Annotated in this window: 156 protein-coding genes, 1 tRNA gene, 1 other RNA gene and 1 riboswitch (1 of these 159 cut by a window edge); of the genes, 72 read left to right on the top strand and 86 right to left on the bottom strand. The window is 53.8% G+C overall.

The window, feature by feature from the left end; genetic code table 11:
* Window positions 1–142 precede the first annotated feature (142 nt).
* The 3 genes from NYR02_RS10300 to NYR02_RS10290 form a co-directional block, all read right to left on the bottom strand.
* The gene (locus NYR02_RS10300) at window positions 143–1,324 is read right to left on the bottom strand and encodes an acetyl-CoA C-acetyltransferase (protein ID WP_260976271.1); all 1,182 of its coding nucleotides are present in this window, start codon (window positions 1,322–1,324) and stop codon (window positions 143–145) included.
* A 274-nt stretch (window positions 1,325–1,598) separates the two neighbouring features.
* Window positions 1,599–2,147, bottom strand: coding sequence for a MarR family winged helix-turn-helix transcriptional regulator (locus tag NYR02_RS10295; protein ID WP_338055942.1), 549 nt, complete (start codon window positions 2,145–2,147; stop codon window positions 1,599–1,601).
* The gene (locus NYR02_RS10290) at window positions 2,147–2,569 is read right to left on the bottom strand and encodes a chemotaxis protein CheW (protein ID WP_260976270.1); all 423 of its coding nucleotides are present in this window, start codon (window positions 2,567–2,569) and stop codon (window positions 2,147–2,149) included. Before NYR02_RS10290 ends, NYR02_RS10295 begins: the two co-directional genes overlap by 1 nt.
* A 157-nt stretch (window positions 2,570–2,726) precedes the next feature.
* Here NYR02_RS10290 and ectA point away from each other — a divergent pair, with 157 nt between their 5' ends.
* The 6 genes from ectA to NYR02_RS10260 all read left to right on the top strand — a co-directional run bounded on the left by ectA (window position 2,727) and on the right by NYR02_RS10260 (window position 8,754).
* Entirely contained in the window at window positions 2,727–3,269 is a 543-nt protein-coding gene (gene ectA / locus NYR02_RS10285) for a diaminobutyrate acetyltransferase (RefSeq protein WP_260976269.1), read from the top strand.
* Between the two features lie 8 nt (window positions 3,270–3,277).
* Window positions 3,278–4,543: a diaminobutyrate--2-oxoglutarate transaminase gene (gene ectB / locus NYR02_RS10280; protein WP_260976268.1), complete on the top strand. Its 1,266-nt coding sequence runs from the start codon at window positions 3,278–3,280 to the stop codon at window positions 4,541–4,543.
* A 79-nt stretch (window positions 4,544–4,622) separates the two neighbouring features.
* Window positions 4,623–5,021 carry an ectoine synthase gene (locus NYR02_RS10275; protein WP_260976267.1) on the top strand — a complete coding sequence of 133 codons (399 nt, stop codon included), beginning with the start codon at window positions 4,623–4,625 and terminating at the stop codon, window positions 5,019–5,021.
* 23 nt (window positions 5,022–5,044) lie between these two features.
* Complete coding sequence (locus tag NYR02_RS10270) at window positions 5,045–6,496, top strand: aspartate kinase (RefSeq protein WP_260976266.1); 1,452 nt, start codon at window positions 5,045–5,047, stop codon at window positions 6,494–6,496.
* Window positions 6,472–7,419 carry a TPR end-of-group domain-containing protein gene (locus NYR02_RS10265; protein ID WP_260976265.1) on the top strand — a complete coding sequence of 316 codons (948 nt, stop codon included), beginning with the start codon at window positions 6,472–6,474 and terminating at the stop codon, window positions 7,417–7,419. Before NYR02_RS10270 ends, NYR02_RS10265 begins: the two co-directional genes overlap by 25 nt.
* A gap of 420 nt (window positions 7,420–7,839) precedes the next feature.
* Window positions 7,840–8,754 carry a patatin-like phospholipase family protein gene (locus tag NYR02_RS10260; protein WP_260976264.1) on the top strand — a complete coding sequence of 305 codons (915 nt, stop codon included), beginning with the start codon at window positions 7,840–7,842 and terminating at the stop codon, window positions 8,752–8,754.
* Between the two features lie 4 nt (window positions 8,755–8,758).
* Here the strand turns inward: NYR02_RS10260 and hemW are convergent, their stop codons facing one another.
* The 7 genes from hemW to NYR02_RS10225 form a co-directional block, all read right to left on the bottom strand.
* Window positions 8,759–9,901, bottom strand: coding sequence for a radical SAM family heme chaperone HemW (gene hemW / locus NYR02_RS10255; RefSeq protein WP_260976263.1), 1,143 nt, complete (start codon window positions 9,899–9,901; stop codon window positions 8,759–8,761).
* A 22-nt stretch (window positions 9,902–9,923) separates the two neighbouring features.
* Window positions 9,924–10,268: a hypothetical protein gene (locus NYR02_RS10250; RefSeq protein ID WP_260976262.1), complete on the bottom strand. Its 345-nt coding sequence runs from the start codon at window positions 10,266–10,268 to the stop codon at window positions 9,924–9,926.
* Between the two features lie 91 nt (window positions 10,269–10,359).
* A complete protein-coding gene (rdgB, locus tag NYR02_RS10245) occupies window positions 10,360–10,974 on the bottom strand; it encodes an RdgB/HAM1 family non-canonical purine NTP pyrophosphatase (RefSeq protein WP_260976261.1) in 615 nt (204 codons plus the stop codon).
* Window positions 10,971–11,447: a DUF4426 domain-containing protein gene (locus tag NYR02_RS10240; protein ID WP_260976260.1), complete on the bottom strand. Its 477-nt coding sequence runs from the start codon at window positions 11,445–11,447 to the stop codon at window positions 10,971–10,973. Before NYR02_RS10240 ends, rdgB begins: the two co-directional genes overlap by 4 nt.
* A gap of 2 nt (window positions 11,448–11,449) precedes the next feature.
* The gene (metW, locus tag NYR02_RS10235; protein WP_260976259.1) at window positions 11,450–12,052 is read right to left on the bottom strand and encodes a methionine biosynthesis protein MetW; all 603 of its coding nucleotides are present in this window, start codon (window positions 12,050–12,052) and stop codon (window positions 11,450–11,452) included.
* Window positions 12,049–13,221, bottom strand: coding sequence for a homoserine O-succinyltransferase MetX (gene metX, locus NYR02_RS10230; RefSeq protein ID WP_260976258.1), 1,173 nt, complete (start codon window positions 13,219–13,221; stop codon window positions 12,049–12,051). Before metX ends, metW begins: the two co-directional genes overlap by 4 nt.
* Before the next feature lie 104 nt (window positions 13,222–13,325).
* Entirely contained in the window at window positions 13,326–14,957 is a 1,632-nt protein-coding gene (locus NYR02_RS10225; protein WP_260976257.1) for an ATP-binding cassette domain-containing protein, read from the bottom strand.
* Window positions 14,958–15,104: 147 nt separating this feature from the next.
* Here NYR02_RS10225 and NYR02_RS10220 point away from each other — a divergent pair, with 147 nt between their 5' ends.
* The 3 genes from NYR02_RS10220 to NYR02_RS10210 are packed head-to-tail and all read left to right on the top strand — an operon-like array spanning window position 15,105 to window position 18,156.
* The gene (locus NYR02_RS10220) at window positions 15,105–15,308 is read left to right on the top strand and encodes a hypothetical protein (protein ID WP_260976256.1); all 204 of its coding nucleotides are present in this window, start codon (window positions 15,105–15,107) and stop codon (window positions 15,306–15,308) included.
* A 32-nt stretch (window positions 15,309–15,340) separates the two neighbouring features.
* Window positions 15,341–16,579: a DUF917 domain-containing protein gene (locus NYR02_RS10215; protein WP_260976255.1), complete on the top strand. Its 1,239-nt coding sequence runs from the start codon at window positions 15,341–15,343 to the stop codon at window positions 16,577–16,579.
* The gene (locus NYR02_RS10210; protein WP_260976254.1) at window positions 16,576–18,156 is read left to right on the top strand and encodes a PAS domain-containing sensor histidine kinase; all 1,581 of its coding nucleotides are present in this window, start codon (window positions 16,576–16,578) and stop codon (window positions 18,154–18,156) included. The genes NYR02_RS10215 and NYR02_RS10210 overlap by 4 nt, the downstream gene beginning before the upstream one ends.
* Window positions 18,157–18,253: 97 nt before the next feature.
* Here NYR02_RS10210 and NYR02_RS10205 read toward each other — a convergent pair whose 3' ends face one another.
* The 4 genes from NYR02_RS10205 to NYR02_RS10190 all read right to left on the bottom strand — a co-directional run bounded on the left by NYR02_RS10205 (window position 18,254) and on the right by NYR02_RS10190 (window position 23,879).
* Window positions 18,254–19,474 carry a polyhydroxyalkanoate depolymerase gene (locus NYR02_RS10205; protein ID WP_260976253.1) on the bottom strand — a complete coding sequence of 407 codons (1,221 nt, stop codon included), beginning with the start codon at window positions 19,472–19,474 and terminating at the stop codon, window positions 18,254–18,256.
* A 436-nt stretch (window positions 19,475–19,910) separates the two neighbouring features.
* Window positions 19,911–21,326: a di-heme oxidoredictase family protein gene (locus tag NYR02_RS10200; protein ID WP_260976252.1), complete on the bottom strand. Its 1,416-nt coding sequence runs from the start codon at window positions 21,324–21,326 to the stop codon at window positions 19,911–19,913.
* Window positions 21,242–22,765, bottom strand: a complete 1,524-nt coding sequence (locus tag NYR02_RS10195; protein WP_260976251.1) for an RCC1 domain-containing protein — start codon at window positions 22,763–22,765, stop codon at window positions 21,242–21,244. The genes NYR02_RS10200 and NYR02_RS10195 overlap by 85 nt, the downstream gene beginning before the upstream one ends.
* Window positions 22,766–22,856: 91 nt before the next feature.
* Window positions 22,857–23,879, bottom strand: a complete 1,023-nt coding sequence (locus NYR02_RS10190; RefSeq protein ID WP_260976250.1) for an AraC family transcriptional regulator — start codon at window positions 23,877–23,879, stop codon at window positions 22,857–22,859.
* Window positions 23,880–24,024: 145 nt separating this feature from the next.
* Between NYR02_RS10190 and NYR02_RS10185 the strand changes: the two genes are divergently transcribed.
* Together NYR02_RS10185 and NYR02_RS10180 are read left to right on the top strand one after the other, a co-directional pair.
* Window positions 24,025–24,378, top strand: coding sequence for an Mpo1-like protein (locus NYR02_RS10185; RefSeq protein WP_260976249.1), 354 nt, complete (start codon window positions 24,025–24,027; stop codon window positions 24,376–24,378).
* Between the two features lie 226 nt (window positions 24,379–24,604).
* Window positions 24,605–26,233: an acyl-CoA synthetase gene (locus NYR02_RS10180; protein WP_260976248.1), complete on the top strand. Its 1,629-nt coding sequence runs from the start codon at window positions 24,605–24,607 to the stop codon at window positions 26,231–26,233.
* Window positions 26,234–26,307: 74 nt separating this feature from the next.
* Here NYR02_RS10180 and NYR02_RS10175 read toward each other — a convergent pair whose 3' ends face one another.
* The 6 genes from NYR02_RS10175 to NYR02_RS10150 all read right to left on the bottom strand — a co-directional run bounded on the left by NYR02_RS10175 (window position 26,308) and on the right by NYR02_RS10150 (window position 31,983).
* On the bottom strand, window positions 26,308–26,886 hold the full coding sequence (locus NYR02_RS10175) for a hypothetical protein (protein ID WP_260976247.1): 579 nt from the start codon (window positions 26,884–26,886) through the stop codon (window positions 26,308–26,310).
* Between the two features lie 145 nt (window positions 26,887–27,031).
* On the bottom strand, window positions 27,032–27,547 hold the full coding sequence (locus NYR02_RS10170; RefSeq protein WP_260976246.1) for a dihydrofolate reductase: 516 nt from the start codon (window positions 27,545–27,547) through the stop codon (window positions 27,032–27,034).
* 89 nt (window positions 27,548–27,636) lie between these two features.
* Window positions 27,637–29,328, bottom strand: coding sequence for a putative bifunctional diguanylate cyclase/phosphodiesterase (locus NYR02_RS10165; RefSeq protein WP_260976245.1), 1,692 nt, complete (start codon window positions 29,326–29,328; stop codon window positions 27,637–27,639).
* 165 nt (window positions 29,329–29,493) lie between these two features.
* Window positions 29,494–30,288 (bottom strand): thymidylate synthase, encoded by a 795-nt coding sequence (thyA, locus tag NYR02_RS10160; protein ID WP_260976244.1) that lies wholly within the window; start codon window positions 30,286–30,288, stop codon window positions 29,494–29,496.
* Window positions 30,285–31,094, bottom strand: a complete 810-nt coding sequence (gene lgt, locus NYR02_RS10155) for a prolipoprotein diacylglyceryl transferase (protein WP_260976243.1) — start codon at window positions 31,092–31,094, stop codon at window positions 30,285–30,287. The genes thyA and lgt overlap by 4 nt, the downstream gene beginning before the upstream one ends.
* Before the next feature lie 100 nt (window positions 31,095–31,194).
* A complete protein-coding gene (locus NYR02_RS10150; RefSeq protein WP_338055941.1) occupies window positions 31,195–31,983 on the bottom strand; it encodes a sulfite exporter TauE/SafE family protein in 789 nt (262 codons plus the stop codon).
* A 112-nt stretch (window positions 31,984–32,095) separates the two neighbouring features.
* Here NYR02_RS10150 and NYR02_RS10145 point away from each other — a divergent pair, with 112 nt between their 5' ends.
* The 3 genes from NYR02_RS10145 to mepK all read left to right on the top strand — a co-directional run bounded on the left by NYR02_RS10145 (window position 32,096) and on the right by mepK (window position 35,627).
* A complete protein-coding gene (locus tag NYR02_RS10145) occupies window positions 32,096–32,863 on the top strand; it encodes an NRDE family protein (RefSeq protein ID WP_260976242.1) in 768 nt (255 codons plus the stop codon).
* 241 nt (window positions 32,864–33,104) lie between these two features.
* On the top strand, window positions 33,105–34,886 hold the full coding sequence (locus NYR02_RS10140; protein WP_260976241.1) for a L,D-transpeptidase family protein: 1,782 nt from the start codon (window positions 33,105–33,107) through the stop codon (window positions 34,884–34,886).
* A 192-nt stretch (window positions 34,887–35,078) separates the two neighbouring features.
* A complete protein-coding gene (mepK, locus tag NYR02_RS10135) occupies window positions 35,079–35,627 on the top strand; it encodes a peptidoglycan L,D-endopeptidase MepK (protein WP_260976240.1) in 549 nt (182 codons plus the stop codon).
* 29 nt (window positions 35,628–35,656) lie between these two features.
* Here mepK and ptsP read toward each other — a convergent pair whose 3' ends face one another.
* Both ptsP and rppH read right to left on the bottom strand, forming a co-directional pair.
* The gene (gene ptsP / locus NYR02_RS10130) at window positions 35,657–37,936 is read right to left on the bottom strand and encodes a phosphoenolpyruvate--protein phosphotransferase (protein ID WP_260976239.1); all 2,280 of its coding nucleotides are present in this window, start codon (window positions 37,934–37,936) and stop codon (window positions 35,657–35,659) included.
* 6 nt (window positions 37,937–37,942) lie between these two features.
* Complete coding sequence (gene rppH, locus NYR02_RS10125) at window positions 37,943–38,434, bottom strand: RNA pyrophosphohydrolase (protein WP_260976238.1); 492 nt, start codon at window positions 38,432–38,434, stop codon at window positions 37,943–37,945.
* 319 nt (window positions 38,435–38,753) lie between these two features.
* Here rppH and NYR02_RS10120 point away from each other — a divergent pair, with 319 nt between their 5' ends.
* Window positions 38,754–39,416, top strand: a complete 663-nt coding sequence (locus NYR02_RS10120) for a histidinol-phosphatase (RefSeq protein WP_260976237.1) — start codon at window positions 38,754–38,756, stop codon at window positions 39,414–39,416.
* A gap of 4 nt (window positions 39,417–39,420) precedes the next feature.
* On the top strand, window positions 39,421–40,680 hold the full coding sequence (locus tag NYR02_RS10115; RefSeq protein ID WP_260976236.1) for an imelysin family protein: 1,260 nt from the start codon (window positions 39,421–39,423) through the stop codon (window positions 40,678–40,680).
* 76 nt (window positions 40,681–40,756) lie between these two features.
* Here NYR02_RS10115 and NYR02_RS10110 read toward each other — a convergent pair whose 3' ends face one another.
* Window positions 40,757–41,953, bottom strand: coding sequence for a class I SAM-dependent rRNA methyltransferase (locus tag NYR02_RS10110; protein WP_260976235.1), 1,197 nt, complete (start codon window positions 41,951–41,953; stop codon window positions 40,757–40,759).
* A gap of 115 nt (window positions 41,954–42,068) precedes the next feature.
* Here NYR02_RS10110 and NYR02_RS10105 point away from each other — a divergent pair, with 115 nt between their 5' ends.
* The gene (locus NYR02_RS10105; protein WP_260976234.1) at window positions 42,069–42,947 is read left to right on the top strand and encodes an HDOD domain-containing protein; all 879 of its coding nucleotides are present in this window, start codon (window positions 42,069–42,071) and stop codon (window positions 42,945–42,947) included.
* A 78-nt stretch (window positions 42,948–43,025) separates the two neighbouring features.
* On the opposite strand, the gene NYR02_RS10100 is transcribed toward NYR02_RS10105, so the two are convergent.
* Together NYR02_RS10100 and uvrD are read right to left on the bottom strand one after the other, a co-directional pair.
* Window positions 43,026–44,117 (bottom strand): TRAP transporter substrate-binding protein, encoded by a 1,092-nt coding sequence (locus NYR02_RS10100; RefSeq protein WP_260976283.1) that lies wholly within the window; start codon window positions 44,115–44,117, stop codon window positions 43,026–43,028.
* Between the two features lie 47 nt (window positions 44,118–44,164).
* Window positions 44,165–46,366: a DNA helicase II gene (gene uvrD / locus NYR02_RS10095; RefSeq protein ID WP_260976233.1), complete on the bottom strand. Its 2,202-nt coding sequence runs from the start codon at window positions 46,364–46,366 to the stop codon at window positions 44,165–44,167.
* Window positions 46,367–46,553: 187 nt separating this feature from the next.
* On the opposite strand from uvrD, the gene NYR02_RS10090 reads away from it, so the two are divergent.
* Window positions 46,554–47,408 (top strand): SIS domain-containing protein, encoded by an 855-nt coding sequence (locus tag NYR02_RS10090; RefSeq protein WP_260976232.1) that lies wholly within the window; start codon window positions 46,554–46,556, stop codon window positions 47,406–47,408.
* A 293-nt stretch (window positions 47,409–47,701) separates the two neighbouring features.
* On the top strand, window positions 47,702–47,869 hold the full coding sequence (locus NYR02_RS10085; protein ID WP_260976231.1) for a PA3496 family putative envelope integrity protein: 168 nt from the start codon (window positions 47,702–47,704) through the stop codon (window positions 47,867–47,869).
* 156 nt (window positions 47,870–48,025) lie between these two features.
* On the opposite strand, the gene NYR02_RS10080 is transcribed toward NYR02_RS10085, so the two are convergent.
* The 3 genes from NYR02_RS10080 to NYR02_RS10070 form a co-directional block, all read right to left on the bottom strand.
* The gene (locus NYR02_RS10080; RefSeq protein ID WP_260976230.1) at window positions 48,026–49,294 is read right to left on the bottom strand and encodes an ammonium transporter; all 1,269 of its coding nucleotides are present in this window, start codon (window positions 49,292–49,294) and stop codon (window positions 48,026–48,028) included.
* Between the two features lie 45 nt (window positions 49,295–49,339).
* A complete protein-coding gene (glnK, locus tag NYR02_RS10075) occupies window positions 49,340–49,678 on the bottom strand; it encodes a P-II family nitrogen regulator (protein ID WP_145467055.1) in 339 nt (112 codons plus the stop codon).
* Between the two features lie 78 nt (window positions 49,679–49,756).
* Entirely contained in the window at window positions 49,757–50,449 is a 693-nt protein-coding gene (locus NYR02_RS10070; RefSeq protein WP_260976229.1) for a TorF family putative porin, read from the bottom strand.
* 392 nt (window positions 50,450–50,841) lie between these two features.
* Here NYR02_RS10070 and NYR02_RS10065 point away from each other — a divergent pair, with 392 nt between their 5' ends.
* Window positions 50,842–51,090, top strand: coding sequence for an accessory factor UbiK family protein (locus tag NYR02_RS10065; RefSeq protein WP_260976228.1), 249 nt, complete (start codon window positions 50,842–50,844; stop codon window positions 51,088–51,090).
* Between the two features lie 85 nt (window positions 51,091–51,175).
* Here NYR02_RS10065 and urtE read toward each other — a convergent pair whose 3' ends face one another.
* From urtE to NYR02_RS10020, 9 genes are all read right to left on the bottom strand, one after another.
* A complete protein-coding gene (gene urtE / locus NYR02_RS10060; RefSeq protein WP_260976227.1) occupies window positions 51,176–51,874 on the bottom strand; it encodes an urea ABC transporter ATP-binding subunit UrtE in 699 nt (232 codons plus the stop codon).
* A 20-nt stretch (window positions 51,875–51,894) separates the two neighbouring features.
* A complete protein-coding gene (gene urtD / locus NYR02_RS10055; RefSeq protein WP_260976226.1) occupies window positions 51,895–52,674 on the bottom strand; it encodes an urea ABC transporter ATP-binding protein UrtD in 780 nt (259 codons plus the stop codon).
* Window positions 52,671–53,882 (bottom strand): urea ABC transporter permease subunit UrtC, encoded by a 1,212-nt coding sequence (gene urtC, locus NYR02_RS10050; RefSeq protein ID WP_260976225.1) that lies wholly within the window; start codon window positions 53,880–53,882, stop codon window positions 52,671–52,673. The genes urtD and urtC overlap by 4 nt, the downstream gene beginning before the upstream one ends.
* 11 nt (window positions 53,883–53,893) lie before the next feature.
* Window positions 53,894–55,582, bottom strand: a complete 1,689-nt coding sequence (urtB, locus tag NYR02_RS10045; protein ID WP_260976224.1) for an urea ABC transporter permease subunit UrtB — start codon at window positions 55,580–55,582, stop codon at window positions 53,894–53,896.
* Window positions 55,583–55,659: 77 nt separating this feature from the next.
* Window positions 55,660–56,916 carry an urea ABC transporter substrate-binding protein gene (gene urtA, locus NYR02_RS10040; RefSeq protein WP_260976282.1) on the bottom strand — a complete coding sequence of 419 codons (1,257 nt, stop codon included), beginning with the start codon at window positions 56,914–56,916 and terminating at the stop codon, window positions 55,660–55,662.
* 294 nt (window positions 56,917–57,210) lie between these two features.
* Window positions 57,211–57,939: a GntR family transcriptional regulator gene (locus NYR02_RS10035; RefSeq protein WP_260976223.1), complete on the bottom strand. Its 729-nt coding sequence runs from the start codon at window positions 57,937–57,939 to the stop codon at window positions 57,211–57,213.
* 2 nt (window positions 57,940–57,941) lie between these two features.
* On the bottom strand, window positions 57,942–59,804 hold the full coding sequence (gene atzF, locus NYR02_RS10030; protein ID WP_260976222.1) for an allophanate hydrolase: 1,863 nt from the start codon (window positions 59,802–59,804) through the stop codon (window positions 57,942–57,944).
* Between the two features lie 247 nt (window positions 59,805–60,051).
* Window positions 60,052–60,579, bottom strand: a complete 528-nt coding sequence (locus NYR02_RS10025; RefSeq protein ID WP_260976221.1) for a DUF1569 domain-containing protein — start codon at window positions 60,577–60,579, stop codon at window positions 60,052–60,054.
* 37 nt (window positions 60,580–60,616) lie between these two features.
* Complete coding sequence (locus tag NYR02_RS10020; RefSeq protein WP_260976220.1) at window positions 60,617–62,362, bottom strand: putative bifunctional diguanylate cyclase/phosphodiesterase; 1,746 nt, start codon at window positions 62,360–62,362, stop codon at window positions 60,617–60,619.
* Between NYR02_RS10020 and NYR02_RS10015 the strand changes: the two genes are divergently transcribed.
* The 7 genes from NYR02_RS10015 (at window position 62,333) to NYR02_RS09985 (ending at window position 69,322) form a co-directional block, all read left to right on the top strand.
* Entirely contained in the window at window positions 62,333–62,467 is a 135-nt protein-coding gene (locus NYR02_RS10015; RefSeq protein WP_260976219.1) for a hypothetical protein, read from the top strand. The genes NYR02_RS10020 and NYR02_RS10015 overlap by 30 nt on opposite strands.
* Window positions 62,468–62,681: 214 nt before the next feature.
* Window positions 62,682–64,379, top strand: a complete 1,698-nt coding sequence (locus tag NYR02_RS10010) for a sensor domain-containing diguanylate cyclase (RefSeq protein WP_260976218.1) — start codon at window positions 62,682–62,684, stop codon at window positions 64,377–64,379.
* A 126-nt stretch (window positions 64,380–64,505) separates the two neighbouring features.
* Window positions 64,506–65,729 (top strand): acyl-CoA dehydrogenase family protein, encoded by a 1,224-nt coding sequence (locus tag NYR02_RS10005; RefSeq protein WP_260976217.1) that lies wholly within the window; start codon window positions 64,506–64,508, stop codon window positions 65,727–65,729.
* 134 nt (window positions 65,730–65,863) lie between these two features.
* A complete protein-coding gene (locus NYR02_RS10000) occupies window positions 65,864–66,700 on the top strand; it encodes an SDR family oxidoreductase (protein ID WP_260976216.1) in 837 nt (278 codons plus the stop codon).
* A 1-nt stretch (window position 66,701) separates the two neighbouring features.
* Complete coding sequence (locus NYR02_RS09995; protein WP_260976215.1) at window positions 66,702–67,811, top strand: phosphotransferase family protein; 1,110 nt, start codon at window positions 66,702–66,704, stop codon at window positions 67,809–67,811.
* Window positions 67,811–68,503, top strand: a complete 693-nt coding sequence (locus NYR02_RS09990) for a histidine phosphatase family protein (protein ID WP_260976214.1) — start codon at window positions 67,811–67,813, stop codon at window positions 68,501–68,503. Before NYR02_RS09995 ends, NYR02_RS09990 begins: the two co-directional genes overlap by 1 nt.
* 33 nt (window positions 68,504–68,536) lie before the next feature.
* Window positions 68,537–69,322 (top strand): SDR family oxidoreductase, encoded by a 786-nt coding sequence (locus NYR02_RS09985; protein WP_260976213.1) that lies wholly within the window; start codon window positions 68,537–68,539, stop codon window positions 69,320–69,322.
* A gap of 108 nt (window positions 69,323–69,430) precedes the next feature.
* Here NYR02_RS09985 and gdhA read toward each other — a convergent pair whose 3' ends face one another.
* The 5 genes from gdhA to NYR02_RS09960 form a co-directional block, all read right to left on the bottom strand.
* Window positions 69,431–70,774, bottom strand: coding sequence for an NADP-specific glutamate dehydrogenase (gene gdhA, locus NYR02_RS09980; RefSeq protein WP_260976212.1), 1,344 nt, complete (start codon window positions 70,772–70,774; stop codon window positions 69,431–69,433).
* 444 nt (window positions 70,775–71,218) lie between these two features.
* On the bottom strand, window positions 71,219–73,213 hold the full coding sequence (locus NYR02_RS09975; RefSeq protein ID WP_260976211.1) for a GMC family oxidoreductase: 1,995 nt from the start codon (window positions 73,211–73,213) through the stop codon (window positions 71,219–71,221).
* Window positions 73,214–73,225: 12 nt separating this feature from the next.
* Entirely contained in the window at window positions 73,226–73,720 is a 495-nt protein-coding gene (locus NYR02_RS09970) for a hypothetical protein (RefSeq protein ID WP_260976210.1), read from the bottom strand.
* 12 nt (window positions 73,721–73,732) lie between these two features.
* Complete coding sequence (locus NYR02_RS09965) at window positions 73,733–75,049, bottom strand: hypothetical protein (RefSeq protein ID WP_260976209.1); 1,317 nt, start codon at window positions 75,047–75,049, stop codon at window positions 73,733–73,735.
* A gap of 167 nt (window positions 75,050–75,216) precedes the next feature.
* Window positions 75,217–76,143 (bottom strand): DUF2608 domain-containing protein, encoded by a 927-nt coding sequence (locus tag NYR02_RS09960; protein WP_260976208.1) that lies wholly within the window; start codon window positions 76,141–76,143, stop codon window positions 75,217–75,219.
* 288 nt (window positions 76,144–76,431) lie between these two features.
* On the opposite strand from NYR02_RS09960, the gene NYR02_RS09955 reads away from it, so the two are divergent.
* Window positions 76,432–77,493, top strand: coding sequence for an SMP-30/gluconolactonase/LRE family protein (locus NYR02_RS09955; protein ID WP_260976207.1), 1,062 nt, complete (start codon window positions 76,432–76,434; stop codon window positions 77,491–77,493).
* 164 nt (window positions 77,494–77,657) lie between these two features.
* Here NYR02_RS09955 and NYR02_RS09950 read toward each other — a convergent pair whose 3' ends face one another.
* Both NYR02_RS09950 and polA read right to left on the bottom strand, forming a co-directional pair.
* Window positions 77,658–78,164 carry an REP-associated tyrosine transposase gene (locus NYR02_RS09950; RefSeq protein WP_260976206.1) on the bottom strand — a complete coding sequence of 169 codons (507 nt, stop codon included), beginning with the start codon at window positions 78,162–78,164 and terminating at the stop codon, window positions 77,658–77,660.
* A gap of 250 nt (window positions 78,165–78,414) precedes the next feature.
* Window positions 78,415–81,204, bottom strand: coding sequence for a DNA polymerase I (gene polA, locus NYR02_RS09945; protein ID WP_260976205.1), 2,790 nt, complete (start codon window positions 81,202–81,204; stop codon window positions 78,415–78,417).
* An 86-nt stretch (window positions 81,205–81,290) separates the two neighbouring features.
* On the opposite strand from polA, the gene NYR02_RS09940 reads away from it, so the two are divergent.
* Complete coding sequence (locus NYR02_RS09940) at window positions 81,291–81,575, top strand: DUF2782 domain-containing protein (protein ID WP_260976204.1); 285 nt, start codon at window positions 81,291–81,293, stop codon at window positions 81,573–81,575.
* A gap of 139 nt (window positions 81,576–81,714) precedes the next feature.
* Window positions 81,715–82,674 carry a homoserine kinase gene (locus NYR02_RS09935; protein WP_260976203.1) on the top strand — a complete coding sequence of 320 codons (960 nt, stop codon included), beginning with the start codon at window positions 81,715–81,717 and terminating at the stop codon, window positions 82,672–82,674.
* Here NYR02_RS09935 and NYR02_RS09930 read toward each other — a convergent pair.
* The 6 genes from NYR02_RS09930 to NYR02_RS09905 all read right to left on the bottom strand — a co-directional run bounded on the left by NYR02_RS09930 (window position 82,671) and on the right by NYR02_RS09905 (window position 90,821).
* Window positions 82,671–84,677 (bottom strand): hypothetical protein, encoded by a 2,007-nt coding sequence (locus NYR02_RS09930; RefSeq protein ID WP_260976202.1) that lies wholly within the window; start codon window positions 84,675–84,677, stop codon window positions 82,671–82,673. The genes NYR02_RS09935 and NYR02_RS09930 overlap by 4 nt on opposite strands.
* Window positions 84,678–84,751: 74 nt before the next feature.
* The gene (locus NYR02_RS09925) at window positions 84,752–85,609 is read right to left on the bottom strand and encodes a choline/ethanolamine kinase family protein (protein WP_260976201.1); all 858 of its coding nucleotides are present in this window, start codon (window positions 85,607–85,609) and stop codon (window positions 84,752–84,754) included.
* Between the two features lie 19 nt (window positions 85,610–85,628).
* Window positions 85,629–86,330: a nicotinamide riboside transporter PnuC gene (pnuC, locus tag NYR02_RS09920; RefSeq protein ID WP_260976200.1), complete on the bottom strand. Its 702-nt coding sequence runs from the start codon at window positions 86,328–86,330 to the stop codon at window positions 85,629–85,631.
* 57 nt (window positions 86,331–86,387) lie between these two features.
* Window positions 86,388–86,654 (bottom strand): YkoF family thiamine/hydroxymethylpyrimidine-binding protein, encoded by a 267-nt coding sequence (locus NYR02_RS09915; RefSeq protein ID WP_145467106.1) that lies wholly within the window; start codon window positions 86,652–86,654, stop codon window positions 86,388–86,390.
* Window positions 86,655–86,702: 48 nt separating this feature from the next.
* The gene (locus tag NYR02_RS09910) at window positions 86,703–88,868 is read right to left on the bottom strand and encodes a TonB-dependent receptor (protein WP_260976199.1); all 2,166 of its coding nucleotides are present in this window, start codon (window positions 88,866–88,868) and stop codon (window positions 86,703–86,705) included.
* A gap of 101 nt (window positions 88,869–88,969) precedes the next feature.
* A riboswitch (TPP riboswitch) is annotated at window positions 88,970–89,097 on the bottom strand.
* Between the two features lie 77 nt (window positions 89,098–89,174).
* Window positions 89,175–90,821, bottom strand: coding sequence for a hypothetical protein (locus NYR02_RS09905; protein ID WP_260976198.1), 1,647 nt, complete (start codon window positions 90,819–90,821; stop codon window positions 89,175–89,177).
* 262 nt (window positions 90,822–91,083) lie between these two features.
* Between NYR02_RS09905 and htpX the strand changes: the two genes are divergently transcribed.
* Complete coding sequence (htpX, locus tag NYR02_RS09900) at window positions 91,084–91,971, top strand: protease HtpX (RefSeq protein ID WP_260976197.1); 888 nt, start codon at window positions 91,084–91,086, stop codon at window positions 91,969–91,971.
* Window positions 91,972–92,039: 68 nt separating this feature from the next.
* Here htpX and NYR02_RS09895 read toward each other — a convergent pair whose 3' ends face one another.
* From NYR02_RS09895 to NYR02_RS09880, 4 genes are read right to left on the bottom strand one after another with little or no spacing between them, the layout of a single operon-like run.
* Window positions 92,040–93,248 carry a UbiH/UbiF/VisC/COQ6 family ubiquinone biosynthesis hydroxylase gene (locus tag NYR02_RS09895; RefSeq protein ID WP_260976196.1) on the bottom strand — a complete coding sequence of 403 codons (1,209 nt, stop codon included), beginning with the start codon at window positions 93,246–93,248 and terminating at the stop codon, window positions 92,040–92,042.
* On the bottom strand, window positions 93,245–94,498 hold the full coding sequence (ubiH, locus tag NYR02_RS09890; RefSeq protein WP_260976195.1) for a 2-octaprenyl-6-methoxyphenyl hydroxylase: 1,254 nt from the start codon (window positions 94,496–94,498) through the stop codon (window positions 93,245–93,247). Before ubiH ends, NYR02_RS09895 begins: the two co-directional genes overlap by 4 nt.
* Before the next feature lie 8 nt (window positions 94,499–94,506).
* Entirely contained in the window at window positions 94,507–95,820 is a 1,314-nt protein-coding gene (gene pepP / locus NYR02_RS09885) for a Xaa-Pro aminopeptidase (protein WP_260976281.1), read from the bottom strand.
* Window positions 95,821–95,844: 24 nt separating this feature from the next.
* Window positions 95,845–96,396 carry a UPF0149 family protein gene (locus tag NYR02_RS09880; RefSeq protein WP_260976194.1) on the bottom strand — a complete coding sequence of 184 codons (552 nt, stop codon included), beginning with the start codon at window positions 96,394–96,396 and terminating at the stop codon, window positions 95,845–95,847.
* 157 nt (window positions 96,397–96,553) lie between these two features.
* On the opposite strand from NYR02_RS09880, the gene NYR02_RS09875 reads away from it, so the two are divergent.
* The 4 genes from NYR02_RS09875 (at window position 96,554) to NYR02_RS09860 (ending at window position 97,944) form a co-directional block, all read left to right on the top strand.
* Complete coding sequence (locus tag NYR02_RS09875; protein WP_260976193.1) at window positions 96,554–96,775, top strand: TIGR02449 family protein; 222 nt, start codon at window positions 96,554–96,556, stop codon at window positions 96,773–96,775.
* Complete coding sequence (locus NYR02_RS09870; RefSeq protein ID WP_260976192.1) at window positions 96,768–97,082, top strand: cell division protein ZapA; 315 nt, start codon at window positions 96,768–96,770, stop codon at window positions 97,080–97,082. Before NYR02_RS09875 ends, NYR02_RS09870 begins: the two co-directional genes overlap by 8 nt.
* A 65-nt stretch (window positions 97,083–97,147) precedes the next feature.
* Window positions 97,148–97,326, top strand: a non-coding RNA gene (gene ssrS / locus NYR02_RS09865) — 6S RNA.
* 24 nt (window positions 97,327–97,350) lie between these two features.
* Window positions 97,351–97,944 (top strand): 5-formyltetrahydrofolate cyclo-ligase, encoded by a 594-nt coding sequence (locus tag NYR02_RS09860; RefSeq protein ID WP_260976191.1) that lies wholly within the window; start codon window positions 97,351–97,353, stop codon window positions 97,942–97,944.
* Window positions 97,945–97,960: 16 nt separating this feature from the next.
* Here the strand turns inward: NYR02_RS09860 and NYR02_RS09855 are convergent, their stop codons facing one another.
* Window positions 97,961–98,086, bottom strand: a complete 126-nt coding sequence (locus tag NYR02_RS09855; RefSeq protein ID WP_255449004.1) for a hypothetical protein — start codon at window positions 98,084–98,086, stop codon at window positions 97,961–97,963.
* A gap of 145 nt (window positions 98,087–98,231) precedes the next feature.
* Between NYR02_RS09855 and NYR02_RS09850 the strand changes: the two genes are divergently transcribed.
* Entirely contained in the window at window positions 98,232–98,711 is a 480-nt protein-coding gene (locus tag NYR02_RS09850) for an EVE domain-containing protein (protein WP_260976190.1), read from the top strand.
* Window positions 98,704–98,982 (top strand): CDGSH iron-sulfur domain-containing protein, encoded by a 279-nt coding sequence (locus NYR02_RS09845; protein ID WP_230332151.1) that lies wholly within the window; start codon window positions 98,704–98,706, stop codon window positions 98,980–98,982. Before NYR02_RS09850 ends, NYR02_RS09845 begins: the two co-directional genes overlap by 8 nt.
* 1 nt (window position 98,983) lies before the next feature.
* On the opposite strand, the gene NYR02_RS09840 is transcribed toward NYR02_RS09845, so the two are convergent.
* The 3 genes from NYR02_RS09840 to glnA all read right to left on the bottom strand — a co-directional run bounded on the left by NYR02_RS09840 (window position 98,984) and on the right by glnA (window position 102,103).
* Window positions 98,984–99,430 (bottom strand): ester cyclase, encoded by a 447-nt coding sequence (locus tag NYR02_RS09840; protein ID WP_260976189.1) that lies wholly within the window; start codon window positions 99,428–99,430, stop codon window positions 98,984–98,986.
* 125 nt (window positions 99,431–99,555) lie between these two features.
* Window positions 99,556–100,527, bottom strand: coding sequence for an alpha/beta hydrolase (locus NYR02_RS09835; RefSeq protein ID WP_260976188.1), 972 nt, complete (start codon window positions 100,525–100,527; stop codon window positions 99,556–99,558).
* Between the two features lie 169 nt (window positions 100,528–100,696).
* Window positions 100,697–102,103 (bottom strand): glutamate--ammonia ligase, encoded by a 1,407-nt coding sequence (gene glnA / locus NYR02_RS09830; RefSeq protein WP_260976187.1) that lies wholly within the window; start codon window positions 102,101–102,103, stop codon window positions 100,697–100,699.
* A 428-nt stretch (window positions 102,104–102,531) separates the two neighbouring features.
* Here glnA and typA point away from each other — a divergent pair, with 428 nt between their 5' ends.
* Window positions 102,532–104,343, top strand: a complete 1,812-nt coding sequence (gene typA, locus NYR02_RS09825; protein WP_260976186.1) for a translational GTPase TypA — start codon at window positions 102,532–102,534, stop codon at window positions 104,341–104,343.
* A gap of 126 nt (window positions 104,344–104,469) precedes the next feature.
* Window positions 104,470–105,264: a type 2 periplasmic-binding domain-containing protein gene (locus NYR02_RS09820; RefSeq protein WP_260976185.1), complete on the top strand. Its 795-nt coding sequence runs from the start codon at window positions 104,470–104,472 to the stop codon at window positions 105,262–105,264.
* 74 nt (window positions 105,265–105,338) lie between these two features.
* Here NYR02_RS09820 and NYR02_RS09815 read toward each other — a convergent pair whose 3' ends face one another.
* From NYR02_RS09815 to NYR02_RS09800, 4 genes are all read right to left on the bottom strand, one after another.
* Window positions 105,339–106,601: a malic enzyme-like NAD(P)-binding protein gene (locus tag NYR02_RS09815; protein WP_260976184.1), complete on the bottom strand. Its 1,263-nt coding sequence runs from the start codon at window positions 106,599–106,601 to the stop codon at window positions 105,339–105,341.
* Between the two features lie 147 nt (window positions 106,602–106,748).
* Window positions 106,749–108,080 carry a sensor histidine kinase gene (locus NYR02_RS09810; protein WP_260976183.1) on the bottom strand — a complete coding sequence of 444 codons (1,332 nt, stop codon included), beginning with the start codon at window positions 108,078–108,080 and terminating at the stop codon, window positions 106,749–106,751.
* A 26-nt stretch (window positions 108,081–108,106) separates the two neighbouring features.
* On the bottom strand, window positions 108,107–108,805 hold the full coding sequence (locus NYR02_RS09805; protein ID WP_260976182.1) for a response regulator: 699 nt from the start codon (window positions 108,803–108,805) through the stop codon (window positions 108,107–108,109).
* Window positions 108,806–108,896: 91 nt separating this feature from the next.
* Window positions 108,897–109,913 (bottom strand): AI-2E family transporter, encoded by a 1,017-nt coding sequence (locus NYR02_RS09800; RefSeq protein ID WP_260976181.1) that lies wholly within the window; start codon window positions 109,911–109,913, stop codon window positions 108,897–108,899.
* Between the two features lie 134 nt (window positions 109,914–110,047).
* Between NYR02_RS09800 and NYR02_RS09795 the strand changes: the two genes are divergently transcribed.
* From NYR02_RS09795 to NYR02_RS09780, 4 genes are all read left to right on the top strand, one after another.
* Window positions 110,048–110,132, top strand: a tRNA-Leu gene (locus NYR02_RS09795).
* Between the two features lie 19 nt (window positions 110,133–110,151).
* Window positions 110,152–110,490: a CidA/LrgA family protein gene (locus NYR02_RS09790; RefSeq protein WP_260976180.1), complete on the top strand. Its 339-nt coding sequence runs from the start codon at window positions 110,152–110,154 to the stop codon at window positions 110,488–110,490.
* Entirely contained in the window at window positions 110,487–111,170 is a 684-nt protein-coding gene (locus NYR02_RS09785; protein ID WP_260976179.1) for an LrgB family protein, read from the top strand. The genes NYR02_RS09790 and NYR02_RS09785 overlap by 4 nt, the downstream gene beginning before the upstream one ends.
* Before the next feature lie 44 nt (window positions 111,171–111,214).
* Window positions 111,215–113,659 (top strand): PAS domain-containing hybrid sensor histidine kinase/response regulator, encoded by a 2,445-nt coding sequence (locus NYR02_RS09780; RefSeq protein ID WP_260976178.1) that lies wholly within the window; start codon window positions 111,215–111,217, stop codon window positions 113,657–113,659.
* A gap of 25 nt (window positions 113,660–113,684) precedes the next feature.
* Here NYR02_RS09780 and nudE read toward each other — a convergent pair whose 3' ends face one another.
* Window positions 113,685–114,251 carry an ADP compounds hydrolase NudE gene (nudE, locus tag NYR02_RS09775; RefSeq protein WP_260976177.1) on the bottom strand — a complete coding sequence of 189 codons (567 nt, stop codon included), beginning with the start codon at window positions 114,249–114,251 and terminating at the stop codon, window positions 113,685–113,687.
* Between the two features lie 44 nt (window positions 114,252–114,295).
* Here nudE and yrfG point away from each other — a divergent pair, with 44 nt between their 5' ends.
* From yrfG to gshA, 7 genes are all read left to right on the top strand, one after another.
* The gene (yrfG, locus tag NYR02_RS09770) at window positions 114,296–114,952 is read left to right on the top strand and encodes a GMP/IMP nucleotidase (protein ID WP_260976176.1); all 657 of its coding nucleotides are present in this window, start codon (window positions 114,296–114,298) and stop codon (window positions 114,950–114,952) included.
* A 3-nt stretch (window positions 114,953–114,955) separates the two neighbouring features.
* Window positions 114,956–115,354, top strand: coding sequence for a ribosome-associated heat shock protein Hsp15 (gene hslR / locus NYR02_RS09765; protein WP_260976175.1), 399 nt, complete (start codon window positions 114,956–114,958; stop codon window positions 115,352–115,354).
* Between the two features lies 1 nt (window position 115,355).
* Window positions 115,356–116,213 (top strand): Hsp33 family molecular chaperone HslO, encoded by an 858-nt coding sequence (gene hslO, locus NYR02_RS09760; protein ID WP_260976174.1) that lies wholly within the window; start codon window positions 115,356–115,358, stop codon window positions 116,211–116,213.
* Window positions 116,214–116,432: 219 nt separating this feature from the next.
* Window positions 116,433–117,971: a phosphoenolpyruvate carboxykinase gene (locus tag NYR02_RS09755; RefSeq protein WP_260976173.1), complete on the top strand. Its 1,539-nt coding sequence runs from the start codon at window positions 116,433–116,435 to the stop codon at window positions 117,969–117,971.
* A 144-nt stretch (window positions 117,972–118,115) separates the two neighbouring features.
* Window positions 118,116–119,483 (top strand): Fic family protein, encoded by a 1,368-nt coding sequence (locus NYR02_RS09750; protein ID WP_260976172.1) that lies wholly within the window; start codon window positions 118,116–118,118, stop codon window positions 119,481–119,483.
* 126 nt (window positions 119,484–119,609) lie between these two features.
* Window positions 119,610–121,949 carry a Tex family protein gene (locus NYR02_RS09745; RefSeq protein ID WP_260976171.1) on the top strand — a complete coding sequence of 780 codons (2,340 nt, stop codon included), beginning with the start codon at window positions 119,610–119,612 and terminating at the stop codon, window positions 121,947–121,949.
* Window positions 121,950–122,083: 134 nt separating this feature from the next.
* Window positions 122,084–123,652, top strand: coding sequence for a glutamate--cysteine ligase (gene gshA, locus NYR02_RS09740; protein ID WP_260976170.1), 1,569 nt, complete (start codon window positions 122,084–122,086; stop codon window positions 123,650–123,652).
* Between the two features lie 93 nt (window positions 123,653–123,745).
* On the opposite strand, the gene NYR02_RS09735 is transcribed toward gshA, so the two are convergent.
* Window positions 123,746–124,177, bottom strand: a complete 432-nt coding sequence (locus NYR02_RS09735; RefSeq protein WP_260976169.1) for a flagellar basal body-associated FliL family protein — start codon at window positions 124,175–124,177, stop codon at window positions 123,746–123,748.
* Between the two features lie 137 nt (window positions 124,178–124,314).
* On the opposite strand from NYR02_RS09735, the gene NYR02_RS09730 reads away from it, so the two are divergent.
* From NYR02_RS09730 to NYR02_RS09720, 3 genes are all read left to right on the top strand, one after another.
* Window positions 124,315–124,845 carry a disulfide bond formation protein B gene (locus tag NYR02_RS09730; protein ID WP_260976168.1) on the top strand — a complete coding sequence of 177 codons (531 nt, stop codon included), beginning with the start codon at window positions 124,315–124,317 and terminating at the stop codon, window positions 124,843–124,845.
* A gap of 170 nt (window positions 124,846–125,015) precedes the next feature.
* Window positions 125,016–125,489 carry a sigma D regulator gene (gene rsd, locus NYR02_RS09725; protein ID WP_260976167.1) on the top strand — a complete coding sequence of 158 codons (474 nt, stop codon included), beginning with the start codon at window positions 125,016–125,018 and terminating at the stop codon, window positions 125,487–125,489.
* A gap of 97 nt (window positions 125,490–125,586) precedes the next feature.
* Window positions 125,587–126,555, top strand: coding sequence for a WD40 repeat domain-containing protein (locus NYR02_RS09720; protein ID WP_260976166.1), 969 nt, complete (start codon window positions 125,587–125,589; stop codon window positions 126,553–126,555).
* Window positions 126,556–126,596: 41 nt separating this feature from the next.
* Here the strand turns inward: NYR02_RS09720 and NYR02_RS09715 are convergent, their stop codons facing one another.
* Window positions 126,597–127,031 carry a DUF4124 domain-containing protein gene (locus tag NYR02_RS09715; protein ID WP_260976165.1) on the bottom strand — a complete coding sequence of 145 codons (435 nt, stop codon included), beginning with the start codon at window positions 127,029–127,031 and terminating at the stop codon, window positions 126,597–126,599.
* A 154-nt stretch (window positions 127,032–127,185) separates the two neighbouring features.
* Between NYR02_RS09715 and NYR02_RS09710 the strand changes: the two genes are divergently transcribed.
* Both NYR02_RS09710 and NYR02_RS09705 read left to right on the top strand, forming a co-directional pair.
* Window positions 127,186–127,935, top strand: a complete 750-nt coding sequence (locus NYR02_RS09710) for a nucleotide-binding protein (RefSeq protein ID WP_260976164.1) — start codon at window positions 127,186–127,188, stop codon at window positions 127,933–127,935.
* Window positions 127,936–128,012: 77 nt separating this feature from the next.
* The gene (locus NYR02_RS09705) at window positions 128,013–129,101 is read left to right on the top strand and encodes a hypothetical protein (protein ID WP_260976163.1); all 1,089 of its coding nucleotides are present in this window, start codon (window positions 128,013–128,015) and stop codon (window positions 129,099–129,101) included.
* 26 nt (window positions 129,102–129,127) lie between these two features.
* Here NYR02_RS09705 and NYR02_RS09700 read toward each other — a convergent pair whose 3' ends face one another.
* A complete protein-coding gene (locus tag NYR02_RS09700; protein ID WP_260976162.1) occupies window positions 129,128–129,646 on the bottom strand; it encodes a TIGR02444 family protein in 519 nt (172 codons plus the stop codon).
* A 26-nt stretch (window positions 129,647–129,672) separates the two neighbouring features.
* On the opposite strand from NYR02_RS09700, the gene NYR02_RS09695 reads away from it, so the two are divergent.
* On the top strand, window positions 129,673–131,577 hold the full coding sequence (locus NYR02_RS09695) for an ATP-binding cassette domain-containing protein (RefSeq protein WP_260976161.1): 1,905 nt from the start codon (window positions 129,673–129,675) through the stop codon (window positions 131,575–131,577).
* A gap of 82 nt (window positions 131,578–131,659) precedes the next feature.
* Here NYR02_RS09695 and NYR02_RS09690 read toward each other — a convergent pair whose 3' ends face one another.
* The 5 genes from NYR02_RS09690 to NYR02_RS09670 all read right to left on the bottom strand — a co-directional run bounded on the left by NYR02_RS09690 (window position 131,660) and on the right by NYR02_RS09670 (window position 138,527).
* The gene (locus NYR02_RS09690; RefSeq protein WP_260976160.1) at window positions 131,660–134,158 is read right to left on the bottom strand and encodes a heavy metal translocating P-type ATPase; all 2,499 of its coding nucleotides are present in this window, start codon (window positions 134,156–134,158) and stop codon (window positions 131,660–131,662) included.
* Window positions 134,159–134,406: 248 nt separating this feature from the next.
* Window positions 134,407–136,305 (bottom strand): hypothetical protein, encoded by a 1,899-nt coding sequence (locus NYR02_RS09685; RefSeq protein ID WP_260976159.1) that lies wholly within the window; start codon window positions 136,303–136,305, stop codon window positions 134,407–134,409.
* 335 nt (window positions 136,306–136,640) lie between these two features.
* On the bottom strand, window positions 136,641–137,168 hold the full coding sequence (locus NYR02_RS09680) for a hypothetical protein (protein ID WP_260976158.1): 528 nt from the start codon (window positions 137,166–137,168) through the stop codon (window positions 136,641–136,643).
* A gap of 144 nt (window positions 137,169–137,312) precedes the next feature.
* A complete protein-coding gene (gene cueR, locus NYR02_RS09675; RefSeq protein ID WP_260976157.1) occupies window positions 137,313–137,726 on the bottom strand; it encodes a Cu(I)-responsive transcriptional regulator in 414 nt (137 codons plus the stop codon).
* A 114-nt stretch (window positions 137,727–137,840) separates the two neighbouring features.
* A complete protein-coding gene (locus tag NYR02_RS09670) occupies window positions 137,841–138,527 on the bottom strand; it encodes a hypothetical protein (RefSeq protein ID WP_260976156.1) in 687 nt (228 codons plus the stop codon).
* Between the two features lie 379 nt (window positions 138,528–138,906).
* Here NYR02_RS09670 and NYR02_RS09665 point away from each other — a divergent pair, with 379 nt between their 5' ends.
* From NYR02_RS09665 to NYR02_RS09650, 4 genes are all read left to right on the top strand, one after another.
* On the top strand, window positions 138,907–140,529 hold the full coding sequence (locus tag NYR02_RS09665) for a hypothetical protein (RefSeq protein ID WP_260976155.1): 1,623 nt from the start codon (window positions 138,907–138,909) through the stop codon (window positions 140,527–140,529).
* Between the two features lie 167 nt (window positions 140,530–140,696).
* Window positions 140,697–141,164 (top strand): hypothetical protein, encoded by a 468-nt coding sequence (locus tag NYR02_RS09660; RefSeq protein WP_260976154.1) that lies wholly within the window; start codon window positions 140,697–140,699, stop codon window positions 141,162–141,164.
* A gap of 166 nt (window positions 141,165–141,330) precedes the next feature.
* A complete protein-coding gene (locus NYR02_RS09655) occupies window positions 141,331–144,255 on the top strand; it encodes an MHYT domain-containing protein (protein ID WP_260976153.1) in 2,925 nt (974 codons plus the stop codon).
* Window positions 144,248–145,240, top strand: coding sequence for an HD-GYP domain-containing protein (locus tag NYR02_RS09650; RefSeq protein WP_260976152.1), 993 nt, complete (start codon window positions 144,248–144,250; stop codon window positions 145,238–145,240). The genes NYR02_RS09655 and NYR02_RS09650 overlap by 8 nt, the downstream gene beginning before the upstream one ends.
* Window positions 145,241–145,299: 59 nt before the next feature.
* Here NYR02_RS09650 and NYR02_RS09645 read toward each other — a convergent pair whose 3' ends face one another.
* The 3 genes from NYR02_RS09645 to NYR02_RS09635 form a co-directional block, all read right to left on the bottom strand.
* Window positions 145,300–145,593 (bottom strand): PA4642 family protein, encoded by a 294-nt coding sequence (locus tag NYR02_RS09645; protein ID WP_260976151.1) that lies wholly within the window; start codon window positions 145,591–145,593, stop codon window positions 145,300–145,302.
* Window positions 145,594–145,690: 97 nt separating this feature from the next.
* Window positions 145,691–146,416: a tRNA (guanosine(46)-N7)-methyltransferase TrmB gene (gene trmB, locus NYR02_RS09640; protein ID WP_260976150.1), complete on the bottom strand. Its 726-nt coding sequence runs from the start codon at window positions 146,414–146,416 to the stop codon at window positions 145,691–145,693.
* 18 nt (window positions 146,417–146,434) lie between these two features.
* Entirely contained in the window at window positions 146,435–146,827 is a 393-nt protein-coding gene (locus NYR02_RS09635; protein WP_260976149.1) for a DUF423 domain-containing protein, read from the bottom strand.
* Window positions 146,828–146,904: 77 nt separating this feature from the next.
* Here NYR02_RS09635 and ubiD point away from each other — a divergent pair, with 77 nt between their 5' ends.
* Genes ubiD through NYR02_RS09620 form a run of 3 tightly spaced genes read left to right on the top strand, consistent with a single transcriptional unit; the run spans window position 146,905 to window position 150,316 of the window.
* Complete coding sequence (gene ubiD, locus NYR02_RS09630) at window positions 146,905–148,401, top strand: 4-hydroxy-3-polyprenylbenzoate decarboxylase (protein WP_260976280.1); 1,497 nt, start codon at window positions 146,905–146,907, stop codon at window positions 148,399–148,401.
* Window positions 148,398–149,438 (top strand): 2Fe-2S iron-sulfur cluster-binding protein, encoded by a 1,041-nt coding sequence (locus tag NYR02_RS09625; protein ID WP_260976148.1) that lies wholly within the window; start codon window positions 148,398–148,400, stop codon window positions 149,436–149,438. Before ubiD ends, NYR02_RS09625 begins: the two co-directional genes overlap by 4 nt.
* A 50-nt stretch (window positions 149,439–149,488) precedes the next feature.
* Entirely contained in the window at window positions 149,489–150,316 is an 828-nt protein-coding gene (locus NYR02_RS09620) for a mechanosensitive ion channel family protein (RefSeq protein WP_260976147.1), read from the top strand.
* A 21-nt stretch (window positions 150,317–150,337) separates the two neighbouring features.
* Here the strand turns inward: NYR02_RS09620 and NYR02_RS09615 are convergent, their stop codons facing one another.
* Window positions 150,338–151,246 carry a LysR family transcriptional regulator gene (locus NYR02_RS09615; protein WP_260976146.1) on the bottom strand — a complete coding sequence of 303 codons (909 nt, stop codon included), beginning with the start codon at window positions 151,244–151,246 and terminating at the stop codon, window positions 150,338–150,340.
* 107 nt (window positions 151,247–151,353) lie between these two features.
* On the opposite strand from NYR02_RS09615, the gene NYR02_RS09610 reads away from it, so the two are divergent.
* Both NYR02_RS09610 and NYR02_RS09605 read left to right on the top strand, forming a co-directional pair.
* Window positions 151,354–152,211 carry an MBL fold metallo-hydrolase gene (locus NYR02_RS09610; RefSeq protein WP_260976145.1) on the top strand — a complete coding sequence of 286 codons (858 nt, stop codon included), beginning with the start codon at window positions 151,354–151,356 and terminating at the stop codon, window positions 152,209–152,211.
* A 134-nt stretch (window positions 152,212–152,345) separates the two neighbouring features.
* The gene (locus NYR02_RS09605) at window positions 152,346–153,620 is read left to right on the top strand and encodes a substrate-binding protein (RefSeq protein ID WP_260976144.1); all 1,275 of its coding nucleotides are present in this window, start codon (window positions 152,346–152,348) and stop codon (window positions 153,618–153,620) included.
* A gap of 340 nt (window positions 153,621–153,960) precedes the next feature.
* On the opposite strand, the gene NYR02_RS09600 is transcribed toward NYR02_RS09605, so the two are convergent.
* The 6 genes from NYR02_RS09600 to NYR02_RS09575 form a co-directional block, all read right to left on the bottom strand.
* A complete protein-coding gene (locus tag NYR02_RS09600) occupies window positions 153,961–155,151 on the bottom strand; it encodes a heme biosynthesis HemY N-terminal domain-containing protein (RefSeq protein ID WP_260976143.1) in 1,191 nt (396 codons plus the stop codon).
* Window positions 155,148–156,305 (bottom strand): uroporphyrinogen-III C-methyltransferase, encoded by a 1,158-nt coding sequence (locus NYR02_RS09595; protein WP_260976142.1) that lies wholly within the window; start codon window positions 156,303–156,305, stop codon window positions 155,148–155,150. The genes NYR02_RS09600 and NYR02_RS09595 overlap by 4 nt, the downstream gene beginning before the upstream one ends.
* 48 nt (window positions 156,306–156,353) lie before the next feature.
* Window positions 156,354–157,118 (bottom strand): uroporphyrinogen-III synthase, encoded by a 765-nt coding sequence (locus tag NYR02_RS09590; protein WP_260976141.1) that lies wholly within the window; start codon window positions 157,116–157,118, stop codon window positions 156,354–156,356.
* Window positions 157,119–157,123: 5 nt separating this feature from the next.
* The gene (gene hemC / locus NYR02_RS09585; protein ID WP_260976140.1) at window positions 157,124–158,065 is read right to left on the bottom strand and encodes a hydroxymethylbilane synthase; all 942 of its coding nucleotides are present in this window, start codon (window positions 158,063–158,065) and stop codon (window positions 157,124–157,126) included.
* A 121-nt stretch (window positions 158,066–158,186) separates the two neighbouring features.
* The gene (locus NYR02_RS09580; RefSeq protein WP_260976139.1) at window positions 158,187–158,939 is read right to left on the bottom strand and encodes a LytR/AlgR family response regulator transcription factor; all 753 of its coding nucleotides are present in this window, start codon (window positions 158,937–158,939) and stop codon (window positions 158,187–158,189) included.
* Complete coding sequence (locus NYR02_RS09575) at window positions 158,936–160,048, bottom strand: sensor histidine kinase (protein WP_260976138.1); 1,113 nt, start codon at window positions 160,046–160,048, stop codon at window positions 158,936–158,938. Before NYR02_RS09575 ends, NYR02_RS09580 begins: the two co-directional genes overlap by 4 nt.
* A 160-nt stretch (window positions 160,049–160,208) precedes the next feature.
* Here NYR02_RS09575 and argH point away from each other — a divergent pair, with 160 nt between their 5' ends.
* Genes argH through NYR02_RS09540 form a run of 7 tightly spaced genes read left to right on the top strand, consistent with a single transcriptional unit; the run spans window position 160,209 to window position 165,866 of the window.
* Window positions 160,209–161,606, top strand: coding sequence for an argininosuccinate lyase (gene argH, locus NYR02_RS09570; RefSeq protein WP_260976137.1), 1,398 nt, complete (start codon window positions 160,209–160,211; stop codon window positions 161,604–161,606).
* Window positions 161,607–161,627: 21 nt separating this feature from the next.
* Complete coding sequence (locus NYR02_RS09565) at window positions 161,628–161,957, top strand: cupin domain-containing protein (RefSeq protein ID WP_145467231.1); 330 nt, start codon at window positions 161,628–161,630, stop codon at window positions 161,955–161,957.
* Window positions 161,957–162,712 (top strand): glycosyltransferase family 2 protein, encoded by a 756-nt coding sequence (locus tag NYR02_RS09560; RefSeq protein ID WP_260976136.1) that lies wholly within the window; start codon window positions 161,957–161,959, stop codon window positions 162,710–162,712. The genes NYR02_RS09565 and NYR02_RS09560 overlap by 1 nt, the downstream gene beginning before the upstream one ends.
* 15 nt (window positions 162,713–162,727) lie before the next feature.
* Window positions 162,728–163,366: a PI-PLC domain-containing protein gene (locus NYR02_RS09555; RefSeq protein ID WP_260976135.1), complete on the top strand. Its 639-nt coding sequence runs from the start codon at window positions 162,728–162,730 to the stop codon at window positions 163,364–163,366.
* Window positions 163,359–163,994 carry an HAD family hydrolase gene (locus NYR02_RS09550; RefSeq protein ID WP_145467237.1) on the top strand — a complete coding sequence of 212 codons (636 nt, stop codon included), beginning with the start codon at window positions 163,359–163,361 and terminating at the stop codon, window positions 163,992–163,994. Before NYR02_RS09555 ends, NYR02_RS09550 begins: the two co-directional genes overlap by 8 nt.
* Window positions 163,991–165,070: a nuclear transport factor 2 family protein gene (locus tag NYR02_RS09545; protein WP_260976134.1), complete on the top strand. Its 1,080-nt coding sequence runs from the start codon at window positions 163,991–163,993 to the stop codon at window positions 165,068–165,070. The genes NYR02_RS09550 and NYR02_RS09545 overlap by 4 nt, the downstream gene beginning before the upstream one ends.
* Window positions 165,063–165,866, top strand: a complete 804-nt coding sequence (locus NYR02_RS09540) for a hypothetical protein (protein ID WP_260976133.1) — start codon at window positions 165,063–165,065, stop codon at window positions 165,864–165,866. Before NYR02_RS09545 ends, NYR02_RS09540 begins: the two co-directional genes overlap by 8 nt.
* 85 nt (window positions 165,867–165,951) lie before the next feature.
* On the opposite strand, the gene NYR02_RS09535 is transcribed toward NYR02_RS09540, so the two are convergent.
* The 5 genes from NYR02_RS09535 to prlC form a co-directional block, all read right to left on the bottom strand.
* A complete protein-coding gene (locus NYR02_RS09535) occupies window positions 165,952–166,992 on the bottom strand; it encodes an LPP20 family lipoprotein (RefSeq protein WP_260976132.1) in 1,041 nt (346 codons plus the stop codon).
* Window positions 166,993–167,001: 9 nt separating this feature from the next.
* On the bottom strand, window positions 167,002–167,607 hold the full coding sequence (locus NYR02_RS09530; RefSeq protein ID WP_260976131.1) for a penicillin-binding protein activator LpoB: 606 nt from the start codon (window positions 167,605–167,607) through the stop codon (window positions 167,002–167,004).
* Between the two features lie 32 nt (window positions 167,608–167,639).
* Window positions 167,640–169,358 carry a COG3014 family protein gene (locus NYR02_RS09525; RefSeq protein ID WP_260976130.1) on the bottom strand — a complete coding sequence of 573 codons (1,719 nt, stop codon included), beginning with the start codon at window positions 169,356–169,358 and terminating at the stop codon, window positions 167,640–167,642.
* A gap of 332 nt (window positions 169,359–169,690) precedes the next feature.
* A complete protein-coding gene (locus tag NYR02_RS09520) occupies window positions 169,691–170,002 on the bottom strand; it encodes a YheV family putative zinc ribbon protein (RefSeq protein WP_260976129.1) in 312 nt (103 codons plus the stop codon).
* Window positions 170,002–171,408: the 3' portion of an oligopeptidase A gene (gene prlC / locus NYR02_RS09515; RefSeq protein ID WP_260976128.1), read on the bottom strand. 672 nt of this gene lie beyond the right edge of the window; the window shows 1,407 of its 2,079 coding nt (coding positions 673–2,079); its start codon lies beyond the right edge, outside the window; its stop codon occupies window positions 170,002–170,004. The genes NYR02_RS09520 and prlC overlap by 1 nt, the downstream gene beginning before the upstream one ends.

The following is a 171,408-nucleotide window of genomic DNA, read 5'->3' as shown; positions in this document are numbered from 1 at the left end:
TCGCTGGGTTCGCTTGGAGGTTGATAACATCACACTTTCCTGTTTTTGGGGTTGGAAAGTGTCAACTCTATTCAGGACGAGACAAGGTCATAAAAAAGGGCAGCACTGGCTGCCCTTTTTTACATCTGCGCGTCAGTACTGGTTAAGCGCGCTCAACCGCCAGGGCAACACCCATACCACCACCGATACAGAGTGTCGCCAGACCTTTTTTCGCATCGCGGCGAATCATCTCGTGCAGCAGCGAAACGAAGATGCGGCAGCCTGATGCACCAATCGGGTGACCCAGCGCAATCGCGCCGCCGTTCACGTTAATTTTATCCGCATCCCAACCCAGACCTTTGTTAACGGACAAAGCCTGCACAGCGAAAGCTTCGTTCGCTTCGATCAGATCCAGATCGGCCAGGTTCCAGCCAGCTTTTTGCAGACATTTTTTGGTCGCCGGGATCGGGCCGGTTCCCATGATTTTCGGATCAACACCGGCATTCGCATAAGCCTTGATGGTGGCCAGAATCGGCAGGCCCAGCGCTTCGGCTTTTTCACGACTGGCCAGCATCACGGCGGCGGCACCATCATTCAGCGAAGACGCATTACCTGCGGTGACGCTGCCGTCTTTCTTAAACGCCGGGCGCATTTCTGCCAGCTTGGCGGCGGTGGTTCCGGCACGCGGGTTTTCGTCGGTATCGAATACCTTCGGATCGCCTTTGCGCTGTGGAATGATCACTGGCGTGATTTCGTCTTTGAAAGTACCGGCCGCAATGGCAGCCAGTGCCTTTTCCTGAGACGCCGCCGCGAAGGCATCCTGTTCTTCACGGGAAATCTGATATTCATCGGCGATGTTTTCGGCGGTGATTCCCATGTGGTAATCGTTAAACGCATCCCACAAACCATCCACCACCATGGTATCGACCATGCTCCATGGCCCCATGCGCTGACCATTGCGTGAATTAGGCAACGCGTGGGGAGCGTTAGACATCGACTCCTGACCACCGGCAATCACCAAGTCGGCATCTCCGGCTTTAATCGCCTGAGCCGCCAGATGCAGCGCTTTCAGACCGGAGCCACACACTTTGTTGATGGTCATCGCCGGCGTCGTATTGGCCAGGCCGCCTTTAATTGCCGCCTGGCGCGCCGGGTTCTGACCGGCCGCCGCCGTTAATACCTGCCCCATCAGCACTTCATCAACTTCAGCCGGGTTAATACCGGTTTTTTCCAGCAATGAGCGGATTACCGTCGCACCCAGATCCACCGCCTGAACACTGGCCAGTGAGCCGGCAAATGAACCAATAGCGGTACGGGTCGCGGCAACGATTACTACGTCAGTCATAGAAATTCTCCAGAATATGAGGGCCTGCATTGAGTAGCACAGCGAGGATGACGAATTCATGAACCTCAGCCGCTAATTCAGTCCAACGGCTGGCGCTTGTCCTCTTTGTCGGGCGCGGAAAAACCGGACGCCGGGCAGGTGCAGGCGCGCCATTATACCCGAAAGAAAATACTGTGCGGCGTGACATTGGTGCAGGAGAGGAACAGGCTTTGTGCGAGCCACGCCATAAGCGTGGCAGTTTAATAGCGCAGAGGAGAGCGTCCGAAAGGGAGTTTCAGGCGTCGCGGTCGATACGATCAAGCGCCCCGACATCCAGCACCGGCGAGGCGTCGATGTGCTGCGCATCCATCATGTAAGCCACCCGCTCGAGCGAGCTGAGAATCATCGTCTGTTCCCAATCGTGCAGATCCTGATACTGCTGCACAAAGCTTTCCTGCAATGGCTTCGGGGCGTTGAGCAACACGGCATCCGCCTCCGGCGTCAGATAGACGTAAACTTTGCGCTTATCGGCACTGCCGCGTTCGCGTTTTACAAAGCCGCGCTTTTCCAGACGGTCAATAATGGTCGTAACCGTTGCCTGTGACAGGCTCACACGCTGGGCAACCTCTCCCACCGTCAATTCGGTATGTTGACGCAGCAATTGCAGAATCAGCAGCTGCGGTGCCGTCAGGCCAGCAATTTTACTCAACTGGCGTGAGTGCAGGTCGGTCGCGCGGATAATACGGCGCAGGGCAACCAGCACCTCATCGTAACGGTTCATGTCATTGTCCGGATCATTCTGATAAGACCCGATTCTAACATCGTTAGAGTTCAAAACATTCATTATCCATCGGCCTCCGGCAGCTTTCCGATCTGATCCGGATTCAGCGCAACCAACAACGAGTCACCTTGTTGATATGTCCCCAGAATCAGCCGCTGCGCCTCAGGAGGCGGCTCAATTTCGGCGCTGTCCAGCTCGATGATTTCCTGCACCTGATCAACCACAACCCCGACCACCTCATGCTCCAGCTCCAGCGTCATGATACGGCTGTCATCCGTTGCTTCCTGCGGCGCAAGCCCCAGTAACGTGCGCCCATCCAGCACCGTCACCACATCGCCACGCTGATTAATGATACCGGCGACCGTCGCTTCGGCCCCCGGAACCGGCTCCGGCTGCTGAAAATGTGACACCTCGCGCACCTGCTGAACCGGCAGGCAATAGCAGGTTTCATCCAGGCGGAATGTGAGCCATTTTTGAGCGTTCATAGAATCGCCTCATATTATTTAGAGTTGTAAATAAATTACCACGATGCTAAATTGTTTAGGGTTCTAAGTAAATGGCAGTTGCCGTAATGATTAATTCTTAGCCATCTTGAGCAAAAACTAGGCTAATTAATCGGTACGTGGCATCTGAAAGCAAAAAATGGATACTTTTTCGACAGAAACGTCAGAAAAAAACATTACAGATCAAAGCAATATCACCTTCCGGAAGCCTGTAGCAACCGACGGTCATGCCGTATTTTCTCTGGTTGAGCGCTGCAAGCCTTTAGATGTCAATTCAATGTACTGCAATCTGCTGCAGTGTTCGCACTTCGCCGACACCGCGGTTGTCGCAGAACAGAACGGCGACATGGTCGGCTTTATTTCCGGCTACCGTCTGCCCCATCAGCCTGACACCTTATTTGTCTGGCAGGTTGCGGTAGACAGCAAAGCACGCGGACAAGGGCTCGCCAGCCGCATGTTGCATGCTCTGCTCAAACGCCATCAACACGTTGTGCATCACCTGCACACCAGTATTACGCCAGGCAATGATGCCTCGTGGAATACCTTCCGTCGCCTGGCTAACAGCCTTGGCGCCCCTCTCAATACCAGCGAGCTGTTTAACCGCGAACAACACTTTGGCGGTGCTCACGACAGCGAAACGCTGGTTCATATTGGTCCCTTCATGCTTTTTGCACAGGAGTAAAAAACACCATGGATATCTATCACGAACTCGAATCCAACGTGCGTGGCTACTGCCGTTCATTTCCGGTGACATTCACCAAAGCGCAGAACGCCATCCTCACTGACAACGAAGGCAATGAATACATCGACTTCCTCGGTGGCGCCGGCACGCTGAACTACGGGCACAACAACCCCGTGTTTAAGAAAGCACTGCTGGAATACATCGAGTCGGACAGCATCACCCATGGCCTGGACATGCACACCGAAGCCAAGACCGCCTTTTTGCAAAGCTTCAACGAGCGCATTCTTAAGCCGCGTAAAATGAAGTACAAAGTGCAGTTCACTGGCCCTACCGGTACCAACGCGGTAGAAGCCGCGCTGAAAATTGCGCGTAAAAATACCGGCCGTCAGACCATTGTGTCATTCACCAATGGTTTCCACGGCGTGACTCAGGGTGCCGCTGCCGTAACCGCTAACAACTACTACAAAAGCGCCATCGGCATGCCGCTGCCAGGTGTGCAGTTTATGCCTTACGATGGCTACCTGGGCGATTTCAATACGCTGCATTATTTTGAAAAAGCGCTGCAGGATGGCTCTTCAGGTCTGGGGCATCCAGCCGCCGTGATCGTTGAATGCATTCAGGGTGAAGGTGGTCTGAACACCGCTTCAGCCGCCTGGATGCTCGGCCTGCAGGCTTTGTGTAAGCGTTACAACATGCTGCTGATTGTCGATGACATTCAGGCCGGTTGTGGCCGTAGCGGTACGTTCTTCAGCTTTGAAGAATTCGGTATCGAGCCGGACGTCATTACACTGTCCAAATCCCTCAGCGGCTACGGCCTGCCAATGGCCATTGTGCTGTTGAAAGAAAAACTCGATACCTGGAAGCCAGGCGAGCACAACGGTACCTTCCGCGGTAATAACCATGCCTTTATTACTGCCCGCATGGCGCTGGAAACTTACTGGGCTGATGACAGCTTCAGCCAGAGCGTGAAGAAAAAAGCGCAGCTGATCCGCAGCCGTCTGAAAGAAATTCAGGCCGAACACGGTGGTCAGATGAAGCACAAAGGCCGCGGTATTATGCAAGGTCTGGAGTGTGTTAACGGTCAGGTTGCCAGCCGCATTACTGAATTGGCTTTTAAACGCGGTCTCATTATTGAAACCAGCGGTTCCGACGGTCAGGTGGTAAAAATTCTGACACCACTGACCATCGAAGAAGACACACTAAAAGCTGGCCTTGGCATCCTCGCCGAGTGCATTGCCGATGTCATGGCCGAACAAATCTCCAAAGCGTCCTGAGCGCTCCCGCCTGATAAAAATCGCCTGCCGCCGGGAAACCCGGCAGGCGGTTTATTTAACCGATACTGAGTAAAGAATTATGATCGTAAGAACTCTCGAAGAGTGCGAAAACTCCACACGTAACATCAACGGTGGCAACTGGAAAAGTGTGCGCATGCTGCTGAAAGAAGACAACATGGGCTTTTCTTTCCACATCACCACCATTTTCGCCGGCACCGAAACCCCGATCTGGTACCAGAATCACCTTGAATCGGTGTACTGCATCAGTGGCGAAGGCGAAATCGAAACCACAGCCGATGGTAAGGTTTACCCGATTAAGCCCGGCACCTTGTACGTTCTTGATAAACACGACCAGCATCTGCTGCGCGGTTTCAGCGATATGCAGATGGCCTGCGTGTTTAATCCGCCATTAATCGGCAACGAAGTACACGATAAAGACGGCGTTTATGCATTGGATGCCGATCCTCTGAAAGCCTGAACTGACGCCAGAAAGGAGACACCATGACTCACCATACGGTAGAAAAAATCGGCGGCACGTCGATGAGTCGATATCAGGATGTTTTACACAATATCTGGCTGCGCCCTTACAAGCACCCAACGCTGGGCGAAACCTTATATCAGCGGGTATTCGTGGTTTCTGCTTATGCCGGTATGACCAACGGCTTGCTGGAACACAAAAAAAGCGGCGAGCCCGGTGTGTATGCCCTGTTTGCCGAAATGGACGAAAACCGTCCATGGCAGGACAAACTGCAGGAAGTGCTGAACAGTATGCTGGCCGTCAATGCCGACCTGTTTGCCGATGACACCATGATGAATAAGCGCGCGGATCAGTTTATTCAGGAACGCATTCAGGATGTGCATGAGTGCCTGGAACATCTTGAAGTGGTTTGCAGCTTTGGTCACTTCCAGCTGGATGACCATCTGCACCGCGTACGCGAAATGCTCAGTGCTCTGGGGGAAGCGCACAGTGCGTTTAATTCCGTGCAACTGCTGCGCAGCCAGGATGTCAACGCACGCTTTATTGACCTCACCAACTGGCGCTCTGACGAACAACTGAGCCTGGATGATCATATTGCCCAGGCCTTCAGTGATGTCGATCTGAGCACAGAAATGCCGATTGTCACCGGTTACACCCAGTGCCGTGAAGGCCTGATGCGTACCTTTGACCGTGGCTACAGTGAAATGACCTTCAGCAAAATTGCCACCATTACCGGTGCGCGCGAAGCCGTTATTCACAAAGAATATCACCTCAGCACCGCTGACCCGATGATGGTTGGCGATGGCAAGGTACACCCGATCGGCCAGACCAACTACGACGTTGCTGACCAGCTGGCCAACCTCGGGATGGAAGCCATTCACCCGCGTGCCGCAGCCGGACTGCGTAAACAGAATATCCTGCTGCGCATCAAAAACACATTTGAGCCAGAACACAGTGGCACTGTGATTCACAGCGACTACTGTAGTAGTACCCCTAAAGTGGAAATTATTGCCGGAACACGCAACGTCTGGGCGCTGGAGATTTTCGATCAGGATATGGTCGGCGATCCATCTTACAGCCAGCGTATGAATGATCTGGTACTGGAATCCGGAGTGCGGGTGCTGACCAAAGACTTTAACGCCAACACCGTCACCTTTTACTTAAAAGGTAACAAACGCCGGATTAACCGTTTGATGGAGCGCGTGCAACAGGCCTATCAGCAAGCCGATATCCGCGTTGAAAAACTGGCGATGGTCAGTGCAATCGGCAGTGATATGAAAATTACCGGTCTGCTGCAAAAAGCGGCTGGAGCATTATCCGATGCCGGAGTGAATATCCGCTCGGTACACCAGGCCATGCGTCAGGTGGATATAATGTTCCTTGTCAGCGACAATGACTATGCCAGTGCCGTAAAAGCACTTCATTCAAAACTGATAGAGCAATCCGATACATGGCCAGACCAGAAAACCGCCTGACCCTGACCTCTTTCCTGAAATGGATTGGTTTCTGTGCAGCCCTGGCCATGCCAGTGGCTGCACAAGCCGAAGACAGCAAAGACCAACAAACCCTGAACGACGAAAAAGCAGAGCAGACGATAGAACAGCTGCAAGCGCCGTTATACAGCGCATTTACTGAACGCTATCTGCTGGATGAAGTTAAAAATCTGCGCCAGCAGGTGGCTGATGCACGGGTCGAACTGACGGAAAAAATCGTCGATAAAGAACTGGATGTCGCCAGTAAAGCTCTGACCTACGCCACCGATACCGTTACTTATTTTTTCTACTTAATTGCCGGTGCATCGACGCTGCTGGTGTTAATTGGCTGGAATTCACTACGCGATATCAAAGAACGTGTCGGCGCCTTTGCCAATGATGAAATCCGGCGCATCACCGCCAGTTATGAAAAGCGGTTGGATAAACTGGAAGACGAATTGCATCGTAAATCGCGCCATATTGCTCAGGCGCAGGAAGAAATCGAACTCACTAACGATATCCATTCGTTATGGCTGAAAGCCTCTCAGGAAAATACTCCGCAGAGTAAAATCGCCATCTACGATCAGATTCTGCAATTACGCCCGGATGATGTAGAAGCCCTGACCTACAAAGCCGACGCGGCGTTATTACTCGGCCAGGCACAATGGGCAACCAGCCTTGCCAACCGGGCACTGGAAGTTGACCCTGAAAACAGCCACGCGCTGTATCAGCGCGCCTGTGCCCACGCTGAAAGTGGCGCAGTGGAAGAAGCCCTGCGCGACCTGCAAAGCGCCATCGACAAAGCCGACTCGCTGCGCTTACAGGCTGGTCGCGATATCAGCTTTGAAAGCCTGCTGCAGAATGAGCGTTTTCTGGAAATGGTGGTATTGCCGCCGGATGAAGATGATGACGCCAGCGTGAGTTAACATCTGCCAGTGAATGCTTACGGCTGCTTCGCAGCGTTGCCGCCAGTCAATCGAAGGCATCTCTGAATATCTGACCCTGAATATCTGCCCCTGAAAGCCTGAATCTCCAAGACGGATATTCAGGCTTTTTTGTATTCAGACCTGATCTGAAATATCAGATGCAAATCCAGTAATAACGTCCCGCCTACTGCTGTTTATTTCGCAGCACGGCAACCATACCCATGCATATTATTGTCACCAATGACACCTCACTCCACTGCTAAACAGCCTGTTCCATGGCTGAACGTTTTACCGCAGCTATCAGAGGCATAAGATATTTTCATTTCCCGCCGCTGCGCGAGCAGACGACAATCAGTGCATCTGGTGCAACACGCCAAATAGCACAATAAGCAGCACACCCCGAAACAGGCAGGAGGCACGATGACCCAATTATTTTCTGGCAGCAATCCGGCAACAGCGACCAGCGCTCTGGTGGTTGAAGGTGGTGCTATGCGTGGCATTTTTGCAGCCGGTGCGCTGGATGCCTTTATGCAGGCTGGTGTTTATCCGTTTGATTTCGCCCTTGGTGTTTCTGCCGGGGCCACCAACCTGACCGCCTATGCCACTCGTCAGCCGGGACGAAATCGCGATGTAATTACCCGCTTTGCCCGCAGCCGGGGCTTTTTCAGTCCGCTGCGCTTTATGCGTGGCGGCCATCTGACCGATGTCGACTGGCTGTGGAATTACGCCCACGATCAATTGCCGCTGCATACCCGGCAACTGTCCAAAACACTGCCGATTTATGCGGTGACCACCCGCGCCAGCGACGGCAAACCGTGCTATTTACGGGTCACGGCTAATAACATTCACGCGGTGATGGTCGCCACCTGTGCTCTGCCTTTTGTTTTCCGCAAAGCCATCGTTGTAGACGGTGAACGCTATGTGGATGGCGGCGTCGCCGATTCCATTCCGGTACGTAAAGCCTGGGAGATGGGAGCGCGTGATATTACCGTTGTGCTGTCGCGACCACTGGGTTATCGCAAAAAAGAAAAAGCCAGCGACGACGATGACAGCCTGATGCAGAAAGCACTGGAAAAAATGTTCGGTAACGACGCCGCTCTGCTGGCCGCCATGCAGCAGCGTTCAGCCGATTACAACGCCAGTCTGGATTTTATTCATAATCCCCCGGCCGGATGTCGTATTCGCGTCATCGCTCCGCCGGATGATTTTCCGGTCAGTCGACTGACAATGAATCTGGGAAAAATTGAACGGGGCTACGAACAAGGAAAAAGCGCAGGTCAGGCATGGCTTAACCAACATTTTGCTACGACGGCAGAATCCGGCCAGGTGGCTTGACGCTTTATTCCGTTAAAAAAAGCGCCAGCAGTTCATTCAGATATTGCTGGCCCTTGTCGGTTGGATAAATGCGTTTATCGACATTTAATAAGCCCAGCTTCCGGGCTTTTGCCACAGGTTCTGCCACAGCATCCAGTGTCAGGCCGGTACGGTATTCAAAGTCATCCACCAGCATGCCTTCGCGCAGGCGCAAGCCGTTCATTAAACATTCGAGGCCAATATCTTCCGGCTCAATGGTTTGCTTACCGGTCAGGAAGGTTTTATCCGGATTGAGATAGTCCCGTGGCAGGCGGGTTTTCTGCGTGCGGTAAATTACGTTGGCATCGGCCAGGGTGATTTTGCCGTGTGCTCCGGCGCCAATGCCAAGGTAATCACCAAACTGCCAGTAATTCAGATTATGTTTCGAGGCTTTACCCGGCTGGCAATGAGCCGATATTTCGTAGTGGTCGAAACCGTGCTCCGCCAGTAATGCCAGCCCGGCCTCCTGAATATCCCATAAGGCGTCGTCTTCCGGTAACTGCGGCGGACGTTTATAAAATTCGGTATTGGGTTCTATGGTCAGCTGGTACCAGGATAAATGCGTCGGCTTAAACGCCAGCGCCTGTTGCAGATCGTCCAGCGCCTGTTCGACCGTTTGCCCCGGTAAACCATGCATTAAATCCAGATTGAAATTATCAAAGCCGGCTTTTTTTGCCAGTTTAATGGCCCGCAGTGCCTGCTCGCGATCATGCACACGGCCAAGCTTCTGCAGGTGCTCGGGCTGAAAGCTCTGTATGCCAATCGATAAGCGGTTGATCCCCAGTTTACGGTAGGCAGAAAATTTTTCTGCCTCAAAGGTGCCGGGGTTGGCTTCGAGGGTAATTTCAATGTCTTTGGCAAAGGTGAGGCGCTGCTTCAGTCCTTTAAACAGTACTTCGTAGGCCCTGGCCGACAGCAGGCTGGGCGTGCCGCCGCCAAAGAAAATGCTGTGAATCTCCCGCCCCTGCACCCAGCGCAGGTCTTCATCCAGATCGGCCAGCAGTGCCTGAATATATTCCCGCTCCGGCAGATCGCCCTCAGCCTGATGCGAGTTAAAGTCGCAGTATGGGCATTTGCGGATACACCAGGGAACATGAATATACAGACTCAGCGGCGGCAGATGCAGCATGATTACTTCCTCAATTTCCGGCTCAGACTTCGGCCAGATCCAGTGCCTGCAGCAAGGTTTCTGCCTTGGCGGCCCATTCGTTATTTTCGTGTGACAGTCGCGTATTGTCTTTTTTCAGACGCTCGTTGTCTTGCTGCATTTGTAGTATTTGCGCATTCAGTTGCTCAATCTGCTGTTGCTGAGCCAGAGCTTCAGCATCGCGTTCAACCAATTGCGCAGCAGCTTCAGCCAGTTGCTGCCGGGTCTGCTGCTGTTCATTGTTCAGTTTCTGTACGTCTTCCTGCAATTGCATATTATCCAGCTGCAGGGTTTCGATGCTGCTGATGGTACGTAACACTTTCTGTTCAAGCTGGTCGAAAATATCCACACATTACTCTTTGTAAAAAATAATAAAAAAGCCCGCACCATAAGCGCGGGCCAGACTTGCGATCCCGGATCAAGCAACCCGGAAAGGAGTATCAGACGTGCCAGCGCGCCAGAAGTTGCTGAATCGCCTGACCACGGTGAGAAAGTTGATTTTTACGTTCTTTGCTCAGGCTGGCCGAGGCGCAACCTTCACCCGGTACAAAAAACAGCGGATCATAGCCAAAGCCATCATGCCCTTCAGGCGCTGTCAGAATACGGCCTTCCCAGCTGCCCTGGAATACCTGTGGCGTTGGGTCGGCGGCATGGCGCATATACACCAGTACGCACTGGAAACGGGCTGTACGCTGCGCTTCGGGCACGTCTTTCAGCGCCGCCAGCAGCTTGGCATTATTGGCACTGTCGCCCTGGCCGAAGCCATCATCCGCAGCGGCATAGCGGGCGCTGTAAATTCCGGGCGCGCCCTGCAGGGCATCGACTTCAAGACCGGAATCATCGGCCAATGCCGGCAGACCGGTGGCAGCGCAGGCATTACGTGCTTTGAGGATGGCGTTTTCAACAAAACTGAGGCCGGTTTCTTCTGCCTCAATCACATTAAGCTGAGTTTGCGGAATCAGCTCAATATTCTGCTCAGCAAAGTGGGTATCGAACAGAGCTGAGAATTCACGCAGTTTTCCGGCGTTTCCGCTGGCGAGTACTATTTTGCTCATTCTTCGTAAAATCGCTGGCTGAATTTCACATCAAAGGTACGGCTTTGGCCTTCCGGTGTTGCCTTCAGGTCGATGTTGTACATATCTTCATCGTCAAAGCGGAAGGTGGTGATGTAGTACACCGCATTGGTTTCTTTAATTTCCTGAAACTCCAGCTCACGGCTCTGACCGACCAGATTGCGGATTTTACCCGTTACATTACCGCTGACGGCAACCGGCATAACCGGCATATCGCTGCCGTCTTCGTTATGCAGAATCGACACGCTGATATAACCCAGCGCCCGTGAACGGGTAATGCCATAGGCTTCGGCCGCTTCCGGTGGCAGGAAGCTGGAGTTAAGGCCGATATAATGAACTTCGTAGTCGCCAAAGACCTGTTTTTGCTCACCACGGTCGGCGGCCAGCAGCATCGGGCTGAAGGCGGCACACAGGGTGAATAAACATGCGGTAAAAACCTGAGTCAGTGCTTTCATGATCATTTCCTTGTGATGTGATAAACGGCTATTTCACCCAGCATGGACGGCCACAGACGAATCGTCCAGTGTTCTTTATGCTGGTCATCGACCACGGTTTTATTAAGGATACGGATGCCTTTTTCGCGGCACAGCATCTCAAAATCGCGGAAGGTGCACATGTGAATATTGGGCGTGTCATACCAATTATACGGCAGGGTTTCCGACATCGGCATCCGCCCTTTCAGCAGCAGATAAAAGCGCGTACGCCAGTAACCAAAGTTCGGGAAAGTGACAATGGCTTCGTCACCGATGCGCAGCATTTCATCCAGCAACAGATCCGGGCGCTGCACAGCCTGCAACGCCTGAGTCATGATGACGGTATCAATACTGTTATCTTTAAAATTACTCAGGCCTTTATCCAGATCCTGTTCAATCACGTTCACGCCGTTGGCAATGCAGGCGGTGATTTTTTCCGGGTTAATTTCCAGGCCATAACCACGCACATTTTTATGGCGCTTAAGGTAACTCAGCAGCGAGCCTTCACCGCAGCCAAGATCGAGTATCTGACTGTCGGGTTTAACCCACTGCTGGATAATGGCCAGGTCATCGCGTAATACCGTCATGCTGTAACCTCCGCCGCATTATCCAGTGGAATACTGGCCGCCACCCGTTGCATATAGGCTTTGAAAATATCCATATAGCGCGGAATGGGTAACAGAAAAGCGTCATGACCATTGTCGGATTCAATGCAGGCATAGCTGACGTTTTTGTCGGCATGCACCAGCGCATTCACAATTTCTTCCGAACGTTCCGGCGAGAAACGCCAGTCGGTGGTAAAAGACACCACCAGATAATCGCACTGCGAGCGACTCAGGCACGTCACCAGGTCGTTATCAAAATCGGCCGCCGGATCAAAATAATCCAGTGCCTTAGTCATCAGCATGTAGGTGTTGGCATCAAAGCGGGTACTGAATTTCTCCCCCTGATAATGCAGATAACTCTCGACCTCAAATTCAGGGGCGAAGCTGTAGCTGAGTTTGCCTTTTTTCAGATCACGGCCGAATTTCTGCCGCATGGCATCGTCAGACAAATACGTCAGATGGCCAAGCATGCGCGCCTGCATCAGGCCGGATTTCGGAATGGTGTCAAACTTGTGATACCAGCCATCATGAAAGTCCGGGTCTTTGGCAATGGCCTGACGCGCAACTTCGTTAAAGGCGATGTTCTGCGCCGATAATTTCGGCGCCGAAGCAATGACCACCGCATGGCGTACGCGCTCAGGAAACTGGATCGACCAGCGTAATACCTGCATACCACCGAGCGAACCACCCACCACCGCAGCCCATTGCTGAATGCCCAGCACATCGGCCAGCCGCGCCTGGCTGTTCACCCAATCACGCACCGCCAGAATCGGAAATTCCGGGCCATACACTTCACCGCTTTCCGGATTAATACTGGTCGGGCCGGTCGAACCTGAGCAACCACCTAAGTTATTCAGTGCCACCACAAAAAAGCGGTTGGTATCGATCGCTTTACCGGGACCAATCGCGGTATCCCACCAGCCGGGCTTTTTGTCGTCCATGCTGTGGTAACCCGCCGCGTGATGATCACCACTCAGGGCGTGACAGATCAACACTGCGTTCGATTGATTGGAATTCAGGCTGCCATAGGTTTCGTACATCAGGTCGTACTGCGGCAGAACCCGGCCACTGCGCAAGGTCAGTGGCTGATCAAAATGCTGTAACTGGGGAGTGACCAGACCGACGGAGTCGTCGGGAATAACATCCGGCATGAGCGTTCGTTTCCCGCGTTGGTGAAAGCTGACAATTAAGGCGCGGAGTTTATCAGGCTTGTTGCCAGAAGACAGCAGCGGCTACTGGCAACAAGGCGTTGCACTTACAGTTTCAGCGTTTGCGTTACCCCACAGGCTGCGGCAAACCATTCATCGTGACTGACCAGAATCATCGCGCCCTGATACGCGCACAGAGCCTGCGCCAGTTGTTCGCGGCTATGCATATCCAGGTGATTATCCGGCTCATCCAGCAGCAACAGCGCACCCGGCGTTTGTTGCGTCACCATTAACAGCGCCAGCTTCATCCGTTCGCCCCCGCTTAAGACCGCCGCCGGGCGCAGGCAAATATCAGCCGACAGGCCGACGCCCGCCAGTAACGTGCGCGCAGCTGTCGCGTTTAATGACGAGAACTGCTGCAGGTTATCGAGCACGCTGAGTTCGTTTTGCAACAGGCGGCAGTGTTGATCCAGCAGCTGCACAGGCACCCGGCGCTGGATATGTTGCTGGCCCTTATCCACCGTGGCGAGCAAGGTCAGCAAGGTACTTTTACCGCTGCCATTGGCACCGCGCAGCCAGCAGCGCTCGCCCTGTTGCAGGCTGAACGTCAGGCTGGCATCCGCCGACACAGCGGCCTGAGGTACGGGCCAAGGTAGCTGTGTCACCTGCAGAGCAGTACCGCGGCGCAGGTTTTGCGCCTGCGGCAGATACCATTGCGTTGCACCGGCATCGTCCTGCAGCCACTGCTGCTGATTTTGTCTGAGCTGCGCAGTCGCCTGCTCTGACTGGCGACTGCGCAGACGACTCTGCCGCCCTTGCTGCTGTTCAGCACTTTGCCGTTGTTTATCCAGCAGCAGTTTGCTCTGGCTGCCATCGCGGCGCTCGCGCTTACCACTCTGCGCCCGGCGGGCGGCTTTCTCCTGGCTGCGCTGCGCTTCGGCCGACACCTGTTGCAGGCGCTGGCGGCTGCCTTCCAACTGTCGCTGCAGCGCGTCCTGTTCCTGCCGACGCTGCTGTATAAACTGCCCGTAATGACCGCCGTAGTGGTGCAGATGGCCGCCACGCAATTCCAGGATGTGTTCCATGGCCTGTAATAACGGACGCTCATGACTGACCAGAATCAGCAAGCCACGGAAAGCCGCTATCTGCTTCAACAGCCACTGCTGACCGGCACTGTCGAGGTGATTACCCGGTTCATCCAGCAACAGCACATCTGGTGCTGCAGCAAACAGTAATGCCAACTGCAGGCGCATCCGTTCACCACCGCTCAATGTCTGCAATGGCCGCTGCAGGCACTGCGCCAGTTGTGCTAACGATGCCTGGGGCGGCAGCTCAAAACCATGCTGCGGCAAAATCTGTTGCAGCCTGGCTGGCAGGTTCCAGTCGTCACCGATCAGCTCAAAGTCCGGGGCATACCCGCAGCCAGCTTCCACCCGCAGCAATGCCTCAAGTAACGCGGTCAGATTCAGGAAGTCCGCAACCGAGTCGTCGCGGTTAATCGGCACGTCCGTTTGCTGTTGTGGCAGCCAGCCAAGGCGACCGTAACAACGAACATCCCCCTGCGCTGGCCGCAACTGCCCTGCCAGCATTGTCAGCAGCCGTGATTTGCCGCTGCCATTACGCCCGCACAGGCCATAGCGGCCAGCCGCTAACGACAGGTGAATATCCTGCAGAATCCTGTCGCCCGCAGCGGTTTGGTCGTTCAGATGAGCACATTCAAGAAGGACAGATTGAGTCACAAAGACACTCCTGCGGCAGCAGGCGCATAGCGGGTGACACAGATTCTGTGTACAAGGAACCAAGAGGAAGCTTATGGAAAAGCCAGACAGACCCAGACCCGACATACGCGGTCCTGCTCGCCGATTAATAACCGAAGAAATGGATTAATGGCTGAAGCAGGGCGTTTAAATCATGTCGGTGCGGACTCCGCAGAAGAATTCAGACGTCGCAGATTAGAAAAAAGCGCCGTTCCTGACAAGATTATGACTGTCTTTTTCTGCCGTTTTTTCGCTTTGTTGACGCTTCTGCGTCCTTCTTATCAGGTCGATCAGGTCATTTGCCGCTATACAGCGATTTCACCTTTGGTCTAAAGTTGATGCAACTCAGGAAAAGGAAGTCCGCTATGCAGCCTATTGCCACACCGACCACGCTCAACACCGACGATCTTAAAGCACTGGTTTACGGTGCCTGTTTCCTCGCCTCCGGTGGCGGCGGCCCGATCAGCATGGCACTCGATTTTCTGCAACGCATGAGTGGTACCGTCAGCCTGTTACCGGTCACGCAACTTGAGCGCGATAAAACCGCCCTGATGGTGGTCGATCTTGGCTCTCCCGATGCGGCCGCCGAAGGCCATGGGTTTACCGCTCCGGTGAATGCGTTTAAAAGCCTCAGCGCCTATCTGGCAGAAAAAGAACACAAAACCATTGAGTACCTGTTGCCCGGTGAAATCGGCGCGGTGAATACACTCATCCCGTTTTATATCGCCTCGATGATGGACGGTAAGGTTGCAGTGATCGACGCCGACCCCTCTGGCCGCGCCGACCCGCGCCTGACCGAAACCCTGCTCGCCGCCACCAATGCACCGAGCTGCCCGGCGATGATTGCCTCCGATACCCAAAGCAGTGCCGGAGTAAAATGCAACTGGACAGCAGAACCCTTTGCCTCAACCCTGTTCCTTGACCTGACCGCTGCGGAGCTGGAAGAAAAAGCACGCGAAACCGTCAGTCAGCCGGAATACCATCAGGTGGGAGGCATGGCCTGTTATCCGCTGGATACCAACTTTCTGCAAAGCCCGGCCGCCAGGGGCTCATTGGTGTACAACTCCGTTGGGCGCGCGTTGACCGTCGGTCGCCAGATTCTCAGTTCGCCATCGGTACCGGCGTTGTCAATGCTGCTCGATCTGCTGCACATTCATAACTACATTTTTACCGAAGGTAAAATCAGCAAAATCATCAACCGCACCCACGGGGGCTTTGATGTCGGCAAAATTATTTTCAGTGCACCAACAGGTGATTACTGGGTGTATTACAAAAACGAAAGCCTGTTGGCCTGGGATGTAAAACAAGGGCGGCCACATGCTATTGCTCCGGACTGCATCAATATCATGCTTGCCAGCGCTGACGGCGAAACCCCTGCGGGTTCGCCACTGTCGACTGCCGATATCCGCGAAGGTCAGAACTGTACCCTGTGGGGAACCGCCTGTCCGGAAGCCATCCGCATCACGCCGGTGATCAGCCAGTTTATGGATGACCTGAACGATATTCTCAGCGCCTTCCCGGAAGATCACGTAGCGGTGTCCGCCTATATCCCGATTGAAGACCTGAACCTCACGCTCTGTGCCAAAGGAACTGCGGAAAAATGAGCGACGATAAACGCCCCGATAGCGGGCTGGATCTCGAAACCCATCTGTTTTACGAGATCTGGCGCAACTCGCCGGATAATATGTTTATCCTGCGGGTTGGGGAGGACGATTTTTATTTTGTAAAAACCAACCTGTCGCAGCAGTTAAGTCTGGAGCTGGTATCCGCAGCCCCAAAAGATATGGGCATCAAAGAACTGATGCCCCCTGATTTGTATGAGCAGGTCAGTGCCAATTACAAACGCTGCATGGAACGCAAAGAACCCATTCAGTATGAAGAAATAGAAGAGCTGACCAGCCACGATGGCAGTCCGCAATATTGGAGCACCACGCTTTCTCCGATTTTTGGTTCCGCCGGTGAAGTGCAATATATCTTTGGCATTTCACGTAACATCACCCGCCTGAAACAGGCCCAAAAAGCGGCCGAAGCCGCCAACGAAGTGAAAACATCTTTCCTGGCGAATATGAGCCACGAAATGCGCACGCCATTAAATGGTATTCGTGGCGCAACAGAATTATTGCGTCACAGCGACGACCCGCAGGAGAAAGAAGAACTGTGCCGGTTGATTCTGAATGCGACCGAAGCTCTTACCCGCCAGACCTCAGATATTCTCGAATATGCCCGAATCGACAGTGGTAATATCCGTCTGGAAAATGCACCGTTCTCACTGCGCGAAGCCGTTAAAGATGTGCAGAATCTGGTGCAGCATGCGGTACAGGAAAAGAACATCCGCTTCAGCGTGAATCTCGACAGCCGTATTCCTGACCAGCTGAATGGCGACGGCGGCAGACTAAAACAAATTCTGCTTAATCTGGTCAGTAATGCGGTTAAGTTTACCCACGAAGGCAGCGTATCTCTGACCATTGATCTGAGTAAGCGCCTGGGCCAGGAGCACCAGCTGCGCTTCCGCGTTGTCGATACTGGCATCGGTATTCATGCCGACGATATGAATAAATTATTCCGTCCGTTCAGCCAGGTCGACCAATCGACCACCCGCCGCTACGAAGGCAGTGGCCTGGGGCTGACTATCTGCAAAGATCTGGTGAATGCCAAAGGCGGCAGCATTGAAGTCAGCAGCGCTCCCGGCAAAGGCTCGGTGTTCGAATTTAATCTGAGTTATCCGGCATTAATGCAGGATATTCCGGTGCCGAGTCAGCTTGATCCATTGCCAAAGATACCCGACCTGAAGATTCTGCTGGTTGAGGATAACCGCACCAATCAATTAGTGACCAAAAAAATTCTGTCCCATGCCGGTATTAAGGTAACGGTTGCCGAACACGGTCAGGAGGCCCTCGACTTCTGTCAGCAGCAACGTTTTGATCTGATTTTAATGGATTGGCATATGCCGGTAATGGACGGTCTGCGCGCCACGCAATTGCTGCGTGAAATGGATGACTATCATCGCCGCATTCCTATTGTTGGTCTTACCGCCAACGCCATGGAGCAGGATCGCCAGACCTGTCTGAACGCTGGCATGGATGATGTGGTTCTGAAACCCTTAAGCGGTGAGAAACTGCTGCGTTGCATCGCCCGCTTGCATACCGGCCGGGAAGCACCGGCAACGCCAAGCACGCCCTAAGGCCTGTTAACACTAATTAAACAGGCCCTGACATTCTGCACATAAAAAAGCGGCCATAGTTATAAACAACGGCCGCTTTTTTATTATCCGCAAACCTTCAGGCGTGTTTTTTCATAAAGGCTTTTACTTTAGGGGCAATGCTTTCGCGGAATTTACGGCCATTAAAAATACCGTAATGGCCAACCCCTTCTTCTTCCAGATGTTGTTTTTTACCTTTGGCAATACCGGCACATAATTCCAGTGCACAAGACGTTTGACCGCGTCCGGTAATATCGTCCAGCTCGCCTTCAATGGTCATTAAAGCCATAGACTTAATGGCTTTAAGATCCACTTTTTCACCGCGGAATTCCAACTCTCCTTTCGGCAACTGATGTTCCAGAAAGACCCGGCGGATGGTGTCGAGATAATACTGCGCAGGCATATCCATAACAGCAAGGTACTCGTTATAAAACTGACGATGCGCTTCGGCACTGTCACCATCACCCTTCACCAGATCACTGAAAAATTTGAAGTGCTTACTGACATGGGAATCCATATTCATCGACATAAAACCCGTCAGCTGAATAAAACCCGGATAAACCAACTGGCCACGGCCTTTAAAACCCGGCGGTACACGACAAATAACGTTATCTTCAAACCACTCCAGATCACGGCCGGACGCATAGTCATTAACGTCGGTCGGATTAATGCGGACATCCACCGGCCCACCCATCAGACTCATGCTTTTCGGCAGATTCGGGTTGTTATGCATCGCCATATAGCCGGCCGCGACCAACGCTGGTACGCAGGGCTGACACACCGCCAGTACGTGGGTATCCGGACCGAGTTTTTCCATAAATTCGATTAAGTACTCGACGTAATCATCGAAACGGAAACCGCCATCGCTCATCGGTACATCACGGGCATTACGCCAATCGGTAATGTACACCTCATGGTCCGGTAAAAACTCGCGCACAGTACCGCGCAATAAAGTAGCAAAGTGGCCGGATAACGGCGCCAGCAGCAGCACCTTAGGCTGATCCAGTCCGCGTGTGCGGCGGCGGAAATGCAGCAGGTTACAGTAGGGTTTTTCAATCACAGTTTTGTATTCGATGCCGATGGTACGGCCGTCGATTTCCGTGGTGTCCAGATCCCAGTCCGGTTGCTCGTAGTAATCGGTCAGACGTTCGGTCAGCTCCATCGTGGCACGTACGGTACGAAAAAAGATGCCGTAATTCAGTGGATTCCACGGCTGATAAAACATATTGCGCGTATGGCGTGCGAGCACATGCACCGGGCGCATGGCATCCATAATCTGGGCATTCATCTTGTAGAGCATGATTCGTTCCTCCGTGACTGCCACCGGCCGGCGACAGTGAGAACATTCTGGTTGTTATAACCCTAGCCTATCAGAAAACCTTCGCCGTTATGCTGCAATGCAGATCAGCTTTTGTCCGCTTAGGAAGACGCATCGGAGTCCTTTCTGTCTGCTCAGGCCAGGTCAGGGGTTGTGCACAGGCGGTTTGTGCAATCTGTACTGGTTTTTACGCCATCGACGCGAGGAAAGATCGCGCTGACAGCTATATCTGCGGACCATTAAAAGCGTATGGCAAAAAATGAGCTGAGCTAAAAATCAACCATTAGCATGAGAAAAGCCATCACATAAAAAGCAACGACCGATAAAACAGAGAAGTGAGAGCCCGGCAGACAGCCACAGCCGGAGAGAGAAGCGGACATCATCCATAATGTCCGCTCTGAACGTCGCCGATAAAGCCTCAGATAGCGCGTAAGAAGCTGAGCAAATCAGCCCGTTGCGATTGCTCAAGCTGCTCAAATGCCTGCTTTGCCGCCAGGCCTTCGCCACCATGCCAGAGAATTGCCTGCGGCAAGGTTTGCGCCCGGCCATCGTGCAGGAAGCGGCTGACGCCATCATTTTCCAGCAAACCCAAGCCCCACAGTGGCGGCGTGCGCCATTCCTGTGGCTGCGCATTTCCTTCGCCAACACCGTCACTGAGATCTGCGCCCATATCGTGCAGCAGCAGATCGGTATAGGCATAAATTGTCTGCCCGCGCAGCGGCGCCAGCGCGGCGTCGGTGCGGGTTGTTAATGTCGGCCGGTGACAGGCCTCGCAGCCGGTTTGGGCAAACAGCTGCGCTCCACGCTCAAAGGCCGCATTATCACTGACGCGTCGTTCATACACCGCCAGCACGCTGAGGAATTCGTTGATCTGGCCCAGTGCTTCCGCGCTGACCTCAGGATTACCGCCGGACGGTTGGCTGGCACAGATATCCTGATGTTCCGTGCATGGTTCCTGTGGATTCACCACACTGGTTAATCCCATATCCTGTTGCAAAGCACCGGCACTTTGACCGCGCAGCGAACACTGCATCGCCTTCCAGCCAAAACGGCCAATGCAGTCCTGCCCTTCGCGCTGCAGGCGATGGGCGCGGCCGGAAATACCATCAGCGTTACTGTCCGATTCATCTTCATAAGCCAGAATCTGTTCCTCCGGCACCAGATTCAACAAACCAACCCCGGTAAGCTGAGGCGACAGGCGTGGCCCAAGGTGAACGCCAGCGGCCAGGGCATGCGTCGGATTGCTCAGCACAAACTGTGGTTTACCGGAGCCATCATCCTGCCAGCTGACATCGCCTTCGCCACGCCCGACGGTGGCAAACGGCTGTAGCTGGCCCCCCAGATGCGGATCAGGCTGGCCGCTGGCGTCGCCCAGACGGAACAGCAAACCGCTGCCTATCTGGCCGTCAGCCAGCAGGCTGGCGGCACGGCCATTGGCGGTGTGACACAGATCGCAGGCCCCGGCGACAAACAGCGGCCCCAGTCCATCGAGCTGCGGACGCGCGCCGGGAGCCATTTCCCAGTCAGCAACAAACAGCTCCCGACCGCGTGAAACCTGCGCTAACTCTTCCAGCGGCAAACCCGGAATAAACTGCAGAAAGCCTAATGAAGCCTGCCATTCAACCGTGGCAGCGCCACCCACCGGCAGCCAAACCTGCGCTTGTTTGTCGGCGTCAGAACCGGAGTTGTCAGAGGCGCCACAGCCAGCCAGCAGCAACAGCGTTGTTAACAGTAAATAACCAGTGCGGATCATGGCGCTGACGTCACCATCGCCGCAGATGTTGCCGCTGCAGCTGCGGGTACGGATACCAGCACCGGTACGCGGTAGCCCCACAGATTAATAAGATCACTGCCACCCAGCGATCCCTCAAAGCTCCAGCCCCAGGAGAACAACTGACCATCGCCGCGCAGACCAACGGTATGCAGCGCTCCGTTACCCAAATCCAGCGCATTATCAAATTGCAGAATCGGGCTCAGTGGCGCTTCGACATCGTCGTCCTGCTCAATACCCAGCGTACCGAGCATGTTCTGTCCCCAAGGATAGACCTTGCCATCGGCGCGCTTCACAAAACTCTGATTGCCATTAGCCCAGACCGCCTGCACATCGCTGAACCACGGCAGCAGCTGCGGGCTTGTGACCACTTCCGGCCATTGCTCGCTGACAAATAAACCCACCTGACTGCTGAAGTTCAGACCCCACGCATACACCTGACCGCTTTTACCCAGCGCCAGTACATGATCACGACCGGCAGCTACAGCAGTAATCGCTTGCGGCAGCGGAATCTGCACGGGCGTGCTGTGTACCTCGGTATCTTCGCTGGCTAAACCCAGGTTGGCGTAGTCATTGGCGCCCCACCCCCAGAGAACCCCCTGCTCATCCAGCGCATAAGAACTGCCGGACGATGCGGCGACCTGCACAATACCCGTCAGAGTTAAGCGCACCGGATAATCACGGTTAAGGGCGGAGCCATCGCCTAACTGGCCAAGATTATTGCTGCCAAACGCAGAGACTGTGCCGTCGTTATGCAGCACCAGCGAATGACCATAGCCACGTACAACAGACACCGCATCGGTGATGCCCGGTACCTGTAGCGGCGTCAGCCTGGTGCTTGTATCTGCCGTTTCCGCCGCTGCACTGCCCAGTCCGAGCTGACCATTGGCACCGTCTCCCCAACTCCAGACCGTACCATCAGCGGCCAGTGCCAATGAGGCATTCTGATTAAACGCCAGCGACACAAACGTCTTGCTGGTTGGCAGTAACACCGGCGTCAGCGGATGGGATTCATCACTGGCCAGCTTGCTGGTCATGCCCAGTCCCAGCTGGCCTTTGTTATTACGACCCCAGACATAGGTTTTGCCTTCAACAATCGCGCCGGAGTGCGCACCACCAGCCGTAACCCGCTTACCGAAATAAGCCTGATGGCTTGCACGGGTCTGGTTACCAGCCGCATCGGTTACCACAATCTGAAATGTATTAAGACCGCCGCTCAAGCGGAGTGCAGCACTGAATTGACCACTACGGCCATCGTCGTCCAGCTGCAAATCAGCACTGAAGGTTTGTTCGCCGCGGATAATCTCTACGCTGCCCAGTTTGCTGTCATCGCTGACGATGCCCGTCAATGTCAGCAGACGGCTTTGCGAGATCGCCGAATCAGCGGGAAACTGGCCACTGAGTTGTGGTGCGGTGATGTCCGGAGCATTGCTGTTGTCATCGTCCGCACCACAGCCCAGGAGAAACAGAACCGGTAAAACCGGCAGGAAAAAGCGTTGCATGACAGCCACCCGTTAATAAGAATCAATATCAAAGGCGGCGAACAATATACGAAATAATAACTATTCGCAAATATGTATTGTATTACCAACGCTATTCGAAACGATCACTCCTCGCCTGCCCCGGCGTTTGAGCGAACCAGCGCTTGAATGCCCGCTGAAAGTTGCTTTGCTCCTGATACCCCAGACGCAGGGCGATTTCCGGCAACGCCACACCCTGCTGCAATAAGCGCTGTGCCTGCTCACGCCGGACTTCTTCCAGCAGTTGTCTGAAGGTTACACCGTGGACGCGCAGACGGCGCTGCAGAGTGCTGATGCTTAAGCCCAGGCAACCGGCGACCCAGGCGCGATCCGGCTCACCCAGCAGCAGCGACTGTTCGATCCAGTAGCGCACATGGGCCAGTGCCTGCTGTTCATTCAGCTGCTGCAAGGCATGGCGCGCCGCCAGATCCTGCGCCGCCGCCTGCTGCGGATTAGCCCCGGCAACGGCAGTGGCCAGCAGTTCATGGCTGAATTCGATACTGTTCTGTGACGCGGAAAACTGCACCGGACAGCCAAAGTAGTGCTGCCAGCGCTGCGGGTGCAGCGGTGGCTGACTGCGCAGGCTGACGTTCAGCGGCCTGACCGGCTGATGGGTCAGCCAGCGCGCCATCGCCACCAGCGCTACCATGGCGGTATGTAACGACAACAGCGGCACCGGCTGGCGGGCGTGAAAACTGATACGTACACCTTGGGCAGTTTCCTGCAGCGGCAGGTCGATGGCTTCACCGATCAGGCGGTGAAAGCGCAGCAGCCGTTCCAGTGCTTCGCGCAGGTTACGGCTGGATTGCATAGCAAAGCTGATCACCGGCGCATGTTCCAGACGGATATCGCGGCCAATGGCCAGAGCCAGATCATCATCCGGACAAGCCCGCGTTATCGCACTCCACAGCGCGGTTACCCGAGTCTGCGGAATACGTCCCTGCGGCTGCTGTAGTACTCCGGCATCAATACCCGCCTGCTCACACAGGATTGTGCTGCTCAGGCCAAAACCTTCGGCACCCTGTAACAGCAGGCGCACCCAGGCACTGGATGTCGTCGCCAACGGCGCCTTGCCAATCTGTAAGGGTGATGACACAGGCATACTCCGCCTAAAAATGACTCATTATGATAATAATATGACCCGAAAAGCCAATCGACTTGTGCCGCTCTGACGTATGTTGAACAGACTCAACACATAACAATAACCACGTATAACAAGCCATCCGGCAAGGCAGGCAACCATGACCCATCCGACCTCTTCGACTCAAACCCAACAAACACCAGAGTTCAAAAGCTTTGCTGAGTTTTATCCTTACTATTTGGGTGAACATTCCAACCCGGTTTGCCGGGTACTGCACTACACCGGCAGCCTGAGCGCGCTCAGCATTCTTATCTACGCCCTGTGGAGCGGTCAGTATGCGCTGCTGCCACTGGCTCTGGTTGCTGGTTATGGCCAGGCCTGGATCGGTCATTTCTTCTTTGAGCACAATAAACCGGCGACATTTAAGTACCCGCTGTGGAGCTTCATGGGGGATTGGGTCATGTTAAAAGACTTTTTCCTCGGCCGTATCAAACAGAACATGCCGCAGCAATAATCCCTCTGGGCCGCGACGCCGCAGGGCGCATTCTGCGCTCAGCGGCGCTGCTAAGCCGTCGTGCCATACAGCCCGTAGTTCTACTTAGTCGTTTATACCTATGTCGCATTCACACCCAGAGAGTGCGGGCTTTTAATGCCTCCCTTTCTCCGGCACTGCGCTTATCGTGTACGCAACGCACAACGGTGTGTCAGGCGCCGGCCTTTACTGCTTATCCGGGGGCTGTATGCAGCACTACAACATTTATGAAATGGGTCTGGATGCTAATCCGGCCAACTACACCGCCTTATCGCCGATCAGCTATCTGCAGCGCGCGGCCTTTGTTTACCCGCAGCGCACCGCCCAGATTCATCAGGACACCACTTACACCTGGGGTGAAACCTACGAGCGCTGCGTGCGTCTGGCCTCTGGTCTGAAAGCACTGGGGATTCAACACGGTGAAACCGTTTCTTTCCTGTGCGCCAATATTCCCCCGATGTTTGAAGCGCACTTTGGTGTGCCGATGAGCGGTGCCGTGCTGAATGCCATCAACACCCGTCTTGATGCCGAAGCCGTAGCCTTTATTCTGCAGCATGCCGAAACCCGCATTCTGTTTGTTGACCGTGAATTCAGCGACGTTGCCAGCAAAGCCCTGAAATTACTGGCGGTTAAACCGCTGATCATCGCCGTTGATGACCCGTATTTCGACGGTGGCGAACTGCTGGGTGAACAAACCTACGAGCAGCTGCTGGAAAAATCTGACCCGGATTTCGCCTGGGAACTGCCGGAAAACGAATGGCAGGCCGTTACCCTGAATTATACCTCCGGCACCACAGGCAACCCGAAAGGGGTGGTGTATCACCACCGTGGCGCCTACCTGAACGCCGCCAACAACATTATTTCCTGGGATATGGGCAAGCACCCGGCGTACCTGTGGATTCTGCCGCTGTTCCACTGCAATGGCTGGTGTTTCCCATGGAGTATTGCCGCTGCGGCCGGGGTCAGTGTTTCCCTGCGTCATGTCCGTGCCGACGCCATTTATGGCGCCATTAAAGATCATAAAGTGTCGCACTTCTGCGGCGCGCCGATTGTGCTGAACATGCTCAACAATGCGCCAGCCGAAATGAAGGAAGGCATCGAACATCAGGTTAACGCCATGGTGGCCGGTGCAGCGCCTCCGGCTGCGGTGATCGAAGGTATGGAAGCCATGGGCTTTAAAGTGACCCACGTTTATGGTCTGACCGAAACCTACGGCCCTTGTGTGGTGTGTGAGTGGGACGAGGCCTGGAATGAGCGCACGCCGGGTGAACGCGCCGCGCTGAAAGCCCGCCAGGGTGTGAAGAGCCCGATGCAGCAGGATCTGATGGTTGCCGATCCGGATAACCTGCAGCCGGTGGCCCGCGATGGCGAAACCATTGGTGAGATTTTTATCCGCGGCAATATCGTGATGAAAGGCTACCTGAAAAACCCGCGCGCCAGCGAAGAGGCTTTTGCCGGTGACTGGTTCCACACCGGGGATCTGGCGGTATGGCACGAAGATGGTTATATCGAGATCAAAGACCGCTCAAAGGACATCATCATCTCCGGTGGCGAGAATATTTCCTCCATCGAAGTGGAAGATATTCTTTACCGTCACCCCGATGTAGAAGAAGCCGCAGTGGTCGCCAAGCCGGATGAAAAATGGGGCGAAACGCCTTGTGCTTTCGTTAAGCTGAAGCCGGGGGCCGAAGAAGACGCCGCAGCGATTATGGACTTCTGCCGCGCCAATATGGCGCACTTTAAAATCCCGCGTCACGTGGTGTTTGGTGACTTACCGAAAACCTCTACCGGTAAGATCCAGAAGTTTATTCTGCGCGCTCAGGCTAAAGAGTCCTGATACCCAGGATCTAACAGCAAGCGTATAAAAACGGGCCTCAGATGAGGCCCGTTTTTTATTGTGGAAATATCACCTTACTGCACGCAATTCACCGGCGACCAGACATCAAAGCTGTCTTCATCCAGCGCATCTTTTTCGCTGTAGAGAAAGCAATGATCGCCTACGCGCAGCTGCTGGGGTGCAAGACTGCCAGCCTCACCGCTTTCAATAAAATCACGCTGTGGTCGTTGCCTTTCACTGCGCACCGCATTCAGCTGACGACGCAAACGCGGATCGAAAGGTGCACTTTGTAGCGGCTGTTCGCTGATGGCGTCCATCGTCCCGGCAGGCAGGCGCAATAGCGGCGGCGAGGTCAATTGAGGTTCAGCGCTTTCTGAGGTTTCCTGCGCTTTATCCGGTACGGCAGGTGCTGCAGGGTTTTCTGTTGCCGGGTTTTCTGCTGCAGGAGTAGCGAGTTGTTCAGGCAAGTGTTGATGAGGCTTATTGTCGGGCACTGTCTGCACAGGCAAAGCAGCCTGCAGACTCAGCCGCAACACTGGCATAAGCTCTGTTGGCTGTACTGCCCGCTGTAGCGGCGCAGCCAACAGCAACAGGTGCAGCAGCAGCGATACACCTAAAGCCAGAACCAAAGGATTGTGCAGCAGATAAAACAAATGAGTGGCATCCCTTCCTTCGCCGGAACAGGCTCCGGCAGAAGGGATTAGAGGCCACTCTTAACATCAGGTTCAGTACAGCCGCTCAGCGGATCTGCCCGAAGGCCAACTCAGATACCAACTCAGATGCCAATTCAATTGCCGCTCAGGCGCGTTCGTACACCACAAAGCTGTAGTTGTACGGATTCGGGCCTTCGGCGGCGAAGTCTTCGCGGGCGACTTCCTGCCAGGCACTGCGTTCAAACTCGGGGAAGAAAGCATCGCCTTCTACCTCAGCATGGACTTCGGTCAGATACATACGATCCACCAGCGTCAGCGCCTGAGTGTAGATTTCGGCACCGCCAATAATCATCGCTTCATCCTGGCCGTTAATCAGCGCAATACTCTCTGCCAGCTCACGGGCCGCTTCGAGGGAGGCAACCACTTTCACGCTGTCATTAGCGCCCGGTGGCTGATAACCAGCCTGACGGGTAATGATGATATTGGTACGGCCCGGCAGTGGCTTGCCAATGCTTTCATAGGTTTTGCGGCCCATTACAATGGTTTTGCCCATGGTCACCTGTTTGAAATATTTCAGGTCGTTAGGCAGATACCAGGGCAGCTTGTTATCGATACCGATCACGCGGTTTTCGGCGAGGGCGACAATCAGAGAGAATTTCACAGCCAGCTTCCGTTGTGCAAAAGCGCCATCATACCACTGCGTCTAAGCTCCGTCTGGTCTCAGGGTCTGGCTTCAGGCGCAGCGTGGTATCACACGCTGCGCGTTACCAGCGCCGGAATATCGGCCGCCGGCAAGGGCCGGGCAAAGTAAAAGCCCTGATACTGGTCACAGCCAAACACCGCCAGAACATCGAGCATGGCGCTGTCTTCAACGCCTTCAGCAATCACTTTCAACCCCAGATTATGGGCCAGGTTAATGATCGAACTGGCAATGGCGGCATCGTGGGTATCGGTGACGATGTCTTGCACAAACATGCGGTCGATTTTCAGGTAATCGATTGGCAGGTCTTTCAGGTAGGCTAATGATGAATAACCGGTACCAAAATCATCAATCGCCACCGACACGCCCAGTGTGCGCAGACGGTTGAGAATCTGCACGCCATGATCAAGATTAACCATCAGCGTGCTTTCGGTAATCTCCAGTGTCAGCCTCTGAGGCGGCAACGCGCAATCGGCCAACAGCTGTTGAATACGTTCGGCCAGATCACGCTGGCGGAACTGACGCGGTGACAGGTTGACTGACAATTTGCTGTCCTCTGGCACCAGCCCCTGGCTGAGCCAGTCGGCATACTGCTGGCAGGCATTGCGTAACACCCACTCGCCGAAGCGTTCGATCAACCCGGTTTCTTCCAGCACCGGTATAAAAATGGCCGGTGAAACATCGCCCAGCACCGGGTGCTGCCAGCGCAGCAAAACCTCAACACCGGTAAAACACTGATCACTGATACTGACCTGAGGCTGGTAAACCAGGCGCAGCTCTTCACGCTCCAGAGCATGGTGCAGCGCACTTTCCAGACCGACGCGGATTTTGTCGGCCGGAGAGCTGCGATGACAAAATACATGGCTGACATTACGCCCTTCGCGCTTAGCCTGATGCAACGCCAGTTCGGCATGGCGCACCAGTTGTCCGGCGTCGTAACTGACCCGGCTGGCCAGCTCAATGCCGATGCTGACGGTCGAGAATATCTCCTCACCACCAATCGCAAATGGCCGCTGAAACGCCGTGCTGATTTTTTGTGCCACCGCCGCACTCATCTGTTCATTGTCCTGATGACCACCGGCTTCAAGTATCACCGCAAAACTGTTGCCACCCAGACGCGCCACGGTATCAGAGCGACGCAGGGTATCCCGCAAACGCTGTGCGCAGGCAATCAGCAGCAAGTCACCAAACTGATGACCATGCAATTCGTTAACAACCCGGAAGCGGTCGAGATCGACAAACAACAGGCTGACATCCAGCCCACGGCGCTGACTCTGCACCAGACAATGATCAAGACGGTCCTGAAACAGACCACGATTGGCTAACCCGGTAAGAGGATCGTGATGGGCGGCGTGCTTCTGATCAATATCGTACTGGCGACGGGCCATCGCCAGCAGCATCACATGCGACAGCAGCCCGGATTTCGCCTGATGCAGGCTCAGTATTTCCTGTACACCGGCGCTGATGAGTTTCTCTTCATCACTGAGGTGTTCCAGTAACACCAGCAGCGGTGCCTCTGGCAGCATCAGCCGCACCCGCTCAATCGCCGCTTCCAGCCAGCCATTAAAGCGTTTGCTGTACAGACACACGACACCATGTTGCGCTTCCAGCCAGGCAGCACAGATGTCATCAAGCGAGGCGGCCGGCTGCAGCGTAACGTCCGACAAATGCAGCGATGGCAGAGCATCGTCGGCACTTAACAGCAGCAAGGTCGGTAATTCGGTATGGAGTAGTGGGTTCACTATCAGCACCGGGAGTCAAAGTTGCCTTCAGTATAGACAAGCAGACTCCGCCGTCTGGTCTGACAGCCGCGATAGTGAAAAAGAATTGTTACCAACGAAGAGGCCGCCTGCTCTGCCTGCCCCAGAGCAAAGCGGAGCAAGGACGGAGCAGGAGCAGCATCGCAATCAGATCGCGACGGGCGCTTTGATATGCGGGTGAGATTCGTAACCTTCGATCACGAAGTCTTCAAACTTATAGTCAAACAGACTGTCGGGTTTACGCTGAATCACCAGCTTTGGCAGCGCCATCGGCTCGCGCGACAGTTGCAGGTCAGTCTGCTCCAGATGGTTGGCATAGAGATGCACATCACCACCGGTCCAGACAAAATCGCCCACCTGCAGATCACACTGCTGTGCCACCATATACACCAGTAAGGCATAGCTGGCGATATTGAACGGCACACCAAGGAAGATATCGGCGCTGCGCTGGTACAGCTGGCAGGAAAGTTTACCGTCAGCGACGTAGAACTGGAAAAAAGCGTGGCATGGCGGCAGGGCCATATTGTCAATTTCACCCACATTCCAGGCACTGACGATCAGGCGGCGCGAGTCCGGATTGTTTTTAATCTGGTTCACCACCTGGGTGATCTGATCAATATGACGGCCATCGGCGGTTGGCCAGCTGCGCCACTGCGAACCGTACACCGGCCCCAGATTGCCGTCTTCATCGGCCCACTCATCCCAGATAGAGACGCCGTTTTCTTTCAGATAGCGAATATTGGTGTCGCCACTCAGGAACCACAGCAACTCATGAATAATCGAGCGCAGATGCAGTTTTTTGGTGGTTACCAGCGGGAAGCCTTCACTCAGATCAAAGCGCATCTGATACCCAAAACAGCTGTACGTGCCGGTGCCGGTACGGTCTTCCTTGAAGGTGCCGTTTTCGCGAACATGGCGCATCAGATCGAGATATTGCTTCATACTTTCTGTTCTCCGGATTTCGGGCTGCGGTAGGCAATCACCAGCAGAATAACCCCTATAACAATCATCGGCAGACTGAGCAGCTGCCCGCGGCTCATCCAGCCAAATAAATCAAAACCAATATGTGCATCCGGCTCGCGGAAGAACTCGGCAATGGTACGGAACAAGCCATAACCAATCAGGAACATGGCACTGACGGCCTTCTGTGGCCGTGGCCGGGACGAATAAAACCAGAGGATAACAAACAGCAGGAACCCCTCCAACGCCGCCTGATACAACTGTGACGGATGGCGCGGCAGATCGCCGGCGCGCGGAAACACCATCGCCCAGGGCACATGAGCCGGATCCGCCACACGGCCCCATAACTCACCGCCAATAAAATTGCCGAAACGGCCAAACATCAGACCGACCGGTACCAGCGGAGCAACGAAGTCGGCCACATCAAAAAAGTTCTTTTTATATTTGTGACCAAACCACGCCAGCGCTGCCATGACACCCAGCAGCCCACCGTGAAACGACATCCCGCCTTCCCACACCCGCAGCAGCCATAACGGGTCCTGTAAGAATTGCGGAAAGTTATACAGCAGCACATAGCCGCAACGACCACCGAGAATAACCCCCATGGCACCATAAAAGATCAGATCCGACACCTGCTCCGGTGTCCAGCCGGAAGCCGGACGACGCGCACGGTAATTGGCCAGGCCCCAGGCCGAGGCAAACGCCAGCAGATACATCAGGCCATACCAATGAATTTTCAGCGGGCCAATGGCCACGGCTACCGGGTCTATATCGGGATAGGTCAGCATACGAACTTCCTTGCAACAACAATCAGACTTAAAGGCGCCTCTGAATAATTCAGAGGTGCCCAAGCAAAACACTCTATTTTTAACGCCTTATGAAATGCGCTTAAAACAACAGAAATTTAATACCAACCACAAACAGCAACAGCGCAAAGCTTTTTTTCAGCAACGCCTGATCCAGACGATGTGCCAGCTTCGCCCCCACTTTGGCAAAAGGCACGCTGGTCAGCACAATACCAAGAATGGCCGGCCAGTATAAAAAGCCGGTACTCCAGGCAGGCAGAGCCTCATGATTCCAGCCGGCCACCACATTACTCAACGCGCCCGTCAGCGCAATGGGCAAACCACAGGCAGCGGAAGTCGCCACCGCCTGACGCATAGGGATTTTCATCCAACTCAGGTACGGCACGGTAAACGTTCCGCCACCAATACCAAACCACGACGAACCAAAACCGACCACAGAACCGGCAACCATCAGGCCCCGGTTACCTGGACGCTTGCCAGCGCCTTTTGGTTCCAGCCCAAAGAACATTTTCAGTGCCAACAACAAAGCAAACACACCAATGATTTTCTGCAGCAGAGGACCCGGTACGGTGGTAATTAACGACACGCCGACCATGGTGCCCAGCACAATACCGATGCTCATCACACCCACCAGCGTCCAGTCCACGCCACCCTGACGATGATGCTCACGCACCGAGCTGAGCGAGGTAAACACGATGGTCGCCAGCGACGTAGCCACCGCCATATGCGTCAGCACCGTTTCGCTTACGCCCTGTGCGGCAAAGGTAATCACCAGCACAGGAACAATCACCATGCCGCCACCAATGCCAAACAAACCAGCCAGCAGACCGGCCACTGAGCCAACCGCCAGGAACAGCAGAAATGTCATCATAGGTGTGAAAATTCCGGTTTAAGGGGGCGGCATTATGACCTAAAGTGCGGTCAAAGTCGGCAGCGCCTGCGCAACAGATCATGCCTGCGGCAATCATTATCGGGAAATGCTTATGTGTCTGATCGTATTGAACTGGCAACCACAGAACCGTCAGTGGCTGAGCCTGAGTGCCAACCGGGATGAGTTTTATCCCCGCCCCGCCAGTGCACTGGAAGAGTGGAAAGAATATCCGGGCCTGTTTGCCGGGCGCGATCTGCAACAGGGCGGCACCTGGCTGGGCGCGACCAAAGCAGGCCGCTTTGCGGCGCTGACCAATATCCGCGCCCCCGGCGCCGGCCCGGCCGAGCCACAGTCGCGTGGTCATCTGGTACTGGATTACCTGCGCGAGCCACGCAACCCGGAAAAATATCTGCGTGCCGTACTGGAAAAAGGCGACCAGTACGCGCCGTTTAATCTGCTCTGCGGCAACCGCAACCAGCTCTGGTACGCCAGCAACTACCCCGAACCCCGCCTTGAACGGCTGGAGCCCGGCATTCACACACTGAGCAATGCCTGGCTGAATACTCCCTGGCCGAAAACCGAACTGGCACGCACACAACTTCAGCATTGGTTACAACAGCCTAAAGGCAGTGCCAGTCTCGCCGCTTTACTGGATCATTATTCACCCTTCCCGGACGATCAGCTGCCACAAACCGGCGTACCGCTGGAATGGGAGCGTCTGTTGTCGGCGCAGTTCATTAACGCTCCGGGCTACGGCACCCGCTGCTCTACCGGCATTCTGGGACTGGAAGGTCGGTTGGAGTTAAGCGAACTGAGCTGGGACAGTCATGGCCGAATTGCCGGACGGGTCACCTGGCCGGTCGATCTAGAACGCCTCTGAATCATTCAGAGGCGCCCTGTAATAAGTAGACAATTGCCCACTTTAAGAACAAAGAATCAGCCGACAGAAATCCGTTAATTACCCACCCTGTTACAAAAGAAAAACCTAAGTTGTTGTTTCTTTTGACACTCCGTTGACCAATCGAACGACCGTTTGCAGTCGCTTACAAAATTCTGCGAACGGTAGCACGATTCCCGCCACATTTTGCCAGTCTGGCGTCCATACTTCGTGCATGAACAGCATGAATACACCCAGAAAACCGCAGCGCGTCGTCGCACTCACAGGCTTTATTGCCCTGCTGTGCGTCGGACTGTTGTTTGCGGCTCTGGCAGCCAGCATCAATACCAAGCCCTATATGCCGCCCAAAGTGGCGCAAAAATATATGGAGCACTGGTTAATCGAATCCGCGCGCAATGTGGCGGGAGAAGTGCGGCTGAAACATGTACAAAGCATCGAACCTTTTTATCTGCGCCGTGATTACCAGCCGGTATGGATGAACAGCTTCGAGCTGACCGAAGCCGGACAAGAACTGTTACAGGTGCTGCGCGAAACCGCCGCCGACGACTGGCGCAATTACGGCTACGAACTGGCCACCCTTGAGCGTGAAACCAGCCGTCTGTCGAACATTCCCAAACAGGCCACAGCGGTTGAAGTACTGCTGACCGACGCTTTCATTACTTATGCCCAACAGGCTCTGAATGCCGAGCTGCTGCCTGACACCGGCGAAGGTGATCATCCATCCATCCGTAAGGTATCAGCGGCGAGCAAGCCCGGACAGTTCAGTGAAGAACAGATTATCGACCTGCTTAACGACTCTATCCGCCGCAACGAGCTGGATGCACTGGTCGAAACCCTCACGCCCTCTCATCCCGGCTACCTGCGTCTGCGTAAAGAACTGAACCGCTACCTCGCCATTGCTAACTCCGGTGGCTGGTATCCATTGCCGGATACTCTGCAACTGAAGGCCAACGAACGCCATCGTCTGGTGCCGCACCTGCGCTGGATGCTGGGGCAGTACGGTGATCTGCAAAAAGGCGCGTTATCCTGGCTGTTCAAAGATTCAGAAGAGCGTACCCGCGCCCCGGATGAAGATGAGCCCCACGACCTCAACCGTCCGGAGTTTCAATTCGACAGCACGCTGGCTGATTCCCTGCGCCACTTCCAGAAGCGTCATCATTTGCCGGAAAGCGGCGAACTGGATGCCCGCACCCTGGCCTGGCTGAATATTCCGCCTTATCAGATGGCTCAGAAAGTCGCGCTGAACATGAAGCGCTGGCGTCACCTGCCAAGGGATCTTGGCCAGCGTCATGTGATGGTCAATATGGCCGACTACAGCCTGCAATTGATGAATGGCGGCTCGGTTGAACTGGATATGAAAGTGATTATCGGCAACCTGCAGCGCCGCACGCCTGTTATGGCCCAGAAAATCAGCACCCTTGAGTTGGCGCCTACCTGGTCAGTACCCAGACGTATTGCCATTAACAGCCTGCTGCCGAAAATCCGCCGCAATCCGGGGTACCTGGATGAAAAAGGGTATCAGGTGATCGGCCGTGTTGATGGTGTGGACCAGTTTATCTCACCCCATGCCATCAACTGGAACAAAGTCACTGCCCGCAACTTCCCTTACCGTTTGGTACAGAAAGCCGGTGACGACAATGCTTTGGGTTCTATCAAATTCCTGTTTCCGAACGATAAAGACATCTACCTGCACGATACGTCACAGCCGCAACTGTTTAACCTCGATAACCGTGCCTTAAGCTCCGGCTGCGTCCGGGTCGAGAAACCCCGCCTGCTGGCCGAGAAACTGCTGCGCGGACAACAGGGCTGGAATCGTCATAATATCGATGCCGCCATCGATCAGAACCGTACCACCCGTATCCGCCTGCAGGATGATGTGCCGGTATACCTGATGTACTGGACCGCCTGGGTTGATCAGGATGGCAATTTGCAGGTGCGGGACGATATCTACAACCGCGATCTGATCGCTGGCCTGCCTCCGACAAACCCCGCCGTCAGCCTTTAATCAATCCTGTTACGAATCCCCTCCCCGCTGGCGCATATGTGCCAGCGTGTTACATCATTCTGTGTGACAAATGTAGCGTTATGTATTTTTGTCTAAGGATGCCCGTTTCTTTTGGCAGGTGTTTGGCATACTCCGCTGATATATCCATGCACAACAACGCTGAACCATCTGATGTAGCGGAGAAGATTGACCATGTTACAACGACGCAACTTTCTGAAGCAGGCCGCATGCCTTGGCGCGGCCAGTATCGCTGGCTTGGGTAGCAGCCGTGCCTTTGCTCAGGGCCAACAGGAAGAACGTACTCTGCGTTTGTACAACATCCACACCGGCGAATTCAGCAACAGTACGTTCTGGGCGAATGGCCGCTATCTGGATGATGGTGTGGAATCTCTGGATATTCTGGTGCGCGATCATCGTCGTGATCAGGTGATGGCCATGCAGCGCGAGCTGTATCAGAACATGTATCAGTTACAGCAGCTGTTTGGCAGCCATGAGCCGCTGTATGTGATTTCCGGTTATCGCGCACCGGAATCCAATGCCAGCCTGCGCTATGCCAGCTCAGGCGTCGCAGAGCACAGCCTGCACATGCAGGGACGGGCGATTGATATCCGGATTCCTGGCGTATCGCATCGCCACCTTCATCGCGCCGCGCTGGCCATGGGCAATGGTGGCGTGGGCTATTACCCGAAGAGTGGTTTTATTCATATCGACACCGGACGTACCCGGCACTGGACAGCCTGATCAGGCAAGCCGATGGGGCAGACAACCGTTCAGTTGCGCCCCGGTCCGATAATGCGGCCAAAACCGGCTTTTTCCAGCGAGAGCTGCAGCGTCGCGGTAATAACCGGTGCACTTTCTATCTTCAGCACTTCGGTCAGCAACTGGTTGGCCCACTCCAGATTAATGCCGCGAATCACCGATTTCACTTTCGGCAGATTCGTCGCATTCATGGACAGCATGTCATAGCCCATCGCCATCAGTAGCACAGCGCCCAAAGGGTTACCGGCTAATTCGCCACAAACACTGACCGGCTTGCCAATCTCGTGCGACACATCGGCGATCATTTTCAGTGCATTCAGAACCGCCGGATGGAAGGCCTGATACAGATCGGCCACGCGTGGATTGTTACGGTCTACGGCCAGCAGATACTGGGTAAGATCGTTGCTGCCAACGGAGAGAAAATCCACCCGCTGACCCAGCTCGCGGATCTGATAGACCGCGGCCGGCACCTCAATCATCACCCCGACCTGCGGCATTTCGACATCAAAGCCTTCTTCCAACACCTCCGCATGGGCGCGGTAAATCAGATGCAGGGCTTCATCCACTTCGCTGACGCTGGTAATCATCGGCAGCATAATACGCAGGTTATTCAGGCCTTCGCTGGCCTTGAGCATGGCGCGTATCTGCACCAGAAAAATTTCCGGATGATCCAGCGTAACGCGGATGCCGCGCCAGCCGAGAAAGGGGTTGGCTTCGCTGATGGGGAAATACGTCAGTGCTTTATCGCCACCAATATCCAGGGTGCGCATGGTCACCGGATTAGGCGCGAATGTATCCAGCTGCTGACGGTAAATTTTTTGCTGTTCACTCTCGCTGGGAAAGCGGTCTTTCATCATAAACGGCACTTCGGTGCGGTACAGGCCAACGCCCTCAGCACCGCGCTCCAGACTGCGGACCGCATCAGTAATCAGTCCGGTATTCACCCACAGCGGGATGCGATGCCCATCAAGGGTTTCGGCCGGTTTATCACGCAGTACCTGCAGATCTTTCTGCAGCGCCTGTTCTTCATCAAAGATGGCCTGATACTGCTCGCGCAGCTCATCGTTGGGGCTGGAGAATATCTGCCCGCGATAACCATCAACAATCAACTCCAGGCCGTGTAGCTGGGCATAAGGGACGTCGACCACCCCCATGACCGTGGGAATGCCCATGGCACGGGCCAGAATGGCCACATGCGAGTTGGACGATCCTTTCACCGACACCAAACCGCGCAGTTTGGCTGGCGGTACTTCACCCAGCATGGCGGGCGTCAGCTCTTCACTGACCAGAATCGTATTGTCCGGAAAATCATACTCCTGCGCGTGGGCATCACTGCCCTGCAGATGAGCCAGAATACGGGTACCTAAATCGATAATATCGGTGGCGCGTTCACGCAGATAAACATCTTCCATTAACTGGAAATGCCCCACGTACTGCATCACCACCTGACGCAAGGCCCCCTGAGCCCAGTTGCCATCACGGATACGGACTTTAACTTCAGCCCCCAGCGCATGGTCATCCAGCATATTCAGGTACACATCAAACAGCGCCATTTCTTCCGGGCGCAATTCGCTGCTGAGTTTTTCCCCCAATATGCGGATTTCTTCGCGGGCGGCTTCAAGGGCAAGATCGAAGCGCGCAATTTCGTCATCAACCGATTCGGCTTCTTTATCCACCACGCCACTGAGATCGGCAGCAGGAGACAGCACAAAGGCCTGACCAAGACCGACCCCAGGGGCACCGGGCGCGCCGTTAAAGCGGGTGCCTTTCTTGCGTTCGTTGGTCGCGGAAGGGATATCAAGAATATTGCCGGTCGCTTCCGCATGCGCAATAACGCCCGCCAGCTGAGCCGACATGGTGACCAGAAAGGCTTCTTCACTTTCATCAAACTGGCGGCTGTCGCGCTGCTGCACCACCATCACACCCATCAGGCGTTTGTGATGGATGATCGGTACACCGAGAAAGGACAGGAATGGATCTTCACCGGTTTCCGACAAAAAGTGGAAACGCGGATGCGTCGGGGCGTTATCAACGTTGATCGGCTCTTCACGCGAACCAACCAGGCCGACCAGTCCCTGTGAAGAACTGAGACTGACCCGGCCCACCGCTTCCTGCTTCAGACCTTCAGTGGCCATCAACACATAGCGTTTGCTTTCAGGATCGAACAGATAAACGGAGCACACTTCGGTATTCATGGCCGCACGGATACGTGCCACGACCAACTTCAGAGCCTCGCTCAGATCGGTTGCCGAGCTGACTTCCTGTACGATGCGTCTCAGAATATCAAGCATAGATCCTCAGCCAGTTTTACGTTGCAGCTTGGCGATACGCGGTGCCAGTTCCGTCATGGCACGGCGATAAACATCGCGCTTGAATGCAACGACTCCCCCCAGCGGAAACCAGTAACTGACCCAGCTCCAGCCATCAAATTCCGGCTTATCGGTAGCGCTCACGTTAATCCGTGAATCGTCGCCTACCAGTTTAAGCAGAAACCATTTCTGTTTTTGTCCGACACACACCGGCCGGCTGTCATGACGCACCATGCGGCGAGGCAAGCGATAACGCAGCCAGCCACGGGTGCAGCCAAGTACCTGCACGTCCTGTGCGCTCAGGCCAACCTCTTCCATCAGCTCCCGGTAGAGTGCTTTCTCCGGAGACTCACCTTCTTTAATTCCGCCCTGGGGGAATTGCCAGGCGTCCTGGCCTATTCGTCTGGCCCAGAGCACCTGTCCTTTGTCGTTGCAAAGGATAATACCGACATTAGGGCGGTAACCATGTTCGTCAATCACAATGCCGTCCATATCGTATCTAATGGTTCAAAACTTGCCGATTTCACCCCAAAGGTCAAGCAGTTGAAGATGAGAGAAGCTGCAACAGGCACATTTACACACGGGAATTGGATGGCTGGGCCACCTTAATTCAGGCTCTGGAGTCAGGCTGAATGATCAGGAACTTGCCACTATCCGCCCCTTGGCAGCCGGCATTGTTTAGAACCAATATGTTCAATTATTTCTTTGTTTGAAACTCAGAATTATAAGGAAAGTATGCGCTGTTGCCCTTAGAATAGCGACTAATTTTCTAACCCGCAGCGGAAAAAGGCTGACTCTCGTGGCACTGGCTATTTTCGATCTCGACCACACGCTTCTGGATGGCGACAGCGACCATGCATGGGGACAATATCTGGTCGATCAGGGGCTTGCAGACCCTGAACAACACAAACTTCGTAACGATTATTTTTACGAACAATACAAAGCTGGCACTCTGGATATTAACGAGTATCTGGCGTTTGCGCTTAAGCCTCTGACCCAGTATCCGCTGCAACATATGCTGGATACCCGTGCGGCTTTTCTTAAGGCGCGCATCATGCCGCTGATTTCACAAAAAAGCCGCGACCTTATTGCGCACCACAAACGTCTGGGCGACACCCTGCTGATTATTACGGCCACCAATGGTTTTGTGACCTATCCGATAGCCGAGTTACTCGGTATCGAGCATATTATTGCCCCGCATCCGGAGCAGGTGGATAACCGCTACACCGGCAATATTGTCGGTATACCCAGCTTCCAGCAGGGGAAAGTGGTGCGCCTGGAGGAATGGCTGCAGCAGCAAGGGTTTGAACTCGCCGGCAGCTACTTCTACAGTGACTCTCACAATGACCTGCCGCTGCTGGAAATTGTTGATCACCCGGTAGCCGTTGACCCGGATGCCAGACTGGCCGCCATCGCCGAACAAAAAGGCTGGCCCATCATCAGCCTCAGGGATCAGGAGTAAGCCTGTGAATTACGCAAAACTGGTGCTTGTCAGTGCTCTGCTGTTAGCGGGTTGCGATCAGCCGGCACAACAACAGAATAACCGCTCTGACCAGACAGCAGACACCAGTGCCGAACAGGAAAGTACTCCCGACAGCAGCGCCTTTGCTGCTCATCTGGGGCTGAGCGCTTATACCGAAATGTCGATGGCCGCGCAGAGTGCCCAGGAGCTGGACAGTCGCCTGGCGTCTTTTCTTTATCATCCCAACCCGATGAGTCTGGGCGAAGTCCGCCAGGCATGGCGCAACGCTTACAGCGCCTACCTGCAAACGCTCATCTACGCCAAACTGCCCATCAGTGACCCGCCGGACTGGCACAAGAAAGGCATTGATTATCAGCATACGCTGAGCCTGCTCGACAGCTGGCCAATTGAAGGCGGTTATATTGATCATGTTCCCGGCTATCCCTTCAGTGGCATCGTTAACGACCTGACGCTGGAACTGAACGAAGACAGCCTGCTGGCACAGCATGGTTTCTCCGATCCAAGCTATGCCAGCCTGGGCTACCACGCCTTTGAATTTATGCTGTGGGGTGCCGATGGACAGCGCTCACCGCGTGATTTCTTTCCTCAGGAAAATACCGCCCCGGTTGTCGTCGCCAGCGAAGGCAGCAGTGGCCGCGAAGCCGAAACCGGCGATGTTGTTCATCCCGAAAATGCCTCCGGCAGTGCTGATGAAGAACCGCTGGATATTGATGTACAGAACCACAACCGCCGCCGTCAGTACGTGCAGCTGCTGAGCGAACAATTACAGAAACATCTGCATCGCCTGCAACGCCGCTGGGAACCAAGCAATGGCTATTACGCCAGCCTGCTGCAACGTTCAGAACCGGAACAGGTGCTTAAAGCAACGTTCACCGCCACCCAAAAGCTGTTATCCGACGAGCTACTGGGCAAACGCCTGAGCGGCACCAGCAGCGAATTCAGCCAGACCACCTGGGCCGATACCAGTGCCATTGTCGCCGGGATACGCAACCTGTACTTCCCGCTGAGTGAAACCGAAGCCGGTACCGGCTTGCCGGCACTGCTTGGCGTGCGTCACGAAGACCTGAGCCTGGAATGGCAAAAGCAGTTACAACTGATTGATGACAGCGTTGCCAACTGGCAACAACAGGGCGTCGCCGATGCGGAAGCACGCCAGCAGTGCCGCCAGCGCATTATTGAGCTGATGTCGGTAATGCAACGCACTGCCAGCACACTGAAAATACCCATGACCAACTCAAACTGACGCGCCATCAGTCGTGCAATAAAAAAGGGAGCCTCAACAGCTCCCTTTTTTATTGCCATCAGGCCACCTGCTGCACTCAGCGGGTTGGCAGTACCCGGGCAAAAACCGCTTTCAGATAGCGGGTTTCGGCAATGGCCGGTAATACCGGGTGATCAGCACCCTGACTGCCGACATGCTGGATCATAACTTCCCGGTCCAGCTCACGTCCCATCACCCGCAGCATATCCGGCAGACGATCTTCCGCCAGATGCATAGAGCAGGAAGCCGCAACCAGCAGACCATCTTTGCTCAGTAAACGCATCGCCAGCTGGTTCAGGCGATGATAAGCCTGCTCACCCGCCTTGATATCCTTACGGCGCGGAATCAATGCCGGCGGATCCATCACCACCACATCAAAACGCTCACCGTTATCTTTCAACTGACGCAGCGCAGCAAACGCATCCCCTTCCCAGCAATGAACTTTCTCTGCCACGCCATTGAGTGATGCATTCTGCTCGACCCAATCCAGCGCCTGAGCAGAAGCATCCACACAATGCACTTCTGCCGCACCATGATTAGCCGCCTGCACACCCCAGCCGCCAACGTAGCTGAACACGTCGAGTACGCGCTTGCCTTTAACCAGACGGTTCAGCTGTGCGCGGTTTTCACGGTGGTCGTAGAACCAGCCGGTTTTCTGACCGTGAATCACCGGCGCCATAAAGCGGGTATCGTTTTCCACCAGCGGTGCGCAATCATCTTCCAGCGCGCCCTGAATCACTTCCACGTACTCCGGCAAACCTTCGACCGCGCGCAGCTTGCCGTCGTTTTTTAATACGATGCATTGCGGTTTGGCGACTTTGTTAACCGCATCAATAATGGCCTGACGACGCAGCTCCATCGCCACACTGGAAATCTGAATCACCACCACATCGCCAAACCGGTCGATCACCAGCCCTGGCAGACCATCGCTGTCACCGAACACCCAGCGGTAACAAGACTGTGGATACCAGAGCTCACGGCCACTTTGTGCAACCTGCAAACGGTGCACCATCAGCGAGACATCCAGCGTCTGCTTACTGTCGCGGCTGAACAGACGGGCGCAGATCAGTTGTTCCGGACTGACGACAGCCACGCCCAGCGCCTTGCCATTCGCGGCTTCAACCACGACCTCACTGCCAGCCGTCATGTTTTTCAGCGGCGTGATCGCAATATCCACTTCGTTGCTGTACACCCACAGGTGACCGCCTTTCAGGCGGCGTTCGGCCTTGGCTTTAAGTCGCAGTGTCGGGAGCATGATTCACCTCGGGTGGCGGTTACAAAAAGGAGCGCATTATACGCATGCTCTGACAAACTTCCCCAGCCAGCGGTGCTATTCTTGATGACATTCGTTTCCCTCCCCCGGACGTGTTATGCCTCAGCAACTTTCGGAAGAGCAGATACTGCACATTATGCAGGGGATCAAAATCCCGCCGCAGCCGCAGATTCTGGTCGATCTGCAAATGGAACAGTTCATGCCGGACCCTGATCTGGGTCGTATTTCCAAATTGATCAGTCAGGATGTTGGGCTGGCCGGCACGGTGCTTAAAGTGGTGAACTCGCCGTTTTATGGCCTTAAAAACCGCATTACGTCCGTCGCCCAGGCGGTCAGCCTGATTGGCCTGAACAGCGTGGTAAATATCATCAATGGCTTATCCATCAAGAGCCAGATGAGTGATGAAACCATCGTTAATATGAACCGTTTCTGGGACACCGCGAACGATATCTCTCAGGTAGCTACCGCAATTGCCAAACAGGTTGGTTATCCGAATCCTGACATGGCCTATCTGCTGGGATTATTTCATAACTGTGGCATCCCGTTACTGATGGCACGCTTCGATAATTATCTGCAGGTGATGGAAGCGTCTTACGCCCACCCGGAGCTGCGGGTCGTTGATGTTGAGAATCAGCAGCTCAACACTAACCATGCGGTAATTGGTTATTACACCGCAAAGTCGTGGAATCTGCCGAAACTGTTATGTGATGTGATTGCCGAGCACCACAGCGCATCGCGCTATTTTGCCACCGACAACTACAAAGACTCGGAAGGAAAAACCCTGCTCGCCATTCTTAAACTGGCTGAACATGTGTGCGGTAACTACCGCATTCTTGGCCGCCAAACGGACGACCTGGAATGGCAGAATATCGGCAGCGAAGTATTAACCTATCTGGGTTTGGGTGAATACGATATCGAGCAGATGGAAGCGAATTTTGAAGAGCTGGGAATTGGCTACCGTAACTACAAATACTAGGGCCTGTTAACACTCATTAAACAGGCCCCAGACCGGGCATCTGACGCCCGGCCTGCACCGCAACCACTGCTGTCGTATTTAATCCCGCGCGTTAATATAGGCCTGTTCGCTCACTGCATGGTAAGCCTTAACCTGATCGCGGTAATTAATGTACGAGTCATACACTTTCTGCGCTAACGGATCAGCAGCGGAAACTTCAGCCACAACCTGCTCCGACAACACCTGCAATTTGCTCAGCACATCATCAGGAAACGCGCGCACATCCACACCGTGTTTATCTTTCAGCTCAATCAATGCCGCCTGATTACGCGTGGTATATTCCGCCAGCATGTCTTCGTTAACCGCTTTGGTTGCCACACGCACAATGGCTTGCAGATCTTTCGGCAGTTTTTCAAATGCGGTTTTATTAATTACAAATTCCATCATTGAACCCGGCTCATGCCAGCCCGGATAGTAATAATGTTTGGCAACTTTATATAAACCAAACGCCAGATCGTTGTATGGGCCAACCCACTCGGTGGCGTCGATGGCACCGGTCTGCAACGAGGTGAAAATCTCACCGCCCGGCAACGTCACCGGCGTACCACCAGCACGGGCCAGCACTTCTCCGCCCAGTCCGGGGATGCGCATTTTCAGACCTTCAAGATCGGAAACGCTGTTAATTTCTTTATTAAACCAACCGCCCATCTGCACACCAGTATTACCACCCGGTAACGGCAGTAAATTAAACGGCGCGTACACTTCTTCCCATAACTGCTGGCCGCCACCGTACTGAATCCAGCCGTTCATTTCCTGCGCGGTCAGACCGAACGGTACCGAAGTAAAAAACTGTGCAGCCGGTGCTTTACCTTTCCAGTAATAAGCGCCACTGTGGCCCATTTCTGCGGTGCCCTGAGACACCGCATCAAACACCTGCAGCGCCGGAACCAGTTCACCGGCACCATACACTTTAATCTGCAGGCGTCCGGCCGACATATCATTCACCATGGTGGCGAAACGCTCAGGTGCCGTACCCAAACCCGGAAAATTCTTCGGCCATGACGTGACCAGTTTCCACTTAAATGTCTGTTGCGGCGCGGCTGCCACCGTCGTATTACCGGCATCGTTCTGACAGCCACTCAGACTGGTAAAAGCCAGTACCGACAGCAGTAAAGTTGTCAGGCGTTTCATCATCCATTTACTCCTTGTTATTGTTTCAACGTTATTTTTATCGGCGCTCAGAGCGCTTCCAGTTTGGCAAAACTGGCGACCAGCCACTTGCTGCCGGCATCATCAAAATTGACCTGAACGCGCAGGCCGCTGCCCTGCCCTTCGAATTGCAGTACGGTGCCTTCACCAAACATTTCATGATACACGCGCTGACCTAAGTCATAGGGCAGATTACCGTGGACAAAAGACGGCTGTGGCGAGCGGCTATGGCCGTTATCGCGTGCTGACAATGGCCGGCTGATGCTGTTTTTCAGGCGTACTTCGGCGATCAGCTCAGAGGGGATTTCACGGATAAAGCGCGAGGGCGTGCTGTAGTTTTCCTGACCATGTAAGCGTCGGCTTTCGGCATGGGTAATGATTAGTTTTTCCATGGCACGGGTAATACCGACATACGCCAGACGGCGTTCTTCTTCGAGACCTTCGGCTTCGTCCATCGACATTTTATGCGGGAACAGGCCCTCTTCCAGACCGGTCAAAACCACCTGCGGAAATTCCAGGCCCTTGGCCGAATGCAACGTCATTAATTGCACCGCATCTTCATATTCGTCGGCCTGACCGTCACCGGCATCCAGAGCGGCACGATCAAGAAATAACGCCAACTCATTGGCTTCCGCATCGTCATTTTCTTCGGAATTAAAGCCATCGGTGCTTTCAAACTGCCGCGCGGCGTTGATTAATTCTTCCAGGTTGTCGAGACGCGCCTGGCCTTTTTCGCCTTTTTCTTTTTTGTGATGCTCAATCAAGCCGCTCTGATTAATCATCTGATCGACAATTTCGTGCAGTTCCAGCTCGTCAATGCCGACGCTCATTTCTTCGACCAGATCGAGGAAACTCTGTACGGCTGCACTGGCACGTTTCGGCAGCATGCCATGTTGCACCGCGGCTTCCGCGGCTGACCATAACGAGCTGCCCTGATCCCGTGCATAGCTGCGCAGAATATCGACGGTTTTTTCGCCTATCGCGCGCGCCGGAACATTAATGACACGCTCAACCGAGGCATCGTCCTGGCGGTTCAGCAATAAACGCAAATACGCCAGAGCGTTTTTAATTTCCAGACGCTCATAAAAACGCTGACCACCGTAAATACGGTAAGGAATACCGGCACGCAATAACGCTTCTTCCAGGGTGCGCGATTGCGCATTGGAACGATACAGAATGGCCATTTCAGCACGCTGACGACCACTGCGCGCCCATTCATCGACACGGTCGGCAATATAACGTGCTTCATCCTGCTCATTAAAAGCGCTGTACAGCTGGATGGTTTCGCCTTCTTCACCTTCGGTGTGCAGGTTCTTACCCATACGGCCGGTGTTGTTGGCAATCACCGCATTGGCTGCATCCAGAATGGTTTTGGTCGAGCGGTAATTTTGCTCCAGCTTAATCAGTTCCGCACCGGGAAAGTCGTGCTGAAAATTGCGAATATTATCGATATTGGCACCGCGCCAGCCGTAAATAGACTGATCGTCATCGCCCACCGCCATCACCGATACCCGGTCGCCAGCCAGCATACGAATCCAGGCATACTGAATATTGTTGGTATCCTGAAACTCGTCGACCAGAATATTGCGGAAACGCTGCTGGTAATGTGCCAGTAAATCCGGATGCTGCAACCACAGCTCGTGGGCACGCAGCAGAATTTCACCGAAATCCACCAGGCCATTCTGTTGGCAGTTGTCTTCATACAACTGATACACCTGCTGCATGGTGCGCGAGAACGGATCGGCTGACGGCATCACATGCGCTGCACGGCGACCTTCATCTTTCTGCTCATTGATAAACCACTGGATCTGCTTTGGCGGGTAGCGGCTGTCATCAATATTGTTGGCTTTCATCAGGCGCTTGATCAGCCGTTGCTGATCATCGCTGTCGAGAATCTGAAAATGTTGTGGCAGCCGCGCTTCGCGCCAGTGCAGCTTTAACAACCGGTGCGCCAGACCGTGAAATGTTCCAACCCATAAACCGTTGGCCGGAATCTGCAGCAATTGCTCCAGACGGCCTTTCATTTCTTTGGCCGCCTTATTGGTAAAGGTCACCGCCATCACCGAAAATGGCGATACATTCTCTACCTGCAGCAGCCAGGCAATACGATGCACCAGAACCCGGGTTTTACCCGAGCCGGCACCGGCCAGTACCAACTGATGGCGTGAACTTGCAGCCACCGCATTGCGCTGGCCGTCGTTTAACTGATCGAGAAGTAATGATATATCCATGGCGTGCGAGTCTATCAGATGCCGGGGTAAAAATGCTGCTGTTTTATACAGTACATCGGCATCAGCAGACTGGCGGCGAACGCTACGGTGGCGGCCAGATTCCGCAGACGGCCAGTATTCCATAGGCTTCAATACAAAAAGCCCTTTATAATTCCCCGCTTACCAGCCAACACCAGGAAATCCTGTTGTGAAAAACAGCCCGATTCTGGCCGAAATCTCCGCCGCCATTCCCAGCCTGCGTAAATCCGAGGTGAAGGTGGCCGAGTATGTGTTGCGCTCACCGCAACAGGTAATGCACATGCGCATTGTCGACCTCGCGCAGGAAGCGCAGGTCAGCGAACCGACCATCGTGCGTTTTTGCCGCGGCATTGGCTGTAATGGCTTTCAGGAATTCAAAGTCCGCATCGCGCAGGAAATGGCCATCACCAATAATATTGGCCAGTTCGCGATTATCGAAGACGACAGCATTGAAGATATCTGCGACAAAATTGCCGACACCACCATTCAGCGCCTGCACCAGGTGAAAACCCAGTTGAAGAGCACACAGGTTGCCGCCGCCGCGAATGCCATCAGCAACGCGCGTCGGGTGGAGTTCTATGGTTTCGGTGCATCCGGTGCGGTTGCCATTGATGCCCAGCACAAGTTCTTCCGCCTGCAGGTTGCGACAGCAGCGTACAGCGATCCGCACATGCAGGCCATGTCAGCGGTGACACTGAGTGAACAGGACGTGGTGGTGGCCATTTCCCAGAGCGGACGCACCAAAGATCTGCTGCACTCCGTGCAATTGGCACAACAGCATGGCGCGATGGTGGTCAGCCTGGCACCCGCTAACACCGCGCTGAGTGCGGCTGCCGATTTGCCGATTGATATTAATATCGAAGAGGACACCGAGCAGTTCACTCCGATGACATCACGCATCGCCCATCTGATGGTGATCGATATGCTGGCCGTTGCCGTGACGCAACGCCGCGGGCCGGAGTTTGCTGCGCACCTGAATGCCATCAAGCGCAGTATTAAATCTCTGCGGCTGGAATCTGACTAAGCGGTCAGCTTCCAGACATCATAACCAGACAATTTACGACATAAACTAAAACTGCCGATGACTTTTTGCTCAGTACTTTGGCCATAAAATTCTCCTCTGGCCACCCTCAAAAGCAGCAACCCCACGATCTATATGGCCTCAGCACCATCATTAGTACGCTTGTGCTGCATTAACGGTATTGAACAGAATTTGGCCTGACTAACGATTACTGTCATTCTTTTGAAACCAATAAAAAGAAAAATCACAGCAGGATTTACTGTGATCAACCAGAGGGAAAGATGATGGAAGCAGCAATGAAATTCGAAGCCCACGAAGAAGTTGTCTCTTTTGATCGGGACGGCAAAGTCGTCGTTAATAAAGAATCCCAAATGTCGAAAAAACTGATGGCACGCCGCGCCATCGAAGCCCACCTGGAACGCAAACGACTGGAACACGACCTGGAAGATTTCTTAGCCGAATAAATCTGGCTTAATCGTCCGCTAAAAACGCCGCCAGCCAATGATGTATCTGTGCTGTTGTGGCGTTTTTTTATGCATGATGTTTAATACTTACACACAAAAAAGCCGGTCAGTTTCCTGACCGGCTTTTTTATTTCAGCGTTGGCTGAGTGTTACCAATTATTTATTGGTGAACTCAGGGTAGGCTTCCATACCGCACTCAGACAGATCCACGCCTTCGTACTCTTCTTCTTCAGTAACACGCAGACCCATGATCACTTTCAGCACCATCCAGGTGATGAAGGAAGCCGCGAATACCCATACGAAGATCGTTGCTGCGCCCATCAACTGGCCACCGAAGGTAGTGCCGTCTGCAGTTACCGGTACAACCAGCAGACCGTACAGACCAACTACACCGTGTACAGAGATCGCACCAACCGGGTCGTCGATTTTCATTTTATCCAGAGTCAGGATAGACAGTACAACAATCGCACCACCGATCAGACCAATGATGGTCGCTACGAAAGGCGTTGGTGTGTCAGGGCTTGCAGTGATAGCAACCAGACCAGCCAGAGCACCGTTCAGAGCCATGGTCAGATCCGCTTTGCGGAACAGGATGTAAGCCAGAACCAGAGCGCCGAGCAGACCACCAGCCGCTGCTGCGTTAGTGTTCATGAACACAACAGCTACCGCATGTGCATTACCGATATCACCCAGTTTCAGTACAGAACCACCGTTGAAGCCGAACCAACCCATCCACAGGATGAACGTGCCCAGAGTCGCCATTGGCAGGTTAGCACCAGGGATCGCACGGATTTCACCGTTAGGACCGTACTTGCCTTTACGTGCACCCAGCAGGATCACACCAGCCAGCGCTGCAGTAGCACCTGCCATGTGTACGATGCCGGAACCCGCGAAGTCTTTGAAACCAAAGTCATCACCCAGGCTGTACATACCGAATACAGAAGCACCACCCCAGGTCCACGCGCCTTCCATTGGGTAGATAACCGCAGTCATCACTACCGCGAAAGCCAGGAAAGCCCACAGCTTCATACGCTCAGCAACAGCACCGGATACGATGGACATTGCAGTCGCTACGAACACAACCTGGAAGAAGAAGTCTGAAGCGCCGGAGTAGATAGAACCACCCTGGAAGCCATCTTCACGCGCCGCGAAATCAGCCAGTACTGCAGCAGAATCCACTTCGGTGATGCCTGACAGGAAGTAACCGCCGCCGTACATAATCTGATAACCGCACACCAGATACATGGTGCAGGCAATCGCAAACAGCGCGACGTTTTTAGTCAGAATTTCAGTGGTATTTTTAGAGCGGACCAGACCCGCTTCCAGCATGGCGAAACCTGCCGCCATCCACATGACTAACGCACCGCATACCAGAAAATAAAAGGTATCCAACGCGTACTGGAGTTCGAAAATATTATTTTCCATTCTAAGCCCCCCGCATAAGGCTCTGATTCATTTAATGAGGAAGGATCAGATCGCGTCTGCGCCGGTTTCACCGGTACGGATACGAATGACTTGTTCCAGGTTGGTAACGAAGATTTTTCCGTCGCCAATCTTGCCGGTGTTCGCCGCTTTGGTGATGGCTTCGATGACTTTTTCAGTCAGGTCGTCAGCTACCGCTACGTCAATTTTTACCTTAGGCAGAAAATCCACCACGTATTCAGCACCACGATACAGTTCAGTGTGACCTTTCTGACGGCCGAAACCTTTTACTTCGGTCACTGTGATGCCCTGAACGCCAATCTCTGACAGCGCTTCACGCACATCGTCGAGTTTGAATGGCTTAACCACAGCTGTAATGAGTTTCATAGAAAACCCCTTTGTTAAACGCTACGAGTTTAGGTTTTATTAATGGCCCATGCGGGGGCACGGGCCATTGTATGCTTTTTACATAGAGATAGGCAGGCTGTAAGAAACAACCACTTTCAGGTCCTCATCAACACCGGCTTCGCCTTTGTCCAGATCAGCACTCTGGTCGATTACTTTGGACAGAGTGAACGCCAGGTTATCGTTATAGGCATAACCTACATCCAGGTGGGTGTAATCGCTGTCATCGCCATCGTCGGCTTTACCCAGCGTGAAAGAGTAGGCATCCAAGCCATAACCCAGGGTGAAGTAGCTGGAGTTATCGTCACTCTCAGCACCAATAGGCTTGTAGTAAGTGAAAGAAGCACCGGCATAACCCAAAGAGATAATTGCATCGGCATAGTCAAAGGTATTGCCACGATCATCCGGATTACCAGCTGCACCATCACCCTTTGGATATACGTAGTTCCACAGGATTACGTCATAACTGAAGTCACCCATTTCAGCGCCATAGCCCAGGTACAGATCGTATTCATTACCCCAAGAGGTATCACCGCTTGAAGTCCATACGCCTGCATAAGCGCCGGAAGCACTAACTGTCAGATCACCAGAAACAGCAGCAGCGCCATTCCCCAGATCCTGACCACGCCACAAATACATGCTGGCAACAGTTGCCGATGCAGAAACTTCAACTTCAGCCTGCGCAGTAGAAACAGCGGCCAGACCTGCAGTCATCACACCAGCCAGAGCGATTGCTTGAGACAGTTTTTTCATGGTTCTTTCCTTCATCAGTTATTCAAAGCTTTTATTAAGTAAACCGGTGAACGCACCGTTTTCTTTCTGTACTTACCTTGTACATGTCTTATAGCAGCGGCTGTGCCAACTTTTAAAAAATGCGGTTTTTCAGGGAGTTAGCGGCAACCTTTAGCAAAAAAGCCCTCGTAGCAGTTCAAAGGCGGTGCGCCGGGCCGGTTTTCAGCCCTTTTTGGTGCACTCAAGGGTAAGCATAGGCACTAATTTGATGCGTAAAGTCATGCAAGGAAATAAAACGGGGCAAAGGCCCGGATTGACATAAACAGGAAGAATGCAGTGCCCTGACGCAAGGCACGATGCTGGGGCCTGTTTGCACAGCGTGATAAACTGCCGCCTATATATAAGGAAGCCCAATGATGAACAGCGAACAAATCCGTAACCGTATCGAACAACTGCTGCAACAAAGCCCGCTGGCCGGTCTGTCAGCCGATGTGCGCTTAATGCTACAGAGCCAATTGCAGAGCCTGCTGAGCAGCGCCAATCTGATCAGCCGTGAGGAATTTGAGGTGCAGGCCGAAGCGCTGCGTCGTACCCAGGCCAAACTGGCCGAGCTGGAGGGCAAACTCAACCAGCTTGAACAGCAGCAACAGCAACAGCAGTAAAATCTGACCTAATAAAGAAAAGCCGGAGCACGCTCCGGCTTTTCTTTTAATAAAAACAGAGTAATGAACACTGAGTGTATTGCCGCTAAATCGCCAGCAGCTCTTTCGCCTGTTGCGAGCTGGCCAGCTCACTACCGGCACCGGATGCCACTACCCGACCCCGTTCGAGAATCATAAACTCATCCGCCAGTTCCGCGGCAAAATCGAGGTATTGCTCAACCAGCACAATGGCCATTTCGCCACGGTCACGCAGCAGTTTAATCACACTGCCGATGTCTTTAATAATGGACGGCTGAATGCCTTCCGTCGGTTCATCCAGAATCAGCAATTTTGGTTTCAGCAATAACGCCCGGGCAATCGCCAGCTGTTGTTGCTGTCCACCGGATAAGTCTCCGCCACGGCGTTTCAGCATTTGTTGCAGCACCGGAAATAGCGAATAGATTTCCGGGTCGATACGGCGCTGACTTTTCGGCAACGCGGAAAATGCGGTTTGTAGATTCTCTTCCACCGTCAGCTGGGCAAAAATATCCCGGCCCTGCGGCACATAGGCAATGCCTTGTCGTGCACGATCAAAAGGCGCAATACCATTCAGCGACTTACCCTGCCACTGAATATCACCACTGCTTGCGGCCAGGTGCCCGGACAACGCTTTCATTAATGTGGTTTTGCCCACACCGTTACGACCCAGCACACAGGTAACCTTGCCAACCTCGGCATTCATGCAGACGTTATACAGCGCCTGACTGGCACCATAAGAAACATCCAGTTGATTTACGTTTAGCATCCCATCATCCTCACCGCCGGTTAGCGGCCTAAATAAACTTCGATCACCTGTGGATTGGCTTTTACTGTGGCCAGTGAGCCTTCCGCCAGAACATGACCTTCGTGCAGCACGGTCACTTTGCAATCCAGCGCTTCGATAAAATCCATATCGTGTTCGACCACCATTAACGAATGCTTTTGTGCCAGGCGCTTAAACAGTTCGGCGGTTTTCATGGTTTCTTCATCGGTCATACCCGCGGCCGGTTCGTCAATCAGCAGCAGTTGTGGCTCCTGTCCCAGCAGCATGCCGATTTCCAGCCACTGCTTCTGACCATGGGATAAGCTACCGGCCAGCTCTTCACGTTTATCCGCCAGATCAATCATGTCCATAATCTCATCCAGCTTCTGTGCTTTTTCGGCGCTCAGCTTATGCAGTAACGCCTGCCAGATACCGCGCCCACCTTTCAGCGACATTTCCAGATTTTCAAACACCGTCAGGCTTTCAATCACACTCGGCTTCTGGAATTTACGTCCTACGCCCAGATTGGCGACGTCCGCTTCGTCGAAGCGGGTGAGATCGTGTTCCTTTTTATGGTGATCGGTAAACATAATGGTGCCGGTATCCGGGCGGGTTTTACCGGTAATGACATCCATCATGGTGGTTTTACCCGCACCGTTCGGCCCGATAATGGCGCGCATTTCACCCGGAGCGATCACCATGGATAACGAATTCAACGCTTTAAAACCATCAAAGCTGACACTGACACCATCCATATAAAGTACCGATGGGTTATCAATATGTTTTGGCGTTTGCAGACTCATGCTTTTTCTCCCACAGGCTTTTCTGAACCGGGCTCATCGTTAGTCACTACAGAGGATTGATCCTGCGGCGACAATAGCAACGCCTTCTGTTTTTTCAGCGGATACTTTTCTTTCAGCTGCGCCCATAAGCCCACCACCCCTTTAGGCAGATACAGCGTGGTGAGTACAAACAAACCGCCCAGCATAAACAACCAGAGTTCGGCAAACGCACCGGTAAAATAAGTTTTGGCATAGTTCACCAGCATCGCGCCAATCACTGCACCAAACAATGTGCCGCGGCCACCTACGGCTACCCAGATAATGATTTCAATCGAATTAATCGGCGCAAATTCACCCGGATTAATAATACCGACCTGAGGCACATATAACGCTCCGGCCACACCGGCCAGCATCGACGACACCACAAACACAAACAGCTTGTAATGCTCAACCCGATAACCAAGAAAACGTGCACGGGATTCCGAATCACGGATAGCCACCAACACCCGACCGAGTTTTGAAGTAACGATAAAACGGCTGATTAAATAGCCCAGCATTAACGCCAGCACCGATGCAATAAACAGCACCGCACGGGTGTTATCCGACTGCAGGCTGTAACCAAGAATATCTTTAAAGTCGGTTAAGCCATTATTGCCGCCAAACCCCATATCGTTGCGGAAGAAGGCCAGCAACAATGCATAGGTCAGTGCCTGGGTAATAATCGACAGATAGACGCCGGTTACCCGCGAGCGGAATGCCAGCGCGCCGAACACAAATGCCAGAATGCCCGGCGCCAGCAATACCATCAGCATAGAGAACCAGAACTGGTCAAAACCGAGCCAGTACCACGGCAGTTCGGTCCAGTTGAGGAATACCATAAAGTCGGGCAACTCAGGATTACCATACACACCGCGGTCACCAATCTGACGCATCAGATACATGCCCATGGCATAACCACCCAGCGCAAAAAATGCACCGTGGCCCAGGCTTAAAATACCGCAGTAGCCCCAGATTAAATCCACCGCAATCGCCAGCAGGGCGTAACACAAATACTTGCCCAGCAGTGTCATGGTGTAGGTCGATACATGGAAAAACGAGCCTTCCGGCAATAGCAGATTGCTGAGCGGAATAAAAATCGCCATCAGCACCAATACCAGCAGTAATTTCCGCCCGGCGGCATCGTTCATCAGTAAGCGGGTTAACGGGCCCAATTGTTTTGTCTGTGTCATATTCCTGCCCCTTAACCGTTATCGACTGCACGGCCTTTCAGCGCGAATAATCCACGCGGCCGCTTCTGAATAAACAGGATGATAAATACCAGCACCATAATTTTTGCCAGTACCGCACCGGCCAATGGTTCGAAAATTTTATTGGCAACACCCAATGTCATTGCGCCGACCAGCGTGCCCCATAAATTGCCGACGCCGCCAAATACCACCACCATAAAGGAGTCGATAATATACGCCTGACCCAGATTCGGTCCGACGTTGGTCAGCTGTGATAAGGCCACGCCGGCAATACCGGCAATACCCGAGCCCAAGCCGAAGGTCAGCGCATCCACCCAGCCGGTTTTAATACCCATAGAGCTGGCCATTGGCCGGTTCATAGTGACCGCGCGCATCTGCAAACCAAACAATGTGCGTTTTAATGCCAGCGCCAGCAGTGCCAATACCATCAGGCTGAAAATAATGATGTACAGGCGGTTCCAGGTCAGTTCCAGTGCCGGGTTAATCATAAAGGTACCGGCCATCCACTCAGGCGTGGCCACTTCACGGTTTAACGGGCTGAAGATCGAACGCACCGCCTGTTGCAGAATCAGGCTGATACCAAAGGTTGCTAACAGGGTTTCCAGCGGACGACCGTATAAATGGCGGATCACACCACGCTCAATCAATACACCAACCAGGCCGCTGACCAGAAAGGCGGCCGGTACAGCAACCACCAGAGATAAACCAATATGCTCCGGCATCAGCAGTTGCACCACATAGGTGGTATAGGCACCCAGCATAATCATTTCGCCGTGGGCCATATTAATAACGCCCATCACCCCGAAGGTAATGGCCAGACCAATCGCCGCCAGCAGCAATACTGCGCCCAGCGCCAGACCAAAATACAGGTTTTCGATATAGCCATTAATGCTGACCAGCTTTTCAATGTCGGTCAGTGTGGTTTTCGCCAACTGATATTCATTTTTACGTGACAGTTTTTCTTCATCACTGAAACTGCGGATAAATTCACTCAGTCCGGCACGGGCTTCCGGATAAAGCGCACCATCGAGTGCGGTTAACCCTTCAATACGTTGTTGTGTTTCACTGGATTTCAACTGCATTAAGGCACGGACGATGTGTAAAACTTTGGCAACATCCGCATCGGTTTCACGCTCAATCGCCTGATTAATAAACACCTTATCGATATCATCGCTGCTTTTCAGCAGGTTCTCCGCTGCCGCCATGCGTTGCGGTTTATGCTTCGAAGAAATCTGCGCACGGGAAATAAGACTGCGCAGCGCAACCCGCAGCGAATTATTAACGCCTATTTTTTTAATATCGCGTTTGCCCAGTCCTGGGACGGCCTGCAAGGTAAAAGCATCCTGTGCGCTGTCCGCTTCACCGGAACTGTCTACCAGTAGTATTTGTTCATTACTTTTAACGTAATAGAGACGACTGTCGAGCAGTGCCTGCAGAATGGCAATGGCCTGATCATCTTCGCTGAGCGCAATACGCTCGGCCAGTGCGGCTTTTTCTTTATAATTGGCGCTTATCAATTGTTTGCTGAGCGCCGCCAGCGAATAATCGGCCTGACCCGCACTGCCCGGAACATTGCCCGGAACATTGCCCGGAGCATTAGCCGCAGCATCATCGGCCAGCAAAAAGGGGCTGAAATTTAACAATAAGACGGAGAGAACAACACGTCTGAATAGTGTGAACATGGGAACATCCTGTTGGAGAGGAACTGCACGTCTGCGCAGCGTTATCGCAACGCCGGCAAACGTGCAGTGGGTCAGGCTTACTCGGCGGCTACTGCGCCGCCACAGGTTTTAGTGGCTGTGTTGTAGTTGCCGCAGCTGATTGGAGCCGTCCAGTCAGAGATGAGGTTTTTGCTTTCAGGCAGGAAGTCCGTCCAGGCATCCCCCGGAACAACACCCTCGGTTTGCCATACGATATCGAATTGGCCATCTTCCTGAATTTCGCCAATCAGAACCGGTTTGGACAAGTGGTGGTTTTTATTCATCACCGCCATACCGCCGGTCAGGTTAGGCACAGAAATACCGATCATGGCATCCTGTACTTTGCTGACATCGGCCGTGCCTGCTTTTTCTACCGCCTTAGTCCACATATTGAAGCCGATATAGGTCGCTTCCATCGGGTCGTTGGTTACGCGCTTATCGTCTCTGGTAAAGGTGTGCCATTGTTTGATAAAGGCATCATTCTCTTTACCGTCAGCACTCATAAAGTAATTCCAGGCGGCCAGGTGACCAACCAGAGGCTTGGTATCGAAACCAGACAGTTCTTCTTCACCTACCGAGAAGGCAACTACCGGAATGTCTTCTGCACTGACGCCCTGGTTGGCTAATTCTTTATAGAAAGGAACGTTGGCATCGCCGTTAATGGTAGAAACGACCGCGGTTTTAGTTCCGGCGCTGCCGAATTTTTTAATGTCAGAAACAATGGTCTGCCAATCGGAATGACCAAACGGTGTGTAGTTAATCATGATGTCTTTAGCGGCAACGCCCTTAGACTTCAGGTAACTTTCCAGAATTTTATTGGTGGTGCGTGGATAAACGTAGTCGGTACCGGCCAGAACCCAGCGCTTAACGCCGACATCATTCATCAGGTAATCTACCGCAGGAATGGCCTGCTGGTTAGGCGCCGCACCGGTATAGAAAACATTTTTAGAAGACTCTTCGCCTTCATACTGAACCGGGTAGAACAGCAGACCGTTCAGCTCTTCTACAACAGGTAAAACAGACTTACGGGAAACAGAAGTCCAGCAGCCGAAAATCACATCGACCTTATCTTTCTCCAGCAGCTCACGGGTTTTTTCCGCAAATAAAGGCCAGTTAGAGGCAGGGTCGACCACTACAGCTTCCAGTTGCTTACCCAGCAGACCGCCTTTTTTATTCTGCTCTTCAACCATCATCAGTACGGTGTCTTTCAGTGTGGTTTCTGAAATAGCCATAGTGCCGGACAGTGAATGCAGCACACCGACTTTAATCGTGTCGGCGGCGTTGGCCAGGCTGATGCCAGCGGCCAGAGTGGTCATCGCCAGTACCTTGGTTGCTTTTGACAGCGTATTCAATCCCAGTTTTTTCATCTTGAGTCCGTCCTTAATGTACTTTGATTTTATCCGGAGTCCGATTACTGCTGATCAGCTCCATTTATGAGTTAGCATCTCCTGTAGAGCAAAGCCTGTACCAACTTATAAATATTTGTTTTATAAGCATTTTCAGACAAAAAAAGGCCAAAGGCCGAAATAAATTGCCATTGTCATAAATTCACGCACTGTTATTGCCCAACTACTTCTGAATATTCACTGCATTGGTGCAGAGCGGATAAATCAGTTATCGGTTCTGATATTGATGTTGTAACGACTCTTGGCCGATTGAATGCGATGCAGCGTAATATGGCGCACAGTATTTTTACTGATTTCAATATGACGACTGAGAAAATCCGCAGCGTCTTCGGTCTGCCTGTTCAGCATTAAATTCAGAAGATGAGCATGCTCATCATAGGTCGCTGCGATACGTCCTTCCTGGGTAAAATCCAGCCGGCGGATAATGCGCAGACGCTCGCACACCGTGCGATGAATCGCCGCCATTTCCTGGTTGCCGCTGAGCGCCAGTAAAGCAAAATGAAAGTCTTCATCCATCTCTGCCAGCAGCGCGCTGTCATTCAGGCGCTGGTTTTCCTGACAGCACCAAAGAGTAATCAAACCGGCCAGTTGCTCTTTAATATTAATATGCCCGCACAGACGTTTTACCGCTGCGATTTCGAGCAGGGTGCGGACGTCGTATAAATCTTCAAAGTGGCGGAAATCAAAGGGCCGGACCTGCCAGCCACTGCGGAAATGCACCTGTACAAAACCATCCCGCTCCAACCGGTAAAGCGCTTCCCGAACCGGTGTTCGGCTGGCCTGCATTCGCCGGGCTATTTCGTTTTCGCTGAAACGATCACCGGGCAGTAACTGAAAATCGAATATATTGTTTTTCAATTGTTGGTAAATCCGTTCGGCCAAATTCAGTGGGCGTTTCTTTTCTTCAGCATCCGTTGGATACGGCGGATACACGCTTAATTTCCGGCCTGGGATTTCAGCTGAGCGATGTATGCGCGCCAGCCGCCAAACTCACTGATATGAGTCGCGGTGGCGACCGCTTCAGGCTCACAGATAAAGCCTTTAACCAAACGGCCATCGGCTAATTCCAACGTACCGATACCTAATGGCTGAGGAATTTCTTCAACAAAACTGCCGAAAGCGGCAGCATCCATACGCCACAGCTCGACGATAATTTCATGCCCTTTTTCGGAGCCACTATTCAGTAATGCATCATTAACGCGCACCAGGCCCGGTTTAGGTGGCACCGTATTGGCGAGGGCGTAAAGCTGGTATTTTTCTGCGCTCAGTGTTTGCTCCAGCAATACTGCATGACGGCTGGTGAGCTGATGATTCAACGGCATACCGGTTAAATGAGCGCCGACCACCGCAACCACGACAGAGTCATCCTCGCACGCACCCAATAACACCGGCGCTTGTGGTAAACGCAGCGCCGCCTGCCAGTGTGCCGCAAAAGCCGCCAGCGCCGGTTCGCTGAAAGCCGGCGCAATCACTGTGATGCCAAACGGTAATCCATCGCTGCGTAATTCAGCCGGTAAAGCGATGGCGCATAAATCGGCCAGATTGACAAAATTGGTATACGTACCCAGCTGGCTGTTAACCTTAACAGGCTCCTCTGCAACCTCTGCGAGGGTCGGAAAGCAGGGTGCGGTCGGAACAAACAGCGCATCAAAGCCCTGAAATAACTGCTGAATTTCCCGCAGCAGTTCCATGCGCCGGTACTCAGCATTAAAGGCCTGAACCGCTGTGCCGTTATTACCTCCGGCAATAATATTTTTCACCACCGGATTAATTCCGGCGGAATCCTGCTGAATAAATTCACCCACGGCAGCATAACGTTCAGCCACCCAGGGGCCCTGATACAACAACGCCGCCAACTCATACAAGGGCGAGAAATCGGTGCGGATTAATTCAAAGCCCAGACTTTCTGCTTTCGCCAGAGCCGCAGTAAAAGCAGCTTGCTGTCTATCATCACCAAACCATGGCATCTCGGCTGGCACCGCCAGACGACGAATGGTTTTTAATGGTGAAATGCCCACCCGGCGGGAATACGCATCCAGCTCATCAAACTGTGCAGCCAGTGCAAAAATACGTTCGGCATCGAGGGCGTTTAAAGCAAAAACAGACACACAATCCAGACTGCGGCAGGCCGGTACGACCCCTTGAGTGCTGAGGGCGCCTTTACTGCCTTTCAGCCCGACAATGTTATTAAAGCCAGCCGGAATCCGGCCCGAACCTGCGGTATCGGTCCCCAATGAAAAAGGTACATAACCGCGCGCAACCGCAACGGCTGAACCAGAGCTGGAACCACCGCTGATATATTCTTCATTAAATGGATTGGTCACCGCACCATAAGGTGAACGGGTGCCCACCAGCCCGGTGGCAAACTGATCGAGATTGGTTTTGCCTAATACAATGGCACCGGCGTTACGCAACAGGCGAACCACGGTTGCATCTGCCTGCGGCTCATAAGCAAATTCCGGACAGGCTGCGGTTGTCGAAAATCCGGCGACGTCGATATTGTCTTTAACCGCAAATGGAACGCCGTATAACGGCAGTGCCTGCATATCACCATCGGCGGCATCCAGTAATTGCTGCAGCTGAATTAACTGCGCGCCCAGTTGTTGCTCGCTGGCCAGCTCAATCCAAACGCTGCCGGTGTTTAAAGATCCGGCCGTACTTTCCTGCTGACGCACTTCCGCCAGTAATGCACTCAGTAATGCGCTGGCATTGCCACCGTTGCGATACGCTTTACCCCAGTCATTCAGACTCCAGCCGAATAATGATTTTCCTGATATTTCTGATGTGATGTCGCTCATAGCACTGCCAATGTGTTCAACCTTGTATACAAGTGACAGAGCGATAGACGTGCCAGTTTATAAAAACATGCCTGAAAACAGTCCGCAGCCCCGTGATTACGGGATTTCTGCAACAGATGGTCGGAAAAAACAGGAATGACAGCGGGAATATCACGCGCCTTTTGAGCGCAAAGTTAAAAAAATCATGCATCAGAACGGGGCAAAAATAATATTTCACCCCATTGTGTTTATCGCTGGATAAAAAGATTCAGGCGGGGAATATCTGCTGCAGATGATTGCGGATATGTAGCCAATGCGCGGCAGCATAAGCTGACTTATCTAACTCACCGTAGGCAAAATGAGGGGCAAGCGCGCCCTGATAAGCGTTAAAATCCTGCAGCGCAGCCAACAACATGTGCAGTGCAGCATTCTGCTCAACAGAGGCATCGGCGACCGGCATGCCGGGCAGGCCCTCTGTCAGGTTATGGCGCATAGCTCCACTGGCGCGGAATACCGCCAGCGCCGCGCTGCCGGCGGTATGTTTAAACACGGGGGAATAATGCTGCGGATAACCATCCATGGAACCGCGGATACTTTGCGCGCAGTGCTGAAAAACTTCACTGACCGACCATGAGGTACCACTGCGCAAGTGCTGACCATCCAGCGCCTGCAATTCCTCAAATAATGAAGACAGGTTGTATTCTTTCCCTGCGGCAACAGCACTGATACCAGCACCACCACCTGCCAGAACCACAGGAACAGCAACCGCTGTTTTCAGTAAAATACGTCGTTTCACGCAGACTCCGGCCAATGATTAAGAGGACCCGAGTCTGTCACAATTCTGAGGAATGCGGCAGCTCCGAGATAGCATTATGCTGTTTCAGCCATGCGATAAATTCATGCTCAGGCAATGCCCGCGACCAAAAATAGCCCTGCGCTTCATCACAACCTAACTGTCTTAACAGATTCAGCGTTGCTTCGTCTTCTACCCCCTCAGCCACGGAATGCAGTCCCAGGCTCGCCGCCATCTGAATAATGGCGCGCACCAGTGGTTCGTCACGCTGCGATACACCCAGATCGGTAATAAAGGATTTATCGATTTTCAGCCGTGAAGCATTAAAGCGGCGCAGATACCCGAGGTTGGAATAACCGGTACCAAAATCATCAATCGAAAATGATACGCCCATCTGATGAATGGCGCTCAGCTGGCGGCTGATGTCATCACCTTCGCCAATTAACATTGACTCGGTTAATTCCAGCTCCAGCGCCGATGAAGGCAACCCGGACTGGCGCAACACCTGCTGTACGCTGCGCTCCAGCGAGCCATCGCGGAACTGCACATAGGATAAATTCACCGCCACACCCACGCTGCCATGCCCTTGTTGACGCCAGCGCATACAGGCTTCGCAAGCTTCCTGTAACACCCAGTGACCAATATCGGCAATGACACCGCTGCTTTCAGCCAGCGGAATAAAATCGTCCGGCGCAATATACGAACCATCAGGCTGTGGCCAGCGGATTAATGCTTCAACACCACAAACCCGGCCGCTGCGAATATCCATTTTCGGTTGGTAAAACAGGCGGAATTGTTTGTCTTTAAGTGCCTGACGGATTTGCGTCATCAGATTGAATTTATCGATATTGGCGCGGCCCATATCGTCGTTATAAACACGGTACACGCTGCGGCCTTCATGCTTGGCCTGATACATCGCCAGATCGGCATATTTGCACAGCGTGTTAAATTCGGTGCCATGTTCAGGCGCCAGCGCAATGCCCACCGAACCGGAGATTTCGATCTGCGTCTGCATAATAAAAAACGGCGTCGTGGCGGCGGCTTTAATGTTTTGCGCGATGGTGGTCAGCTGCTCTTCCTCACCATCCAGTGCCACCATCATCAGGAATTCATCTCCGCCAAAACGACACAGTACATCCTCTGCGCGACTGATTGCCTGCAGCCGACCCGAGAGTTGCTGCAGCAATAAATCCCCCGCTGCATGGCCGAGTGAATCGTTCACCGGTTTGAAATTATCCAGATCAAGAAAAAACACCGCCAGCGGATGCTCATCACGCAAACAACGCTGATACAAACGGGTATAGGATTCTTCAGCAAAACGGCGATTGGATAACCCCGTCAGCTGATCCTGACTGGCCAGCCGGGCAATGGTTTGCTGACTGTTGCGTACCCGCTGATTCTCTTCGCGTAAGCCACGCATTAAGCGGCGCTGATCTCTCAATAACAAATACACACTAAAGCCGGTAATCAACAAAATAACATCGGTAAACACCAGATGCTTGAACTCAACGTCTGGCAAAAAGGGATGGAAGTAACCGGTAATGGTAAGCGCGGCCATCAGCGAGCAGTAACCGACAATAAACAACAACAACCCCGAAAACAGCCGCACATTGCCGAGAATAGCGGCAAAAATCAGCACGCCGGGATACCCCAGCACCGCCATATCGCGCACGCCACCGGAGTGCCAGGCCAGCACCGATAACATAGTCGTCAGCGCCCAGAGAAGAATATTGGCGGCAATACCCGGCTTCTGCTGATGAGCAAACCAGCCGGCCAGCACCAGCACGGCACAGCCAACCAGTACCGTCAGCTGCGTTTGCCCGGTGGCGACAAACGCGGCCAGCAGCAGGCCCAGCAGCGTCAGGCTGGTAATCTGCAGCAGACGCTTTGAACGCAGAGCACTGGCATCATGGCCCAGCAGTGGAATGTTGTTCTGATCCGAATAAATGGCTGCAATCCTATTACACAGTCTTACGTATCACTTTAGCCTCTGGCATCGGTTACGCTGTTTCTGTCTGCCGGAAATTTGTAACCAGTTATATCCATAACATTACCTTCGCTCTGTTAACGCCTATTCTTTATGCATTAATGAATCAGGAAGCCACATGAACCTTCGTCCCCGTTTTCTGCTGCTGACCACGATCCTGATCGCGCTGACCGGCGCTGGTCTGTGGTTACTGACTCAACAGATTGCGCTGGGGGTGATGCAGGAATGGGCGCTGCGCCACTTTGAAACCCAGGTAAAACTGGAAAAAACCCGTACCCTGCAACCCATCATCCGCGAAGTTACTCTGGCCCGGCAGTTTGCCGATTCACAGGTATTGCGCGCCTGGGCACGCGCGCCCGACGATAAGACCCTGAAAGCTCAGGCACTGGCCGAGATGGAGAATTTCCGTCATAACTTTGCCGACCAGAGCTATTTTGTCGCCCTGCGAGAATCCGGCGATTATTACCATAACAATGCCAATAACGAGTTTGCCGGTGCCGAATACCGCTACACCCTGCACGCGGATAACCCGAATGACCGCTGGTTTTACAGCATCATCGAACAGAACCGTGATATTCACCTGAATGTAAATCCGGATATTCCGCTGGGCGTCACCAAACTGTGGATTGATGTCCTGCTGCGTGACGGCGATAAAATCCTCGGCGTGGTCGGCAGCGGCCTCGACCTCACGACCTTTATCGAACAGGTCGTCAGCCAGACCGAAGCCGGCATCAGCAATCTGTTTTTTGATCATGAGGGTGCGATTCAGGTCTCGCGAGACCCCAGCCAGATTGATTTTGCCAGCATAACCAAGCAGGCCAGAGACAAAAAAACCATACAACAACTGCTGAGCGATCCACTGGAACGCGCGCAGCTGCAGGCATTGCTGCCACAGGTGATGCACAACCCCGGTGAGGTGGGCAGCCTCTACCTGACCATTGATCAGCAGCGCTATCTTGCTGGCGTCATCTACCTGCCGGAAATCGACTGGTATGAAATCACCCTGCTGGAACTGGATACACTGCTGCCACTCAGCACCTTTAACAGCATCTTTGTCGTCTCTGGCGTGTTCTTACTGCTGGCCCTGCTGCTGTTTCATCTGGCGCTTAATCGTTACATCCTGAACCCTCTGGCGCTGCTTGAGCGGGCCATCAGCCAGCTGCGTTCAGGGCAACACACCGTGCCTTTACTGCCACGTCACAGCTCCGGGGAAGTCGGACGCCTGCTGCGGCATTTTCAGGAAATGGCCGCCGCCACCCTGCTGACACGAAAGCAGTTGGAACAGAAAGTACAGGAGCGCACCGAGGCCCTCGAACGCCTGACCCAGACAGACGCTCTCACCGGCCTGCTTAACCGCCGCGGCATGACTCAGCAACTCAGCCTCGAACACCAGCGTCTGCAGCGTGAGGGAGAACCCTTTGGTCTGATCTGGCTGGATCTTGATCACTTCAAGGGCATCAACGACCGTTATGGCCACGCCAGCGGCGACCAGGCGCTGATGACCACGGCCAATATCATTACCGATGTGCTGCGCCCTTATGACCATGCAGCGCGCTGGGGTGGCGATGAGTTTCTGATTCTGATCCGTACCGATGACCAGCAACTGCTTGATCAACTGGGTGAGCGTTTGTGTCAGGCCGTCGCCGCACAGCAGGAAGTGCTCGACCAGCAACAACAGCCCATCGCCCTGACGCTCAGCGCCGGCAGCTACCTGGCGCGCAACCATGACAGTCTGGAGAGCATTCTCGCAGCCGCCGATCAGGCGCTGTATCAGGCCAAACGACATGGTCGCAATCATCATCGCAGCGCCACCTGAAGCGCCGCAGGTGCCATCTAATACATAAGCACCATAAATACCAAGCCATTCAGATTATTCAGTTCATACATACCAAAAGCCTCCGTAGACTTGCTGCATTAACCATCCATTCTACGGAGCGACCCCATGGATTTTGAGCATTCTCCCAAAGCGCAGGACTACATCAAACGCGTTAAAGAATTCATCAAAAATGAAATCGAACCGGTTGAAGAAGACTACCTGCGCGAGCTGCACAGCCTGGATAACAAATGGGTGGTGCTGCCCATCATCGAAGAGCTGAAAGCCAAAGCTAAAGCGGCCGGACTGTGGAATATGTTCCTGCCGGACGAGCACTACGGTGCCGGTCTGAGCACTCAGGAATACGCCGCCGTAGCTGAGCTAACCGGCCGCTCCTTTATTGCCCCGGAAATTTTCAACTGCAACGCGCCGGACACCGGCAATATGGAAGTGCTGGAAAAATACGGCAGCAAAGAACAGCAGGAACAATGGCTGAAGCCACTGCTGGCCGGTGAAATCCGCTCCGCCTTCTGCATGACCGAGCCCGGCGTTGCCTCCTCTGACGCCACCAACATGGAAGCCACCGCCACCGTTGAGGGTGACGAAGTGGTGCTCAACGGACGCAAATGGTGGAGCACCGGTATCGGCCACCCGAACTGCAAAGTCGGTATTTTTATGGGGCTTACCAACCCCGATGCACCACGCCATCAGCAACACTCGATGGTGTTATTCCCATTCGATGCACCAGGCGTAAAAATCGAGCGCATGCTGCCGGTGTTTGGTTTCTACGATGAGCCTTATGGCCACGGCGAAGTCAGCTTCGATAACGTCCGCGTGCCGCTGAGCAACATGATCGCCGGCCCCGGCCGTGGTTTCGAAATCGCCCAGGGTCGCCTTGGACCTGGCCGCATCCACCACTGCATGCGCCTGATTGGTATGGCCGAAAAAGCGCTGGAACTGATGTGTATCCGCGCCGCCAGCCGTACCGCATTCCACAAGCCGCTGATGAATCTGGGTGGCAACCGCGACATCATCGCCAACGCCCGTATGAACATCGAGCAGGCACGCCTGCTGGTGATGAAAGCGGCCTGGATGATCGACAAGGTCGGTGCCATGGGAGCGATGAGTGAAATCTCCCAGATCAAAGTGATTGCCCCGAGCATGGCCCAGCAGGTTATTGATGCCGCCATGCAGATGCACGGTGGTGGCGGCCTGTCCGAAGACCTGCCGCTGGCGGGTCTGTACACCGCAGCTCGCGCCCTGCGTCTGGCCGATGGCCCGGATGAAGTTCACCGTGGACTGATCGCCAAGATCGAAATGATGAAATACAAAAAGTACATGAAAGACGCCTGAGGCTGATGGGAGTGCGGTCCGGCCGCGCTCCCGGACTTATGTCACAAACGCCCCTTAACAGGCCATTAAGCACACAACACAATCAGCATCATTCCAGCGGCGACTTCAGCCGCTGTTGCATTTGAGGATACGGGATGAAAAAGGTACTGATCACCGGCGCCGCCAGCGGACTGGGCCGGGCACTGGCTCTGCGTTTTGCCAAAACAGGCGCAGACATCTGCATTGCAGATATCAACATGGGCGGTGCCGCCGAAACTCTGAACATGGTCGAACAGGCCGGAGGCAAAGGCTGGATCTGCGAACTTAACGTCACCGTACCTGAGCAGTGGGCGGTACTGGAACAGGAAGTGAAAAAGCGCTGGGGGGGCATCGACGTCGTTATCAACAATGCCGGCGTGGCAACCGGTGACCGTATCGAAGCCGGCGAATGGGCCTGGTGGGATTGGGTTATCGACATTAACCTGAAAGGCGTAGCGCTGGGCTGCCGTACCTTTACCCCAATGATGAAAGAACAGGGCAGCGGCTACTTTATTAACGTCGCCTCGCTGGCCGGTCTGATGAAAGCGCCGTCAATGGCGTCTTACAACGCCACCAAGGCCGCCGTGGTGGCCATCTCTGAAACCATGCACTTTGAGCTTAAGCCCTACGGCATTGGCACCACCGCACTGTGCCCTGGCTTCTTCCGCACCAACCTCAATCACGGCATGAAAACCTCCGACCCGGATATGCTCAAGTTTGTCGATAAAGTGTTCGCCGCATCCGCACTGGATGCCGAAGACATCGCCGACGCTGCGTACAGCGCGATGGAAAAAAAGCAGATGATCTGCAACCCGCATCCGGCTGGCCGCCGCGCGTATTTCATCAAACAATATCTGCCATTCCTGTACCGTCGCGAGATGGACAAGATGGCCATGGGCCTGAAAAAACGCGAAGATCAGCGCAAAGCCTTTAAAGAGGGAAAGGACGCCTGATATGAGTGAACAGTTTATCGATGAGGCCAAGGCACTGCGCGACAGCGATGCCTTTGATATTCAGGCCGTGCACCACTGGCTGCGGACGCAGGTACAAGCCCAGGGCAACGACTATGGCGATGAGCTGCCGCAGGTTAAGCAATTTTCCGGTGGCGCCTCCAACCTGACCTATCACCTGAAATACCCTGATCAGTACGCAAACAACGATCTGATTCTGCGTCGTCCGCCCGCCGGCCATAAAGCCGCTGGCGCGCACGATATGAAACGCGAATACAGCGTGATGGACCGTCTGAAACCGGTCTATCCGTTCGTGCCGAAAATGATCGCCTTCTGCGAAGACGACAGCGTGCTGGGCAGCGATTTTTACGTTATGGAACGCATGCGCGGCATTATTCCACGCGGTAATCTGCCACGCGGAATGAGCCTCAGCAAAGAACAGGCGCGCACGCTGTGTCTTTCGGTATTCGATAAACTGATCGACCTGCATCAGGTGGATTATCAGGCCAATGGTCTGGATGACCTGGGCAAAGGCACAGGCTATGTGCAGCGTCAGGTTGAAGGCTGGAGCGGCCGCTTTGTTAAATCCAAAACCTGGAACGTTCCCAGTTTTAATAAAACCATGGCATGGCTGAAAGCCAATATGCCAGCGGATGTAAAAACCTGCATTATCCACAACGACTACCGTATGGATAACGTCGTACTTAATCCGGATAACCCCGGCGAAATTATCGGCGTGCTGGACTGGGAAATGGCCACCCTCGGTGATCCGTTAATGGATCTTGGCGGAGCACTGGCGTATTGGGTTCAGGCCGACGATGACTTTTTAATGCGTGCCATCCGCCGCCAGCCAAGCCATTTACCCGGTATGCTGACACGGCAGGAAATTGTCGATTATTACTGCGAAAAAATGGCACTGGATGCAAAGCTGTGGCCCTTCTATGAAGTGTTCGGTTTATTCCGCCTGGCCGTCATCGTGCAGCAGATTTATTACCGCTATCACCACAAGCAGACCGATAACCCGGCCTTTAAAAACTTCTGGTTATTCGTGCATTATCTGAACTGGCGCTGCAATCGCATTATAAAAAAAGCGCGCAAGGCTGGTTTTAAATAATGGCGAGTATTTATCTGGTACGCCATGGCCAGGCTGGCTTCGGTAAGCTGAATTACGATCAGCTGTCTGACACCGGCCACCTGCAGGGCGAATTGGTCGGTAAGTCGCTGGCATTACGTGGGGTCGAAGCACACCGCGTCGTGCATGGCGCGATGCAGCGTCACCGCGAAACTATGGTGGCTGCACAAAAGCACTGGCAGACGTTTGGCAGCACAATCGAAATGCCCGGTTTTAATGAATTCGATTCCGATGACATTATTGCCTGCGCTTTTCCACAGTTTAAAAACAAAGCCGTACTCGGTGCCTGGATATTAACCCAGAGCAACAAACGCAAAGCCTTTCAGGAATTATTTGCCAAAGCGGTTGAGCGCTGGACCAGTGGTGATTTCGACGATGACTATATCGAATCCTGGAGCCACTTTACCCAGCGGGTTACCCATGCGCTGCATGAACTGATTGCCCAAAGCGAAGGTAAAAATGTGGTGGTCTTTACCTCTGGTGGGCCGATTACCGCCATTGCCCAGCATTGCCTGGATTTAAGCCACGATAAAGCCTTTGAATTGAACTGGACGCTGCTGAATGCCGGCATCAGCCAGCTGCTGTACAACAGCGGCGGAAAAATCAGCCTGGCATCGTGCAACGAACAACAGCATCTGGCTCAGGCCGGAAAACATTTTGTCACTTACCGCTGAAATTATTCGGTGATTATAAAAACGGAGCAAGCGATGAACACACAAGCCAATACCCCGGAAAACCTGTTTAATTTATCTGGTCGTATCGCCCTGGTCACCGGCGCCAGCCGCGGTATCGGTGAGAGCATTGCCAAACTGCTGGCCGCAAGCGGCGCACACGTTATTGTTTCCAGCCGTAAAATCGACGGTTGCCAGCGTGTTGCTGACGAGATTAAAGAAGCCGGTGGCAGTGCTGAAGCACTGGCTTGCCATATCGGTGAAATGGATCAGATTGAAGCCTGCTTTAAAGCCATTGAAGAGCGTCACGGCAAGCTGAATATTCTTGTAAACAATGCAGCAGCGAACCCATACTTCGGCCATGTACTCGATACCGGTCTGGACGCCTTCCAGAAAACCGTTGATGTGAATATCCGTGGCTATTTCTTTATGTCGTCTGCGGGCGCTAAATTAATGAAGAAAACCGGCGGCGGCAGCATTGTTAACGTCGCCTCGGTTAACGGTGTGATTCCGGGTGATATGCAGGGGATTTACTCCATCACCAAAGCATCCGTTATTGCCATGACCAAAACCTTCGCCAAAGAATGTGCGCAACTGGGCATTCGTGTAAACGCCCTGCTGCCAGGCCTGACCGATACCAAATTCGCCAGCACCCTGACCAGCAACGACGCCATCCTGAAAATGGCGATGATGCATATTCCAATGAAGCGCGTGGCGATGCCGGAAGAAATGGCAGGTACTGTACTGTATCTGGCCTCTGATGCTTCCAGCTACACCACCGGTGCTGCCATTAACGTCGATGGTGGTTATCTGCTGGTGTAATAAGACGTTAAGTCACGAACCCCTCGTTCCAACGCTGCGGCGTGGGAACGAGGGTTTCTGAACATGGCGATAACGGCGGCCTGTTACAGAACGCCGTTATTTTTCATATCAGATAACGCCCTGCGCCAGCATGGCATCGGCGACTTTGACAAAACCGGCGATGTTCGCACCATCGATATAACTCACCGAACCATCATCACGGCTGCCGTACTTCAGACAAGCGCGGTGAATTCCCTGCATAATTTCCAACAACCGTGCGTCGACCTCTTCGCTGCTCCAGCACAGGCGCATGGCGTTCTGGCTCATTTCCAGACCCGACGTGGCAACACCACCGGCATTACTGGCTTTACCCGGCGCAAAGAGCACAGAGTTCTGTTCAATCACCGTAATCGCTTCTGCCGTGCAGGGCATGTTTGCGCCTTCAGCAATGCACTGTACGCCATTCTTAACCAAGGCCTGAGCGTCTTCTCCGCTCAACTCATTCTGGGTTGCACAAGGCAGCGCCACATCCATGGGAATATGCCACGGCGTGCGACCCGCCATATAGGGTAGCCCTGCGGCCGTGGCGTAATCCTCCACCCGGCCGTAGCGTTCATTTTTAATCTTCATCAGCAACGCCAGTTTTTCTGCGTCGAAGCCTTCTTCGTCGTAGAGCGTACCGCTGCTGTCGGATACACAGACAACAATCGCACCCAGCTGCATGGCCTTTTCAACGGCGTACTGCGCAACATTGCCAGAACCGGAAATACCAACGCGCATTCCCTCCAGTGAGCGACCGGCATGCAACAGCATTTCCTGAGCAAAATAGACGGTGCCATAACCGGTAGCTTCCGGGCGTATTAATGAACCACCAAAACTCAAACCTTTACCGGTAAAGACACAGTCGGAACGGTTGGTTATTTTTCTCAGCATGCCGGTCATATAGCCTACTTCACGGGCACCCACACCGATATCACCCGCCGGAATATCGGTGTCGGAACCGATGTGACGGTATAGTTCGCTGATAAAGGCCTGACAGAAGCGCATGATCTCGCCCTGGCTTTTACCCTTTGGATTAAAGTCAGAGCCGCCTTTACCGGCGCCCATTGGCAAGGTAGTCAGCGCATTTTTGAACATCTGCTCAAAGGCCAGAAATTTCAGTACCGACTGATTCACCGACGGATGAAAGCGCAAACCACCTTTATAAGGTCCGATCGCAGCACTGTGCTGCACACGGTAGCCACGGTTAACCTGTACATCACCCTGATCATCCACCCAGGATACTCGGAACTGAATAATACGCTCGGCTTCGATCAGTCGTTCTAACAGGCCATGTTCGGCATAATGCGGATGACTGGAAATAAAAGGCCACAGACTCTCCATCACCTCAGCGACGGCCTGCAGATATTCCGGCTGACCAGGGTTTCGCTGAGCAACAAAGTGAAGAAAATCATCTACCGATTGGTAACGCATAACAGGTCTCACATAGCGCATTGAATGGCACACCATAAACGCGCATAGCGCCCTACACCGGTGCAAAGGTCTGCTATTTTTGCCAAACATGCGGTAAAAAGCACCCGCTTTCTTAATATTTTTAACATTAACAGAAGCTATTGGCTCAACTCAGCCTGTATTTATTGCCCAAAAGCCGTAGTGCGCCCGTCCGGGGTAACGAACCGGATAAGCTTTGTTGTTTTGCAGCATGGCTTCAGAGTGATCATTTCGCGTAAAAAGGATTCGGGGCACCTTAATCTGAACGCTTTCAGTAGGCCAAAGCGGACACTGAATTATTCAGAGGTGTCTTAGCAAAGGATCCGTAAACAGAAACCCGGCTTCTCGCCTGTCAGACTGAGCAGCAGCCGGTAAGATTGAAGGGGATGTACAAAAAACCCGCCTGCCGGAGCAGGCGGGCTCAACTCAGGCGTTCAGATCCTCCAGAATATGACCCGCCGCCTGAAAGGCCAGCGCAGCAATGGTCAAAGTCGGATTACCTGTGGCGATGGTTGGAAATACACCGCTACCCACCATATACAGGTTATTGTGATCCCAGGATTGCTGACGGGAGTTCAGTACTGAAGTTTCTTTACTGTCGCCCATCCGGTAGGTACCAACAATATGGCCTGCCCCATAAAATTTAAAATTATGGGTCGTGCCTTTATCATCCTTGTATTGAAAATTAGTGGCAGTCTGCGCCTCAGGCTTACCACTGAATACCGGTGCCCCCGGATCTTTGGTGTATTCGGTCGCGCCTACTTTAGCAAACAGTTCCGTCGTCAGTTCTTTGGCCGAGACAAACGCTTTGCGCTCGTAGTCAGAAGCCAGACGATAGGTAACATGGGGGCGCGGCAAGCCCAGATTATCTTTCAGCGTTGTTGATAATTGCACGCGGTTTTCCGGATCGGGAAGCTGCTCAATCAGATAACCCAGACGTAACTGCCGGGTGTAAACACCGTTAAGGGTATTCACCAGTTGCTTGCCAAACAGCTTGCTGAAAGCCGGCAACTGCGGATTAAAACGCAGCTCCTCACCCTGCTTATTTTTCGAATTACCATTCAGCTGGGAATTATTCTGACCGAAAACAAAATCAGCCAGCGTTGTACCCGGATCATCAGCCGCCCATTGCCAGCCTTCGTTGCCAATTTCAATACGATACGCCGAACGATCCTTACGGAATGCGCCATCACGCAAGGATTCGATACCGGATGTCGACAGCGGTCCACGGTAAGGAAAAATCGGGTCTTTTGCTAATCCCCAGCCGAGGTACATAACGTGATCCATCAGATTGCGTCCAACCTGATCGCTGCTGTTGGCCACGCCGTTTTCAAAACCCGGATTTTTATTCGACATTAATAACAGTTTTGGCGTTTCAATCGCATGGGCTGCCAGAACATAGCGTTCGGCAACAGCGGTACCTGAACCAGTAGCAATGCCATTCGGCTGATCATACGTTAGATAATCAATGCCACAGACCTGTTGTTTATCATCGAGACGGATATTACAGGCCACATGCTGATACCGGATTTCGACATTTCCGGTTTGTTCGGCCCGTGCCAGGGTTACCGTAGCATCGTACTTCGCCTGAATCGGACAGATAGGAATACAGTTAGTGTTACCGGCACACTGACGCCGCTCGTCCGGGCGTGAATTCCGGCCCTGCGGTGTTGGCGTAACATAAACCGGATTCCCTTCGTAGGTCATATCGGTTATGCCAGCGTACAGTTCATCCTGCAGGGTCTGATCAATTCCCGGCATAGGAAAATTATAATCACTGCCATAAATACCTTCCGGATTCACATAAAACTGGCGGTACAGTTTTTCCATCGCGGCTTTGTCACCGGATACGCCGATCTCTTTTGCGGCCGTTTCATAAAACGGCACCAGAGACTGATAAAAGGCATCACCACCCGGCCAGTCTTCCCCCTGTCCGTACAGGGTTTTCATTTTAAAATCTTCCGGAAAAAGGCGCAGACAGGTGCCGAGCCAGTGCCAGGTTGTTCCGCCACCCAAGCGTTCGTAGGAACTGGCAAAAGCAAAATTAGCATTCAGACTGGTGCCGTCGATGCCTTCTACCTGAGCGGGATAATCAAAATAACACTGGTCTTTTTTCTGCCAGGCGCCGACCTGCAGTACGGTATAGCGCGGAATATTTTCTCCGGCAGGATTGGGCAAACCCAGCGGATTATTCGCGCTTGAAGGTACAGCCCCCTGTGTTGCCGGCGGGTACGGTGATTCCGGTGTTTTGGCATTGGCTTTATAAAAGGTTTCCATATAACCGGAGCGGTCGGCCGGAACGGTTGGGCCGCTTTCCAGTATCAGCACTTTTTTACCGGCCAGACCGAGTTGGTACGCCACGATTGCACCGGAAATTCCAGAGCCGACAATCACCACATCGTATTTGCTTGCATTAGTCATGATCCCTTCTCCTTAATTACCGGTGAAATCGCTGAGAGCAGGTGGTTGCTCTGCCCAATAACCGTAACGGTAATTGGAATCCCCCATCGGGTGAGCCTGCATAACCTGCCATACCAGACCTGAGGTGTAAGACTCGGCAGATAAAAGAGAAGACGTTGTAAAGCCTCCGGTTTCAGTCCCTGGTTGAGCATTTACGTCTGGCCAGGCTCCCATATACCAAAGGAATATCAGTTTCTGGCAGGCGAGAACAAAGGCCGGTGAATTATTGCCATTCATTAATTGTTCACCAATTTCTTCATCGCTTTTTCCGGCGGCCTGAAGTTCGGCATATTGCTGAAGAATGGTATTTACCAATCCGGCATCGCCAGTTTCCTGAGCAATGTTTTCTGTCCAGCTTTGCAGGTACAGGGTTTTAATATTGGTGGTATCCAGTCGGGGAGCCAGAATATCTTGTGCAAAGCCAGTCAGAACCGAGCTTAGGCCAACAAATGTGTTCATAATATCCATATGCTTTCTCCTTTATTGGGCACGCTGCAGCAGGTAGGTAAAGTCAGAAAATTTGCCACTGGTCATGGTGGCATTGTTGTGACACTGAATGCAGCTGGAAGAGGTCTGCCGTACAGTCCCCTGAATATAGGTTTCCAGTGTTGTATTCGCGAGGAAGGCCGGAGCCGGTGCACCGGTAGGATCGGTTTTGCTGCCAGCATTCGTTGGCCACTGAGTGCTGATAAGCTCGTAATTAACCCACACAGAACCGGGTACCAGTTTTTCTAGCGCCGCCTGGTAACTGGCGTTCAGTTCTTTTGTTGGTTTATCCAGAGGAATTACGCGCATCACCTGAGTGGGCTGGGTATAAGCATTACCAGGGTTCCAGGGCCGTGGTGGAGGGGTATTCACCGCCGCACAATCCGTGCAATCAGGTTTGTAATAGTTGTAGTGTTTTTTATTGATTGCTTCGCCCTGAGTAGGAGCGTTATCCACATGCTCAAACGTAGACCAGATCCACTGCGGGTTACCTTTCAGCTTGGTACCGATATGAAAACCCACCAGACCAACCGTCTGTAATTTACAGGCCGCTTCTACCCCGGCATGTTCATCCGGGTTATCGTAAACATAGGCTCTGGTTGTGTGGAATTTTTCAGGATTGTCATTTTTACCAAGAACCTTCCACGAGGCTTTAAGCATAATTGAACCCACCTGAGAGTCGGTTCCGAAAGGAAAATCTGCTTCTGTAGCAAAGGCTTCCTGCCCCGATTTTGAATACAGATTTTTTTCTGCAATGTAGTTAAAAATCACATCATTGGTCAGAATCTCAAAGCGTGTGTACTGGCCATTCTGATCAACCAACGGACCAGTCTGAAACGGTTCTGCACTTTCATCCAGAACGTTATTCGGTACCTTGGCAATCTGATTCAGAACAGGTAAATCCTGATCGCCGCATACAGAGGGTGGCGGTAAATCTTTGCCCCATGGCGGCGGAGTCGCACCATTGGGCAAAAATATATCGCGGCTTTCTTTATAGGTTTGCCAGACAGTTGCGGCACCCGGCTTCTGACCAATGTTGACACTGGTATCGGCGACACCAACTGAAGCTGCCGGCCAGTTAAGTGCGATAAACGATTCCCACGAAAACACATCAAAATCGTGCTGCAGGGATTCCAGAGAAAAAGGCTCATGAAACTGAGCGTCTGCTGGTATTACCGGGCTGATCTCCGGGAGTGGAGTTATGGCAGCCTGACCGGCAGTGGCCTGTTTATTTTCGGTTGCCGTGGTGTTGCAGGCACTGAGCAGCAGAGCTGCGGGCAGTGCACTAAACAACAGCGTTGAGTTCTTCATAGCTAAGTCCTTTGCTGAAGTGTCGGTGGTCTGTTCTCTGCCTGCAGATAACTCTGCAACAGCACAGCAAAAATCAGATCAGTGATATCCGGTGAAGAGCACCGGAAAGAAGATGTATTTATTATTATTTTTAGCGGCCAGCGGGTGCTCACCTGCTGGCCGGATTTTTATTGAACCGAAGGTTTCTGCATGGTTTTGCCTAGCACTGTTTTCAGCGCCTGCCAGCGTTCATTTTCTTTTTTCTGATAGGCCGCACTCATAGGCCCGGCCGTAAGGGCCTCTTTATGCTTTTGCAGATGGGTATAGTGAATGGCTTTTACGTTGTATTGCGTGCTGTTTTTAAACGCGGCATAAACGTCTTTAACATTTTCCAGAGTGTCATCGATAAACAGGATATTGCGGATGGGGCGTTCCGTATCTGCCTTACTCAGTAAACACTGAAGCATCGCTCCTTTATTTTGTCCGGCAACGTACATAACGCCCTGCCGGTAACTTACCGGTCTTACATTACTGTCGGCACAGGGCATAAAAGGGCTGGCCAGTGATGGATGACCGTCAGACATTATTAATGTATTGGCAGCAATCAATGCCAGCAACGGTTGCGGGTCAGCAGAATTAACCTGCAGATATGTGAGCTGGTTTTCTGTCGCCGAAATATCGCCACCACCACGCGCAGTTTCTACCAGCAGACGCATACCTGAAGTGGTCAGCTTTTGAAGAACAAGCGGCAAGTCGGCTTCGGTATAATCCATAAAATTCACCGCAAACAGAGCCGAGCCAATGGCAAACAGCTCATCGTCACTGGAAGCAACGCGGTATGGAGAGGGGGTGCCAATCAGTGTCTGTTGCCAGCTGCTCCAGGCCGGGCCTCCCAGATACTGACACTTATCCGTATCTTTGCTGTCGCTGCAGGGCATCATCGTCAGCGTGTCATCATCATCCATAACCAGCAGCGTTTCCTGTGGCTTACCAAAATCGCTGATAACAGCACCGACTATGCGGAAGCTGTCTGCGCTCAGCATCTCAGCGGCGCTCCATGCCTGTGCTGGCAGCAGCGCCAGGCAAAGCATTAATGTAGAAATTCGTTTACTCATCGTCCGTCCTCCATGGATAAGCCTGCATGTGTGCCGCCTAAGGGCTTAAGGCAGTTTTCAATAAAGATCCGGTGATTTCAATTGCAATCCGATGAATCCTGCTGATACCGGAAAACAGCATGATGAAAGAAGCAACCAACTAATAAAAATGCATGAGCTGTCCGGAATTGACCAGCGCCCTTTCATCTTCCGCTAAAAAGCCCTTGTAAACGGCACAGCAAGCCCTGATAGATTGCTGCTGAAGCGGTACACTGCCCAGACCCAACTCACAAATATAAGTAAGTGGCTATGAAAAAGTTAATCATCCTGCCAGCCATTGTTCTGGTCGTCGCCGCCGCTGGCGTTGTCAGCCTTCCGTCCCCCATAGATTCAGTTGCGGTTAACGCATCCCGTCCGCTGGATTTTGCCGGGGTACTCGCACCTAACGACATGCTGCAAAGCACACAGATAACCAAGCTGCCGGCCGGCAAAGCCGGTGGCGAAGATATCGCCAAAGATAAACTCGGTTGCTTATACACAGGCACACTCGACGGCAGCATTCTGCGCAAGTGTCCATACAACTCCTGGGAAACGCTGACCAATACCGGAGGTCGGCCACTGGGGCTGCATTTTGACAGCGAGCAGAACCTGATTATTGCCGACGCAGAAAAAGGCCTGCTGAGCATGAGCCCGACAGCCCAAATAAGCGTACTGGCTGACCACTACAACAATGAAAAACTGGGCGTAGTTGATGATGTCGATATCGGCGCCGACGGCACCATTTATTTCTCCGATGCCAGTAACCGTTATGCACTGAAAGATATCGTGCTCGACATTCTTGATGGCCGCCCGTCCGGTCGCTTATTTGCGTTTAATCCACAGAATAAAAGCCTGACGTTATTGGCCGATGGTTTTGCATTTGCCAATGGCGTGGCGGTATCGGCCGATCAGAGTTATGTGCTGATTAACGAAACCTTTACCTATCAGATCAGTAAAGTCTGGTTAACCGGCCCTAAAGCCGGACAAAAAGAAATCCTGCTGGATAAATTGCCCGGCCTGCCGGATGGCATTGCCCGCGCCGCCGATGGCACTTACTGGGTTGCGATGTACGGCCTGCGGCCAAAACTGGTGGATAAATTCCACGCTAACCCATGGGTAAAAAATCAGCTGGCTAAATTGCCAAAATCATTAGCACCGGTACCCAAGCCTTATGGCCTGATTCTGCAGATTAATGCTCAGGGTGAAATATTGCAGAGCCTGCACGACCAGGCGGCAGTTGCGATTGGTGAAGTGACCTCAGTTCAGCCGGAAGATGACGGGCTGTATCTGGGGACATTGCATATGGACCGGATTGGTAAGTGGGCTTTTTAAACGTTTTTGATGGTGGGCAGTGCCCACCCTACCTTATTGAATGCCGAATATATTGTCGTGTTTGGTGGGCATTGCCCACCCTACTATATTGAATCCTGAAAATATTGCAGCTCCGTAAGGTGAGTAAGGCCAGCTCCGTAGGGTGGGCACTGCCCACTAAAAAATCATTCTCCGAAATCACCTGTTAAATTTTCACAGCTCGCCCAATCTTGAGGATATATCCCCTGTTTCACATAGCGATGAAATGATGAATATGGCCACTCAGCCGCCGCAGAACATAAGCCATGCTTAACGGGATTAATAAAAATATATTCGATATGACGAATTAAATCTTTCTCATCTCTGATCTGGTGCTCCCAGAATCTTCGTTGCCAAAGACCTGAATCTCTTTCACCGCTATAGCCTAAATGCTTGCTGGTCAGCCTTTTTATCTTTCCTATCCGGCTGGAGTAATCGCAATCACCCTCAGGTAATGTCCAGATGCAATGCATATGATCGGGCAAGAGAACCCAGGCAGCAATATCGAATGGTTGAGTTTGACGAACAGCTGAGATGCTTTCACGTAATGCCTGCCGGACATCAGGCGTGGTCAATAACGGCTTTCTTTTTGCCGTTACAATAGTGAAAAAGAATGTGCCCCCAGGGGCTATGGCTCGCCGATAATAAGACATGATCAGTTCCTTTGATCAATTTTTATGTGCGTGTGGTTGGTGGGCAGTGCCCACCCTACCTTATTGAATACCGAATACCGAATACCGAATGCCGAATACCGAATGCCGAATACCGAATGCCGAATGCCGAATGCCGAATGCCGAATGCCGAATGCCGAATGCCGAATGCCGAATGCCGAATGCCGAATGCCGAATGCCGAATATATTGTAGGGTGGGCACTGCCCACCAGACAAACCATCAGGCAAAAAATCAGTGCGCCTGCTCCCAGTTATCACCCATTCCGGCTTCCACGACTAATGGCACTTTTAATTCAGCCGCCTGTTCCATTTGCTGTTTAAGTTCTGCCGCAAAGGCTTCCGCCTGATCTTCCTTCACTTCCAGAATCAGTTCATCGTGCACCTGCATCAGCATACGTGCATCAAAACCGCTGTCAGGTAACCAGCCGGCAACGCGGATCATAGCGCGTTTGATAATGTCGGCAGCGGAACCCTGCATCGGCGCGTTAATCGCGGTGCGCTCGGCATGCTGGCGACGTGGTGCATTTTTCGCGCGGATTTCCGGCAGGTATAAACGGCGACCGAAAATGGTTTCGACAAAGCCCTGTTCTTTCGCGTGTTCACGGGTGTTATCCATATAATCGCGAACGCCCGGATAACGCTGGAAATACAGGTTCACGTAATCCTGTGCTTCGCCACGGCCGACGCCAATCTGTTTCGCTAAACCAAAGGCCGACATGCCGTAAATCAAACCAAAGTTAATGGCTTTGGCGGCACGGCGCTGGTTATCGCTGACGTTTTCTTCCGTTTCACCAAACACTTCTGCTGCGGTTGCGCGGTGAATATCGCGGCCATCGGCGAAGGCTTTAAGCAGGCTCGGGTCATCAGAAAGATGCGCCATAATGCGCAGTTCAATCTGACTGTAATCCGCAGCGACCAGTTTATAACCGGCTGGCGCAATAAAAGCCTGACGGATTTTCCGGCCTTCTTCCGAGCGGATCGGAATATTCTGCAGGTTAGGGTCGGTAGAGGATAAACGTCCGGTCGCCGCCACCGCCTGATGGTAAGAGGTATGTACGCGGCCGGATTCCGGCGCAATCATTAATGGCAGTTTATCGGTGTAGGTGCTTTTTAATTTCGCCAGACCACGATGTTCCATCAGCAGTTTGGGCAGCTCGTAACCGTCGTCGGCCAGTTCCTGCAGCACTTCTTCGGCGGTGGATGGCGCACCTTTTGGTGTTTTCTTTTTCACCGGCAGCTGCTGTTTTTCAAACAGGATTTCGCCCAGCTGTTTTGGCGAGCTTAAATTAAACACCTGACCGGCGGCATTATGGGCTTCCTGCTCCAGCTGTTGCAGGCGCTGCTCTATCTGCTGGCTCTGTTCGTGCAGTAAATCGGCATCAATTAATGCGCCGGTTTCTTCCATCGCGCAGAGGATGGGCATAACCGGCATTTCAATTTCCTCAAAGACTTTTTGCAGGCTTGGTACGGCCTGTAATTCCGGCCATAAACGCTGATGCAGACGCAGGGTAATATCAGCATCTTCGGCGGCATAAGGCCCGGCCTTATCGGTATGAATCTGATTAAAAGTCAGCTGTTTAGCGCCCTTGCCGGCAACCTCTTCAAAGCTGATATTTTTATGGCCCAGATATTTCAGCGCCAGGCTGTCCATATCGTGGCGGGTGGCGACTGAATCGAGAATATAGGATTCCAGCATGGTATCGAATTGCACACCACGCATATGAATACCGTGATTAGCCAGTACGTGCATATCGTATTTCATATGCTGGCCGACTTTTTTATGCGTCTCGCTTTCCAGTATTGGCTGCAGCTGCGCTAAAACCTCTTCACGGTTTAGCTGGGTTTTGCCTTCCGGAATACATTCCGCGTCGTGTGCCAGCGGCACATAGGCGGCCTTGCCTGCTTCCACCGCAAAGGAGACACCGACAATGCGGGCTTCTTTATAATTAAGCGAGGTGGTTTCGGTATCGAAGGCAAAGAGCTCTGCGTTTTTAAGCTTCTCCAGCCAAACATCCAGCTCTGCCTGAGTAAAAATAATATCGTACTCAGTGTCACCACTGAATGCTGCGGCCATGGCCTGTTCGGCGGCTTGCTGCTGACCGGAAACCGACCCGGCCGAGGCGGTTAATTCAAACGCCGGAACAGCATCAGCTGAATTACTCAGCTCGGCAATCCAGGCTTTAAATTCCATATTGCGGAATAATTCCAGCAACTGAGCATTATCAGCCTCGCTGCTTTTAATTTCCGGCAGACTTTGTTCCAGCTCGACATCACATTTAATGGTGGCCAGCACTTTCGATAACAGCGCCTGCTCTTTATGCTCTTCCAGACGGGCGGCCATGGTTTTCGCACCGCGGAATTCCAGCGTGGCAACTTTATCGAGGTTGTCGTAAATCGTTTCCAGACTGCCTAAGCCAGCGACTAAGCCGACAGCTGTTTTTTCACCAACTTTAGGCACACCGGGAATGTTATCAACTTTGTCGCCCATTAAAGCGAGGTAGTCGATGATGTGCTCGGGCGGTACGCCGAATTTTTCTTTAACGCCATCCACATCGAGGAAGGTGTCGGTCATGGTGTTGATTAATGACACATGGCTGTTTACCAGCTGTGCCATATCTTTATCGCCGGTGGAAATCACCACATCCTGATTATGCTCAATGGCCTGGGATGCCAGCGTGCCGATCACGTCATCCGCTTCCACACCGTCAATGATCAGCAGCGGTAAACCCATTGCGCGGATAATGTTATGAATAGGCTCAATCTGCTCACGCAGCTCGTCCGGCATCGGCGGACGATGGGCTTTGTAGTCAGCATAAATATCGTTGCGGAAAGTTTTGCCTTTGGCATCAAACACCACCACCAGCTGTGAACCGGCGTAATCTTTCTGCAGACGTTTGATCATGCTGATCACGCCCTTGATGGCATTGGTGTGCAGACCTTTGGAGTTGGTCAAAAGCGGAATCGCATGGAAGGCGCGGAACAGATAGGACGAACCATCGACGAGAATCACTGGCTTAGACATGATATTGGTCAAATCCTTGGCTGGGGTTTCGGTGGCGGGCGGCGTACAATGCCACCAGAAGATTCATTATTGAGGCGCAGTTTACCATGAAGATTCAGCAACTTCTGGCGACAATCCTGTTTGTTCCGGCTCTGCTGGCCAGCGGCAGCGCCCTTGCGGCCGAGCCTGTCGGTGAGACCGTCACCATCCGCAACGATGGCGATAATACCTATTACGAATTCCGCATTAACGGCGAAATCAGCGAAATCAAAGTCGTGCCGAAAATGGGCCCGGCCTACTACCTGATCCCTTCCGAGCAGGAAACTAACGAATTCGTACGCAAAGATAACCCGCAGATGCGCGTACCGAAATGGGTTATCTTCCGCTGGTAATAAGCTCGTATTTTAAGCCTGTCGGGCGATTAACCCCGCCAGGCATGACTGCCAGTATGGTTCCGCCTGTGGTGCCTGCGGCAATCAGGCCCGCAACACGACCAAAATCAACCAGCCTGCTGATCTCCGGATACTTCCTATGTCTGTTTATACCTCGCTGAGCCAGAGCGACACCGAAGCCTTTCTTGCACATTTTGAATTGGGTACGTTAGTTTCATATAAAGGCATCGCCGCCGGTATCGAGAACACCAACTACTTCGTTACCTGCCAGCAGCAGGGCCGGCAGAGTGAGTATGTGCTCACCCTGTTTGAGCACCATAACAACAATGAAGTGCGTGAGTTTGTACGTCTGGCGCATCATCTGGGCCAACAGGGCCTGCAGGTTCCGGCACCACTGGCAGCGCGTGATGGCGAGTGGCTGCACAGCCTGAAAGACAAACCGGCGATTATCTGTCCGCGCCTGCCCGGCGAGCATATTCATGATCCGCAACCGCAACACTGCGAAGCCATTGGCCGCGCGCTGGCGGAACTGCATCTGGCTGCCCTGCCGCTGCATAACCGCCGCAATGACAGCCGTGGTTTTGACTGGTGGGTTACGATCAGCCCGGAGCTGAGCAGCGATTTAACCCGCGAAGAACAGACGCTATTGGAAGACGAACTGCACTTTCAGACACAACAGCGCGCCCAGTGGCTGAGCCTGCCGCAGGGCTGGATTCACGGCGACCTGTTTCATGACAACGCCCTCTTCACCGCTGATGGCCAGGTTGGCGCCATTCTCGATTTATACAACGCCTGCGATGGTGCCCTGCTCTACGATCTGGCGATCATCGCCAACGACTGGTGCTGCGATATTAACGGCGAGTGGAAAGCCGGTTGTGTGGAAGCCTTATTAAACGGCTATGAAAGCGTACGGCCATTAAACGATGCAGAAAAAACCAGCTGGAATTTAGTGTTAAGAGGCGCGGCCCTGCGCTTCTGGCTGAGCCGTTTATTAACCCGCCGCATTCAGCAGCAACAGGCGGGGGAAATGGCGCTGCAGAAAGATCCGGCGGAGTTTAAGAATAAACTACTGGCACGCAGAACCGTTACAGTCAATTAGTTATCAGGTCGCACCGTCCACTGCCGTTTATTAAAAATGCTTTCCATAAGTTCTGCCTGCCCCATAGCATGCAGATGTTGCAGCCAGAAATCACTGGCCAAAGCATATTTATGCCACTCTGTCAGATCATTAATTGGAATGTTGTTTTCAACCAGATAAGACAGGCCATCTGCACGATGTTTATAGCCGTAGAAAATATCATCACGGAAATCAACAGTACCATCACCATCCTTGTCCTGAAGCAGATGCTTCGATGCTATATGACCGCTCGCCGTATAAGTGAAAGAAGACTCTGTTATCGATTCAGTTACACCATTGCCATCCTGATGCAACACTGACTGACCAAGAATTAAGTCGCCGCTGTCATTATAAATTGATGTGGTTGTGACGATTGAATCGGTTATTCCATTCCCATCACTGTCTGTCTCTGTTTTGGCGATGGTCAATTTCCCTTGATCATTGTAGATATTTTTTTTCACCTGATAATAATCGACAATTTCACGGGTTTTCCTGATTTCCTTTGACGCCAGAAACTGACCAGAATCTGAGTACTGACTGTCAATAACGCTGATTACATCAACAACTCCGTCACCTTGACTGTCGGTATTTTTTTTATACTGAGTCTGATTACCAGCATTATCGTATTGATAGTCATAAACACTCTCACCACCCAGTACATCATCGGTTCCATCAGAATAAATTTTGCGTAATATTTTCCCACTTTCATTAAAGGTAAGACTCTGCTTATGCCACCCTCCGTCATTATATTTAACCTGTTCACTATAGGACTGAAGTTTGCCAGTATCAGTACGGATAAAGTCTTTCTTTATCTGTTTTAGCATCTCCACGGTCAGCGCATTATTTTTTTCATAAACATAGCCTGATATATTTCCTCCGATATCATAATGATAACGTTCACTGATCCGGATATATTCAGAACCGCTTGCATCGTTATTAATACTCACATCGCGACGACTAAAATCACCAGAGTTATTTAAATATTGGCTAATCTGCGTTGTTTTATCTGTCACACCATCGAAATTAGTGTCGCATTTTTCGGTTGTGCGTTGAATCCCGTCATCAGAATTATAGCTGTAACTGAATTCACCCTGATTTATTGTTCCAAAAAATGCCTCAGTAATGGCTGTCAGAAAACCAGAGCTGTCGTATTTAAAGAGTTTACTTTCATATTTTTCATAGCGCTGAATTGGTCTAAAATCTGAATTATAAATCACCGAATAATCCATTCCGACAATCGATATTTCCGGAAAATGAAATTCGGAGATACGTCCATCAGAACGATATGATAACTCGGAAGAAAATGCTGAATCTCCATACACCCGGTATTTGGTTATGCGTCCCTGAGAATCATATTCGAAGATTGGTTGATTATTCAGTTTGTCTGGCATTTCGACCTCAACCTGAATACCTGCAAGACGATAGATAAAACTCAATGGTTCCGATACCGCCAGATTTCGGCGAGTCAGCCCCTTACTCTGCGCCAATTCAGCGAGTGTTAAATAGAAGAACCTATACAGATTCTGATTAAGATCAACAGGTGGCAGGCTATTACTACCCTGCCAGTTACTCAGGTCTATCCCATTGCTGGGGTTCTGATCATAATCCAGCACCATCAGCAATGCCGCTATATTTGCCATACGGTGAAAGCTGCCATCTGAATCAGAGCTCAGTGCAGCAGCAACAGCATGCTCGTTATCAGGAAGATTAGTCGCTAGAAAATCATCAAGTGTCAGTGATGATACGCTCTCGAATGAAGCAATTCTGGTTTGGCCTATTGAAAAGGTAGTGGTCTCACCTTTATTGGCACGATACTCACCTTCAGTGTTGGTATATCCTGAATAAGATGCCGACTCATAGTGCAACCCTTTGATTGGAATATAAGACGTATTGGCATCTGATTGGGATTTATCATGATCAAAAATACAGCCCGATACAGCAGCTGCGCATGTAAAAATAGGAAGCAGCGTACGTAAAAATTTCATCCATGAATCCAAGCTACAAAATTATTAATTATAAGATTACCACAGATATGATACTGATAGTGATAACGGAGCCATCACTCCGCCAGCGCCTTAAGGCCATTTAAATAAGCAATCAGCTCCCGGTCACTCCACAGCCCCTGCGCCCGGTACCAGAGTGCGGCCAGATAGCTCATCTGTGTTTTGGCAAATTCCCAGCCGCGATAATGTTTTAAACCATAGGCCTGCAGCAGTGTCTGTTCATCATCGGCGGATAAATCCACACCCTGTAATAAAGCAGCCAGATCCCATAACGGATGACCGATAGCAGCGTATTCCCAGTCTAGCAATACCAGTTTGTTATCAGCAGTCTGGATCCAGTTGGGGGCGGTCGGGTCCATATGGCACAGGCAGCGTTGATTATCGGGAGCACCGCTCAACAGACTTTGCAGCGGACCGCGCAAAGCCAGCAACTCATCAGCTGCAGCCGTCATGCGATCCATAATGGCGAACTGCGCTGTAATAATATCCCAGTAATGACCGGCTTTTTCACTGATGCTGAGCTTTGGTATTCCGGCAGGCGGGCGCAACTGATGCAGTTGCTGTAATTGCTGCGCCATGGTTAACAACAGTCGCAGATCCAGCTGCGGATTGGTTAATGGCATGCCCGGCACATAATCGCGGATCCAGTAATGGCCGCTTTCTGAGCGAAAGCGGATAACCGGGGTCAGCCCCTGATCAGCGACCAGATGATGTATTGTTAATTCAGCGGCACGATTAATATCCAGCGCTCTGGAATTCCGCCCTTCTACCCGCAACACATAATCGCCTTCTGGCAAGCGCAGCAGATAACAATGATTGGTAAGCCCACCGGGCAATGGGCTGATATTATCCAGCGTTGGCGCTTCGCTGCACAATTGCCAGTGTGGCCAGTCGTCTAAAATCTGCTGCAGCATAGGTATCGCCTTATTGTTGTTATTCGGCTACTTTCCACGCCGATGGAGTGGTCAGCACAGTATTATCATCGCGGTTTTGTTGTGCATTAAGTTGTGCCTTAAATTGTGGCAACCAGTTAAACCAGCCAATAATGACCAGCACCACGTACACTGCCATCAGTACCGCCGTTAAATACAGCTCTCGGTCGATATATAAGAAGATGGCAACACTGTCGACAACGATCCAGTAGAGCCAGTTTTCCAGTACTTTTTTTGCCACCATCCAAGTAGTAATCACCGCACCCCAGGTGGTGAATGAATCAAGGTAAGGCAATACCGCCGAGGTGTTTTCGCTGAGCAGGTAACCGCTGATACAACTCAGAACAATCACACTGCCAATCGCCAGCAGGTGTTGTTTTAATGCCCAGGACTGTATTGGTAACTCAGCAGCCGGGGCCTGTGAGTTCTCATTTTTATTATCTGCCCCTTTATTGGCGCGCCACAGCCACCAGCCATAGACCGCCATAATCAGGTAATACACATTCAGCGCCGATTCCATCAGCAGGCTGACATCCCAGAACAACCCGATAAAAATAGCCGTACTGCCAAAGGCCGCGTACCAGCACCAGATGCTCTGCTTCATGGCCAGCACTAAATAGGCAATACCCAGAATAACGGCGACCAGTTCCCAGCCGCTCATGGCCTGCGCCGCCTGTTCAATACTGTTCCAGATGTCGGTCATGCAGGAATCCTTGGTTTAAGGGCAAAGTCGGACGTCGGACGTCGGACGTCGGACGTATTATCCGTGTGGATTAAGTGCCGGATCGAGATTGGTACCGATAAATTTGCAGACAAAAATGCTCTTGCCGAACTGCTCCCAGCTCAGGCGCATTTCTTCTTTTAAGGTATCCATTACCAGATCATAGTCACCGAACACCTGTGTACTCATGGTATTGGTAACGATGGTTAAACCTTCAACCTGATTCAGACGGTCGATAAACGATTTAATCGCCGGAATATAATCATCGGCCAGAGGGTATTTGCTGATTTCTACTGATATTTCCATTTGGATCTCCAGTTAATAAGCCGGACGTCAGACGTCCGGCTGCATTTATCAGAATGAATATTTGGCTTCCAGCATCACAAGACGCGGTTCGCCCAGCTGACGATAAGCATTTTCGGCATAGCCATTACGAGGGTCGTTACCAAAACCACCAAAACCACGAACATCGGTTTCACGGTTGGTCAGGTTACGGCCGGCCAGTGCAAGATCCAACGGCCCCTGCTGATAGCTCAGGCGGGCATGCCAGAGTACCGAGGCGCGGGCTTTTTCATCGTGACTGTCAGAAAAATAGAATTCATCTTTAGCTTCACTTTCTGCGCGCAACGATAATGTATCGGTCAGCGCATAAATCAGCGCAGTAGCCAGGCTGTATTCCGGTGCATGTGCCTGAGCTCGACCATCTTTATTAAACTCGCCAGCAGCTGTTTGATAAGAATAATCGGAAAATTCGGTACGCAGAAGACCATAGCTGAATACCCAGTTCAGACGCTCACTGATGGCCCAGTCGCTTTCCAGCTCAAGACCATAGTTACGACCTTCAGCCGCGTTGGCCAGATAGTCCTGAAAGGTGATGCTGTTATCCGGTTTTTGTACCGCATATGAGCTTTTAACCTGCTGGTTCTTACGCTGAATATAAAATACAGCAAGGCGGGTTTTCAGTGCATTGTCTGCCAGAGACGACTTAAGACCCAGCTCAACCGTATTATTAAACTCAGTATCGAAAGTGCGGTTAGCTTCGGAAATATCCGGATCAGTATTCACGCCACCGGCTTTATAACCACGGGCCAGAGAGATGTAGCCCAGATGGTCAACACCCAGCAGTGTTTCCAGCGTAACTTTTCCGCCCCATAACGTTTCGTTAGTATCGCTGGCCACGTCATTTTTTGCAGCATCCAGCGTATTGGCATTATCACTGAAATCATTTTTCCAGTTTTCCGCACGTACGCCGTAAGTCAGCGTTGTGGATGGAGTAAAGGCTGTGCTTAGTTCTGCATAAGCCGATACCGAATCCACGGTCAGATCGCTCTGATACTGTCCGTTGTTATAGGTGTAATTGCGTTTCAGTGTTTCTTCCCGCTGCATCATATAGATGCCCGCTACCCAGTCGGTTGAATCAGAAAATAAACGGCCGTCGGTGCCGGATAGAAAGCGCAGGCCAATGCTGTTGCGATCAAAACTCCGCAGGTATTGATCAAAAGAGCTGTAACCATCAACAGGAGCCAAACAAGGCCCCTGAGTTGTATCGCATGGGTCTGGCTGGTACACAGGATCATCGCTCAGCCAGATATATTCACCGTACGCCCAGTCTTCGTCGTAACTGTATTCTGCTTTATTCCAGCTGCCGGTGATTTCACTTTCAAAGCGAACTGCGGAATTCAGTTCGCGGTTATACGCCAGCGCAAAAGCGTTGGTATCCTGTGTATCTTTACCAGGACGGTTCGACAATGTTGTGCGGTTATTATCAAGGCTGTAAGCATCGTAACCGTTATCGATATCGGCGTATAAATAGGTCAGATTTAATTCACTGCGCTCAGACAGTTGCCAGTGCAGTTTAGCGCGGGCGATTTTCTCGTCCTGGTTATTGGTGTCGTCACGGTTTAAAAATTCGTTGTCGATATAACCATCGGACTCAAAACCATGCATGGCAATACGCCCCTGCAGGTTATCACTCAGTGAACCGGATAACGCCGCCCCCAGACCATAGCTGCTGTAGTTGCCGGCTTTGGCACTGATATAACCTTCATTATTTTGCGTCGGGTCATTACTGCGGATATTGATCATGCCGGCCAGTGCGTTAGCACCAAAACGGGTGCCCTGCGGGCCGCGCAGAATTTCCACCTGCTGCACATCAAACAGGGTCGCGGCAGCACCTAAACCGGTCATATCGATACCGTCGATCACCAGACCCACAGATGGATTCACCGGATCAACAAACTGGCTGCGTTCGCCGATACCGCGAATCTGAAAATAGCGCCCACGGGAAGTACCGGAAGCAAAGTTCACGTTGGGAGCAAAGCTTAATATCTGGTCCAGATGCTGCGCCGAACGGGCTTCAATCTGCTCGCTGCCAACTAAGGTGACGGCTTCGGGAATCTGCTGCACATCGGTTTTACGGAAATCGGCCTGCACGGTTTGCGTGCTGAGGGTAACGTCATCAGCCGCCAAAGCCGACAGCGGGGCCAGTAAAACCAACAGGGAAAGCGGTGTTTTTTTCATTCAGGGTCATTCCTCAAAATACAAGAAAGACCCGGGTAGTGCGTAGGGGCCGGTTGCGTTTAACGCCAACCTCCCGGTTGTGATGCGAGCCGCCGCAGACTGTGCGTACTCACCCCCATTCCTACGCCGGTACTAACCGGATCAGGTTCTAGGGGTTTGCCGTTTACGCAGGTAAACCTATGGCATCTCAGGCCGGATTCAGACAATCGGGCCACCCCCTGGGACAGGGGCATCATAAGGGATTCACGCCGGGGAACCAATGGCGGCTTTAGGCTGATAGGAAATAACCACTTCTGCGCGAAAATGTCATCGCTGCCACGGCTGCGGTATGCGGCTGCCGAGCAGATCATCCAGCAACTGCTGTTGCTGTTCGCGCTCAGCCAGAATCGCGGCTTCGGTAAAGTCAGTTATGTCCTGATTTTTATCGCCTTCACTGACATCACTGTCGAGGCTGCCCAGCACATAGGTTCGCCGCCGCTCGTGCCATTCATTCTGACTTTGCTGCGAAGCATGCTGCAGGGTGAAATCTTCGTAGCGCAGGCTGGTTACCTCGGTGGCGCGGGCTTCAGTCTCGATGTACTGGTAGTTCTGCTTGCTGAAATCCACCAGCTCCAGCCAGGGCAAAGGCTCATAAAAGCTGGCCTTAAACTGATACGCCTGGGTTTGCTCTACGGCGAGGCTGCCGGCATCACCGGTTTCGCCTTTGGTATCCTGTGCGAAATTCAATCCAAAGCTGATTTTTTCATTATTCCGCTGTGCATCAGGATTGGGCTTGCTGACCTGCGCCTGAAAAGAAAAGCTGAAATCCTCCAGACCACTCAGCGCAGTCAAACCACTGCGGGCAAAACCCACGTCGATTCCGGTTGGCGTTTGCGGTGGCTGCTCCTGTTCCTGCCGCGCCAGATCCTGCGGATGCTGTTCGGGTTTATGCAACAGGGCGAAGGCATCGAGCATTAAATCCAGCTGCTGTTTATCGGCATTGCCGCGTTCACCGCTCTGTTCGATCAGCGTCAGATATTCTTTCAGACTGTCCTGCCGCTGTGCTTCCGTGCCTAACTGCGCCCAACCGGCTTTGCTCAGATCCAGCTTCAGTTTGTCTTCATGCAGCAGCACATTCAGGCTGCGCTGCTCATCATCGTTGCGGTATTCAATGCGCAGCAGATCGCTGCTCTCACCACCAGCGCCTTTAAGGTCGAGTGAAACCGCCGAGAATTGCTGCAGTTTATCCAGCCCCAGATTTTCCAGATCAAGATGGCCACTGGCCAGATAACGCCGTGCCAGTTTATCCAGTGATGAGGCCAGTTGCAGCGCTTCTTCCTGCTCTTCCTTACTCAGCGATTCATCCAGGGTAAAGCCCACCAGCCACTGATCTACTTCCAGTGCACGGCCATCGTCACTCTGACCCCAGCCGCTCTGATGGGTCAGGTTCAGGGTTAATTCCTTACCCGAATTGGTGGTCAGTTTCAGGCTGAATTTTTCTTCCTGATAACCGTATTTCAGGCTGACCTTGCCGATTTCTGTCAGCGCCGGACGGGTACCGTCATCGGCATAAGCGTAACGCCCGCTGGTACTGCTGAGCTGTGACACGCCGCGCCCCAGCAAATCGGTCAGCACAGCTCCGGGGCGAAAATCCTTAGGTATATTCAGGGAGTCGGAGGCAGAGACCAGCTGCTCCCGCCCCTCAGGGCTCACGCCATTAATTACTTCGGTATCGTTCAGTGAGCCGGCAAAACGCGTCCACGACTGATCGCTTTGCCACAGGTTGCGGTTAACCGGCTCGCGGTAAGTCGAATCTGCGACGGGCTGCGAGTGCAGTGACTGACCTTTTGCCGCCGCTCTCAGTTCGCTGCCGCCGGTACGCGCCAGCTGATCGGTCAGCAGGCCATCACTGGTCCGGCCCGGCCTGATAAACTGGAAACTGCCGACTTCGCTGATGCGTGGTGTAATTGCCATGGTCTGATCCCTGACCTGTGATGATGAGTTGTGATTTAACTGTTTATCGGCCAGTCACAGCATTAATTAAGACAACTATCATTTAAGCGCAGCACTTTTAATAACAGTGCAAAGGAATAACCGCCATAATTACCCTTCCTGACAATAATCCCGCTTGAAAACTGCGGAAAAATCACCATTCTTGCTGTCATAAATCCGTGCTCAAATCTGTTCTGTTGAGCACTCGTGGAACCACTGAGAACAACCCTTAAAGGAGTCGCACATGTTGCGCATTATTCTGTTTCTGGCCACCAACTTAGCCGTTGTTCTGGTGGCGAGCGTTACCCTGTCGCTGCTCGGTGTGGGCAGTTACCTGGAACGCAGCGGCAATGGCCTGAACCTCGGCAACCTGCTGGTGTTCTGTTTAGTGTTCGGTATGGTCGGTTCGGTGATCTCGCTGCTGCTGTCCAAGTGGATGGCGAAGCGCACAATGGGCGTACAAATCATCGATCAGCCGCAAAATGCCGGTGAACAGTGGCTGCTGAGCACAGTAAAAGAACTGGCTGACAAAGCCGGTATCGGTATGCCGGAAGTGGGTATCTTCGGTTCGGCGGCGCCTAACGCCTTTGCTACCGGCTGGAACCGCAACAATGCACTGGTCGCGGTATCGACCGGCCTGCTGCAGCGTATGGATAAAGAGCAGATCAAGGCAGTGCTGGGCCACGAAATCGGCCACGTTGCCAACGGCGATATGATTACCCTGACCCTGATTCAGGGTGTGGTGAACGCCTTTGTAATGTTCTTCGCCCGTATTATCGGTAACTTCGTCGATCGTGCGGTATTCAAGAATGAAGACGGTCCGGGCATCGCATTCTATGTGACGACCTTTATCGCCGAGATCGTACTGGGCATTCTGGCTTCGACCATCGTTGCCTGGTTCAGCCGTCGCCGTGAATTCCGTGCCGACCAGGCCGGTGCCGAGCTGGTCAGCCCGGCCGCAATGATCAGCGCGCTGGCTGCCCTGCAGCAAACCTACGACCAGCCAAGCGAACTGAACGGTGAACTGGTGGCCTTTGGTATCGGTGGCGAAGGCAAGATGTCTGCCCTGTTCTCCACTCACCCGCCGCTGGAACGTCGTATTCAGGCGCTGCGTGAGCAGTACGGCCGTTAATTCTGCCTGCAGGAAAACCAACGAAAACGAGCCTCAATTGAGGCTCGTTTTTTATCCGGCTAGCTCGATCAATCCAGTCCCATCGCTTTCATCATTACGTGCTGCTTAACCGGCAACAGTTTGTCGAACAGGCGCATCCCTTCGTTGCGTAATAAACGCAGCAATGGCTGATCAGCAGCGAACAGCTGCTTAAAGCCTTCCATCGCCGCCATGGTGCTGAGGTTGTCGGCCTGACGGCGGCGCTGATAACGGCTGAGCACCAGCTCACCACCAAGATCCAACCCTTTGCTGTGCGCTCGCAGGATTTCTTCCGCCAGGGTTTCGGCATCTTTAAAGCCCAGGTTCACACCCTGTCCGGCCAGCGGATGAATGGTATGTGCGGCATCACCGGCCAACACCACGCCTTCACACCAGTAATCCCGGGCATGACGCTGGCGCAGCGGGAAGCGGGCTTTGGCCGAGCTGGCCAGCACCTGCCCCAAACGCCCTTCAAACGCCTGAGTCAGAGCGGCGTTAAAGCCGGCTTCATCCATCGCCAGTACCGCATCGGCTTCCGCCGGCGAAGTCGACCAGACGATAGACGCCAGATGTTCATCACCCGGCAGCGGCAGTAACGCCAGCGGCCCTTCAGGGCGGAAGCGCTGCCAGGCGGTCGCCAGCAGCGGTTGTTCAAGCCGTACTGTGGCAACAATGGCGTGATGGCCATAATCCCACTCGGTGGTCGGCAGACCAGCCCACTGGCGCACCCGCGATAGTGCACCATCAGCACCAATCACCAGTCTGGCCAGCAACCTGTCATCGTTTTCCAGTACGACCGGGGTGTAACCTTCGGCGTCACGGTTATCGAGGTAGCGAACTTTCTGCGTCAGTACATCCACGCCCTGCGTTTCCTGCAGGCACTGCTGGATCGCCCACAACGTTTGCCGGTTTTCGACGATATGACCCAGACAGGGAGCATGCAGATCGGCGGCATCGAAGGTCACAGAACCTGTGCCTTCAGCATCCCAGACGTGCATGCCGGTGTAAGGACTGAGACGCTGCGGCGGAATCTTCTGCCAGGCGCCCAGACGGGTTAAGAAAGCCTGGGTTTTGGCGGTTAACGCCGACACGCGCAAATCATAATCGGCCAGTTCGCTGCCGCTGGCCGGAGCCTGTGTGCGGAACGCCGGATCAATCAGGGCAATGCGCAAAGGCTTTTGCTGTGCCCCCTGCACCAGCGCGCTGGCAATCGCCTGCCCCACCAGTCCGGCACCAACAATCACGACGTCATAGTTCATGCAGATTCTCCTGAAAGCGGCGTGGCCGGAAGCTTAGCGGCCCGTTGTCCTAAACCCATCGCATGACGGGTAAAGAGCTTGCGCGCGGTTGGCAGGGCCGACATGCTGAGCAGGCCAGCATCGCGCAGCAGCGCCATACCCGGCAGTTTTGAACCAAACAAGCGTGGCAACAGATCGCTGGCCATGATGGTGTTGCGCTGGTCAGCCTGCTGCTGTTGCTCGTAAGCCTGTAATAACGCCAGATCGCCCAGCGGCTGATTCTGCTGCCAGGCGTGGTTGAGGTATTCGGCCAGTACGGCGGCATCGCGCAGTGCGAGGTTAAAGCCTTGTCCGGCGACCGGATGCAGACTGTGCGCCGCGTTGCCGAGTAATACCAGCGAACGCCGCACCTGCTCTTTACTCTGCACCAGTGCCAGCGGGTAGCTGGCGCGTTCGCCGACACGCATTAAACGTCCCAGACGATATCCGATCTGTTGCTGCAGACGGGCAAGGAATTCGGCTTCGGGCAAGGCTTTGACCTGTTCAATCTGGTCATCGGCCAGCGTCCACACCACGGCGAAGTCTTTTTTATTCAGCGGCAGAAAAGCAATCGGGCCATCTTCACTGAAGCGCTCATACGCCCAGTGACCGTGTTCACGGTCGACCTCAACCTGAGTCACCAGCGCATGGGTGCCATAAGCGCGGCGTTCATGCTGAATACCCAGCTGCTGCGCCAACGCTGAACGCGCACCATCGGCCAGCACCAGCAGACTGGCCTGCAGTTGTTCGCCGTTATCGAAGGTCAGCAGCGCGCCGTCAGCGTTCATCTGTACGCCCTGCACCTGGGCCGGGGCTTTGATACTGACGCCCGGCTGTTCCAGTCCGCTTAAAAGGCCCTGACCAATCACGGCGTTTTCAACGATATAACCCAGGGCCTCGGCATTCTGTTCACTGGCGTGCAGCTGGGTCTGGCCAAAGCGGCCCTGATCAGAGACCTGAATATGCTCGATGGCACAGGCGCGTTCAGCCATCAGGCCCCACACACCCAGCTGACTGAGAATCTGTTGTGTACCGTACGACAACGCCGTCGCCCGGCCATCAAAGCTGGGCGGACGGCTGGCAATATCACCATCCCAGTTCAGCGCCTGACGGTCGATTAAGGTCAGGCTCATCCCGCGCGCCAGCGCCGGTTTTAACAGATGCACCAGACTGGCACCGACCATGCCGGCGCCCAGTACCACAATGTCAGACTGCGGGATGTGCTTGCTCATGCTGTTCCTCAGCCCGCCATCAGGGCTTCAATATCATCAATCTCTTTAACAACGGCAGCGGTCAGGACTTTGCAGCCGCTTTTGGTCACCACCACATCGTCTTCGATGCGGATGCCGATGCCGCGCCATTTGGCGTCCACCGTTTCATCGTCCGGCGAGATATACAGACCCGGCTCAACGGTCATCACCATGCCTTCTTCGAGAATGCGCCACTCACCACCGATGCGGTATTCGCCGACATCGTGCACATCCATACCCAGCCAGTGACCGGTTTTATGCATGTAGAACTGGCGGTATTCCTGATTCTCAATCAGCTCGTCGACATCGCCACTGAGCAGGCCGTGCTGCACCAGCCCTTCGACCAGCACCCGTACCGCCGCTTCGTGCGGCTGATTCCAGTGATTACCGGCTTTGATCTGCTCAATCGCGGCATACTGCGCATCCAGCACCAGCTGGTACATCGCCTTCTGCTCGGCGCTGAATTTACCGTTAGCCGGGAAGGTGCGGGTAATATCGGCGGCGTAGTAGTCCAGCTCACAACCGGCGTCGATCAGAATCAGGTCGCCGTCTTTAATCGCCATATTGTTGTGGGTGTAATGCAGAATGCAGGCGTTATCACCGGCCCCCACAATCGACGGATACGCCGGCCAGCGGCTGCCAGCGGCCATAAAGGTGCGCATAATCTCGGCTTCCAGCTCAAACTCGAACATGCCCGGCTTGACCATCTGCATAGCACGGGTGTGCGCTTCGGCGCTGATGTCGGCGGCCTTCTGCATAACCTTAATTTCTGCAGGGGATTTAATCAGACGCTGATCGTGTAATAAATGATCCAGCGCACTGAACTCGTGCGGCGGCGTGGCGCCGTTACGCACCTGAGTTTTGATATGGTTAACCCACTGCATCAGCTGGTTATCAAAGTTCGGGCTGACACCCAAACTGGCGTAGATGCGGTCTTTGCCTTCGATCAGGCCGGGCAGGATGTCGTCTATATCGCTGATCGGGAAAGCATCATCACAGCCCAGCACCTCAGGCGCGGCTTCCGGGCCGACGCGGCGGCCGGTCCAGATTTCCTGCTCTTTGATTTTTTCCTGACAGAACAGCACGTATTCGCCATGCTCACGGCCGGGAATCAGAACCAACACGGCATGCTCTTCAGCAAAGCCGGACAAGTAATAGAAGTCGCTGTCCTGACGGAAAGGATGCTCCACGTCGCGGTTACGCACCGTGACCGGCGCAGATGGCACAATAGCAATGCTGTTCGGGCTCATCAGCTCCATCAGCTGGCGGCGGCGTTTGGCGTATTCGCGGACATCGAGTTTCATCATCACCTCGTCAATGCGTGCAGATCAGTGCAGGGTTTTGGTTGCCGGTGCGGCTTTGTTCATACCGTAAAAGACCGTGAGCGCGGCAACACGGGCATGTTCGGCCAGTTCCAGATAGAGCATTTCGTTCTGTGGGTCTTGTGGATCGTCCAGTGACGCCTGCGAGAAGGCATCCAGATCCTGCAGCACTTCCATCACATCTTCCGGCACCTTGCCCTGAATCTGGCCGGAAGCACCAAAGCCATCGAGGAAGCCTTTGCTCCACTGTGCCAGGCATTCAACCTGCTCGTCGATATCGGCATCTTCATCGGCCGGCAACAGCACACTGAATTCCATCGACTCACCGCTCAGTCCCACCAGAACGTCATCGTAAAACGTCTGCAAAAAAGATTGCAGTGGTGCTTCAGGGGCATCTTCCAGCTCCAGATATTCCTGAGCTTCCACTAACCAGTCGGCCGGTTTAAGCCGCGCACCGGAAGCAAGATAGCCGGTCAGCCAGCCATGCAGGGCGGATGGAGTCTGGTAGCAGCGGGATTCCAGCCACAGATCAGCGGCTGCAGAAAATTCGATCGTCATAACGTCCTCAACGGGAGGGAAAGCCGTCATTCTATCATTGCTGCCGCGAAAGTATGCGCAAATGCCGGAAGCGGCGGGAATAAAGCGGCAAAGCCGCCGTCGCCGATTGACCCCGCTGGCAGCAGCCTCTTATAGTAACCCTGTTCTCACTACCACTATGATGGCAATGCAAAATCCTGAACTCCAGAGCCTGCAGCGTAAGATCGAAAAACTGCTGACCGTGCACCAGGCACTGCGCGAGCAGAATAAATCCATGCGTGCTGCCGAAGCGAGCTGGCAGGCCGAGCGTGCAAAACTGATGCAGCAGAACGAAATTGCCCGTCGCAAGGTCAATGAAATGATTACCCGTCTGCAAACGCTGGAGCGCAATAGTGGCTAACCCGTCCAAAACGCTGGAATTACAAATTCTGGATCGTGAGTACCGTATCAATTGTCCGGATGGTGCTGAAGAGAAGCTGCGTGATGCCGCGCGTTATCTCAACGAAAAAATGTCCGAAATAAAGAATGCCGGCTCCTCTGCCGGAAAAGTGCTGGGCACCGATCGCGTTGCGGTGATTGCAGCACTCAATATCGCCCACCAACTGCGCGAGCTGGAAGCCGAACACCAGCAGATGAAGCGCGATCTGGATAAGATGCACAGCGCCATCGACGAAGCATTGGAACAGAATCTGCAGCTGGAGTTGTGATTCTGTAGCGCCGCTTTCATTACAAAATCTTCATTTTTTCACGATTATCTCTGATATACTTCGCCTGCTCCCTGGGGTGTTTGCCAGTCGATAAAGTCCTGAGCCGATGTTTTTTTTATGGAAGGTTTCACTCGCTGATGTGTGCATGTCCGCCCGCCGGAAAGCCTGATTCAGTGTCTGGCCTGCCACCTTGGACCACAGGGTTCAAGGCCTTTATTTACGACAGCGGCACAGTGGGGAGCTCTTCCCATTTCTGCGTTTAATTCCGATGAATAAAACCGAACTACGCCGGCACATGCGCCGCCAGCGCCGCGCGCTTAACCGCCGCCAGCGTGAACAGGCCGCCAGGCATCTGCTGCGCGCTCTGCGTCAGTCTGCTCACTTTCAGCATTCCCGTCATATTGCCGTCTATCTCACCAACGATGGTGAAATTGATACTTCAGTCTTTATCCGCGATTTACAGCGCCGTGGCAAAACCCTCTACCTGCCGGTACTGCATCCGCTGCGCAAAGGACATCTGAGCTTTCTGCCGTTTAACCGCCAGAGCCGCATGGTGAAAAACCGTTTTGGTATCAGCGAGCCAGACTTTGCCGGCCACCGGGCCATGCCAGCACGTTTTATTCATCTGATCTGTATGCCGTTGGTTGCCTTTGATAAAGATGGCAACCGGCTGGGAATGGGCGGCGGATTTTATGACCGCACACTGGCCTTCAGCCGCCAGCCCGGAAACAAACCCCGGCTGATTGGCTGTGCCTATGAATTACAAAAGACAGCGGCACTACCCGCTGAAGACTGGGATATCCCGCTGACAGCCATTGCCACCGATGCAGGGCTGCATCGTTTTCAGGCCTACGCTGAATAATTCCGACGTGCTCTCTTCAGCGAATGCTGTTTTCCATCGTCATCAGTGACGCCGGGCGTTTGACCTCACTGGTCATACCCGTCACCGCAGCTCCCAACAGAACGATGACGCTGAGAAGGATAAGGATATCTGGCTTTTTCATTTGTTATTGTTCCTACTGTATTCCGCATAACGGATTAGAACCGGTGATCATTGGATGCTAGGCTGGCCGCATACCGCTCAGCCCCGTGCTTATTAATGGCACCTCTCGCGAGAGCAATACTCGGACCACTTTATAGTCAGAAAATATGAATCACTGGTTACTGAAATCTGAGCCGGACGTTTTTAGTTATTATCATCTTGAGGCCGCACCAGGCAGGCGCACAGTATGGGACGGCGTGCGCAATTATCAAGCGCGGAACATACTGCGGGATGAGATCCAGGTCTCAGATCTGGCGTTTTTTTACCATTCCAGCTGTAAAGAGCCTGCAATTATCGGCGTGTGCCGCGTTACCCGCACCGGACTTGCCGATCCATCACAGTTTGATCCGGCCTCCGATTATTTTGATGCAAAATCCGATGCGGCCAATCCGCGCTGGATCACCATCGAAGTCGAAGCCCTGCGCGCACTCAAACACCCCATTCCGCTGAAAGATATGCGCAAAGACAGTGCGCTGCAGGAAATGGCTCTGCTCAACCGTTCTCGCCTTTCCGTTCAGCCGGTAAGCGCTGAAGAATGGTCGCATATTCTGCATCTGGCCGCCGACGACGGACATTTCCATGAATGAAATAACGCCCCATGTGGTCACCCTGAATGCAGACCAGAGCTATCAGATTTGCCAGTGCGGACGCTGCAGCAGCGCACCCTTTGCCGCCGACAATTGCCCCCGACCGCTGAGCCTGCACAGCGATCAGAAGCAACTGGTGTGGTTGTGCAGCTGCGGACGCAGTGGGGCCATGCCCTACTGCGATGGCAGTCATAATCCGCGCAATAAAATGAGTATTCGGGAGGCGATCAGGGAAATGGCTCAGGACTTACTCAGCCACTTCCGTAAATAGCTCAGAACGCCGCAGCCACGGCATTGGGTGTCATGATTTTACGCACCTGATGAAACAGGTCTGCGGTGTCGAGCAAAGAGTTGCCCGACTGAATCATACCGTGGCGCACCTGCCAGAAGGTGGCCGCATGCAGGGCAATGACCTTATCCACAGGCTCAAAGCCCATCAGCGGGCGCACAAGCGTGCCACTGAAGGTCGATTGGGTAACCACCAGATTGCCTTCACACACCACCTCTTCAACCCCAATGGAAAAGTCTTCCATAGAGTTGCGGATAGTCTGAATCAGGGTCTCCATACCATCCAGACCCAGCGGCATATTGACCATGCTCGCATAGTAGGTGAAGTCGCGGGCAACCAGCGAACGCGCCAGATTAAAGCGCCCCTGATTCCAGGTCAGCTCAACAAAATTGTGTACCAGCTTTTTATTACTATCCAGACGCGCGTCCATGTCATTCTCCTGCAGTGCAGACATCCTTGCCTGCTGAATCACAGCCATTGGCCTTTTGCGCGATACTACGCAGCGGATAGTTATACTCTTAGGACAATTCGGGTCAATATGGCAAAAGTTGGAAATCAGACCGGGTTGGAATCGGACAGCAACCATTCCGCCAGCTGACGATAGATCTGCTCTCTGTGCTGCGGTGACTCATTCACCAGGTGGTGCTGACCACCGGGCAACATCATCAGACGCTGACGGGGAAACTTCTGCGCCAGCAGTTTCAGGTTATGACGCCAGGCGACGGTATTATCGTTATCGCCCTGCACGATGGTTACCGCCAGTTCAGAAGCGGGTAATGCTTCAATATAGGGTATCCATTGCTTCAGGGCTCCGACCCAACGCACACTGAGGTGATGTGGCTGCAACGGATCCTGCTCAGCGATAAAGCGCAGAAACTCGGTATCCGCCGAATTGGGGTTAAATTTGCGCCGTACCTGACGCAGAAACAGGCTGACAAAGGTATGCACCAAACGGCCTCTGTACCAGCCTTTCGGGCGTACCAGAGGAGCCATCAGGGTAATGCCGGCAAAGGGTGATTGCGCTTTGGTCAGCTGGCGCTTGAGCAGATAATTAATAATGATGGCGCCACCGGTACTCTGACCGAAGACATACAACGGGCCGCCAAGGCCGCCACGGGTACGCTGCAGAATCAGGCTGAACACTTCGTCGTATTCCTGGAAACTGCCGATGGATGCGCTCTCGCCGCTGGAAAGTCCGTGCCCGGGCAGATCGAACGTCACCACATTCAGCCCCTGCTGCAGGCAAAAGCCAATCAGCGAACCGTAAAGACCAACATGGTCGTAGTACCCATGAACAACGATGGCAGTACCGCGCGGGTTCTGTGGACGCCATACCTGCACAGCTATCTGGTAATCAGCCGCCTGTATCAGCCCGGCAAAGTGACGCACGCCACTCAGCTCTGGAAAGTCCAGCCGGTACATCTGCAGATAAGCATCCATTTGCGCACCAGAGGCCGGCTCACGAAACTGCCAGTCCATCGGTTTAAGGGCAGAAACCAGACCGTTCTTACTCCAGCTCAGACTCACATTCAGCACTCCGGAAAATAACACCGACATACTAGGCGCTGACAGCAACGATGCCTAGCCACCCTTGCCGTTAAAGACTAAATAAGCCGCAGCAACAGCTTAACCAGCAGAAAAACAGCAATAAAAAAAGGGCTCCGAAGAGCCCTTTTTACGATCTGGCTAAAGCGTATTACACGCTGTAGTACATATCGTATTCAACCGGGTGAGTGGTGTGCTCAACGCGGTAAACTTCTTCCATCTTCAGGTCGATGTAAGCTTCGATCATATCCTTGCTGAATACGCCGCCTGCAGTCAGGTACTCGTGGTCAGCTTTCAGGCTGTCCAGAGCCTCACGCAGAGAGCCACAAACCTGTGGAATCTTGGCTGCTTCTTCAGCTGGCAGATCGTACAGATCTTTGTCAGCTGCATCGCCAGGGTGGATCTTGTTCTTAACGCCGTCCAGACCAGCCATCAGCAGAGCTGCGAAAGCCAGGTATGGGTTAGCGATCGGGTCAGGGAAACGTGCTTCGATACGCTTGCCTTTTGGCGACGCAACGTAAGGAATACGGATAGAAGCAGAACGGTTACGGGCAGAGTAAGCCAGCATGACCGGAGCTTCGAAGCCTGGGATCAGACGCTTGTAAGAGTTAGTACCTGGGTTGGTGAACGCATTCAGGGACTTAGCGTGCTTGATCACACCACCGATGTAGAACAGAGCCGTTTCAGACAGACCGGCATAGCCGTCGCCCGCGAACTGGTTCACACCGTCTTTCCAGTAAGACATGTGTACGTGCATACCGGAACCGTTGTCACCACAGATTGGCTTAGGCATGAACGTAGCGGTTTTACCGTAAGCAGCAGCAACGTTATGAATAACGTATTTCAGCATCTGCACTTCGTCAGCTTTCTTAACCAGAGTGTTGAACTTAACACCGATTTCGTTCTGTCCGGCGTTCGCCACTTCGTGGTGATGAACTTCAACGTCCAGACCAATGGCTTCCAGTGTGTTACACATGGCAGCACGGATGTCGTGGTGGCTGTCTACTGGTGGAACCGGGAAGTAACCGCCTTTAACGCGTGGACGGTGACCCAGGTTGCCGCCTTCCATAACCGCTTCGGTGTTCCATGCAGCTTCGGAAGAGTTGATTTTGCAGAAGCTGCCGGACATGTCAGAGCCCCAGCGAACATCGTCAAACATGAAGAATTCTGGTTCTGGACCAAAGAATGCAGTGTCACCCAGACCAGTGGACTTCAGGTACTCTTCAGCACGCAGTGCTACAGAGCGAGGGTCGCGGTCGTAGCCCTGCATAGTGGCAGGCTCGATGATGTCGCAACGCAATACCAGAGTGGCGTCTTCGGTGAATGGATCCAGGAAGCTGGTGCTGTCATCCGGACGCAGGATCATGTCGGATTCGTTAATACCTTTCCAGCCAGCAATAGAAGAACCGTCGAACATCTGTCCGGTTTCGAAGAAGTCTTCGTCTACATAACGCGCAGGAATAGTAACGTGCTGCTCTTTACCCTTGAAATCGGTAAAGCGCAAATCAACCCACTTCACATCGTTTTCTTTGATTAAATTCAGAGTGTTCTCTGACATCTTACTGTCTCCAGATGCTGGTTCAACTTGATACGGGGTTTAGCCCCGGCTTGCCATGCTCAGTATTGGAGCAAGTAGTGTGCCATTTTATCTTATGGCGCAGCCCGCATAAAATCAGGGCCGCAAAACAACACTCAGGCACTCACTGCACCAAAATAAATCACAACCTGAACCAAATGCACCATTTTAGCGCGATGGCGTGAGGTGAATACGCTAGCCAGTACAAGCCTGCACATTATAGGTTCACTTGAACACCGCAGTACATGGGATTCGGCACAAAAACAGCGCTTTCATTAACAGCCTTATTATTGCTGCAGTAAATGTCGGGATAATCTGCCAAAGACGGCGAAATTGATGTCACGCTAACGGCCCGTTTCAGGTATAATCGCGCCTCATTTTTTGTACAAACTTTCACCAAGGCCATTCTTGTGATCGACAACCTCAGAAACATCGCCATCATCGCGCACGTTGACCATGGCAAAACAACGCTGGTCGACAAACTGCTCGAGCAGTCCGGCACCCTGGACCGCAAAGATCAGGGCGGCGAGCGGGTCATGGACTCCAACGACCAGGAAAAAGAGCGTGGTATTACCATTTTGGCGAAAAACACCGCCATCCGATGGAATGAATACCGCATCAACATCGTTGACACCCCAGGACACGCCGACTTCGGTGGTGAAGTGGAACGTGTTATGTCGATGGTTGACTCTGTTTGCCTGCTGGTTGACGCCGTCGACGGCCCAATGCCGCAGACTCGCTTCGTAACCCAGAAAGCATTCGAACGCGGCCTGCGTCCGATCGTAGTAATCAACAAAATCGACCGTCCGGGTGCCCGTCCTGATTGGGTTATGGACGAAATGTTCGATCTGTTCGATCGCCTTGGCGCGACCGAAGAACAGCTCGACTTCCCAGTGGTATACGCCTCTGCCCTGAACGGCATTGCTGGTCTGGATCCTGACAACATGGCGGACGATATGTCGCCTCTGTTCCAGATGATCGTTGACCACGTAACACCACCACCGGTTGACCTTGACGGTCCGTTCCAGATGCAGATCTCCGCTCTGGATTACGATAGCTATGTGGGTGTTATCGGTGTTGGCCGTATCGCCCGCGGTAAGCTGAAGCCAGGCACCGACGTACAGATCGTTTCTGCTGAAGGCAAAACCCGTAAGGGCCGCGTGCTGGAAGTTAAAGGCTTCCATGGTCTGCAGCGTGTTGCTGTCCCTGAAGCCAATGCCGGTGACATCGTCTGTATTTCCGGTATCGACGGTCTGAGCATTTCCGACACACTGTGTGATCCTTCTAAAGTAGAAGCATTACCACAACTGTCTGTTGATGAACCTACCGTGAGCATGACCTTTCAGGTGAACGATTCTCCGTTCGCTGGCCGTGAAGGTAAGTTCGTCACCAGCCGTAATATCAAAGACCGTCTGGAAAAAGAACTGATCCACAACGTGGCACTGCGCGTCGAGCCAGGTGACACCCCGGAAAAATTCAAAGTATCCGGTCGTGGTGAACTGCATCTGTCCGTTCTGATTGAAACCATGCGCCGCGAAGGCTTCGAGATGGGTATCTCCAAGCCAGAAGTTGTGCAGAAAGAAATCGACGGTGAGATTCAGGAACCTTACGAACAGGTTGTGATCGACATCGAAGAAGAACATCAGGGTTCCATCATGGAAGAGATGGGTAACCGTCGCGCCGAGATGACCAACATGGTGCCGGATGGCAAAGGCCGCGTACGCCTTGAGTTCATCATGCCGGCCCGTGGCCTGATCGGTTTCCGTGGTCTGTTTATGACCATGACTTCCGGTTCCGGCATCCTGACCAACATCTTCGACCATTACGGTCCGGTTCAGACCGGTCTGACCTCTACCCGTCACAACGGCGTACTGGTATCGATGGTTCCGGGTAAGATTCTGGGTTATGCCCTGTTCACCCTGCAGGAACGTGGCCGCTTGTTTGTGGCTCCGGGTCTGGAAGTGTACGAAGGCATGATCGTGGGTCTGCACAGCCGCGATAACGACCTGGTGGTTAACCCAACCAAAGCCAAGCAGCTGACCAACGTTCGTGCATCAGGTACCGATGAAGCCATCAACCTGACGCCGCCGGTTAAGCATACGCTGGAACAGGCTCTGGAATTTATCGAAGACGACGAACTGGTGGAAGTAACGCCAACCAGCATCCGTCTGCGTAAGAAGTTCCTGACCGAAAACGAGCGTAAACGTTCTAAAAAGAACTGATGCTCTGTCTGCCGGCTCTGTTCCAGAGCCGGCACTCTTTCCCTTCTGTTTTATCCTGCGCCCAGCGCGTGCAAATCGCCAAAATACGGTTATGCTGACCCTATCGTCGGACTGGATTGCCGCATTATGTCGTTACTTGTGCGATTATTTTCACTATCACTGCCTGCCTTTTTGCTCTGCTTTCTGGCCTCCCCAAACACGCATGCACAAACAGCAGATGCTGTACGCGTTGGCTGTGGCGACTCGATCCCCCCCTATGTGATCCGCCAGAATGATCGCGGCATTGTGCTGGATATTCTGCGCCGGGCCATGCAAACGCAGAATAAAACCATCGACGTCCGCTATGACAATAACAGCAATAATGTCACTGCCTTTAATAAAGGCGAACTGGATATCGCCTGCATAACCAGCGCCTCAGCCTCACCGGACGCGTTATTTTCCCGCCAGCCACTGATTGTCTTTCACAATGTTGCCATCAGCCTCAGCAGTCGTAAGGTTTCTCTGAGCGGGATCAGTAGCCTGGGAGATTACCGTATTGATGCTTTCAACCTGGCCAGCCGCCTGCTGCCGGGCAACTTTGCAGCGGAAGCAGCCCGCAGCCCGGCTTATCGCGAACTGGCAGAGCAGAAAAAACAGGTCGAAGCCCTGTTCCGGGGGGATACCGATGTGATCATTCTGGAGCAGACCATTTTCCGTTATTTCCTCAGCCAGCTACGCCGTAACGATCCGAATAATGCCACTTACCAACAGGCTTACCAGTATCACGACCTGTTCCCGCCAACCTACTACTACGCGGCCTTCCACAGTAAGCAGCTGCGCGACTCTTTTGATATGGGAATGGGTATTCTCATCGACAGTGGCGAGCAGGATAAAATTCTGCAGAGCTACGAACGCCTGCTGGCTGACTACCTGATTCGCTGACACTGCGGCATTGGCGTAAGCGACAGACATAAAAAAACCCGGCAGAGCCGGGTTTTTTACTATGGCAGGATATCTCAGATATCAGCCAGAGTTTTCAGCGGGTAGTTAGCCGGGAATGGCTTACGCGCAACCCCAGTATCAACCGCAGCCTGAGCAACCGCAGCCGATACAGCACCCAGCAGACGGGTATCAACGGCTTTAGGAATGATGTAGTCACGTCCGAATTCCAGCGATTCCAGACCGTAAGCATCAAGCACTTCCTGAGTAACCGGCTCTTTCGCCAGACCAGCCAGAGCTTTGGCAGCGGCCAGCTTCATTTCTTCGTTGATGCGCTTGGCGCGTACGTCCAGAGCACCACGGAAGATGAATGGGAAGCCCAGTACGTTGTTTACCTGGTTAGGGTAATCAGAACGGCCCGTTGCCATGATGGCATCCGGACGAACTTCTTTAACGATTTCCGGCATGATTTCCGGAACCGGGTTAGCACAGGCAAAGATGATTGGGTTCGGCGCCATAGTCTTGATCTGCTCGCCAGTCACCATGTTAGGACCTGACAGACCCAGGAAGATATCAGCACCGTTCAGGGCATCGTCAACCGTACGCTTGTCAGTATCAACCGCGAAGGCCTGCTTGTACTGGTTCAGGTCGGTACGGCCAGAGTGGATCACACCATTACGGTCACACATAAAGATGTTTTCTGGCTTCATGCCGGCCAGGATCAGCAGTTTGGTACAGGAGATGGCGGCAGCACCGGCACCCAGTACACACATTTTGGCGTCTTCAACTTTCTTACCAACAATTTCCAGCGCGTTCAGTGCACCGGCTACGGTTACGATCGCAGTACCGTGCTGGTCATCGTGGAATACCGGAATGTCGCACTGTTCGATCAGAGTGCGTTCGATTTCAAAACACTCAGGTGCCTTGATGTCTTCCAGGTTGATACCACCGAAAGTGATCGCGATACGACGAACAGTATCAATGAAGGCTTGCGGGCTTTCAGACTCAACTTCGATATCGATGGAGTCTACGCCGGCAAAGCGTTTGAACAGCAGGCTCTTACCTTCCATAACCGGCTTAGAAGCCAGAGGGCCCAGGTCACCCAGACCCAGAATGGCAGTACCGTCAGTGATAACAGCAACCAGGTTACCCTTACCAGTGTACTTGTAGGCGTTTTCAGGATCAGCAGCGATCTCTTTTACTGGCTCTGCCACACCCGGGCTGTAGGCCAGAGACAGATCGTGTGAAGTCTGTGCAGGCTTGGTCAGCTCGACACTGATTTTGCCCGGCTTAGGGAACTGATGGTAATCCAGAGCTGCTTGCTTGAAATCTTGTGACATAGTACTTGTCCAGTCTCTTCACTGTATTTAAAAGCCAGCTGTGCCACATCGTCCAGAACACAGGGGGCATAAGGGTCGTACTTTCTACCAAAAACCTATTGCTTTTTCCAGCTAATCCGGAGCATCTGTATTTTTAACTGAGCCAGATCAGGTTTGTGGCCGTAGCGGCAGACGCATGGTGATACGCAGACCGGGGAAACGGTTTTCGGCAAGCACGCTGCCATCATGTAATTCAACAATGCGTTTAACCAGCGCCAGTCCTATGCCATAGCCTCCGGCCGCATGATCGCGGGCTGAGTCGACCTGGGTAAACGGATCGAAAATCCGCAGCAGTTCTTCCTCCGGAACGCCCGGCCCCTGATCCTGCACCCACAATTCTGCCGACTCACCGCTTATTGCCGCACCGATCAGCAATTCCGATCCCGCCGGCGCAAAGCGGATGGCATTACGCAGCAGATTGTCAAAAGCCCGCTCCACCAGCATCCAGTCCCAGTCACACTTCAACCCGTCATCCGGCTCACGGAAGATCAATTGCAGTTCTTTTTCTTCAATTTCCACATCGGCGTTCTGCAGCCAGATCTGCAATTGCCCGCCCAGTCCAAGCCGGCTGGTCTGCAATTGTTGGCTGTCGGTCTGTTGCAGCCGGGCCAGATCAAGAATCTGACCGACCAGGCCATCAACCTGGCCGACGGCGCGTTCGATACGATCATGCTCCGCCGCCAGCACATGCTGCTGATCTTTTTTACGGGCAATGCCAAGGGCAATTTGCAGACGGGTCAGCGGCGAGCGTAACTCGTGCGATACATCGCGCAATAACTGTTGATGGCTGTGCAGCAGCCGCTGCAGAGCGTCCGCCATCTCGACCACTTCGCTGGCCAGCATGCCGATTTCGTCATGGCGATGCAGATCGCGGCGCAGACCGGACACATCAAAATTGCCCTGCGCCAGCTGACGCACGGTACGCTGTAAACGGCGGATAGGACGGGTGAGACTCCACACCAGCATAAAGCACAGCAGAGTGACCACCACTACGATGGCCAGCGGCACCAACCAGCGGTCTTCATTATTGAGTACGCTCTGCCATTCTTTGCGGGTAACCGCGATGTAGAGATACCCCTGACGCTGCAATGGGCCGATCATCAGCCAGCCGTCGTTTTGTCCCCACAGAATCTGATCGGCATCGTCAGCTTCGTCGGCAAACTCTTCCAGGTCATGGGGCAGTTGACTGATCATATCCACCGGCACCGCGACCAGATTCCAGCCCGGCCGGATCTTGCGCCATAACTTGCGGCCTTCCGCCACAATTGGCCGTTCGCGGTCCATCAGATGCACCAGATGCATGGTTTCCGGCTGAGTCGCCGGACGGAAGTAATCGTCCTCGATCCATTCGTTAGTTAGCACGGCGGCCCACATGGCGAGAAAAATCACCCCCCAGAACCAGAGGAAAATTTTAAAAAACAGCGAGCGATACCAGCGCATGCAAAGGCCTGTGATAAAGGAAGGATTTATTCCGGGCTGACCAGCATATAACCACGCGAGCGCACGGTTTTGATCCAGTCGGAATTATCGGCGCGGCGGCCAAGTTTTTTGCGCAGGTTACTGACGTGCATATCGATGGAGCGATCATAGGCCATCAGTGGACGACCCAGCGCCGCCAGCGACAGCGTGTCTTTATCGACCAATTCGCCGACGTGTTCCATCATACAGTGCAGCACACCGAATTCCGCGCCGGTCAGCGCCAGCTCAACGCCATCCAGAGTTACAATGCGGCGGGTGGTATTCAGCTGCAGTTCACCGACATTCAGCGTGGTGACTGTGCCTTTACCCGGTTGCTCGGCCGACAGATCAATACGGCGGAATAACGCTTTAATCCGCGCCACCAGCTCATGGTGGTGATAAGGCTTGGGAATATAATCATCGGCGCCATGTTCAAGGCCAAGCACCCGGTCAACGCTTTCGCCACGGGCGGTGAGCATAATCACCGGCAATGACGATTCGGTGCGCAGTTTTTTCAGCACCTCAAAGCCATTCATTTTCGGCAGCATCACATCCAGCAGCACCAGGTCGAACTCTCCGCTTAACGCCCGTTGCAGACCGGTTTCGCCATCCTGCACCGCCGTCAGGGCAAAGCCTTCCATCGACAGGTATTCCTGCAGCAGCTCACCCAGTTCGTAATCATCATCGACCAGCAGAATAGATTTCATCAACATCCTCCGTTGCGCTCAGTCTAGCGCTGCCAGCCACCCGGCTGGCAGTGTTTTTACCCTTCTTTGCTCATATGACGTAGTGAGCGCATCAATGATCCAGCAAGGTAGCAATCCAGCGTGATTGCGGCCGGGTTTCCAGCGCGATTTTCACCACCATGGTCAAAGGGATCGACAGTAACATGCCGACCGGCCCCAGAATCCAGCCCCAGAATACCAACGACAGAAAGACCACCAGCGTCGACAACCCCAGCGAGCGTCCCATCAACCGTGGCTCGACCACATTACCGAACAGTGTATTCACCAGCACATACACACCGGCGGTGAGCAACGCGGCTCCCGGGCCAATCTGAATTAAGGCAATCAGCACCGCCGGAACGGCCGCAATAATGGAACCGATATTAGGAATGTAGTTAAGCAGGAACGCGACCAGCGCCCACAGCGCCCAGTAATCTACGCCAATCAGTGCCAACAGCAGGCCGACGGTCAGACCGGTGCCAAAGCTGACCACGGTTTTAATCATCAGATACTGCTGCACCGATTCAGAGAAACGCTCAAAGTGGGCAAAGGCCTGGGTTTCTTCACCAAACGCACGTTTGACCTTGGCCGGAAAGCTGGAGGCTTCAAGCAGAATAAAAATGACCGTAAACAGAATAAGGAAGGTATTGGTGAGCACCCCGCCCAGACCGTTGAATACCGAGGCGACGGTTTTCATCACCACACCGGGGTTCACGTATTCACGGATGACATTATCCGCCACCTCAACCCCCATGCTGCGCAGCCAGGTGACGCCATGACCGGTCAGCGCCTGCAGTTTCTGCTCGTACAGCGGCATGTCTTTATAAAACGCCGTCAGCGTGCCACCGACAAACGAGGCCAGCACACTCCCCAGCAGCAGGAATCCCAGCACCAGCAACAATACGGCAAGCACACCCGGTACTTTGTGATTGGTCAGCCAGCGCAGTAAAGGCGCGCTGAGAATGGCAATAAAAACCGCCAGTAAAAACGGTACCAACATGGCAGCGGCACTTTTAATACCCGCGATCACGATCACGACCGCGGCCGCGCTGAGCAGAATATTGCTGGCCAAACGATTATCTGAAGGCATAGCCATTCCCTGTTATGCAAAAAAAGGCACCATACACGAGCGCCCCCCTCCAGTGCCAGCGGCTCCCATCGGCATCATAAAGAGGCAGCCCTTGGCAAGTGCATCCGAGTTGTATAATATCCGCGCCCTGAATCGCGGAAGTGGTGAAATTGGTAGACACACTGGATTTAGGTTCCAGCGCTTCACGGCGTGAGAGTTCGAGTCTCTCCTTCCGCACCAACTTTTCAGGAGCAGACGCATGTCCGGCCTCCTTACCCTGCTGATCTTTTTACTGCTGGGGTCTCTGTTACAAACTCTGCTGCACCTTCCTGTTCCGGCATCCATTGTTGGTATGTTGCTGTTATTGCTGGCGCTGATACTGCGCGGCAAAGCCCCGGATAATCTGCAGCGCATTACCCAGACGTTATCCCCTCTGCTGCCGTTGTTTCTGATTCCGGTCAGCGTTGGCATCATCACGCAAAAGCAACTGCTGGCCGAACACGGTGTCGAGCTGCTGATTATTCTCGCGCTCAGTCTGATTCCGGGAGCGCTGGTCAGTGCCCTGATTATGCGCAAGGGAGGTAAATCAGGCTTATGACACATCTGTTCAGCCTGCCGTTATTCTGGGCCGCGCTCACCATTGCGGCTTTTCTTGCCGGCCAGCAACTCTACCGCCGCACGGGCAACAATGCTTTTATTCCGCCGATTCTGACCGGCGTCGTGCTGGTTGTATCCTGCCTGGAATTGAGTGGTGTTTCTTATCAAACCTATATGCAGGGCGGTCACTACCTGAATCTGATGCTTGGGCCAGTGGTGGTCATGCTGGCGGTGCCGCTGTATCAGTTTATTCACACCATGCGTAAACAATGGCTGCGCATTGCCCTGGCGGTAACCCTTGGCAGTGGCACCACCATCGCCTGCGCGGTGCTGCTGGCACACTTCTGGATTGGTGATGACGCCATCACCCGCACGATCTACACCAAGTCCATTACCACGCCGGTGGCACTTGCCATCAGCGAGCAGGTCGGCGGTATCAGCGCCCTGGCATCGGCGTTTGTGATTATTACCGGAATTCTCGGCGCGTTAATGATTCCGCCGCTGTTAAAAACGCTGCGCATGGATGAGCCACAAACCCTGGGGCTGACACTGGGAATCTGCGCCCACGCCATTGGCACCAGTCGTGCTTTAGAATTAGGGCCACAGCAGTCGGCCTATGCGGCGATGGCAATGACGCTGACCGCCACATTGCACGCACTGGTATTGCCTTGGATTGTCTGACCACAAGCATCTATTGTTAAGGGACCTTCGGCAAAGGACGCACTATGGGCCGCCACATAAAATACCTCTGGATGCTGGCGCTGGCCTCAACCCTGCTTATTACGGTTGTCACCAGTCTGCTGTTGTATCTGCATGAGGTAAAACAACAGCAACATGAGCTGCAACGCCTGGCGGGCAATCTGCGTCAACAGTGGCAATTAAACCCTGATGCGCTGCCAACAGACATTGAACTCGGTTATCTGCGCAGCCAGGGGCTGGCCGTACAGACCGGCTCGCTGCAGGGGGATGAGGTTACAACACAACAGCCCCCACAACCGGGCATCAGCCGGGCGGCTTTATTGCAGGCGGCACAGGGCATCAGCGGCCTGCAACAGGCAGAAGAGCAACAACACACCTATATGCTTTATCTGCAACCACTGGGCAATGGTTCTGGCCTCGTGGTGAGCCGATCTCTCAGCCAAATCCGCCAGCACTATTTGCAGGGCTGGATTGGCGCCGCCCTGACCGATCTCGCCGTCATTATTATTCTGTTCGCCGGTTTCCATCACCTGATCCGGCCCTTACGCGATCAGCTTGATCGCCAAAGCCTGCAGCACAGCCTGAGCTGGGAAAATATGAGCGGCATTGCCGTTCGCCTCAATGCGCAGCAGCTTATTCTTGATGCCAACCCACGCTTTGCTGCCCTGTTTGCTGGCGCACGCGATCAACGCTTATCCGATATCCAGCCGGCCGCCGAACGTGCACACATTGTCCGCTACTTACAACAAGCTCTCGACAGTCAGACCGTGGTGGATTTCGAGTGCACTCTGATCGACCGTCATGGCGATGAAGGGCGCTGGGCGCTGCATGCCCAGCCCTGGCATATCAGCGGTCGCGACTACATTCTTCTGACCGGCGACGACATCAGCAAACGCCACTATATGGAAGAAAAGCTGCGCGCCGAGCAGCAACGCGTACGGGCTTACTTTGATTCCATGCAAACCCTGCTGCTGGTGTGTGACCAACAGGGCAATATTCAGCGCATCAATCAGCCGGTGCAGGCGCTGCTGGAAATGGATAAGAAACAGTTACGCAATCAACCGCTGGATTACCTGCTGCCCAAAACCCATGCCGCCAGACTGCGTCGTGACTGGCAACAATTACTCGGCAGCCATGCCGGCAGCCTGGCATCGGAATTCCCGCTGGTATCCGCCAGTGGTAAGGAATCCACCATCAGCTGGCGCCTGACCCGTATCGACAGCGGTGATCATCAGGAAGTGCTGCTCGCCGGTCTGGATATCACTGAAGCCGTCGCCAACCAGCGGGCACTGGAAGCCGCCAACGTGCGCATCCGCGAAGCACTGGAGCAGGCCGAAAGCGCTAACCGCAGTAAGTCGATTTTCCTCGCTAATATGAGCCATGAAATCCGCACGCCGATGAACGGCATTCTCGGTGCCAGCGAGCTGCTGCTCGACTCGTCCTTGTCTGAAGACCAACGCCATTATCTGGATATTATTCATAACTCGTCCCACGCCCTGCTCGACATCATTAACGACATTCTCGATCTGTCGAAAATTGAATCCGGAAATCTGGAAATCGAGCAGATTGATTTCGACCTGAACCGCCTGCTCACCGACATCTACCAACTGTTTAACGAGCCGGTACGGCGTAAAGGCTTATCGCTGGTGTACTACTACGATGCCGGCCTGCCCGCCAACTGGCGCGGCGACCCGAAACGGGTGCGACAGATCATCACCAACCTGATCAGCAATGCACTGAAGTTTACCGACAAAGGGCGTATCGAAATCCGCGTCAGCGGCCAGAAACAGGAAGACTTCCGTTATCTGCTGAACATTGAAGTGCGTGACAGCGGCATTGGTATTGCGCCCGATAAAACCGACCAGATTTTCTCCGCATTTAAACAGGCCGATACCAGCACCAGCCGCAAATACGGCGGCACCGGCTTAGGGCTGACCATCAGCCGCCATCTGGCCAACGCCATGCACGGTGATATCAGCCTCACTTCCGAAATTGGCCACGGCAGCACATTTGTTCTGCAACTGCCTCTGCATGAGGGAGCGGCACCGGAAAAAGAAATACCCAGGCCCGTGCAAAACCAGACTCTGCATGGCCGCGTATTACTGGCCGAAGACAATACCGTTAATCAGAAAATTGCAGAACGCATGCTCAGCCGCCTGGGCCTGAAGTGCAAAACCGTCGCTAACGGTGAGCAGGCCATTGCCGAAGTGCTGAGTAATGATTACGACTTGATTTTAATGGATGTGAACATGCCGGTGATGGATGGTATTACCGCTACCGAGCGCATCCGCGACCTCAGCAACCATAAAAACCATATTCCGATTATTGCGCTCACCGCCAACGCCATGCTGGAAGATAAAGAGCGCTGCCTGGCGGCTGGCATGAACGGTTTTATCAGCAAACCCATCAGGCTGGATACGCTGGGCAAAGTGATCGCGGAAATTCTGCACAGCAGCAATCCGGCCGGATGATGGATTGCTGACTCCGTATCAGTAATCAGCCCAGCACTTCACCGTCAAAACGCCCGGCCAGAAATTCCTGTGCCAGCGCCAGTGCGGCAATCGCACGGCCTTCGGTACAGTCTGCCCGGCTGTACAATTCGTGCAGATTATTCAGTTTCCACGGCACCAGTTCCAGCGGCTCCGGCTCATCACCTTCCAGCTTCGATTCATACAGATCGCGCGCCACCACCACATCAATACCGCCACTCATGTAACTGGGCGACAGGCTGAGTTTTTTCAGGTGAATAAATTCGCGCGCGCCGTAACCGATTTCTTCCTGTAACTCACGGTTGCAGGCTTCGCGCAGACTCTCGCCCAGATCGATCGCACCTTTTGGCAACGTGAGGGTGTAATCTTCAATTCCGCCCCCATATTCCCGGATCAGGGCAATCGTATCGTTATCCAGCAGCGCGACCAGCATCACTGCACCGGAGCCACCGGGCATCAGACGCTCATAGGTCCGCTCAACGCCATTGCTGAAGCGCAGCTCCAGCGACTCCACCCGGAACAGGCGGCTCTGCGCCACCAGATGACGCTGCAAAATCTGTGGTTTTTTATGCATAACAGCCCTGTTTTAATAGACATTCCGATAGCGAGTATAACCCTATGAGCCTGACCGACTGGCAACAAATTGATACCGTGCTGCTGGACATGGATGGCACGCTGCTGGATCTGCATTTTGATAATTATTTCTGGCTCGACCACCTGCCTGCGGTTTACGCCCAACAGCACGGCCTGGGTGAAGAGGAAGCCCTGGCCGAGCTGAATAAAAGCTTTATTGGTCTGCGCGGCACCCTCGACTGGTACTGCCTGGACTACTGGACCGAGCTCACCGGTCTGCCGATCGCCGAGCTCAAACGCGATGTGCAGCATAAGATCGGTTTCCGCCCGCACGTGCAGGATTTCCTCGCCCGCCTTAAGCAATTGGGCAAACGCACCGTGATCGTCACCAATGCCCACCGTGACAGCGTGAATCTGAAAATGGAGCGTACCGCTCTCGACCAGCTGGTCGACCGCGTGATCAGCTCCCACGATTACCGCGAACCGAAAGAAAGTCAGGCATTTTGGGATCACCTGCAACGTGATGAAGGCTTCGATCCGGCCCGCACCCTACTGATCGACGACAGCCAGGCTGTGCTAGAATCCGCCGCCCGCTGGGGCATCGGTTTTCTGCTGGCCATATTTCATCCCGACAGCCAGAAAGAACCCAACAGCGACAGCCACTTCCCCGGAATTCATCATTTTGATGAGCTGGATTTTTAAGCTATGACTGACAACAACGAAAAAATCCGCCTCGACAAATGGCTCTGGGCGGCACGTTTTTTTAAAACCCGCGCTCTGGCTAAGGCCGCCATTGAAGGTGGCAAAGTGCATGTCGAAGGGCAGCGCTGCAAAGTCAGCAAAACCGCCGAGCTGGGTGCCAAACTCAGCATCCGTCAGGGTTTTGAGCAAAAAGAAATCATCATTACCGCACTCTCCGGTCAGCGCCGCGGCGCTCCGGAAGCACGCCTGCTGTACGAAGAAACCCCGGAAAGCATCAAGCAGCGCATGGATGAAGGCGAACGGCGGCGCATTATGAAAGCCTCCATGCAGGTGCCCGACCACAAACCCAACAAAAAAGAGCGACGCGATATGCGCCGCTTTGAGCACAATCAGGATTACTGACATGAGCAATACCAGCCGCGACACTCTGCAGCGCTTCAGCTTTGACGATACCGACATCCGCGGTGAGATTACTCACCTGCAGGACAGCTATCGCGAAGTCCTGCGCCGCCACCAATACCCACCCCGCATCGCCGTTGCCGTGGGTGAACTGATGGCCGCCACCGCATTGCTCAGCGCCAGCCTGAAATTTGCCGGACGCCTGACCCTGCAAATGCGCCTGCCGGGGAATGTCTCGCTGCTGCAGGCCGAAACCAACGAAAAGGGTCAGCTGCGCGCCATTGCCCGCTACGATGAAAACGCCGGCGAAAGCGACCTGAGCTTTGATGATGGCCAGCTGGTCATCACCATTGAACCCGACCAGGGACAGCGTTATCAGGGCATTGTCAGCATTAATGGCGGCAATATTGCCCAGTCGCTGGAAGACTATTTCACCCAGTCTGAACAGCTCGGCAGCCACTTCTGGCTGGCCTGTGACGGCCAGAGTGCGGCCGGCCTGATGCTGCAGAAGATGCCAACGCCTGCCGGTCAGGAAACCGACGCCGATGCCTGGGAACGGGTCAGCCATCTGGCTTCGACTATCCGTAACGATGAGCTGCTGGGGCTGGATGCAGCAACGGTATTGCACCGCCTGTTCCACGAAGAACAGACCCGCGTTTATCCTGCCTCGGAGCTGAGTTTCTTCTGCACCTGCTCCAAGCCGCGCATTGCCAATGCATTGCACCAGATGGGTTACGACGAGCTCAACAGCATCATCGAAGAAAACGGCAAAATCGATATCACCTGCGAATTCTGCCAACAGAGCTACGTCTTCGACCACGCACAGGTTGAGGCGCTGTTCCCGGAACGCAACCCGCATTAACCAACCGACACCCGCCAACCCGGAAGCCCCGCAACAGGGGACTTTTCGGGACAGCGATTTCACCTCAAAAGACAGGGCTTAGCGTTTAACCAATTTTCTGGCATAATCACGCGCCTTCAACTTTGGGTTCGCCCGTGTACCCTCAGGGCGGTATAGAGAACATCAGAGTATGGCCACAAGCCGTGCGCTAATTATGAGGACCCGTTTGGGCACCGATATATGACCACTGTTTACACCGATTTATCGACACCGTTACTGGTAGAACAAGCAATCCTGCGTGGCGAAGGCCAACTGCAGGACAACGGCGCACTGGTTGTTGAGACTGGTATCCGCACTGGCCGTTCTCCGATGGACCGCTTCATCGTCGAAGAGCCGAGCAGCAAAGACGCCATCGACTGGGGCAACATTAACCGCCCATTCGACGCCGACAAGTTCGATGCTCTGTGGGAACGCGTGGAAGAATATCTGGCCCAGCACGACAGCTTCGTGTCACACGTGCACGTGGGTTCTGATCCGCAGCATTACCTGCCGGTTAAAATGACCACCCAGACTGCCTGGCAGAACCTGTTTGGCCGTAACCTGTTTATCCGTCCGGAAACTTACAACGCTTCTGATAAAGAAGAGTGGCAGATTCTGAACGTACCAGGCTTCGAATGTGTACCCGAGCGTGACGGCACCAACTCTGACGGCGCAGTTATCCTGAACTTCGCCCAGCGCAAAGTACTGCTGGCCGGTATGCGTTACGCCGGTGAAATGAAGAAAGCTATGTTCGGCGTGCAGAACTTCCTGCTGCCGGAAAAAGACGTGCTGCCAATGCACTGCTCCGCCAACGTTGGCGATGACGGCGACACTTGTCTGTTCTTCGGCCTGTCCGGTACAGGTAAAACCACCCTGTCCGCTGACCCTGAGCGTTTCCTGATTGGTGACGACGAGCACGGCTGGGGCAAAGGCACCGTATTCAACATCGAAGGCGGCTGCTACGCGAAGACCATCGATCTGTCTCAGAAAAACGAGCCGATCATCTGGAACGCCATCAAATTCGGCGCCATCGTTGAAAACGTTGTGATCGACCCGATCACCCGCGTTGCCGATTACACCGATGTATCCAAAACCGAAAACACCCGTTGTGCCTACCCACTGGAGCACGTTGAAAAACGCGTTCTGGAAAACATGGCCGGCGAACCCAAAGCGGTTATCTTCCTGACCTGCGACATGACCGGTGTACTGCCTCCTGTGTCAGTTCTGACCAAAGAACAAGCGGCTTACCACTTCCTGTCCGGTTACACCGCACTGGTTGGCTCTACCGAAATGGGCGGCAGCAAAGGTCTGAAATCGACCTTCTCTACCTGCTTCGGCGCACCGTTCTTCCCACGTCCGGCTGGCGAATACGCGGAACTGCTGATCAAGCGCGTTACCGAATTCGACTCTCAGGTTTATCTGGTTAACACCGGCTGGACTGGCGGCGCAAACGGTGCCGGCGGCCAGCGTTTCAGCATCCCGACTACCCGTGCTGTAATCTCTGCAATCCAGAACGGCAAACTGCGCGGCGTTGAAACCGAGACTGTACCTGTGTTCAACCTGCTGGTACCTAAGACTCTGGAAGGCGTCGACACCAATCTGCTGAACCCACGCAACACCTGGGCCGACGCAGAGAAGTATGACGAAGCAGCGCGCAATCTGGCCGCTCAATTCGTTGAAAACTTCAAAAAATACGATGTCTCTGATGCCATCGTAGCTGCTGGCCCGCAGCTGGATTAATTCCTGCTTAGTGCCTGCCAAAACGGGAGCTTCGGCTCCCGTTTTTGTTTTACCAATCACTATCGGCTGATTCTCTAAAAATCAGTAGATTTTATTCTCTTCTCTCATATACTAATTTCAGAAAAATTAGTATATGAGCAATTTATGAAAATCCCACAGCCGCCTCCGGATATTCATGCCTACCTTGCCAACCTGATCCCTGAGCAGATAACAGATAAGGCGAGCAAGATATTCTCTGCCGATTTTGGCCCCTATGATACTAAAGGTCGTTACCTCCACTGGGATAAGCTACGCCACCTAATTCCCCCGGAAGGGTATGATTCACAGATGTACTGGCTGGCAATTCGGCAGAGCAGAAATCATCTAAGCAAAATACTTCCTTTTAAAGACAAGCATGACAAACCATTCCGGTTCTGTATGCCAGATGGCATCGTCAGAGATTTGCTGTGGATTGAAAAGCACACCACCGGCAGTATTACGGCTGATGAAAAAATCACGGATGAAAAAACAAAACTAACCTATCTGATAAGCTCACTGATCGAAGAAGCTATCAGCTCTAGCCAGTTGGAAGGCGCGTCAACAACCCGCAGACAAGCCAAGGATATGCTGCAGAGTGGTCGGCAACCCAGAGATCATTCGGAAAAAATGATCCTGAACAACCACAAGGCTATGCAGTTTATTCGTGAATACAAAGATGAAGACCTCACGCCATCTCTAATTTTTGAACTGCATGAGCTTCTTACCTTTGAAACTCTCGGAACAGAGGATGCGCATAAAGCCGGCGTTCTCCGGGATGCCGGGGATGATATTTGTGTCTTCTCAGAAGACGATACCCTTCTACACGTACCGCCCAAAGCCACAGAGTTACAACAACGGCTGCAAGCCTTGTGTGATTTCGCCAATCAGCAGCAAACTGACGATGAAAGAAACTTTATTCCGACGGCTATAAGGGCCATCGTTGCGCACTTTATGATCGGCTATGATCACCCATTTGTGGATGGTAATGGCAGAACTGCACGGGCTATTTTCTACTGGATCATGGCCAAAGATCATTATTGGCTGATGGAATACATATCTATTTCCAGAGTGATCAAAAAAGCACCAGCAAAATATATGCAGGCTTACCTATACAGTGAGACCGATAACAATGATGTCACCTATTTTATCGTTCACCAGCTTGCCGTCATCCGTGAAGCTGTCACCGACCTGTATGACTATCTGGAACAAAAGTCCCGGCGCCTGAAGGAAACTGCCGGATTAGTACATCACTTTCAATATATGCTTAATCACAGGCAGCTTGCGTTACTGCAGCATGCCCTGAGTCACCCTGGGATGGAATACACCATAAAGAGTCATCAGCGCTCGCATGGCGTAACCTATCAAACCGCGCGTACAGATTTACTTAAGTTATCGGATGAGCTGGAATTTCTCAGGAAAGTGAAAATTGGTAAAAAGGACATTTTTATCGCTCCAGCTAACCTGGAATATATCCTCAAAAATATCGAGCTCTGATAGACCTTTACGAAACTACTAATTTTAATAAAATTAGTAGTTTCGTATTTTACTATCAAGATCACACCGTTTTTTCCTGCTCTCCGTTATACTCCGCACTCTGTTTTTATCGTGTCAGGAAGGTTTATGAGTCAGGATTCCATCGGGTTACGTATTGCTGAAGAACTGGGCATCCGCCCACAACAGGTTGCAGCCGCTGTCGCGCTGCTGGATGAAGGTGCCACCGTGCCTTTTATTTCCCGATACCGTAAAGAAGTCACCGGCTCGCTGGATGACACTCAGCTGCGTACGCTGGAAGAGCGTCTGCGTTATTTGCGCGAGATGGAAGACCGCCGCGCCTCAATCCTGAAAACCATCGAAGAGCAGGGCAAACTGAGCGATGAGCTGAAGCGCGATATTTTAAGCGCCGACACCAAAACCCGCCTCGAAGATTTGTACCTGCCTTACAAAACCAAGCGCCGCACCAAAGGCCAGATCGCCATTGAAGCCGGCCTGCAGCCACTGGCCGAAGCGCTGCTGGATAACCCAGCGCTGGACCCGGAAGCCGAAGCGGCGAATTTTCTCAACGCCGAACAGGGCGTGGCCGATACCAAAGCGGCCCTCGACGGTGCCAAGTACATTCTGATGGAGCGCTTCGCCGAAGACGCCAACCTGCTGGCCAAGCTGCGTACCTTTATGCAGCAGGAAGCCACGCTGTCGGTGCGCGTTGTTCCTGGCCAGGAAGGTGCGGGGGCCAAGTTTGCCGATTACTTCGAACATGATGAAGCCTTGAAAGGCGTGCCCAGCCACCGTGCGCTGGCCATTCTGCGTGGCCGTAACGAAGGCATTCTGAGCTTCTCGCTGGTGACCGGTGATCCCTCCGACAAACTGACACCAAGCCCGTGTGAAGGCATGATCGCCTCGCATTTTAATATCGAACAACAGGGCCGTGCCGCCGACCGCTGGCTGGCGGAAGTGGTGAAATGGACCTGGCGCATCAAACTGCTCACTCACCTCGAAACCGAGCTGATGGGCAACCTGCGCGAAAGCGCCGAAGAAGCGGCGATTAAAGTCTTTGCCGATAACCTGAAAGACCTGCTGCTGGCCGCTCCGGCTGGCCGCAAAGCCACCATGGGCCTTGATCCAGGTCTGCGTACCGGGGTGAAAGTTGCGGTGGTCGACAACACCGGTAAAGTGGTGGATCACGCCACCATTTACCCGACTCCGCCGCAGAACCGTTTGGCCGAATCGGCTGCGGTGCTGAGCGCCCTGATCGCCAAACACAATGTCGAGCTGATCTCCATCGGTAACGGTACCGGTTCTCGTGAGACCGACAAATTCGTCGCCGACATGATCAAAGCCCAACCGGCACTGAAACACGTGCAGAAAGTAATGGTGAACGAGGCCGGTGCTTCGGTTTACTCGGCGTCTGAACTGGCGGCGAAAGAATTCCCCGATCTGGATGTAACCATTCGTGGTGCGGTATCCATCGCCCGTCGTTTGCAGGACCCGCTGGCCGAGTTGGTAAAAATCGAACCGAAATCCATCGGTGTGGGCCAGTACCAGCATGATGTGAACCAGAGCCAGCTGGCCCGCTCTCTGGATGCGGTGATCGAAGACTGTGTAAACTCCGTTGGTGTTGATCTGAATACGGCCTCAGCGCCGCTGCTGACCCGTGTATCCGGTCTGAACAGCACGCTGGCGAACAACATCGTCGCCTTCCGCGATGTCAACGGTGCCTTTAACAGCCGCGCCGATCTGCTTAACGTGCCGCGCCTGGGCGGTAAGACCTTCGAACTGGCCGCCGGCTTCCTGCGCATTATGAACGGCAGCAACCCGCTCGATGCTTCAGCAGTGCACCCGGAATCGTATCCGGTGGTGGAAAAAATCGCGCACGAATTTTCCCGCGACGTTGCCAGCCTGATTGGTGACAGTGCGCTGCTGAAATCCGTGAATGCAGCCAAATTCAGCGATGAAAAAACCGGTGAAATCACCGTAAAAGACATCGTTAATGAACTGCAGAAGCCGGGCCGCGATCCACGTCCGGAATTCAAATTCGCCGAATTCAAAGAGGGTGTGGAAGAGCTCAAAGATCTGAAGCCGAATATGGTGCTCGAAGGGGTGATCACCAACGTCGCCGCCTTCGGTGCCTTCGTCGATATCGGCGTGCATCAGGATGGCCTGGTACACATTTCCGCGCTGTCCGACACCTTCGTCAAAGACCCGCGCGATGTTGTGAAAGCCGGCGATATCGTCAAGGTTAAAGTGATGGAAGTGGACGTCGCGCGTAAGCGTATCGGCCTGTCGATGCGCATGAGCGACGATGCCAATGACCGCGCCAACGAACGCACACCCGGCGAAAAACCGCAGCGTAACGGTCAACGGGCGAACGGTGCGCCAAACCGCAACAGCTTTGGTGATAAAGCTCAGGCTCAGGGCGCGATGGCCGGTGCACTGGCTGCCGCGTTTGCCAAGGCGAAAAAGTAACGACCTGCGCCCCTGAGCTCATCAGGGGTGAGCATTGCAACAATCAAACCCACCCGGTATACCGCTGGGTGGTATCGTCCACCCTCCATTTCCCCCTATAATCCGGCGATCTCCGTTTCTGCCCCGAGGCGACTTTGGCTAATTATCAACAAGCCCTGAATCTGTTCAGCGATCCACAACATCTGGCATTGCTGGCGCGTTTACAACGTGGCATCGAAAAAGAAGGCTTACGCTGCTCACCCCAGGGCATCATCAGCCAGAAACCACATCCGCAAGGGCTGGGTTCGGCACTGACCCACCCAAGCATCACCACCGATTATTCTGAAGCCCTGCTGGAATTTATTACGCCGGTTTTCGCAAGCGCTCACGAAGCTCATGCTTATCTGAATATTGCTCACCGCTTTGCCTACAAACAGCTGGACGGCGAGCTGATCTGGCCAAGCTCCATGCCCTGCATTCTGCAGGGTGAAATGAGCATTCCGATTGCCCATTACGGCAGCTCAAATATCGGCCAGCTGAAGCATGTTTACCGCCATGGTCTGTGGCACCGTTATGGCCGTACCATGCAGACCATTTCCGGTATTCACTACAATTTCTCGCTACCGGCAGAGATCTGGCCGCTGCTGCAGGCCAACGATGAACGCGGCGATCAATACAGCCCGCAGAGCTATATCTCGGCGCGTTATTTTGGCCTGATCCGTAATTTCCGCCGCTACTCCTGGCTGTTGATGTATCTGTTTGGTGCTTCTCCGGCGGTGTGCAGCACCTTTCTCGCCGGTCGTGACCATAAACTTGACCGCCTCTATGAACACACGCTGTACGCGCCTTATGCCACCTCACTGCGCATGAGTGATCTGGGCTACCAGAACAACGCGCAATCCGATCTGATGGTGTGTCACAACACCATCGACAGCTATATCAAAACGTTGAGCAAAGCGATCAGCGCGCCAGTGCAGGCCTACGATGAAATTGGTCTGCAGGATGAGCACGGTCATTACAAGCAGCTGAACACAAACCTGCTGCAGATCGAGAACGAGTATTACAGCGATATTCGTCCTAAGCGCGTCGCGCGCAATGGTGAAAAGCCGCTGCAGGCGCTGGATAAATACGGCGTTGAATACATCGAGGTGCGCTGCACCGACGTTAACCCGTTCATACCACTGGGTATTGATGTGCCACAGATGCAGTTTATGGATGTATTCCTCACCTGGTGTCTGCTGCAACCCAGCCCCGATATCGACGAAGACGAATACTGGCGCATCAAACGTAATCAGCAACACACCGTAATGGAAGGCCGTCGTCCGGGCCTGATGCTGGAGCAGAAGGATGACACCATCAGCCTGCAAAGCTGGGGCATGCAATTGCTTGATGAAATGAAAGAGCTGGCCACCATGATGGACCGTGCCAGCGGTGAAACCTTCCACGCTGACAGTCTGGGTCAGCAACGCCTGAAACTGGCCGACAGCCGCCTGACGCCATCGGCACAGGTGCTGCAACAATTGCAGGAAAAAGAGATTGAGTTTGCGGAGCTGACGCGCCAGCAAGCCGAACAACACCGCAAAACACTGAGTGAGAATCTTGGCCCTCAGGTGCACCAGCAATGGCTGCAGATGGCGCGCGATTCCATTGCCGCCCAGGAAGCGCTGGAGCAGTCGGACACTCAACCGTTTGCCGAATACTTAGCGCACTACCTGCAGCGCTGAGCGGTCAACCGCTGACATGCAAAACGGGAGGCAATGCCTCCCGTTTTTATGTCACCATCAGCCATTTTAATGTCAGCGTTTTAATGCACGATATTAATTCTGTACGACAAAATTACTGAAAAATAAATCATCGACCAACGGCGAGCCTTCAAGCTTCACCATCAGCGCCCGCACTTCGTCCAGTGCTACCTTACGCAACGACTCCCGCCCCTGGGAACTGTTCATCGTTTCAGCTTCCTGCGCACTGAGCAGCATCACCAGATTATTGCGGATATAAGGCTTATGCTGGCTTACCGCCGCCGCCGCATCATTGCCCGAGACCTTCAGAGCAATTTCGGTACGCAGATATTTCATCCGCCCGGTGCTGCCGTAATTCACCACGAAAGCCGGCTCCAGATGAAGGTATTTGGTTTCTGTGGCAATCGGCGCATCCTCTGCCCGCACAACAGAAACCGCAACCAGACTGAGCAGCACCCCCAGCATTACAATGGTTTCTGACATTAACTTCGCTGACCTGCGGAACATACCTCTACTCCTCCTGACTAATCTGCAACCCGGCAGCCTTGGCCGCCGCCCTATTGATCTTAGACCAGATCCTCCGGATTGTTGCTGTGGTAGACTGCCAGCCAACCGGGCGCGAAGCGTCAGATTGTGGAATTTTTATGCAAACATTTCTGAAATCACTGTCTTTACATCACGGCTATCTCGCCGGCTTTCTCTCTTGTGTCGCGCTCCTTGCCGCCGCGTATTACTTTGAATATGCGCTGTATCTGGAACCCTGTCCGCTGTGCATGGTGCAGCGTCTTGCCACCCTCGCCATTGGTCTCGGCTGTCTGGCCGCGTTTATCGCCCGCCAGCGTGAGAACAAACCCGCCAGTTGGACATTACGCATCGCGCTGATCTTTACCCTGCTGTCCGCAATAGGTGGCGTCTGGGTGGCGGATCATCATGTTTGGCTGCAGAACCTGCCACCGGAAGACGTTCCGGCCTGCGGCCCTGGCTTCGATTATCTGATTGAAACACTGCCACTGAGCGAGCTGATCGGTGTGATGTTGCGTGGCAACGGTAATTGCGCCGATGTCTCCTGGAGCTTCGTCGGGTTAACCATGCCGGAATGGACCCGCCTGTGGTTTATCGGTTACACCCTGGCCGCTGCATTTGCGCTGTTCCGCGTCTGGCCACGCCGTCGCTGAAGCAATCGCACATCATTTAAGGGCAAGCAGAAAGCCTTGATATAGCAAGGTATAAAAGGCAAAAAAGCTGCTTGCCTCGCCCTTTTTGCCCGGCCTATAGTGTCCACATACCGTCAGAACAATAATGCAGCGACCCGTAAAAATAATGCCGGGTCGCCAAGGAGATGAATATGCTGGAAGGCTGCAAAACTGCACAGGAACGCTGGGGCGGCGTTCACAAACTGATCGATGGCTGGCTCAACGGTCGTCAGGAACTGATCGTTTTATTCTGCAACCTGTCCGCCAGCAAGCCGCTGTCAGCAGAACAACATCTGGGGTCTGCAATCCAGCGGTTTTGCCAGAGCATGATGGACTATTGCTCCGCCGGGCATTTTGAAATTTACGAGCAACTCATCAACGAAGCCAAAGAGTATGACGACGGCGGTGTAGAGCTGGCCTCTACTCTGGTACCCAAACTGGATGCGTTGACCGGTCGCTGTGTCGATTTTAACGACACCTACGACGAACACTGCACCTTTGAACAACTGGCGCAGCTGCCACACGACTTATCCGCTATCGGCGAAATTCTGGAAGAGCGCTTTGAACTGGAAGATCAGCTGATCGCTCGCCTGCATACAGCTCACCGCGAACTCGCCACCGTATAACCCTTCTCTTTGCTCTCTGGTTCCCGCAACAGCGGGAACCACAAAATCCCGTCAGACGAACTACACTGGTACAGAATTTATCTGCAACGGGTTTGCCATGATTCAGCGACTGCAGCATGTTCGTGCCGTCTTACTATTCCCCCTGACCTTATTACTGAGTGGCTGCGACGATGCCAAAGCGCCGGCCGACGTCCGTGAAGTGTCGCGCCAGGGCGCTTACTCCATGAATTTCTCAGCCAATGGTAATGAGCTGATGGTTGGCAGTCTGCATCATGGCGGCAGCCTCTGGAGCATTAATCCGGCAGAACGACTGTTCGACTGGAATCATAAAGCGGAAGGCTACAGCAACATTACCAGCAGCGCGTTTTCCCCCGAGGGGAATTTTGTTGCCACCACCGACAACCGCACCATCGTACTCTGGGCACGCGACAGTGGCGAAGCGGTATGGTTTTGGAACTCCCCCGGAGACATTGAAGATATCGCCCTGACCAGCAACGGCAATTACGCCCTGCTGGCCATGGCCGATTACACCGCGACATTGTTCGATATTAAAAATGGTGGCATTCGCTTACGTCTTGCCCACGACGGCATCGTCTACGACGTCAGTGTCAGCGACAACAGTTTATTAGCCGCCAGCGCCAGCGATGATCTGAATGCGCGGATCTGGAATCTGGAAAACGGTAAGTTACTGCATCAGCTGAAACACAATAATCAGGTAAAAACCGCACAGCTGTCAGCCGACGGCCGCCTGCTGTTTACCTCAGCACTGAACGAAAGCGGGAAAATATGGGATGTGGCATCCGGACGTTTATTGCAACAGATTGACCGTACTCGCGGTCACTACAGCGCTGCCCGTTTTTCTGCCAACAACAGCCAATTGTTAACGGGTAACAGCTCCGGGCAAATTGAATTATGGAACACCGCCGATGGCCAGCGCAGCCATATATGGCGCGCCAGTCCACGCGACACCTGGGTCAGCAATAACGTGCTGGTTGAAGACGTTGCCTTTCATAACAATGAATGGCTGGCCGCAGGCTCCAACGGCATGTTGTATTTCCTGCGCTGAAACCTGCTGAAACCTGCTGAAACCTATTCTGACGCAGGCGCTCAGCGCGCCTGATCAATGTCTTTTTTATGCTGATCAACCAACGCCTGTACGCCCTTGGCATCGTCCAGCAATTTGGGGATATCGGCCGGATTCACCGTCATCGGCAAGCCCGGTGCATTAGCCTCCGGTTCTTGCTGGCGTTTCTTTTCTGTGGTTTCTTCTCGTGCCGCAACCTTAACACTCTGAATAACATTGGCAGCGGTATCGACTCCGACAGCCTGCGCAACGACCCCTTCCGGTACTTCGTCACCAAAATGCCAAACGCCTTTGCTGTCCTGCCATTTATAATAGGTCTGCCGCGTTTGCTCCGTTGATAACAGCTCCGGCTCAGAATCGGAAGACATCAGTGGTTTGCCATCCGGGCCTTTAATAAAATAAGGCGCAGCAACTGCCAGCCCGAGAATAAACAGCATAAAGGCTATTTTACTTTTCATTTGATCATCCTTGTGATTCATTCCACGCCCGGAGATTATAACCTATGCTACAAATGCGCAGGACAAAAAGCGCCCCGATAACACGCAGTGGCAACACAACCGATAACGAGCCCACATAACCATCGGTACCGCATAAGGAAACAGGGATATTTCAGTGACAGAAATACTAACGCCGCAAGATGGTCCGGCAGCCGCCCGGATTATCAGTCGTGCTGCTCCTGTTCGCATTATGGTTGCGAACGCCAAGGGCGGCTGTGGCAAAACCACCATGGCAACCAATCTGGCCAGCTACTTTTCCCGTCAGGGCGAAGTAACGGCACTGATTGATTATGATCCACAGGGATCATCCATGGATTGGTTACAGGCACGTGACCAACACCTGCCAAAAATCAGTGGCGTGGCAGCCTTTCAGCGTCATGCTCCCAGTGCCTCGACCCGAACCTGGAGTCTGCGCGTACCATCCGATACCAGTCGTGTGATTCTCGATACGCCCGCCGGACTTGCCGGCAATGAATTATCCGATCTGATTCAGCAGGCCGACCTTATTGTTATTCCGGTTATTCCTTCTGCCATCGATATCCGTGCCGCCACCGGTTTTATCCGCGATGTACTGTTATCGCGTGCTTATCGTATTAATCCCAAGCCTATCGCGGTTGTTGCTAATCGTGTGCGTAAAAATACATTGATTTACGCCAAGCTCGAGCGCTTCCTCAACAGCCTGCAAATTCCCTTTATCGCCGCACTGCGCGATACTCAATTTTATGTCCGTGCCAGCGAGCACGGATTAGGTCTGATCGATTTTGATCAGCAGGATTCAAAAGACGAAAAAGAGTGGCAGCCGTTGCTGCAATGGATGAGCAAAACCATTGACAACATTCGTCACCCAACCGAAAAAGAAAAATAAATTCATCTAAAATAAATAGATGATTTTAATTCATTTCGTATAATGCCCCGACGATCAAACCTGAATGAGGAATTCACATGGCCGCCCGCAAAAAAGCACCTGCAAAAAAAGCAGCTCAACCAAAAGCAAAAACTGCAGTAAAAACAGTCGCTAAAGCCGCTGTTAAGAAAGCAGTAGCAAAGAAACCTGTTGCCAAAAAAGTTGTAGCGAAAAAGCCGGTAGCAAGAAAAGCGGCGGTTAAAAAAGTCGTTGCTAAAGCAGCCGCATTGAGTGTTGCACAGCAACTGGAAAAAGATATCGCCGCTCTGCAGGCGAAACTGGCTACTGCCCGCGCCAAAGAACTGAGCGATGCAGAGAAAGCCGTTGCCAAAGCGACAACCGCGCAAGGCAAAGCCAATGAGAAGCTGGCCAAAGCCAATGCAGCGCGTAAAACCGTTGCTGAAAAAGTAAAAGTAAAGAAAACACCGGCTGGCGTTCGTCAGCTGGAAGCGGCCCGTGCCCGTGTTGAAGCCGCCAAAGCGGAAGCAGCAGCCGCCAAAGAAACCGCCGTAGCCGCCAAAGCAGCAATGGCAGCTCTGACGCTTGAAGCAAAATCACGTGCAGCACTGGACAAAGTCATCGCTGATTTTGAAAAAGCCCAGGCCAAACTGACCAGCAAAGCACCGGCCAAAAAGAAAGCCGTAGCGCGTAAGCCTGCAGTGAAAACGGCTGCTGCTGCCAAGCCAGCGGCTCCCGCCGCAGAAAAAACCGTTGCTGCCAAAAAAGCTCCGGCGAAGAAAGCCGCTGCCAAACCTGCCGCCAAGAAAACAGCTGCTGCAAAACCTGCAACCAAAGCCGCTGCTAAACCGGTAGCCGCCAAACCAGCCGTTAAGAAAGCAGCCGCAAAGCCTGCCGCTAAAAAACCAGCTGCGAAAAAGCCAGCCGCTAAACCAGCAACTCCTGTCGCCGCTGCTGCAGAAGCAGAAGTGAAAGACGTTGCCGTTGAAACGACCGCAATTGAAGCCCCGGTAGCGGCTCCGGCCGTTGAAGCGCCTGTTGTTGAAAAATCAGCCGTTGAAACTCCGGTAGCAGAAACTCCTGCCGCCGAAGCTGCGGCGACGGATGCTCCTGCAACAGAAACTCCAACTGAAGACGGCGAAAAGTCCAGCCTGTTCGGCAACGACTGATCATCTGCACTGTGCGTTGTGCGGAGTTACTCCGCCAGCAGCAACAGCTGTTGTAAAAGAGGCCTGCGGGCCTCTTTTTTTTGTGCCGCCGACACGCCATTATCAACCGCCGCCATATCCTGCAGCAGCAACAGATTTTGCTCACAGCACGGCTGTTGTTGGTCTATCAATGACTGATTTTTCAACCAATCCAGTATGCGCACGATCCCTTCCCGCTCCGCCTGTAATTCGGCCTGCAGCAATTGCTTGCGCAACGCCGCCTGCTGCGAACGCAGCGGTTCGGCATTTAAGTGTGAGCGCGCATGGCGTATTGGTAAGATCACCTGCTGACGCCAGCGGAAGTAGTCTCCGGCTTCGCTCAACGTATCTGGCAGTTCATAGTGCTGCTTACCCAGCCACAACGCTGTCAGCAGCAACAGTACATCCATATCGGCATCGTTCTGCAGGCTCAGCAACGTCTGCTGCACTCCGGGGCGTGCATAAAATGTCAGGGCAAACTCCCACAGTGGGTTATCGCCGCTTTCTGTGGCAAACTGCGCCGCCATTGCCGTCACCTTTAATTAGCCAAGTTATGATCGAATTTAATCAGGTTTCCCTGCAGCGCGGAACGCAAACTCTGCTCAAAGACTGCCAGCTGCGTATCCATGATGGGCAGAAAATGGCGTTAATCGGTCCTAACGGTGCCGGTAAATCCAGTCTGTTCGCGCTGCTGAATGGTGAACTGCAGGTGGACGGTGGTGACCTGTACATTCCGCCAAAATGGCGCATCGCCCATATGCGCCAGGAAGTGGAAGCCAGCGAGCGCAGTGCGCTGGATTACGCGATGGATGGCGATGCCATTTACCGCCGCATCGAACACGGCATCGCCAACGCCCAGAACGATAACGATCTGACCCACTGGCTGGATCAGATGGATCAGCATCAGGGCTACAGCGTGCCGGTAAAAGCCGAGCAACTGCTGCACGGTCTGGGATTCAGCAAAGAAGAATTGCAGCGTCCGGTTAAAAGCTTTTCCGGTGGCTGGCGTATCCGCCTGAATCTGGCGCAGGCGCTGATGATGCCGTCCGATTTACTGCTGCTCGACGAACCGACTAACCACCTGGATCTCGAGGCCACCATGTGGCTCGAACAGTGGCTGAATAATTATCCCGGAACCCTGTTATTTATTTCCCATGACCGCGATTTTATCGACGGTGTTGCTGACCATATTGTCCATCTGCACCAGCAGAGTCTGACGTTGTATCCCGGCAACTACAGTGCTTATGAGCGCATCCGTGCGGAAAAACTCGCACAGCAGCAAACGCTGTTTGAAAAACAACAGGTACGCGTGGCCGAGATCGAACAGTTCGTTGCCCGCTTCCGCGCCAAGGCCAGTAAGGCCAAACAGGCACAGAGCCGCTTAAAAGAATTACAGCGCATGGAGCTGATTGCGCCGGCGCATGTGGATTCGCCTTTCCGCTTTGAATTTCCGTGCTACGAAAAAATGTCGGCACCACTGCTGGCCATTGATCATGCCGCACTGGGTTATGCCGGCAAAACCATTCTGCCCGATGTGCGCCTGTCGGTTGTGCCGGGCCATCGCGTCGGCCTGCTTGGCCCTAACGGCGCGGGTAAATCAACGCTGCTGAAAACCCTGTGCAACGAAATTACCATGCTCAGCGGTGAACGCTCTGAAGGCGAACATCTGCGCATTGGTTACTACGCTCAGCACCAGCTGGAATCGCTGGATGTGAAAGCCTCCGGCGCACTGATATTGCAGCGTTTAAAACCGAAAGCGTCTGATCAGGAAATCCGTAATTTCCTCGGTGGTTTTGGTTTCCACGGCGATAAAGCGCTGGAAGTGATCGAACCCTTTTCCGGTGGCGAAAAAGCCCGCATGGCGCTGGCCTGTGTCGCCTGGATGAAGCCCAACCTGCTGATTCTGGACGAGCCGACCAACCATCTGGATATCGAAATGCGCGAAGCCTTAACGCTGGCGCTGCAGAATTTCCCCGGTGCGATTTTAATCGTCAGTCACGACCGCCACTTATTAAAAGCAACCGTCGATGAATACTGGCTGGTCGATAACGGTAAGGTGCAGGAGTTTGATGGCGACCTCGACGATTACCATCACTACCTGCAACAGCGGGACAATATTCTGGCGGGCAGCACCGACAACGCCACAGCATCTGCTGCCAGCGCTGCGGCCAACGTGCCACAGACAGATCGCAAAGAGCAGAAACGTCTGGATGCCGAAAAACGCCAGCGCCTGGCGCCTCTGCGTAAGCAACAGCAGGCAGCAGAAAAGCAGATGGAGAAATTCCAGACCCAGCTCAGCGCGGTCGAAGAAAAACTATCCGACACCGGTCTGTACGATGCCGAACGCAAAGCCGAGCTTAATCAGTTGCTGCAGGAACAGGGCAAACTGAAAAGTGCGCTGGAAGACATTGAAATGGAGTGGATGGAATTAACCGAACAGCTGGAGCAGGCGGAATAATATCCGCCTGCTTTTACCTGTTTTTTAACAGCATGCTTTTAACAACAGGCATTTAACAACAGGCATTTAACAACAGCCGGTATCAGCCAAGCACCGCTTTAAAACGCTTCAGCCGCAGCGCATTACTCAGCACAAATACGCTCGACATCGCCATTGCCCCCGCCGCCAGCATCGGCGACAGCAACACACCATAAGCCGGATACAACGCACCGGCTGCCAGTGGAATCAGCAGGGCGTTATAGGCAAATGCCCAGAACAGGTTCTGGCGGATATTGCGCAGGGTCGCCTGACTGATGGCCAGCGCGTTCGGCACCGCCCGCAGGTCGCCGTTCATCAGCACCACATCGGCCGCTTCAATGGCGATATCAGTACCCGTGCCAATGGCTAAACCAACATCCGCTTCGGCCAGAGCCGGCGCATCGTTAATACCGTCACCAACAAAAGCCAGCGCACCGTAACGGGCGCGCAACGTTTTCAGCGCTTCTACTTTGCCTTCCGGCATTACACCGGCGACCACTTCATCGATACCGAGCTGAGCAGCAATCGCCTGCGCGGTGCGTTCGTTATCACCGGTAATCATCGCCACTTTTAAGCCAAGCGCATGCAGAGCATTAATCGCTGCGGGGGTGGTGTCTTTAACAGGATCAGCCACCGCAATGACTGCCGCTAATTTGCCATCGATGGCGGCATACAGCGGGCTCTTACCGGCTGCTGCCAGTGCGGTACTTTGCGCGGCTAAAGGCCGTAATTCTGCGCTCATTAAATCCAGTCCGAGCTGCTGCATAAAACGGTCGGCACCGATTTCAACACGCTTGCCATCGACCAGTGCACGAATACCCAGACCGGGAAGCGCGATAAACTCCTGCGGCTCGCTCAGTGTCAGCGAACGCTCTCTGGCGGCGCGTACAATAGCCTCAGCCAGCGGATGTTCAGAATGCTGTTCGGCGGCGGCGACTAATGCCAGCAGATTGTCTTCCTCAAAACCCGGCTGACAGATCAGATCGGTTAATTCCGGCTGGCCTTTGGTTAACGTACCGGTTTTATCCAGCGCAACGATTTTGCTGTCACGCAGGCTCTGCAGCGCATCGCCACGACGGAACAGAATACCCAGTGCCGCGGCCCGCCCGGTGCCCACCATAATGGAGGTTGGTGTCGCCAGCCCCATGGCACAGGGGCAGGCAATAATCAGCACGGCAACGGCATTAATCAGGGCAAAACTCAGCGCCGGTTGCGGGCCGAACAGCAGCCAGACCACAAAGGTCAGTGCGGCAGTGGCCATCACCAGAGGTACAAAGATGGCGGTGACTTTATCGACCAGTGCCTGAATCGGCAGCTTCGCGCCCTGCGCCTGCTCCACCATTCGGATAATCTGTGACAGCAGGGTATCGCCACCTACTTTTGCGGCACGGAAGGTCAGCGCGCCGTTTTTATTCACCGTGCCGCCCACCAGCTCATCTCCGGGAGCTTTCGCCAGCGGTAACGGCTCACCGGTGAGCATGGATTCATCGACATAGGACTCACCTTCGAGCACCTCGCCATCGGTGGCGATACGCTCACCGGGACGCACCACCAGCACGTCACCCACCTGAATATCCGCCAGTTCAACATCCACCAGCTCTGCTCCGCGTTTGACCCGTGCAGTTTTTACCTGCAGACCCAGCAGGTGCTGAATGGCTTCGCCGGTACGGCCTTTGGCGCGCGCTTCGAGTAAGCGTCCCAGCAAAATCAGGGTGACGATCACCGCCGCCGCTTCAAAATACACATGGCGAGTACCTTGCGGCAGCCACTGTCCGGCAAAGGTCGCCACCAGCGAAAAACCCCAGGCCGATAAACTGCCCAGCGCCACCAGCGAGTTCATATCCGGAGCGCGACGCCATAGCGCCGGCAGACCTTTGCTGAGAAAACGTCGGCCGGGGCCAAACAACACCAGCGTGGTGAGCAGTAGCTGAATGCCCCAGTTCAGCGGCTGGCCCAGAGTCTCTGCCAGCCACTGCTGCATGCCCGGAATAATGTGTGCGCCCATCTCCAGCACAAACACCGGCAATGTCAGCCCTGCGGCCAGCCAGAAATCACGCTGTAACTGCTGTTGTTCCTGCTCGCGCCGGGCGTTGTCATCATCACGCTCAGCGGCCAGAGGTGCAGCATCGTAACCTGTGCTGCGGACCGCTTTGATTAACGCTGCCGCATCCAGATTACCGGCCAGTACTTCCACCGTAGCGATTTCTGCAGCCAGGTTAACCTGCGCGCTGAGCACGCCGGGCAAACCGAGCAGGGCTTTTTCGACTTTACCGACACAGGATGCGCAGCTCATGCCAATCACCGACAGCTGATACTGCTCGGTGCGGGTTTCATAGCCGCAGTTTTTAACGGTTTGCAGCAGCGCCTGTGTTTGCCCATAGGCTGCCAGAGTCACCTCGGCTTTTTCGCTGGCCAGATTCACGCTGGCGGCGCTGACACCCGGCGTCGCCAGTAAGGCCTGTTCAACGCGGCGCACACAGGAGGCGCAGCTCATGCCGATCACCGGCAATTGCAGCACGGCAGCAGCATGGTCAGGCATGGGAATAGCTGTAGATTGAGTCATCGTTCTGTCCTGTCAGGAAAGCAATGACTGCAGTGTGAACCTTGCCATGGTGGTAAGGTCAAGCGTTGCCTTTTCAAAAGCACTCTGCAGCACTCACGCGAAGCTGTGCAGAATGATTCAGAGGTACCTTAATAGTCGGGGCTAACAAAAGGCGAAGCCAGCGAGGTCTGGCGCAGCATGATCTGCTGCATATTCCCGCCAATAAAAAAGCAGACCGGTGGCCTGCTTTTTTATTGGCTAATTTAACGTCAATGCACTGCGTAAATACGCTTCCGCTTAACAGTACGCAACACCAGAGGCAGTAATAACAAGTTCAGAAACCAAAGGCTGCCGCCGGATGATCCTCCTTCTGATTTACCAGGGCTGGCTCCATCGCCACCGCCAGTTTCATCGCCGCCACTATTGTCCGTGTCGCCACCATCGCCATCATCGGTATCTCTGACGGCCGAACCATAACGATAGAATTTGACGACATCTCTATGCCAATCTTCCTGTATGCGGAAACGGTTCCCACCGACCTCCGGCATAACCAATGAATCCCCATTATCGAACCCTTCCAGCTGAAAATGCTCAAAATCCGACGTCGATATATATGCGTAGCCCATTATATTAAACCGATTTGAAGATTCAGCCTCCGGAATAAGCAGCGAGAATTTGATAAAAAAGGTTTCTCCGGCCACATTGATATTGTCCTGTTCAATGATGACACCTTCCGGCATATTCCAGCGATCAGCCAGCACGGTTTCAGTGTTTCGGGTTTGCCAGCTTTCTCCACCATCTATGGAAAGCAGAATCTCCGAAGTCTCACCGTTACTGATAAATATTACAGAATCAGTAATGATGATGTTTCCAATCTCTTCGTAGGGGTCACTCCACTCTCCAATAACCTTCCATGTCCAATCAACACCGTTTTCAGAATAGCCGTAGAGTACGTCATACCAATAGTATTCATATTCGCCGCCATAACCGTAAAGACCAACAACCTGCAACGTGCCATCGCTGTTCTGATGATAGTCCTGAATCAGAAACCCAGGCTCACGCCCTTCAGGAGGAGTACCTTCAGGAAACGGGGTTATTTCTGTCCAGCTGGATTCCCCGACAGATTTAATAAAAAACTCTGTGTTGTAACGCTCCCCTTCGGCCATATACAGCATATTGCCGTTGGTTAATGTAATATATTCGGCATAAAAATCTTCCGGCCCTTTACCCGCATAGGTCCAGCTTTGCAGATCCGTTGATGAGTAAAAGTCGCTGGTACTGAAATCGCCACTGACAGCAAGATATTCACCGACGACGGCATTATAATAAATACCCGTTAATTCCATACCGGCCTGCAGTTTTAAATCTGCACCTGCCTGCCAACTTTTCAGATCATCCGAATAATTTATATAAACCGTATCTTCTTCAGGGCCGTCGGCCTCCCCTGCTTTAATTGCGATGTACTTATTGTTCAGAAAATAGATATTGTGCGCGTCAGGAGTACCAGCGACAGGTTGCAGACCATGTTCATCCAGCCGCATCATAGCCGTACCGGAAGGGTCGCTGTCTGACTCGCTGAAAAGAAAATAATAAGCCTCTGCGTCCCGGAGTATTAGCGAGTAATAAGGACTGTATTTCCGCCTATCCAGTTCATCGGATACTGGCATCCAGTGGTCGCCCACGTATGCGTCCTGCAAGAGACGGTGTGTGGCAATATTTCTTGGGAAAGGTATGCCAAGATACTCACTTTCGTAGAACCCTAGGGTCGTAAAAGCCAACATATCAGCGACTCCCGGCTTCAGTGTAAAGCTGACGAGGACTTTTTCTCCTCTTTCATAGCTACGCGCAATATCGCTGAAACAACTCCAGTTAAACCCAGGATAGCTCCAGTTGCTGTTCATCAATGCGGCGTTATCTGTATCGATATTTAAAGCGGCTGAAAAATGGGTTGCACTTGCGGTCCCATTGATGGTTGCTTCAACGTTATCACTCCACGACACCGGCAAAGCAATACAGCTTGATACGACACTGGGTTCGGCAGAGTAAAGCCCTTCGTCACGCTGCACGGTTACCGTACCATTTTCATTCTGATAGTACGTGTACGATTCGGCATAGCTCTGACAGGCGACAACCAAAAGAGCCGCCGTAGCGATAAGCTTTAAATTCATATTTTCTCCCCGGACAATATCAACATTTGTCCTTTTTTACTTGAACCGGGAATTTGAAATGAAAGCAGCTCTTTTTTCTATCCTTCAAAAGATTGAAGTGAAGGACATTATTGTTACCGGACTCAAATAACCAGAGAGTATTCACGTTAAAGCCGGAAGGGGCTAGACCATTAGTCTGCTTTTTTACTGAATAATCTCACTTCAGAACGCTGTAGCAATAAACAGTCGCTGAATCGTATGCAGCAGCTGGTAATGCTGAATATCCGCCAGGAAAACAATAAGGATTGCCAACGATATATCTCATTTACAGCGATGTGATAATAGAAAGGCCATCGTTAATCAAGCGCACCAGACAGCAGCATCAAATTATCAGTGACGTTCTCATTTACCACTAAGCGATGCATTTCAACGGCCTGAGGATAGCGGGTTGCGAAATACTCTCCCATATTAAGACCCGTCATGGTGAACGTACGCATATCGGCAACCCCCGGCTTAAACGTAAAACTGACAACGACCTGGCCCCCGTCTTCATAGTTACGCGCAGTGTCGCTGAAACAGCTCCAGTTAAACCCAGGATAACTCCAGTTGCTGTTCATCACTGCGGCGCTGACTGTATCGGAGCTTAATCTGGCTGAAAAATCAGTTGCACTTGCCGCACCAGCGATGGTTACTTTGAGGTCATCATTCCAGGATACGGGTAAAGCAATGCAGCTTGATACAACACCGGGTTCGGCAGAGTACACTTCCTTGCTCCGTTGCACGGTGACCGTGCCGTCCTCAGCTTGATAATGGGTGTACGAGTCGGCATAGCCCTGACTGGCAGCAACAAGCAGTGTGACCGAAATGATAATCCTTAAGCTCATACGTTCTCCCTGGACAATATCAATATTTGTCCTTTTTAACCTAATCCGGAATTTGAAGCAAAAGTCGCTGTGTTTTCTATCATCCAAAAGATTGGAATGGCGACTTTTATTGTTACCGGGCTCGGCAGCCTGAAGGTGCTCAGGTTATGGAATCGCGTCTGGCGCGCAATCATCTGCCGCCAGCTGAGCGAGAATCGCACAGTGTGACTGGTCATCGCCGGAGCAGGCCGTCACCATGTCCTGCAAAGTACTGCGCATGGCATGCAGCTCCTGAATTTTATGTTCCACTTCCTGCAGATGCTGCCCGGCCAGCGCTTTCACTTCACGCGCGGAACGTTGCGGATCGGCCCATAGCGCCAGCAGCTCTCCGATTTGCGGCAGTGAAAACCCCAACAGCCGTGAGCGGCGGATAAACCTCAGCATTTCCACATCCTGTGCAGAATACTGGCGATAACCCGCCGCGGTACGCGCTACCTCGGGCAGCAGCCCACTGCTTTCATAATGGCGGATCATCTTTGCCGATACACCGGCCTGCGCGGCCGCTTCACCAATGTTCATGACGACTCCGGTTACTTAATACCGTCATCATGGTACAGAAAAAATTAAGCGGGACAGAAATAAGATGGGAAAAACCAGCGGGCAATTCCGCTGGTTTTATTCTGCCGCTGAATATCAGGGCAGCAGATCAAGCACGACCTGACCGGAAGCGCCCAGTCCGTTGCCAGTGGTCGCAGAGTAGTTATAACGCCAGACACCGGGGCCTTCTTGCGAGAACTGAACGTTCTGTTCACCCAGATTAAAATTGTTAAAAATATCATCGGTGTGACCACTCTGAGCGACATAAGCCTCCAGAGCAGGGGGTGTTACTGCTTCGGCCACAAAGAGTTTCAGATCATTTTCATGACTCAGAGCCACCATACGATGACCCCCTGACTGGTTTTCAATCACAGCACAGTGAATAGCAGAGGTACTGTCACCTTCGGTATCTGACCAGTTGAGCGAGACAGAACCCAGGCTGTCGGCATCATCGCTGACTTTATAAAAATCCAGTTCTACCGTGACATTTTCCTGATAATAAGAAACAGGGCTTAATCCCACCGTTCTGAACCCGCTGGCTTTATAAGTCAGGTGACGGGTTGTCTCAATTAAGAATTCGCGTCCGTTATCCCCATGCTCCGTCACGATCTTACCGATGGTAATGTTCATAGGGTCAAAACCACCAGCGCAGTTTGCCATTTCCCAACCACCACCGGCCTCCGCGCTTCTGTTACGGATAATCAGGCTTTCCAGACGACTTGATTCAGCAATTTTACTGATCTCGACGTTCACCATTTTTGTGCGTTCACGGCGAATATTCACAACTCCGACCCAACTTCCGGCGTAACCACTGCCGTTCAATTGTTCAGAGGCGGCAATATAAGGTGCCGGGTCAAAGCGCTCTACGCCGGAGGAATCAGAACTATCATCAGCGCCGCCACAGGCAGTCAGTAATAAGGCGGAGACAACAGCAAGAGAGAGATTTCACGATCTATTCCATTAGTTATTTATTGTTTTCACGATAATAACCAGATGTACAGATCCCGCCAAGTTTTCATGGAAAATCAATAATTTGTCCAACCTACTAGGCTGCGCATAGAACACACATTCATGAACAGCCATTTATCAATACGTTAATCATCTTAACGTTATCAACAGCCCGGCCGATACCCTGTGCATAACCCGCCAAAAGGAAACGGCCATGAAGATTGTTCAGTCGCAGGTTCAGCTCAGTGCTCAGCAAAAAGATCTGTTATTAAGCGCCCGCCTTACAGGCATGTCGGTGAGAGTCACGGCAGGTGATGGAGATAATGACGGCGGCAATCCAACGAACGGCAGCAGCGCCAGCGCCGGCATTCAGTTGTCACTGAGCACCCGCACTGAAAGCAGCCAGGCAGTGAGTCGCAGCAGCAGTGTGACCCATGCCGATGGCCGTCAGCAGCAGTCGTCTTCATCCTACCTGGCACAACAGCTGACCGAACAGACCACCCAGCTGAGTGTGATCGTCAGCGCCGTAAATACCCGGCCGGGCAGTGCAGGCCTTGGCGTACAGGTTGAGGTGCAGAGCGTGTTGCAGGTTGAACGCGAAGAGTCTCTGGCCTTTGAAGCGCTGGGTCAGGTACAGACCGAAGACGGCCGTCAGATTGATTTTATGCTGGCGCTGGATTTCAGCCGTTATACCCGCGCCGAGCAGACCAACCTGTTTCAGGGTCAGCTCAATCTGATCGACCCGCTGATGATTAATCTGAATGGCGGTGCGGTCGAGCTTTCCGACCAGAGCTTCAGTTTTGATCTGAACGCCGACGGCCAGAACGAAAGCATCGCCCGTACCGCCGCCGGTAGTGGCTATCTGGTATTCGATAAAAACAACAACGGCATCATTGATGACGGCAGCGAAATGTTCGGCCCGCAGAGTGGTAATGGTTTTGCCGACCTGGCGCAGTACGATGACGACGGCAACGGCTGGATTGACGAAAACGATGCCATCTTCAGCCAGCTCAGCCTGATGGAATTTGATGATGAAGGGCCAACCCTGCGCTCCGCCGCGGAAGCCGGCTTAGGCGCATTTTTTCTTGGTTCTGCAGCGTCAGATTACGAGCTGAAAAACGACGCCGGCCAGGTGCGCGGAGTCATTGCCCGCTCCGGTGTTGCGCTGAATGAAAACGGCGAAGCGCTGCTATTGCAGGAAGTACATCTGAATACTCCGCCCAGCTTGCCGCAGCACGCCATAACCGGTGGCAACCTCGCCCTGAACAGCGAACAGGGCAGGGTTGACCTGCAATCACCGCTGAGTTTTTTCCAGTTTGATAACGAGCTGCTGAACAGCCGCGATGAACAAACCCGGGTACAGCTGCGCTTTGAACCCGATCAGGATGCGCAACTGGTGGCCGCAGGCCCCCTGCCGGGAACAGCCGCCGCTGGTCATCATGCCAGCAACAGCACCCACAACAATAACAACAGCAACTCTGGCAGCAACCCCGCCCAGAGTCGTGCATCACACCCGGATGCGCCCCTCTACGATGATCTGCAGCCCCGCCGCATGAATATGCGCCAGTGGGCCGCCGATGCCATTAACCGCTACCACAATGAAGAGCAGCTCAAACCCAATGGCAAAGACGCACAGGTGTATGTCGATATTCCCGACCCGGTGCGGGCAACCCCGCTTAATCTGCGCAACGAAGTTGATGCCGGCAGCAAAGATATGGACAACAAACTAAAAGCCCTGCGCGCCACCATTGAAGAATTAAAACAGATGCGCGAGCAACAGCAGCAAAGTCAGAAACCGCTGGCGCTGTATCAGGCGATAGGTCATTTGCAGGGGTAAAAACCGAACTGAAAATCTGCACAAAAGCGGCGGCCTGCTACCGCCCCGGCGGACAGCCGCTGCCGCTGTTTTTCCTTTAAGGCCGCAGTGCAGAGCAAGACTGCAGCCTGCAGCGCCATGGCATACATACTGCTTTCTGACAGAACCATCAGAAAAGGAGGCAGGGTATGAACATTAACCGTACGGAGGCGTTATCCGCCATTAATAACCATCTGAATCCTAAGCAGGATAAATCGGCCAATACCGTATTTGCCGATCTGCTGCGCGCACAACAACAGGCCCAGCCTGCGACAGAACCTGTCCGTGCAGTAGCCGCATCGTCCGCAGCAGCTGCGATGCCGGCATCAGCAACGTCCGCATCCGCAGCAGAACCAGAAGCCAGTACAGAAAAAAGCGCTGCGCAGGAATTCCGCGACTATATGGCGATGAGCGATGCCGAAAAAATGCGCGCGACGGTGCTGAAAGAAATGGGGCTGACCGAAGAAGAGTTTGAGCAGCTGCCGCCGGAAGAACAGCTGGCCATTGAGCAGAAAATTGTTGAGCGGCTGAAGCAGGAAACCGGCGTCAGCGATACCGGTTTTAATACCGAAGCCATCGCTATGCTGCTGCAGGAAACCGTACCCGCACCAACCTGACACGACTTCAGCGGGCTCCACGCGGCGACAGCACTACGATTTATTACATAAATGCCCGGCAGCGGGGCCGGGCATAAACTAATGTGTTGGTATTAAAGCCGCGTATTCTCTCTGCTGAGATCCGTCAGCTCCGGAGCGAACCGCCCTCACATATCCGCAAGTGCTGATGATGATCAATCTGTCCGATTTCTTTCTGCTCGAAACCCTTTCCCCATCCATGCTGCTGGTCGGTCAGTACGATAACTGGCTGGTTCTGCTGTCCCTGCTGATCGCTATTGCTGCCTCATTTATGGCGCTGACACTGGCCGCCGCGGCACGCAATACTTCTTCTGTTGCAATACAGCGTCTGCATCTGCTGACCGGCTCCGCTGCTCTGGGCGTGGGTATCTGGGCGATGCACTTTATTGGCATGCTGGCGTTCAAACTGTGCACAACCGTCTCTTATCAGCCGGGGATAACCCTTCTGTCGGTGCTGCCCGGCGTGTTGGCGTCCTGGGTCACCCTCAGCCAGCTTGCACGTAACGGCTTCGGCTGGCCACGGCTGCTGAGCGGCGGTCTGGCCGTGGGACTGGGCATTGGCAGCATGCACTATATCGGTATGGCCGCCATGGCGCTGGGGCCGGCGTTACGTTATGACCCGGTCTACTTCGCGCTGTCACTGGTGGTGGCCATAGTACTGGCCACACTCGCACTGTGGATCAGTTACGGCCTGCGTCAGCATTTTTCGATACGTGGTAACACCGTGCGACTGCTGGCCGGTATCGTTATGGGTCTGGCCATCGCCGGTATGCATTACACCGCCATGGAAGCCGCGCGTTTTGTCGGTCAGGCCGACCCGGAGTTTATTGCCGGCAGTCAGAAACACTATGCCCTGTCGATCAGTATTGCTGCCGTTACCGTGCTGATCGGCGTACTGATCAGCGGTGTGAATGCACTGGTGCGTTACCGCGCACTGCTGGCCCGCAGTGAAGAAACCGCCAGTGAACTGCAGGCCATGTTCGACACCGCTGTCGACGGCATTATCAAGATCTCCGCCAACGGCCTGATCCTGTCAGCCAATCGTTCGGTGGCGCGTATTCTCGGCTATCACGAGCAGGAGCTGCGGGGGAATAACATCAGCATGCTGATGCCGGCGCCGCACCGCGACGGACATGATCAGTATCTGCAGAATTATCTGGGCTCCGGTCAGGCACAGATTATTGGTCAGGGACGGGAGGTGTTGGCCCGTCATAAAGATGGCCGGCAGATACCGGTCCGGCTTGCCATTGGTGAGTTCCGCCGCAGCGGCGTCACCACCTTTGTTGGCTTTATCAGCGATATCAGCGAACGCCACGCGATGGAGATTGATCTGCGCCGCGCCAAAGAGCTGGCTGAGCAGGCGGCTCAGGCGAAGAGTGAGTTTCTCGCCAATATGAGCCATGAAATCCGTACCCCAATGAACTCCATTCTGGGTTTTACTGAACTGCTGCTCGACAGTCCGCTGAACGAAGGCCAGAGCCGTAATCTCAATATTGTGCGCAGCTCTGCCCAGTCGTTACTGGCGCTGCTGAACGATGTGCTTGATACCGCCAAATTTGAGTACGGCGGCGATATTCTCGAAAGCCGCAATTTTTCACTGCGGGCCATCTGCCAGCAGCTGATCGCTACCCAAGGGCTGGCTGCCCAGCGCAAAGGCGTCGGGCTGGAACTGCATTACGAAGCCGGAACCAGCGATTTCTTTCGCGGTGATCCGTTACGCGTACAACAAGTGTTGCTGAACCTGATCAGCAACGCCGTGAAGTTTACCGAGCACGGCCAGGTCGATATCCGCGTCAGCCGCGCAGGTGATGGCGTCCGTATCAGCGTCAGCGACACCGGCATCGGCATTCCTGCCGATCGCCTGAGCAGCATCTTCGCGCCGTTCTCCCAGGCCGACTCAAGCATGACCCGGCGCTTTGGCGGTACCGGTCTCGGCACCACCATCGCCCGCCAGCTGGTTGAAATGATGGGAGGCCGCATTGAGGTCAGCAGCGTGGTGGGCGAAGGCTCCTGTTTTACGGTCTGCCTGCCACTGCCAGAAGGGGAAGACGGCGACGACGTCAGCGCTCTGCAGCCTGAAGTTAAGCTGCCGTCGTTACGGATTCTCGCCGCCGATGATGTGCCGCAGAACCTGCAGTTGCTGGAAGGTGTGCTCAGCCGTCGTGGCCACCGCCTGATCTCCGTATCCAATGGCAGCGATGCCGTTACCCTGTTTAAATCCGGCCATTTTGATCTGGTGCTGATGGATGTGCAGATGCCCACCATGGATGGCCATGAGGCCAGCCGCCTGATCCGTCAGTGGGAATACGAACAGGCGCTGGAGCCAACGCCGATCATTGCCCTGACCGCCAGCGTGCTGGAGAAAGACCGCCATCTGGCCCACGCCGCGGGTATGAATGGCTTTGCCGCCAAACCGCTGAATATCAGTGAACTCAGCCGCGAAATAGCACGGGTGCTGGGTATCAGCATCAGTCCGGATAACGGCAGCCATAACGAAACCCACGACAACGATCTGCTGATCGACTGGGAACTGGGCGCCACGCTTTGGCAAAGCCACAGCCAACATATCGGGGCCATCCGCGCCTTCCGCGCCGCAAAAACCAATCAACCACAACGACTGGCCGGGCTGCTGCATGATCCTGACGCGGCCATCGCCGAGGTGCACCGCATCAAAGGTCTGGCCGGCAACCTGTGCCTGCACCGCCTGACGGCTGCCTACGCCTGGCTGGAAGAACAGCTGCGTCAGCAACCAGCTAAGGTTTCCCCCGCCATGCTGGTTCTGATCCGCCGCCTGCTACAGGAAATCGACAACCAGCTGGCTGTGCAGCAGGAAATAGATGACACACCGCAACAGCAAACCGATATCAGCAGCGCCCAGCTGCAGGCGCTGCTGCGTCAGGTACAACAGGGCGAATTGCCCGATCAGGCACTACAGGCAGCAATGGCCGCAATGCCGGTGGATCTGGCCGTGCAGGTCGGTGATGCAGCTGCTAACTTTGATGCTGAAACCCTTGCCACCCTGCTCGAAGCGTACCTGCGCACACTGACCGGGGAGTCGGATGCCCATGACTGAACACCCTACCCTGCTGATCGTCGATGACGAGCCTGCCAACCTGCAGGTGCTGAAAAATATTCTCGCCGATCACTACCGCCTGTTATTTGCCCGTGACGGCCAGCGCGCACTGGCACTGGCGGACAGTGAACGGCCGGATCTGATTCTGCTCGACGTGATGATGCCCGAAATGTCCGGCTACGATGTCTGCCGGCAGCTGAAGGCCACACGCAGCACCGCCCATATCCCGGTCATCTTCGTCACCGCCCTGTCGCAGGTGGCTGACGAAGCTCAGGGACTGGAAGCCGGAGCCGTGGACTACCTGACCAAACCGGTCAGCCCCGCCATCGTCCGCGCCCGCGTCCGCACGCACCTGTCGCTGGTGCACACTGAAGAACTGAAGCAGACGCGCCTTTCCGTCGTGCAACGTCTCGGCCGGGCGGCGGAATACAAAGACAACGAAACCGGACGCCACGTTATCCGCATGAGCCTGTTTTCACAAATCATCGGCCGCCGTCTGGGGCTGGGCGAACAACATCTGGAAGACCTGCTGAATGCCGCCCCCATGCACGACATCGGTAAAATCGGCATCCCCGATGCAGTGCTGCTGAAGCCCGGAAAACTGGATGAAGACGAGTGGAAAATCATGCAGAGCCACGCCGCGATCGGCGCTGAAATTATTGGCGAAGACGGCTCCAACCTGCTGCGTATGGCACGCGATATTGCCCTCTGCCATCACGAAAAGTGGGACGGCAGCGGTTATCCGCAGGGACTCAGCGGCGCCGACATTCCACTGGAAGCACGCATTGTCGCCCTGGCCGATGTGTTCGACGCCTTAACCAGCGAGCGCCCCTACAAAAAAGCCTGGCCGGTCGAGCAGGCAACAGCACTGATCCGTGAACAAAGTGGCAAACACTTTGATCCGCAGCTGGTCGAGGTATTTTTCGACAGCCTGCCGGATATCCTGAAAGCGCGGTCGCAGTGGCTGGATCAGGATACCGGTTAGGCTGGAAAACACATAAAAAAAGGGACTTTTAAGCCCCGTTTTTACGTAACAAGTACGCCTTACTCAGCACCTGCTTCCCGCAGTGCCGCAGCATATTCTTCGCCTTTGCTGTGGCTGGCGATGGTTTGCAGAATGGTTACGCCTTCTGCGTTTTTCGCATTCAGGTTATGGCCTTCGGCTTTAAACAGCTCCACGTATTCGGCAAACACTTCCGGCAGCATATGACGGTAAGCGCGGATGGCGGCAACGTAATCAGCATCGCTGCCGTCATAGCTGTTGGCGCTCAGAAATTCACGCAGCTGCGCTTCTGACCACTCACCACCAAATACTTTTTCTTTATCTTTCTTCTGCATGATTTTCTCCTGAGTATTCTGCTATCCGGTTGCGCAATGACAATACGGATTGATTATTTTCGGTAAGCGTTTACGAGGCCGCTAACGCAGCTGGCGATCAGACTTTGCGGAACATTAAATCCCACACCCCATGCCCCAGCTTCTCACCACGGTTTTCAAACTTGGTCAGCGGGCGGTGCTCCGGACGCGGCACGCAATTGCCCTTACCGGCAACGTTTTCATAACCTTCAGCCACATCCATTACTTCCAGCATATGCTCCATATACGGTTCCCAGTCGGTCGCCATATGGAATACGCCACCCGGCTTTAAAATACGGCGGATGGTCTGGGCAAATTCGGCCTGCACAATGCGGCGCTTATGGTGCTTTTTCTTGTGCCACGGGTCAGGGAAAAACAGCTGCACGGTATCGATGCAGTTATCCGGCAACAGTTTCAGCACTTCGATTGCATCTTCTTTATAGCTGCGCAGGTTAGTGATGCCGGCTTCTTCCGCCAGATACAGCAACGAGCCAACACCCGGCAGATGCACTTCGACACCGATAAAATCTTTTTCCGGCGCGGCCGCCGCCATCTGCACCAGCGACTGGCCCATGCCGTAGCCGATTTCCAGCACCACATGGCCGTAACGGCCAAACACCTCAACCGGATTAATCGCGCCCTGCGCCAGTTCGAGACCCATCACCGGCCACTGCCGTTCGAGAGCGCCTTCCTGGCCTTTGGTTAAACGCCCGGCACGGATAACAAAGCTTTTGATACCGCGGCGGTAAACCGGTTTGTCGCCTTCCGCAGCCGCAGCTGCCGGATTTTCATCATGTTCGCTCACGATAACCTGCCTGAATAATTACAAAGAGTGTGAAGGGGTTTTCAGCTTAACGGCAGCCACCAGCAGCGCCGACCAGCCCAGCAGCCAGCTGACACCGCCCAGCGGCGTGATCATACCCAGCGGCCGCACACCGCTCAGCGCCAGCAGATACAGACTGCCGCTGAACAGAATCAGACCCAGCAACATCAGCCGCGCCGACCAGCTCAGCCAGCGCGATGGCTGCACCTGCAGCCACAGCGATAAGGCCAGCAGAACCACAGCATGAATCAGGTGATACTGCACCGCGGTCTGGTACACCGCCAGCATATCAGCGCTCAGTACGCCCTTCAGACCATGTGCGCCGAACGCGCCCAGTGCGACGCCGCTGAAGCCTGCAACGGCAGCCGCTGCCAGTGTATTTTTTGCCTGCATAAAAACCCCCTGCGGTTTTGGCCGGCGATTATAAAGGAGCCGGGCGGTCAGGTCATATACAGAGCATCTCTGGTATGATGCCGGCAGTTGAAAAGCCTGTGGAAGTGCCTGTGAAATACACCGACCTGCGCGACTTTATTAAATCGCTGGAAAAACGTGGCGAACTGAAACGCATCCGTTATCCGGTTGATCCGCATCTGGAAATGACCGAAATCGCCGACCGCGTATTGCGTGCCGGCGGTCCGGCGCTGCTGTTTGAAAACCCCAAAGGTTATGACATGCCGGTTCTGGCCAACCTGTTCGGCACGCCGAAACGGGTGGCGCTGGGCATGGGTGAAGAGTCGGTGGAAGCGCTGCGTGAAGTGGGCCAGCTGCTGGCGTTTTTAAAAGAACCTGAGCCACCCAAGGGCATGAAAGACGCCTGGGACAAACTGCCGATTTTCAAAAAAGTGCTGGCGATGGGGCCGAAAGAAGTACGCAAAGCACCCTGTCAGGATGTGGTACTGGAAGGTGACGACGTCGATCTGAGCAAAATTCCGGTGCAGCATTGCTGGCCCGGCGACGCTGGTCCGTTAATTACCTGGCCGCTGGTGATTACCAAAGGGCCGCATAAAGACCGCCACAATTTAGGGATTTATCGTCAGCAGGTAATTGCTAAAAACAAGGTGATCATGCGCTGGCTCAGCCATCGCGGCGGCGCGCTGGATTTTCTTGAGTGGCAGAAGGCCCATCCGGGCGAACCTTTCCCGGTAACTGTCGCGCTGGGCGCCGACCCGGCCACCATTCTCGGTGCCGTCACCCCCGTGCCGGATACCCTGAGCGAATATGCTTTTGCCGGCCTGCTGCGCGACAGCAAGACCGAGCTGGTAAAAAGTATTGGCAACGATCTGCTGGTGCCGGCCTCGGCCGAAATTGTGCTTGAAGGGGTGATTCATCCGGGCGAGATGGCACCAGAGGGGCCATTCGGTGACCACACCGGCTATTACAACGAGGTCGATGAGTTCCCGGTATTTACCGTCGAGCGCATAACCCACCGCAAAGACCCTATTTACCACAGCACCTACACCGGCCGGCCGCCGGATGAGCCGGCCATTCTCGGTGTGGCGCTGAACGAAGTCTTTGTGCCGATTCTGCAGAAGCAGTTTCCGGAAATCGTCGACTTCTATCTGCCGCCGGAAGGCTGTTCCTACCGCATGGCGGTGGTGAGCATGAAGAAACAATACCCGGGGCATGCCAAGCGCGTGATGATGGGCGTGTGGTCGTTCCTGCGCCAGTTTATGTACACCAAGTTTGTGATTGTGGTGGACGACGACGTAAACACCCGCAACTGGGAAGACGTTATCTGGGCGATCACCACACGTATGGACCCGGCGCGCGATACCACGCTGATCGAAAACACGCCGATTGATTATCTCGACTTTGCCTCGCCGGTATCGGGTCTGGGCTCGAAGATGGGTCTGGATGCCACCAACAAATGGCCGGGTGAAACCAGCCGCGAATGGGGCACGCCGATCGTGATGGATCAGGACGTGAAAAATAAGGTCGATGAGATCTGGGATCAACTGGGGTTATGACGCTCCATACCGTCACCTTCCGGCCATCCGGGGCGCGCATCCGCTGTGCCCCGGATCAGACCATCGCCGAGGCCGCGCTGCAGCAGGGCGTGATCGTGCCGGTCAGCTGCGAAAACGCGATCTGCCAGATCTGCCAGGGCGAAAGGCTTTCCGGAGCGCTCAGCTTTCGCAACTCTCTGGGTCAGACCATACTTGAGCAAGACAATCAGGTATTATGCTGTGTCGCCCAACCCCAGACCGATGTTGAGATTTATATGGCCGATGTTTACGCCCCCAACCACAAGCCACAGGTCAGCCTGGCCTGTCAGATTCCTGCCGTGGAACTGCTGGGCGATGATATCTGGCGCATAGAATTACTCACCCCGGCGGGCAAGAGCGCCGATTTCTGGCCCGGCCAGTACCTGCTGCTGCATGTACGTGATGAACAGGGCAATGAAGAACAGGTGCCGTTCTCCATCGCCTGTGCACCGGGCAGCATGAACAATACCGATCCGCGTAAGATAGAACTGCACATCGCCAACAGCAGCGACAACGCCCTGCGCATTATTAACTTCCTGCGCGACGCCGTCGTAGCGCGCGTCACTCTGCCGGCGGGCGATTGCTTTATCAGCAAACTTTTTATTCAGCAGCACAAAGATCAGCCACTGGTCATGGTGGCGGCCGGCAGTGGTTTCTCACAGATTAAAGCCCTGATCGAAGGCGCGCTGGCGCTGAATCCACAGCAGGAAATTCACCTGTATTGGTCCAATCGTGGAGCCGAAGGCTTCTATCTGGCTGACCTGCCCCTGCACTGGGCACAACAGTATGCGAACTTTCATTATCACCCAATCATCGAACAGCACAGCGAAGGCTGGCATGGCCGCGCCGGTTGGATTTATCAGGTGATTCACGAAGACTTTGCCGATCTGAGCCAGGTACAGATGTTCGCCTGCGGCTCGCCCAACATGGTGTACGGCACCCTCGATCAGCTGGCACCGCTGGGCCTGACCCAAACCAACATGCACTCCGATGTCTTTGCCTACGCTCCGCGCAGCTGAATACTCAGATACCCGAATACACTCTTACCCCTATAAAATCAGGAGCCTCTATGAACTGGACCTTCACCATTAATCCGCAGCAATTGTGGGAAACTTATGTTTTGCCCTGGGGCACGCAGATTGTTCTGGCCCTGCTGATTTTTATTGTCGGCCGCATACTGGCACGCGCCGCCAGCCACGGTGCAACCAAAGCACTTGAGCGGGCACGCCTCGACCCGATTCTGGTTAACTTTATCAGCACCCTGCTCAACACCACGCTGGTATTGCTGGTCATTGTCTTTGCCCTGTCGCAACTCGGCCTCGATACCACCTCACTGGTTGCTCTGGTCGGTGCCGCCGGTCTGGCTGTTGGTCTGGCGCTGAAGGATTCGCTGTCGCACTTTGCTGCCGGGGTAATGCTGATCGTGTTCCGGCCTTTCAAACTGGGTGATTATGTTGAAGTTGGCGGTGTGGCCGGCTCTGTGGATAAGATCACCATTTTCAGCACCCGCCTGAAAACCCCGGACAACAAAGTCGTCACCGTGCCGAATGGCAATGTGTTCGGCAACACCATGGTCAACTACTCCGAAGAGGCCACTCGCCGCATCGATATGGTGGTCGGTATCAGCTACGGCTCCGACCTGCTGAAAGCGAAAAGCATTCTGGAAGAACTGGTCAAAGACCACGACAAAGTGCTGAAAGATCCGGCTTATAAAATCGCCGTCTCCGAGCTGGCCGATTCCTCGGTGAACTTTATTGTGCGCCCCTGGGTAAAAGCTGAAGACTACTGGGATGTGCGCTTCCAGCTGACCGAAAGCATCAAGCTGCGCTTTGACGCCGAAGGCATTGAGATTCCGTTCCCGCAGATGGATGTGCATTGGCATAAAGACGTCGCCTGATACCTGCCTCGTCAGGCGCAGTTAACCGGCTTTCTGGTCAGACCAGCGCTCATCATTCAGCCTGGTCACCAGAAAATCGAGAAAACTGCGCAGCAGCGGCGACATCTGCTTGCGGGTGGCATACACAGCGTAAATACCGAGCTGCACCGGCTCGTAATCGCTGAGCAATGCCACCAGCTCACCACGCTCAAGATAATCAGCCACAGACCACACAGGCTGCAGGCTGATCCCGCCGCCCAGCAAGGTATTGTGCAGCAGAAGATTTGACTGATTGGCGCTCAGATTACCACTCACCGCAACCGATTCCGGCCCCTCCGGACCCCGAAACTGCCACAGGCTTTTGCCAAAATAGGTATAGGTCAGACAGTTATGGCGGGACAGATCTGCGACCTGCTGCGGCGTCCCCTGTTGTTGCAGGTAAGCCGGACTGGCGCACACCACAGAACGGCAGACCCCCAGCCTGCGTGCCACCAGATTCGGATCCAGATCATTGGTAATGCGCAACGCCAGATCAATCCCTTCTTCCACCAGATTCACGGTGCGGTCCAGCTGCAGAATCTCTATCGCGGTTCCCGGCCAGCGAGCCAGATATTCATGCACGGCATCCATCAACACCGCATGCGCCAGTGAATAGCTGCAGGTGATCCGCAATTGTCCGCGTGGCGCCTCGCCCTCATGGTTAGCGAGCTGCGCCATCTCTTCACCCAAAGCCAGCATGCCACGCGCACGCTGCAGGGCTTCTTCCCCCGTTGCCGTCAGGCTCTGGCGTCGGGTTGTGCGGTGCAGCAGCCGCGCTCCCATCCATTCTTCCAGCTCGGCCAGATAGCGCGACACCATGGCCCGGGACATATCCAGCCGTTCAGCAGCCGCACTCAGGCTGCCCCGCTCAACCACCGCAACAAAGACCTGCAACGCTGTCAGTCGATCCATAGATATGTCCGGATTATGCAATAGTGAAGTCACCATTATGCTGTATTTGATACTGATTTGATTCAATAGACTGGCTCCATTCACTCTTTCCAGTCAGAGAAACAACCATGAACAAACTCTTAGCTTTTATGACACTGGCAACCGCCGTGCTGAGCAACATAACAAACGCGGGGGCACTCAGCGTTCAGGTTTACAATCCCGGCGAGCAGGCCGTATTCCCGGTCACCTCGACCCTGATAAGCGGTGAAAAAGAAGCCATCCTGATCGATGCTCAGTTTGATGTGCACAATGGCCAGAAGCTGGCCGGACTGATCAAAGCCAGTGGCAAAGTTCTGACGACCATTTTTATCAGCGGCGGTGATCCTGATTTCTATTTTGGCCTTGAACCTGTTCTGGCGGCTTACCCCCAGGCCAGAGTCGTGGCCAGCCAGCACGTGGTGGATCATATTGTTAAAACCAAAGATGCCAAGCTCGCCTACTGGGGCCCGATACTTGCCGATGCGGCACCGCAAACGCTGACGGTGCCAAAGGTAATGACCAGTAACCAGCTGACATTGGAAGGCGAAAATATTGAGATAAAAGCAATGAACACCCCCAGCGCTTTTATCTGGATTCCATCGTTGAAAACCGCACTGGGCGGCGTGGCTATTCACAGTGGTCTGCACGTATGGATGGCCGACAGCCAGACCCCGGCTGCCCGCGCACAATGGGTAGCAACGCTGAATCAGCTGCTGACCCTGCAGCCCAAACGGGTAGTACCCGGCCACTTCCTGGGCGGCGAACCTGACGGTGCTGACGCTGTACACTTTACCCGTGACTATATCCTGCGCTTTGAGGCAGAGCTGGCCACAGCACACACCTCAGCAGACCTGATCAAAGCAATGACACAAGCCTACCCTCAGCTTCCGGCAGACGACGGCCTGACGATCAGCGCTAAAGTCGCGACCGGCGAGATGAGCTGGTAGCCTGATACATGAACGGCCGCAGGCACAGATTGCGGCTGTTCATGTCGCAGACGTTCGTCTATCCGACCAATGGTTAAAAGTCATTTGTGCCATGCGGGAGGATGATAGCGGGCTGACGTTCAGGAGAGAGCCTTATGCCCGCTGCATTCATCCGCACCACCATCTGCCTGCTGCTGGCACTGCCATTTGCCATACCACAGGCCATTCAGGCCGCCCCCGCCGGTAACAGCGTTAAGCTCGGTCTGAATTATCCTTCCAGCGGACGCTATAAAGAACAGGGCCTGGCTCAGGCGCGTGGTGCCTTGTTGGCTATCGAAGAACTCAATGCCAGTAACGGCATTCTTGGCCGCCCGGTCGAGCTGCTGACCGCCAACACCGCCGCCAAACCGGACAAAGCGGTCGAAAACGTTAAAGCGCTGGCCGCGCAAAATGTATCCATGCTGTTTGGTGGTTCCTCCAGCGCCGTGGCCATTGCCGCCGGTAAGGAAGCCGCCAAACACGACCTGCTCTACTTTGGCACCCTGACCTACGCCAACGAAACCACCGGTGCCGAAGGGCATAAACACATGTTCCGCGAAACCTATAACGCACACATGGCGGCCAAGGCGTTGGCGTCTTATCTGAATGACAGCCTGCAGGGCAAAAAACTGTTTTACCTGACCGCCGATTACAGCTGGGGTTGGTCGACCGAAGCGTCACTGCGCACCTTCACCAAAACCACCGATACCAGCGCTCACCCCGGAGCGCTCGTCACTTACCCACGTCCGCGCGATGGGGATATGCGCAGCGCACTGGAAGCCGCCCGTGATTCCGGTGCCGACGTGCTGATGCTGGTGCAGTTTGGTGATGATATGGCGCTGGCGCTGCATGCAGCACAACAGATGGGGCTGAAAGACAAGATGACCATCATAGTGCCTAATCTGACCCTGGGCATGGCCAAGTCGGCCGGCTCCGGCATTATGGAAGGCGTTATCGGCGCGGTGCCCTGGTGCTGGCAGGTGCCTTACCGCTACGACTATCCACAAGGCAAAGCTTTTGTCGAAGCCTTCGTGAGCAAATACGGCGCTTATCCATCAAGCTCTGCGGCATCGGCTTACAGCATCGTCTATCAATTTAAGGACGCTGCCGAACGGGCTGGTTCGCTGAACACCGGCAAGCTGATCAAAGCACTGGAAGGCCACCGCTACAGCAGCCTGAAAGATGAACAGGAGTGGCGCGCCTTTGACCACCAGAGCGTACAGAGCGTGTATGTGGTCCGCAGCCGGCCGCGTAACGAGATTCTGCAGAGCAATCTGCATGAAGATTTCTTTGAAATTCTGGCTCAGCTGCCCGGCACTGAAGCCGCACAAAGCCTGAGTGAATGGCAGGCGGAACGCCGTGCCGCAGGTAAGCAACTGGCGCTGGAATAACAGGCGATATTCCTGTTGATCGCGGGCATGGCCCGCTCCTACCGGAGTGATGCCCCCGCGATGACGGCACTTATACAATCAGCGCCACATGTAGGGCGGGCACTGCCCGCGAGACTGCAACAGCGACGGTCTGTTGTGGGAGCGGCATTTTGCCACGATCGCCATTATCGTGACTGAAAGTCACTCCTACAAAAACCGTTCCTGCACAAAACCGTTCCTGCACAAATACTTGTGGGAGCGGCATTTTGCCGCGATGGTTATGATCGTGACTGAAAGTCACTCCTACAAAAACCGTTCCTGCAAAAAACCGTTCCTGCAGCAGAAACCTCTCCGGCTTGTGTTAGCGCAACGCCAGCTGAAAATGCTCACAGGCGCGGGATTCGTCCCCTTCGGCCAGCAACACCTTACCCATTTCGGCATGCAGTTCCGGCAGGCCTTTAATACGCAGACCGGTTTCCAGGTATTCCTGCGCTTTATCCAGTTTGTTCAGCCGTAACGCTAAGCGCCCAAGCAGCAGCAGCAGTTGCGGATCATTCGGCCGCTCCTGTAATTGCTGCTCAGCAAACAACAGCTGGCGGCTGGCATCTTCGCCTTTCAGTGTGCCGTACAGGCTGATCAGCTCATCGTGCCAAACGTATTTCAGGGCGTTGCGCAATTCGTGCTCGGCCAGGGTTTCTTCGTGCTGCTCAATCAACAACTCAATATAACGGCGGGTGATCGGCAGTGAATAACGCAGCTGACGCGGAATATCCTGATACAGACGTTTGAGTTCAGCCACGCCCTCTCCCGGACGCTGGCCATGACCCCGCACGGCGCGCTCCAGCAATTGCAGGTGGACGTTTTCTTCCAGCTCTTTGATTTTATCGGCAGGAATTTTGGTGGCTTTGCGCAGCAGCGGCAACAGCTCGTGCAACGCCACCCAGTCCTGCAGATCGAGGTAGGTTTTCACCAACAGCTTGAGCAGATAGGCGTGTTTCGGATGCTTCTGACGCAGACGCAGCAATACCGCCAGCGCCTGTTCTTTCTGTCCACGTGAATTCAGCAGTTCGGCCTGAGTCAGGCCCACCGCCAGCTCGGCGCCTTTGGTGCTCTGGCTGGCCGCTTTCAGCCACTCATCGGCGGCTTCCATTTTACCCTGTTCGTAAGCCGCGCGGGCGGCTGCCAGGTAATTGATTAACGGCGTATCAGAGTCATCAGCGCTCAGCGTCAGCAGACGCTCGGCTCGACGCCACTGGCCCTGCGCCAGACTCAGCAGGCCGCGGGTCGTTTGGCGGCGGGCGCGCTGATTACGGCGCTGGCGGCGCCACTCGTTAAAGCGCCAGTCGCTGCCCAGCAGCAACAGGCTGAAGCGCAGCAGCATGTACATTAACAACATGACCACCAGCATCAGGCCAATAAAGACCCACAGACTGGTTTCCAGCGTGTGTAAATTCCAGCTCAGCAGCACATACCCGGCGTCCAGACTGACCAATGCGCCGGCAATCAGTCCCAGCCCCAGCGTAAGAACCAGAAACAGCAGCCATACCCTCATGCCGCATCCTCCGTCGCCGGAGTTTTCGGCTGCACCGTGCCACGACGCTGCTGCTCAACCAGTGTCTGTAGTTGTTGCAGCGACTGGCTGATGTCCGGCAGCGCCGGAGCGACATTCCACTGTTGCAGTTCCTGCAGCGCAGACTGCGCAGCACGGGTGCGCTCGTCATCAATAATGAGGTAGTCCTGCAACCAGCCAGCCACGCGTTTCAGGCTGTGCTGATACAGGTCGGCCTGTTGGCGCAGCAACGCCACCTGCGCCTGCTCCAGCATCAGATGCATATTCTGCTGCAGGTAATACTGCTGATCCGGCGTCAGCGGAGCCGCGATTGGTGCACTGCGCTCACGGATACGGATCATGCCCTGCAATGAGCTGCTGACGCTGCTCCACAGTTTCCAGTACCAACGCTGATCGGCTTCAGGTGTCTGGGTTTCAGGTGTTTCAGTGCTGGCCGTCGCGGGCTCGTCGATAATCAGACGATCCGGCACCCAAGGCAGTTGGGTAATTTGTTCCTGCAATGCCTGCACACGTAGTACGGCGCCGGTCAGGTCGATGGCCGGGGCTGTACGCAGCGCCAGCATTTCTTTTGCCAGCGTGGCGCGTACCGGGTTAAGACGTGGATTACGGGTTTCGGTCAGGACGTTATCGGCCGCCTGCAGCATGCTCAGCGCACCGTCCCAGTCACGCTCCAGCTGTAAGCGCTGATTGGCCATACGCAGCAGATATTCGGCTTCCGCCAGCAGCCAGTCCTGACGCTCAGCGCCCGGCAGCTTACCCAGACGGTCGGTATTATGTGCAACCTGTTCCTGCAGCTGTGCTGACAGGTCATTCAGGGCTTTGGCCTGCGCCAGCAGTTCGGCTTCTTTGGCGCTCAGGGCGGCGGCATTGTTTTGCGCCTGATCAACCCGATCGCGCAGCACGGCAATCTCGGCGGCGCTGTTCTGTTGCTGATTCCAGCTCAGCCAGCCAGCGTAAGCGGCCAGCGCAAACAGGCCCAGCATCAATACCAGGTTGATCCATGACAGGGGGTGCGGACCATTACGCTGGGCAGTGCCGGCAGGCGCCTTTTCCTTAGCCGCTTTGGCCTTTACTGGCTTGGCAACCGGAGCGTCTGCGGCAGTCTGATTATCCGTTCCCTTTTGTTCTGTGGTCACTGTCGGAATCCTTTGCTGTATCAATGGTTAATGTTTTTATTGTCTGTCTTACGCTTGCCATTCACGTAAACACGCCAGCATATCTTCATCACGGGCACTGGCCGCCACCAGCACTTCGCGGTAACCACGGCTGCGGGCAACAGCAGCGACACGATCACCGGGCAACATAACGGCGCGGACGCGCTGAGCCAGATCGGGCACCTGTTGCTCAACAATATCCAGCGCCTGATTGCTGCTCAGCAGCAGCACCGGCTCACCGGCCAGCGTGTCGGCCCATTGCTGTGCGCTCCAGGCAATTTCACGGCGCTCGTACAATTCGGCGTAGTCGACTTCGGCACCACGGGCAGTCAGCTCTGATGCCAGTTTTTCGCGCCCGCCGACACCACGCCAGAGCAGCACTTTACGGCCAGCAATCACATCGCTCTGCATCACCGGCAGCTCCAGCAGGCCTTCGCTGTCGTAGGTTGTCACGGGTGAATGCACACTGAAACCTTCCCGCTGCAGTACTTCGGCGGTACTTGGCCCAACCGCACACCAATGTATACCCAGTGGCGGCTGCGGCCAATAACGGTCGAGCCAATCCAGACCAATAGCGGCGGCATTCATACTGATGGCGATCACCGCGCTGTAGTGGTCAATATCCAGAATACGCTGGCGCAAACCACTGGCCACCGCCTGTTCGTCGTCGGCCAGCGGCACAATATCGATCAGCGGATGATGGCGTACCGGAAAACCGCGGGCACTCAGCTCAGCGATCAGCCCACCCGCCTGGCCGTCCGGGCGGGTAACAACGATGGGTACAGCAGCGGCCACGGGCATTACTTCACTTCATGGCCGTAAACGGCGGACAGAATAGCACCGGCGCCCTGAGCTAACAGGTCTTCAGCCGCCGCAATGCCCATGGCTTCGGCATCTGCGGCCAGCCCGCTCTGCGCCGTGCGCAGCATGGTTTTGCCATCCACACTGCCGACCAGACCGCGCAGACTGAGCGCATTGCCATCCAGCTCGGCGTAAGCGGCAATCGGCACCTGACAGCCACCCTGCAGGCGACGGTTAAGGGCACGCTCGGCCAGCACACAGGCGGCGGTTTTATCATCGTGCAGAGGTTTTAACAGCTCGTGGATAGCGCTGTCATTGGCCCGCCATTCAATGCCCAGGGCACCCTGGCCACCGGCAGGCAAAGACTGTTCAGCAGGAATAAAGGAGGCGATACGGTCGTGCATTTCCATACGCAGCAGGCCCGCGGCGGCGAGAATGATGGCATCGAACTCACCGGCATCGAGCTTGCCCAGACGGGTCTGCACGTTACCGCGCAGACTTTTGATTACCAGATCCGGACGCTGCTGCTGAATCTGGCACTGACGGCGCAGACTGGACGTACCGACCACCGTCCCCTGAGGTAATTCATCGATGGTTTTATAGTGGTTAGAAACAAACGCATCGTGCGGGTTTTCGCGCTCGCAGATAATGCCCAGCTCCAGTCCTTCGGGAAATTCCATCGGCACGTCTTTCATTGAGTGCACGGCGATATCGGCACGGCCGTCGAGCATCGCGACTTCGAGTTCTTTCACGAACAGGCCCTTGCCACCGATTTTGGCCAGCGGCACATCGAGGATTTTGTCGCCCTGAGTGGTAAAGGTCACCAGCTCGACCACCAGCCCCGGATGCAGCGCTTCCAGACGGGCCTTGATATGTTCGGCCTGCCACATGGCAAGCGGGCTTTTACGGGTAGCAATGCGGAGCGTGGTTACGGCAGACATGACATTCCTTAACGCGGGTCAGGCCGGGCCTGACAATGAATTCAGAAAGTAATGCCGCATCATACCAGCGGGGGATGAATGGGGGTAATGATCTGGGTCGGGAGCGACACAAGAGCCTTGGTTACAGCTCCTTCATCACCCGCCGCACATCCGGCAGATGCCGGCGACTGACCGGAACGCCCTCCGCCAGGCCGCGTAAATACACCTTATGACCGCCGCTGTTCAGGGCCTCAAGGCGTTCGATGCGTTTAAGTGCGACCAGTGCGCTGCGGTGTACGCGCACAAACAGGCCGGGGAATTCGTCTTCAAGCTGACGCAGGGAATCGTCAACCAGGGTTTCGCCGCCCTCGTGGTGAACGTTGACGTACTTCTGATCGGCGTAGCAATAAAACACCTCTTCCAGCGGAATCAGCTGTAAACCATTGTGGGTGCGGGCACTGAGATGCGTACGGCAACCGGGCGTCGATTGCTGTTCTGCCGCTTGCTCTGGCTGCAGCTCAGGACGTTGTGCCAGCCATTCACCAGCGCGTTGCAGGGCGCGCGATAAATCTTCTTTGCGCACCGGCTTCAGCAGATAGTCGATGGCTTTCACGGCAAAGGCCTGCAGCGCGTGTTCGTCATAAGCGGTGCAGAACACCACCAGCGGAGGCTGCGGCAATTCCTGCATGGCGGCGGCGGTATCCAGACCGTTACGGCCGGGCATCTGAATATCGAGCAGCACCAGATCGGCCTGATGCAAGCGCAACCAGGACAGCGCGGCATCACCATTGGCCGCTTCACCGGCGCAGATAAAGTCGTGATGCTCCAGCAACAAGCGCTTCATGCGCTCCCGCGCCAGCGGCTCATCGTCCACCAGCAGCACACGATAAGTCATACGTTCTCCTCTGTGGTTGTTTCGCCAGCGCTGCCAGTGCCTGCGGACTGTGGCAGGCGCAGACGGGCAAGATACACCTCGCCCTGATCGTCCACCTCCAGCCGCGCCTGTTCATCCAGTGCGGCCAGCCGCGCGCGGATATTATTATGAGCCAGACGGTTACCCGCTTCACCACTGCCCTCGGGTTTGCTGTTGCGGATGGTCAGCCACCAGGCGCTGCTTTCTTCCGTCTGGCCTTCCTGTGCCAGCTCAACCTCAATCCAGCCGCCGCTGATACTCGGCTGAATGCCATGGTAAACCGCGTTTTCCAGTAATGGCTGCAGCAGTAACTGCGGTACTTTCAGCGCCGCCGGTAAAGGCTGCGGCAACTTCCAGTTCACCTGCAGACGCTCGTTGCCCAGCCGCACCTGCTCAATACCCAGATAACGGCGACCCAGTTCGATTTCCTGTGCCAGCGGGATCTGTGCGTCATCGTTATTCAGTACCGCACGGAACAGCTGCGCCAGATCAAGCAGCAAATGTTCGGCCTTATCCGGGTCAACGCTGATCAGTGAAGTGACGGTGTTTAGCGTATTAAAAAAGAAGTGCGGGCGGATATTGGCCTGCAACGCCGCCAGCCGCGATTTCAGCTCGGCCTGGGTTTTCAGCCGCCACTGGCTCTGCACATAAAAGTAACGCATAGCCATCGCGCCGAAAACGCCGGAAATCAACAGGTTGCGCAGCACCCAGGGCCAGTCGGTGTAGGTACGGTCGAGTGGCCACAGCCACTCGCCGACCAGACTGACCGCCAGCGTAACCAGCTCGATAATCAGCAAGGCGACCAGCGAGGCCGATATCGTGGTTAAGCGCGCCAGCAACACCCGCAGCTGACACAGAATCGCCACCGACAACAGGCACACCCACTGCACAAAGAACGACACCACGGTAAAACGCTGCCATGAGAACTGCGGCAAACCACTTTCCACAAGCGTCAGCGCCAGCACCAATGCTTCGCTCAGCGCCAGCAGAATAATCACCGCACGCGAATTACACAGATCCGGCAGGAAAAAGGCTTCCAGCAGCGCCTGCTGTCCACGCGGGGATGAGGATGGTGATTGGCTGGATGACAATTTGATGCTTCCTGAGCAGACGAATGCTGAGCCAAGTCTGTCGTCAGCGCAGCGGCAGAGCAAGCACCATAAGGCGAATGGCGGCAAAACAGGGACAGAGCGCCACTGCAATGGTTATAATCCGCGCCATTTCCGATTCATGCACCAGTTTGAGGTAATCATGTCTGATCAATCATCCACCAATGCATCCTGGGGCGGACGTTTCTCCGAGCCGACCGACGCTTTTGTTGCGCGCTACACCGCATCGGTGGATTTTGACCGCCGCATGTACCGTCAGGATATTCAGGGCTCTGTAGCCCACGCCAAAATGCTGTGCAAAGTCGGCGTACTGACCGAGCAGGAACGCGATGACATCATCCGCGGCCTGGAAGAAGTACGCATTGAAATCGAGCGTGGCGACTTTGAGTGGTCGGTGGCGCTGGAAGACGTGCACATGAACATCGAAGCGGCGCTGACCAAAAAAATCGGCATCACTGGCAAAAAACTGCACACCGGCCGCTCCCGTAACGATCAGGTAGCCACCGATATCCGCCTTTACCTGCGTGACGAAATCGACGCCATCAGCGCCGAACTGACCCGTCTGCAACAGGGCCTGGCGGAACTGGCTGAAAAAGAAGCCGACACCATTATGCCGGGCTTCACACATTTGCAGACTGCACAGCCGGTGACTTTTGGTCATCACCTGCTGGCCTGGAACGCCATGCTGGAACGCGATTACGCCCGTCTGCAGGACTGCCGTGCGCGTATGAACCAGCTGCCGCTGGGTGCTGCAGCGCTGGCCGGAACCACCTACCCGATTGACCGCTTCTACACGGCCGAACTGCTGGGTTTTGATGCACCGACCGAGAACAGCCTGGATTCCGTATCCGACCGCGACTTCGCCATCGAATTCTGCTCCGCTGCCGCCCTGATCATGATGCACATGTCACGCTTCTCCGAAGAGCTGGTGCTGTGGGCCTCCGCCCAGTTCCGCTTTATCGATCTGCCGGACCGTTTCTGCACCGGCTCCAGCATCATGCCGCAGAAGAAAAACCCGGACGTACCGGAACTGGTACGCGGTAAAACCGGTCGCGTATACGGCCATCTGGTTGGTCTGCTGACGCTGATGAAATCGCAGCCGCTGGCCTACAACAAAGACAATCAGGAAGACAAAGAACCGCTGTTCGACACCGTTGACACCCTGCGCGACAGCCTGCGTGCCTTCGCCGATATGGCGCCCAACCTGATTGCCCGCAAAGACGATATGCGCGAAGCCGCAATGCGTGGTTTCTCCACCGCCACCGACCTCGCCGACTACGTTGTGCGCAAAGGTATCCCGTTCCGTGACGCCCATGAAATCGTCGGTAAAGCGGTTGGCTACGGCGTAAAAACCGGCAAAGACCTGAGCGAAATGACGCTGAAAGAACTGCAGCAGTTCTCCACTGAAATCACCGCCGACGTCTTTGATGTACTGACACTGGAAGGCTCGGTCGCGGCGCGTAACCATATTGGTGGCACCGCACCGGATCAGGTACGTGCCGCCGCAGCACGGGCGAAAGCAGCGCTGGCGCAGCGTTAATCCAGAATAACGGGGAGTTTTATGGACAGCTTTAAACTGGAAGATATGGTACGCGGCTGGTTTGTCGGCGGCTTCGAACCAACACTCTACAAAACCACGGATGTTGAAGTCGCCGTACAGCATTTTAAGGCTGGTGATAAAGAAGCCAGCCATTGCCACAAAATCGCCACCGAAATCACCGTTATCGTCTCCGGACGGGCACGGATGAAAGGTCAGGAATACGGAGCGGGCTCCATCATCCGTATTGCGCCCGGTGAGTACACCGATTTTGAAGCTCTGGAAGATACCATCACCACGGTAGTTAAACTGCCGGGGGCACTGAACGATAAATATCTGGAAGAGAATGCCTGATGCTGAATATTGTTATCCCAATGGCAGGGCGTGGCAGTCGTTTCGCCAAAGAAGGTTATACCGATCCTAAACCCCTGATTCCCCTTTCAGGTAAACGCATGATTGAAGTTGTGATCAACAACCTCAAACCATCATGCGAGCACCGTTTTATTTTTATTTGCCAGAACCAGCATCTGGCCGACTACGATCTGCAGAACAAACTGTGCACCTGGGCGCCGGGGGCAGTTGTTATCGGTATTGATGGCATCACCGAAGGTGCCGCCTGCACCGTTCTTGAAGCACGGGACTACATCAACAACGACGATCCGCTGATGATTGCCAATTCTGACCAGTGGGTTGATGTGGATATTAACGATTATCTGAATTACATGGATGATCAGGCGCTTGATGGCCTGATAATGACGATGAAAGCCGACGACCCGAAATGGTCTTACGCCCGCGTAGAAGACAACGGCCGGGTTTCTGAAGTGGTCGAAAAAGTCGTCGTTTCTGATGAAGCCACCGTTGGCATTTATAACTACCGCCATGGCAAAGACTTCGTCGCCAAGGCCGACAAAATGATTGCCAATAATGAGCGCTCTAATGGCGAATTTTATGTCGCTCCGGTTTACACCTATATGTACCGCGAAGAAAACGCCAATATTGGTGTGTACAACATTGGCCGCGAAGCTGATGGCATGTACGGCTTAGGTATTCCGAGTGATCTGGATCTGTTCAAATCACTGCCGGTCTACCAGCAGGCAATTAACTTCTGATCATAAGAGAATCGCATGCAGATTATTTCTCACCGGGGCTACTGGCTCGACGCCACAGAAAAAAATACCGTTGCAGCGTTCCACCGTTCTTTTTCCATGGGATACGGTACGGAAACAGATATCCGTGACTGCGCCGGAAAACTGATGATCAGCCACGATATGCCGAACGGTACAGAACTGACGTTCGACGAACTGCTGGAAATATATCTGCGTTACGAACAGCGCCCGTGCCTGGCCTTAAACGTTAAGGCCGATGGTCTGCAGACTGCCGTGGCCGAGAGTCTGCAGCAGCATGGTATCGAAAACTATTTTATGTTCGACATGTCATTACCTGACACGCTGGGATATCTGCGCAACGGCCTGACCACATTTCTGCGTGCCAGTGAATACGAAACACCGGGCGTTCTGCTGGAGCAGGCCCAGGGAGTATGGCTCGATGGTTTTCAGCGACTCAACATTGATGCCGGTCAGTTACAGCAGTGGCTGTCTGCCGGTAAAAAGGTCTGCATCGTTTCTCCGGAATTACACCGCCGCGATGTTAACGACGAATGGTCAGAACTGCGTAACCTCCCCGGCGAGCTGCTGGAGAGCGATCATTTAATTCTGTGTACGGATATTCCGGAACAGGCAGAGAGGTACTTCCGTTTTGACTAAGGTTATTAAGGCCGTCATCTTCGATATGGACGGCGTACTGATTGATGCCAAAGACTGGCATTACGAAGCACTGAATAAAGCACTGCGTCTGTTCGGTTATGAAATTACCCGTCCCGAACATGAGATCACCTACGATGGCCTACCCACGCGCGACAAGCTGAATATTTTGTCACGGGAGAAAGGTCTGCCACGGTCATTACATGATTTTATTAATGAGCTGAAACAGCAGTACACCATGGAAATGGTCAACAACCTTTGCCGGCCGATGTTCCACCATGAATATGCGCTGTCATCCCTGAGCAAACAAGGTTACAAGTTAGCCGTTGCCTCTAACTCCATCCGCAACTCCGTTGCCGTTATGATGGATCAGGCGCATCTGAAACCTTACCTTGAGTTTTTCATTTCCAACGAAGATGTCTCCAAAGGAAAACCGGACCCGGAAATGTACAACCTGGCTATCTCCCGGCTGGGATTAAATCCGCAGCAGTGTCTGATTGTGGAAGATAACGAAAACGGTCTGAAAGCCGCCTATGCAAGCCAGGCTCACGTAATGAAGGTGGATTCTGTTTTTGATGTCACCTACGACAACATCAGAAACCGGATCTCTGAAATCGAGGGCGCAGCATGAATATTATTATTCCAATGAGCGGCGCAGGTCTTTACGAAGCCTCTGCCGGCGGGATTTACCCGAAAATTCTGACCGAAGTGGCAGGCAAGACGCTGCTCGAACATGCTCTGACTCCTTTTGCCGGCCTTGGCAGTGATGCCCGATTTATTTTCATGGTGCCGAAAATTGAACGCAAAGCGCTGTCGCTCGATGCCATCATCAAAATTGTTGTACCCGGCGAATACAACATCATCGACATCAACGGCGATACCGGTGGGGCACTCTGTACCTGCCTGCTTGCTCTGGATACGATGAATGCCGATGACGAGCTGATCATTTCCTCGGCCGACCATCACCTGAGCGAAGATATCAGTGCCGCTCTGGCTTTCTACCGCGAAAACAAAGCTGACGCTGGCGTGCTGACTTTTGAATCCGTTCACCCTAAATGGTCTTACGCGCTTCTCAACGAACGCGCGGAAGTACGGCAGACCTCAGAGAAATTGCCAATCAGCCGTCATGCCATGGCCGGCTTTTTCTACTTCCGCCATGCGCGGGATTTTATCGAAGCGGCCAAAAGCGTTATCCGCAAACAGAATCAGATTAATGGTCAGTATTTTGTATCGTCGACCATCAACGAAATGATTCTGGCGGGCCAGACCGTTCTGTCAAAACCTCTGGCGGGCGGCGTTTACTATAATTTTTACGATTCCCATTCGATTAAAGTATTCGAACACGACATCACATTGTCGCGTCATGTTATCGAAGAGAAATCCCGCGCTTATGTCCATGCATTCCATGCGATGGATCTCGACTCCGTTATGAATTTCTTCGATGACGATGCCACTCTCATTGACCCGGGCGTCAATCTCAGTGGAAAAGCGGCCATCCGCGATTTTCTGACCGGGCTTTTTGCTTCAGTGAAGAAGATCAATTTCATTGAGAAAAACATTCTGGTCGATGGCGAAAAATCCGTGATCGAGTTTGAACTGCAGATCGACGATCAGCGCTACATCGGCACCGATGTCATTCAATGGCAAGCCGGTAAAATAAGCGCTCTGCGTGCTTACTTATATCAACAGGAAGACAAGAATGTCTGATAAACCTAAAGTTGCTTTCTGCCTGCATGGACTGGCCGCAGGTAAGAACTTTAAACACGGTGGACTGGAAGTCACCTTTGAAGCCGAGAGTGATCTGTACAAGCAACACATACTCGGCATCAATAATTGTGACGTCTTTATGCATAGCTGGAGTGTGGATGTTGCCGATCAGCTGAAAGAAATCTATCAGCCGCGCAAAGCGCTCTTCCAGAACAGTGAAGTCTTTTTTACGCCAACGCTTGGCGAGCGTTTTAAAGACTTCAAGAAAAAGTTACGCGGAAAGACCCGCGAGCTCTACCGCATCAATAATATCTACAGCCGCTGGGCAACCTTTAAGCGGGCTGTCGATCTGGTCGGCCAGTACGAAGAAGAAAACGGTATCCGCTACGACTTTATCATGGTCAGTCGCTTTGATATGTCACTGTTTGCCGATATCGATTTTTCCCGGCTGGACCCGGAGAAGTTCTACTCTGGCCGCTGGGTTGGTTTCCGCGATACCTCAGGCAAGGTGATTCCCGAAGAAAAAACGTTCAGCCATCCGGATAAATTTTTCCGCTATGAACGTGGTTTTCCGACAACCAACGAAGGTCTTTCGGATTTCTGGTTTATTGCCAGCGCCGACAATATGAAACGCTTTGCTCAGATTTTTGATGAACTGGAGCAGCTGATTCCAAAAACTGCGACCAGCAATCATAAAATTGCTCTGGAAAAAGTCCGTCAACTCGGGCTGATTCCCAAGCTGGAATTTATGCTGGAATTCTCGAAAGACTATCAGCTGACCCGCTGGCTTAACTGAGCCGAAGCCGCAAAGCGGTAACAAACGCCAGACAAAAAAAGAGCCTCAAACGAGGCTCTTTTTTATACCGAAGCGATAACCGCGTTCAGCGGATTTTATCCACCAGCGCTACCGCCAGTTCATCGCCAATCAGCTTGGCAACTTCACGGGCGGCTTTCTGCCGGGCAACGTCTTCCAGTCCGGACACACCCTTGGCCTGCTTGCTGAACGAGCTCAGCACACGGCCGGCACCATCGCGGATGGTGACGCGGCTGTCGGCAAACACGTAGTGGCTGCCGTCTTTGGCTTTACCGCTCAGCTGGGCGCTGATATCGAAGCGCAGGTCGGCGTCGCTGCCGTCCTGAATGCGCAGTCCTTGCGAGGTCAGCGCTTCGAGTACGCCGCCGCCAATGGTCTGGGCGCCGTCATCGAGCAGTTCGAGGCTGACCTGCAGCTGATCGATCTGGGCGTAGATACGGTCCTGCAGTGCTTTCAGTTCCGGACTTAAGGCCGGGGCCTTACGTTCCATGCTGATCAGCGTCAGACGCTCACCCAGACGTTCACGCTTGGCGAACAGGGTCAGTGCCGGTAACAGCGGCTGCAGCTGTTGCAGGCGGTTACCGCTTGGCTGCAGTTCGCCGATGGCGCTCAGTTCCTGTTCGATATCGTTCATATCGCGGCGCAGACGGGCGGCGGCGGCATTACGATCCAGCTCGGCCAGGGCGTAGGCGTATTTGGCGTCGGTATGGGTTTCGCTAATCTGCACTTCGTCCAGCTCGGCCGGTGGCACCTGGCTGCGCACATAGTTACGCACGGTACGCAGTACTTCGCTGTCGCGGTTGGTACCGCTCAGCTCGACGGTTTCGCTGCTGAAGTCACCGCTGACGGTTACTTTAAGCTGCGATACCAGATCAATGCGCGCCAGTTCCGCCGCGCGTTTTACCGCATCGGTGGCACTGCCGTAAATTTCCATCGAACCGATGCCGTAGGCCATGCCGCGCATCTGCGGCGGCTGCGTTACCCAGGCCGGAGCTTTGCTGCTGCGGGCTGCGTCTTTGGCCGGTTTGGTGCTGTTGCCGACACAACCGGACAGCAGGCTGATGCCTGTGCCCAGTGCCAGTGCCGCAACCAGTAAGCGCTTAGCCACGGGCTGTCCTTAGAATCCGAAAGAGGATTTCTGCTGCAGTTTCTGGATCTTCTTCTGACCGTTCCACACTTCCATATTGGATTCCATGTCGATCAGCTTCAGGTCGACCTGATAGAAGGTCACACGTTCTTTGCCCACCTGATCCACCAGTGAGTTGATGGTGCCGGACAGCGCGAAGTCAGCGGCTTTTTCCTGGCCCTGAGCCTTGGCATTCTTGGCGTTCAGTTCCTGATCACGACGCTCATCACGTACCGCATCACGCTCATCGCCACCGGCTACGAAACCGGCACGGCCGGAACGGATGATGGAACGCTTGATGTCGTTGATGAAGGTATCGACGGCAATGTGCTCGTGCGATTTGTTGCTGATGCGCGAGATGATCACGGTCGGACGACGGTTGTTATCCATCTCGAAGTCACGCGCCCATGGGAATGACAGCATGTCGGTGATCATTTCGTTGGCCACCAGCTCAGAGTCTTTGGCGTTCCAGCGATCAGACAGTGCCACTTCTTCGTTGGCGCTCAGACGGGTGACCTTGGTGGCACAACCGGCAGAAAGCAGTACAGATGCGCCCAGCAGCGTGCAGGCAGTCAGTTTGGTGATGTTTGTCAGCATGGTGTCCTTCCTTATCAGACAATGAATATGAATTATTCAGATACTTTGATCAGTTGTTTTACTTCGCTTTCTTTGGCCGCACCGGCCAGAGGAGGCAATGTACGTACGCGCCACAGGTGGATATCGCCGGCTTTCAGATTCACCTGCTCCTGTGCGCTCTGACGCTGGCCCGCGTTAAGCGTGGAATCCAGTGCCAGTGCATGTTCACCCGGCTCAACGGCCACCCGGCGGACACGGATATCGCTTGGCAACAGCAACCAGTTGCGGGTTTCAGCCGCGTCGGTCAGCTGTGCTGTGAGCTTGCCAACCGATGCCAGAATGCCACCGTAAGAGCCACCGGCTGAAGCAACCGATTGAGCGGTTAAGGCTTTCAATGATGAACGTGCCAGCGCCAGCTGAATATCGGTTGATGAGTTAACCATCTGTTCCTGTACCGCCATCAATGCCGGGTTGGAAGATTTCAGCATCAGGCTGCGTTCGCCATCAACGCTCAGCGTACTCTCGCCCAGCGCTTTAACCGGTGAATAATAAGGCACGGTAATGCGCATGGAATCGCCAATGGCGCTCAGCAGTCCCATATCCTGCGCGGTATTCCACAGCGGGCCAATAGGCACGGTCTTGGTAAAACTGTTAAACCAGTATCCGACTTCGGCGGCATCGAGGTAGTTCGCCACGGCATCGAAAATGTCTTTATCGGCGTACAGCACATAGAACCAGGCCAGCTGGGCTTTGTCGTTACCGAAGAAATACGGCCGGATTTCCAGCGCCTGCAATGACGGGTTAACCGACAGTTCCAGACTCATTTCTTTGCGCTGTGGCGCCAGACCTTTGTGCTCCAGCACGATGATCTGGGCTTTGTCGGCGGTCCAGTTTTTCAGCTCGGCCTGGCGCGCCTTGCTCAGTTTTTTCTTCGCCAGCGCGCGCGATTCAGTTTTGTAGCCACCGGCTTTCTGCATCATGCGGATGGTGTCGAACCATGCCTGCTCGGTCATCTCCGCATCGAGACGGAACTGCTTGCTGAAGCCATCTTCATAGCTTTTCGCGGCTTTCTGGTAGCTGATACGGGCATCATCGTACTCGCCGTTCATTTCAAAACTGATACCGGAGAGGTAATGCGCCATGGCGTCATCGCGGTATTGCAGTTTATCCATATCCACCAGATTGCCCTGCAGCTTCTCGAAAATCTTCAGCAGCTTAGTGAAGGTTTGCTGATCTTTATCGTTCTGCTCGGCGTAGGTGCCTTTGCGTGTATTCAGATCGTTAAGGCGGATGATCAGACGGCGGGATTCAATACGTGCACCTTCCAGTGCTTCGTAATAACCATTGCGGTCGGCGGCCAGCTGCGCCAGACCAAAATAGTTCAGCGCTTTGTAATAGTTGATAAAGACTTTTTCGAAGTCGGCGCCGCCGTACGGGCCCTGACGCGGATTCGACATCAGCGTCACCATCGAGCCGGTAATGCTGGTTGTTTCCAGGTCTTCGGCAATGCGCTCGGCTTTATCGAGCAGCACATTACTGGCAGCAAAATCACCTTCCAGGTGTTTAACCACGCCCAGTTCCATGTGATACAGCAGACGGTCATTACCCGCAGGATTCAGAGCTTTAGCCAGCTTGGCTTCGGAGGCGGCGTAATCGCCTTTTTGTACATCCTTAATCGCACCGTTAATACCGGCACCATAAGTTGCACAACCCGCCAGTAATACCACTGGCACCAACAGAACAATCGAACGTAGGGTTTTACCCGGTTTCACAGCAGCTCCTTGCTTAATAAGTTGCTCGTTAATTAGCTTAGGGTCAGTAACAAGAACGACAGTCTAAAGCGCAGATCCCAAAAGCGCCAACCCGGAAAACCGCCCGACTGACGAAAATGCATGACCTGAAACACGATAATAGCGGCATACCTGAGATTCCGGACAGGCCAGAATAAAGCAGAAAACTGAACGAATTATGAAAAAAGAGAAAATCCGGGGGGCAGAAACGAATCCGGCCGCCTGACATATCCTTGTGTCAGGCGACCGGCAGCGGGTGCTGTTAATAACGTCAGTCTACTGACTATCAACAGCAGACTCAATACATGAAAGGGTCACTTTTTGTCAGCGTCAGAATCAGCTTTTGTGTTAACAGCAGAGGGGGACAGGCCGAGAATTTTCAGCGGTTGTTCGCCATCATCGAGAACGGGTTTACCGTCTGGCGTTACCCGCGTCACCAGTTCCTGCGCCTGCTGATCTTCCTGCGCCTGCTCGGCGGTGGTCTGACTGAAACCACAGCTGATGCACTCGCGCACTTCTTCGCCGTCATCGTTGCTGTACATAACGGTCTTGTCCATTTCGCTGCACTTGGGGCAGACGGCACCAGCAATAAAGCGGCGCGGACGTTTGGGTTTGTACTCAGACATCAGGCAACTTCCTCCACCACAATGCCGCTGTGGCGCAGCAAAGGTTCCACCGACGGCTTACGGCCACGGAAGTTTTCAAACAGTACCGCCGCTTCACGCGAGCCGCCCTGACTGAGAATTTCCTGCAGGAAACTTTCGCCGGTTGCACGGTTAAAAATGCCTTCTTCTTCAAAGCGCGAATAAGCATCGGCACTCAGTACTTCGGCCCATTTATAGGAGTAATAACCAGCGGCATAACCACCGGCAAAAATATGGCTGAAGCTGTGCTGGAAACGGTTAAAGCCGGCAATCGGCACCACCGCTACCTGAGCACGTACTTCGTTCAGCAGCTGCTGTACATCCACCGGCTGCTCACGGAATTCGTGGTGCAGGCGGAAATCGAACAGGGCAAATTCCTGCTGGCGCATAGTCATCATTGCGCTCTGGAAATGTTTGGCGGCGAGCAGTTTATCCAGCAGTTCCTGTGGCAGCGGTTCGCCCGTTTCATAGTGGCCAGAAATAAAGGCCAGCGCCTCCGGCTCGTAACACCAGTTTTCCAGGAACTGACTCGGCAGTTCGACGGCATCCCAGGCCACGCCATTAATGCCACTCACCGCCGCCACATCAATCTGCGTCAGCATGTGGTGCAGACCGTGACCAAATTCATGGAACAGCGTGGTCAGCTCGTCGTGGGTCAGCAGTGCCGGTTTATCACCAACCGGCGGAGTGAAATTACACACCAGATAAGCCACCGGCAGCTGGATGCTGCCATCGGCGTTACGGCGACGGATACGGCAATCGTCCATCCAGGCGCCGCCGCGTTTTTTCGCCCGCGCGTATAAATCCAGATAGAAGGCGGCAATCTGTTCACCGTCTTTTAATACGTGGAAAAAACGTGCATCCGGATGATAGCTGTCGAAGGTTTTCTGTTCTTCGAAGCTCAGGCCATACAGACGCGATACGACTTCAAACATGCCGTTAATCACGGTATCGACCGGCAGGTACGGGCGGATATCTTCCTGCGAAATGGCGTAACGCGCCTGACGTAATTTCTCGCTGTAAAAACTCACATCCCACGGCTGTAAATCGGCGCAGCCCTGCTCGGCGGCAAAGGCTTTCAGTTCGGCAAATTCACGCTCGGCCTGGGGTTTGGCTTTGGCCGCCAGATCGCTTAAAAAATCCAGCACTTCGTCCGGCGAACCGGCCATTTTGGTTTCGACCGAATAATGGGCGTACGACTCAAAGCCCAGCAGTTTGGCCAGCTCGTAACGCAGGGTCAGAATTTCATTCATCAGCTGACTGTTATCAAACTTGCCGGCATCCGGGCCCTGATCGGAGGCGCGGGTAACATAGGCGGTGTACATTTCTTCGCGCAGGCTGCGGTTTTCACCGTAGGTCAGCACCGGCATATAGGACGGGAAATCCAG

The sequence above is a fragment of the Thalassolituus pacificus genome (assembly GCF_025318105.1).
GTDB classification, from domain to species: domain Bacteria; phylum Pseudomonadota; class Gammaproteobacteria; order Pseudomonadales; family Oceanobacteraceae; genus Venatoribacter; species Venatoribacter pacificus.
The sequence above is the reverse complement of the archived record's forward strand: the minus strand, read 5'-3'. Positions and strand labels throughout refer to the sequence as shown.

What these genes read in the sequence shown, in the direction of transcription:
- NYR02_RS09705 (WP_260976163.1), top strand. Translation starts at nt 128,013, where the DNA reads ATGGCCGCCCGCAAAAAAGCACCTGCAAAAAAAGCAGCTCAACCAAAA.
- htpX (WP_260976197.1), top strand. Translation starts at nt 91,084, where the DNA reads ATGTTGCGCATTATTCTGTTTCTGGCCACCAACTTAGCCGTTGTTCTG.
- NYR02_RS09750 (WP_260976172.1), top strand. Translation starts at nt 118,116, where the DNA reads ATGAAAATCCCACAGCCGCCTCCGGATATTCATGCCTACCTTGCCAAC.
- urtE (WP_260976227.1), bottom strand. Translation starts at nt 51,874, where the DNA reads ATGCTAAACGTAAATCAACTGGATGTTTCTTATGGTGCCAGTCAGGCG.
- urtA (WP_260976282.1), bottom strand. Translation starts at nt 56,916, where the DNA reads ATGACCACTCTGGCCGCTGGCATCAGCCTGGCCAACGCCGCCGACACG.
- NYR02_RS09950 (WP_260976206.1), bottom strand. Translation starts at nt 78,164, where the DNA reads ATGTCTTATTATCGGCGAGCCATAGCCCCTGGGGGCACATTCTTTTTC.
- NYR02_RS09520 (WP_260976129.1), bottom strand. Translation starts at nt 170,002, where the DNA reads ATGTCTGAGTACAAACCCAAACGTCCGCGCCGCTTTATTGCTGGTGCC.
- ectA (WP_260976269.1), top strand. Translation starts at nt 2,727, where the DNA reads ATGGATACTTTTTCGACAGAAACGTCAGAAAAAAACATTACAGATCAA.
- NYR02_RS09565 (WP_145467231.1), top strand. Translation starts at nt 161,628, where the DNA reads ATGGACAGCTTTAAACTGGAAGATATGGTACGCGGCTGGTTTGTCGGC.
- NYR02_RS10195 (WP_260976251.1), bottom strand. Translation starts at nt 22,765, where the DNA reads ATGCAACGCTTTTTCCTGCCGGTTTTACCGGTTCTGTTTCTCCTGGGC.
- cueR (WP_260976157.1), bottom strand. Translation starts at nt 137,726, where the DNA reads ATGAACATTGGTGAAGCGGCCGCGCAGGCCGGTGTATCGGCAAAGATG.
- NYR02_RS09605 (WP_260976144.1), top strand. Translation starts at nt 152,346, where the DNA reads ATGCCCGCTGCATTCATCCGCACCACCATCTGCCTGCTGCTGGCACTG.
- NYR02_RS10140 (WP_260976241.1), top strand. Translation starts at nt 33,105, where the DNA reads ATGAATACACCCAGAAAACCGCAGCGCGTCGTCGCACTCACAGGCTTT.
- urtB (WP_260976224.1), bottom strand. Translation starts at nt 55,582, where the DNA reads ATGTTCACACTATTCAGACGTGTTGTTCTCTCCGTCTTATTGTTAAAT.
- NYR02_RS10080 (WP_260976230.1), bottom strand. Translation starts at nt 49,294, where the DNA reads ATGGAAAATAATATTTTCGAACTCCAGTACGCGTTGGATACCTTTTAT.
- NYR02_RS09990 (WP_260976214.1), top strand. Translation starts at nt 67,811, where the DNA reads ATGGCGAGTATTTATCTGGTACGCCATGGCCAGGCTGGCTTCGGTAAG.
- NYR02_RS09645 (WP_260976151.1), bottom strand. Translation starts at nt 145,593, where the DNA reads ATGCAGAAGAAAGATAAAGAAAAAGTATTTGGTGGTGAGTGGTCAGAA.
- NYR02_RS10270 (WP_260976266.1), top strand. Translation starts at nt 5,045, where the DNA reads ATGACTCACCATACGGTAGAAAAAATCGGCGGCACGTCGATGAGTCGA.
- NYR02_RS09985 (WP_260976213.1), top strand. Translation starts at nt 68,537, where the DNA reads ATGAACACACAAGCCAATACCCCGGAAAACCTGTTTAATTTATCTGGT.
- ectB (WP_260976268.1), top strand. Translation starts at nt 3,278, where the DNA reads ATGGATATCTATCACGAACTCGAATCCAACGTGCGTGGCTACTGCCGT.
- argH (WP_260976137.1), top strand. Translation starts at nt 160,209, where the DNA reads ATGTCTGATCAATCATCCACCAATGCATCCTGGGGCGGACGTTTCTCC.
- NYR02_RS09910 (WP_260976199.1), bottom strand. Translation starts at nt 88,868, where the DNA reads ATGAAAAAAACACCGCTTTCCCTGTTGGTTTTACTGGCCCCGCTGTCG.
- NYR02_RS09965 (WP_260976209.1), bottom strand. Translation starts at nt 75,049, where the DNA reads ATGAAGAACTCAACGCTGTTGTTTAGTGCACTGCCCGCAGCTCTGCTG.
- ubiH (WP_260976195.1), bottom strand. Translation starts at nt 94,498, where the DNA reads ATGAGCAAGCACATCCCGCAGTCTGACATTGTGGTACTGGGCGCCGGC.
- NYR02_RS10265 (WP_260976265.1), top strand. Translation starts at nt 6,472, where the DNA reads ATGGCCAGACCAGAAAACCGCCTGACCCTGACCTCTTTCCTGAAATGG.
- NYR02_RS09660 (WP_260976154.1), top strand. Translation starts at nt 140,697, where the DNA reads ATGAACATTAACCGTACGGAGGCGTTATCCGCCATTAATAACCATCTG.
- NYR02_RS10300 (WP_260976271.1), bottom strand. Translation starts at nt 1,324, where the DNA reads ATGACTGACGTAGTAATCGTTGCCGCGACCCGTACCGCTATTGGTTCA.
- NYR02_RS09960 (WP_260976208.1), bottom strand. Translation starts at nt 76,143, where the DNA reads ATGAGTAAACGAATTTCTACATTAATGCTTTGCCTGGCGCTGCTGCCA.
- hslR (WP_260976175.1), top strand. Translation starts at nt 114,956, where the DNA reads ATGACTGACAACAACGAAAAAATCCGCCTCGACAAATGGCTCTGGGCG.
- NYR02_RS10210 (WP_260976254.1), top strand. Translation starts at nt 16,576, where the DNA reads ATGAGCGACGATAAACGCCCCGATAGCGGGCTGGATCTCGAAACCCAT.
- NYR02_RS09610 (WP_260976145.1), top strand. Translation starts at nt 151,354, where the DNA reads ATGAACAAACTCTTAGCTTTTATGACACTGGCAACCGCCGTGCTGAGC.
- hemC (WP_260976140.1), bottom strand. Translation starts at nt 158,065, where the DNA reads ATGTCTGCCGTAACCACGCTCCGCATTGCTACCCGTAAAAGCCCGCTT.
- uvrD (WP_260976233.1), bottom strand. Translation starts at nt 46,366, where the DNA reads ATGGATATATCATTACTTCTCGATCAGTTAAACGACGGCCAGCGCAAT.
- NYR02_RS09680 (WP_260976158.1), bottom strand. Translation starts at nt 137,168, where the DNA reads ATGAGCTTAAGGATTATCATTTCGGTCACACTGCTTGTTGCTGCCAGT.
- NYR02_RS09685 (WP_260976159.1), bottom strand. Translation starts at nt 136,305, where the DNA reads ATGAATTTAAAGCTTATCGCTACGGCGGCTCTTTTGGTTGTCGCCTGT.
- pepP (WP_260976281.1), bottom strand. Translation starts at nt 95,820, where the DNA reads ATGAAACTCGATGTCCGCGAATACGCCAAACGCCGCCGCCAGCTGATG.
- metW (WP_260976259.1), bottom strand. Translation starts at nt 12,052, where the DNA reads ATGACGGTATTACGCGATGACCTGGCCATTATCCAGCAGTGGGTTAAA.
- pnuC (WP_260976200.1), bottom strand. Translation starts at nt 86,330, where the DNA reads ATGACCGACATCTGGAACAGTATTGAACAGGCGGCGCAGGCCATGAGC.
- NYR02_RS09540 (WP_260976133.1), top strand. Translation starts at nt 165,063, where the DNA reads ATGTCTGATAAACCTAAAGTTGCTTTCTGCCTGCATGGACTGGCCGCA.
- glnK (WP_145467055.1), bottom strand. Translation starts at nt 49,678, where the DNA reads ATGAAACTCATTACAGCTGTGGTTAAGCCATTCAAACTCGACGATGTG.
- NYR02_RS09790 (WP_260976180.1), top strand. Translation starts at nt 110,152, where the DNA reads ATGTCCGGCCTCCTTACCCTGCTGATCTTTTTACTGCTGGGGTCTCTG.
- NYR02_RS09650 (WP_260976152.1), top strand. Translation starts at nt 144,248, where the DNA reads ATGACTGAACACCCTACCCTGCTGATCGTCGATGACGAGCCTGCCAAC.
- NYR02_RS09600 (WP_260976143.1), bottom strand. Translation starts at nt 155,151, where the DNA reads ATGAGGGTATGGCTGCTGTTTCTGGTTCTTACGCTGGGGCTGGGACTG.
- NYR02_RS10290 (WP_260976270.1), bottom strand. Translation starts at nt 2,569, where the DNA reads ATGAACGCTCAAAAATGGCTCACATTCCGCCTGGATGAAACCTGCTAT.
- NYR02_RS09850 (WP_260976190.1), top strand. Translation starts at nt 98,232, where the DNA reads ATGAATCACTGGTTACTGAAATCTGAGCCGGACGTTTTTAGTTATTAT.
- polA (WP_260976205.1), bottom strand. Translation starts at nt 81,204, where the DNA reads ATGTCTAAGCCAGTGATTCTCGTCGATGGTTCGTCCTATCTGTTCCGC.
- yrfG (WP_260976176.1), top strand. Translation starts at nt 114,296, where the DNA reads ATGAGCCTGACCGACTGGCAACAAATTGATACCGTGCTGCTGGACATG.
- NYR02_RS09635 (WP_260976149.1), bottom strand. Translation starts at nt 146,827, where the DNA reads ATGCAGGCAAAAAATACACTGGCAGCGGCTGCCGTTGCAGGCTTCAGC.
- NYR02_RS09555 (WP_260976135.1), top strand. Translation starts at nt 162,728, where the DNA reads ATGCAGATTATTTCTCACCGGGGCTACTGGCTCGACGCCACAGAAAAA.
- NYR02_RS09800 (WP_260976181.1), bottom strand. Translation starts at nt 109,913, where the DNA reads ATGCCTTCAGATAATCGTTTGGCCAGCAATATTCTGCTCAGCGCGGCC.
- NYR02_RS09935 (WP_260976203.1), top strand. Translation starts at nt 81,715, where the DNA reads ATGTCTGTTTATACCTCGCTGAGCCAGAGCGACACCGAAGCCTTTCTT.
- nudE (WP_260976177.1), bottom strand. Translation starts at nt 114,251, where the DNA reads ATGCATAAAAAACCACAGATTTTGCAGCGTCATCTGGTGGCGCAGAGC.
- NYR02_RS10260 (WP_260976264.1), top strand. Translation starts at nt 7,840, where the DNA reads ATGACCCAATTATTTTCTGGCAGCAATCCGGCAACAGCGACCAGCGCT.
- NYR02_RS10150 (WP_338055941.1), bottom strand. Translation starts at nt 31,983, where the DNA reads ATGATGACATTTCTGCTGTTCCTGGCGGTTGGCTCAGTGGCCGGTCTG.
- NYR02_RS09755 (WP_260976173.1), top strand. Translation starts at nt 116,433, where the DNA reads ATGACCACTGTTTACACCGATTTATCGACACCGTTACTGGTAGAACAA.
- NYR02_RS09785 (WP_260976179.1), top strand. Translation starts at nt 110,487, where the DNA reads ATGACACATCTGTTCAGCCTGCCGTTATTCTGGGCCGCGCTCACCATT.
- NYR02_RS09805 (WP_260976182.1), bottom strand. Translation starts at nt 108,805, where the DNA reads ATGAAATCTATTCTGCTGGTCGATGATGATTACGAACTGGGTGAGCTG.
- NYR02_RS09820 (WP_260976185.1), top strand. Translation starts at nt 104,470, where the DNA reads ATGTCGTTACTTGTGCGATTATTTTCACTATCACTGCCTGCCTTTTTG.
- NYR02_RS09625 (WP_260976148.1), top strand. Translation starts at nt 148,398, where the DNA reads ATGACGCTCCATACCGTCACCTTCCGGCCATCCGGGGCGCGCATCCGC.
- NYR02_RS09915 (WP_145467106.1), bottom strand. Translation starts at nt 86,654, where the DNA reads ATGGAAATATCAGTAGAAATCAGCAAATACCCTCTGGCCGATGATTAT.
- NYR02_RS09925 (WP_260976201.1), bottom strand. Translation starts at nt 85,609, where the DNA reads ATGCTGCAGCAGATTTTAGACGACTGGCCACACTGGCAATTGTGCAGC.
- NYR02_RS10205 (WP_260976253.1), bottom strand. Translation starts at nt 19,474, where the DNA reads ATGCTCTACAAGATGAATGCCCAGATTATGGATGCCATGCGCCCGGTG.
- NYR02_RS10070 (WP_260976229.1), bottom strand. Translation starts at nt 50,449, where the DNA reads ATGAAAAAACTGTCTCAAGCAATCGCTCTGGCTGGTGTGATGACTGCA.
- urtD (WP_260976226.1), bottom strand. Translation starts at nt 52,674, where the DNA reads ATGAGTCTGCAAACGCCAAAACATATTGATAACCCATCGGTACTTTAT.
- NYR02_RS09875 (WP_260976193.1), top strand. Translation starts at nt 96,554, where the DNA reads ATGATGGCAATGCAAAATCCTGAACTCCAGAGCCTGCAGCGTAAGATC.
- NYR02_RS09930 (WP_260976202.1), bottom strand. Translation starts at nt 84,677, where the DNA reads ATGAAATTTTTACGTACGCTGCTTCCTATTTTTACATGCGCAGCTGCT.
- NYR02_RS10295 (WP_338055942.1), bottom strand. Translation starts at nt 2,147, where the DNA reads ATGAATGTTTTGAACTCTAACGATGTTAGAATCGGGTCTTATCAGAAT.
- NYR02_RS09730 (WP_260976168.1), top strand. Translation starts at nt 124,315, where the DNA reads ATGCAAACATTTCTGAAATCACTGTCTTTACATCACGGCTATCTCGCC.
- atzF (WP_260976222.1), bottom strand. Translation starts at nt 59,804, where the DNA reads ATGAGCGACATCACATCAGAAATATCAGGAAAATCATTATTCGGCTGG.
- hemW (WP_260976263.1), bottom strand. Translation starts at nt 9,901, where the DNA reads ATGCTGCATCTGCCGCCGCTGAGTCTGTATATTCATGTTCCCTGGTGT.
- ptsP (WP_260976239.1), bottom strand. Translation starts at nt 37,936, where the DNA reads ATGCTTGATATTCTGAGACGCATCGTACAGGAAGTCAGCTCGGCAACC.
- NYR02_RS10005 (WP_260976217.1), top strand. Translation starts at nt 64,506, where the DNA reads ATGGATTTTGAGCATTCTCCCAAAGCGCAGGACTACATCAAACGCGTT.
- NYR02_RS09975 (WP_260976211.1), bottom strand. Translation starts at nt 73,213, where the DNA reads ATGACTAATGCAAGCAAATACGATGTGGTGATTGTCGGCTCTGGAATT.
- NYR02_RS09545 (WP_260976134.1), top strand. Translation starts at nt 163,991, where the DNA reads ATGAATATTATTATTCCAATGAGCGGCGCAGGTCTTTACGAAGCCTCT.
- NYR02_RS09715 (WP_260976165.1), bottom strand. Translation starts at nt 127,031, where the DNA reads ATGAAAAGTAAAATAGCCTTTATGCTGTTTATTCTCGGGCTGGCAGTT.
- NYR02_RS10000 (WP_260976216.1), top strand. Translation starts at nt 65,864, where the DNA reads ATGAAAAAGGTACTGATCACCGGCGCCGCCAGCGGACTGGGCCGGGCA.
- NYR02_RS09695 (WP_260976161.1), top strand. Translation starts at nt 129,673, where the DNA reads ATGATCGAATTTAATCAGGTTTCCCTGCAGCGCGGAACGCAAACTCTG.
- lgt (WP_260976243.1), bottom strand. Translation starts at nt 31,094, where the DNA reads ATGCTGACCTATCCCGATATAGACCCGGTAGCCGTGGCCATTGGCCCG.
- NYR02_RS09720 (WP_260976166.1), top strand. Translation starts at nt 125,587, where the DNA reads ATGATTCAGCGACTGCAGCATGTTCGTGCCGTCTTACTATTCCCCCTG.
- glnA (WP_260976187.1), bottom strand. Translation starts at nt 102,103, where the DNA reads ATGTCAGAGAACACTCTGAATTTAATCAAAGAAAACGATGTGAAGTGG.
- NYR02_RS09970 (WP_260976210.1), bottom strand. Translation starts at nt 73,720, where the DNA reads ATGGATATTATGAACACATTTGTTGGCCTAAGCTCGGTTCTGACTGGC.
- NYR02_RS09880 (WP_260976194.1), bottom strand. Translation starts at nt 96,396, where the DNA reads ATGACGATCGAATTTTCTGCAGCCGCTGATCTGTGGCTGGAATCCCGC.
- NYR02_RS10100 (WP_260976283.1), bottom strand. Translation starts at nt 44,117, where the DNA reads ATGAAACGCCTGACAACTTTACTGCTGTCGGTACTGGCTTTTACCAGT.
- NYR02_RS09845 (WP_230332151.1), top strand. Translation starts at nt 98,704, where the DNA reads ATGAATGAAATAACGCCCCATGTGGTCACCCTGAATGCAGACCAGAGC.
- NYR02_RS09615 (WP_260976146.1), bottom strand. Translation starts at nt 151,246, where the DNA reads ATGGATCGACTGACAGCGTTGCAGGTCTTTGTTGCGGTGGTTGAGCGG.
- hslO (WP_260976174.1), top strand. Translation starts at nt 115,356, where the DNA reads ATGAGCAATACCAGCCGCGACACTCTGCAGCGCTTCAGCTTTGACGAT.
- NYR02_RS09840 (WP_260976189.1), bottom strand. Translation starts at nt 99,430, where the DNA reads ATGGACGCGCGTCTGGATAGTAATAAAAAGCTGGTACACAATTTTGTT.
- NYR02_RS09745 (WP_260976171.1), top strand. Translation starts at nt 119,610, where the DNA reads ATGAGTCAGGATTCCATCGGGTTACGTATTGCTGAAGAACTGGGCATC.
- NYR02_RS10240 (WP_260976260.1), bottom strand. Translation starts at nt 11,447, where the DNA reads ATGAAAGCACTGACTCAGGTTTTTACCGCATGTTTATTCACCCTGTGT.
- NYR02_RS09895 (WP_260976196.1), bottom strand. Translation starts at nt 93,248, where the DNA reads ATGAACTATGACGTCGTGATTGTTGGTGCCGGACTGGTGGGGCAGGCG.
- NYR02_RS09860 (WP_260976191.1), top strand. Translation starts at nt 97,351, where the DNA reads ATGAATAAAACCGAACTACGCCGGCACATGCGCCGCCAGCGCCGCGCG.
- ubiD (WP_260976280.1), top strand. Translation starts at nt 146,905, where the DNA reads ATGCCGGCAGTTGAAAAGCCTGTGGAAGTGCCTGTGAAATACACCGAC.
- NYR02_RS10105 (WP_260976234.1), top strand. Translation starts at nt 42,069, where the DNA reads ATGCCTCAGCAACTTTCGGAAGAGCAGATACTGCACATTATGCAGGGG.
- NYR02_RS10185 (WP_260976249.1), top strand. Translation starts at nt 24,025, where the DNA reads ATGACCCATCCGACCTCTTCGACTCAAACCCAACAAACACCAGAGTTC.
- NYR02_RS10010 (WP_260976218.1), top strand. Translation starts at nt 62,682, where the DNA reads ATGAACCTTCGTCCCCGTTTTCTGCTGCTGACCACGATCCTGATCGCG.
- NYR02_RS09690 (WP_260976160.1), bottom strand. Translation starts at nt 134,158, where the DNA reads ATGACTCAATCTACAGCTATTCCCATGCCTGACCATGCTGCTGCCGTG.
- NYR02_RS09620 (WP_260976147.1), top strand. Translation starts at nt 149,489, where the DNA reads ATGAACTGGACCTTCACCATTAATCCGCAGCAATTGTGGGAAACTTAT.
- NYR02_RS09700 (WP_260976162.1), bottom strand. Translation starts at nt 129,646, where the DNA reads ATGGCGGCGCAGTTTGCCACAGAAAGCGGCGATAACCCACTGTGGGAG.
- NYR02_RS09780 (WP_260976178.1), top strand. Translation starts at nt 111,215, where the DNA reads ATGGGCCGCCACATAAAATACCTCTGGATGCTGGCGCTGGCCTCAACC.
- NYR02_RS09905 (WP_260976198.1), bottom strand. Translation starts at nt 90,821, where the DNA reads ATGGCAATTACACCACGCATCAGCGAAGTCGGCAGTTTCCAGTTTATC.
- NYR02_RS09995 (WP_260976215.1), top strand. Translation starts at nt 66,702, where the DNA reads ATGAGTGAACAGTTTATCGATGAGGCCAAGGCACTGCGCGACAGCGAT.
- NYR02_RS10085 (WP_260976231.1), top strand. Translation starts at nt 47,702, where the DNA reads ATGAAATTCGAAGCCCACGAAGAAGTTGTCTCTTTTGATCGGGACGGC.
- rdgB (WP_260976261.1), bottom strand. Translation starts at nt 10,974, where the DNA reads ATGAGCAAAATAGTACTCGCCAGCGGAAACGCCGGAAAACTGCGTGAA.
- thyA (WP_260976244.1), bottom strand. Translation starts at nt 30,288, where the DNA reads ATGAAGCAATATCTCGATCTGATGCGCCATGTTCGCGAAAACGGCACC.
- NYR02_RS10065 (WP_260976228.1), top strand. Translation starts at nt 50,842, where the DNA reads ATGATGAACAGCGAACAAATCCGTAACCGTATCGAACAACTGCTGCAA.
- gdhA (WP_260976212.1), bottom strand. Translation starts at nt 70,774, where the DNA reads ATGCGTTACCAATCGGTAGATGATTTTCTTCACTTTGTTGCTCAGCGA.
- NYR02_RS09810 (WP_260976183.1), bottom strand. Translation starts at nt 108,080, where the DNA reads ATGCGCTGGTATCGCTCGCTGTTTTTTAAAATTTTCCTCTGGTTCTGG.
- NYR02_RS10220 (WP_260976256.1), top strand. Translation starts at nt 15,105, where the DNA reads ATGGCTGAAGCAGGGCGTTTAAATCATGTCGGTGCGGACTCCGCAGAA.
- NYR02_RS09560 (WP_260976136.1), top strand. Translation starts at nt 161,957, where the DNA reads ATGCTGAATATTGTTATCCCAATGGCAGGGCGTGGCAGTCGTTTCGCC.
- NYR02_RS09955 (WP_260976207.1), top strand. Translation starts at nt 76,432, where the DNA reads ATGAAAAAGTTAATCATCCTGCCAGCCATTGTTCTGGTCGTCGCCGCC.
- metX (WP_260976258.1), bottom strand. Translation starts at nt 13,221, where the DNA reads ATGCCGGATGTTATTCCCGACGACTCCGTCGGTCTGGTCACTCCCCAG.
- mepK (WP_260976240.1), top strand. Translation starts at nt 35,079, where the DNA reads ATGTTACAACGACGCAACTTTCTGAAGCAGGCCGCATGCCTTGGCGCG.
- NYR02_RS09580 (WP_260976139.1), bottom strand. Translation starts at nt 158,939, where the DNA reads ATGACTTATCGTGTGCTGCTGGTGGACGATGAGCCGCTGGCGCGGGAG.
- NYR02_RS09735 (WP_260976169.1), bottom strand. Translation starts at nt 124,177, where the DNA reads ATGTTCCGCAGGTCAGCGAAGTTAATGTCAGAAACCATTGTAATGCTG.
- NYR02_RS10110 (WP_260976235.1), bottom strand. Translation starts at nt 41,953, where the DNA reads ATGCTCCCGACACTGCGACTTAAAGCCAAGGCCGAACGCCGCCTGAAA.
- NYR02_RS09855 (WP_255449004.1), bottom strand. Translation starts at nt 98,086, where the DNA reads ATGAAAAAGCCAGATATCCTTATCCTTCTCAGCGTCATCGTTCTGTTG.
- urtC (WP_260976225.1), bottom strand. Translation starts at nt 53,882, where the DNA reads ATGACACAGACAAAACAATTGGGCCCGTTAACCCGCTTACTGATGAAC.
- NYR02_RS10015 (WP_260976219.1), top strand. Translation starts at nt 62,333, where the DNA reads ATGAGCAAACCAGCCGGCCAGCACCAGCACGGCACAGCCAACCAGTAC.
- NYR02_RS10145 (WP_260976242.1), top strand. Translation starts at nt 32,096, where the DNA reads ATGTGTCTGATCGTATTGAACTGGCAACCACAGAACCGTCAGTGGCTG.
- rsd (WP_260976167.1), top strand. Translation starts at nt 125,016, where the DNA reads ATGCTGGAAGGCTGCAAAACTGCACAGGAACGCTGGGGCGGCGTTCAC.
- NYR02_RS10180 (WP_260976248.1), top strand. Translation starts at nt 24,605, where the DNA reads ATGCAGCACTACAACATTTATGAAATGGGTCTGGATGCTAATCCGGCC.
- NYR02_RS10275 (WP_260976267.1), top strand. Translation starts at nt 4,623, where the DNA reads ATGATCGTAAGAACTCTCGAAGAGTGCGAAAACTCCACACGTAACATC.
- NYR02_RS09655 (WP_260976153.1), top strand. Translation starts at nt 141,331, where the DNA reads ATGATGATCAATCTGTCCGATTTCTTTCTGCTCGAAACCCTTTCCCCA.
- NYR02_RS09665 (WP_260976155.1), top strand. Translation starts at nt 138,907, where the DNA reads ATGAAGATTGTTCAGTCGCAGGTTCAGCTCAGTGCTCAGCAAAAAGAT.
- NYR02_RS09530 (WP_260976131.1), bottom strand. Translation starts at nt 167,607, where the DNA reads ATGCTGACAAACATCACCAAACTGACTGCCTGCACGCTGCTGGGCGCA.
- NYR02_RS09815 (WP_260976184.1), bottom strand. Translation starts at nt 106,601, where the DNA reads ATGTCACAAGATTTCAAGCAAGCAGCTCTGGATTACCATCAGTTCCCT.
- NYR02_RS09940 (WP_260976204.1), top strand. Translation starts at nt 81,291, where the DNA reads ATGAAGATTCAGCAACTTCTGGCGACAATCCTGTTTGTTCCGGCTCTG.
- NYR02_RS10215 (WP_260976255.1), top strand. Translation starts at nt 15,341, where the DNA reads ATGCAGCCTATTGCCACACCGACCACGCTCAACACCGACGATCTTAAA.